Below are 173825 nucleotides of genomic sequence, written 5' to 3' on the forward strand. Positions count from 1 at the left end.
ATCCTGCACGAATGCACCAATGGTCTGGTAGTTATAATTATTAATCAGGGAGCTATCGCCATGACCACGTTGATAGTTTTCGGTATTGTTGTTCAAGCCGAACACCATATCATTGCGACCCGCTTTTTTGTTATAGGACGCTTCCGCGTAGGTATTGGCTTGGCGGCCATCCAGTACAAAAGACCCTTCGGTGTTGGTCAGGTTATAAAAGCTGCCATTACCTTTAACGGTGAGGGTACCGCCGCCCAGGTTGCGTTGGGTATATTGGAGGTCCACACTGTTGCGGTTACTGTTGTTAATCTCCGTATAGGTGTGTACGTTATCTGCATGATGATCGAGGACCTGCATATCTCCCCCTTCTCTTTTCTCAAAAGTTCCAGTGTAACCTGCTTGGAGGGTACTGTTAGGGTTCAGGTACCAGAAGAATCGTGGATGCACGATATACTGGCGTACGCGGGGAACATCGGAGAAGCCGTCGTTGTTGACATCCACGGGATTTTGAGAGGTAACGCCGCCGAAGAAGGTCATGCCGAATTTACCCCAGCGTTGGGCGTAGTAGCCGTTGAAGTTCTTTTCTTTTAATGTAGAACCATTGGCCAGTAAGGTCAGTTCCGGTTTGCTGGTAGGTGTTTTGGAGATGAAGTTGATCATACCAGCGATGGCGCCACCGCCATAGAGGGTAGAAACGGAACCTTTAATGATTTCAATCTGCTTCAGGTCCAGTGGTGGAATGGCCAGTACGCCAAAGTTTCCGCTGAGGCCTTCATATTGCGGTAATCCATCGCGGAGCAGTTGGGTATACTTACCATCTAGGCCCTGCATACGGATTGCATTGTTGCCGCTAACAGCAGATGTGTTTTGAATATGTATAACGGATAAGTCGCCCAGGATACTGGCAACGTTACCGGGTTTGATGCTGGCTTCTTCAATCATTTCCTCTTTGCCCAGTACTTCTACTTTCATGGGGAGGTTTTCAATGCGGCTGTTATTACGTGTAGACGAGATCGTTACTCCTTCTAGTTCTTTTACAGAGGATATCGTGTCCTTTTTTGGAGCAGTGGTGTCCTGCTGTGCTACTGCGGATAAACTGACGCATAGTACAGCGGCTGTTGTTAGAAATTTCATAAACTGATAGATTAATTCCACTACAAAGAAACGTAGTGATTTTGGAGTAAATCTGTATTCAGCTTTAAGAAATTGCAGTCACTGTAAAAGTGTGGAACGGAGATTGGAAATGATAGCTGATATTCAAGCCTGCAGCATCAGTAATTTTTTTGCAGATAGCCAGTCCTAGTCCATTAGAGGCGCTATGGCTGACCTGTTGTTTTTTAAAGCGTTGAAAGAGACTACTCTCGGGGATTTCCGTATAGTCGCTGCTGTTAGTGATGACAAGTGTAGTTGCACTCAGTGTGACGCGAATACTTCCGCCTGGCATGTTGTATTTGATCGCATTTCCCAACAGGTTACTAACAAGAATATCTGCCAGTGCGGGGTGTAGTTGCCAGTTGGCCGGCTGTATATCTGATTCGATGGTGATTTGCTTTTCTGCCATCAATTCATCGAAGAGTTGCAGGTATTTATCTGTTACTGCCGCCATGTCTGTGCGTTCCGTGAAATGGAATTGTTGATTTTCAATTTTGGCGATCAGCAGCAGGTTGTGGTTGAGCCTGGAGAGGCGTTGTAGTTCATCCGAGCTTTGGGTAATGGCTTTCAGTTGTTCTTCAGAAAGGGTATCGTCTTGCAGGAGTAGTTCCAACTTGCCTTGTACGATGGCGAGTGGCGTTTGCATTTCATGGGCGGCATCTTCCGTGAGTTCCTTCATGGTCGTGTAATCCTGCGAGATGCGTGTAGTCATGCTGTTGAGGGCATCGTTCAGTTGATTGAATTCATGCACTTTTGTTTTATTGAATTGAGGTATGACCGTTTTACTGAGTTGCAGGTGACGGATTTTATCGAGCGTATCGTAAAAAGGTCTCCAGACTTTCTTACTGATGATGAAATTAAAGAGGATGGCGAAGAACAGCAGACCGGCAAAAGCCAGCAGCATTACATGGATAATATTTTTGAGTAGGTCATCTTTTTCAATCTGTGATTTACGCATCACCAGCAGGTAATTGTGGCCATGGAAGCTGATTACCTGGGAGAGTTCCCGGAATGGTGCGTAGGAGTCTTCCGGCTCCTGATAGATGCGTACTCCATTGAGCTTGGGTTTCTGTTGGATGGGCTGGTCCGTAGGGGTGAGGGAGAATTCCGGCGTTTTCAGGAGGAGCACCGCATTATCGACCTTGGCGGTGTCGAGGTAGCGCATCCATTGAATTTTATCGTTGATGAGTTCTTCGTCGGTTTCGTGCCTGATTTCCTTATCGAATTTTTTGAAAAGATAACCTGCACCGATGGCAAATATCGGCAGCATGATAATAAGGAAATAAAGCGTAGACCTGGTAAGAAGCTTCATGATATTTTAATGATTAACCGAAGCGGTAACCTGCACCGTAAACAGTTTTGATATAATCTTCTCCGCCTGCTTCCAGCATCTTTTTGCGGAGATTTTTGATGTGTGTATAGATAAAATCGTAGGAGCCTGCCTGATCGTAGGAGTCGCCCCAGAGGTGCCCGGCGAGGGCCGATTTTGTAATCACGCGGTGTTGATTGGCAATTAAGTACAACAACAGTTGGTATTCTTTGCCGGTAAGTGTAATCGACCGCTCGTTGATGAAAACAGTTTTGGAAGCAGGTTTGATGGTGATCTCATTAAAATTAATACTGGTATTGCCATCAAAATTTTTCCGACGCAGGAGTGCGTTGATGCGTGCGTTGAGTTCGGAAAGGTGGAAAGGTTTGGTGAGATAGTCGTCGGCCCCTAATTCTAATCCATGCAATTTATCTTCCAGGGAATCTTTTGCAGAGATAATAATAATACCCGCATTGGAACTCATTTGTTTCAGCTCCTTCACCACTTCCAGGCCACTGCCAAAAGGCAATGTGATATCCGCAATGATGCAATCATATTCGAATTCATTCACCTTATTAATCGCTTCCCGGAAATCCGCCGCTATTTCGCAGACATATCCTTGTCGTTCAAGATATTGCTGGATAGCAGTTCTGAGCGCTGGTTCATCTTCTATTATAAGCAGTTTCATGCGGTAAAAGTAGGTATTATTCCTAAAGGAATTCTGAAGCTGGAGAAAGGTAAGATAAATTAACAAATAAGATAATTTATCGGGAGACACGATCCAATTTCTGCCGCCGTTTTATATCTTAGCCAAATGGACGAGCAAAAGAAGACTATTGCCCAACGAAGCGCCTTTGTATTATCCGGTGGAGGGGCCCGTGGCTATGCCCATCTTGGTGTACTGAAAGCCTATGAAGAATATGGCGTCTCGCCATCGGCGATATCGGCTACCAGTGCGGGATCTATCGCGGCGGCCTTCATTGCAGACGGATATACCACGGACGAAGTACGACAGCTATTCCGGGAGTTCAAGATAGGTTTATCCATGCAATGGAAGAACTGGAAAGCAGGATTTCTTTCCTTGAAGAAACTGGAGCAGGTATTGCGTCAAACACTGCGTCATCAGACGTTTGAATCCCTGGAGATGCCCTTGTACATTGCCGCCACCAATTTTATTACAGGAGAACAGAAGATATTCCATTCAGGAGATATCATTCCAGCGGTATTGGCCGCATCTTCTGTGCCTATGCTGTTTCCGCCCGTAGAGCTGGACGGAATACAGTATGTAGACGGCGGATTGTCCAGCAACTTGCCTATAGAGCCGTTGGTAGATGAATACCCTGATATTATTGGTGTGCATGTGAACCCATTGACGCCTTATAGTAGGGCTAGTGGCTTCCTCTTCAACTTGGAGCGCACCTTACATCTGGCCATTCGGGAATCTGTGATGAAAAACCAGTTGTTATGTAAGGTGTTTATAGAGCCACAGGGGCTAGGACAGTTTGGTATGTTCGATTTCAGCAAGTTTGATGAGATTTATACTACCGGTTTGGAATATACCCGTAAAATGTTGTCTTAGCAGGGATATTATTGGGGAAAGATATATTTCCAATCTTGTTTGATACTGACCACCTGCCATTTGAATTGCTTGGCCATATTCAGGGAAGTGTTGTCTTTCTCCTCATATTTAAATTCCCGATCTGCATCATCATGATTAATTAGTAGTTGCAGATTGCGATAGGTATTCCCTTGGCAATATCGCAGCATATAGATATCGCCGGCGCCGCCTTCATTGCCACAGGCGAGGATTGGTCTTTTTCCAATATGGTAGCGGATGTTGATCGGTTTCTCTTGTTTGTCGTTGAGTGTTTTCATGCCTGGCAGCCGCATCATATCATTGATGCCTGCGCTATCGATGTAGCGCATTTTCATTTCAGAGCCGATCACTTGTTCCGGTGGAATGCCATAGAGCGAATCCGTTACTACGCGCATAAAATCTTCCGTACCGCCGGAGCAGATGAATGTTTTGAAACCGTGTGCCCGTAAGTATTTCAGCAGTTCTATTTGTGGTTTATATGTTACATTGTACAAACTGGTATGTAAGGTAGGATGTTGTACCGTACGGAAGAACTCCTTGACCTCTTGTTCAAACTCCGTGGACGTCATGCCAGCATGCGTTACATCGAAAAGTTTCATGACCCCTTGCATGCCTGCCTTTTCAAAATAATCGCGATCGCTTTCCATGACTGCTTTATAGGGTTGTTTATCTCTCAACGATGGATTATGCTGCACCATGCGATGGACGCGATATACAGCGAAGAGTCCTTGTATCAGCGGCTTTTCCGTCCATAGTGTACCATCGTTATCGAAGGTAGCAATGCGATCTGCTTCGGGAACAAAATCGATATTGCCTGGAGTGGAAACAGCCACCACAAAATCGATAATAGATTTTTTCACGGGGCCATCGTTCCAAGAGGGAAGCGGGTCCTGGGCAAGCGTGCGGAAGGAGATGAATATAAGGAGATAAATATTCACGAGCATTTTGGGGGTAACGCTATTCATGAGAAAATAATATTTACTAGTAGTACATCTGAGCTTCGGGATTGTTTATTTCACGCAAAGACGCAAAGGCTGGGAACGCAAAGGCGCAAAGGATATCGATTCCTTTGCGCCTTTGTGCTATTATGCTTTCGATTATTATTTTCTGGTTTGGTGAGCCGCTTTCACTTCTTCTAATTTAGCAGCCATCGCTTTGGTTTTGGCAGGATCTTTTTCCGCCAGGTTTGTTTTTTCGAATACATCATTTTTCACGTTATAGAGTTGTGGCGCAGGATCATTGCCCAATTCTATATTCACGTCTGTAGCGATTTTGCGGCCTTTGGAAGGCGTGATGTATTTATAATCTCCTTCGAGGATAGAGAGAGGGCCGCCTTGTGTAACCAAGTAAGGGCGATTGACGAATGATTTACCGAGGAGTTGGTTCAGCATATCAAAGCTATCTGGCGCATCCTCGTTGGTGATGGATTGTCCGGTGAGGTGAGCCAGTGAAGCGAAGAAATCTATCTGTCCAATCAGTGTATTGCTGGTAGCAGGTTTCTTGATGCCTTCTGGCCATTTAACGATGAGTGGCACGCGGGCACCGGCCTCGAAAGAACTGTATTTACCGCCGCGGAGGGGGCCTGCAGGCTTGTGGTTGCCCACGAGTTCTGCGGCTTGATCGAGGTATCCGTCGTTCAGTACAGGACCGTTATCGCTACTGAAGATAATCATGGTGTTCTTTGTAAGGCCAAGACTATCCAGTGCGTGCGTGATTTGGCCTACCGTCCAATCGAGTTGCAGGATAGCATCCCCGCGGAGTCCCATACCGCTTTTACCACGGAACATGCTATTGGGATATCTGGGAACATGTATGTCGCCGCTGGCGAAGTAAATGAAGAAAGGTTGTTGTTTGTTGCGGCCAATGAAATCGATCGCTTTTTGCGTGATGATACCTGCGATGTTTTCATCTTTCCATCTGGCGCTGTTGCCACCGGACATCCAGCCGATTCTACTGATGCTGTCTACGATGGTTTGGTCATGGCCCTGGTGGGGGTCTGTGCGCATGCGGAGTTTCTCCGGATTTTCTTTGCCGGTAGGGTCGGTACCTACTTTATGGGTATAGCTGACGGTGATAGGATCTTTCGGGTCCAGGTTTACCACATGGTGGTTTTCCACGAAAACGCAAGGCACGCGGTCCAGGGTAGCTGGCATGATGAAAGCGTAGTTGAAGCCCACTTCCAGTGGTCCTGGTTTCAGCTCTTGGTTCCAATCGATAGGCTGGGTTGGCGTTCCGATGCCGAGGTGCCATTTGCCGATAACAGCCGTTTGGTAACCGGCGTCTTGGAGCATGGCGGGCATTGTTTTATGATCGGTGGGGATGATAAGCGGAGCGTCGCCGGGGGCGATGCCTGTGTTGTTTTGTCGCCATGGATATCTACCCGTGAGGAGTCCATAACGGGAAGGTGTACACGTAGCGGAAGTAGCGTATCCATTGGTAAAGCGTACTCCTTGCTTAGCGAGTTTATCGATATTAGGTGTTTTGATGCGGGTCATGCCATAGCAACTGACATCGCCGTAGCCCAGGTCATCCGCGTAGATGATGATGATATTAGGCTTTTGCTGGGCTGCCAGGCGGGAATGACCGGCCAGGAGGGAGCCGCAAAGGGCTACCATTGCAAAGAGTTTCATTTTCATTGTTCTAAATCTTAACCTCCTGCAATTTAATAACCCTGTGGGCCAATGTCAAGCCGTTTATGGAATAAATCTACTGCCGGGGTTAGCCGGCAGTGTGAGAGTAACCTTTTTTTTGGAGATAGGATCTGGCGTCCATGAGGGCGAAGCCTAGGAGGTTATCGCCTTTCCATTTTTCCGGTTGTTCCGCGTGTGGATGGGAGGCTTCCAGGCCGATGCCCCAGATAGCGTCGTAGGGGCTGGCTTCCACCAGTACGCGGTTATTGGTGTTCAAGAGGAAAGTCAGTAGATCTGGGTTTTGTCCGAATTTATGGATGTTACCGTCTCTGACAATGGAGGGAGCGTGTTGGTCCCAGGTGGCCGCATCGAAGTTAGCTACTTGGCGGCCTAATTTTTTGGCCGCTGCGGGGGAGGTGGCTACCAGTATTTTTTCCAGTGTTTCCGGATCATTGAACAGGCGGGCTTTACCAGCCATCATCCAGTGTTCGGCTGTAGGATATAAGATGCCATCTACAGTAAATGGACTAGGAAACCACTGGCTGAAGCAGCTTTTATCCGTGGTGGTATTGGATTTGGGGGTATGTCCCCAGAAGCAGAGGAATTTAAATTTCTCTCCTTGCTGCATGCTTTGGATTAACAACGTTTTTGTGAGCATAAAAAAAATATTGGACGCAAAGATCTTAAAAAAGTAGGAGAATCAGCATACGGCAGATATTGGCAGTAATTTTTCCCGTCACCTTTATCAGGAGCCGAACAGGTATGAATATAGTTTTCCCGGGAAATATGGAGGACATAATACTGTGGTTATGTTGATGTTGACGAATGACTTGGCCATATATTGTATGCTTCATACCACAAATTTCTGGGGGGTAGCTGACAACCTTGTGTCAGTAGTCATTCAGAGATGGTGAAAATATTTCTGTGCTTGTAAAATCGGCTTAAGTAAACCATTTGTTAATGCGCGTTTGAAAGGAAAAAAAGGGTGTTTACACGGTTGCATGCAATAAAAAATGATGGGAAATTGTGAGTGTATAACAATCAAAGGAATAACCAATCTTCCAAAACCACACAGAAAATCTCAGAATGTGAATATTCGTATTTTTCTGGCTGCAAATCCGTCTGAGTTTCGGCATCGTCTGGAGCGGGAATTGTCGTGCTGCAGTGGGTTAGAGTTATTCTGTACTGGCACTGGGATATCGGATCTTTTATCTGGAATCGGTCGTAAGTTTGATATTATTTTGATAGACAGTCGTCTGTTCTATGTTATCTCTGGGAGTATAGTGGGCAATGCCTATGAGTTAATCGCCAATATTCGCAAAACTAGTACTATAGTGCCAATTATTATGTTAGGGGATGGGACTGTACTGGCAGATAGAATACATGCGTTGCAATCTGGCAGCGATGATTTCCTGGACTGGGAGGTAGGTCCGGAGGAGTTGGAATACCGTATAAAAAATTGGGTAAAACGGGCACGGAGGCAGGAATTAGCCTAGGTTCGTTATCTATGCATATTATCGTTGATGGCTATACGTCGGCATGGATGCATTTGTGCGTATGACAGGATTTTTGCGTGCATGCATCTATTAGGAAGGCAGGATTGCCAACTATTCTATTATAATCTCTCAATTTACATGTTAATCTGCATTAAGAAAATGTTATGTGATTATAATTGTTAGTTTCTTTGGGTCAAATTTAAAATGGAGTCGTAATCCTATGAAGACAAAACCCGAAATGAAACGGACCATATTATGGGCAGATGATGATGTAATATGGTCTGGAATGGTCAAGTAGCAATTTGAGGAGGAGTATGGATATCTGGTATATTGGGCATACACAAAAATGGAGGCAGTGGAGTTATTCCAGAAGCAGGCGGTTGATTTATTGATATTGGATGTATATATGCCACATGCGGGGAATAGTAAATCGGATAGAACTGGTCTGGATTTGGGGCAGTGGGTGCGTGAGAAGGATAAAGACATACCTATTATTCATTTGAGTGGGAGTATCACGGAGGAGGATGTAATTGAGGGATACGAGGGTGGCTGCGACTATTATTTAGGGAAGGGGATGATAGATTTGGAAGAGTTGCATCTTCGGATTGGCAGGATATTGAGCCGATATGATAATCACGAGGCGAAGAAGTATTTATATCCATTTGGTGATTATGCTTATGATGCTAGGCGTCGGCATTTGATTTGTCCGGATCATCTGCCGATTGATTTACCAAAGATGCAGGGGCACTTATTAAAAATCCTGGCCCGTCATTTTCAGAAGTATGTGCCGGTGGAAAGGATATTAGCGGAGGTTTGGGGAAAAACAGAGGGGACGAGGAGATCGTTGCATGTACACATTCGGAAGTTGCGGCAGAATTTACCTAAGCGGGGAGGGATCATGATCCGGGGAGACAGGAAGAAGGGATATGCGTTGGTTGATGATAGCCCGGTGAAGCGAGCGGGGATAATTACAGGCAGTCAGCGTTGATTCATAAAAAGAGCGGGGTACCCAGTTGGGTACCCCGCCGTTATTTTGAGCCGTTATGGTTTATCCCACCATACTGGTTCGGTAATGTATTCCGGTTTGCCTGCGTTTGGATCTGCTTTCAGCAATTGTGCTACGTTATAGTTGATTTCGTAGCTGGCCATAGCGAAGCGTCTTGGATAGTCAGTTGCATTTGGATAGCACTGCGTATACAGGTGTCCAGGGCGTTTGAACCCTTTATATATGCCGGAGATCTCATTGTAGTTACCTGCATTATCTGCGCAATAGTTATTACGGCGCATGTCTGCGAAGTTTTCTGGAGAGAAGGTCATGGCGATATATTTCTGGATCATGATATGACTGAGGGTCAGGGTAGCAGGGTCTTGTACCACAGAAGTGCTGCTCAGGAATTCATCGATTTTCGCGGCAGGCACTTTCAGGATGTTCATATGAGAACGGATACCTGCTTTGTAGGCAGTCAGCGCTTCCAATACTTTACCTTGGCGGAATTGCACTTCTGCCTCAATGAAGCGCATTTCTGCGTTGGTCAGCAGAAGACCTTTACCACCGCGGCGAGTATACCAAGAACCGGTAGAAACGATACGTTGTCCCGGAGCTGGAGAATAAGGATTCATCAGCAATGGGATGTAGATAGAATCCGGGCTATTGAATTTGTTGAGATTGGTGTTGTATATCGCATTCGCAGGACCTTTAGCAGGCAGACTCGAAGCCATATCCATACCTTTTGTCCGCAACCAACCAGTATCTGTTTGCATTCTAGGGATGATGGAATCGATACGTGGGTCTGGTACATTGTTAGCGCCGGTAGGAGCACCGGTATATGCATTGGACAGGTAGTCCATATACAGTTTGGTGAATCTTCCCGCTGAATTGACAGCCAGGTTGCTGTACTGTAATGCTTCTTTAGAACCATCTGTAACAGTAGGACCTTCATCTACATACTGGATAATAGTACTTTGATCATCGGTTAAAGGCCCTTTGGACAGTGCATCCAGCACCGCTTGTGCATTAAAGCTAGCTTTTTTGGTGGTATGCAGCATGAATCTGGCTTTCAACCCATATGCCAGGCGGATCCATTTATCAGTGGAACCATTATTGAGCACATCTGCTTTTGAAAGGGCAGGAGCAGCAGGACCTTGTTGTTTCTGCAGATTCGCGATACCCTCATCCAGGAGTGCCATTACTTTTGCTTGCACATATTCTCCATCATCGAATTTTGGCGTGTAGATGCTAGGTACACCAAATTCATCGTAAGGCATCATACCATAGAGATCTGCCATGGTACCAAAACCCCAGGCTTTGATGATCAGTCCTGCGCCGATATAATGCCAGGCTTCCACTTTTTTAGCAGCGGCAAATAGCGGATCAAAGTTGCTGGCGGTATACACATACCAGCCTTGCCATGGCCAGTTAGAGGTACTCGCATTGGAATACCAGCGGCTCAGGTCCCAGTTATTGGTGCTGGCATAATACACCCCTACTTGTTGTGTCAGTAATGATGTTCTTGTACCAGCGCTTTCGTAAGCATCTGCAAATCCTCTGATGATGGCGGGAAGGCGTTGTTCTGCACTTGGCACATCTACAGTCGGATTATTTGGATTGTTATTGACGTCCAGCCATTTCTTACAGGAAGTGAAGGCGATGGACATACCTAATATGACGAATATTTTTTTCATGATTCCGAGGGTTTAGAATTTAACATTTAATCCAACCGCTAGTCCTTTGGTAGCAGGAACACCAGCATAATCAATACCTACAGAGCCAGAGCCCACCACCCCAGCGCCAGCAGCACTTACTTCAGGGTCCATACCTCTGTAGTTGGTGAACAGCAGCAGATTGGTACCGGATAAGGTAACAGAAGCACCTTTCAGCCATGGTGTACGGGCCAGTGTGGAAGTTGGAAGTGCATATGAGAGTGCCAGGGAACGCAAACGCAGCCAGTTAACTGTCTGGATGAAGTTTTCTGCATTCTTGGAGTAGATGTTACGATAGTAGTCTTCTGAAGCTACCACTGTTTTGGTGGCATTTTCATATTTTCCTGTTGTTGAATTCAGGACCACACCATTGAACGTGATATTGTTACCACGATTCATGGTAACGTCGCTCAGACCATTTACGGTCATCAGCCATTCTGTACCATTGTAGATATCACCACCAACGCGGAAGTCCCACAGCATAGACAGGTTGAAGTTTTTATAGGTGAAACTGTTATTCAGACCACCCAATACCTTAGGCTCTCTGTTACCAACTGGTAAAGTCATCAAGGATGTTGGCATTGGATAGCCAGTAGTTGGATTCAGAATAAGGTTACCCTTGTCATCTGTCTGGTATTTGGAACCGCTCAGTCCCATGAACAGGCCTTGGTTAAAGGAAGCAGCTTTCGCGCTACCTACCTGTACATCTGTTACGTACAGGATAGAGATACCACCTGGTAATTCTCTTACGCGGCCGCTGTTATGAGAAAGGTTCAGGCTTACGTCCCAGTTGAAGTTTTTGTTTCTTACTGGATTACCATTGATCGTCAGTTCAAAGCCTTTGTTTTCAATAACGCCAGCGTTTACAGAACGCAGGATATATCCGGTAGCGTTACTTACCCTTGGGGAAAGGATTTGGTCAACACTTTTGTTATTGTAATAGGTAAAGTCGAAGCCTACACGATTACGGAGGAAACGCATTTCCGCACCGAATTCATAAGAACTGGTATGTTCTGGTTTCAGATTTGGGTTTCCGAGGGTATAGGAGTTACGGTAACCGCCACCATTCACCAGTAAAGGACCATCTACATATGTTTGTGTAGCATATGGATCGGTGTCTTTACCTACGCTGGCCCATGAAGCGCGTACTTTACCAAAGGAGAGTACATTGCTTTTCGGCAACAGCTCTGAGAAGACAAAGCTTCCACTAACAGAAGGGTAGAAGAAGGAACGGTATTGAATAGGGAGGGTAGAGCTCCAGTCATTACGTCCGGTAACACCCAGGTAGAGGAAGTTTTTATAAGCTACTCTTAATTCAGAATAAACACCTACCAATCTTTTCTGGCTCCAGAAATCTTGTGCATACCTGTTTTTGGGATCGCCATTGTTCAGGGATACATAGCCAGGAATGGAGAAGTTTTCCACTCTTACAGAGGTGGATTTATTGTAATAATCTTCCGTATTGTGACCCAGGAGGAGGTTCAGATCGAAGTCTTTCACTTGTTTGTGGAAGTTCAGCATCAGGTTACCACTCACGAAGTTGAAGCGTTTATTCGTTTCTGAGTACATCCCTTTCTGCCATTTAATGGCCACATCAGAACCTGGGCTGATTAAGCTGTTGAAGGTTGTCAGGAAGTTATCGATACCCAAGCGGTAGGTCGCATCCAACCAGTTGGTAATTTTTACATTGGCGTATACGTTACCGAGGATACGGGTAGTTTTATCTTTCTGCGGGTTTTTGTTAACTGTCCAATAAGCGTTATCGATATCGCTTTCAGGGTTTACACCTGGAACGAGGCGGCGTTGGGAGCCGTCAGGATTTTGCCAGTTGGACATATTATCACTAACAGGCCAGGTCAGGATGCTTTCCAGGTAGCCATGGCCACCAGCGCCCCACAGACCGGAACCAGTCAATGTTTTCTGGGTTTCGCTCGCAGCGTAGGTAGCGTTTACACCGAAGGTGAAACGGCCGATTTGCTGTTCGCCATTGAAGCGCACAGAAGAACGGTTATAGCTAGTAGTAGGAACGATACCGGTTTGGTCCAGGTTAGAACCAGACAAGAGGAACTTGCTAGTTTTGGTACCACCGGAAACGTTGAAGCTATTATCGAAAGAGTGAGCTGTTTGGAAGAAATCTCCAAGGTTATCGTACACTTGTTCGCCTGGTTTGAATGGATCTCCCCAAGAGAGTGCAGTGTTAGGATTCAGTGTACCACTGAGGTAGCTGCCTTGTTTATATTTGTTCTGCAGTTTAGGTAATCTGTTTACCCAGTTGGTAGTATATCTTGGCGTAACAGAAGCTGTTACGGTACCTTCTGCACCTTTTTTAGTGGTAATCACAATCGCACCGGCAGCAGCGGAGAGGCCATACAGCGCAGCCGCAGCGGGGCCTTTCAGCACAGATACGGATTCAATATCTTCCGGGTTAATATCCATTGCGCGGTTACTGTTGGTAGTAGAGATGTTCACGGAACCGTCGAAGGAACTGTTGTCTCCCTGACCAGTACTGTTGTTCATCGGTACTCCATCGATTACGAACAGTGGTTGGTTATTACGTTCCAGGGAGGTACCACCGCGGATGATGATAGAAGCAGAAGAACCTGGTGCACCACCTGCATTGGTGATGTTTACACCGGCTACTTTACCATTCAGTGAGTTTACCAAGTTCGCATCTTTGTTTTTCAACAGTTCATCAGATTTGATGTCCTGTACCGCATAACCGAGTGCTTTCTTTTCTTTTTTGATACCCATGGCGGTAACAACTACTTCGTTGAGGCCTGTTTGGGTAGATTTCAATGTTACATTCAGCGTAGTGGCTTCACCTACTACAAAGCTTTGTGTAAGGTAACCGATAAAGGAGAATTCAATAGTTTGACCTGGGTTTGCTTTTATGGTATAGTGGCCATTCCCATCCGTACTGGTGTTGGTATTATTTTCCCGGATGCGTACAGTTACGCCGGGTAAAATTTCCTTGTCACTGGAAATTACAGTACCGGAGATTACCTTTTGTTGCGCTTGGGAGAAGCAGGGCAACAAAAGTGCTATTAACGAGAACATCGTTAATAACCTGAGTTTGTTTCTCATGTTAAACGTTTTAGAAAATGATGATAATCCTGGTTGACTAATTAATTATTGATTACTGTTTAGTTAATAAGGAGCATAGTTTGTTTTATGTCTACATACTCGGGTTTAGATCTACATACTGGAATACGACGTGAAATTACAGTTGGCTTCGAGCACAGCAGATTAATGTACTAAGATATATGCAAATACAAGAAAATTCAAGCAAGTTTTTAAAAAAATTGCTTTTGTAAGGGCGATTGCCCATAATTTTTTTTATTTGTTTAAAAAGTGCAAGGTAACGTGGATATATAAACGAAAAAATCCTCCATACGTTGGAGGATTTTTAAAATTATGAATAAAATTAATTTATTAGCGCTTAGATGTTAGTTCCTTTGGTAGGCCTACCCTTAGCAAAAACTCGCGGGCTTCTTCTGCTTTTTTGACAAAAAACGGATGTTTACTGAAATCGCGGTCACATGCCCAAATTGGATATGCCTTATCAAAGAAACTGTTTTTGTTTTGGGGGGTAATTAGTTTTTTGTTCATAATTACTGTTATTTGTGTATTCAATAACAAAGGTATTTATTGATTATCTCCGAACAACAGTAATAACCCTGCCGAAAAGTTATTCAAATGTTATTATAATTCTGATATCATTTTGACATCCGAATTACTCGGCGGCAGGGCCTATTTTAATCAATCATCATTATCTTTTTTCTTCTTCTCCAGTATCACAAAAGCGCTACGTTTAGGCGCTGGCATTACTGATGCTTCTCCTTTGATAGCTTTCCAGATCACTTCATTCAGTTCCAGATCAGGAGCAGCATCTTCTTTGGAGAAGTTGAATGCTGCGGATCTTTTGCTACTTTCATTATCAGCCATGTTACGGATGTTCAAATCTATCAGCGCTGGCTTAACGGTATATGGAGTGAAGTCGGGTGTAGCGGTGAAGCACTCGTACAGCGGCACAGCAGCAGCATCGTACTGACTCATAGGAGGTAAGCCGAGGATCAGTTCCATAGTACGGAGGAAACCAGATGTAGAGTACATCGTACTTACAACGGCTTTACGTTTTACGTAAGGGCCAATTACATAGGCCGGAGAACGGTGCGCATCTATGTGATCAGGGCCGTTCTGTGCATCATCTTCCAAGATGAACACCACCGACTCTTTCCAGAGGGGACTGTGTGACAGGTGATCCAGTAGTCTGCCTACGGCTAAATCATTATCTGCCACCGCAGAGCGAGGAGCAATTTTCCCTTTACGCTGACCACTGGTATGATCGTTGGAGATACGGATAGTGCTGAATTGCGGTACTGCATTAATGGCCAGCAGGGAATCAAAATCATGCTGCCATGCGTCTACACGCACCTGGTCTGGGATATCCATGTCGAACCCAGGAGAGTAGGGAGACATGTGTCCCTCCAGTGTTTTCAGTTGCGCTTTATTAAACGAACCGAATTCGCCATAGCTGCGGAAACTAACGCCTGCGCGTTTGCAGTAATCCCAGATGAAGCCATCTTTAGGATAGGTCACTGGGCGGCCGCCTTCATAATTGGTGGTACCACCACGGTTACCATAACTAGTAGGCCAGGTTTTTTCCACTACATCAGTAGCATAAGCAGCCATGCTCCAGTTATGACCATCGGCGCTTACTTCGGCATCTACATAGAAGTTGTCGAGCAGTACAAAATCTTCGGCAAATGCGTGCTGGTTAGGTGTTACACCTCTGCCAAAGAGCGTGAGGGAAGAATCACCATTACCTTGTGGCAAATCGCCCAATACCTGATCGTAGGTACGGTTTTCTTTAATGATATAGAAAACGTGTTTGATAGGAGATTTATCGCCTTGCTTACGGGGAATAGGGTTACCTTCTTCCCCATCAGCGAGGAGCACTTTTTTATCGGAGAATGGTGTATTCGCATACACCATTTTCGTATAGGCTTTCAGTTGAATTTCTGTTGGCGCATCGATGAATGACAGCGTTCCTTTGAAGAGCCCTGCGATATATTGCAGACGGCTATTGGCGGTGCTACCTGTATGAATGCCGCTGTTATCCAAGATGCTGATAGGCTGCGGGCCTTGTGGATTAGCGAAGCTGGTGTTACCTTTTCCGTTTGTCACCAGAATTTTATTGCCCAATACTTTTACGTTGGTAGGGTACCATCCTACAGGAATAAAGCCCATACTCTGACTCTTGCCAGGATTGGATACATCAAATACAGCGAGACAGTTATTATCCGCATTGGCGATATATAATACTTTTTCATTGTTGCTCAGGGCCAAACCATTGGTGGTAGAGCCACTCAACTGCGTAGGGTAGAGCGTAGTGCCAATGGTTTCCAGTACTTTGCCGTTGCTGGTATTAATCACAGAAACGGTATTGTCATTGGCATTGGCCACAAAGAGGGTACGACCTTTTTTATCCAGCAGCAATTCATTTGGGTGATTACCAACCTCGATGGATTGTAATACTTCGTAGTTAGCGGTAGATACGACTGCCACAGAACGGCCGCCCCAAACAGAGATATACAGTTTGGAATCATCCGGAGACAATACACAGCTATAGGCAATGTCTGGCAATTGCAGTCGGTGCAATGTTTTACCGGAAACAGGGTCCAGTACGTAGAGGGAGCTGTCTTCTTTCGTAACGGTATACAGGCGGGTATTGGCTCTGTTTACAGCAATACCAGCAGGACTAATTTTCTGTTTAGGCCAAGGTTTGCCCATAACGATGGTATCCTGTTGCGTGAATTTACCATTCTTGATATGGAAATCAATAATCCAGTTGTCGTTTGCACCGGAGGCATAAAGATGTTTTTCATCGCGGCTGAAAGCGAGGCCGTACCAGGCTTTGCCAACGATGGCACTGTCGATGATTTGCGCTGTCTTAGGATCGATCAGTTGTACAGATTGCGTGCTTTGTCCGTTATTGGTAACGGCCAGGTATTTCCCGGAGGAACTGAGTTGCATGTTGAGCGGCAGATCGCCCAACTGAATGGAATGTCCGGCAGGACTTAATTTCCAGCCATTTGGCAGCAGGACCTGATTCGTAGATGGCTGCGGGCCAGGCAACTGTGCATAGGAAGCCATGCTCAGCAAGGAAAGAGAGAAAAGTATACTTATTGGTTTCATAATCAGTTGGTGTGTTGTAAACCTGAGGGCGAAAGTAGAAATGACCGTTTAATTAATGTATTAAATGATTGTTACTAAATCAACTCCAACCTGTCTGCATCCCTTAAAATACTAATTTTTTGGCATTTTTTATACCCCATAGAATTCTTTCAGATCTTTGCTATTAGGAGCATTGGCTTTCAAATCGGGACGCACCGCGTCCCGGATTGCGTTACGGAAACTGTGGCTTCGAGGTTAAGTAGCATTATAAGAAATAGTAGTGAGGATTGGTGTAGCCTAATGCGCATATTACCAGGTAGAATAATATTGTCATCATAACAATTGTTCCTACGGTAATGGATATACGTATATGCAATTGATTTCTAAATATCCTAAATGAGTTTCCTTTTTTGTTCAAGCGCCAGTAGATCCAATGGATAAATAAGCTGAGATATACTGCTGGGATCAGTAGTACGGGGATAATTGCAAATAGCAATAATCCGGCTGCAATGGCGGCTTGTAGGAACATAGGGGTTGTTTATTATTCGTCTTGAAGGCAGATTCTTATGGGCAAAAACATTTTAACATTTACTTTCCTGCCATGGTATTTTCCTGGGGGCCAACAAGGCATTGATTTCAATACACGTAAGCCCTCTTTATCCATAAAAGTGTATTCTTCTGGGTGCTTTTGGACAATGCAGGCATTTCTGATAGCCCCTTTTGTATCGATGATAAATTCGAGGTTGATTTTTCCTTGTAGATAATCGCCTTCCGAGTTAAGATGGATGTTATGAAACAGGAATGTATTAAGTGCGGCTCCCCCTCCAGGAAATACCGGCTGTACCTCTGGAATAGTAGTTACTATTTCCTCCATAATGGTGTCGTAAGTAGACAGGCAGTTACTTGTTTTTTGGGATATTTTTTGAGAACTACTATCTATCAGATCGCCTTTTTCATTCACTACACATCCTCTCAGATAAATGGAGTCAGATTGTCCGTATGACTGACTAATACAGCATAGGTGGGCCACTAAGAACAACAGGTATTTCATGGCATAAAGGGATTACTGTTTTAAATATACAATTGATTCTCTATAAAAACTTGTTCATTCCCAATTTAGGTGGCATATTTGTACTTTACAGGCCCATATTTTTACGGTTTAACCATGAAATACCTAAAGTATATTACTCCATTGCTGTTCCCGGTTGTTGCCCACGGCCAGCAGATCACAGATGCAGATTACCTTGGAAAGTTTGACGGACTATTCGCCCCGGTAAAAATCAATTCCCAGCCTCAATTGCTCCATATGTCTGGTATGGTATTAATCGATAAGTTGGAGAACCAAGGCTATTATGGTACGGTGGTAGGTGTGAAGCATAACGCCTATGGCGCCATTAATAATGCCGGTAAAATTATTGCCCCCTTCCAGTTTGACGAGGTAAAGCTCCTGGATGAAAAGGATGAATATATTCCTAGGAAAAACTATTGCTTTGTTGTTACCAAGCTGAATGGGAAATACGGAGCAGTGGACACGCTGGGCAATGTGCTCTGTCCTCAAGAATACGATGAAATCGACCGATTAAATCCCCGCGTGATGAAGGTACGCAAAGGCGACCATTGGGGATGGGCTGATATTAAAACAGGCAAATTACTACAGGAGCCTGTTTATGATGAGGTAGACGACAGCTATGTAACGGCCTTCGTCAAAATTACAAAAAACGGAAAACAAGGTCTGGCAAAGGATGACGGCACTGTGGTGGTGGCGCCAGAATACAATGGGTTCCAATACCTGGGTTATGATGACTACAGTTTCTTTGGTTATGCAATAGGGGATAAAGTAGGCATTATGAGCGGGAATGGCCGGAAAGTAACACCCGCTATCTATACCATCATTACCAGAGGACCCATCCCAGGCACTTTCGCAGTAGCCCTGGATGGTAAAATTGGTTTTACAGATGCAGCCGGAACAACCCTCGTCGTTCCGCAATACACAGCAGCGCGCCCTTACGGCGACGCCGTTCTCATCAAAAAGGCTAAGGTAGGTGTGCTGGACAAACATTTCAAAGAAATTGTACCCACCATATATGATGAGATCCAGGTATATAGTGAGAGTGGCCAATTTTTGACAGAATCGGTGGCATTTGAAAGTCTCTGGGCTAAAATGGGCCCCCCTGCTTTCTTCATTGCCCGGAAAGGAGTGCTGTACAACGTATATGACAGCACTGGAAAAAAAGTACTGCCGGAAGATTATAAAAATATCACGCTCCTGAATTACAGAGGGAAACAACTGTTGCTCGTGCATACCCAACAAGGTAAGCACGCCCTCATGCGGACGGACGGAACTACCATCGTACCTAATGGTGCGGATAATATCGCGGAAGGATATGCATCGGAATTTACTTATTCGGATGATGCTGCTGGCCCAGAGAAAGATGATTACGTGGCAGTAATCAAAGGGAAACATATCGGCCTATACAATATCAACAACGGCAAAGAAATCCTGCCGGCTCGTTATACCAATATTTCCTGGCAGAATCCCCGTTTGCTATCCCTCCGGAAAGATGGCGATAGCAGCGGTGTGGCAAATGCGGAAGGCAAGATCGTTGGCAAATTCGCTCAATATGGATTTCATACACCCGTAGATACAAACCGTATTATCGTCATTAATTACCTGAAAAACGGTAATAAGGAAACAAGGCTCGTTGATCTTGCTGGAGCTACCTTGTATGCCAACTCCAAATGGGAGTTCCGGGAAACCCAATACGCCAGAATGTTGATCCCGGAAAAAGAAAGAAAATATACCATCTCTTATCATGACGGACTGTTAAAAGTTTGGGGCGAAAACAGATCTAATCTATTCCTCGATACAAACGGAAAAGAAGTAGTGTTCGATGATTTCAGTTTTGTTGGTGATTTCTGGAACGGACTGGCAGTGGCATCTAAAATAGATGCGAACGACAAAGAATTGTTTGGTATTATCAACCTGAAAAAAGAAGTGATTTATCCTTTAACGGCAACGGAAATGCATACCATGGAAGGGAATCTGATCCAAGTAGAACAGGATACTTTACGCGGTGTCATCAAACAGGATGGTAGTATATTCATTCCCGTTAAATATACCAGTATAGATAAGTTTTATGATCTGCCTTACTATAAGGTGGGAATGGGTAATAACTACGGTGTGCTGGACTCCCTCGGTAAAATGATCATCCCGCCTGTGTACAATGATATTACCTACAATAAATCCGCTACGCTGTTTGAAGTACAACAGGACGATAAGTTCGGGCTACTCGACAGCACAGGACACGCTATTATTCCAGTCATCTACGATGAAATGGAGACCAATGGCGGATTTGAGGCTCCCATTTTCCCGGTACTCGTGAAGAAAGATAATAAATACATATACCTGGATGAACAAGGCAAACCACTGCCTTTCCGTTCTGATAAATTGAAAGGATATAATGACTAAGCATATACGTTTCTTACCTGTTTTATGGCTGGTAGTGTGCAGTATGACTGCACGCGCGCAGAAAGCATCTGTGTTTGTAAACGGACTGGCGCGCATGCAAAACGGGGCACAAACCTGGTACATTAATACCGCAGGACAAAAGGTGTTTGACCGAGTGATCGGTACCTATCATCCGATGGATAGTCTTACTGGTACACCTGTTGAGGACGACCAGGCCTTGATGCTATTGGTGAAATCCCAGGGGAAATTCGGGGTATGGAATGCGCAACGTAAATGGATTCTACAACCCGTATACGATTCCATTGAACTACAATGGAAATCTTATCTCGCGTTAAAGCAGCATAAAAAAAGAACTTACGCTGATACCTATGGGCATCTCCTGTTACCATTACAGTTTGAAGAGGTCGGGATTCTGGATGACGATCATTTCGATGTGAAGGCTAATGGCAAATGGGGGATCTATAGCAATAAAGCGCAAAAGCTCGTAGTGCCGGCTGTTTATGATGGCTTTGATTACTGCGGCGGCTGTGGCACGCAATCCAATTACGTTTTTGCTAAAAAGAACGGCAAATGGGGCATTCTTAATTTTAACAATGAAACCTTACTGCCCTTTGAATATGGCCATGAACACTTTGGTATGCGTAGTGATAACTGGATTAAGAGTCTTTTTAAGAATGACGAGCAGCTAATCATCAATCTACAACAAAAGAAAGTATATAGCAGCCCGGAATATACAGACATGGAGGTGTTGGACAATGGCTTGCTGCGCGCAAAGCACAACGGCTATTACGGCCTGATTGGTGAGGATGGTCAGCAAGTGTCGGACTTTGTATATGATAACATTGAATACCCTTATGAGGAGGGTAGTTATGGCCCTTATGTAGCGGTGACCAAGAATAAAAAGACCGGTATCCTGGATGATAAAGGGCGTGAAATCCTTGCGCCTGCATACAGTGGGAAAATCGCTTGCTTTGCTAATTGTTTCATTGTGCCAGTAAATGGTAATTATCGTTTGGTAGATAGTACCGGTAAAAACTTGCTGGATAAGGATTATAACAGCATCTACGGATTCGTAGCGGGACCGCATAGTAGTACGAAGAATCCTATTTTTATCCTGAAACAACAAGCAGTATATGGTTTTTATAATCCTGTCAGCAAGAAAACAGTAGCGCCCGCATTTTTTGATATTTCAGCAGATGATAATGGCGAATTATTACTGGTGGAATATCAGCAGAAAAAGGGATTGTACAATACAGATGGTACGGAACTCATTCCAATGGGCTATAAAGGTTATGGGCAACTCGCAGGATCGGTGTATGTGATCAATCAGAACAATCGTAAAGGACTGTATGATATCAAACAGCGGAAGCAGATATTACCAATGGAATATGAGGAAATACGCCAGTTGGAAGGGGATTCCAATCTGGTGTTGTTGATAGGTAAGAAGGCAGAAACGGATGATGACAAATATGGCTTATGCAATATCCAGGGAGATCTGCTACTGGCGCCAGCTTATCATGATATCGTCAGTATTGGCAATGGGATGTGCCTACTGAAAACCGGTTTGGAAGATTCAGCTCATTACAGTTTATTCAATACCGTTAGTAAACAACTCACTGCCTTGCCTTATAGTGTTGTCAGTCCTGGCCATATCCCAGATCAGATAATGGTGGGCAAAGAAGATAAAGTAGGGCTGATCAATATGCATGGGGATGTCATTATTCCTTTTGAATATCGGTATATACGTTCGCTGTTATCTGGCGTATACATCGTCATTAAACAGACGAATGACCGCTATCAGTATGGATATGCAGATAGTGCAGGTAAATTGATTGTACCGGTTATATACGATTATGATGAGATCACTTTTAGAGAATTTGGGACCAAAGGATTAATCTTGCAAAAAGCAGATCCCACTACCGGTTATATACGTCTGGGATTGGCCAGTATGAATGGCCTCATCATGGTACCGGCTAATAACGATCTAATGATGGAAGGTACACCTGGCCCTGGATTTGTGGCCAAGCAAAATAATAAATTTATGGTACTGGATAATGCCGGAAGGCCGGTGAGTCCTGTAAAATATGAAGATGTACTCTTGCAAGAAGTACCTGGTTACGGCGCTACTTCATTGAAGTATAGTTATCCGGTGCTCTGCAAGGTGGGCAATAATAATTACCAGTATCTCACCTTGGATGGAAAGATACTGCCTGTCAAGGTTACAGGGGTTATTTCTTTCCTGCCGGAGTACGAAGAGGCATTTCCAACATTATAAAAGAAGCTGTATCAAAACGGGAAGGGACGTCGCAGACGTCCCTTCCCGTTTTTGTTTTTTTCATTGTCCCTGCCCACTGGCAGGGACGACAGGCAAGAACGTTTTGCTTATTAACGGGGATAGATCGTTATTTCTCCTTTGCCAGGTTCAAATGAAAGTACCCCATTTTTTAACTCATATTTGGGGGAGCCTCCGTTGAATTGTACCCCTGAAAAAGGCCACTGGATATAGATTTTACCTGGTTGCCCTCCGGAGATTTTCACCACTGCCAACTGCCCGTTTTTCCTTTCTGCAGATACGAGGCACCCAGATGCTGTGCGGAGATGCTCAAATGATACATTCTTCCAAGAAGCTGGTACCGCAGGGAATAAGGTAATAAGGCTATCGTTTGATTGCAGCAGCATTTCATGGATACCCTGTGCAGATGCAAAGTTCCCTTCCAGTGTAAATGGATTATACGTAAACCCTGAATATTGTCCTTTCTTTTGATCGCCGTTTAGGTGAAAGCTGTTCTTTCCTGTAAAGTTAGACGCGAACCTGCTGAGCATGACAGCCGCACTGTCGCCATTGCCGGTTTGTGCATACAAATTAGCTGCCCAACTGAAAGAATAGCCACACCAGGCCCTGGTACCTTTCTTCTCCAACCATGCAAGGGATCGATCCATAATGGATTTATCCGCTGCACTGGAATAAGACAATACTTTCAATGGATATATTGCCATGAGGTGACTATGATGGCGGTGGGATTGATTAAGTTCCTGACCTGGTGCGATGGTGAGACCAGTGCTATCTGTATTGAAAGCAGGATATTTTTGCAGTTCCGCCAGGATAGCGGCATTGGACTGTCCGCAAGCGGCGGTGACAACCGCATATTTTTCAAAGAAAAATCTTACCAGCGATAAATCATAGTTCGTAAAATCATGGAACCAAGCAGAGATCGAATTGTCGTTGAACTCGGGCGCAGAGCTGAGTGGATGTTTGAATTTTCCACTAACGGGATCTACTATACGAATGCCGCGGAAATAAGCAGCCACCGCATCAAACCAAGGTTTACAGCGCGTGAGGAGGAATTGTTTATCATTCGTGTAGCGCCATTGCCAGTAAAAGTGTTGGGATAACCATGCCGCGGTAGTAGGACTCATAGAATATTGAATCCAGCCACCCATGGGTTTTCCGGAGATGGTATTTACACCGGGTACATTTAGTCCATCGATGCCGAAATATTGTTTGGTCCAGCGTTTACTTTCGGATTGCGTGTTCCAAAGCCAGTTCGTGAAGCCGGCGGTGAGGTCTGTGTGATTGGCGGTGTAACCAGGCCAGTAGCTTAATTCTGTGTTCAGATCGTGGTGGAAATCTCCTTTCCATGGTGGTAGCTTGCCATTGTCGGCAGTCCATACGGCTTGGAGGGAAATAGGCGGTGTGTTGTTTCTGGCTACACAACCAAATTTATACATGTCCAGATAATATTGTTTTTCCAGCAATGTATCTGGAATTTGAATGGAAGAGCGGTTCCAATAATTTTTCCACCAGTTGGTATGTTCCAGCCAGGATTTGCGGAGGAAGTTATCCGTGAGGGTAGGGGCAGCGGCCCTCTTGGTATTAGTAATCATCCATATACCGGCGAGTTTATTGCCAGGCAGGCGTTTCCAGGATACCAACACCTCGTAATATTTTCCGCCGTTGGTAGGTTGATGGTATATAACCTGGTGGCCAGTTGTTTTCAAAACCCCTTTTGCGTAACCTAATCGTTGAAGACTTTGGCCTTCCACAGAGTTCACTGGGCCGCCATGGTCAGGGCTTGTATACTGCGGTGTTCTGATGGCAGGAATGAAGGTGGAGGGAATGTTGTCTCCCGTAAAAACACCATACGACTCACTGGCATCTACATACGTTTTAAATATAGCCCCATTAGAGAACCTGATAATATTAGTAGCGGTTGTAATGTCCAGTTCATTGGAGACGACGTTTCCCAGGTCTGCTATATTGAATTCTATGGCAGCACCAGGAATTTTGGTAGGCGCAGGATTCGCTTCGTAGGGTGCATCGCCAAGGGCTTGCACCGCATCGTATTGATGTAATTGCACTTGTTTGGTCACCCAGGAGAAAGTGAGTTTATCCATTCCTGGCATCGGGCGATCGTCCCAGAGATCGGCCCGATCGAGGGAGAGGCGCAAGTACTGATTATTTTGCCAGACAAGTGCCCCCAGCATACCATTGCCCAATGGCATGGCGTCATACCAATTAGTGGCCAGTTGATTGAAATGAAGGTTGTGATGGGACGATTGCTGCGCCATAGCGCCTATAGGTAAGGTATACAGGAGTGCCAGCAGGGCAGGCCTTTTTAGTTTCATTGTTCGTGAATTTAGATGTGGAATTTGTGGACAAAATAATTAAAAAAAGAGATTCTTTACTACTTTTTAATGCCTATAGACCTGACTGCAGCCCAGATGGGTAGTATAAAATAACAACAGGGGCCCCCTTTAAAAGCCCCTGTTGTTTTAGTTTCAAGTCAGTGGAAACTGCCTTGTTGCTGTTTGTTGTATGTCCTATTTTTCGAATTGTATCGACTATCTTTATTACCAACCGTTATTGTTGGGTCTTATGTTCGGATTGCTGAGTATCTCTGCCTGCGGGATAGGCAGGTAATAATAAATCGCAGATGGGTTCAGCGATAGCTGGCCATCATCACCCGTGTCTCCCGCTAACCTGTTTACTGGTAATCCCCAGCGTTTGAGATCAAAGAAGCGATGTCCTTCAAATGGTAACTCCAGGTATCTTTCTTCTTGAATAGCTGCTTTGAGCGCTTGGGCATCCGTAAACGTTTCCGCTTCGTAACCCTCGATACGCTTGGAACGCAGTGTGTTCAATTGTTCCGCCGCTTCCTGGAGACGTCCCAAATTCGTATATGCTTCTGCGCGAACCAGGTACATTTCTCCTGTACGGAATACTTTGATATCATTCCTGTTTTCTGCGCCGTCTGCTCCGGCATATTTCGCGATCACATCTGGTAATTGGCCGTCTGCTACCAGGGCAGGATCATGATCGAAGTAAGCATCAAAGCGAATATCATTTTCCGCATCATATGCGTGGAGCAGCTTTTGAGCAGGAGCGAAGTATACAATCCCTAAGCTGGCATTTTTCCAGATATCTCCCGGACGCATGGCGCTTTGATTTGTACGTTTCAGTTTAAAAATAACTTCTGCATTATTTTTATCTGTCCATATACCTGGGAACTCCGTTCTTTCTGCCAGTTTATTATTGGCAGTGGCTTTGTCGGCATTCTCCAGGGCGGATGTCCAGTTGTTGGTATAGAGCGCAACGCGTGCCTGTAGTGCATACATGGCTGCCTGGTTCATACGCGTGATATCTGTTGCTTCATCGCTATTTTCCAAGGCTTTAGTCAGGTCTTGTTCCAGTGCTTTGAAGAAGGCCGCTACTGTTGGACGGGCAGGTTTCGCATTGATATCGCTGGTAGTTACATAAGGTACTGCATATGCATCCGGGTTGTAAACACCTGCACTTCCGTACATGCGATAGAGTTCGAAATGTTCAAAAGCCCTGATCGCTAATAATTCACTTTGCAGATGAATTTTCTGCTGTTCTTCTTCCTTGTTTTGTGCAGGCACCTTCGGCAGTCCCTCCAAAATTCGGTTTACGCGATTGATGACTTGGTAAGCATTTGTCCAAGGAGCAACAATTTCTGGATCATAGCCTGTAAAAGCCCAACGGAAGAGGTTTTGAGCAGATCCGTTTACACCAGCGTTCTTGGTGCCGATAACACATTCGTCTGCAGTTACAGACCCTATGCGAAGGGTGTATTCCGGTTCCCATCCGGCGTAAACGCCCAATACTGCACGGTTTACAGTGGTGAGTGATTTGAAGATATCTTCGCCGTCTACCTGGTCGGTAGGTTTTATATCCAGCATTTTATTGCAAGATGTGGTGAAGATAGGGAGAGACGCCATACACAAGATGACTGACCAGTTTCTTATAGTAGTGTATTTCATTTTTACAGTATTAGAAGGTTACATTTATTCCACCTGTGATAATCCGTGGCATTGGGTATTCGTACTGCGCAATGTCGTTTGCATCTTCTGGATCGAAGCCTTTCCATTTCATGATGGAGAAGAGGTTTTGACCGGAGGCAAATACTTTCAGGTTTCTGATAGCGCCATGTACCGGTATATTGTAACCCAGGGTAATGTTGCGTAACTTGATGTAATCCGCGCTGGTAACGTCTCTGCTAGTGAAATAGGTAGCATACTGTGCACCTGGATAAGCACTGATGTCGCCTGGTTTCTGCCAGATATTCAGCATGTCTTTGGACTGGCTGTATCTTCTGTAAGCAGCACTGCCGGAGTGGGCGTAGAGGTTAGGGTAATTGAGTCTCGACATCCCATGAATGAAGCTCACCAGGGTAGACATTTCAAATCTTTTGAAACGCAGGCTGATAGTAGCTCCACCAATCAAAGGAGGATCGTAAGTGGCTTTCAACGGCACCGCATCATCTGGATTATAGGTATTTGTTGCATTACCATCTTTGTCCAGGTAGATAGGGGCGCCTGTCTGCGGATCTACGCCTTTCCATCTTACTGCGTAGAAGCTACCCAGTGGTTTGCCCACCATATTCATAGTGGCTTCATCTGCGAAAACTTGTTCTTCACCGCCCAGGCTCAGGATTTTGTTTTTGTTGTAGGCCAGGTTCAATCCCAGGGTAAGGGTGAAATCTTTTTGTTTGATAGCATCTCCTTCCAGCATGAGTTCCACCCCACGGTTCCTCACTTTACCGGAGTTGGTGGCAAGCGTAGCAAATCCGGTGGTAAGTGAGAGGTTGCGATTCACAAATAATCCCTGTGTAACGCGGTTGTAGAAATCAATTTCACCACGGATTCTGTTGTGCAGGAATCCGAATTCTAGGCCTGCATCGCTGATACGGTTCATTTCCCAGTTGTAGGCCGGATTACCAGGGGTAATCGGAACAAGGGTTTTGTTACCGTTGTAATCTGCGGACGCATACAGGGTACGGAAGCCGTAGTCGCTGGTGAATCCGCCTGCATTTCCTGTGAGACCGTAGCTGGCACGGAGGCGCAGGGTGCTAAACAGGTGTTGGTTGTGCATGAACTTTTCTGCAAGCACGTTCCAATTTCCGCCAAATGCATAGAACAATTTGTAACGGTTAGTGGCAGGCACCTGTGAAGATCCATCTCTACGAAGACTAGCCGTAAACGTATAGCGGTCGTCGTAGGAATAGCGGAACAGTCCAATCTGTGAGACTAACAGGCGGTTCGGCGTCGTTTGTCCGAATACGTTAGGAATGAAATTGTTGTCGCCAGTACCGGGAGTGATGCCGGAAGGAGTATTAGGTAATTCTGCTACCAGGCCATAGCCGGTAAAACCGAAGCCATTGCCAGTGATTTTATTGATCTCCGCCAGTAAGTTGGCTTCGATTTCATTTTTATGCCATTGTTTGTTGTACCTTAATCCACCGGTGCTCACCAACCCCAGTCGGGTATTGAGTCCGCGCTGATAGGAACCTTGGTTGCCATTGCTGACCAATTTACCATACCAGGAATCTGGGTTCAGGAATTCGGTAGTGTTGTTTTGTTGAAAATCCATACCAACGGTACCCGTCAGTTGTAGTTCTTTTGTCAGTTCTACTACTTCGTTGAAAGAGATCACACTCTTAATCTGGTTATCTTTTTTCAGACTGTTGGCATAGGCATCCAGTGCATTCGCGCCATAGTTGCCTACTCCTGGCCTACCCAAATGAGATTCGTATGGGAGTGCATAATAGAGGGCAGCAATAGGATTTTTCTCTGTGATACCGCCACCGCCAACAGCAGCGCCACCTTCTTCGGCCACACCTTCATCCTGGATGTATTTCACAGTGGCTGTGGAGATACCCAGATTTAAGGTTGACTTAAACCTGCCACTGCGGTTCTGAATATTCGCGCGGAGACTGTATCTCTCTAAACCAGAATTCAATGCAATACCTTCCTGGTTGAAATAGGAGCCAGAGAGATAGAAAACGGTTTTATCATTACCGCCGGAAACATTCAGGGAGTGGGATTGCGTACGGCCTTGTCTAAGCAAGTGTTTGCGCCAGTCGGTGTTGATGGTGCGGAGACTATCCAGGTATTGTTTACCGAAGGTATAATCGTCTGCTGTTTTAGGCATCACCACGCCATTCACGACTTTATTCGGATTTTTGGAGGAATAAGCCCAGCCAGGGAGCGTTGGGTCTTGCAAAATTTCTTCAAACTGCAAACGTTGGTCTGTGTTCATCATATCCCACTTAGGGCTGTTCAGTGCAGAGATACCGAATTGATTGCGGTAGTTCACACGTACTTTCCCATCAGGCCAGGCTTTGCCTTTTTTAGTTGTAATCACGATCACGCCATTGGCAGCTCTGGAGCCGTATTGTGCCGTAGCGGCCGCGTCTTTCAATACATGTATGGTTTCAAAATCTTCTGGGTTTAAAGCAGCAAAAGAGTTGTTAGCGACAGGTACGCCATCCACTACGAACAGTGGATTTACATCTCCGTTGATAGAACCCAAACCACGGATAGACACCCTTCCGGCCTCGCCAGGCTGGCCTGTAGGCGTACCTACATATAATCCTGGCGCTCTACCTTGCAGCATCACATCAAAGGACGCAACGGGAGCTTGGGTGGTTACACTTGCAGGAACGCTGGTGATAGCGCCCGTGGTTCTGGATTTACTTTGTTGCGTATATCCGGTAATTACCACCCCATTGAGGGATTGCGAAGCAGGAGATAAAACGATATTCAGTTGTTGCGTGCCAGCAGTGACCGTTGCAGATTGTTCACTGTATCCCATGAAAGTGAATAACAGTTGTTTGGCTGCTGCGGGCAACTGCAAAGTGAATTTTCCATTAGCGTCTGTTATAACGCCAGTGCTAGTGCCGGGAATAGCTACAGATACTCCGGGCAATGGTTGTCCATTGAGGGAATCGGTCACGGTGCCCTGTAAAGTTCGTTGCTGGGCCGCTACTTTGTCTGATAGCATCAGCAGGGTACTGAGTAAAAGTGTAAAGTAAAATTTCATAAGAAATAATGCGTGTTATGCGTAAGTAGATAGGCTGTTGAATACGGTTGCAAAGCTAGAACGGGGTTATAAGAGCGATATTAAATGCGCTCCTTTAAACAGTTAGAAAGTCATTAAGAAATTCTAATGTGTTGGGGTTGGGACAAAAAAAACTCCCGCAAGAATGCGGGAGTATTAGATACTCGGACATAAATGGACGATATGTAATTATTGTTGAAACGTTAAATGAAATGCGGTACCCTGGCCTACTTCAGAAAAAACTTCCACTTTGCCGTTGTGCAGGCGTACGATTTTTTCTGTCAGTGAGAGGCCGATGCCGTGGCCATCGAAGCCGTTAGCATTCTGGCTCCGATAGAACGGAAGGAATATTTTATGCAGTTCTTCCGGAGGAATACCAATGCCTCTGTCGATGATTTTAATGAGCAAGGAAGATTCTTTCTTCACCAGTTCACAGGTAACCATTTTGCCATTGGAAAATTTAATGGCATTTTTCACCACATTGCTGAGTGCAATGAATAGTAGATGCCGGTGTCCCTGCATCATCACCCTACCTGGTTGCTGCCCGGTATGTAAATTCAGTTGCATTTGATAGCGGCCATGTTGCCCACATTCCTCTGCCACTTCCCATAAGAGTTCGTCCATGGGGATACTTTGCAGATCGTTGTGGTCCATGTTGGCCTGCGCCAGTTCCAGCAGACTACCGATAATACCGTTCAGCCGATCCGATTCTTCTATGATATTCTGAAGTGCCCGTTTGTAGTCGCTTATTTGGCGATCGTCTAACAGGGTTATTTCAGCTTCCCCTAAGATGGAGGTAATAGGCGTGCGTAGTTCATGCGAAGCATTGGCAATAAAGACCCGCTGGGCTTCGAATGATTGTTCCAGGTGTTCCAGCAACTGGTTGATGGTGGTAGAGAGCTGGGTGAGTTCATCTTTTCTGCCAGTGCGTACGCGCAAGCGTTTATCCAAGCTGGAGGCCCGGATAGACTGCACATTGGAAATAATATGATTGATCGGCAGCAGCGAGATGTGTGCGAATAGTCGGCCTGTCATATAGGTAATGATCAGCGCGCCCAGGTAGGCGAAAAACATAATCCAGGCCAATTGCTGCATATTTTCCATTCCGGCAGCATCTACTGCGGATGCTACTACCAGGAAGTTCCCGGAGTTATCCACATAATAGATCCCACACACCTGTTGATCCCCTTGGCTGAAGCGGAGTTTCCTGTTGCGCACAATTTCATGTAGAATGTCTTTGTTCCAGCGCACCGTGTCTTCCTTAATAAAAACCGGGTCGAACTTATCATTATAAATGCGGATCACTTCCTGGTTAAGGGAACGGGGGTATTTTTTCAATACATTTTTAAAGCTTTCGTCGGAGAGATTATCTTCTGCCAGGTAGAATTGCCCTGCTGTCATGGCGCGGTCTTCCAGTTTGTCATAAAAGCTGATTCGCCTGTTTCTTTCCACGAGGGAATAGATGCCAAACAGCAATAGGAGCAGTAGTCCTGCGAAGAGAACTGTGAATTGGAGTGCCAGTCTGGTTTTAACTTTCATAAGGTTACCGTTAAAAAAAAATTATGATTTGTCCCGCATTACATAACCCACACCAATCACGGTATGAATGAGGGGAAATTCAAATCCTTTGTCAATTTTTGACCGTAGGTAGTTGACATAAACGTCAATAAAGTTGGTGCCTCTATTGAAATTGATGCCCCATACGGCTTCTGCCAAGTAGGTTCTGGATAGTACGCGATTTTTATTGGTCATGAGTACTTCCAGCAGGGCAAATTCTTTCACGGTAAGGGTGATATCTTTTCCAGATCGGGTAACGGCGCGGTTATAGCAATTTAGTTCCAGGTCGCCCACCTGGTATACGGCACTAGGGCTGACTACATTCCCTCTTCGGTGAAGGGCGTGTACTCTGGCGATCAGTTCATCGAAGTGGAAGGGTTTGGGGAGATAATCATCCGCACCACTTTCAAAGCCCTGTACTTTGTCCCGTATGCTGCCTAAAGCGGTTAGCATGAGAATGGGCAGTCCTTTTTTCATGGTTTTGATCATGCGGCAGACTTCCAGTCCGGATAGGGAGGGGAGTTGTCTGTCCAAAATCACCACGTCAAAGTCGTGCTGCATGGCCGCTTGGTATCCATTTAGTCCGTCATATGCTACCGTAATCGTGTGCTGGTAGGCTTCCAGCCCTTTCCTAATAAATGCTGCTACTTTAGGTTCGTCCTCTATTAATAGAATGTTCATAGCTCAAATCTGGGCCTAAAAATAGGACGCATAAGAGCCATGAAAATCAGCATTAAAGGATTCTAATTTGGGATGAGAGAGATTTAATTTCTATATAATCTCATTCTAATTCCGCACATTTGCAGAAAATTGGGTATTTTTTAATGAGATTATAAGCCCATAGCTAATTTCAGGGCAGTATTTTTGCCTCGCAACCTTTATTTCCAAAACAGACATGAACAGAATGTTAAGCAAGCAGGATGCAAGATGCCCCATGGCGCTATGCCTTTATCCAGAAATTGTACTTAAATTACAAGTAACATTTTGTTGTTGGCACCTATCAACATCTGTACAGCATAACCATAACAAAGTAGAAGCGTTTTCTGAATCAATCTTTTCGGGCAGCAAATTATGAATGACCTTAGCATAGTAATGGGACCCCAGCGGCCGGATTTACTTCATCAAGAAACACTGGCGGACATGTTTGCGCATTCTGTGAAGCAGCATGCACATCATATCGCCCTGATTTTTCAACAACAGACCTTTACCTACAAGCAGTTAGATCACTGGAGTGATGCCATTGCGGCCAAGTTACAGGCCCAGGGCATTGGGGCAGGTAGTATTGTAGGGATCTGGTGGCCCCGTGGCCCAGAATTACACGCCGCTATTCTCGGCATTATCAAGGCTGGTGCAGGATATGTACCATTGGACAGGGAGATGCCAGCCGAACGAGTGGAGCTTGTACTCACAGAAGTGAAAGCAGCCGCCTGTTTCAGCCAGGAGCCCCTGCAACTGGATGCCGCCATCCTGACAGTACCGCCAGTGCCAGAAGCGTATGACCATTTTGTCTTACAGCCAGGCGCAAAGCCGGAAAATATTGCTTATGTGCTGTATACCTCCGGTAGTACTGGTAAGCCTAAAGGTATTCCTATCATGCATAAGCAAATCTGTCATCTGATCCGTTCAGAGCAGACTGTACTGAATGTGCGAAGCTCAGATAAAGTATACCAGGGATTTTCCGTATCGTTTGATATGTGGTGTGAGGAGACATGGCTCAGTTATTTTGTGGGCGCCACGCTTTGGGTGGCCGATGCCACCACGGCGAAAGCCATCGATGAACTGAGTGATACTCTCCGGAAAGAGAAAATCACCGTTTTACACGCTGTACCTAGTTTGCTGGCCATCATGGAGGACAATATCCCTTCCATCCGCCTGGTAAACGCAGGAGGAGAGGCCTGTACACCGCAAGTGCTCGCCCGCTGGGGAATGCCTCCACGGGAATTCTATAACAGTTACGGCCCTACGGAAACTACCGTAAGTGCCACTTTTGCCCATCTCCGTCCAGGAGATGCCATCACAATTGGCCATCCATTACCGAACTATAATATGGCGGTGGTGGATGAACAGTTGAATATTCTTCCCCTGGGAGAACGTGGTGAACTCATTATCACCGGTCCAGGCGTTGGACTGGGATATATCGAGAACCCCAGTCTGACACAAGAGAAATTCGTAAACAAACCGACCTCCCTGGATGCCATCCCCGGCGACAGGGTCTATAAAACCGGTGATGCCGCTATCATCCTGCCGGATGGTAGCATCGACTTCCAAGGCCGACTGGATGACCAAATCAAACTGCGCGGATACCGGATTGAACTCGGCGAAATAGAAAATAAACTCCATGATATCCCAGGTATCGCCGCTGCCGCAGTAGCGGTAAGAAAAGATGGCAACGACCAGGATCAACTTGTAGGATATGTAGTTCAGGAAGACGAGAGTACGGTAACGGAAGCAGACATGCGACACGAACTGTCCCGTACCCTGCCTACCTATATGGTTCCCGGAGTAGTCATGATCCTGGATGATATGCCCCGCCTTCCAAGCGGAAAAATTAACCGTAAGGCGCTCCCAGTGCCTCCGGCGTTTTTACAGAAGGAGTCTGCGGCCACTGTGGATGCCAATGCACCCATAGCCGACCGCATGATGGCGGTTTTGACGAAAGTATTCCCAGATAAGCCACTGACCCTCCAGGAGGATTTCTTTACAGATCTCGGTGGTCACTCGCTGCTGGCGGCGGTTTTCGTATCCCGTCTTCGTCGGGAAGCGAATATCCCACAGGCATCCCTGAAAGATATCTACATACATCGTCCGCTTCAGGCCCTGGCAGATACCTGGTCTTCAACGGATGCCACTGGCAAGGAGAAAACGCATACCTTCAACAAAGTGCCTTGGTATCGCCATGGACTTTGCTGGATAGCGCAAACAGTGACCCTGCTGATCATTTATGGCTTGTTTGCCATGCAGATCTATTTCCCTTACCTGGGCTATTATTATACGGAACAAGCAACAGGCAAACTCAGTTACGCCATCATGACGGCTTTGGGGATGTTCTGCTTCCTGCCGGCTGTATTCACGGTACTTATCATTACGGTGAAATGGCTGGTGATAGGTAAAATGAAAGAAGGGGATTACCCACTCTGGGGAACCTACTATTTCCGTTGGTGGTTGGTGAAAACCATCCAACGACTCATGCCGGCTCAATTCCTGAACGGTACACCGCTGTATGCCAAATACCTCCAGTTCCTCGGCGTAGATATCTCTTCCGATGCGCAATTGGGCACTGTCACCATCGGTGCAGAAGACCTGGTGACCATCGGGAAAGATGCGAGTCTTAGCTCCCAAACGGTCATCAACAATGCTTGGGTAGAAGATGGTTGGCTGAAACTGCGCCGCGTATACCTGGGCGACCATGCTTATGTGGGTAGTAGCGCCGTTATTGCCGGAGACGCCCGTATCGAAGACTGGGGCGAACTGAAAGACCTCAGTTACCTGCCTGCCGGAAAAACTATCGGTGTGGGAGAAGTATGGCAAGGAAGTCCTGCGCAACTGAAGGAAACGAAAGCGATCCATGAGTTGCCGCAGCCAATACCCGTATCCAGGGCGACACGTATCAGGTACAGCTTGATGTTCTCGCTGTTTCTGTTGGTCTTCCCATTCACGATATTGTTACCGCTGTTGCCTACTATTATCACGCTGAATAATATGGACAACGCAGCGCCGGATTATAACTTCAACTATATGGTCATCACGCCGGTCCTGGCACTGGTGTATATCTTGTTGTTCACTGGACAAACGGTAGTACTTACTCGTTTACTGCAATGGGGCATCAAACCTGGTACCTATCCGATTTATAGCAGTTTCTATGTGCGTAAATGGTTTGCGGATCAGATGATGGCCTTATCCTTGATCGTGATCCATCCGATATTTGCTACTATTTATGTGAGTAGCTTGTTCCGGGCGCTGGGTGCTAAAATTGGTAAGCGTACAGAAGTGAGTACCGCCAGTAGCGTTACCCACCCATTATTGGAAATCGGTGATGGCGCATTCGTAGCGGATGCCGTAACATTGGGTGAATCGGATGTTCGTGCCCAACAGTTAACATTGGAAAAAACTACTATTCACAATAACAGCTTTGTGGGCAACAGTGCTTTGATTCCTCAAGGATATACCTTGCCGGAAAACATGCTGATAGGGGTTTTATCTACACCACCATCCAAAGTGCAGTTGGAAACTAATACTGCCCGCGACTGGTTTGGCTCTCCTGCCATTGCGCTCCCTCGCAGACAGGAAAGTCGTTTCTTCCCGCCAGAACTCACCACGCATCCAGGTATATTCCGGAAGATAGCGCGTGGTATTGTTGAATTCATTCGTATCCTCATTCCAGAAACAGTGGTGATATGTTGCAGTATTCTCTTTATTGCATATGCCCACGATCTGGTGACAGAAAAATCCTTTACACAGGTACTAGTACAGTTTCCATTCTATTACCTGTTTTTCCTGGGATTACCTGCATTTCTCTTTACCGTGTTCATGAAGTGGATTTTCTGCGGTCGTTACCATTCCCGTCAGGACCCGATGTGGACCTCCAATGTATGGCGTAGTGAAAGTGTTACTTCCACTTACGAAGCATTGTCTGTACCGTTCCTGTTGGAATACCTGAAAGGAACGCCATGGCTGCCAGTATTACTGCGTTTATTGGGCGTAAAAACCGGGCAAAGAGTATATATGTTTACGACAGATATCACCGAGTTTGACATGGTGGAAATCGGCACTGATGCCGCATTGAATGAAGATAGCGGCCCTCAGACGCACCTTTTCGAAGACCGTGTAATGAAGGTAGGAGCTATTAAAATCGGTAAACGCAGCAGCATTGGTGCACGTACCATTATCTTGTACGACAGTGAGGTAGGTGATGATGTGAATCTCTCTCCATTATCACTGGTGATGAAAGGAGAAAAACTGCAACCGGGCACCAGTTGGACAGGTAGCCCTATTAAACCTGATTACGAATGATAACTTATACGCATATACGTATTGCCACGCATTACGCCGTTATGGCTGAACTGATGCGTGGACTGCATATCTCTGAGAAAGAATTCTTTCCTGGCACAGCCGATTGGGATGATATTGCTTCTCATTATATGCAACATGTAATAGATATGCAAGAAGAATGTGAAGGTACTTGTATCTTGGCTCAGAGCGGTGATACGCCGGTGGGCTTCATATTCGGTTACATCGAGTCTCCCGACGACAGTCGTATAGAAGATTATACTGGTGATACCCTTTATGTATCCGATGGTTATGTTATGCCGGCGTACCGCCGGCATGGCATTTACCGGGCTATGAATGAACTATTGGAGGCGCATTATGTAGATAAGGGCGTGCGCCGGATAATGAGATATACCCTCACCAATAACAATCGTATGCAGACTTTCCTGGAGTCGAAAGATTATACAGCCGTACGATTGGTGTATGAAAAATGGCTATCGCCAGATGGCAAACATATCGTTCCTGTATGGGGAGCGCAAAAATGATATTACCTACTTTCCATTAATGCAATCGTTTCCGCTAAACGTTTAATATTGACGATTATTTCCACGTTGAATGTATCCGCGGTATTGCCTGTATTCGTAAGATAATAGTATTGATGTTGGAGTGCAGATGCCAGTGAAAAAAAGCAATTGTTGTGTGAATCGCCTTCATTGCGGAGCTCCAGGATTTGCCCACCTGCTGGCATGAAAAGCATGTTGGTAAGGCCTGCACCATGTAGTCCGATTAATACCTTGGCTTGTTGCATGAGTGCCACCTGTTCTGCAAAATGATAGTCCTCAAAGCAATGTATTTCATAACCCTGTTCCTCCAATAACGCGATCACTTCTATTTCGTTTTGTATCGTGCGTCTGGCGGCCTTTTTCCGGCTTACATATAACTTTCGATGAGGAGTAGTATGTATTTTCCCAATGAATTTTTCCCGTAGTTGTTGAATGATTTGTTCATTATAATTTCCGGTAGCAGCAGTATGTGCGGGTAAGATGAGTTCTTTTACCAGCAAACGTTTGCGAGTATTGTAGAAGTATGCTTTGATATTTAAAAGTTGTAGAGACGCCTGTACATAGGGTATTTGCTGATATCTTTCCGGAAGGATGATTAGGGAGACACGTGTCTTTCCTTCCACAGCCGTCCATCTCGTCAATGCGTCTGTCAGCCAGTGAAAATATTCCCCACTCCATTCATCTGTAATCCAGATGCCTTGTGCTAGTACCTGATAAGGTTTGAGGAACCATAGGAGTTTTTTCCATTGCCCAGTTTTAGAAAAAGAACGGATATGAGAATGAACAGAGAGAAAAGTGAATTTTGACGGGTGAAAGATATGATCTTTCAGAATGTTGATATTGTGAAAGGTGTATGTATGCGGTGGTTGGACTTCGTAGGTGAGGGCGGCTTGGAATAAATGAATATCCTGTTCTTGGAGATTTTTTGGTGAAGACCTTGAAACCATCATGGGGTATGCAATTTAAATAGAGATGCTTGGGGATGATATTAAAACGATATAGGCTGTTATAATGTTACAGATTGTTTTCTAAGTTGGCTAATATAGCCTTCGAAGTACAGACTACAAATGTAATAGTTAACAGATTTAATAAGAAAACTCCTTCAGTATTATTCCTGGAGGAGTTTTCTTAGTGTTGCTTTATTTATCCTGGATGGGATGTCTGATTGGATAGAAGATACTCATTTCAAGGAAGTGAAAAGTGATTTCAGGTCTACATTTACTCCTGCGTATACTGCGTAGTATGGAGAGTAGTTGGGCAAAAGGCCTCGAATTTCTGCTCCTATAAGTCCCTGTATTGCGCTAGTCACATTATAGGATACAAATCCATGAATATAGTAAAACCAGGAAGATTTCGTGTTAGGTTTTGTATCGCGTGTAGGTTCACTTTGTCCGGGACCTAATCTACCGCTTGTTGGAGGGTAGATATTTAATACAGAAGGGGGCATTAATGTTACACTATTCTGGTCATTAATGGAGAAAGTATTGGGATAGTTGGTGGTTCCTCCGAATGTAAACTGGGAGAATATTTTAAGGTTATTGAGTGGGCTGTAATCCAGTGTTATACCTCCTCCGAAATACCCGTTGAGAAATGTATAACTACGTGAATAGTTGGAGGGTTGAAAACGGAAAAAGGCAGAATCAACATTGAGATTACCTGGTGCTACGATGGAGTCAACGTTTAATACGTTAACGGTGGTGGTTAGGGAAGTTTTATTTATCAGCAATTCAAGATGCGCGTGAGCATAAAAGTTAAATTTGGTACCCACTTTTAAGATGCGATACATGGGTTGTATGAATAGGCTCTGTGAGGAGTTTTGTCTTTTGGTTACAAATTTACTTAGTTGCGAGGCATACTTTGTTCCTGCTGGAATTTTGTCTAGCAGTGGGTCTGGGGAAACTAATTGTTTGAAATAAGAGGAAGTTGAATCACTGTCGCCTATATTATAATTTATTGTGGTAAAGCCTAGGTTTAGTCCCCAATTAGAATCTTCAATTGATTTGACAAAGACATTGAACCGGCCTAGGTAATTTGATTTCAATGATTGTCCGAATCCGAAGTTATAAGCGTTGAGATAATAGATATCCACTCTTTCTCCATTCGCTCTACTTTGGGAATCCTTTATCTTTTCTGCGACAACAATAAATGGTTCATTATCTATATTATTTATTTTTATGTTTCCTGTACTATTTTGAAGGATGAACTTTATAGGCAATACATCTTGGGTATCGTCTGCTGGATAGCTCTTGAATGTGACAGTTTTTCTTATACTCTTCGGTTGAAGATCATTGTTGCCTGGGAAGTCTGAGGGGGTCAAGTTGATTTTTACAGCCTGACTATCTGGTGTTAGTTGTACATCTTTGCTTGGCAGAAGTTTAATTATGCCTGGTAGTTGTGGAATGGCTTTCAGGATTACGGAGCTTGTTGTATCCTGCAATTTCCCTTGCGTCAGGATCGTAATGGAAACTTCATACTCGTTCTCGCTGGAGCTTTGTAGATTTGAAAGGCCATTTTTAATTTGAATCGTTTGAGCAGTACTAATTAACGGCAGTAGCAGTACCAACATTAGGTAAGGGAATAAAATGCGCATAACAATATTATTGGTTAAATTTTAAGGTTATTAGAATGCATTCCAGTGTGTTTTGGATAAACTTGTGCTAGCTCAATTAGTGCTGTCTGTAAAATTCATTTGCTCCTTTCAGTTGTAACTGCAACTAGAATAAATTGGGGTTGGGGTATTTTATTTGCATAAGATTACGATATAAATATTTATTTGATACCCGTTTTTTCACCCTATTTTGGAGATATGATGACAGTGGGGGTGAAAAATGGACTCCTGAATTTTCTCAATACCTATTTCTATGTATAAGCTAATATTAAAATTGACAGTGGCAATAGCTGTTTTGGCGATCTTCTCTTGGTTTTCATCGAAATCGCCGGATGCACCTAAATACGATGAGAAATTGATGACCCATGTTCAATTCACTGGCACCATTACTTATATTGAGACGTCTCATAATCATAATTTTTCCATCTTCGGAATAAAGCTGGATAGTAGCAATACGCCCCATTATTTTGATACCAGCGAGGTGGCCATTGCCCCTTATAGTATAAAGGATAGCAATGCAGAATTTTATAGGGAAATGCCCTATCATGCGACCATAGGTGTTAAAGTTGTGCTGGATGCCGATAAGAAAAAAATCTGGTTTTATGATAATGATAAGTTGTTGGGGAGTGCAGATATTCGATATAATCACTCGCCTACCAATATTAAATTTGTGAGAGAACACAGTCGTCTGAAGTAAGGAGTATTTATAAACCAGGCCTACTTATTCCCTATCGGATAAACCAGGCTTTCCATCTGACTAAATCCTAAAAAAATATCTGTAGCAATAAATTGTTCTGCCCTATCATAATGATCCGTATTAATAATTTTAGGATTGATAAATGCTACATTGGATAAGATTTTGCCGGACGAAAGGAAAATATTTATCCAAATTCTTTGGAAATAAATCTGTTTGATATTCAATTCACTTTTTGCCGACAAAATAGTAGGAGAGTCAATGGTGGTTGTCCAGATATCGCTTTCAGCCAATTTCTTTTCTGTGTTTAGTTGCCGTTTCAAAATTTGCACTTGGGTATTTTTACTTACGCCAACTCCAATGGAATAGCCAGTAACCGTTCCTGGCCTAGTGCCTAAGTTACAAACGCTAATCCGAAGGTGGTCAAATGGCTCGTCTACAGTGCCAATGATGCCTAATTTTACGCGACTACCTTTTCTAAATGTTATAAATGTAATTACTCCCAGCACAGTAGAAAGTGCTGCTCCCCAAACTGTGAGTATGAATATAACTTGATTCTTATCCATTGTTATTGAAAGGTGCAGCCAATGTAGAGTGATTAGCTGTGTGATGGAGTTTATATTGCCCGGTCTGTTGGGTGTTAACTATAGTAAGATACAAAACTTTATTAATACTGCCCCATTTCAATTTTTATCACTCACACGGCGAGTCCCAGTACCTCCAAAAAACACTGTTTCCCTTTCGCGGTAATCACTAAAGCCCTGGAGTTAGCGACTCTTCGTACCCAATCCTCTTCCAGCAACTTCTTTAACAGTACATTCCCTAAGGAACCGGCCAAATGAAAGCGTCGTTCACTCCAGTCTAGGCATGCTCTTGCAAAGGGTCGCTTTAGCGATAACAGCTCCATGGTGTCGATACCCAAATCGTGGAAGAATTTTTTTCCGGTTTCAGTTATAGCAGGGGTGTCATCTTCTAGGATAAGGTAATGGCGTTCAACGAGTCGATCTAATAGTTTAACGCCGATCGAGCCTGCCATATGATCGTAACAGGTGCGGCAATATTTTATTGGTTGTGGTTTAACAGGGGATACTTGGGTTGGTGGCGGCATTAATACAGACATCGCTTCAATGGCGTAGGCGATTTCCTGTCTGGCGAAACTATAATATTTATGTCGACCTTGACTGTTCACTTTCAGCAACCCTGCGTCTACTAATTTACTCAGGTGCATACTGGTGCTCTGTCTGGAAGCATCTGCCACAATGGATAATTCGGTGGCAGTATACGCTCTACCATCCAATAAAGACCATAGCATCTTCATTCTTGAAGCATCTCCTATTAAAGAAGCTATTCGTTCCAGTTGTTCCATTTCCATTGTTCAAATATATACCAATGATTTGGGGGACGATTCAATCTATCATGAACTGTCCGGATTTTATAAACGATAGTTTTGGCTCAACGATTACACTTGAACACCATTACACCTGTTTTAAAATCCTATCAATTAAAATACAAACAATTATGAATACTAATTCCATTAGAATTGAAAGCCATTTAAAGGATTTAAAGATCGCCTTGTTGCATATGCCACCCAAAACCAGCGTAGGGAATATGCCTGTTTTATTGCTTCATGGCGCCACTTTCCCTGCAGCCTTGTCTTTTGATTTCCAGATGAATGGAAGCTCTTGGATGGATTATTTATCAGATCATAATATGGAAAGTTATGCATTGGATTTCTTAGGTTATGGAGATGCCGATCGATACCCGGAGATGAGCCACGAGCAGGGTTTACCTATCGGAAGGGCCATGAGTGCATACTTGGACGTAGACAAAGCGATTGATTACATCCTACAACAGACCGGACATCGGCAGTTGATCCTGATAGGTCATTCATGGGGAGCGTCTGTGGCGGCGCTGTATGCAGAAAACTTTCCTAATAAATTAGCAAAATTGGTATTGTTTGCGCCTATTACTGTCAGCGCTGATGCAGTAGATAACCCCATTACTATTGAACGCTCCTATGAAAGCTTAACCCCCGATCAAAGGGTACAAGCCATGGTAGATCTAACGCCTGAAGGTGAGATGCATCAACTGGAACCGGAATTGTTCACGCAATGGAAAGCAGATTGGCTACAGTCAGATATTACCACCAAAAAAACAGATAGCGGCGCTGTTCATTTCCCTGCGGGGCCTTCACAAGATATTGCAGATCTTAGTCAAGGTAAAAGCTATTATAATCCAGCTAAAATACTAGTACCAACCCTGGTCATTAGGGGAGAATGGGATGACTATCCCAATAACAACGATGCCCTTCAATTGATGGCATCATTACCTGATGAAACAATCAAAAAATATGTAGTGGTGCCCCGTGGTACCCATGTCATGCACCTGGAGAAAAGTCGGCATCAATTATATGCGGAGACATTGAAATTCATTGATACCCCAGTACAGGAGGAGCGCAGTTCCAATATCGCGGTCATTTTCGAGGTAATACCCCATGAAGGCCGGTTACAGGACTATCTCGATATCGCTGCGCAATTGAAGTCGACATTAGAAAATGTAGCTGGTTTTGTTTCTATTGAACGGTTTCAAAGTCTGTCTCACCCAGAAAAAATATTATCGCTCTCTTTTTGGAAGGACGAGCAATCTATATTCACCTGGCGTAACTTGGAGCTTCACCGGGATGCACAGCAAAAGGGGAGAAATAGTATATTCAAAGACTACCATTTACGTATAGCCCATGTAGTGAGAGACTACGGTATGTTCGAGCGTAGAGAGGCCCCAAAGGATAGTCAAATGTACCATGGACGGACCTATTAAAGGCCAGTGGTAGGAAGAGGCTGCTGTAGAATTAGGGATTTATTCCGCTTTCAAAGAGGAGAACTATTTGTAAGGAATCCATAATTTGTAAATGCCATTATATAACATATATTTGTTTATTACATCCAATTACATACGGGACATATGCGTACAACCAAACTATCGAATATCCTATTATTGGCAGTGATTGCAGCGCTTTTCTTCATTCCTTTCTTGGGTCGGGTTCATCTCTTTGATTGGGATGAAATCAATTTTGCAGAGTGTTCTAGGGAAATGTTGAAATTGGACGATTATACCAGGATTTATGTCAATTTCAAGCCTTTTTGGGAGAAACCACCCATGTTCTTCTGGATGCAAAGTATATCCATGAAGATATTTGGCATCAATGAATTCGCGGCGCGTTTCCCTAATGCGCTCTGTGGGATCGTTACGTTGGTGGTGCTATACCTCATTGGGACAAGATTATACGATAAGAAATTCGGACTCTTATGGGCACTCGCTTTCGGCGGCTCTCTGTTTCCTAATATGTATTTTAAATCCGGTATCATTGACCCATGGTTTAACCTGTTTACCTTCCTAGCCTTGTACTTTTTCATTTTGTACAACTGGAAGCGGAATGGATTTGATAAGGAAGGGATTGAGAAAAAGCCAGTGTACTATGCAGTTTGGTCTGGCATATTTATGGGACTTGCTATTCTCACCAAAGGGCAAGTAGCCTTGATGGTTTTCCTGTTGGTATTAGGGTGCTATTTTGTTTATAACAAGTTCAAAATCTTCTTTAACTGGTGGCATGCATTGTTGTTTTTGATCGTCACTACTTTAGTAACAGTCACGTGGTATGGATATGAAACGGCAAAGAATGGCCCCTGGTTCATTACAGAGTTTTTAAAGTACCAGTATCGCCTCTTCACCACCCACGATGCAGGACAGGCAGGCTTTTTCGGGTATCATTTCATTGTGCTACTCGTAGGATGTTTTCCAGCTTCTCTTTTTGCTATTCCTGCTTTCTTTAAAGCCCGCTACAGTAGTCGATATGATAAAGATTTTAAAATGTGGATGCTGCTCTTGTTTTGGGTTGTGACCATTTTATTCACGATTGTACAATCACGTATCATTCATTATTCTTCTCTGGCTTGGTTCCCGATTTCTTTCCTGGCTGCGTATTCATTTTATAAATGGGATAGGAAGGAAATGGAATATAAGAAGTATGTGGGTGTATCCACGACGGTGCTAGGAGGGATTATTGCTGTAGCATTGCTGGGCGTTGCATTAATCGCCTTGAACATTAAGCAACTCATCCCTTATGTTCACGATACCTTTGCGCAGGCGAATATGGCGGCTGATGTGAACTGGAGCGGTTGGGAAGGTATAGTGGGTATCTTAATGGTGGTCACTATTATAGTGGGACTACGACAGTTAAAGAAACATGCTTTCCTCAATGCGGCAGCCACTTATTTTATCGGAACGGGACTTGTTATTTTCCTGGCGGCAGCTATTATTGTTCCCAAGGTAGAAAAGTACTCACAGGCCGCTGCTATTGAGTTTTTTGAGCAAAGGCAAGGAGAGGATTGTTATGTTACGACATTAGGTTATTGGAGCTACGGACCTTTCTTTTATACGCATAAGAACAAGCCAGTGAATCAAAGTTCATATGATGAAAACTGGCTGCTGACAGGCGCCATTGACAAACCTGCTTATTTCGTGACAAAAGTAGACCGCGTGGATAACTACAAACAGTTTACTTTGTTGAAAGAGTTGTATCGCAAAAATGGATTTGTGTTTTTGAAGCGGGAAGTGTTGTCTAAATAACAGAGACATAAAAAATACTAAAAGCAAAGGCGTTGGAAATTAATTCAACGCCTTTGCTTTTAGTATTTCTAGTAAGTTTTTACTTTTTACGAGAAAAGAACCGAAGCACTTTACTAATGATTTTATCGTTTGATCCTAACATCCCCTTTATTTCTGTATAAACCGCCACCATGGTATTATCCAGTTTTACCATGAATTTTTTCTTGTCTTCTCCGGGGCGTACCATATAATGCGTGGCTCTGCGAAAAGGCTGGTTTTCTTCTGTGTAATAATATAAAGCAATAGATCTTCTGTGTCGGTCTTCGGGGCAGGTAGTGGGTTCTGGGTGACCATGGTAGGAATCCGCATCTGTATTAAATATCACGCAGCGATTAAAAATGGGTAGCACTTTCTTTTCGCAAGCCTGCATTTGGGTATCCCATAGTTCGAGTTTGCCTCCCCATTCTTCTTCCCAGTCGTGGTTGAGGTAAACGAGCACGTTTACACGTCGTTGCCAGTGGCGATGATGCGGATGTACGGTGAAATCGGCGTGGATATTCAGATAGCCGCCTCGCTTAGACTGATGAATGCCGCCTCCTTCGAGGTGATCGTCTTTCATCAGGCCCTTAATGCCAGTCAGTGTACTGAGGAATTCCAGGAACGCTGGAGAATTCAGTTCATTAACTGTCCGTTTTATGGAAGCCGGCAATCGATCAAGGTTATTTAACCCTGCCTTGTTTTCGTTGTAATGAACATAATTGATCCAGCCGTCTCCTTCATTTAATTGATCAAACTCCCGGACACACTCATTCAATACCTCGGGGTTCAGGAAGTTCTCTAATACTATATGCGGGTAAGGACTGGCTCCCTTGTATTCGCTGCTTAGCGCAGGGAGTTGATTGTTCCAATGATCGTAATTAAATAATTGCATATTTTCCGAGGTTTCCATGATGGTTTGCTCCCTTTGAGTTTTTAGGAGCTTGGCTTTCAAAAGACGTATAAATATAATGCAAATAATAATTGTTCCAACACCCCAAACCTGAGAATTTACCCGAATATGATATCGATAATTCTTAATAGCTCTTCCAAGGTTTTGAAGCAAGATTAAATTTATCGATTTATATTATTGCTTTAGGTAGACGAAAGTCGGCTTAACAGGTGATTAACTTCTTATCCTCATGCGACTATAGGCCTATAGATAGGCTGTTGTCTATATTTAATATTAATAATAATATTAAACTGTTTTGCATTGTCCTATATTAATTTAGGATTCTTAATCAAGAGAGAAATGGGCCTTCGTTCACAGGGAAATTAGGAAGCCGAATACTTAATCTATATTGAGTTGATTAACCATCCTAATATATTCATATTGCAGATCGTCATGCAAGGTATCTATCGCCTTAACCGATTTTTTTAGTAGCTGCATATAGATATTTACTATCTGCGTATTCCTACTGTTGGCGATGCCGGATGCTTTCATATGCTGGCATATGTATAAGAGGAGCTCTGCTTCTGTTTCTTTACTACCTACATAGCGTATATACTTGTTGGTTATACGTATGGTTTTTCTCAATTTTTTCTTGGCGAGGTAGGATTTGTCATGTGCTATCTCCAGGAATGCCTCGTCAATTTCTGCTTTAATGGCGTTTACATAGGCAGGTAAATCATCCGCTTCAAATAGGAGATAGGTAAGCAGTTCTTTATTATCTGCCTTAAATTTCGCTAACCGCAAACATAAAGCCATCAAATTGGCTGGTGGTATGTGTTGTAATTCTTTTTTAATGTCGCTGATAGATGCGGTCTTCATAAATTCTTAATTATTGCCCATGCTGCGGTTCTCTCTTACCTGCCAACCAGGAATTGAATATCGTATAGGATACAGCCATGATGATGGCGCCTTTGAAAATTCCTGTAAATCCCCATGCGGCTAGGCCTCCTACTACGCCCAGAAATAATACTAAAAATGGCAATTTACCACTTTTCGCGATCAATAAAGGTTTTAGAATAGCTTCTCCTATTTGTAAGCCGGCTCCATAGATGACCAAAAATAAGGTCATACCTGGATGTCCTTGCGTGGCCATCCAAATTATTACTGGGATCCAAATCAAAAGCGGACCTATCTGTATGAGTACTACGAGGAATACCAAGGAGGATAATCCCAATGCAAATGGAACCCCACCAATAACAAACCCGATCCATGATACAATGGCTGTAATGAACGCGGTACCCATCACGCCAATGGATACCCCTTTAACCGCCATAATAGTCGCATTTAGTAAATCCTCTCCATCTCTCTTCCCTAATAAGTGCTGAATGGTAGATTTGACTGGCCTCACTGCATTTTCCCCTCCTACGAGGAAGAATGCAGAAATGATAATGCCAATAACCAATTGAAGCGCCGCCCCAATAATTTCGATGCCACCACTGATTACCTGCCTGACTACCAGACCTACTTGTCTTTCATGCCCAGTTATGGTGGCATGGGGATTCTCCCGGAGATTCCGCCAATAAGAATTGATGTCCGGACCTAAATAAGGAATATTAATCAACCAGGATGGTAAAGGAGGAAGCTCATTTTGACGGGTATCGTTCACCCATTCTATAATCTCGCGCATGTGCGCGCTAATGGCGCTAATGATATAAGTAACAGGTAAGGCAATTACAGCGACGAGAATAATAGTATATAATACTGCTACTAATTTGCGTTTGCCTCGCATTTTATCCACCATTTTCTCAAACAAAGGATGGAATGACACGGAGAAAATCAGTGCGAATGTCAGTACTCCGAAAAAGATATGTAAAACCTTATAGAGCGATATCAACAATCCTAATAACAATAGCAGTACTAGCACCGTTTCGATTAGATTCCTGGGGCCCCTGCGAAAATGCGCATTCATAAGCGGTAATTTTCAGTATGAATTTACTACTTATTCCTGATCCCATAAATTACACTGTTCGTAATATCTTCTCCATCTTTTTACCCTTGGCTAGCTCATCTACCAGCTTATCCAAATACCGCACCTGTTGCGTCAATGGATTTTCAATATCCTCCACCCGATACCCGCAGATCACGCCTGTAATGAGCTTTGCGTTAGGATGTAAGGTAGCTCGCTGGAAGAACGTTTCGAAGGTCGCTTTTTCCTGGATGAGGACATCCAGTTGCTTCTCGTCGAAGCCTGTCAGCCATTGGATGACTTGGTCTAACTCTGCTTTTGTTCTGCCTTTCTTTTCCACCTTTGTAAGGTATAATGGGTAGACAGATCCGAAGATCATCTTTGCAATGCGCTCATGTTGTGTATCCGAGGTATTCATACCATGTAAGTTACCAATATTCTGTCGGATTTCTGGAGGCTACTATACAGTCTACTGCAATGGCAACGATGTTGTGGGCTGTAACAAGTCCCACAAATTGCCATATAAATCCTCAAATACGGCTACCCAACCATATGCTTCTTCTCTGGGCGGCCTTACAAAATGGATATTTCTCTTCAGCATGTTGTTATATTCTCGCCAAAAATCATCGGTAAATAAAAAGAGGAAAACCCTGCCTCCCGATTGATTCCCTACGCTTGCGTTTTGTGCTTCATTTGCCGCTTGGGCCAATAAAAGATAACATTCGCTTGCGCCAGGAGGGGCCACTAAAACCCACCTTTTATCCTCTGTCAATTTTGTATCTTCGATTAGTTGGAAGTTTAATTTCTCTGTATAGAATTGAATAGCTTCATCATAATCCTTCACTATTAAAGCTACATGTCCAATTTTTTGTTTCATATAATCCGCTAGATTAGATGTTATCGGAACAAAAGATAAGAAATAATGAACTGTTTACAACTATGAAGAAAATTTCACAGAAAGAAATAGATAGTGTGATGGCACTTCCCCCATTTGATAGGTACCAATACGCGATCAAATGGATAGCAGATGGGGAAGCATTGTATATCTTGATGAATGAAGCAGCACTGGCCTTGGAGGAAGTGGACGACCATAAAGTAATTCCCATCTGGAGCGCCGCGGAATATGCTGCCCTCTCTAAAAATGGAGACTGGGCCGACTTTGAAGTAACCGCAGTTTCCCTGGAAGAATTTGAAGTGGACTACATACCATTAATTGTTGAAAACAACTACCTGTTGGATGTTTTCTCTGTGGGAGGTAAAGCTGGCTTTGTGGTAACCCTTGGAGAGTTCCTCCGCGATTTGGATGATGAGTTAAGTAACTACTAAGATTTAAATCAATAACCGCCTTCGCCCATCGCAACACGCGTACTACGTGTCTCCCTATCAAAATTTGTTTTTGATATATTTTATTTATAAATTTGTATTCTCAATTATACTACAATGTATACTAACATCACATATCGTACAGCGCGGAACGCGAAAACTGTCATCAGGGCAGTAATTGCAAGTACCTGTATCGTCTTAATTTAAGACGGGGAGGCAGCCTTGCACCCTAGATATGACTGATGATTACTTCCCATTCCCTTCAAGCTTATTTTGATTTGATGACCTTGCCAAGGCATGGAGTATTCCCGCTGTTTCCCCTTATTATTAAATCCAATTATTTAATTCATTTCAATAACAGCATGATGCGCCTGCATATCAAAACTTTGATCATCGTAATTACCAGGATAGTCCGGTAACAGGAATGCATTTGCTTACAACAAAGGGCCTCCGTTACCAGACGTGAGGCCCTTTTTTTTATCAATTTAATTATATGAAACGTTTATCTCAAAATAGGAATATAGGAATCATGGCCCATGTGGATGCCGGTAAAACGACTGTCACAGAAAGAATGCTTTATTATACCGGTCTTACTCATAGAATGGGAAGCGTAGATGATGGAAATACAGTGATGGACAGCGATCCGCAAGAAGAGAAACGTGGTATTACGATCTCCTCTGCCGCTATCACCACTTATTGGAATAATCAACAAATCAATATCATTGATACACCCGGTCACGTGGATTTTACCGCGGAAGTGGAAAGATCGCTTCGTATACTCGATGGTGGTGTCGTGGTATTTTGTGCCAAATCGGGCGTACAGCCACAGTCTGAAACCGTTTGGCGGCAAGCCGATAAATATGGGGTGCCTAGGATTGTGCTGATCAATAAAATGGACAGACAAGGGGCCGACTTCATGCGCGTGCTGAAAGAAATACGAGACGTTCTCCATACAAACGCAGTAGCCGTTCAATTACCTATTGGTGTGGAAGATAATTTCAAAGGGGTGATAGACCTCGTGAAGATGCAAGCACTAGTATGGCATAGCGATGATGGCAAACAGTTTGATGTGGTGGAGATTCCTACCGAATTATTACCAGACGCCCTCCAAGCCAGACAACATTTGTTGGAAGAACTATCGTTGCTGGATGAAACGATATTGGAAAAATATACCGTAGATCCACAACAAATAACCACAGATGATTTGTATCGTGCCATAAGGAAAGCGACTTTAAGTCGTGCTTTAACACCTGTTCTCGCCGCTGCTGCCTATAGGAATAAAGGCGTGCAACCCTTACTGGATGCGGTGGTTGCGTATCTGCCTGCGCCAGAAGATATCGGTGTGGTACATGTGATGGAACCTGAACAGGAGCTGGCAGTAAGCACTGAGAGTCCTTTAACAGCATTGGCTTTTAAAATCATGGCAGATGAGTTCTCCGGCAAACTAACACTGGTCAGGGTTTATACTGGTGTGCTACGTACAGGCGATACCGTATGGAATAGTCGTACGGGTAGAAAGATGAGAATAAGTCGATTGCTGCGTATCATGTCGGATAAATTTGAACCGATAGAAAGCATTGAGGCCGGCGATATTGGCGCTGTGGTGGGTATGAAGGATGTGCGTACAGGCGATACCTTGTCAGAAGGCGCAGCACCTTTACTGTTGGAACGAATCAGTTTCCCGGAACCGATGATCGGATATGCCATCGAACCGAAATTAACGAAGGATACCAACAAACTAGGAGAGGTCCTAGCCAGATTACTGGACGAAGACCCTACCCTACAAGTGAGCGTGGATGAGGCTTCCGGACAAACGATCCTCAAAGGCATGGGTGAACTGCACCTGGAAGTAGTGCTGGAGAAAATGGCCACGCATTACCAACTGGAAGTCAACAAAGGAAAGCCACAGATTGCTTACAAAGAGCTGTTTACCAACACAGTCACTCATAAAGAGGTGTATAAAAAGCAAAATGGAGGTTCGGGCAACTTTGCGGTGATTGAATTTGAATTAGGTCCTCGTACAGACGGCTTACCTGGATTGGAATTCGTCAATGATATCAGTGGTGGAGCGATTCCTAAGGAATTCATCCCTGCTGTCCAGAAGGGCTTCGATGCAGCCATGCAAACAGGCATCCTAGCAGGATATCCTATGCAGTCTATGCGGGTACGCTTGTTCGATGGAAGCATTCATGATAAGGACTCCCACGCATTGGATTTCGAACATGTGGCGCAAATTGGATTTAGACATGTTGCCCAACAGGCGAAACCAAAATTGCTGGAACCCATCATGGACGTGGAAGTGACACTGCCAGAGGAATATACCGGCACGATCACCGGCGACCTGAATAGAAGAAGAGGCGTTATCCGTCATATAGAAATGAAAGGAAATACCCAGGTGATTAAGGCAGAAGTGCCGCTGGCAGAATTGTTCGGATACATCACCACCTTAAGAACGCTTTCTTCTGGAAGGGCCGCTGCTTCCATCACGTTTTCTGGTTACCAGATAGCGCCGGCAAGGGTAATGTAAAACGTGTCCCTTCCCAGCGGGCAGGGACCACGAAAAAAACGCTTAATTTCCGTCACAGATGGAAATTAAGCGTTTTTGCTACAGCTTCGTTTTTTAATGGGTAATGGACCACGAATGTTATGTCTGTGTTAAGGGTAGTTACGAGAATCTTCTCGTGTGACTTATTCATATAAATCCTATTATATGAAAAGAACTCCCTTATTTTTCCCATTGGGATTAGCCCTCGTTGCGATGTCTTTTGCTGGATGCCAAAAAGACGAAGTGGCTCTTCAACCATTGACATCAACGAAAACCGCTGCCATAGCAGGTAATGTTAACCTGGCCGCGGTAACCCTCAACGGTTGGATGAATCAATTATCAGACAACCTTTCTGTATCTGCCCTTTCCATTCCTGGTACACACGATTCCGGCGCTCGTTTTGAGCCCATCGGAGGTACCGCCAAATGCCAGAACCTGACGATTGCAGAGCAGTTGAATGCAGGCGTACGATTCCTGGATATCCGGTGTCGCCACATCGACAATGCCTTTGCTATTCATCATGGTTCTATTTATCAAAACATGAACTTCGATGATGTATTGAATGCAGTGATCGGCTTTCTGAATAGTAATCCCGGTGAAACGGTGATCATGAGTGTAAAAGAAGAGTACGACGCTTCTAATACCACTCGTTCTTTCGAAGCTACATTCGATACCTATGTACAGAAAAACCCTTCTAAATGGTATCTCGGGGCAACTATCCCAACCCTTGGCCAAGTAAGAGGACAGATTGTATTATTGAGAAGATTTGGAGCTACTGCTACCCCTAAAGGCATTGCAGCTACCAGTTGGGCCGATAATACCACGTTCTCTATCAATAACCCTGGGGCCAATTTGCGCATACAGGACCAGTACCAGGTGCCAGACAACAATGTGAAATGGACCAATCTGACCAACCTATTTACAGAAGCACAAAATGGCGATCAAAGCACACTCTATGTGAATTTTGCCAGTGGCTACAAACCATTGATCTTTGGTATTCCCAGCATTACTTCTGTGTCAGACAACATCAATCCAAAACTGGATAATTACTTCGGTACGAGTACCCATGCCCGTTATGGGGTGATTCCTATGGATTTTGTTACGGCAGACAGAGCTACAAAAGTCCTGAGTACCAATTTCTAAGCCTTTCTTACCCTTTATGATGCTTAGTGTAGAGATTATATATCGGGAGACACGTGTCTCCCGATTTATAATCTTTTACTTTATACTACCAAAAGTGACCAGTGGTTATAAATCCTACGGAACTATTTCTATATTTAGTCCCTTAAATTACAAGAACAGTGAAATTACTTAAAACCGCACTGGTAGCCTGCGCAGCATTTATTAGTCAATCGGCCGCAGCACAACAACTTACTGCCTGGGACTCTTTGGCACTGACACCACCGATGGGGTGGAACAGTTGGAACTTCTTTGAAGGAAAGGTCAGTGAAAAAGTAATCATGGACATGGCGGATGCCATGGTAGCCAATGGTATGAAGGCCGCTGGATATCAATACCTGGTGATTGATGATTATTGGGTAGGAGGGCGCGATAGACAAAATAAGTTATTCCCTGATACGGAGCGTTTCCCGCATGGAATGAAGTATTTGGCGGATTATGTGCATAGTAAAGGATTAAAAATTGGTATTTATTCAGACGCGGCCACACTCACCTGCGGAGGCGTTACCGGGAGCTATGGTTTTGAAGAACTGGATGCTAAAACCTTTGCCAGTTGGGGAATAGATTATTTGAAATATGATTACTGTAATGCGCCAGAAGATGTAGCCACGGCTTTCAGTCGCTATCATAAAATGGGAGACGCTTTAAAGAATAGTGGCCGACCAATTGTTTATGCCATCTGCGAATGGGGACCACGTAAGCCCTGGTTATGGGCCAAAGCGGCAGGCGGCCACTTGTGGAGAACTACCTGGGATAGTCGGGATGTATGGGAATCAAAGAATAAAGACCTTACTGGTATCATGGATATATTCAATCAACAGGAAAGTCTGGCGAATTATGCAGGTCCGGGTGGATGGAATGATCCTGATCTGTTGATGGTCGGACTCTATGGTAAAGGCTCCTCCTCATCTGTGAACGGCCGATTTAAAGGCTGTACTTTCACGGAATACAGAACCCATTTTGCCTTGTGGTGCATGCTAGACGCCCCTTTGATGCTCAACTTAGACCTTACAAAAATGGATGCCGCCAATCTGCAATTATTGACCAACAAACACCTGATCGGTATCAACCAAGACGAATTAGGCAAACAGGCCACTACTATCCTGCGTAGAGGAGACCTGCAAGTATTGTCAAAACCGCTTAAAAATGGGGCTATTGCCGTTTGTGTTTTCAATAGATCAGATAAACCTACCACGGTGAAACTAAATCTGAAAAAGGAACTGAATGTATGGCAACCAGTTACTGCTTTTGACGTGTGGAAGGAAAAAAACTATCCCAAGGCAGCGGTATTGGAAAGTAACCTCGATGGGCATGACTGCGCAGTGTATATCCTGACGAAGGCAGAATAGATAGTTATCAAGTAGGAGAATACTGGGAAATGATGCCCATTACGATGCTTGTACTAAAAGAATATAATAATTTAACTGCCCCATGCGCATCCCGCCAGTGGAACGCATGGGGCATAATATTCATCCACATCGAAGGTTGATGTCTAAGTGTACACACTAGCCCAATTGATATACCGCCACTTCTTTCCCGTTTGTTTTCAGCATTAAGCCCGTACCAACGTCATAACTGTCAATTTTGATGTTGGTATCATGCAATAATACTTCGCCTGACATAGAAATAACCACTATGCCTAATTCCGGGCCATAAATAATAAATGCCTCCAATTTAGGATCATACCTCATTTCAGTTGGCACGATGTTGATATCCTTAACGGCTATACGTTTTTTAAGTTGCACACCGTTATCAGCTACAGCAAATAATTGTATTTCATAATGGTCTGCTGCATATTCCTGCTTTTCGTCTTCATCCTTATCCAGTTCTTCGGTATAAGGATGGCAGGTAACAGCAATGGTATTGTTATCGACCCAACACATCGCACGATCGCTATGATCCATTATTGGCAGGTGTATTTCCCTGATCCTGTTGTTTTGGATGAATTCCTCCACATTGTAGATATTGTAACATCCAAAGGAGCCCCATACCCATCCATTACTTAGAAAGTATTTCCCATCCGGAGATACAGACAATCCGCCATAAAAATAATCATACGGACGAGGCCATGGGAGCTTATTGCTATCTTCATGTGTTTTGTAGAATTCCAGGTGATTTTCTTCTGCACCTTCCGTAATCAACGATTTTGCAGCCGTTAATATCTGACGGGTTTGCAGGTTCATTATCTGTACATGATTCCAGGCCTGACTGTAAATGATATGCGGTATGCCCTGCGGATCTTTGAATAAGGCAATTGGGTAGGTGGTGATATCGGCATGATAATCCTCCCGGTATAATTGTAGCGCATTATAGTGGCCAGGATAGTGAATAAATCCGTGGGTTTTGTAATCATTTACCACTACAATTATCTCATCCAGTGTGTATATGCTAGAAGTCTCATTTGGGTTAAATCTACCATTGTTATAGTGCGAATGGCATGGAAATGTAAAGGAAGACAGCCAGCACTCATTCTTGTAATCAAACCTGCCACCCGCACCGTTCTTTAAAAGAAATACAAGATCTGTATTATTCGCAATACATGCCGCAGCAATATCCTCATCACTATGGATGGTGTTATTATAAACGGAAATTATTTTCATAGGTGTTGACTTATTAATTTCAAATATAATTACGTTTTTTATTTTTTGTTGGAACAAGTTGGAGCCCGCTACAGTACTGGATATGATAGGAAACGAACAATTCCGGCATGGTGTATGTTTCTCACTTGAAAATGTATTATTCACGCGCAGTAAATATATTTTTTATGAGTACACATACTGTAAAGGAGACAAAGAAATCCACAGAGGTTTCTGTAGGCGAATTTCTCGGAATTATGTTCTCATTCAACAGCAGTCTGAAGCTTTTGCATTGGGATGTACAGGGGAAAGGAAGCTATGCTGCACACATATCATTAGATCAGGCTATCCATGATATGCTGAAAATCACAGATCGCTTGGTGGAAACTACCATTGCCGCTCAAGGGGAAATGGAAATCAGCATTCCAGAAACCAGACGGCCTAAAGACATGATACCTTACATAGAAGGCTTCTACACCGTAGTGGATGCTAAACGCGACCTCTTCCACGATCAATTTAGTCAATCCATTATCGATGATTACCAAGAAGCGATCAAGCAGTTGTTATTCCGACTGAAACGCTTGCAATAAAAGCTATTCAAACCCCTGAGCCTGCCCTGGAATACTGCATTTCAGGGCAGTCTGCTTTATATGTCAGTTGGTAGGCAAGTTGGCCTCCCTGATAATCTGTATGGTCTTCTCTTTTACACCTCTGGTAGCTGTTGCATACTGCATGATGGACAGCCCTTTATCATTACGTAATGCGCTCAGTTTACGTTTATGCGTTTTTAAAAAAGGGGCCAACAAGTATATTTCATTTCTTCTCACCAGGTCAAAAATAATGTCGGGGATATCTTGGATCATCATGGCCGTTAGCCAGTGAGGCCCTTGCGAAAAGTAAGTTTTGAAGGTTTTGCGCCCAGAAGGCGTGCCGGAAAAATTATTGATCATGATCTTTAAGGAAGCGGGATCTAGGTATTTTTTCCATGATTGGAGGAAAGGCTGCAACAATTCGTGTTCATATGGAAAAAACAAGTTGATCCATTTTGCTTTCTCTTGACCCAGCCCGCTGGCAAAAGAAGCGATATCCCACCACCAGCGCTCGCGGCTCCAGTCGTTATAAGGTATGAATCCCAAACTCACCATCGCCATGTTCACCTTATCGTGAAGCGGGGCTACAGCAGCGTAATTGCCATACCCGCTAGTGTGCAAATAGATAAATAGACCATAAGGATCAAAGTGGGTGTACTTTGTCGCAGTGGCTTCCGGCCCTTCAATCAGCCAGAAAAAGATCTTATAGCACGCTAGGTAATGCGCTTGTGTATTGATAGCCGAATCCATTAATCCCCAAGCAAGAAAGACGATAATTAGCTCCAAACTGTGACTGCCACCATTGCCAACATATGCCAATTGATGATAGATATCCGCATCCGCGATAATAGTGAGGCGAATGATCTCCAGTACGAAGGGTAGATCGTCCAAGTTTTTAACCGCAGGAATGTCTTGTACTAGTTTTGCCAGGTTGTAACCGTCTAGTTCTGGTTTATCCAGTGTGCTGGCGGAGGCGCCCTGTTGATACAATTGCTGCAACCGTTCGAGGAGTAGGCGGAGATCTGGTTTATCTTTATAGGCAAAATACCGCACGATTTCGTTCTCAAAAATGTGGACTACCTTGCTGTCTAAATCCGCTTTGGTGGCGGTATCTAGTGTAATTCTGACGGCTGCCCAGGCCGCTTTTTCTTTTTCGAGGTTTTTTCGTTCTCTCTCCAGTTCCTGTTTGGCCTGGATGAGTGTGGATATGGAAATAGTATTCGTCATGGATGGAAATAAATCTTTGCCTTTGTTCACCAAAGTGGGTTAATCCTGATAAATTCGGTTAAAAGTAGGTATAAATCAAAGGTTGACAAAATAACGGAAATAGATTTTTTAAATTATTACTCTTTCATAAACCTAGCCATGTGTTGTTGTAGTGCTGGTCCGCTCCAGCGGCCATCTACAGGCATTCGCCGAATGGTATACAGGTTGTTTTCGCCGGCGCCACTCATTTGAAATGCAGCCTTATACCCGCTGCTCTTCAGATGTATCACCATAGAATCATTCCATTCTCCAAATGGATAGGCAAAATACAAAACAGGACGTCCTGTAATTTTTTCCAATTGCTGTTTGGGTCCATCTAATTGTTTTTTCCAGTCCATTACTCCGGTGGGGCGTAAATAGGGGTGATCCCAGGTATGGGAGGCAACCACATTCCCTCTGTCAGAGAGTGACTTCAATTGCGCAGCGGTCATGTAGTGCGGCTTGCCTATTGTTACCGTCATGATAAAGAAGACGCCTCTGAATCCATAAAGATGAAGGAGTGAATCGGCAATAGAGAAATGTTCTTCATGCGAATCATCAAAAGTAACCATGAAGGTTTTGGGAGACACGTGTCTCCCGGAAGTCAGATATTTCACTAATTCATCCGGCAGGATGGTGTGGTATCCACTGTCTGCCAGTGATTTCAGTTGTGCATTTAATTGCTGTCTGCTGATATGAAGACCATTGCTCTTGCCTGTATTCTCCATGGATATGTTATGATAACAGAGAATAGGAATCGCGTTTTGAGCATGAATGATTGCTGCATAGCTTAAGAGCAGCAATAGTAGCATCTTTTTCATCTGCACTCTAATTTTACTGATACTGAATGTAGACGGGCTGCGGGTATAAAGCCAAGACTTCTGCCGGTTCCATCATATGATCGCCATATTCAATATCATTTTTATAAAACAATTTAAATCCTGTGAATTGTACGGGTTCTCCTTCAATCCAGTATTTGTAGGAAGCTTTCTTTTTAGCTACACTTCCAAATCCATCCATGTTCATCACTACTTGCACCGTAGGTTGTAGTTGTATGTTTTTATAATTTGTTACCATGCCCTGCGTGAAACGATGTACTACCAGTATTTTAGGCGGAAGATTATACTGCGCTACTATTGAGGCCAACCAGGAAATAGCATAGTTGATATCTTCCGCATCAAAAGTGCCTATGGTGGTGCAGGGGGGCTTTCTGTTTTTCATGGAGTACTCTGGGTCGATGCCCAAATGTACGTTGGGGTGTGCTAGGTATTTTTCCAATAATGGCAGTTCATCTTGTAAAAAACTGAGTCCAGGTTGCACGTCCAGGAAAACGATCGCATTGATAGAATCTGCCAACTGTAATACTTTTTTAATTTCACTTTCAGGCATGCGCATTCTGTATTTCCCATCTTTGCCAGGACTGGATTGTGCCGTAACGGCGATATAATGTAGTGCAGGAATGACCGGCATAGTAGAGTCGGCGAGGGCCCATTTCTCCTTTTCTGCTGCCAGTTGTTGCAGCATACTATCCGTTGGTTTTTTCCCCAGAATGCCCATTTGCGTGGTATAGAGATTACCATAAAATGCAACAATTCTATGCTCGGGGAGTAGCGATCCCGGCAAGGGATTTTCCGTCTTTACTGGCCACTTTTCAGAAGGGGTTTCATGTACTAAATGCTGCAGGGAAGCATGATAGCTGGAAGTGTCAATGGTAGTAGCGGTATCTCTTTTTACACCGTTAGCAACCGGCGTTGGTACTGTATCCTGGTGTTCCACTATACTGGGTTGTTGCTTATTGTTTGGGGAACGAAGGAAGAGTGTCTTAACAATGGTGTAAGTCACAATAAAAATGATACATACAATAATTACTCTCCAAATTATTCTTGACCTGTTCATTTTAAGTGTTCATTATTTTACTTGGTCTTTTTGCCAGCCTCTTGCTGTGCTTCTGCCTTGCATATATTGGCGATACCTTTTAGGATAGCGTCTGGATTAAAGGAAATACTATCAATGCCTTTTGAAACGAGGAAGGCGGCATAATCAGGGATGTCGCTGGGGGCTTGTCCGCAGAAACCAATGCGAACGCCGGCTTTTTTAGCGGCATCGATCATCATGGCTACCATTGTCCTAGCAGCGGGATCTTCCTCATTAAAACTCTCTGATAATATGCCGGAATCTCTGTCTACTCCCAAGGTGAGTTGTGTTAGGTCATTGGAACCGATAGAGAACCCATCAAAGAGGGTAGCAAACTTGGACGCTTCTATTACATTAGACGGAATTTCAGCCATCACATACACTTCTAGGCCCTGCTGACCACGTGTCAACCCAAAACTTTCCATCACTTCCAGTACTTTACGCCCTTCTATTACAGAACGACAGAAAGGTATCATCACCTTTATGTTGGTAAGCCCCATTTCTTCTCGTACTACTTTTATCGCAGCACACTCTAGCCCAAATCCTTCCTTATATGCGGAATGGTAGTAACGAGAAGCGCCACGAAAACCTAACATGGGGTTTTCTTCTTCCGGCTCGAATTCCTTACCACCTAACAGTTGAGCATACTCGTTGGTTTTGAAATCACTCATCCGAACGATCACCTCTTTGGGATAGAAGGCTGCTGCAATGGTGGCGAGTCCTTGTGACAGCTTATCTATAAAGTATTTTCGTTTATCCTTATACAACGAAGTAATATCGGAGATAGTACTTTTAATAGATTTATCTTTAATCTCATCATAATGCACAAGTGCCATGGGGTGGATTTGAACGGCATGCGTAACTATAAATTCCATTCTAAGTAATCCTATGCCGTTATTAGGATAAAAAGATAATTGAAATGCGGTATCAGGATCACTTATAATCAGGTTTACGTCCGTATGCTGCGGTAAATCGACCGTAGTGAGGTCTAGATCCGCTGCTTCAAATTTTAAGGCCCCATCATACACATTTCCTACTTTCCCTTCGCAACAGGAAACCGTAATCATAGCGCCATCTTTTATTTTAGTAGTAGCATTCTCGGTACCTACAATAGCTGGTACCCCCAACTCTCTGGCCACAATAGAAGCATGGCTGGTTCTGCCGCCACTATTCGTAATGATGCCGGCAACATTTTTTAGAATAGGGTCCCAGTCGGGGCTCGTGATAGCGGTAACCACAATTTCTCCTGGGTGTAATTTGTGGGCTTCTTTAGGAGATTGCAGTATCCGGGCAATGCCTGTTGCTACTTTTTCTCCGATGGCTTCTCCTGTTACCAGTACATTTCCTTTCTCAGAGAGGGTGTAGATTTTTTCCTTGATATGACGGGAGTGGATGGTTTCCGGTCTGGCTTGAAGAATAAATAATTCTTTTGAGACGCCATCTTTGGCCCATTCAATATCCATTGGACATTTATAGTGTTGTTCAATCAACAGTGCCCAGTTTGCAAGCTGCATTATTTCATGATCTTCCAAGATGAAGCGTTGTTGATCGGCGATTGGAGTATCTGTATTTACAGTGGTGGCGCCTTTTTTTGAAGCATTGGCAAAGCGGAGTGTTTTGGCTTTGCTACCTAGTTTACGTTGAATGATGGCTTGTTTCCCTTCCAGTAATGTGGGCTTGAAGATATAAAACTCATCAGGAACAACCGCTCCTTGAACTATATTTTCTCCCAGGCCCCAGATGCCGGAGATAAGAATAATATCCCGAAAGCCGGATTCTGGTTCCAGTGTAAAACCTACTCCGGAGCAGGCGTTATCTGTTCGAACCATTAACTGTATACCAACAGACAAAGCCACCTGGTTATGATCGAATCCATTATCTTCTCGATATTTAATAGCTCTGTCTGTATACAACGAGGCAAAGCATTTTTGCACTGCCGACAACAGTTGTGCTATTCCGTGAATATTCAAATAGGATTCATGTTGGCCGGCAAAGCTGGCTTCTGGCATATCTTCCGCGGTTGCGCTACTTCTAACAGCCACTGCAACTGGTTTTCCATTGCCTAATTGCAGGTATTCCCTTTCGATGTCTGTTTTTAAGTCTTCTGGCAATGAAGCCTCCAGTAATAGTTTACGAGCAGCAGTACCGGTTGTCTCCAAATTGGTATATTCCTTACGGTCGAGTTGTTGCATTAACGCCACAAGTGGTTCCCTAATTTGATTACTGTCTAGATAGTTCCAGAACGCTACTGCAGTGGTGGCAAACCCGGCAGGAACTTTTATGCCTTTACTGGATAAGATCGAAAACATCTCACCTAATGAAGCATTTTTTCCGCCTACTATTGCTGTGTCTGATGAGCGTATATCTGCAAATAGTTTGACATTGTTCTTCATGATGCTAGCATTTAGCTGCTTATCGATAAAGTTTGTTTCTGGAAGATTTTCCCGCATCATTCAGGCCATTTAATGTGGTATTTCCTGCATCAGCAACTGTCTTCCAGGAGGAGCCGGACTGTTGAAGGATTTGAACATGCAATCCAAATATGTGGTTGAAATCCCTTTCTACTTCTTCAATGGTTCGATTGGGGCTTATATCCAGCCAACCGAATCTGCTACGCATGGTGATTTTCTCTATCAAGGTTTCTGGTGATATATCTTCGGTGTCAGGTGTAAACTGTTTTTTTAAATGCGGTTTTAGTAAAAACTGCAATTTGAGGAAGGGATAATATTTTTGAAATTTATCCTGAATGTCCCCAACAATGGCTTCTTCGCTAATGTAGAGTTGCATATAAGATAATTTTAGCTATTACAAGTTTAAGATTGTTAATTGCCATTTAAAATGAGTACTATCATTGCTTAGTATGATGGTCGTCATATACTATTAATGAAGATTGACGGAAATTGTTATTCATAATTTTCAGATATGTCTTCATCAAATGGAAATCATCGGCCATCCACTATTGTGGATGATTTACCCGGTCATGAAGAGAAATATTTTTTAGAAGGTCCCAGAGCTAGAGCGAAGGAATTTTCCTTTTCTATCAGGGTCTTAATTGAATTCATCCGGGGCTTTAGAATTTTACATTTTGCAGGACCATGCATCGCTGTATTTGGATCAGCAAGGATAGCGCCAGGAACTGATTATTATGAGATGGGTAGAAAAATAGGAGCTGAAATTGCTCACCTTGGTTTTGCTGTAATGACAGGGGGAGGTCCTGGATTAATGGAAGCAGCGAACAGAGGAGCAAAAGAAGCAGGAGGGAAATCGGTGGGATGTAATATCGGCTTACCCATAGAACAGCACATCAACAATTTCCTGGACATGAAATTTACCTGCAAATATTTCTTTGTAAGGAAAGTACTAATGTTTAAGTATTCCTATGGGTTTATCATTTTACCGGGGGGGATTGGCACCCTAGACGAATTTTCAGAAGCCCTTACACTCATACAAACCCATAAAATTCTCAACTTCCCATTAGTGCTCATGAATAAAGGATACTGGGAACCGTTGATGCCATTATTTCATCAAATGCTGGAACATTGCATGATAGCGCCAGATGATCTCCAATATATACTATTAACAGATTCCGTAGAAGAAGCAATGAACCATTTGAAAAAATTTGCGATACCAAAGTACTATGCACAAAGGAAGAAAGAATTTCATCGTATGTTATTATTTGGAGAATAGCGCTTGATGGGTTACATCACTAGCACTGCTGCTCCAGTCAGTTGCCCAGTGCGGAGGGCAGTCAATGCTTCGTTGGCCTGCGCTAATGAGAAATAGTGCACGGTCGTAGTCACGGGTACTTTGGGTGCAATTTCAAATAAGCGTTTGCCATCTTCGCGGGTTAGATTGGCCACTGATCTGATCATACGTTCTTGCCAGAGTGATTCATATGTGAAACCTGGTATATCGCTCATATGTATGCCTCCGCAAATAACAGCACCACCTTTGTCCAGGTGAGAGAGCGCTATGGGAACGAGGGAGCCATCGGGCGCGAATATGATGGCTGCATCTAGTTTTATCGGCGGCGCTTCGAGGGAACTGCCTGCCCAGACCGCCCCTATGTCCATCGCAAACATTTCTCCTTTTCCATCCTGGGGTCTTGTAAATGCATAAATGGATTTAAACTGGTATTTGGCAATCTGTGTGATGATATGTGCGGCCGCTCCAAATCCATATATCCCAATGTTAATGGCATGCTCAGGGAGCAGATGTAAGCATCTATAACCAATTAGTCCTGCACAGAGCAAAGGCGCTCCGCCAGAATTCGCATAAATAGGAGGTATGGCGATACAGAAATCTTCCCAGGCAAGGATATATTCCGCATACCCACCATTCACCGTGTATCCTGTGAATAAGGCATGCTCACAGAGGTTTTCCTGTCCTTGTGAACAAAATTTGCAATGTCCGCAAGTATGTGCCAGCCAAGGAATGCCTACAATATCGCCGGTTTGGATTTTCTTAACGCTTGTTCCTGTAAGTACTACTTCACCTATGACTTCATGACCAGGAATCAATGGTAATACGGGAGATGTTAGCTCACCATCCAGTATGTGTAAATCAGTTCTACAAATACCGCAGGCGATCACTTTTATCAATACCTGCTCTGTTCCAGGAACAGGCGTAGGCACTGTTTTAAGTACCAATGGTGTCTGCGGGCGCTCCATCACCATTGCTTGCATTGTATCGGGGATTTCCGCTGCTTGCATTGTTAAATAGATTTGTGCTATTATAACATCTATTTACAATAAACGGTTTTGGAATAATGTGTAGGATCAGTTTGATAGCGCTTAGTTATGTACCACCATCTGCCTGAACAGCTTGTAATCGCCATCTGTCTCTTTTTTCCAGATATTGATACTTTGGGCATTTACGTCTGCTGCTGGGCCTTGTATTTGGTAGTATCCATTCACAATAACATAAGCTCCCAAGTCTAATAGGCTGGCTATTGTAATGGTTAATTTATCGTGTTTTACTGCGGGATTTTCTTGTGCAGTATAATACCTATTGATAGCTTCCCGACCGCGTACCATATCCTGGTAGTAAGGCATATAAATGGCGTCGGTGGTGTAAAGGTCTGCCATTGCGGCGCCGTTGCCGGTCATTGCATGTTGTTCAAATTGGTAGTTTTTTTCGTGTAGTCGTTCGAGTAACTTCCTATTTGATGGGGTGGAAATCCCTCGTTGCGGGATACTGATCTTTGGTAATACTGTAGGTGAAATATCAGCAATAGCGCCCTGTATCTGTGCTACCAGCAATGGATGATCCGGTTTGGATATATCCCAGACATGGAGGTATTTTGTATGGTATTGGAAAGGAGGCTTTCTGCGGTACAATAGGGTAGCATGCGCATATCCGATCTCCACCAAGTAACCATTCAAGACTTGGACATCTTTTATTTCATGACTGCAATTGCTCACTAATACGGAGTCTAGCCAGGACCTTACATAGATCTCAATATTTGTTTTCCCATATGCGGCGTCGTTATATTCCGGCATTAACACGGCTTTATTACCGTAATAACGCATGATATTGGGAACATCTCTGGTAGCCCAGGCATTATCTAATTCCTCTTCGATCTTATTCAATAAGGAAAAATAAACTGTGTCATTTTGGGCACAGACAATGGCGGTATGAAGTAATAGTCCTATCGTTAATACGAAGTATCGCATAGGAGCGGTTTTTACGGTCGCGAATACGCGGGTCTGAAAGCAAATTAAAGTAAAACTAAATAACCCGCTAATGCAGTATGTTAAGGTTTTTGAAAATTTCGGAGACCTTTGTATCATGTAGAGAAATGCTGTATAACCGCATCTCTCTACATGATGCATCAGTTATTTTGCAGCCCCTGTTTGTTCATATTGGATTTTACCATATTTACCTGCATAGAAATCAGCGTAAGCGGTGGCAATTTCCTGTTGGGTATTCATGACAAATGGTCCCTGGGCGAAAATAGGTTCAGTATAAGTAGCTCCACCGAATATGATAATATCTGCTGTCTCAGCGGAGGAATTATGGATGGCGATGGTGCCCTGTGCTCGATCAAATAACAGCAAAGATCCTTTCGTGTAGGGTACATCGTTGATAATGGCCTCGTTGGTAGGCAAGAATGCGGCATATTCCAGGCTTTCTTCTCCATTGAGCTGAAATGCATCACCTGCTTCTAGGTGAACATGGTAGATAAGTTGACGCGTGTAAGCCGGGATTTTTGATGTCATGCCTTCATATTCCCCTGCCACTACCTTTATCCAGCCTGTATTTCCCTCTAATTGCCTTACAGGTATGTCTGCTGCCTGTAGCGGAAGGTAATCGGGATTCTCTGCCTTATTTTTTGCTGGCAGGTTTACCCAGAACTGAAATCCATGTGTTAGTCGGTTACTAGTATGAGGGTCAGGATTCATGGCTTCATCATGAATAATACCATTACCTGCTTTCATCCACTGTGCACCGCCGGAATATACTTTTTCATGGTGACCATTACTATCAAAATGATCTGCTTCTCCATTCAGTACATAGGTTAATGTAGCAATCCCTCGATGTGGGTGCGCGCCGCTTCCATTCACGAATTTCTTGGGTTCTCCTTCTGGGTGCAGAACTGGCGGTACATAATCCAGGAAAACAAATGGTCCGACGGTATGGCTATAATGATTCGGCAGTATGCGGAAAATTTTATATTCTCCCACATCCGCTCTGCGTCCTTGGGACGTGAAAATGACTTGCTTTTTCATAATAGTTGCTTTTGAAAATGAGTGATGGATCAGATTTTAGTAGTCCAACTGGTGGTGGTTTCGGCTTCCTCTTTCGCCCAGTTAGGTAAAGGGAACCCTTTACGTTTGTAGACGTCCACTAGGTAGGTGGGGAAAATCTCGCGGGCGAAGTTGGCTTCCGGAGCGGACCAGTCGCGGAACCACTCTGTAATCATGGCGACGGTATTATTGGGTACTGCACCTGCTTGTATGAGTCGCATTACCGCCATATCATGTTCATCTTTGGATCTGTCGCCAACTGCATCTTCAATAAACATTACTTCATAACCCTCTGCCAATGCTGCAACAGCAGGGTAGGTCAAACAAACGGAGGTAACTATTCCTCCCATGACCAGTTTTTTACGGCCTGTTGCTTTTACTGCTTTTACAAAATCCTCATCTTCCCAGGCATTCATGGTATTCCGATCGATTTCTTCAATTCCTGGTAGGGCTGCTTTTAAAGCAGGAATAGTAGGTTTTTCTATTCCCATTTTTACCGCCACTGTACTTAATACGACCGGCATATTCAGTTTGGTGGCCATTTGGGCCAATGCTACGGCATTGAGTTCAATCAATTTCAGGTCTCTTTCATGGATATTATCCATTACCTCTGGTTGGTAGTCGATCAGGATAAGTGTGCAGTCTTCTGCGCGCCAAATTGGATTTGATTTCATATTTAATCTTTTTAAATGATGAATGGGTTTGTTGTTTTTTTCTGAGGAGATATGCAGCTAGCGTGTCTGTTGTCTCCCTAAAAACAATACAAATTTGGCGAGAAGACGCGGGTTAAAGCGATGACAATTGATACAAAAGAACGTTGATATAGATCAACGTTTTCAAAGAGGGGGGATTCATTTATTTTTTCCTGGAAGACCGTACGCGACTCAGCGTTTCCTTGGTAATACCGAGGTAAGAGGCGATGATATGTTGTGGAAATCGTTGTAAAAATTCCGGATAAGCTTGGGCCAGTGCTTCATAGCGCTGTTCGGCGGACATACTAATAGCGGCATTTATTCTTTTCGTATAGGCGAAGGAGTGTTTTTCATCCAACTTACGCATGAGCTCATGCATGGCAGGAATCTGGTCTAATGTGATGGTATCTGCTTTGGTAATGGTCAGCAGCTCTGTATCTTCCCATGCATCAATATTGTAAATGGAAGGGGTGAGCATCACAAAACTCTCCCGATCACCCGCCCACCAGTCCTCGATTTGAAGGCGAACAATATGTTCATTTCCCTTTTCATCCACACTATATTGCCGCAGTGCGCCTTTCACAATAAATCCCATGTACTTGCAAACTTCGCCCTCCTGTAAGAAATACTGGCGCTTGCGCAATTTGCGCGGCACAAATACCTGCTTGATCAATTCAATGTCACTGTCTCGAAGCGGCGTGGTGGAATAGGTATTGATATATTTGATAAAGGAATCGTACATGTTTACTGTTTAAAGTGCTACCGTGTTTTTAAAGATATAAAAATAAAATTTGTCTGTCAACTCAGATCCTTCGTTAAAACCTTATTTTGCAAATAAGGCTGATCGCCAACAAAGGCTCGTATGAAAAAATTACAAAAGGAATAAAACCCGGCCGTTATATCATTTACTCCAAAGATTATCCAATTATGAGAACAATAACATTAACGATCCCTGATAAAATAGACCTCGAACCACGGGAAATTAAGCGATTTCTCGCTGCAAAACTATATGAATCTGGTAAGCTCTCTTTGGGCCATGCTGCCGAGTTAGCTGGATTGTCGAAAGTCACTTTTACAGAAATACTGGCTGACTATTCGGTTTCATTAATTAATTATCCAGTTGCAGATATTTTAAAGGATGTTTCAAATATTTAAGCAGATTTATGTTATATACCAGCTCAAACCTTATTCTGCCTTCAAACTCTTCACTGGATTTGTCATAGCGGCTTTGATTGCCTGAGAACTCACTGTCTGCAAGGCTCAATGCCGCCAATACGTCTGCTGTAACGAAGATCCATACATCATATGGTTGTACGCTGGCGGACGACTATACGAAATTACCCTTTTACCTGCTGTTGTTGGGCATGTCTAATTCGACTGAGCGTTTCCCTTGATACGCCCAAATAGGAAGCCACCATGTGCAAGGGCACGCGTCGGAAGATATCTGGATAATTATGGATGAAGTCGTTGTACTTTTCTTCAGAGGAATAACTGATATTCATGAGAATGCGCTCATGATGCGCTTTCATATTGATGGCGATCTGTGTTTCGGAAAACTGCCGGAAAGCCGGAATAGTAGCAAATAGTTGCAGCACATCGTCCCTAGTCCAGAGGATCACTTCTGTAGGCTCTACGGCCTCAATATTGTATCGGCTAGGGGTTTGATTGTGGAAGCATTCCGGATCGATAGCCCAGCTATTTTCCGGGGAGAAACGCATGATAAATTCCGTACCGTCGTCTTTCCGGAGATAGGTTTTCAGTAATCCTTTGGCTACAAAAGTTTTATACTTGCAGAGATCTCCTTCCTGCATAAGATATTGTCCTTTCCGTAGTTTCCTAAAAGTGGCCAATTGCCGGATCTGCGTCAGATCTTCTTTATTCAGATCTGCCAAGGGTAATATATAGTTTTCAAAGATTTCAAACATAGCTGCGCATTTTAATGTGGAAGATCTATACACAAATTTAGGTCAAATGACCGCAAAAAAATGTGTCAAATGACCTTGGTCCGGGGGCCTATATGATAGCAATTTTGTGGTTATGGAGACAGCCAGTACTCGGGGCGGAATACCTTCACCGCTGGTTGTTGCCGATTTCCCAATTAAAAGCTTAACATATGCGTGTTTTTGTTACTGGCGCTACGGGCTTTGTAGGCTCCGCCATCGTAAAGGAATTGATAACTGCCGGACATCAGGTAGTAGGACTAGCCCGCAATGCATCCGCTGCGGAGGCGCTCACCCAGGCTGGTGCACAGGTACACAGCGGTGCTATAGACGATCTGGATAGCCTGCGTGCCGGCGTAGCCGCTGCCGACGCAGTGATTCATACCGCTTTCAAACATGATTTCTCTAAATTCGAAGAAAACTGTGAGGTCGATAGGCAGGCTATTCGGGCTATGGGTACCGCTTTGGAAGGTACAGATAAACCTTTCCTGATCACTTCCGGTACAGGCTTACTTTCTTCAGATGAAATGGCTGTAGAATCCCAAGGACCTTCTGTTTTCGGGAGATCATTCCCCCGCGTAGCCACAGAAGAAGCTGCTATGGCCTTACAGGAAAGAGGCATAAAGGCTTCCTTGGTGCGACTTCCTCCTTCCGTCCATGGTAGCGGGGATCATGGGTTTGTACCTCATTTGATCAATTTGGCACGTGAAAAGGGCGTCGCTGCGTATATTGGTGAGGGTGATAACCGTTGGCCAGCGGTACATCGCCTGGATGCAGGGCGACTCTACCGTTTGATCCTGGAAAGTGGCGCTACGGAGCCGCGCTACCATGCTGTAGCAGAAGAGGGAGTGCCATTTCGCGATATTGCAACGGTGATAGGCCGTAGGCTGGAAGTGCCGGTGGTAGGAAAATCTACAGCGGAAGCATCCCAACATTTTGAATGGTTTATTCATTTTGCAACGATGCATAATCCATCATCGAGTAGGCGTACCCGTGAGTTGCTGGGTTGGAAACCACAACAGCCGGAGCTGCTGGCGGATGTAGATAGCTCGGCTTATTTTATGTAATGGAAAGAAACGAAGAAGCCATCCGTATGGATGGCTTCTCTATTCGAATATATTTCCGGTAGTGATGGTCCAACCGCCGTCTTGGATTTCTGCTTCCAGTTGCTGATCATCCCAACCGCAGTAGCCGATAAAAATACGTATATCCTTTTCCGTTATCACGCCGGTGTTAATCAGTATCATGGCGGTTTCGAAGTCGCCGCCGAGGTAGATATTGCCGGTTACATGATCCCCTTCGGAGATGAGATCAGGGCGTTGATGAATGAAGTAGAGGTGTTCCTGGTCTACTGGGCCTCCTTCATAAATAGGGAAGGGGATACTATTACTGAATTCCGCTAGTTCATTGATATTCCTGGGGAATCGTTTGTTGACAATAAAACCCAAGGCCCCCTTTTCATTGTATTCGGTGATGAAAAGGAGCGCATTGTCAAAAATACTGTCATCCAGTTGAGTGCTGCGCAAAAAAATACCGGCGTTCATACGCCGGTAAAATTATGACAATCAGCGGAGCTGTTGAAATATTATTATAGCCAACTATGCCGGGATTACCGCACTGCTTGCAGTTTTGCCCGTTTTGGTGGTGCTTTTGGTCAGTGCTAATACATTCGTCAGCAGTTCCTGGGCGGCATCGATTTCCTCTTTTTTGATAGAAACGCTTTCGATGTTAAAGCCTACGGGAATTTGCTTAGCCTGCGCATATTCCAGGATTTCTTCCGCGATATGCGTACAGGTATCCAAGGAAGATTGCAAAATATCTTTGGCGTGCTTGAGGTCATTATACAACCATTTTGGTACCTCTATGCCCAGCCATTCCATGAACTGCAGGGTTTTCAGGGAGCCGCAAGGGGCCAGCGTGAAGATAATAGGGGCCAGTTTGTTGCCCGTTTCCCTGGAATGATAGTAGTAATCAGACAGCAGGTTCTTCGTATCATGGAGATTATACACGCACTGAGATACAAAGAAACGGCAACCTTGGCTCATCTTATTGAAGATACGCAAGTGCTCATCTCCTTTCTTATGATGACGCTCCGGAATGGTAACTCCACCCAGCATGAGGCGAGGATGCTCTTCCTGTCGGAGTTCATAGGCATCGGCCAAATTAAAATTAGTCGCCGCTACCTGCTGATGGGAAGACGCCCCTACGAAAACAGCATATTCCAGATCCTGATTACGTTGCAGCCAAGCAGAAAAATCTGCTTTGTTCAGGTTGGCGATACTCTTGTAAATGATTTTCGGGATTGATAGCTCGTCCAGGTAGCTTTTGCCATACTGGTCTGGCGCTATGGTAGGAATAAAGGAAAATGTTCTTTCTTTCTCTGTACGCAGCGATTCATCTTGTATATCATATAAGATAAGTCCGTCAATGTCCAGGTTTTTAAGCCGTTCCACCTGATTAAAGGCAATTGCCGATACTCGCTCCGGTTCCGTAGTGATTTTCGGAGGAGTAAGGCTGTAAAATACCATCCCAGAGTCTCCTGCCAGTAATCTGGCGCTTAATTTATCGTTCATGCTGGTTTTCGCTTAAAAAGTAGAGTTTTGTACTTTTTTTCGATAAAAGTATAGAATATATTACTAGAATGCAAATTTCCTTGCCATTTCAGTGGAATAATGTAACGTAGAAGTCCCTATGAAGGTTGTTCGGGAATAGTAGTAAAAGAAAAAGTCCTGGAGCCGATGTGGCCACAGGACTATATTTTAGCTATTTTACAGGGGGATTTTACTCCTCTTCCTCCTCCGTAATAAATTCATAATCTTTCTCGATCAGTTGTTGGAGGTATTCGTCGAAGCTGCGGGCGATTACCTTGTAAGTGTCTGGATCATGGAGGTAACGGATAACCTGTCCGGAAATACCGTCTTCCGCAGGGGTGAAATCGATGTACAGACTGGAGGTACCGCCATTATTAATACAATCAGAGAAGTGGAGCCATTCGCTCCTCAATACGTTAGGGTCTATGCCTGGTCCCACTAGCTCGTCATCTTCCTCCAGGTCTCCATAAATATCCACAATACTGGAATCAAACTTTGGAATGGCGATGATTTGTTCTACGGACTTCAGGTAATAGGGGTATTCAAACACATCGGAGCCCAGGATAGGTACTTTTACTTTGTGTTCTCCATACCATTGGCTGTAAGTGCCGTTGATTTGGGCAAGTAGTTGCAGCAGGGTGTCCGGGGTTTGTGGGTAGCGCGCTTTCAGTTGTGCTAGTTGGGCCTCAGAAGCGCCGGTAGCGTAGGATAAGTCCTCGCTGTCTTCCTCAAGGAGGCGTTCTTTCAGTCCTTTTACATACTGTTCAGCCAAATTCATAATCGCTATTTTTTATCGGGTTAAATGGTTGTGAAGACATCATTTTATCTGCCTGTCAGCAGTGCTTCGAAGCTGTATTTAGCCATGCTCCAATATTCATCCAGGGCAATAATCCTTGGTTTGAAAAATGAAATAATTTTGGGCCAGTCGTCTGGGCGCATCACATTAACGCCGGAAATTTCTTTGCTGATCCGGCAGGCTGTTCTGCCATATTCATCTGTGAATTCCAGTTCCCATTCCCAGTCATCTTCTTCGAGCGAAGCCGCGAGGATACTTCTTTGCTGTTCGAATTGCAGATAGAAGTCTTCCTGAAGCACGATATCTTTCTGCAAGATAACAATCGCCACACTTGCGGTATCAAAATCAGCATCCAGTTTGAAACTGATACCAGGTATGCCTGTTTTATAATTAGACCAGCTAATGATATCGCCATCTGCGGATAGCACTGGTTTCATATATTTTCCGAATGCCGTCCAGAATGATTGCTTTTGTCGGGAAACTTCCTCTTTTGTATACATAGTCCACTTGTTACGCCAAGCAAAGGTACTCCGGCCAGGCTGCTATGCAAAATTTTCAAGTGCGAGGGCTGGCTGTCTGAAATGATATAGTTCCCATACTGTATGCTAATGGGTCGTTTCTTCATTTATTGCTGGATGCTCTTCATCGCTTACTTCGTTTTAGTGCATCCGGCAATCAGATGATATTAACGATCACGAATAAACTTTGTACCCGCATTTATGGCGAATCGTATTATTACTCCTTCATTTTCTTTACCCACATCGCCACTGCCCATACCACACAAATACAAAAAAGTATAAACAGTGGAACATAAAAACGACTGAAAAATTCATGAAAATGGGCGCCTACAATGACGTATATACTGGCTATGCAAAGTTTTAATGGAATGAATTCTGCGTTTGTCCAGGTGGTTTTTCTCTTAAAAAAGTTCATAGTTGTAAGGTTTTAGGATGAGCTTTTCAAATGTACGTATTTTAGCGTTATAGGGAGACAGCCAGGCCTCCCTGTTTCCGTGGCCTTTCTTATCTTCGTTTCATGGTTACCCGACGTGTTATTTTCCTCTTGTTTGATAGTGTGCACCTGCTAGATCTGGCAGGGGCAGTTACTGTGTTTTATGAGTCGGGCTGCTGCGGCTATCCCTATGAGCTGAAATATGTTTCGCCTTACCGGCAGCCAGTTTCCTCTGCGGGATTGATGTTCACGCAGGTGGAGCCGCTGGAATCTGTGCAGGTGCAACCAGAAGATATCCTGATCGTTGCTGGTATGGAACTTTCCCGTTGGAACCGGGCCGATGACCCTCAATGGATTCCTTGGTTAAAACAAGCGGCGCGTACAGGTGCTACTATCTGTTCTGTTTGTACCGCGGCATTTGCTCTCGCAGCGGCAGGTCTCCTCCATGGCAGAAGCTGTACTACCCATTGGGCCTATACGAAACAATTGCAGGAGCAATACCCGCAGCTCCAGGTGCAAGAAAACAGGCTCTTTGTAAAAAGTGATCGCATCTATACGAGTGCCGGCATCTCCACCGGCATAGACCTGGCGCTTTTCTTGGTAGAAGAGGACCACGGGCCCGACTTCGCCTGTACCGTAGCGAAGGATATGGTCATCTACATGCGGCGTGATGGTGCGGCCTCTCAACAAAGCGTATATCTGCAACACCGCCAACATATCAATCACCAGGTGCACCAAGTACAGGACTATATCACACACCACTTGCATGAGAAATTGAGTTTGTCCGCCCTGTCTGCCTTAGTGTATGCCTCTCCACGCAACCTCACGCGTTTATTCAAGGCGGAAACCGGCGTTACTATTGGCCAGTATATCCGGGAACTCCGGGATGAAAAGGCCAAACAGTTGCTGAAAGAAGACCACAAAGCTGCTTGGATCGCGAAAACCTGTGGCATCAGCGATGTCAAGCATCTGCGAACGCTTGCCCGCAAAGTGGGTGTGGAGTTGAATATGGCCTGATTTTCCCTGTTTTTGGCCGGATTCGTTCCTGGTACTGCACTAGCTTTGTTTTCATAAACCAGTTATATGAAATATTTGATGATGTGGTTGTTATTGCTGCCTTTGTTCTCTTTCGCGCAGCAATCGGCCCCGGAATATGTTTGTCCGCCCTGTGGAAGCTGTGATTCCATTATTTTCCATCAGCCTGGCGTATGTCCGCATTGTGGCATGCAATTAATTCCCAAAGTAGATTCACTGAAGCCAACACCGCCTACTATCTGTTTCTTCCTTTATGATGGGGTAGAAGTATTGGATTTTGCAGGGCCAATGGAGGTTTTCTCCTATGCGGGATTTAAAGTCTTCACGGTGGCGAAAACAAAGGCACCTATTACCTCGCAACGTATTCTGAAAATCAACCCGGACTATAGCATTCAAGATGCGCCACCTGCTGATTATTTCGCTGTATTTGGCGGTGATGATGAAGTGGCCGGCAAGGACCCCGACATTATTCAGTGGATCAAGCAAAGAGATGCCAGCACTAAGGGTTATTTCTCTGTTTGCACGGGCGCTTTCATCCTAGCGAATGCAGGATTGTTGGATCATTTGACAGTTACCACCTTTCACAACAGCATTAAACATTTACAAAACATGCTCCCCAATACGAAAGTATTGGACAACGTACGCTATGTAGACAACGGCCGTATTATTACCACTGCAGGTATCTCCGCCGGTATTGACGGTGCTTTGCACCTGGTCGCCAGATTGTATGGCCAAGATGCTGCCACTAAAATTGCGAAGCATATGGAATACGATAAGTACGTACCTGAACAAGGGTTGGTAATAAAGCATTAACTCGCTAGCGCAAACGTTCCGCAAAACGCTGGCACAAACGCTCTACAACACGCTGGCTCAAACGTTCCGCAAAACGCTGGCACAAATGCTCTATAACACATTGGTTCAAACGTTCCGCAAAACGCAGGCTCAAACGCTCTACAACACGCTGGTTCAAACGTTCCGCAAAACGTTGGCTCAAACGCTCAACAACACACTGGCGTAAACGTTCCGCAAAATGCTGGCACATACCTTCTACAACATGCTGCCGCGATAGGTCCGTACATCCCTAACGTTCTGTTTCCGCGCGTAGCGCGGAAACAGAAACTCAAAAAAATGATGCCGAAGGCATCATTTTCAATAATGCCACGGGGTAAGTATCTAATATCATGCACGCTATTCGATCATCCCCACTCTTTTTATCTACTCTACACAATAGGTGTATTTTTTAGCAGTTTGTAATTTTCCTCCTCAAAAATACATAACTTGTTATCCTTATATCTTTACTGTACCTTCTATGAAAATTCAGCATGCGATGTTGCTATGCATGGCGTTTGTAATAAATGCCTGCGGCAATGCTCCCCAAAAATCACGTACCGGCATACAATTCCCGGATAGCCTCCATTTTATCCTGGAGAAACTAGATCAACTACCAGATAGCTCCAGATCTACTTCCTATAACATGTTTATCCTGGCTAAAGTCCCGTGGAATAAAGGACATCTTGCCACTTGCCTGGAATCCTCTGATGAGCGGTCTTTCTGCTGGATTCTCCAGGAAACAAATAATACCTGGCAAGTACTGGATACCCTCAACGATTGGGATGTGGTCAATATGCGCATGGAAGATATTAATGGCGACGGCCTCACAGATGTAATCCTGTGCAGCGCACCCACCATGCACGGCAATATTCAACAGTACCCCATGTTGGCGCATGCAGATGGAAGTCTGCATTTACGCCACAACGGCAACGAAGGATTTAATTTACATTTCGATACCGCCAGCAGAAAACTACGCTCCTTTATCATTGGTGGCGTTTTCACTACCATCTTCAAAGAAGAATATGCTTGGCAGGGTGATTCCATGGTGCTGGTAAGAGGCGTGCGTTTTACGCCACCGCAAGACGTATCCAGCCCAGATCCTCTCGAGATCGTTGAATGCTACCACCAGGTAGGCGATTCCACGGTTATCGATACAAGTATTACAAACCCGCATGCCCTAGCGATTTACGACACTGCTTTATGGAAATCGTATTAATAATATTTGTACTTTAAAAGCAGGGAATTCCCCTTTACATAAATATAACATACTGACAACTATCCCATATAGTAGGTTTGTGGTGTAATACAGGAACAACATGGACAACTTGTTGGCTGCCATCAGATCAGGAGATCATGCCGCACTAGAACAGGTATACGACGAATGGAGCGGGCGACTGTATGGCTATTTTTATAAAAAAACAGGTTCACAGTATCTCGCAGAAGAACTGGTGCAGATAGCCTTTATCAAACTATGGACCAGCAGACATCTCCTCTCTGATGAATGGCCGTTGCAAGTACAACTCTTCCGTATTATGAAAACCTCCCTCATAGATGTGATCCGAAAGGAAATCAGGGATACCGCCGCTTTCCAGCAATATAAAAGCCATATCACTACCACCAACGCCTATACGCCGGAACCAGCCACAGATGCACAACTGCAGGAAATTCACAAGATCATGGATACCATGCCTCCCGTACGCAGAAAAGTATTCCATATGAGCCGCAACCTGGGATTCTCCTACAAACAGATTGCATTGCACCTGGCTATCTCGCCCAGAACCGTGGAAAACCATATCGCGCAAGCCTTGAAACAACTGCGCCAACTGCTGCGCTAAAATTTTTTTTACCTCCACTAGGGGATCTTTCCTTTTCATTCGTATACTCTTTTAAACTTACATCACCTGTTATGGATGATATCCGCCTTCGTCTGCAAAAATATTTCGCCGGAACCTGTACTGATGCCGAAAAAGCAACAATACTGGCCCTCCTGGATGAACATCCGGAATTGTTGGATGAAGCCTTCCCTGAAGCTGAATGGGAAACAATTACCAGCAATACCATGATGGACGATGCTGCTGCCAGCCGTATCAAAACGGCTATCATGCAGGAAACAGCGGTATCTATGCGTCCCATACACACCCATCGCATCTGGTGGGCCGCCGCCGCTATCTTACTATTAGTATCAGCAAGCGGCTATTTGTTACAAAAACAACAACCAAAAACAGAAAAAATTATTGCTAGTACCACTATAACGCCTATACGAAATACCGATACCGTCTGGCATAACAAAAGTTCCGTCATACAAAATCTGACGTTACCAGATGGTTCTAAAGTTTGGCTATCACCAGACGCACGCCTCACTTGTCCGATCGCCTTCACTTCTAATCGCCAAGTAACCCTTCAGGGGAAAGCAAAATTTGATGTTGTGACAGACGCACGCCACCCATTTACCGTTACCGCCAACGAAGTGGTTACCACGGTCCTGGGTACTGTATTTGAAGTGGAAACCGCCGCTGGAAAAGCCACGAAAGTAAAACTGCTGGCAGGAAAAGTGCAGATAGCGGGCAGTCATCAACAAGTGGCATTTGCACCCATAATTTTATTACCAGGAGATGAATTCCACACCGATGCGGAAAGTAATCACATCCACATCGCGCGGGCACAAAAAGTTGATAATATCAGACCATTATATGAAAACACCACTGTAGTTACAGATGCGACCTTTGAATTCCACAATGAAAAACTGTACAGGATCATTCAAGTGCTGGAGACGCATTATCATGAAAATATAAAACTGTCAGGCATATCACGGAAAGCCACTTTCACCGGAGAGTTCAATAAAACAGAACCACTGGACAACATCCTGAAAGTACTCGCCGATCTGAATAACCTGACCATACAACGAAACGATAGTACCATCTGTATGGAAACCATAAAAAATTAAAACCTAAGCCAAATTAAACATACCGTCCGCTAATTAAATCTTATGATATTCAGAAAACAACTGTTGCCATTGGCAATACGGCATTGCTATGCCCTGCTATTCATGTGCCTACTCACCCTGACAGCCAGGGCGCAGTCGGGCTCCCCTATGGTGAAAGGCGTGATTCATGATGAAAAAGGCCAAGTGTTGATAGGTGTAAACGTGGTAGCCACCGAAATGGGAAAAAAGACCGTCACTGGCACCATCAGCGACGACCATGGTATCTTTTCTTTTAAACAACTACCTAAAGGAAAATATACCTTTTCGTTTAGCCTCATCGGTTATGAGAAGAAAGAGTACCCCGGTTATGAAGTGAGCGCCGACAGCCACATCACGCTGGCAGTGAAAATGAAACAAGAAGATAAATTGCTGTCGCAAGTACTGGTAGTGGGATACGGTACCCGCAAGAAAGAAGATATTACCGGCGCGGTAAACCAGGCAGGAAAGGAAGTCTTCGAGAACCGCCCTATCACCAATGTGGCACAAGGACTGCAAGGCGTAATCCCTAACTTGAATATTACCTTTTCTGATGGTCGCGCTGATAGAGGTGGTACCTTCAACCTCCGTGGTACTACTTCTATTAATGGTGGCGGTCCGCTGATTCTGGTAGATGGCGTAGAAGGAGATATTAACCTGATCAATCCGGAAGATGTGGAAAGTGTATCCGTATTGAAAGATGCTGCTTCCGCCGCTATTTATGGGGCCAGAGCGGCTTTTGGGGTCATTTTGGTCACCACCAAAAAAGGGACGAAAGGAAAAGTGAATTTCCATTATTCCAACTCTTTCGGATATAGTTCACCGTTAGGACTCCCACATGTTATAAATGATCCCCTCGCGGCTGCTACTTTGCAAAATGAAGCCTATAAAGGATATGCCGGGATAGATAACTCGGACATGCTGCTGGTGATCGATTACCTGAAGAAACGCCAGGCAGATCCAAGTCTGCCAGCCCTCGGGATTAACGCGTCCAATAACACCTGGATTCGTGGTGGCAATACCGACTGGTACAAGGAATTTTATAACGATAGACAACCCTTCGCCAAAAACTTCCTGAGTATTTCCGGTGGTTCGGATAAAGTGAGCTACTATCTTTCCGGCGGTATCCAAACGCAGGATGGTACTTTCCGCGTAGCCACGGATAAGTATAAACGCTATAACTTCCGCTCCCGCATTGATTTGCAGGCATTCGACTGGCTGAAGGTTTTTGCTGGTAGCGAATACGATCAAGGAAAGTATGATGCGCCCAATAAATTTGTAAACGGTGAATTCAATGCGTACCGGTATCTCTCTTTATTCGCCAACCCTTATGAAGTAATCAAAACCCCTAATGGTAACTGGACACAAGCGGGTATGCTCACCTTCGGCAGTTTACAGGATGGCGGTCGCGAAATCGAAAACCGACAACTATTCCGCAATACCATTGGGTTTAAAGCCAGTTTCTTCGATAATACCTTCCGCATTAATGGCGATGCTACGATGGTGTGGAACCAAGATCGAGACGACCGTAAGGCCCGCCAGTTGAAGTATGAAGACAAACCCGGTCATATCGCGAACTATTCCAATAAAGATTTCTACCAGACCACCTTCAATGAAAATATCTACAGCGTTATCAACCTATATGCAGAATATGAAAAGCGGTTTGGTAAACACAATGTCGATGTACTCGCCGGTTTTAACCAGGAACAAAACAAGTATCGTAGCTTTTATGGTTATGTAGAGAACAACCTCTCGGATAACTACGGATCCCTGAATCTCGCATCAGGACTGGTGAAGACAGGTGATGATAACAAAGATTGGGCACTCCAAGGTATGTTTTATCGTATGGCCTATAATTTCGACCGGAAATATTTTGTGGAAGCCAATGGCCGTTATGATGGTACTTCCCGCTTCCCTTCCAGCAAACGATTTGGGTTCTTCCCATCTGTATCTGCAGGTTGGTTGATGAGCCAGGAAAACTTTTTCAGTGCCTTAAAACCTGTTATCAATTCCTTCAAACTCCGCGCCTCTTATGGCTCGCTGGGTAATCAGCAGGTTGGCAATTATGCCTATTTCAGCACCATGACGGTATCGCCCATCACTGCTATTATAGATGGCGCCAAGCCATTGGGTACTTATGCGCCTGGTCTGGTAGCGCGTAGCCTGACTTGGGAAACAGCTCGTACACTGGATTTCGGGGCCGATATGGGATTGCTGGATAACCGTTTGGAAATAGGAGCTGATTGGTATAACCGTCAAACGATTAACATGCTTACCAAAAGTAAATCCCTGCCTGCTGTGCTGGGTACCAGCGAACCGCGTACCAATGCGGCCGATCTGAGCACCAAAGGCTGGGAACTCTCCCTTAAATGGAAAGATGAGCGCCAGTTGGGTGGAAAACCGTTCAGATATAATATCGCTGTTGTACTCAGCGATTACCAAACCACGATCACTCGCTATGATAATCCCAACAAATACTTGGGCGATTATTATGAAGGCCAGAAATTGGGTGGCATTTGGGGGTATATCACTGAAGGTTTCTTCCAAACGGATGATGAATACCTGAAGCATGCAGATCAACAAAAAGTATCTGCCATCCCTTATAAAGTGAATGGTCACCCTATGGCCGGAGATATCAAGTTCAAAGATGTAAATCAGGACGGTGAAATTTATAGCGGTAAATATACCCTCGCAGATCATGGAGATCTGGTGATGATTGGTAATTCTACTCCACGCTATTCCTACGGTGTCAACTTAGGCGCTAACTGGCGTAATATTGATGTAAATGTATTCTTCCAGGGTATAGGTAAAAAAGACTTCTGGCCAGGTGCGGAATCTGGCGTATTCTGGGGATTCTATAACCGCTGGAACCAACCTGTATACGATCATATCCAGGGCAACTACTGGACGCCAGAACATCCAGATGCCTATTTCCCACGGCCACGGGCATACGAAGCATTCAATAGCAACAACTCGCTGACGTTCCCGCAAACGCGCTACTTGCAGCATGCTTCTTATCTGCGCCTGAAAAATGTAAGCATCGGCTATACCTTGCCGGATGCCTTAACCAGTAAGATTAAACTGAACCGCGTACGCATTTACTGCTCTGGTCAGAACCTCTTTACCTGGACTAAACTATCCAAAGCTTTTGATCCGGAAACTATCGGCGATGAGCCAGATGCGGGTTCCAACGGTAATGGTTTCGTGTACCCTATGCAGCGTACGTTTACCGCTGGCCTGGACATTAATTTCTAAAACAGACAATCTCCTGAAGATATGAAGAAGCTCACCTGTTGTATATCGCTCTTTTTATCAGTGCTGGTACTGATGAGTAGTTGCAAGAAAGATTATCTCGATAAATCTCCTATTAGCCAGATAGAACCTGGCAAATTCTTTAATACAGAAAAGGACCTGGAAATCTATACCAATGGCTTTTATGTCTACCTTCCTGGCAGTAATGTTTTCCAGGATGATGGTAGCAGCGATAACGTGGAATCCTCCAATAGTAACTTGGTGGCAGGAAAACTACCTGTTCCCAATAGCGCCTCAGAGGCTGGCTGGACATGGGATCGCCTACGCAATATCAACTATTTCTTGGAGAACTATCGCCGCGCACAGGCGCCAGATACCGTGAAGGAAAAGTACGCCGGTATGGCCAGGTTTTTCCGCGCCATGTTTTATTTTGATAAACTGAAACGCTTTGGCGATGTACCCTGGTACAGTACTTCTCTGAATGAGAGCAGTCCTGAACTATATAATCCGCGTACACCACGTAAGCAGGTGTTCGACTCTGTATTTGCCGATATCGATTACGCTATCGCTCACTTGCCTACAACCCGCAATGTGAGTAGGGTTAGCAAATGGGCGGCCCTCGCACTGAAGGCACGCGTATGCCTATACGAAGGCACCTACCGCAAATATCATGATGAACTCCACCTGGATGGAACGGCACCTGATTTATTACAGGCGGCCGTTGACGCGGCTACTGCGCTATTTAGCAGTGGGTATAAACTCTATAGTACCGGCAATCCTACAAAAGATTACGGGAATATGTTTGCGGCAGATAATGCTAGCACAGATGAATATATCCTGGCAGAAATATTCGACGGAACATTAGCGAAGAGACATGCTGCCAACGGTGTATTTACCGTATCCACATTGGCGATGCCCGGCTTTACCAAATCCTTTGTGAATGGCTTCTTGATGAAAGACGGTACGCCATTCTCCGCGGTAGCTGGTTATGATAAAATGACTTTCCTCCAGGAAACCGCCAACCGTGATCCACGTATGGCGCAGATCATGCGAACACCCGGTTATACCCGCATCGGCACTACGAAAAAATTGGTCCCTGATTTCAGTGTGGCGCAAACCGGCTATCAGTGTATTAAATTTGTTACAGGTACCGATCAGGATGGTTATAATACCAATACCAATGACCTACCTGTTTTCAGATATGCGGAGGTGTTATTAATCTACGCAGAGGCAAAAGCGGAATTAGGAAAATTTTCCCAGGCAGATGCGGATAAGTCCATCAACCTGATCCGCCGCAGGGCGGGTATGCCAGACTTGAATATTGCAACCATTATTCCTGATCCGGAAGTAAGCAAACTGTATGCGCATACCAGCGATCCTATTATCTTAGAGATAAGAAGGGAGCGCCGCATAGAATTGGCTATGGAAGGATTTCGTTACCAGGACCTGATGCGTTGGAAAGAAGGCCATTTGTTGGCAGAGAAATTCCTGGGGATGTACTGCCCGGCTAAAGGGGAGATGGATATGGATGGCGATGGGTTGCCAGATGTGGCAGTAGTGGACCAGAAACCTACACCGTCGAACCCGGTGGTGCAATATTACATCCTGGGTACCGATCATGAACTGACGGCCGGTTCTCAGGGAAATATGGTGGTATATCCTCACCAGGTGAAAACTTTCAATGAGAACAAGAATTACCTTTTCCCATTGCCAGTGAATGAAATCTTGTTAAATCCGAACTTGGTACAAAACCCTTATTGGGAATAAAACAGCACGAAAATAGAACACATGAAAATATGGAATTCGCTACTGCTTTGCAGTCTGTTACTCGGAGGTATTGGAGGGCAGGCTGTCGCGCAGCAAAAATTTAAATTCGCTGAAGTGTCAGATACCCATGTGGGTGGCGACAATGCCCTGGAAGACCTGCAACGCACGGTAGCAGATATCAACCAACAACCGGATCTGGCCTTTGTAATCATCTCCGGCGACATCACCGAATTCGGTTCAGATGCAGAATTGCAACTGGCCAAATCCATACTGGATAAGCTGAATAAGCCCTGGTATATTATTCCCGGCAATCATGATACCAAATGGTCGGAGAGTGGGGGGAATACCTTCCGGAAAGTTTTCGGCGATGAAACTTTTTCGTTTAGTCATGGTGGTTACCAATTCCTAGGTACCAACTGTGGCCCCAACATGCGCATGGGACCAGGACAGGTTCCCCGCGAAAATATCGTATGGCTAAATAAGCAACTGGCCACATTGGATACCGTTACACCAGTAATTTATATCAATCACTATCCGCAGAATGCGGACCTGAACAATTGGTTCGAAGCTATTGACCCATTGAAAAAACATAACATCCAACTGATTCTCTGTGGTCACGGACATGCCAATCGCGTGTTTGATTTTGAACAGATACCAGGCGTTATGTGCAGGTCTAACCTACGTGCAAAGGACAGTATTGGGGGGTACAATATTGTTACGATCGCGGATGGCAAAGCTTCTTTTGAAGAGCGTACGCCCCTAATAGGCAAAAATCGGCCATGGGCGGCGGTGCCCTTGCTCAGTCATCGTGCAGTGGCGGGACAGCCTGCATTTCCACGTCCGTCTTACGCTATGAACGATTCATTTCCTAATGTGAAACGCAGATGGAGTTACCAGGATCATAGTGATATCGGTTCCGGAATGGCGCTAAGTAAGGATCTCGTGATTTCTACCAATACGGCTGGTGAAATTTATGCGATGCAACTACAAACCGGCAAACGAAAATGGAACTTTCCTACGGAAGGTAAAATTTATGCCACTCCCGCTGTGTACAACGATAGGGTAGTAGTAGCCTCGTCTGACCATCATATCTACTGTTTACAGGCTTCCACAGGAAAGTTCCTCTGGAAATTCGCTACAGATAAACCATTGGTGGCAAGTACGCAGATTGTCAACAATATCGCCTATGTCGGTTCTTCAGATGGACATTTCCGCGCTATTGACCTCGTATCCGGCAAGCTTAAATGGGAGTTTACGGATGTAAACGGATTTGTGGAAGACAAGCCTTTGTATTACCAAGGCAAGATTTACTTCGGTAGCTGGGGAAATGATTTCTATGCCTTGGATGCCGCTACTGGCGCCTTGCAGTGGAAATGGAACAATGGCGCTTCCAACAGGATGTTTTCACCAGCGGCCTGTTGGCCAGTGGCTGCGGATAATAAGGTCTTCATTGTAGCGCCAGATAGATACATGACGGCCTTCGATGCCGCTACCGGCAAGGTAATTTGGCGTAAATCATTGAAGGAACATAAAGTGCGGGAATCATTGGGACTATCAATAGATAGCTCCACTGTGTTTGTCAAAACCATGGAAGGGCATTTGTTGGGCATTGCCGCAAAAGCAGATACCATGCAGGTTTTATGGCAATCAAACGCGGAAATGGACTATGAGTTGGACCCCGCTGCACCAGTGGAATATAAAGGGGTAATTTATGTACCTACGCATTCCGGTGTGGTCTATGCTGTAGATGCGAAAACCCATATGGTACGTTGGAAACATAAGATTTCCAATTGCCTGGTGAATGCAGTGTTGCCAGTGGCAGACGGGAAAATTCTCGCCAGCACGATGGATGGGAAATTAGTATGTCTTGATGTAAAATAAAGTTTGATGAATGCAGCCCCTGTCAGGATTTTCCGGCAGGGGCTTTTTTATTGCTGGATGCCTTTAAAAATAAAAAATTACTGGTTTGACAGCGCGGTAAAATGTTGCTGTAAGATACTGATATCTGCATGGGTGTTTCTAGGAAGCACCAGTGTACATACATCTTTCTCCGTAGAGAAGGATAATGCTTTGTATTGAGAGAAGTGTTTGAAAGTTATTTCGGTGAGACTGCCAGTTTTCTGTATGGCAGCGGTTTCTAGGATTTCGAACCCAGCGGTTAATCCTGTTTTTAATATTTTCGAAAGGGCCTCTTTCGCTGTCCAAAGGGTCGTATATCCGTTAACGTTATTAAGTCCTGCTGCCTGTAGTAGTTTCTTTTCTGCGGGCATGATGGCTACTTCCATCGCCTCCATGTGATCCGGGCGAATATGCTCGAAATCGACCGCCATAGGATGCGCTTCCGGGAAGGCAATGGCCAAGCCCAGATTCGTACTGTGCGTGATACTTACTTGTACTTGCTGGATTTGCGGATGTGAAACGATGGGGAACTCAAATACGCCGCTGTGGATATGAATAGCGGGAAGGTCTGTAATGTTATGTAAGGTAGCCACTGCGTGTTTGGCAGTGAGTCGGCCTAGGAGATAGCTTATTTTCCTGTTGGTAGCTGGGAATCGCTGATATACCGCCAATTCTGATGGATGCAGTAATCCCAGTTGCTTTTCTAGTGCAGGAAGATCCGCTTTCATCATACTGAAAGCAGCATTGAATTGCTGATTTGGGCGATGTAAGATGAGGATTCCTGTATGGTGAAGCAAATGCAATAGCTTATTTATTAATGACCTGTACCAGCCAGTTTTTGACAATTTGTTGTAAATCCTTCTTTCGGGCGTCTACTTCATGGAGCGTGGCAAATTTTATAATTCTTCTGCCGTCAGGGAAGCAGCCTTCCAGCAGCCCGCTATCGTCGGTAATGCTGGCTCCGTTGGGAAATACCAATAGTACATATTCTTTATTGTTCAGGTTTAATACCACCAGGTCGCGTTGGTAGGTTTTAGCCTCGAATATCTCCATTTCTCCCGTAAAATAGTAACTCAGAGAGTTCCATTTTATTTGCTCACCGATTTCCGGTGCCGCCTCCATTATGACAGTTCTCAATGCGCCAACGACCTCTTTCAGCGGATGTTCTAGCTGAGCCAGGTACGCTATTGGATCGATCGTTTTTCTCTTGTCCGTCATACTTACGAATTTAAAAAATAAATGGCTGACGGGTCTAAATTTATTTATCAGAACGGCCGTAGGTAGGGTCTGCTGGTGAGTGGAGAAAATGACCAGGGAATACTAAAGAACATAATCACAAATGCAATCGTATACCAGATAGCCAGTATTTTAAACTGCTCTTTACCCGCAGGACGACGTTTGGATTTGTAGGCGCCAATCGTCAGCATTACAATGCCGGTGAGCATCATAGAACTGTGTTCCAATCCGAAGAATCGTATCTCCCGTAATTTCACTGCTTGTCCAAAATGTTGCAGGAAATATTGTACTACAGGACTGATAACATAAAGGACAATACCAATCAGGCCTTGCGTATGTGAAATGGCGGTGGTGCAGGTGCGCAGCAACCTGTTCTTAGCAGTGAAAGCCCGACTTTGCAGCCAACCACGCCAGGTAGTGAAGAGCGAAACAACGAGGGCTATTACTACCAGCCAACGTACCAGCGAATGCAATGCTAGTAAAAATGCATACATGAAACGGCTATTTAGGTCTCAAATGTAAATAAAAACTGCACCAAAGATCGCCCGTAAAATCCCTGGTGCAGTTTTTTATAGTTTAGTGGCTGGCCTGCTGTAATGCCACCCGCAGAAACCTATACTGTAAAACCGCCATCATCGCCACCCATGCAGCTACTGCGCCCGTAGCAATGTATCCGATGGTAGTCAGACCGAATAAACCTTCTGTAATGATGAGGGCACTGCCTATCACCCAGGTTACATCTCCTGCAATGATGAGGCGTACTGGCCCTGCCTGTGGTTTCCTGGCAGTCATCCCTACAAACGCGGCAAACACGATGAGGAATGCACCCACTGCTATGTAAGGCCAGTTAACAGTGGTGCCAAACAGATGAGATATAAAGCCAGGAAGTATCACCATGAGTATACCTGTTGCCCCTGAGCTGATAGCGTTTACCATTAATACTTTTTTCAGTGTTTCCATATCATTTATTTTTTGACAAAACTAGTTTGTAACCTATCTTTAAAATTGATATTTTACGACAAAATTGTTTTTGGTATGTCTTCCCATATTTTAGCTGCCCATATCAAGCCCTTTATAGATTACGCGGCCCTCACACTGGAAGAGCGCCACCAGCCAATGGTTGCAGCGCTGCAAGCTGAATTTGGCCGGCTGCATGCGGACCAGGACATGGTACCGGTTACTTACCTTTATGACGTGCTATCCCGCATTCATGCCGCCAACAACGAAGCGCAGATGGGCATTAAAGTAGCGGGATTTATGCAGTTGAATGCGTTGGGATTGATTTACCAGATATCCTTGCAAGCGGCTACCATAGAGGAGGGGATATTCTATCTCCAGCATTTTGTGGCGGCCACGCTGCCTTTTATAGAGATGAAAGTGCAGAGCAAGGGGAAACAACATCGTATAACCCTACACGTTAATAATGAGGAAGATGCTGGCAACCGCTTCTTGTTGGAAGCCTTGTTAGCCATCGTTGCCAAAGAATTACAGATGATGAGCGCAGGGCCTTTACAGTATGTGATCCATACCCCTGCATGGAATGACGATTATCCGGAGGATTTCCGATTAGATAAAATATATGCGATAACGTTTTCGGATATACGCTTACAGGCTGCCATTGGTAAGTACAGCAGGCTCCAATTGGATTACCTGGTACCGCAGTATCTAAAATTGATCGAGGGACTGAAGCAGGAAACCGGTTTTATCAATAAAGTAAAAATTGCGGCGCTGCAAATGGCTACCCCGGCATTACCAGAGCTGAAAACAGTGGCAGATGGGTTCAACATGACCCCGCGTACTTTCCAGCGTGCGTTGGCAAAAGAGCAGGTCACCTTTCGTCAATTGACAGATGATCTCAATAAAGACTTAGCGTTGATGTTACTGCGGCATAATCAATATTCCGTGGCGGATGTAGGTTATCTGCTGGGATATGCAGAGCCGGCGGCCTTTCAGCATAGTTTTAAGAAATGGTACGGTAGCACGCCGAATACTTTAAGGAAGCAATTAGCTTAAGCTTGTTCGTTTAGGCGTTGAATAAGTGCTAGCGTTGTATTCCAGTAGAAATTGAAATGGAGCAATGAAACTTCGGATACAAATCCTGATTGTTGGAAAGACAAATGCGTAATGTAGGAGGAGCCTGTTTGTATGCTGAATTGAATAAGTGAGTAATTTTCCGCTACATCTGGCACTTCTGTGAGTGAGCTCCACCAAGTGTATTCCAACAATTCTTCCTTTTTTATCTTTTTGATGATTCCTTTATTAAGAAATGGGAGTCCGTGTAAATGTCCTTCCAGCCTGATTTCGCTGCCAACTTCCCAGGAACAGGTTAATTCCGCATCTATATCGGGCATCCATAAACGAATTAATGCTGGATCTGTCAGCGAAGCCCAGACTTTAGCGGGGGAGGCGTGTATGGTGATTTGCTTACATATCATAGTCTTAACTGTCGATGGTGAGCCCTGTAATTTGAATGAAAGAGATCCGGACGCCCAGCCTTACACTAAGGCCGCCCGCATTAATTTTAATTCCGGAACTAACCTACTACATTTTCTTGCAATTCCACTTTCGCGGGTGCTTTCTTTTTCTTTTTACGTGTTCTGTTAATCCACATGAGCGTACCTGTAGTCGGGAAGATGGCTCCCATCAAGGCAATCATCAACCAGAGAATTTTTGTAGGTGTACCGTAGATAGCACCAGTATGTATCGGTTTAATCAGACTTTTAACCTTTTGATTTATTTGACGTGCTGCAAAGGTTTGGGAAGACACGATGTTCCCAGCATGCTGGTCTACATAATAAGTGGTGGTAGCCACTTCTGTGCTAGCGTTTTTCGGGAGGGCATTTACTACAAAAGTGCCTGCGCTGTCTTTCGGAGTGGCCACGCTGTAAAAGAGGGCAGTGGGATCTGTCTGTTGAACTGCCTGTACTGCTGATTCAAAGGAAATCACTTTGCTGGCATCTGCCACTACAGGCGCGCTTTTCGGCATTTCTGCAGGTTTAGTGCCACCTAATGGCGCATAAAACGCATCGCTGAACCATTGGAAAGACCAAGTAAGGCCAGTGAATGCAATGATGAACAGGAAAATACTGGTATAGAAGCCCAGTACCACGTGCAGGTCATTGTTTACGCGTTTCCAGTTGCCATCCCATTTGATTTTGAGACGTTGTTGGAGGATATTTTTTGTTTTAGGTATCCAAAGAATGATACCTGTGATGAGGATGAACAGGAAGATGAATGTACTAGTACCGATAATTACTTTTCCGGTATCGCCGGAAAGCAACCATCGGTGCAGGGAAAATATCTTGTAATAGAAAGTAGCCTGATAGCTGTACAGCTCAATCACCTGGCCGGTATAAGGGTTTACAAAGGCAGTGCGTCCTTTTTCTTTTTTCTTAGGTGCTTCTTTTCCTGGTTTATCACCTTTGGCTGCTTGAGGTTTCTCCGCTTTAGCTTCTCGCGCTTCTTTTCCTTCTTTCTTTTTACCTTCTTCAAACAGTATCTGAACGGTTCTTTCCGGATCGGCAAACACCTGTATACGGGCGATTTTGGCCTTTGGCACTACCTGCTGTACACGGGCGGCTAGCGTATCCAGTGGCAGGCGTTGACCTACTGGCGTTACGAAGTACCGGTCGTGGTTCAATGCCTGGGTAATATCATTTTCGAAAACAAGCATAGCGCCTGTCAAGCAACTGATAGTGATGATCAAACCCGCGGCCAGTCCAAGATACAGATGAATACGTCTGAAGAAAATTTTCATATAGGTGTTGGTGATAAAAAATGCTTTTTTACGAATAATCTTTAATCAAAAATACATTTACGGCGAACGCCGCCGCAAATGTATTATTTTATGTGTGTGTTAAGAATTCTTAGAATCTGTACGAAACTGTGCCCACAAACTGGGTAGGAGGAATCGGATTGATGCTATAGTTCTCATGCACATAGTAGTTATACGTGTTGGTTAGGTTGGACACTTTCGCCATGAAGCTGAGTTTCTTGATCGTATAGCCGGCAGAGATATCCAGGGTAGAGAAGCCAGGAACAGAGATCAATCTGTTGGCAGTTACTACACCTTTATCATTCGTTGTGTTGTTCCAACCTGCATAGCGCTGACCGATGTAGTAGAAGCCTGCACCGAATTTCAGCCCTTTCAGTTTAGATTGCTGGATGGTATAAAATATGCTTGCATTAGCGGTATGATTTGGGTTACCTACCAGGCGTTCGCCTTTAACTGAACCGTTATTAGCAGGTGCATTATCAATGGTCATGTTGTTATAGCTGTAACCTGCTACTACATCCATACCTGCAATAGGATGGCCCGCGATATCCAGTTCCACGCCCTGGCTGAGGGTTCCGCCGATCAATGCTTTGAGTGCGGAGTTGTTGTTTTGTTTACCAGTGGAGTCGAATGGAGCGGTTTGTGCATAGTTATTATTCTTGATACGGTAAGCGGTCAGGTTTACAGACAGCAGTCCGTCAAAGAAGTCATTTTTCACACCAGCTTCCATTTGCTCGATGATAGATGGCGCCAATGGGTTGCCATAAATATCATTTGCGGAGTTAGGTGTAAAGGAGCTGGTATAGCTAGCAAAGAGTGCTGTATTCGGTCTTGGCTTGTAAACGATACCCAGTTTTGGAGAGAATGCATTATCGTATCTACCTCTGGTGGCGGTTTTGCTACCGTTGAGGAAGTTATAAGTAACAGGAGATTCTGTTTGTAAATAAGAGAAACGAACACCTGCCAGTACTTTGAACTTCTCAGAAATGCTGATCAGATCCTGTACGTAGATACCTACTCTGTTGATCGGAGATACAGTTACCGCTTTGAGGGTATCTGATGGGATATAGGTAGCTCTTGGGAAAGCGCTTGGGTCAAATACATTGATTTTATCGTAGTATACAGTACCACCGGAAGTTTTATACTGGGTACTGATACCGTAAGAATTGTAGTTGCCGGAGTAGTATCTGTCTGCATCCGCACCTGCCAGGATGGTATGTTCAATACTACCTGTTTTTACTTTTCCAGTAAAATCTACTTGTGCAGAGTAATAGTCTTCGTTGTTGGCATTGCGGCCCAGAGGGCGTTCCCAGGTGCTATCTTTTTTAGCCTGGATTCTTTCAATGGCAAAGTAATCACGTTGATATTTAGAATATGATACCAATGCGTTCAGGTTCCAGTTATTGTTGAGCTGGTGTCTGAGGTTGGCAGAGGCAGTAGTTTGCTGTGTATGTGCATACTGCCAAGGTGCGCCATAGAAGGTATTACGTGGCACTTTGATGATAGCTGTATCAGCGATAGAACCGATACCGAAATCAGGTGTGAAATCATGTTTTAGGTAATCGCCTTGTAAGATAAGTTCTGTGCGTTTGCCTAATTTGAAAAGTAAAGAGGGGTTTACATAATATCTTTTAGAGTGTACTTGATCGCGGTAGCTGTCGGCAGTTTCGAAGGTACCATTCACGCGGAAGGCCGCATTTTTTGAGAGCGGACCATATACATCGAAAGCAGGTTTTAATAACCCAAAGCTACCTGCACGGAGGGTTACTTCGCCGCCGAAGTTAAATTTAGGTTGTTTGGTCACCATGTTCATTACTGCGCCAGGGGCTACGTTGCCGTAGAGGATAGCAGCGCTACCTTTCAGTACTTCTACGCGTTCGAGGGAGCTCATTTCCGGCATGGCGCCTGGATTTACGCGAGCACCATTTTTAAAGGTATTGGTAGAAGAGAACTGATAACCGCGGGCGTTAAAGCTTTCCTGTGTACCTGCACGCATAGAGGCCATATAGATACCATTTACATTCTTTACCACATCGCTGAGGCGTTGTGCCTGTTGCTCTTCCAATACTTTATGGCTAACTACCGTAACTGCTTGGGGTAAATCCATATTGGCAATAGGCAGTTTCCCGATGTTCACCTGACGATTGTTGATGGTATTGCCACGCTTACCGTCTACCACTACTTCGTTCAGTTGACTGGCAGAAGCTTCGAGGGAACCGTTGAGTTCAAGGGTTTTCTCTGCTACTACGTCTACTTCTTTGTATAATGTTTTGGTACCAGTATAGGAAATAATCAGGGTATAATGGCCTTGTTTAATATTTTTAAGATGATAAGTACCATCTTCATTTGTCAATGTTCCCTTTCTGGTATCTTTCAATCCAATAGTCACGTATGGAGCAGGTTGACCATCAGAGGAAGTGATGGTACCTTTAATAGCGCCTGTCTGTCCTAATGCTGTCCAACTCAGTAAAATAAAGCTCAGAAATAGGTATATCTGTTTCAAGACTGTTAATTTTTTTGCAAAGTAACGACAGCCTAAGAGGGGGATGAAGACGGATCGGGAAAAACTATAAGGGCATTTGGGACCTATTTTCCGGCCTCAACCAGGAGAATAATCACCTAATGGAATATTCGAAAAATATAAATAAATAATAATACTAATTGATTAATAATGATTTATAAAATAGTTTAAAATGTTATTTGAAACATCTTTCCTTTTTTGAGATCATTTTTTCCGTTTACGCAAAGCGGAAAAACTTTAAAATGTTCCTGCCAGTCATCGCTGCCTGCAGGAAACAGAAGGCAAGGCTCCAGCCAGTCATCCCTGCTCGCGGGAACAGAAGACAAGGCTCCTGCCAGTCGTCCCTGCCCACAGGAACAGAAGACAAGGCTCCAGCCAGTTATCCCTGCTCGCAGGAATAGCAGCCAAAATTCTCCAGCCAGTCATCCCTGCCCACAGAAACAGCAGCTAAAATTCTCCTGTCTGTCATCCCTGCCCACAGAAACAGCAGCTAAAATTCTCCTGTCTGTCGTCGCTGCCCGCAGAAACAGCAGCCAAAATTCTCCATTCTGTTGTCCCTGCCCGCAGGGCAGGGACAACGAAAAAAACAAAGAGGGAATTGACGTCGCAGACGTCAATTCCCTCTTTGAAATAACTTCTATAAAATTATCAGATACTATAAATCATAATCATAATGAATCACGCGCAGCGGCTTCCCACCAGTAGCATTATAAAACCGCATTGCTTCGGTATCACCTTCCACCGCTTGTACAAAGAATTCGGTAAAATTCCCTTTACGGCAGTAATCTTTCAGGTCCTCCAGCAGTAGTCTCCCTATACCTTGTCTTTGCGCATCAGGACTTACGCCCAGATCATACAAATACAGTTCTGCGGTTTCTTCATAAAAAGAAGGCAACACATAAGCGGTCAGGCCTCCCAAAACTTTTCCGTTTTCGTCACGAGCAGCCATGACCAGGAAATCTTTGTTGGAAAGCAATTGCTCCAGGTAGGAGTTTGCTGGCATTTCAAAATCTTCCATTTCAAATACTGCTTCGAAAATATGCAGTAAATCAATCATTGCCGGAATGTCGGCCGACGTAAGGCGTGAAATAGATACAGGCATTGTCTTTATTATTCTAGCTTATAGAGATACTTCCAGTTTTTATCGCCAGCAATATTACGACTATGATTGAATGTAATGAAATTAATAAAGGGTTAATGCTCGGAAGACTGCTTGTGGATCACCTTTAGTTGGGCTTCGTGTAATTCGTTCACGTCCAGTGGGCCTTTATGGGTATTGGCAAATTTATTCGGGGTAATGCCCTCAAACAGCTTGAATTTGGCGATGCCCAACTTTTGCAGGAAATATTTGAAACTCACCTGTAATACCCCCAGTCCATAGATACTACTACGCCTGAAATTAATGGAAGAAGCTTCGCTGAAATAGCGGGTAGGACAAGTAATTTCCGCGATTTCAAAGCCGCTGTAGAATATTTGTGCTACCAGTTCATTGTCAAATACAAAATCTTCGGAATCATTTTCAAAAGGAATGGCTTCCAAAACACTACGATGATAAGCCCTGTAGCCTGTATGATATTCAGAAAGTTTTTGGCGCATGAGTAGGTTCTGAGAAACCGTTAGCAGTCGGTTGAAGAAATATTTATACAAGGGCATACCGCCTTTAAGGGCGCCCATTCCCAGGATACGACTGCCAAATACCACTGGATATACGCCATTGGCAATCAATGTAGCCATTGGCGTTACTAGTTGTGGCGTATATTGATAATCAGGATGTAACATGATAATAATATCGGCGCCCAGTTCCAATGCTTTCTGGTAGCAGGATTTCTGGTTGCCGCCATAACCGCGGTTTTTTTCGTGACGAATAATGTAATGAATACCAATATCCCTGGCTACCGCCACGGTATTGTCTCTGCTACAGTCGTCTACCAGGATAATATCATCCACCACATTGCGGTCAATCTCTTCATAGGTGATGCGCAATGTTTTATCCGCATTATACGCAGGTAGTACTACTACCACTTTCTGACCGTTTATCATAGTTACACGTTTTATATCTAAATTTAATCTAGCCTGCTGCAATGGGGGTTCGGTGAAAAATTTTCAAGGCGTTAACATCGGGTAAAGCTTCTTCATTTTTGAAATAAGTAATATGCAGGTATCAACTCCTTTTCATATTATGAAACTTTTCTTTATATCATGGATATTGCTGGTATTTGTTTGTATCGGGGAGACACGCGCCCAGTCGCCGGAATGGAGCCACCATGCCCAGTGGATTGTTCCAGGATTTACAGAGGATACATTATTGCGTCCTAGCCCTATCTACCGGAAATTATTTACGCTGCATAAACCCATACAATCTGCTACCCTGTACATCACCGCTCATGGTATTTTTGAAGCGTTTATGGGTAACCGTAAGATCGGAGAGGAGTACTTCGCACCCGGATGGACCAGTTACGATACCCGGTTACAGTATCGGCAGTACGACTTGAAACCTTATCTGCAATCCGGGAAAAATGATTTACAGGTAATCGTGGGGGAAGGTTGGTATAGAGGGGCTTTCGGAGGACTGATGCAAAAAAATAACTATGGCAGTGATCCAGCGATTATTGCTTTGGCAGACATCAAATTCACCGACGGCAGTAGTATACGCATTGCTACAGATAGTGCCTGGGAATGCACGACAGGCCCGGTTTTACATGCAGATATTTACGGAGGTATGTTGTACAACGCCAACATCCGGCCATCAAACTGGCAACCAGTGGCCGTTGGCGTTTTCTCGAAAGATATACTGGTACCCACTATTGGCGAGGGAGTGAAAAAGCAGGAACGTATACCTGCGGTCAAAGTGTTTACGGCGCCAAACGGTGATCAGTTGGTAGATTTCGGTCAGAACCTAGCAGGATGGGTATCCTTCCGCGTGAAAGGAAAAAAGAACGACACCATTCGCATCAGCCATGCAGAAGTACTAGATAAAAACGGCAACTTCTACACCGGCAACCTACGCGAAGCAAGTGCCACCGATACTTACATCCTGAAAGGAGAAGGCACTGAAACCTTTGAACCGATGTTCACCTGGCATGGCTTCCGCTATATCAAAGTACAAGGCTGTAAACCACTGAAAGAAAATTTTACAGCCATCGCCCTCTACACGGCCATGCAGCCTACTGGCAGTTTTAGTTGCTCCGATCCGGAAATCAACCAACTGCAACATAATATCTCCTGGAGCCTGAAAGGGAATTTCCTGGATATACCGACAGACTGCCCGCAAAGGAGTGAAAGACTCGGCTGGACAGGCGATGCGCAAGTGTTCTTCAGAACGGCCGCGTTCAACTTTAATGTGCACGACTTCTACACCAAATGGTTACAAGACCTCCGAGCAGACCAGCGGCCTAACGGTTCCGTACCTACGATTATTCCATGGATCTATCGCAATTTACAACCTCCTCGTAAAAATGGAGTGGCCGGTTGGAGCGATGCGGCTACCATCGTGCCATGGGGGCTCTTTCAGGTATATGGAGATACCGCTATCCTGGAACAGCAGTATGAAAGCATGAAAGCATGGGTAAATCATATCCAAGGCGCCAGTACCAACGGCCTATGGACCGTCAACGGTTATGGCGATTGGCTCGCACCCGGCGATTCAACTTCATTGCCTTACATCGATCAATGTTTTTGGGCACATAGTACGCAGTTGTTAGTAAATACCGCGAAAATACTAGGCAAAACGGCAGATGTGCAGCAATATGAAGCCATGCTGCAACAAATAAAAACATCCTTTCTTCAGCATTATATGAAGTCGGAAGGATATAGCATGCCCAATACCCAAACCTCCTATGTACTGGCCTTGGAACTGGATATGCTACCAGATAATATTCGCCCGTTGGCGGCCAAACACCTGGCAGACCTAGTAAAAGCTAATAACAACCACTTGGCAACAGGCTTTCTTGGTACTCCCTGGCTCTTACATGCCCTTAGTAATAACGGTTACGTACAAACGGCCTACGACCTGCTAAAACAAGATACCTGGCCTTCATGGCTATATCCGGTGAAAAGAGGTGCTACCACTATTTGGGAAAAATGGAATGCCATCCTGCCCGATAGTAATGTACAAGCTACCTCTTATAATCACTATGCTTACGGGGCTGTTGGCGACTGGCTATATAGGGTGGTTGGTGGGATAGATGCCACCGTGTCTGGATACAAAAAAATTATTATCCGCCCAATTCCTGGTGGTGGTATCACTTGGGTGAAATGCAGCTATACCTGCCCATTGGGGAAAATTGTTTCTGATTGGCAACTGGATGGAGAACAGATAAAAATGCAAGTGGAAATTCCTGCGGGCGCTACAGCTACTATCTATGTTCCTGGAAAGCCCAGTATGGAAGTAAAAGCGGGGAAATATAACCTGGAAGGTCATCTTTCCCCGCAAGAGAATAATGTATCTAAGCGTTAGCCGGCGCAGGTTTTTTCTCCGAAGGCGACAGCTCATTTATATGTAAACAAAATAACATCATCACAATCATCGGTATAAACTGATAACGTAATACGACAGGTGTGGCAAACACACTAAACCCGAAATTCAATATCACAAATATGATGGCCGCCCACACGCCCGCAAAGGAGATGTAAGTACCCTTGCTATTTTTCCTGCCATAGTACAGGAAAAAGACAGATACTGCGAAATAAAAATTGAGCGCGGCAAATAACCATTTGTATAAGGTGCCAATTATTTCAAAGACATAAGTAGGTGGAACCTTATATACAGCCGGACTTTCCAGTTGAAACCATTGTTGTGGAGATGCCCACATTTCATTCATGTCCAGGTTGTAATTGGTGAATTTTTCCAGATGCGGACTGAAATATGTTTTAGTATTCAGCCACATATAATAACGCATGAAAGAGAATGGATATTTCTTAATTAGGTATTTGCCATAGGTGTTATATATGGGAGACACGGTTCCCCAGGCCTTAAACATATCTCTCGCAGTTGCATGCTTGCCCCATTTTACGTTCATGATCAAATAAGGTTTGAGGATCGCGTTGGGCATTTTGATAAAATAGGTGCCCGGCAAACTAGCCAGATTTTCTTCAGTAGGCGGCATCTTAGTGAAGAAAATCTTTGAGAAACGGTCTAGTTTCCTGGTTTCAGGAGGGAGTTGCGTACTGTCTACCTGGATATGACCATACATATAGAGGGCATTGTTGGCGATCTGCCAGCCACCAAAAACGGAGAATTCTGCGGTACCGGTGATTTCCTTCGTTTTCTGCTGGGTATATAAAATGAAAGGAACGATAAATACCCATGGTAGTGCAATTGCCAATAATTTCTCAGGGAGCTTATAACAGGAAAAAGGTATGGCCAATAAGGTTACCAGCGGATAGTAAATAGCCGTATATCTTATGGTGAAAGCCAGGCCAATCAATACTCCTTGTATCAGGATGTAAGACAATTTCGGTTGTCGGAATATCCAGAGATATTGCATGAATATGATCATACTGATTGCCAAGAACAAGGTGTCACTTAATACACAGTTGGCCAGGTAAAGGAAAGCGGGATTTACAATCAGGAAAAAAAAGAATATCGTAGTGTTAACAGGTCGTAGGTTTAATAGGTATGCCGCAGCGTAAAATACATAGAGCAGTGTAGCCTGTAATAGTAGGTATTGGACCGCCACCAAGAATACGTGCGACGCAGAAATCCCATGAATCAACGCGATAAAATAAGAATATCCTACCGGCCATAGATTAACTTTCAAATGTTCCAGGTTTGTATCTATGTAACTGGCAGAGTCAGAAATGAAGTCAGGAAAGGGATACAGGATTTTGAATAGGATGAACTGAACTATCGTCAGTATAATAGCCGCATACAGGAATTTCCTATTTCGCGGATTTTTGAATACAAATTGCCGGAATGTGACAGGGTCCGGATCTAGGAGTGGTTGTTGGCAAAATAATCTGATAAGGTTCATATTTTGAGAGTTTGAGTTGTTGGCAGGGGTGTACTAAATATCTGGGTTATCGGTGCTATGGGAATTCAGTGGACGTAATTGTCCGTATATTGTCAATAATACCGGGTACACTGCCCGTCAGCCTTATATTTGTGATACAGGTCACATTCCTGCAACTGTAACAGTTGGACCTTTGTGGTCTATACAGATATAGAAATCTGATATTTATTTAATTTAAAGACCTACTCATGTTAAATTTTGAATTGTATAACCCTACCAGCCTGGTCTTTGGAAAGGGACAGATCTCAAAGCTAAAGACACTGGTACCCGCAGACGCTAAAGTGCTGCTATTGTACGGTGGTGGCAGTATCTTTAAAAATGGTGTGTACGACCAGGTAATGGAGGCATTGACAGGATTTGATATCACAGAGTTTGGAGGAGTGGAGCCCAATCCACACTACGAAACATTGATGAAGGCGGTTACTGTGGTCAGAGAAAAGGGCCTCAACTTCATTCTCGCGGTAGGCGGGGGCTCTGTCATCGACGGTGCTAAGTTTGTATCCGCGGCTGTAAAGTTTGACGGCAATCCAATCGATATTCTGCAAAAGCAAATCCGCATTGTGGATAATATAGTGCCTTTTGGTTCGGTGCTAACCCTTCCTGCTACAGGTAGCGAAATGAACTCTGGTTCTGTTATTACCATCAAAGGTACACACGAAAAACTCTCCTTCGGAGGACGTGCGCTATTCCCCGTTTTCAGCATTTGTGATCCGCAGGTGATTACCTCCCTGCCCAAACGACAATTGCAAAACGGCGTTATCGATGCCTACACACACGTGATGGAACAATACCTCACTTACCCCGCCGATGCCATGTTACAGGACCGCTTTGCAGAAAGTATCCTGCAAACTCTGGTGGAAGTAGGACCTGGTGTAGTGGATAACCCTCACGACTACACGCTGGCGGCCAATTTTATGTGGAGTTGTACGATGGCCTTAAACGGCCTTATCCAGAAAGGAGTGCCAACCGATTGGGTTACTCATATGATCGGCCATGAGCTGACAGCTTTGTTTGATATTGATCATGCCCGCACACTCGCTATCATCGGACCAAATCTCTATAAAGTGATGTTTGATTCCAAGAAAGAGAAACTGGCCCAATACGGACGCAGGGTATGGAATATCCAAGGAGAAGATACGGATGATGTAGCGCGTAAAGCCATCGATGCCACTATTGCATTCTTCCATAAAATGGGCATGAATATGCAGCTTTCTTCCTATACAACGGAATATGCGAAAACAGCCGATTTTATTGAAAAACGCTTCGCAGAGAGAGGCTGGGTAGCCATGGGAGAAAGAAAGAACATCACCCCAGACAAAGTACGAGCAATCGTAGAATTGAGTTATTAAGACATCCAAAAGTTATAAAAAAGCATCCTGTAGGTGTGCCTACAGGATGCTTTTTTATTGAAACAAATTGAGGCTTTCCCTTGTTTTTGATGGAAAACGCACACAATGACAAACCTTATCATCGCTTCCTTCCCTAAGGAGGCCCAAGCAATCGCCGCCTACAAGAAATTGGATGAATTGGAGACTATCGGGGATCTTACCGTCTATGAAAGTGTAATGGTGCAGAAAAACGATAAGGGAGAACCTATTGTCTTGCAACCAGAAAAAACAACAGAAGGGGTGCGTGTCCTTTCCGGCATGGCCTTAGGTACCTTAGTGGGCGCATTTGCAGGTCCTGTGGGCATCCTGGCGGGTATGCTGGTAGGTACGGTGAGCGGCGCTGTATGGGAAGCACACTACTATAACTTTGCGGAAGATTTCAGTACAAAAGTGGCCGCGTCTCTCCAACCTGGTCATACCGCACTGATAGCCGAAATTGATGAGGATAATGAAGTGTTTGCAGACTCCTATATCAAAAGTCTCGGTGGTACCCTCATCAGAAAAGATGTGGATTATGAATATGAGAAATATGCAGATGAACAGTTGGAAGCCTTTGACGAACAGATTGCCACTGATCGCGCTAAAATGCGCATTGCCGGCGCAGGAGAGAAAGCCAAAATAGAAAAAGAAATTGCTGCATTAAAAGAAAAACGTAAGCAGCATATTGCTAGTAGAAAAGAGAAAAGTAAGTCTACCAATAGCCATACGGCAGCTACACTGCGAGAATATAAAGCCTCTAGGATTAAAAGTCGCATTGAATTATATAGAAGAAGGATAGCCACGCTGGAAGACGAACTACAAGGATTGGCTACCGAAGCGGCTAAATCCCTTTAGAATATTTATCAAAATTATCGTCCCTGCCCGCTGGGTAGTATTCATCAAATTAGTCCAGAGGAAACGACGACAAAACGCGTCTGCTTGTTGTCCCTGCCCAGCGGGTAGTATTCATCAATATTGTTCAAAGGAAATGACGACAAAACGTGTCTGCCTGTTGTCCCTGCCCGCTGGGCAGGGACAACGAAAAAACAAAAGCCCTGAAGTGACGTCGCAGACGTCACTTCAGGGCTTTTGATAAATATTCAAATTCTTTATTTAATCCACTGTATACAAACCGGGCTACCAACAGTAATACTATTACCGGTAGGTGTCAACAAGCCTTTCTTTTTATTTACTCGGAATGCCACCACATTATTGCTAGCCTGATTGGCTACCAACAGGAAATTGCCACTCGGATCGAAGTTGAAATTACGCGGCATCACTCCCAAGGTAGATTGAAAACCGACCAGTTTCAGTTTGCCATTATTTTTATTTCGCTTGAAGATAGCCAGGGTATTGGCATCTCCGCGATTAGATGCATATAAAAACTTACCATTCGGCGAAATATGTATATCCGCTGAACCTTTTATCCCAGTATAATTTTTGGGATGCGTACTGATGGTTTGAAGAGGATGAAACCAACCATTCGCATAACTGTATACGATGACTTCTCCTGTCAGTTCTGTAATGAGGTAAGCAAAATTGCCACTGGCATCAAATGTCAGGTGGCGGGGGCCGCTTCCGGGCTTTACAGGCACAAATGCCGGATTGCTGGGTGATAACATACCCGTTTCCTGATTGAATTTATACGCCATGATCTTATCGATGCCGAGATCATTGATGAACAGATAATTTCCATCTGGAGAAAATACGGCAGCATGCGCATGTGCCTTTTCCTGTCGGGCTTTATTAGGCCCCGTTCCTTCGTGGTGCACCTCTTGTACAGGCATGTCTATCTCCCCATTGGCAGCTATCGGATAAACAACGGCATTCCCTGTACCATAATTGGCTATCGCAATGAATTGGCCATTTTTGCTGATAGATACATAACAAGGATATTCTCCTCCAGCGGGCACTTCACTGACCAATGACAACTCGCCTTTAGTACTATCAAACTTGAAAGAAGAAACATTCCCTGGGCCATTGCCCTCATTGACAGCGTACACATGCTGCTGATCGGCAGACACGGCCAGGAAGGAAGGGCTAGTCGTCTCCACCTGACTAACTGGTTTCATTTGGCCTGTATTATTGTCGAATGAATAAACGTGAATCCCTTTACTCATACCGTTGTTGGTGTAGGTACCAATCAATAAATAAGGATGCTGTGCTAACGTGGAGGCTACAGGCAATAACATGAGTGCAGCCAACGTGAAAATGCTGCTTATAATTCTTTTCATTAAGCTAAAACTGTTAGATATCCATCAAGATTAGTGAAAAAAGTCCTAAGAACAAAAGCAACAATGATCTGTTTTAACTGGATACAGCAATTTACTTCCTTAATGAAAATCGATATGATCCTTACAGCACACACATCTGCACCGGATTTTGAGCTCTTCGCTACTCCAGACAAAAAAGTAAAACTTTCTAGTTTCCGAGGCAAAAAAGTAATCCTTTCGTTTTATCCTGCAGACTGGAGCCCAGTATGCTCTGATCAGTTGGCAGTATATAATGAAACCTTGAAGTACTTTCAGGCAGCGGGGGCTCAACTGCTGGGCATTTCTGTCGACAGCAAATGGAGTCATCGCGCTTTTTCTGAAGACCGGCATCTACATTTTCCGCTGCTGGCCGATTTTGAGCCTAAAGGCGCAGTGGCAAAGCAATATGGCGTATATGATGAACAAAGAGGCGCAGCACAGCGGGCGTTGTTTGTCATCGATGAAAAAGGGATCATTCAATGGAGTTATCTATCCCCAAATGATGTAAACCCCGGTGCAGATGGGATTCTGGAAGCACTGGATACTTTAAACAATGTAAACTGTTAATCTATGGCCCACCTCAAAATTCCAGTAACCAAGAACGATCACGCTATAGGCAATCCTAGTTCTGGCAGGATTCTCGTTGAATATGGCGACTATCAATGTAGCCACTGTGGCGTTGCCTTTCCACTTATCCGGAAGTTATTACGACAACATGGAGACGACATCTGCTTTGTTTTCCGAAACTTCCCATTGCAGGAATCTCATCCCGCTGCCGTCATAGCTGCACTGGCCGCGGAGGCTGCCGCCCTCCAAGGTAAGTTCTGGTACATGCATGATGAACTCTATGAAAACCAGGCAGAGCTGAGCGCTGATAATATCCTAGGATATGCGGCAGCGCTACAGTTGGACATGCCAAAGTTTTCACACGACTGGCAGAGCCAGCAACTGCTGGAAAGAGTGGAGAAAGACCTGGAAGGAGGTCTTCGCAGCGGCGTCAATGGAACGCCCACCTTTTTCCTGAATGGGGAGCGTTATGATGATTATGATGAAACGTATCAGTCGCTCGCCATGCTAATGGAGGCGTGATGCCTTGTAGAAATCTTCCCTGATACTTACCAATATATCCTCTGCCTTGGAGGTGTCTGGCGCTACCGGTAACCCGGATGCGGCATACAGGGATTCCATATTGTCCAGTTTTTTGTGTACCATTTCTATTAAGGTCGCATATTCGAATTCCCCGCGGCGTATACGTAATAATAAGTCCCTATCTTCCCGATGTACGCGTACCTCATGGTACAATGCAATTTCTTCTGCCATACTCAGTAGTCGGAAAGTGTGCATCATATTTTTGGCATCATAACTTTTGCCATGAGCGAGCGTTCCTTGATAACGCAGCTCATTGCGGTTTTCCACCCATTCCCAGTATTCCAAGTATTCTCGACAATAAACAGAATAGGCGTCTTTATTGAACGTCATCACTGCCAGCGGCGCCACTCCTTTGGGAATGGAGCTGAGTTGCACATCGTTCGCCTGTTCGCCGGAGACAATTCCTCGTAGCTGCGGATGATGATAAATCAGGTAGCCATCCCGGAAGTTACTCAGCGCTGTAAGTCCGCATGTTTCCTGTTGAAAGCCTTGTTCCTGGAGCCATTGCGCCAATGGGAGAGTTCCATTGTGGTGTACCACGTAGCAGAAATCCGTTACCGATTTCCTGATTTTCTCGAAGCTTTTATTAATTTTCTTATTCAGTCCGGAAGCCTTCTTGATCTGGGCTTTTGCGTATCCCGCAAAGGTTTCCATGCAGAGTTGCGAGAGAAAATCTCCCGGTTTTATACGATCCATCAGTGGATGCCGGAATAAGACCGCATGCGCAGGTGTATTCAGCAGCTCCAGAATATTGGGATTATTTTTACAGAGCAGCTCAATCAATCGACCAATTTCAAAGAACACCTCATCATTGGTGCTATTGCTGACTTGCGGCGTATAGTGGAGGCCGTAGAATTCCCTTTCTGGTAAGATGAAAATACCTTTCAGGTCGGTATCTGAGCCCTCAATGGCCAGGTTATAGGCATGACTGCCGCTGATGGTTTTCAGCAGCAGTTGTTGCGGTGCGTTCATTAATGCTTCAAAGGTCATGCGCGTATGAATTTCCTAAACACTTCATCCAGTTTGTCGGCATCGTGATGCACAGTAGGGAGGGCATTGGCCAGCGGCATATATTTATCCAGCACTTCCGAGATCCATTGTTGCAGGAAAGGCACCGGGGCGATCAAGGTTTTTTCATCCGCCGTTTTTTTCTGTTCTAGCAATTGATCTACAGCGTGATTCCAGGCACTATCGGTAACGAGGGTACGTAGTTGGTGGAAGTCCATCGGAGGAACTGTTTTCCGTTCGATGATCCACATGCCTGCCAGTGCCGGCCGCAAGGCATAGAAATATTTTTTCAGTTTAACTTCCGCGTCTTGCAGGTTTTGTTGCAAGGTGTTGTTGGTCATAGAGAAGTAATGATGACAGCCAGCCTGGTGGGAGTAGTAGTCATTCATTTGAGCGCGCAGGGTGGCGGCGAGGGCCGTTTCCTCTTTATATATAATGCCCGACTGCAGCCATTCATATAACGGACTGTTGGAATTCATGAACAAGCGCAGCGCTTTCCGCAGGTCCCAGCCATTGATATCTAGGACCTCGTTCACCGGGATATCGATCACATCTTTCCGATCCCGGATGCTTAGGTAATTATTTTCAGGTTGTGCATAAATAAACCGCACATCAAAATCGCTGTCGGGAGATGCGAAGCCCCAGGCTCTGCTGCCGGATTCAATCGCCATCAATATGCGAACATTTTTTTCTGCCTCAATCGCAGCCAGTTTCTCCAGGATAATTTCTCTCATCTTTGGGTTATTGGGTTAGGAAGTCCTCACGGTGAGGACTAAACGTATCTATCAGCACACCAGCTTCCAGGCAGGTGCAGCCATGCATTACATTGGAAGGCATGTAACATCCGTCGCCAGCGCGGATGATGCGGGTTTCCTCGCCGATGGTGAATTCAAAAGCGCCGCTCTCCACATAGGTAACCTGGGTATGCGGATGCTGGTGCATCGTACCTATGGCCCCTGTTTCAAATTTTACTTTTACCAGCATTACCCGATCATCGTAGCCATAGATTTTGCGCTGCAGGCCGGGCGCAGTGGATTCCCAAGGGATATCTGCACCAGCTTGGAAGATGGGACTTTCTACTTTTGTACTCATTGGCGTGTTTTCATTTGCCGTAAAAATATAAATAAATAAACATTATATTGTTTGGATCTAAATGGAACTTATGCGCAAAAAATTACTTTTATTCGGACTGGGCTGTTTACTGGTAACTGGCTCCGGCAAAGCATTTGCTGGAACGCCATCGGTAACGGCAGAACAACCGGCAGTGGATGCAAAGGAATTAATCGGCCGCTGGGATATTACAGTGGACGAAGACGGGAAGCAGTTGCCTTCCTGGCTGGAAGTGAAGTTGAGCGGTTTTAAAACACTGGTAGGATATTTCGTTGGTACTTCCGGCAGTGCCCGGCCAGTGGCCAAAGTGAATTTTGATAATGGTAAATTCAGCTTTACTATTCCTCCGCAGTGGGAGAGTGGGAGCCAGGATTTTGTCATCGAGGGAAATGTAGCTGGGGATGCCATCACCGGCACTATTACAACCAGCGAAGGCAAGAAATATAGTTATAAAGGGGTACGTGCTCCAATGCTGCGTAGAGACAAGGCACCTAAATGGGGCAAGCCGGAGAGCCTGTTCAATGGTAAGGATTTGACCGGTTGGAAGGCCACTGGTAAAAATCAGTGGGAAGTGAAAAATGGTATACTTACCAGCGCTCATTCCGGTTCTAACCTGGTGTCTGAAAAGACTTTCGGCGATTTCAAACTGCATGTAGAGTTTCGTTATCAGAAGGGTAGTAACAGCGGTGTCTACCTCAGAGGACGTTATGAAACGCAGATTGAAGACAGTCCTAAAGGTGCGCATCCTTCTTCCGTTCTGTTCAGCGGCATATATGGCTTTTTAACGCCAAGTGATATCGAAGCACTGGGACCGGATCAGTGGCAGTCATATGATATTACGCTGATTGGAAGAATGGTAACTGTGGTAGTGAATGGCAAAACTGTTATTAGCAACCAGGAGATTCCAGGCATTACTGGCGGGGCATTGGACAGCAATGAGGGAGAGCCGGGTCCTATATATTTCCAGGGTGACCACGGACCGATTGAGTTCAGAAAAGTGGTGATTACACCAGCACTTCCTTAATTGAAAAAGATTACCTGGAAATGGATCATAAGATTATCCATGATCGCAGGAAATAATTATAATTACCCCGGGAGATACCTGCCTATCTGGCGGCTGTTTCCCGGGTTTTTATTTAGATACGGTGTCTTCCTTTGCGAGGATGGTTTGGTACAAAAAGAGTCTTTCTGTATCGCGGGTGAATTCATGTACGAATGTCAGCCCCAATTTTTCCAGTAGTTTGATAGACCGGCTATTTTCCGGGAGGGTAGTAGCATAAAGGATCGGTTGTTTGGGAGCGATGGCCAGTTGGCGTATCACTTCACTCGCGGCCTCATAGGCGTATCCACTACCACTATGTTGTGGGAGGAATGCAAAACCAATGTCTTGATGCGGGAGGTAAGGCCGTTGAATGAGGCTAATAATGCCTAGTGGGCTGTTGTCTTCTTTTAGTCGGACTACAAAATAATTTACATCCGGGTTAGACAGGATTCGGGTGATATAGGTATCTGCGTCTGTCAGATTTCGAATATAACGTTCTCCTATAAACGTTTTCCAGCCTTTCGTATTCAATAATTCCAGGATGAAGGATGCGTCGGAGGTATTGAGTGCCGTTAGTAGTAAACGGTTTGTTTCAACAGGTAAATTCATTTTGCAGAGATAGATAAAATTATGGTTCTTAGTTAGGATTTTCTATGAGCTGCATTGCAAAAGCCCCAACAGTCTTTATTGTAGCTTGATAAGTAAGGAATGCTCAGCAATGAACAGTTTAAAATTTTTTAAAAATACTTAATTACTGGCATACTCCCCCGTTTATTGGCGCTTTATTCCCAGTAATTTACCGCTGATGCTTTTCCTGTTTGCATTTGAATAAACGAAAACCTATTTTGAGTCATATTTCTATTCTCATAAGCAAAACTGAAACTAGTGCCTCCCATCCTCTATGGGAGGCTATAGTGAAAGGAGAGTAAGTTGTCTTAGCTACATATTTTAATGGTTATTATATGAAGCGACCACCGATCAGATCATATTTATGCTCGTTACAGTACTATCCATTTTTGTTTATCCTCCTCGATGTTCTCCAGTATGTCCATTTCGTCCTGATATCACCCTAATCGGTTTTGTCCTCCTCGATGTTCTCCAGTATGTCCATTTCATCCTGATATCACCCTAATCGGTTTTATCCTCCTCGATGTTCTCCAGTATGTCCATTCCGCCAGGATATCACCCAATGGGTTTTATTCTCCCCAATACCGTCCATCATATTTATTCTTGTCAAAAAACGCTATTCAATTCGGCTTTATCCTCCTGGATGCTCTCCAATATATTCGCGTTCCACCATGATACGACTTTATTCCGCCTTATACGCCTTAATCTCCTCGATCATATCCATTGCGTGTATCATGGGTGTCCAGTCTTTCCCACGGAACATCAACCTAAACCATTTTTGATCCCTATTCTCCATCCGAATATTCACAAAAAGCCAGATGGCAACGCCTGTAAAGACACCTGTAGCCAGGATTTGACAGATAATCGCTAAAAGACCATTTAGTTCAAAGAGCTGTCTGGAAAGGTAAAAGGTGGTCCATAAGGGTAGTTGCAGCCATAGCAGGCGGACTACCCATAGGGTAGAAGCCCGTAGGCGGGCTAGTTTCGCCTGGGTCTGTAATACCGGATCATCCATGTTGACCTGTTGTAGCAGTACCAGTTGGTATAAGTAGATACCAATGGCCACACTCGTAATCGCCGATTGCAGGATCGCGGAGGCCAGGAAAAATACAGTGGCATGTGACCATAGCTGTATTACCAATACATCCAGGCCCAGGCACCATAATATACCGGCCATCACGGCGAATACCTTCCCCGGCTTCATGGAAGCCAAGAGGGATTGTACTTTCAGACCAGTAATATCCCTGGTTAGTTTTTTATTCAGCAGTAGGTTTTGTTCCAACTGCTGGCTATAGTTGCTCCATAGATCTAATATTTCTGTGTTTTCCATGTTCGTTTACTTGTTGTGGGTGGTGAAGTGTAGTTTCATCGACTGTTTAATCCTGCTGAGCTTAGTGGCAACATTGGTGGTGGTCAGCGACATGATATCCGCAATTTCCTGGTAACTATGGCCATCCAGATGGAGTAGGAGCAAGGCCCTATCCAGCTCTGGCACTTGGGCAATAAACCCATATAACATAGCTACCCGCTCTGAGTGTAACTCCTCTCCGGCAGGAGCAGCCGGCGTCTCCAATAATAACTCCTCCGCAAAAGGCATATCTATTGACCTGCGCCGATACTCCTGCCGATAGGCCGAAATCGCCACATTCAACGCTATACGGTATATCCAGGTAGAATAGCGATACTGGCCATTGTACGTGTCAAAAGATCGCCATAACTGATACGTGATCTCCTGCGCCAAATCCTTCCGGTCCGCGGGATTCGAACAGTACGCATGTACAATCTTGTAGATAATGCCCTTGTGCTGCTGGATCACCTCCAGGAATAATTCCGATTTGTCCGCCATATTTATCTGTATCAAAACAGGATTTAATTGTAAAAAAATCAGACAGGCCTGCTGATATTATATTATTCGCAAAAGGAGGAGAAAAATCACACGAAGAAGAAAAAAAATTATCAGGCTGATAATGACAGGATTATGCCTCACGGGATTACTAGCAGCAAAGCCAATACCAGCATACATACTGCTAATATAACGCAATGGAGGCAAGGAACCAACATGTCTGTCCGCAAACATCTCAGGCATAAAAAAGTCCTTCCAGAAATGACTGGAAGGACTTTACGTTAGAACCGTATGTCAAAATGAAAATCTATTATTTTACTACCACGGTAGTATCTGTGCGCCAGGTGTTTTCGGCAATGGAAATACCCAACGGTACTCCTGAGGCAGGCGCCGTAATGCGAACGGTAGTTAGCGTATTTCGTTTTGGATTGATGGTGACACCTCCCAAGTTGGTAATGCTGCCATTAGGACGAACCCATTTCAAGGTTACCGGTACCGGATCCATCACATTGTCGCCATACGCAAAATCATTGACGGTATAGGTAAAGGTCAGTACAGACAAACTACCCACTGGCAGCGTCTTAGGGGCCGACTTCCAACCATAGTCTATCATCAGGTTACCATCACTGAAGTTCTCTGGCTGAAAACGAATACCATAAGTAATCCGTTTTAATGGAATGGTCAGGCTAACCAGTTGGCTGTCTTTTGGAGATCCTTGATAAGTACCATAATAAGTATCCAATTCGGAATTACGGTAGGTTTCGTAGGTATATTGACTGGTAGCTACAGCAAAGTAAGACAAACTATCCAGGAATTGGTATTTCAACTGATTAGGTCCAGTACTGTCCATGGAAAGACGATTGGTAATGTAACGGTTTAATGGAGTGCCCGGCAGGAAACGCCCCCCCGTTACACTGTCTACCGTTTCATACAATCCCTGGGCACTACCCCATTTAATGGCCGCTACGCGAATCGTGTAATAAGTGCCTTTGGGAAGCGTCAGATACATAGAATCCGGTTTAGTGAATATTCCCTGCGCAAATGGATAATAGCCAGCCAACCGTATATCTACCGCATAAATGGTGCTATCGGGATTGATACGGGCATTGCTCGCCTGACGGCCCAATGGTGATTCCGACGTTTGCAACTCGCCATTGAGCTGCAATTTAACTTTCATAGTTTCGCCAGACCACTTAGCATCCGTTTTTCCAGGTACAGGTGCAGAGTCATTTTTCTTACATGCATACAATACCGACATCAGGACCAATGATCCTAACACCAGGGCTTTAGGTGTTTTCATATTTATTTGGGTTTAATTAAAAGAGATTTAGGCTACAAACATTAACATTAACATTAACAACACGGCTCAACACTACCAAAAATAGGGAGGAATATCTGAATGTAGCCATTTCTTGTGATGAATATTTTTGTCTGGATAAATTAATGAAAAGTCCTTCCATAAAAGATTAAAAGGACTTTTCCTTATCGCCGATTGTCAAATTAAGCGTGCATTATTTTGCTACAACGGTAGTATCATTTTGCCAGTTATTTTCAGTGATGGAGATCCCCACTGGAATACCAGGACTCTGAGGGGCAGTAATGCTGACAGTAGTCATCGTATTACGTTTGGGACGTAATATGATACTTCCCAAATTGATGATACTTCCATTGGCACGGGACCATCTCAGCTTAAGCGGTAAATTCCGCATTTGATCCGAAGAAATAAAATCATTTGTAGTATAAGTGAAGCTGGTAGTAGCTAGATCACTGACCGGCACTATTTTAGACTGCGTTGTCCAGTCATAATCTATCATCAGATTGCCATCGTAAAAGTTTTGAGGCTTGAAACGCACCCCAAAAATCATTCGCTTCAACGAAACTGCTAGGGAAGTGGGTGTAGTATTCGGCATAGTGCTTTGATAAAAGCCCCAATAACATTCCAGCTCTGAATTGCGGTAGGTGTCATAGCCGTTTAGATAGTTGGCCACATTAAAGTAGCCTAGCGTATCCAGGAAGGTGTAATTTATCTTATTAGGGCCAGTCATATCTGTTGACATACTATTCGCAATGTGAAGGTTCAGCGGATTGCCTGGTAAGAAACGACCTCCGTTTATACTGTCGGTATATTCGTACAATCCCAGCCCAGTACCTCTTTTAATAGCAACAACTCTTATAATGTAATTAATGCCTTTTGGAACTGTGACATAAATGGCATTCGGGTCAGTGTATATCCCTTGTGCGAAAGGAGAACCTCCGCTATAACGTACATCCACTGCATAGATAACACTATCCGGAGTGATACGTGCATTGCTCGCCTGACGGCCCAGTGGGGATTCCCCTGTTTGTATTTCTCCAGTTAGGTCCAGTTTAACTTTCATCGTTTCTCCAGACCATTTAGGATCCGTTTTTCCAGGCGCAGAGTCATTTTTCTTACATGCATACAATACCGACATTAGGATCAATGATCCTAACACCAGGGCTTTAGGTGTTTTCATATTTATTCGGGTTTAATTAAAGAGAAATAGGCTACAAACATTTCATTGACATAACGACTTAACAGTAACAAAAATAGGGAGGAATATTTGAACGTCGCGCTTTCCCGAAATGAATATTTTAGGCTAGACAAAATTAAAACGGCCATATGTGATTGCATATGGCCGTTACCGTTATTTCTCAGGAATTGCTTCCAATAGTTTACCTATCATTTCCCCAATGGCTTTACTTTCTATCCATCGTACAACGGCTACCAGATTATGTTCTGGATCTACGTAAATAATATTAGCGCCATTGCCAATATGGATAAACGAAGATACTGGCGCTTTAGTAGCTAGTTTGTGATCGGTATTCAAGAACCAATTCATATAGCCGTAACCGGTATTAGCAGTGGTAGGTGTCAACGACTGCTTTACCCACTGTTCAGATAATAACCTGTTACCATTCCAGATGCCTCTGTGCAGCGTCAAGAGCCCGAATCTCCCCATGTCATATGCATTGATATACATCCCACCACCATAGTGGCCGCCGCCACTCACAGATTGGACGGGCTGTCCGTCCAGCACGATCCACGCATTGTTATATCCCATCCAACGCCATGTAGTGGAGGCGCCTATCGGTTCCATAATGTACTGTTTCAGTATTTGTGGCAATGGCTGACGCCACACGCTCGTAGCCGCCAATGCGAGGGCATTTACCCTTGTATCATTGTATTTCCAAACAGTGCCAGGTGCATGTCGTGGACGCGTTTTCCAACTGCTGAAATTACTATCTGGCCGATCTGCCCAATCAGGTTTTCCCCATAAGGTGCCTTCCCAATCACTCGTTTGACGCAGCATCACTTCCCAGGTCAATTGGCGGTTATGCGCAGATGCAAAAGGGGTAATGATTTCCGTCGCTTGCCCTGGATGAAAAATTTCAATGGGTGGCATGTAGGCAGCTACGGTATCATATACACTACGTATTAATCCTTTGTCCACCGCTACGCCTACCACAGCAGAGAGAAAACTTTTGGTCACACTATTGGTAATATCTACCCGCGATGGCTGACCCCATTCCGCGACTATATACCCTTTGTAAATGATGATACCACTAGGATCTGCACGATCTATCAGTGCACCTACTGGATCGCTATATGGCTCTTTACCAAAAGATTGCCACTGCGCGGAGTCCATGTTCCTACTCTGCTTGGATTCATTTTGGATGGCAAATTGAATGGCCGCATCCAGCTTGTCGGAGCGAAGGCCCATCGTTGCTGGTGCTCGATGCTCCCAACTGCCTTGCGGAGGGAAATACGATGTAGAAGATGGTTGCTGCGCCTGTGCTGAAACGGATGCTACTAACAGCGCTACCCAAATGATTTGTTTCATACAGATAAAAATAAATGTTTGTAGAGACGAAAACAAGAGAGAATATTTACCTTTCCACCAGAATTATTGTAGACGGCCCATGAAACGAATTTACACCACCGAGACTTTTGAACTGCCTACATGGAGAAAGGTTGGTTTGATGATTACGCTCGTGCTATGCGTGGGGGGATGCGTGCTGACCATATGGCAACTCCAGGAAGACCCAGTGTTTTTGATTGCCACCCTCGTATTCCTACTGGTATCTGTTTCCATGTATTTTTACATGCATGCCAAACTGGAGATTTCAGACGAAGGCATCGTCTTTTTCAATGGAATGAAATCCCTGCATATAGATTGGAACACTATTTCATCGGTGGATTTGAAACTGGTAGGTAAATATTCCGATCCTCAAATATTTATCCATTACAATAATACCAAACTCTCGCTGGCAGCTTCTTTTTATGGTAAAAAACAATTGAAAGGAATTTTAGATTTACTGGAGATGAAAGTCGCTCCGGACTTGTTTACGCCGGCTTATCAGCAACTGCGGACAGAAAGACTACAAAGTGCCTAATAGGGGCCATTGGGGGTGTGATATTTTTTTTGTATTTTAATCACAACCATCAATTCCACATTATGAACTCACGTCGTCGTTTTCTGCAAAAAATGGCTATCACCGCGGCGGGCCTTCCTTTGCTGCGTTACCAGGCACTCGCTGGAACATTTAATAAAGATGAACCTGTTTTGCGTGTTGCCCTAATGGGCCTCGGTAGTTACGCCAATCGCGTGGCGGATGCTATGAAAGCATGCACCAAAGCAAAGATTACAGGCGCTATCAGCGGAACCCCTAATAAGTTGGTCGATTGGCAGCAGCGGTTCAGCATTCCTGCAAAGAACTGCTATAACTACGAAAATTTCGATCAGATAAAAAACAACCCGGATATTGACGTGGTGTACATCACTACGCCCAATGCCCTGCATCATAGCCAGGTGTTACGTGTAGCCGCTGCCGGTAAACATGTGATCTGTGAAAAGCCAATGGCGCTCAATGCCAAAGAAGGCCAAGAAATGGTGGACGCCTGTCGGAAAGCCGGTGTACAGCTACTGGTAGCCTATCGGATGCACTTTGAACCAAAAACGCTCGCTATAACGGAAATGCGCAAACGAAATGAATTTGGAAAAATCATGTTTTTCCAAGGACAATGTGGTTTTCGTATAGGCGACCCTACACAATGGCGATTGAATAAGGAACTCGCCGGAGGAGGCTCCCTTATGGACATCGGTATTTACGCCATCAATGGCGCCCGCTATATGGTGGGAGAGGAGCCCGTTTGGATTACGGCCCAAGAAATAAAAACAGATCCCGTGAAATTCAAACCTGGCGTGGATGAAACCATCCAATTCCAACTGGGTTTTCCAAGCGGAGCCATCGCATCTTGCCTCTCTACTTATAACATGAATTACCTAGACCGCTTCTACCTCAACGGAGAAAAAGGATTCGCGGAATTACAGCCTTCCACGGGTTATGGGCCCATCAAAGGCAGAACCCACCAGGGAGAGCTTACACAGCCACATATCACCCATCAAACAGTACAAATGGAAGAGATGGCAGATATACTGCTGAGAGGGAAAAAGCCGGCTATACCAGTGGATGGAGCGGAAGGTGTGCGAGACCTGAAAATCATCGACGCCATTTATGCCGCTGTGCGCAGCGGGAAAAAGGAAATGCTGTAAAAGCACAAAAAAAACCGGCAATAACGCTGCCGGCCGGCGACTCATTTGCTGGAGCAATTACAAACTATAGACTGGACTACCGTAAAGGTCATTGTGGATATGCCCGTGAAGGCTGGCTACCTTCTGTAGCTGGAAATGCGGGAAAATGGCTACAACTATCCATGACCTTGATCCGCATTAACTATACGGTAAGACCCTGCTAGCAAATGTAAACTGGTTACCTTGAGCCTATATATAACCATTTAGTAAGGAAAAAGTTTGGTTAGTTGTGCTAACGTTGTTGCTCTTTCGCCTGTTGTTCCTGCCCAACGGGCAGGAACAACGAAAAAAATAAAGGAACCGGAAATTGACGTCGCAGACGTCAATTTCCGGTTCCACAAAAATCAACAAAACCGTTACTCCGTATATCCATCACAGTTATACATCAAAATACTATATTTGATACATGAAATGGACTATTTCCGCATATAGTACGGCCTTGTTTGCAACCTGGTATTTCGTAGAAGAACTAGGCATATTATTCGATGCCGGCGATGGCCTAACCTCCGCCCTATTGCAGAAAAGCCGTAAGATCAATCATGTATTTATTTCTCATGCCGATAGAGATCATCTCACCGGCCTACTACAATTAAATCAACTGAATGCCCGCGAAGGCTTTCCTATCATTTATTACCCCCGCGATAGTCGTTCTTTCCCTGCGATGGCGGATTTCCTCCAGCGGTTTGACCCACATACTTCCGGCATCCAATGGAAACCAGTGGCCCCCGGAGATGAAATCTGGCTGAACGAACACCTCGTAGTGGTGCCTGTCAGGAATGAACATGTAAACGCGCCACCAGATGTTATCCGCAGCCTGAGCTATAAACTGATAGAAGTAAAGCAAAAGATAAAACCCGACCTCGTTGGATTGCCGCCGCAAGAAATTAAACGCATCATCCTGGAACAGGGTAAGGAAAATACGACGATGGAAGTGAGACGCACACTGCTCGGTTATTCCGGCGATACGCCAGTAGAAGATTTGCAGCGCTGGGACCAAACAGATATCCTCATCCATGAAGCTACCTTCATTAGCAGCGAAGGAGATATCCCCGCCAAAGGTTATAAGAATAAGCATAGTCGCTTAGAAGAAGTGCTGTTGATGGTAAGTAAATTGGAGGTGAAGCAATTGATCCTGGGACATTTTTCCACCCGCTACGACGCCCATCAAATAGATGAGGCCATCCTTACTTTATGCCGCAAATATGCCGTCCATATCCCGGTTTATCGCGTGCTGCCAGGCGCCACGATGTGGGATATCCTGCACCAATCCCCCGTGAACCAGTCGCTTTTATAGCGACTCGTGTCTTCCGAAATAATATATAAACTATTGATAATTAATAAAATGTGATTTTTTAAAATTAATAGTTTGAATTCCAACAGTTTTAATTTTAACTTTGTGTGGCTAATTTGAAAAAGCTATGCAACAGGAGCTACCCTCGCTAGTAGAGTATGGACCACGGAGAGCAATTATCACGATTACCGCTGTCGTATGCGCGTTATTGGAAATTATTGACACCACCATTGTAAACGTTGCCCTTCCAGATATGAGAGGGAGTCTCGGCGCTACCCTCAACGAAGTAAGCTGGGTCATCACGGCTTATTCCCTCGCCAATGTTATCATCGTTCCGATGACCAGTTGGTTGTCGCAGCAATTTGGCCGCCGAAATTACTTTGCTACATCTGTTATACTGTTTACTGTTTGCTCTTTCCTTTGTGGTAACGCTACCAATATCTGGGAGTTGGTGGTATTCCGTTTCCTCCAGGGCCTCGGTGGCGGCGCGCTACTGGTAACCTCGCAAACCATCATCACGGAAAGTTGGCCTACAGAGAAAAGAGCGACGGCACAAGCGATTTATACGCTGGGCGTGATCGTAGGACCTACCCTCGGCCCTCCATTAGGCGGTTATATCATCGATCATTATGCTTGGCCATATATCTTCTACATCAATATTCCAGTTGGAATTGTGGCAGCATTGCTGACCATGCAATTTGTTCGCAGTCCGCAGTATGAAGAGAAACGCAGCGCCTCTCAGGTCGACTGGTTGGGCATCTTCCTACTGGCTGTCGGGATTGGATCTTTGCAATTTGTATTGGAAAAAGGACAGGAAGAAGATTGGTTTAGCAGTGCGTTGATAATTATCTTGTCTGTAATCGCAGTTTTTGGTATCTTCTTCTTTATTTGGCGACAGTGGGTATACCAATACCCAGTGGTGGAATTAAGGGTATTGCGAAATGGAAATCTTCGTATAGGCGTGATACTTTCTTTTATCATGGGATTTGGACTGTTTGGGTCCACGTTTGTTATACCGTTATATACCCAATCTCTACTCGGATGGACGGCCCAACAATCGGGGATGTTACAATTGCCCAGTACCATCTTTGTAGCAGTGATGATGCCCGTAGTGGCCATCCTGATACAGAAAGGAGTACCACAGAAATACCTGATAGCCATCGGTATGACGGTGTTCTTTATTTATAGTTTACTATCGTATAAAGTTTTGGGGCCCGACACGTCTTCGGCCGACTTCTTCTGGGTCCTCATCATCCGTGGATTCGGATTGGGATTATTATCGGTGCCCGTGAGTACGATGTCGTTATCCACGCTGAAAGGGAAGGAGATCGGGCAGGGGGCGGCCTTCTCCGGCATGATGCGCCAATTGGGAGGCGCTTTCGGGGTGGCGTTGATATCCACTTTCGTGACCCGTCAGACGGATTTACACCGCAGTACGATCGTAGATCACCTGGATGTCAACAATCCGGCGGTGATGAACAGGATCGCTCAAACCGCGGCCACGATGCATGCTAAAGGGTTTGATATTGCTACCGCCCAACAGAAAGCCTACGCGCTACTGGATGCCACAGTGATGAAACAGGCTACTATCCGGTCGTACATGGATGTATTTATCTGGGTAGGGGTGATGTTCCTGGTTTGTGTGCCTTTCGTATTGCTATTTGTGAAAAACTCCAAGAACAAGGTAAATATGGCCGATGCGGCACATTAATGATATCTTTGTTTATATGGAACCTATATTGAATAAAGTAGATCTGGCGCGAGAACTAGGCCGGGAGACAGCAGAAGTAAGAAATGAATTGCGGCAGTTTCTGCAAAGGAAAATTAAAGAAAGTAATTGGGACATCAGTTTTGAACTGCTGGAGATCCTTGCTTTGCTCCATAAAAAAGACGGCATGATCCAGCAAGAAATCGCGGATGTTTTAATAAAAGATAAATCCAGTATCACTTACCTGATCTCTAATATGGTAAAGCGAGACTTGGTAGAAAGAATAGAAGACCAGAACGATCGCCGGAACAAACAGATCTTCCTGAAGGCTAAAGGCCGGGAGTTGCTACAACAACTTGGCCCCTGGGTGGAAGAGCTGTATACGAAGGCTACACAGGGCATTTCTGTGGAAAGCATTGCGCTGGCACTAGCAATAGCCCGTAAAATGAACGAAAATCTGAAGTAACAATACAATGAAAACATTACTGATACCTGTAGACGCCAATACCACCTATCTGACATTGATGAACTATGCCGCAGCATGGGTGAAAAAATATGAATACCAGCGAGTGGTACTGTTGCAGTCACTCTATGAGAATGTTTTCAGTACCATGGCCATGTCGGCCGATTACGTAGCCGTAAATCCGGATAATATTTCCAGTCATCGTGAAGATGTGATGTGGAAACTCAATGACCTGGCACAAGCCCTCCAGAAAATGGTAGGCGGATCCATTGAAGTCACCATGGCCTGGAGCGAACTGCCTTTACTCCGTGCAGTAGTGGATGCTATCCACTCAGAAAATCCGCAACTGGTGATGCTGGAAAACAAAAATGGAGACGATATTATAAGCACTTCGCTGATAGCCATCGCCAAGGCCAGTCCTGTGAGGGTACTGGTGGTGCCCGCTGGCATGGCTTATCAGCCAGTTGAAAAGGCGCTGATACCAGTGGATTTCAAAGCCATGCAAACGCTGGATAAAATCCGCCACTTCCAACATACTCCCCTCTGGGTACCGCAAGAACTGGTGATATTGAATGTAGACCCCCAACAACACTACCAACACCCGGATGAAGAGTTCCAAGCCGCTATGGACAAACTGAAATCCTACCTGCATAAATATAATTTCCATGTGGAATTCCGGGATGATAAGGATGTCATCAATTGCATTGTGGATTATGCCCACACCACCAATATCCAGTTGATTGTGGCGTTACCAGGGAAACACAGCTTCCTCTATACCCTGACGCATAAAAGTATTTCTGAAGGAATTTATAAAGCAGCCCAACTGCCGGTGATGATTCTGAAGTAGGGGTATTTTTTGGGGCGAACAATGGATGAAATTCATCTTCTTCCAAAGTCCTTGGTTTTTGAGGGAATTCTCGGACGTATTAAGTCATCGTTATAAGAATAGGGATAGTCATAGGCGTATTTCGTAGAGTCATTAGCGTTATACAAATGTAGGGGCTTGCTACAGGTTTAAGACCCGGAAAATCACCTATTTAGATACGGGAAAAACACCCGAAATGAAGGCAAGACATCTTGTCGACCCTGCCCAGCGGGAAGGGTCAACGAAAAAATAAAATAAAAAAGATCGGGAGTGACATCGCAGACGTCACTCCCGATCCTTTTTTATACCCTGTCGGTTTTGTTCTATTTTCCCGATACAGGCCCATCTACCTTTGATAAAAAAAAGAACATGATAGCAATTACAGGCGCTACTGGCAACCTTGGCCGAGCCACCATACAACAATTACTGAAAACTGTTTCTCCAGAAAACATTACTGCGATTGTCCGTGATCCCAATAAACTGGAAACGGTACCAGGCATGCAGGTGAAAATAGCCGACTACGACGATTATAATTCCCTGGTAGCAGCTTTCAGCGGTGCAGACACCCTTTTGCAAATATCTAGCGCCTCCTACGGCGACCATGCCACCTTCCAGGAAGAACAAGTCGTGAAAGCCGCTGCTGCCGCAGGTATTCAACACCTGGTATATACCAGTACCCTGCAACCTTCCTCCGCTGCAATATTCGATGGAGGCCGTACCTGCTACAACACAGAAGTGGCCATCCGCAACAGTGGCATGCACTACACCATTTTCCGTAACAGTATGTACCTGGAAACGATTCCATTGTTCATCGGGCCAGCGATGGAAACGGGCCAGATCCGTTACCCAGGCGGAGAGGGGGCGATCAGCTTCGTAGGCAGAGAAGATATTGCGAAAGCACTGGCGAAAGTGCTAGCAGCTCCTGCCAAAGGCGGCCGCAGCTTCAATATTACCGGAGACCATGCTTATTCATTCGGCGATATCGCCCGCATCCTGGGCGAAGAAAGAGGTCTGCCTGCTACTTACACTAATATCAGTGAGGAGGAATTCAGAACGGAAATGGAAGGTTTCGGCCTCCCTCCGGAAGCGGTCGACTTCTACAGCAGTATGGCTGCCAGTATCCGGAACCGTGAATTCAGTTTGACCGATATGACTTGGCAACAATTCCTGGACAAGCCAACCCTGGATATTCGGGCATTCCTGGGCGAAAATTGATTCCAGTTGCCATGGCTACATCACCCGTTCTTGGGAGGGCGCTCAAGGGCGGGTGATGATATAGGGAGACACGATCATACCTTGCCAACACCCCCAAAAAAATTAGGAAACTTTAATCTCTTGGTATTGAAAAAAATCACACTTTTGCACCTCGTTTGCTAGTGTCTTTAATTTTTATTCCATGAGGTTCCTGATACCTTTCCTGGCCGGCGTTATGGTAGCCGCCAGTAGCTATGCCCAGACAGATGTAGTGCTGAAGAAAAAAGCAGTAAGTGATTCTGTACTGACGAATAATCGCGAAATCATTCTCCCAGAGCCGTTCAATGGCCAGAAAGCCATGTTGGCGCTCTTTCCCGGACGATATTATAATCTTACCCGATCTTATAAAAATGAGATGATCAACTGGACTTGTCCTACTTGTAAGGCCAAGCAGTATGAGGATGTCAATGAAGATAACGGAGGCCCCTTCCCTTATAAAGGGGGCGTGGCTACCCGTTTGATGAATATCATGGACTTCAAGGATTCCTCCGGCATGCAGTACAAGGTGATCAGCTTTAACCACTCTGAGTTTGATGAAGATGGTATGCAAACATCCCGCTTCACCGGCGGACTCCTCGGACTGGCCAAATTTGTACTCACAGACGGTGGCTGGAAACTGCGGATGTATACCCCTGCCATCAAGGCTTACGGGGCATTCAGCCAGGCGCCTACGCCTAAGCCGCTACAGATAGGCCAAGATCAATATGCCTTTGTACTCAGACATACCAATGGCCCCGGTGGAGGACCTTTCTATACCACCCTTTACCTGATTGCCGGCATGAATGGCAATTACCAAGAAGTAATGGCTGCCTATGGCGTAGAGAAAAGTGGCGGTGACAACGAGGATGGCCATTTCAGCACCTGGACCAGCGAATACACCGTTCCTGCCAGCGATAAAAAATATTTCCGCGATATCGTGATTACTTGGAAAGGTACCTACCATACCGACGACCTGGAACCACTGCCTGCAGAAGTAACGAAGCTGATTAAAAAAGGAAAGAAAACGGGGAAATTCACCCTAGTACAACGATTCGTGTATAAAGGCAGCAAAGGTTATGAGCTGCAACCAGGATCACAAGTAACCGTGAACTAAATGTATCACGCAGGGGGATGCAAGGATCGCAGAAGTTTCACGCAAGGATCGCAAAGGAGCAAAGACTTATGATTGGTTATTTAATTTGTATTTGACCAAACATAAGCGTGCAAAGGCGCAAAGGAATAAAATTTCCTTTGCGCCTTTGCGTTTTTTCTTTGCGCCTTTGCGAGAATGCATTGCGCTTTGGCGAGCATACATTTGTTATCTTTATTTGACAAAGCAATAATAAACGTAGCACTATGATAGCATTTTTAGGAATGGGCCTACTCGGTTCTAATTTTGTAAAGGCGTTAAGAAGAAAAGGAGAAGCAGTACAGGTATGGAATCGTACCGCTTCTAAAGCGAAAGCCCTGGAAGCAGATGGAGCAGTTGCTTTTGAAAACGTAGCGGATGCGGTACGCGGCGCAGATCGCATACATCTCGTGGTGAAAGATGACGCTGCTGTAGAAGAAGTACTGTCGGCGGCATTACCAGGATTACAGCCTGGCGCCATCATCATCGATCATACCACCACCTCCAAAGAAGGCGCTATTGCCAGAACGGCCGCCTGGAGAGAAAAAGGGTTTACGTATATGCATGTCCCTGTTTTCATGGGACCCGCCAATGCGCTAGATGGTTCTGGCTTCATGCTCGTTTCCGGAGACCAGGCATTGATCCAGAAAATGGAACCCGTATTAGCATCCATGACGGGCAAAGTATTGAACCTAGGGCCGGAAACTGGCCGTGGTGCTGCGCTGAAGCTGATCGGTAATTTGTTCCTCGTTACTTTCACCGCTGGCCTCGCAGATACTTTCGCCTTGGCGAAATCCATGGATGTGCCAGTGGATGCGGTATCGTCTCTCTTTAAAGAATGGAATCCTGCCAATGCATTGCCAATGCGCATTCAACGTATGACTGCGGGAGACTACAGCAAACCATCCTGGGAGCTCAACATGGCCAGGAAAGATACCCAACTGTTCATGAATCAAGCAGAAAAGGCGGGCATTGAACTAAACGTGATCCCGGCTATTGCGGCGCTGATGGACCAATGGATCGACAAAGGCCATGGCAGCGAAGATTGGACAGTGATCGGGAGTGCGAACGTGAAATAATTTTCACCACCATATTGCAAAGCAGATCGCTATGTTAACAACCTTTATTCAGCATATACTGCTCATCATTATCATCTTGTTTTTGATCATGCTGGCAGGACAACTGAGAATCGCTTATCCTATAGTACTCTGCTTAGCAGGACTGGTATTGAGCACCATGCACGTGCTCCCTGCCATCGAAATAAATCCCGAAATGATCCTCCTGATATTCATGCCGCCTCTCTTATACGAGGCGGCATGGTATACCTCCTGGAAAGATTTCTGGCGCTGGCGACGGATCATCTTAAGTTTTGCTTTTCTCATTGTTATCATGACTGCTGGCGTGGTGGCATTGGTATCTACCGCTATCATCCCCGGATTCACGCTGGCATTAGGCTTTCTGTTGGGGGGTATCGTGTCTCCCCCTGATGCTGTTTCTGCTACTACGGTTCTCAAATATGTCAAGATCCCCAAAGCGATGAGCGCTATCCTGGAAGGGGAAAGTCTCATGAACGATGCGAGTAGCTTAATTGTTTTCCGTTTTGCTATGCTAGCGGTGACCACCGGCCAGTTTATATTGTACAAGGCTGCTGTGAGTTTTGTAGTGGTGATTGTAGTAGGCGTATTAGTTGGAATCCTAGTGGCACTGATCTATTACGGCATTCATCGTTGGATGCCCACTACTACCCATGTGGATATCGTACTAACGCTAACGGCCCCCTATGTGATGTACATTACTGCGGAAGAGTTCAATGGCTCCGGTGTGCTAGCAGTGGTAGCAGGTGGATTGTTTCTTTCCGCCCGTAGCCATGAATTCCTCTCTAACCGAAGTCGTATAGCCGGTAGCGATGTATGGGCCACACTGGGATTTATATTGAATGGGGTCGTGTTTATGCTGATAGGACTGGAATTGCCGGTCATCATTAAAGAACTAGGTACCAGTAGTATTTGGGTAGCCATCAAATATGGTTTGATTATCACGGGAGTACTGATGGTAGGCCGAATACTCACTACCTTGGGCACCTCTGTATTCACGGTGTTTATCAGTAGGTATATCACCACTGCCAGTAAGCGCCCGGGATGGAAAGGCCCATTGATCCTCGGTTGGGCGGGTATGCGCGGGGTGGTATCATTGGCGGCGGCTTTGTCTATACCGGTATACATGGATAATCAAGGCCACCTATTCCCACAACGCAACCTCATTCTCTTCATCACGTTTACGGTTATCCTACTCACCTTGGTGATCCAAGGACTCACCCTACCGCTAGTCATCCGACTGATCCGACCTACAGATGACGATCATGCCCTACCAGAAAAGGAACAAGAAAAAAAGATCCGGAAAAAACTCCTGCATGCCAGCATGCGCTTCCTAGATGAAGAACACCAAGATGCACTAGCATCCAATAGTGCTGTAAAGAAAATGCGGGAGGAACTGGAAGAACTGCATCTCCTTACCAGCGGTAAAGAAGGCACTCTAGCAGAGAAAGAAGAATATCTCACGATATCCCTCCGACTGATCGAATACCAGCGGGAAGTGCTGGCAGACTTAAACAAGGACTACGCCACCGATCATGAAATCATTCGTAAATTCCATGAGCTGCTGGATGTAGAAGAAGAGAAACTTCGCTTGCAGTTTGATATTGGCTAATTATTGCTGCATAAGGATCAGGTATTGTAGTCCGGGATTACGGATCTCGAGGGTATGGTATCCGGACTCATTTTCTAGTAATTTTCCATTGGCATAGACATTTGTTCTATCAGCAGCCTGCATCCTAAAAGTAGCAGTAGTGTTTGCGGGAATATTAATCCGCAGTTCCACCCCCTGTTTCAGCTTTTTCCATTTCACCATCACTTTTCCATAAGGCGTTTGATGCCAAGCTTCCAGGCTGTCTAGGTTCACAGGAATCTTGGGCTCAATGATGATATGTTTGAAGCCAGGATGGTTTTCATCTGGTTTGATACCTGCCAACTGTTTATACATCCAGGCGCCGATTTCCCCGAACATAATATGATTGCGGGAGAGATCAGATTTCCCTTGCAAAGCCCAATTTTCGTATAGGGTAGTAGCGCCTTTCTCCATCCACCATCCCCAGGAGGGCTCTTTGTTGGCGCTGGCGAGTCGGTATGCTATATTATGATAGCCGTTCTCGCTGAGTGCATTGAGGATGGTCTTGGACCCCAATAATCCCACATCCAATTGGTAATGGTCTGTGACCACTCGTTGTGCGAGTGCGGCTGCCACCCAACTGACCAGGGTATCTGGCACCAGGCCCCAGTAAAGCGCTACGGATTGTTCCGTTTGGAAGCCCTGATCGTATACGCCTGTGAGTGGGTCCAGGTATTTATCGTTGAAAGCATCTTTTATAGATTGCGCCAGCCGGGTATAATGTTGGTAATCGACCTTATGACCCAGTATTTTCGCGGCTTTCGCCAGGATGCATACATCTGCATAATAGTAGGCCGTAGACGTAAATGTCACAGGAGTTTTGGATTTCACAGGCACCCAATCGCCTAGGCCCCAGTGGCAGAGGCCCCCCGGACTTCTAGCCGTAATTTGATCTACATACCGTTTGATGGCGGAGTAGCAGTGGCTAAGGGAGGTGGTGTCTCCATCATATAAATAAAGATTCCAGGGAATGATAGCAATGGTACTGGTCCAGTCGGGCCCATTGCCCCATTCATACCCCCACCCGCCGGTAGGGATAATAGCTGGAAACACGCCATTGGCTTGTTGTTCATCTAGATGGTCGTTCATCCATTTCTCATATACCGTGATGCCATCGAAGTTATACAGCCCAGTTTCTGAAGCGATATGCGCATCGCCGGTCCATCCATTTTTCTCCCGCTGGGGGCAGTCTGTCGGATAGCCGTAGAGGTTAGAGAGATACGAATTATTCGTCGCCTGCCAGATTTGATTGAGCAGTGGGTTGGAGGTATGGAGACCGCCAGCTATCGGTACCAAACTATGTATTCGAATACCATGCAGACTTTCTTTCGTAAGCCGTAAAGGCCTACTACTGGTGACTTCCACGTATTGGAACCCTTTGTAATTAAAGTGCGGTGTGAACTGGTGTGGCCCTTTCCCATCTAGGATATAGATATCTGTTTGGAAGGGATCCAAATGATCTGTCGGGCGATAGTGTATATCGATATTGGATTGATCTACATGACCGTTGGGGTAAAGTTGTTCTCCATGTTTCAGTTGCACCACTGTGCCGGCAGGACCATCCAGCATAATACTGCTAACGCCTGCGATATTTTGTCCCAGGCTGAATACCCAGTTGGTATCGCTGAAGGAACGTATAGTCGTGGCCGGGAGAATAGTATCTACGCCAATGGGTAGCATTGTTTGTGCGGTGATAACAGGCGCTGGGGCTTTTCTGATTTGTGCGCTCGTCCATTCATGGTCATTGAATCCGGGGGCGTCCCAACCGGGTTGGGCCAATCGGAGGTCCTGGTGTTCGCCGGTATAGATGCTGTTGAAGGTAATGTCTGCTGTGGATGTTTTCCAATCAGGCCCTGTGGAGACGATGGTACTAGTGCCATCGTTGTAAGTGATGTGTAGGTCCATGCAGAAGGTAGGCCGATTTCGCCAGGGCGCTTTATCGAAATTCCATACAGCAGTGGATTGCAGGTTGTACCAGCCGTTTCCCAAAATGACCCCGACAACGTTTTCGTTTTGTTGTAACGCCTGGGTCACATCATAGGTGACGTATAGGAGGCGTTTATCGTACCGGGTAAACATGGGATCCAGCAGGTGATGGCCAATTCTATGGCCATTGATATAGAGCTCATAGAGGCCGGCTGCGCTGATATAGGCGCGTGCGCTAGTAATTTTTTTTAGGGAGACGAATGATTTTCTGAACAGGGGCGCTGCTTTAAAATCAGAGGGGTGATTATCGCTGATCCATACCCCTTTCCAATTTTTAGCGTTCATCATGCCTGTTTCAAAAGTGCTGCAACTGCGGGATGTATTGTCGGCGGAAGCTACCATCCAGTCATAGGAGGTGAATGGCTGTAAGGCAGGACCGTTGTACACTATCCGGTTATTGGGAGTAGTGGCAGTCCATACCAGGCTATCCTGATATCGTACCTGCACCGTATAGGACGTGGAATTGGTAACACCTTCCCAAGACAGTCTTGGATGTGGGTTATCGATACCCAGTGGTTGGGAGAGGTATTCGCAGCGTAAATGGGTAGTAGTAGGTTGCTGAGCGTTGGCGGTAACGAGGCAGCAACCCAGTAGAAAGGCTGGGAGATATTTAAGAACTTGGAGCATGTCCTTTGCTGATGATCTTTTGTTAAGTTAATCAACAAACCTCACAGCTAAAAATAAAAAGGATGGAATCACTGGGAATACCAACGAAAGTTATTATGTCCGTTGCCGATACATTGCAGTATCCAGACGCCGCATTCTTTTGCTTTGCTGATCGCATCCTGGTCGGCGTGCATGCAGATGTAAATGGGTTGGAAGTATAGATGCTCGAATTCCGGTGTAGACTGGCGTAGTTGTTCTTCAAACTTCGGGAGCAGGTTCAAGTGTCCCATTTCAAAATATTGCACAACGGAGCCTATGAACAGTTCTGTTGTATTATAGGCCAGCATATCCAATTCCATGGATACACCTAGTCCGGAGGTACGATAGAACTTCTGGATAGAGGTAAATGCATTATGTTCCTCTCGGAGGTAATCGATCAAGTATTCTACTGCTTTGAGGGATGCAAAATCTTTCCAGTGGGAACTGAATATCCGCAATGTTTTATTGGTATCTGCTTCATATTCCTGGAGCACGTTCCGGAGCGTATTGACGGCTTCCTGGAATTCCATGGCATGAGACAAGTTGGTGAGCATGGATTCATAGTACTTACTATTAACGGGGAGTGCGTTTACGCCCGTTTCCATTTGTACTAGCAGGTGTTGGCATTCTGACTGAAGGTATGTTTGCCATTGCTGCATGACTGTCACATGTTCATTGTGCAATTGATGGATAGATTCGAGTATTTGGCTGAACCCTTGAAGTTGAGGGATAAATACTTCCGTAATCTTACGCATGGTTATTTTGATGAAGGGCCCTACACGAATGCAGGGCCTGGTTAAAAGAAATAAGTGAAATTAATCCTCTTTCAGTGGCACTATATTTACAATAGCCTGAAACAAGGTGTTGTTGTTGGGTTGTTCCATCAGACTGATAAAGGCTAATAGTCTTACCGTTTTGCCATCTTTCGTTTTGATATCTATGAAAGGTCTGACAATGGGCATGACATCGTCTAACCAGGTGGTGACTACGGTGTGTAGCCATTCTGCCAGGAAGTCGGAGCACATGAAAGTCCATGGTTTTCCAACAATTTCTTTGTATTTATAGCCGCAGATGCGTCGCATTTCACGGTTCATGTAGGAAAAATTCAAGTCTTTGTCTACGAAGAATACGCCTACTTCTGGTGGGGCATCTTCATCATCATCGTCACCGATGCGGGCTTTATAGTCCGCGATGATCTTCTCCGCACGAGCGCCAGCCCTTCTGTAAAGAACGTACATCAATACTGTCGTCAGTGAAACAAGGAGAGCAGCTATCCAAGCCAGTTCCAGTGTTAGCATTGTCTGGTACAGGCATAGCCCTACAATGGATAATAGCAGTACTATCAGGATAGTATTGAGCACTGCATGCTTATTGTTTTTCATGTTTAAAAATTTTTTGAGAGTTTAACAAACAAATTTTAATACCTAAAGCATACAGTCACATGGCCTCATTTGAATTATCTCCATCCAACTACGCAGGGAAGACGTGTGGATTGGATAATGTTTGTTGGTAATGGTTGTTCTGTATTTAGCTTATTGAAACGAATCATTTCAACAGGTTAAATATCCGAAGGAAAATTGAATCGAGTTGTCAATAACTAGTTATGCATTCGTTATCCTGAAGTTATACACTTGTTAATCAGTGATCATTAACATCTAATAAAGGTTTGTGTGTTGGTTCTACCAGCCACTCCGGACGCGGTGTTCCCTTTAGATAATAGTTGAAGAACTGCATCATTCTGGTGCTGAAATCGACCGCAGAGGGGCCGAATAGTCCGTGGTTGCCATCATTGTATTGGAGTAGCCACCCGGGCTTATGCAGGCGTCTTAAGGCGAGGAAGAAGGAGAGGATATTATTAAAGGGGCAGGTGCCATCGTTGGTGGTATGCATTAATAGCAGGGGTGTATTCATGTGATTGGCCGCGTAGATAGGGGAGCTATGGATATACTGCTCAGGGATATCCCATGGAGTGGCCTTCATACGGAATTGTCCGGATTCAAATTCATCTTGTTTGGCCATGCCATTCCATAGGATCGAGTTATATGCCATCATCCAGTCGGCTACACCAGAAGCGGAGCAGGCAGCGGCGAATTTATCAGAATGAGTCACCAAGTAATTGATCTGGATGGCGCCCCAACTGCAGCCTTGGATACCCATATGTTTGGCATCTACGTATGGTAGTTTTTCCAGGTATTCCGCGGCACCGATTACCGCATCGTAGGTGCCTTGCATAGGGTTGCCGGGTTGATAGTAGATATCCGGTGTAAATACGAGGTAACCTTGGCGGGTATACGTAGGGATATTGATATTACAACCATTGTTCAGCGTTTGGACGGGGAGATAGCTGTTGCATCCATCGGATTTACGTTCATAGATATGTACAATGATGGGGTATTTCCGGGAGCTGTCGAAGTCCCATGGCTTGTAGAGGATGCCTTGTCGTTGTTGCCCATCCAGCGAAGTGAAGGGGTGCAAGCTGGCGGTGTAGTTGCTATCCGGTGGGGTGAAAGTTAATTGTCGGAATGACTTGAAATCCTTTGTGAGGAAGAAGTTGGGTGGTTGGATAGCTGTTTGTCTCCTTACAATATATACCTCCGCGTCTTTGGCTTTTAGGGGCATGAAATTACTACCATCCGGCACATAGGGGTTGTTCATGATATCGTATTGTACATCACCCATGGTGAGTAGTTCGGGATCATGGCCTTGTTCATTTTTAATCCTGAAGAAACCGTTTTGCTTATTCTCCAGTTGGAAGGTGTTTAATATCAATGGGAATTGGATCACCCGTTGGGGTGATACCCCTTGAAAATCCTGTACATGGAAGAGGACATGGTGCCGAGCGCCGTAGCCATTGGTCAGGTTCACGGGCGCTGATTTTCCTTCCGGATCTACAGACCAGAGGTCATAGGTATCGTAGACGTATACACGCGTACCTGCGGCGTTCCATCCGGCTACGCCACGGGCGGTGTTATTGATATCGTCTCGGTAGATCCCTAGTAGAGAGGTGGGTATCTGCTGACTGATAAGGGTGATCGTTCCGGAGCCGATATGATAGCTGTAGCAGGCATTATCCCTAAAGAAGACCAGCCACTTTCCATCCGGGGAAATGCCCCTTTTAGCGATAGCCCCTGCCGCGATAGCCGGATCATCAATGACTTGCTTTTTCCCGGTTGTAAGGGCTGTAATCGTGAATTTTAGGCCATCATTATCCTTTTTCCAAGATAGCAAGGTGTCTCGCATGGTTCTCAGGATAAAGGAATTGCCTTCTCCCAGGTCGGTTTCGGTGCCTGTGTACAAATTAATCACCCCAGTGTTGGAGATATTATTCAGGTAGCTGGGTACCGTTTGCGGATTAGCGTAGGACCAGATTTGAGGGTTAGTGGTGCTGTTTGTGGTACTGGATTTTCGGGTGTAAATGGCATAGCCAGGTTGTTCTAAATACTGTACCACGGCTTTATCCGTCCAATCGTGGCATACCAACTTCGCAGTAGCAATACCGGGTGCATATGCCCAGAGGTCGTTGTTGACGGTGAAGGTCAGTTGCTGCTGCTTTTTATCGATTATAATATTTTTCGGGGTTTCGCCTTTCCAGATTTGTAGGTTTTTATTATCTTGTAGCCGTAAGGAATTATCCTGTTGAAGTATTAAGATATTTTTACCTCCCGGAAAATCGAGGCCCTGGCCAGACTGGATCTCATATTCAGTGCCAGTTTGCAAGTTAACAATCGAATGTGTGTTATCATTTTTAATTACTAATAACTCGGCGGATCCCCCCGCTTTGAAGCCTCGTATGCCTGTAAGATAGGTTGCTTTCTCTTTGTTTAAATCTATGATGGTGAGGGTATCACTGGTGGTGCTTACCAGGAAATCTTGTACAAATAGTGGAAAGCTAGTGGAGCGGAAAGTGAGGTTCCAGGGGGTGAGGAGGTGGTGAATGGAGTAGGTGTTTTGCGTGGTTTGGAGGAGGAGGTGGTGGCCAGAGGGGGAGAGGTTTTGTGGATGGGTGTAGTTGTAGGTGAATAGGAGTCCGAGGAGGAGAAGGAGTTGGCGCATGAGGGAGGGCTAATTAGTTGCGATATTGAGTCATAGAATATAGAAGGGGCTTATTGAATAGCGTTCAGTAGTCTTTATTTATACAAATAGAGGGGCGGCGGGATATCCAATACTCCAAAGACAGTAAACCATCTGTTACTAAGTAACCGTACTGAATAGGTTTGTTAAAAGTTATAATATGATGCTATTCCCGGGCAAAATTCAAACAAAGCGTACCCTATCTGTATAAAAATTTCTAATCAGTTCCCAAAAAATGAGCAACTGATAATATGAAAATATTACTAGGCACAAGTATATACAGTTATAGTGCAGGGACCTTGAGTTGGAGCTGTTGATAAATTTGTGATAACCCCTTGCTGTCCTGGTTGGGGAGCTGTTGTTAGAGTTAGGATAGTCTGAACTGTACATTTTCCATCAGGTCCCATTTTGTAAAAGATATTGGGAAATCTTGCAAATGCAGCGAGACTAACACTTGCAATAGCTACTACAGGGAGGGCTACCATTAAGAATGTGGCTTTTTTCATATTATTACTTATTTAAGGTTAATTTTTATTTTATGCGGATTCAAGTGTGTTAAAGCGTGTAATATTCATTTAGAAATGCTCTCCATTGAGTATTGTCGGAAGTTTTAACTTATTTAAATTTTGATAGTATAGGAGATCACCTGCTTTAGTACTAGCCAACCATGTAGACAGTTAATGGACAAGGATAAATAGTTTCAGTCAGAGTTATCATCGTCACAATTGGTGCTTGCCCAGGTTGAGGCGCTGTCGTTAGTGTCAACATGGTAAGAGCGTTACATCTTCCATCTGAGCCTGGCCTGTAAAAAGGATGTATTGTTCTTGCAAATTGAGCAAAAGCAGTACTCGCAACTGCAAGGACAGAAATAATTGCAATTAAGATATTGGTTCTTTTAATAATATGATTTTTTATGGTAATGTTAATCTTGATTTCACACTACGCCTAACGTGTATCTCTTCAATTTCCATGTAATATTTTCCTTTCAATTAATTGGAAATTTCCAACTGGATTAGTTTAAAAGTTATGAGATCGGTTTATGGTCTTCAGTCTGAATATATAAAGTTAAATACTGGTGCTGCAACGACAGTGTCAGTTGGGGGAAATTGAATGATATTTCAATAATATAGTCGAAATAGGAGGTTTATGTTATATCAAGGAGACTGAAAATTAAAAGTAGGGAAAGGAGTAAAGGTGGTTTACAAGAATATTAATAGAGGAATAGTATATCTACTTTCATACAGAACTTTTAAATGGCTGCTGGTGATCAATCTTAGAATAAAGAAATTAATAGTTTTATGAAGAAGTCAATTTTAGAGTATATTACTGGCTAGTTTTAGGGTAGCTTGATATGAGATATTACCATCTTTACGTGTAGCGCTGAGCCAGATTGTCGCAAGGCATGGGAAGCCAGCTAATCTTAGAGCGGATAATGGACGTGAATTTATCAGCTATCGCCTGCAGTAATGTTGCACTGAAAATGGAATTACCTAACAGTATATCGAATCTGATAGGCCAATGAAAAACGCCTATATCGAACGAAAGATTGGCAGTATGAGGCGAGAATTACTAAATGCCTACATCTTCCATCGACTTTCAGAGGTCTGGGCCGTTAGCGAACAATGGTGTATAGATTACAATACGGAAAGACCCATAAGGCTCTGGGATATCTATCGCAGTTGGCGTATGCGGATCTGCATAACGAAGTCTTAACAAATAATTGAATTCTCTAAAAACGGTGGTACTAAATAAAGGGGAGCCTACAACAACTGAAAAAAACTAATACTTTTCTGTTCATTATCTCGTTTTATAAGGCCTGTATTTCCTTTGAAAGAATATCTATTCTTATCACTTGAATACTTGTCGATAGATAAAAATATTTTTCTTTTTAGTCTAATTGCCAAATAAACTGCATGAACTGGAGCTCCCTTGTTACTATAATGATTTGATGAAGGGTTCACAGTATTTATGCTTTCAATATGAAATTACTTTCCAAATTGATAACAATCCACTAAATTAAATATTAGCTACTTGATTTGACAAAATAATACTAGGAGAATCACTTAAAAATCCGAACCTTTCAAAATTATTGTTGATCACTGATCCGCCTTTATCTCTCTTGATTCTGTATTTTTAGTATCATTAAGGGAAAAATTATATCATAACTGCAGGCTCTAATAATACTTACTATCAAATGTTGGTGAAAAGTTCGTTCTTCATATTGATTTAAATTTATTCAATCCAAAAATTACCAGTAGAAAATGTTTTCGCTGCACCACCAATGAGTACGCGCTCCTGGTGATTTAAACAATGCAAAAAGCCTTTTCGATCCGACAACTGTGCTGCCTTTAACTCGGTTTTGCCCAATCGTTCCGCCCAGTAGGGTATCAATGAGCAATGTGCAGATCCGGTTACTGGATCCTCAAATATAGAAGCCTGAGCAACAAAATAACGGGATACAAAATCGAAATCTATTCCGGGACTAGTAATGACCACCCCACCTGGATCAAGATTTAATTCATCAAAATATTTTCTGTCAATTTTAATATTTTCAATTTGTGCTTGGTTCTCATATACCAAAACATAATCACGGGCTTTCAATACCTGCACAGGTTGTACGCTCAATGATTTTTTTATATTGATAGGAAGTTTAGCAAGCTCAGGCTTTCTGGATGGGAAGTCTAAATAGAATTTTCCTTCAGCAAAAGTAACAGTAAGGGGGCCGCTCAATGTATTAAATTTAATAGGTTGTGGACGATTAAAGAAAGTTTTAAGAACGTGTGCTGTTGCAAGGGTTGCGTGACCACATAAGTCGATTTCGAATTCTGGTGTAAACCATCTCAATTCAATATCCTCTTCTCTCTGAATAAAAAAGGCCGTTTCAGGTACTCCCTGTTCGGCGGCAATTTTTCTAAGTACGTCATCAGGTAGCCAACTGTTCAATGGTACAACACATGCTGGGTTACCGCCAAACACAGCATGTGTAAAAGCGTCAATCTGGTAAAAAGTGAATTTCATAACGTAAATTATATTTTGGATATCCAAAAATAGTGGAAACTATGATATGACAAAATTAATCATTGTTTGTGCTCAGTTGAAGCAGTAAAATAGTTTTTGTACACTTTTTTTCTCGCTTTCTGTTCAGTATGAAATTTTGCTAATTCAATAATAATAATTACGATGATAAATGTAGTCATGGTGAGTGTTAATAATTGTAATGCAAGGTAAAGTCTATTCGAAGCTAGTCCAATAATGAAAATATTAGGATTAATGGGATACAGATACCACAATATTTTCGTAGCTCTTTCTTCACTATATCTAACAATATATTCAGCATATAATTGATTGAATGTTGCATTAGCAACAACACATGCTAATCCCCACCAAGCAATGTTTATACTTGGTTCTGCCTGAGTGCAACAAATTACAACCGAAACTATAAAAATCGGTTGCACAAGCCAATGACCAAGCCTGTCGATATACTCACCAAATGTAGATTCCTTCTTTGTTAATCTCGCTAGCGCACCATCACAACAATCGAGTATGTAGCTGCATAAAATCAGAACAATTGCCAAAATACGTACACCAACAGTTGTTTGAAAGGTCACAACACCTGCTGCTAAAAATGAACATATAATCCAGATCAGGGTTAGAATATTAGGACTAATCCCAGCTTTATATAAAAACTGGATCACTGGAGAGATAAGCATTCCGAAAATACTGTAAATTCCCATTCTTTGTTTAAACGTTTTACTAATAAGATCTATGTGCTTAGTTTCAAAATTGGCTTGCTCAAGCAAGGGTGCTGGTGGATTTTCAGAACTGCGGTTAAACCTAATTTTGGAAATCGGAATAGCATCTAAAACTAAATATTGCCCAGTCCACCTGTTTTCTAAGTGCATCCATTTTTTATGATTAAGCTTACCTTTTGAGCTAAAGTAAATAATCCCGGTTTTATTTAGATTCAGAATAATAATTAATTCTAATGGATTAATGAGCATGCCAAGTGTCGAACAGTGTGATTCTAAGATTGTTTCCTTATTAAACTTAGCTATTTCATTTGGTATTCCCCAATCTTTAAACGCAGCGGAGACACTATTGAGGGTAACAAAATCTCCCTGTAAGCGAATTGAGTAGCAGATTTGGCTAATCAATTGCTGATTCTGTAGGTTCATTCCTATTAGTGACAGATAGGTATCAATAAAAAGATTTAGCTGAGTTTCGTCAATTTTGTTATTACTGTATTCAGCTATTTTTGTTAAGATTTGATACCTAATATCATGTGTACTTATTGAATCGGTGGAAAAGTCTTTTTTGTCCATTTTAGTTAATTGAGAGTACAGAAAAATTGATAAGGAGAGCTTGAAGGATGCTATTTAATAATAAATATATATTAATGCACTGTATCTATATAACAGTCTTATAAAGTAAATTACTTACCTATGCTTTCATTAACCTCTAAACTCCTAATCATGAAACTATTTAAAGAAATACCCTCTCCTAGTGAACATATTGAAATAAGCAAAGCAAACAACGCTAAATGGTTCACCTGGTCAGACGAAATACTAAATAAGGGAAAGATAATTGAAAGTGAAGCGCAGAAATATGGCCCTCCGGATGAAATTGCATTCCAGACAATAGATAATGCAAGAACATATTCGGTTGATATAAAAAGAATAAATCCAGTGGCACTCAAACTCATTAAAGAAATTAGTGAGGCATTCAATAAATTAATGCTAAAAGATGAGCTGTTTTTTTTCGACAAAATTATAAGCGAGTATTTTTCTTCAGAGGCTTTCCGTTTTTTACTCTCTAGTATCAGGGCTGTTCTGTGTACAAGAAGAAGTGATAATATGGGCTCTTTGTATCCGCCACTTTCTACCGCGAAACCTAATAATACCTTTCCTATCCATTGCGATTTTTATATTCCAACGCAATTATGGAATATTTTTGATGAAGTTCCAGAAGGCAACCAAGGTACATCCTTATTGCTGCCGGTTGACGTTTTGTTAAATAAAGTTATCAAGTCGATTCCCAATTTTCCACAAGAAAAAGCAGCCCATGTGAAAAATCTTTTCAAAGATAAAGTTGTAAATAATGACCACGCCTATTATGATCTCTTTTCTACCTTGCACAATAAAGAAAATTGGTGGGTAAATGATATAAGTAGGGAGATAGATAAATATGTTATCACACTGAAATTAAATAGAGGCCAAGGCTATATGGTTAATGATAGAAAGTGGTTACATGGGCGTGGGTATACAGCTGATGAGGTGACTATAAAAAGACTACACAGGTTACTCTTTTAGAGTCTATAAACGAAAAAATAGTCCCCCAAATGAATACCATTAGCTACAAGATTTCATCGAGTCCTCCAAAAATCTCAATACAGATCGAGAATTCTGTAAGCAAATTAATAAAAAACTCGCCACTCCAAAGTTTAACAATTTTAGACTCGCCAACCAGCTTGCGAGCAAGGGCTTTCAGTAAAAGACTTCACGTCCGAAACGATAAAATAATTTTGAAAAACTATTTGGAAACTTAAATAAATTATTCAAAAATAAATGCTTGTCTGACAGTCCATCTTGTCGGCTTTCCCAAATTTCGGCCATCGGATTTAAAGATAAACTGTAAGGCAAAATATGGAGGTATGGAAGTAAGTAATGTAGGGAAAATACGCGACCTGTAGAAGGAAAATGTTAAGTTTAAGAAGATGTTCGCCGAAATGAGCCTGGAGAACCGGGCCTTGAAGAATCTGATAGAAAAAAGCTCTGACACCGCAGGAAAAAGGGAAGCTGTTGTTTATTTAACAACTGAAAAACAGCTAAGAAACTGCAAAACGTTCAAGCCTGATAGGTATCTCCCTCACTACTTGTCTGTATAATTCAAAATCTAAAGATGATAGAGAATTACAAGATGCTTTATCTCAATTAACGGGTAAGCATGCTGCCATAGCCTTTTGGCAATACTGTTACAGGTTGTGGAATAAAGGCTTTAAATAGAACCATAAAATGATCTTTCGGGTGTATACAGCCATGAAGCTGAATATTCGTAGAAGAGGTAAGAAACAACTGTCTGAACAGGTTAAATAGCCGCTAGTCGTTCCGACAGCACCTAATCAGGCCTGGAGTGTTGATTTTATGAGTGATAGCCTGGCTGATGGCAGGCAATTCCGGTTATTGAATATAATTGATGACTTTAATCGTGAATCACTGGTGATAGAGGTAGGTACGTCATTACCATCTTTATGTATAATCAGAGCGTGCTGAGCCAGATTGTCGCAAGGTGTGGGAAGCCGGCTAATCTTAGAGCGGATAATGGACGTGAATTTATCAGCTATCCCCTGCAGTAATGTTGCACTGAAAATGGAATTACCTTACAGTATATCGAATCTGATAGGCCAATGCAAAATGCCTATATCGAACGAAAGATTGGTAGTATGAGGTGAGAATTACTAAATGCCTTCATCTTCCATCGACTTTCAGAGGTGAGGGCCATTAGCGAACAATGGTGTATAGATTACAATACGGAAAGACCCATAAGGCTCTGGGATATCTATCGCCGTTGGCGTATGCGGATCTGCATAACGAAGTCTTAACAAATAATTGAATCCTCTAAAAGCGGTGGTACTACTAATTAAAGGGAGCCTATACTTCCATACTTCCATCTGATTCCATTCGGAAAAATGGTTGGTAATGCCTTGCAAATAATGCAAGTGGAATACCTGCAGTTGCAATAGGATTGTTACAAGCCAACTAAATTTATAGAATATCATATTTCTATAATACGATTAGAGTTATTTAAAATAAAAAATAAAGCTTGCCATAACAAACCTATGCATAGTTGTACTCTGCACATCTTCGACGAAATTTGGTCCAATAGTGCGTTGGATATTATTATTTATGTCTAATAAATTAAAACCATATACCTTGATTTCTGCTTTGGACTTAATGATTTTCTTAGTAATGAATGCGGAGAGTAAATCTATGGGGTGATTGAACCCGGTTTGCAGATTATTTGTAACACTTCTATTATATTTGGCATTTATGGATAGTCCCCAGGGTAATTCAGCTGATATGTTAAGATTGAAGATGTAGAAGGTCGCACTATTGTTTGATTGATTAGTAAAATAATAAACTGTATTTGTATGATTTACTGAAAAGCCGCTGATTATTTCAAATTTTTTATTATAGTTGTAGTAGATGTTCGCCGCTCCAAAAATATTTGTAGTACCTGTTTTTCCAAAGTCATTTTGTGCAATTATTGGGTTGACTACTTTTTCCGCTGTCGCTGATAAAGTGTAACGAAATTTTCTGTTTGGAGTAGAGTTGGAATAATATGAGTTAACAGAAAAACTTTTTGACCCATTTATATTTATAAATTGATTAATCTGCCGGCCTAGAGTATCAATTGTTAGTGAATTTGTTATTTTATCCTTTATGAACCCATAGTTAAACATGATTATAAAAGAGGATGGTTTTTGGGGATTGAGGCGTTCATAAGTCAGATTTATTTTTGTGTCTAGTTCATTTTTAAGATTTTTATTAGAAAGTTGTAGTGAAATTGGGTTACCATAATCCGGTATGGAGAATAGTTGTGGTTCGCTTGGGGGGGTAATTGTTGAAATGGAAGTAAGGCGAATTTTGTTTGAGCTATTAATTTTGTAAGTAAAACTGGAAAAAGGATAAATATTTGTAGAATTCCTTTTTATTGAAGGAAATTTATCACCTCTCAAATATTGTGAAATAGTAAAAAAATTAAAAGTAATGTTAAACTCTACAGTTGAATTGGATTTTGATACTCCAAATCCAGCATAATTCGTAGTGTTTGTTGTCAGTTGGTGAATACTTAACGAATCTATTGGAATTATATATTGTTTATGCGTTGTGTCAAAATCGAAAACTTGGTTGTCGGAAGTAGTATTAAGCACAGATAGCAAATATATAGTGTTTAATGAATAATTATTTGATAGATTTATCCTACTCGTTGTGACGAGCCCAATTGTTTTGAAATTATTTCTTGAGTTGTTTTGTCTGTTTAAATCTTGCCCTCCAATGGGCCTACCGTCACTGTATTTTAGGCTGGTTTGGTAATCATTGGTTCCTGTTGCATCGCTATTGTCAAAACTTAAACGAAGATCTATTTTGCCACGAGATTTCCTGAGTTTTCTTGTCAAAAGAGTAGATAAATTTAGAATGCTATTTGATTGAGAGTACGAACTTTTATTAGCCCCGAGAATTGTAGAAGAATCCAATCCACTGAAATTGTTAAAACTGTTAAAAGTAGTAGTGGTATTATTCTCTTTTGATAGTTTGATAATTTGAGTGACTGATATAAAAGAATCAATTTTGTAATCTATCTTAGCATTTGTTTTAAACGAGTTGGTTAAATCGTCAGAGTTTTTAGTTTGCTCTATTTTATTTCTGTACCCTGAAAGTTGAATTGATTTTTGAGAATTGGTACTGTTTTGAGTAGATTGTATATTTTCAATTCCATTGAAAGAAATATTCAAAAATTGAGATAGAGAGTTATTAATATTTAGTCCATAGTTCTGGATGGTGGATAGACCCATAGGGGAATTGTTGCTCTCTTCAGAAAGTTTACTTATGTTATTCAATGATAGTATTCCGCTGAATTGAGAATTGTTTGAAAACTTATTTAGGTTACTATTTATTGAGTAGTATTTTTCTGTTCCTTTTCCTGCACTTAATTTTCCGACTATTTTATTTTTTTTTGATGATTTTAATTTGATGTTTAATATGTTTTTCTTTTTATTCATATCCTCAATAGAGGTGGTTTCTGATAAGTCAATATCTCTTTGAAAAAGTTGTATTTTGTCAATAATGTCACCACTAAGGTTTTTTAAAGCTAAAGCAATATTGCTATCAAAATACTGTTTGCCATCTATTGTAAGCAGATCAATTTTCTCCCCATTATAACTTAATGTGCCATCAGCCGAGATTGACATTCCTGGTATTTTTTTTAATAATTCATTTAATTGGTCATTTTCACTAGCGGAAAAAAGGGAAGGTTTTATTTCTATAGTGTCATTTTTTACTTTTATTGGAGGTTGGTCTATAGATATGGTAATCCCCTGTAATGCTATTCCTACGGGATGTAATAGTATTACAATTGGATTGTTGTTCAGTGGTAATTTTCCTGCCTGAATGACAATGCGACTGGATTTATATCCAAGAGATGTAATAGAGAGGATACATCTTCCTGGAGTTAGAGAGATTCGGAAGCTTCCATCCGAATTAGTTATGGTAGATGCTGAAGGATGATTAATAGAATCTAACAGAATAAGACTTGCTCCAGGAATTGGATCTCTTGATATAGAATCAATTAATATTCCTGATAATGTGTCTTTTTTAAAGATTTGGGCAAAAGCGTCTCCCGAGGTATTTAATATTAAAATGAGGATTGCTACACAGAAAAAAGAATGTAACCATTTTTTATACTTTCTCATTCTAAACAGGGTTGATGGTTATTCCGAATAAGCTTATTATTTTTGGGATTTTTGATACCCTTAATATAAATGGTTTTATTCTTTTAGGAGAAGGTGAAAGTTTCCTTTTTAATGTAGCTATATTGACCGAGTATTAATTAATAATCGGTTGCCCATTATTGGGCAACCGATTACATAAACTACAATCAATTAGTAGTGTAAACTGTAATTGTGCAAGGTGCTTCCGTGCGTGTAGTTGATAAATTAGTAACTACACCTTGTTGGTTAGGTTGAGGTGCAGTAGTCAGAGTTAAAAGAGTGGAAACGGTACAATTTCCAAACACATCTGGTTTGTAGAAAAGGTGAGGGATTTTTGCGAATGCAGCAAGAGCAGAACTTGCAACAGCAATAACACCAACAGCAGCCAGTAATAATTTCGCTTTTTTCATAATTTTAAATGCTTTTAAAATAAAAGCTAAATTTGAGATTAATATTATGCCTTCACTTACATAATACCCGCTGGAGGAAGGCTTTTCCTTCGAGTACATCCGGATATCTTATGATTGAATAATTTGAATTTTTATCTGAGATAATATCAAGGGTTATTTTTCAATAATTTGATTGTATAAAGATAAATGATGGCACTGCAGCTATATTATCAGTTATGTCGAAATAATAAATTTTATTTGTTAAAATGATGTTATAAGAACTATTTTTAAATATGAAAGTTTAGGTATCTCTAATGCTTGAATTTCATATTTGTACTAGACCATCCATCCAATTCGAAAATTGGATGGATGGTTTGTTTTTCAATATTGATATATCGTTTTAATAGAGTAAGAATTCCACCATTCCCATTCATTAGGTCTGCTGATACATTTTTAGCCGCATCATTATACCAAATGCTTAATGGAAAATCATTTTGTAATAAATATAGGTAGTTAATTATTTCAGTTGTTTTGCATAGCCATTCAGTATCTTGAAGAGTATGATAAGCATCTAGGAATACATGCCCAATCCCAGCCAATCCATCTGCGTAGTTTAAGATTGCTCTGCTACTCCACATATGCACATCTTGCATTATGTCGATAAATGCAGTTTTGTACGTGGGGTTATTCAAAGTGGAGTATGCTTTTAATAATGTGAATGCTATTCCCGATTTTCCATTAATAAATGACCGGTTGTTTTTTTGGTGTAATCTTTGCATTAAAGATTTAATACATGTTTGAATAGTCGATTCAATATTTTTGTCCTTGGTATAGTTGTAATACATGATTAAGAATAAGGTAATTCCTGATAATCCATTGGAAATTGATAGATCTAAATTGATTGAATTGTTTGATTTTAATAAGAAACTTTTTGTTTGTTCAATTATTTTGGATAACTCTTGATCGATACTATTGTTTGTCAAGTATTTTTTAGCATGTAATAGAGAAATACCAAGTCCAGATGATCCGTTGGATATTCCAAAATTTATTGCTTTGTTTTGTAGCGTTTTTGTGTAGAATTCTCCTAATTGTTCGGGGGAAATGAAGCCTAGTTTAGTTGCATAATATAAAGCCATGAAAATTCCATAAGATCCATTAAATAGCCCAATGGGTAGTTCGCTGCTATTGTTAGTAAGATTTACTAAGTAATCAATGTTTGTTTTAATACATTTGTAGTTGTCCTCATCTTTTTCAATTTCTTCTTTTGTTATATTGGATAGTTGGCTAATAACAATTCCTGATATTCCTGAGGATAGCCACGGTGATATAATTCGTTGCATTTGAGGTGTTGGCGAATTTATATTGCTCTGGTAGGGAAGAGACGTCCATATACTGTTTGCAGTAAATGGATTATGATTTAGACTCGATATAGCTTTTTGAATGCTTTCTGTTAAGTTTTTGTTCTCAACAGTACTTATTTTAGAATCTGTATTAGATTTCGTAATATTAATAGTTATATACTCTAAAGTTAATGCAATCTTTGAGGCATTAGGTCTATTATTATTATTCACACTCAAGCAGCTAATAATGAGATTTGTAATTTCGATTGATTGTGTCAGGTAGAGTAACCGTTTTTGTAAAATTGCTTCATTTTCTGATATCACGAAACTTGGGAAAATTCCTGTTGTTACATGTATAATAAGCGCACCTAATGAATAAATATCCTCGTAGATCACAGGATTATTTTCATTGAATGGATCCCTATATCCTGGAGTATTTCCCATGAAAGATGATTGTGATCCAATTGGGTCGTTTAGATTATAACTAAGGCCAAAATCGATTATTTTTATTTTGTTGATTGTATGTATCAGAATATTTGTCGGAGATATGTCCCTATGGATAATACCTTTATTATGCATTTCTGCGATTGTTTGGGCTGCATTTGAAAGTATAGTTAATAATTGTATTTTTACATCCCTTTCCAGTTTAATCCAAGAGTGCTTTTGATATGTTTTATTTAATATTTCAATCAAGGGTTTTCCATTTAGGAATTCAACCACAATGTATGATTTTAGGTCTTCTTGCACCAATTCATATGCTTCTCCAAAAGCATCATTGTTGCCAAGAGTTTTGATAATATTATATTGCCAATTAATGTTGTCGGCAGCATCTTTATTGTTTATGTTCAATAAATCGCCTTTAAATCCTTCTTTAATAATACATTTTTTGATGCAATACCACTTTTTAATGAAGAAACCTTGATACACATTACCATTAATATTCTTTTTTATTTCCCTAGTTATTAAAGTTTGGTTGCTAATATTTTTTTTTATTTTTTCAGGTATTGTCGCAGGGGGGAAAATAGAAGGGTAGTGCTTAAGTGACTTTTGGTAATCCTCCTCCTGATTTATTTTCAGAGTACCACCGTTCGGTAATATGGCGACTCTATCTATCATTCCATTTACCCCCAATGTATAAACTTGATTGAAATATCCTAATACAATATGTAGATTATTGAATAGGTGCAATGTGTTTGGAATCCGAGTGAATCTCATATCCGAAACTATCGATTTGATATTTTCGATTACGGATTGGCATATTATTTCTGAATCCGGGTAGATGGTTATAACCCGATTAAATATTTCTGGAAATTGACCTGATAGAATATTGAATGCCTGAGATCTAGTTGCCGGCATCTCAAATGCAACTTTTAAATTTATAAGAATGGGTGGTATTTGTTGAATTAGGATTTCTAATTCATTTTGATTAGAAGAAAGCACTAATGTCCATCCGTATCCTACTTCAGACGATCCGACTTTTAAAGTATGACCATTAGCCTGATATGGCGTATTAAATTTTTGGATATACTGTTCGTAATTTTCAATATTAGTATTTTGCTGGATATCAATGCGATTGAATTGTGTGCTCATACCTTCTGATGTGATAGAATCAATGATATTAATGATGTATTTATTATAACCGTAATAGGAGTTATTATGAAGGAATGATGATATCCTTCATAACTTGGTATTGAGTAGTTTGATTGAAGATTTCTTTTAGCTTCAAATTTTCATTAATTGTCTCCGACACAGTATTGAACACAGCTGTCTGTTGTTGGTATGGTGGCAATCTCGTATGGTTCCCCTACTGAAATGTCTGTTGTAGTTAAGAATAAAAGAGTGGTGATTGTACATGCTTGCTGATGTACGAATGGTCTGTAATATTTACGAGGAGTTCTTGCTTTTGATGCTAATACTGCAGCAGAAAAAAGTACCATTATACCTATTAGTGAAATTTTTTGGGCTGTTTTCATTGTATTTGATTTTATTGGTAAGAACTTTGGATATGTGAATATTTGAATGGCAGAGTATATTCAATTTATATATTGGCAAGGTATTAATAGATGCTGTATTGTCATCGCAGTAGTTGCATTTGTATTTTGTAGTGAAATTTATGTATGTATTCTTAGTTTTAAGGTGCCGATTTTTATTAGGTAAATAAATAAGTTTATTAATTGATCGGATTGTGGCCCTGGTGAAATGTTTTTTTACTCAGGAAGAATGTTTGAGTTTAGAATGGAGATATTATAATGTTTCATAAATTTCCTAAATGAAGTAGATTTTTTTAAATTTGATAATTTTTACATTACTATCAGTTGTGGCTATATAAATGAACTCACCATTACTTCAATTTTATGGTAAGAAACATTCTTCCTACCTTACTGTTGAAGTAATGGTGAGTTCGCTTTAATAGTTGGATTTGGATATCTGGTTGCCTAGGTTATTTTATGGCATCATCCAATCTGGTGGTTCTTGATTTTTTAAATAATAGTTGAAAAATTGATTCATCTTTTTACTGAAATCCAGGCCTGATTCCCCCCATACACCATGGCTTCCATCAGTGTATTCCAGTAACCAAACTGGTTTTTTTTCATTCTTTAGTGCAGTGAAAAATTGAATGATGTCAAATATTGGCATTCTACCATCTTTATCTGTGTGCATAAGCAATAGGGGGGTTTGTACCTGGTTTCCATATAATATTGCCGAATTCCTTATGTAGATATCTTTATCCTCATAGAGTTCTTTCTCGAATCGCATTCCTGTTGTGAAATAATTATAGTATGGATCGTACGTGTTGGCATCATGATAGTTTAAGATGCTAACAGGATTCGCCATTCCTGATGCAGAGCATGCAGCCGCAAATTTTTTTATTTGAGTGATAATGAAGTTGACTTCTACTGCTCCCTGACTGCACCCTTGTATCCCGAGCCTACTGGTATCGATATATATTTTCTTACTTAAAGCCATGATTGACTGATTGATATTTTTGGCTACTCCTTGTAGAGGATCCCCTTTCTGAATATAGGCATCGGGACAAAATACCAAAAAACCATTGCTAACATAATAAGGTATGTTTATTGCACAGCCATTATTGAGGTTACTTGGTACTAAAGAAGCGTTTAATGCATTACTAAATTGATCATATACATAGAATAGTACAGGATATTTTCGGGTGGAATCAAAATCTTCTGGTTTGTAAAGTATTCCCTGACGATAGATTCCTGGCTTAACCTCCCAATTTACCAATTCTGATGTTAGCCAATTGAATTTGTATTCAGGGGCAAGTTTGCTTATCTCTGAAAATGTTTTTAAGTCTGCTGTAAAAACAATATTTCTTGTTTTGCTTGCGGTGGACCTACCTAGTATATATGCTTCGGCATATTTAGCTTTAATAGGAGGTAAATAATTACCCGTAGATGTGATAAGAAGAGAGAGCTCATCTGTTACAGATGGGAAATGGTAATAAAAAGGTCCCATAGATAACTCTTTTGGATCTTGATTGCGTTTATTGGATAGGACATAGAAACCATTATTTTTACTAGATTGATTTAATGCATATAGTATACTATCGGAGGATAGATTAATGATTTGATTTTCATTTTGAAATCTAAATTTTATCTGTGATTTTTCACCAAATCCATTTGTTAAATTAACTGGGTTGTCGGTAGTTTCTTTTGTGACCATCCAAATGTCATATTTGGTATATATAAATGCGGTATCTCCTGATGGTGACCATCCTGCCATATTCGGAAGATATTTAAATGGAATATCAGGATCATTATTGTCGATATTGAATGGGATATTAATGTTCAATTTTTCATTTTCTTTCAAATTATGAAATGAAAATTTGGTTCTATCTCTATTAGCTGATATTAGGTATGACCCATTAGGTGATAAGGATTGGAATCCACCAAAGGGAAAATCAATCGTATCCTTAGTTCCATCGTAAAGTGAAACGGAAATTGATGTAATGCTATCTTTATATCTGTACATATTATCGAGGTAAGTTAGCTTGGGAAAAGAATACATAATTGCTTTTCCGCTTGATATGCCATGTTTACCTGTCATTTGGTTTACAGCGAGCATGCTATTTTCAGATCCAATTATCCTTATCTTGTTCGTTTTTAGGTTGAGTGTTGAAAGTAAAGCCTTTGTCAATAGTTGGCCTTCTCCTGTATTAGGTTTTAAGTGACGATCTGTATACTTCCATATTATTCCGGAACTACCTGCTTTATTTGAATTTCTGACGGCGGTATATCTGTCGGCAAAAAAATACAGAATGTTATCATCTGAGGTAAGTCCCCAGAAGTAAGAGGAGATGATGGAGGTGGAATCTATTGCTCCCAAAATGTCATTATTCAAAATTACCTTAGAATTTCTTGATTTTATGTCGTAGGAGTAGATACTTACATTTGTTTGGTTTTTATTTCCATTTTGTTTGTACGAAACTCTTATGTAATACTTTTTATTTATTTCTGAATGCAAATATTCGGTTATTATAGAACTTTTTGTGGGAATTGTGACGATTGTATCAATTTTTTTGTTGGCAAGGTTTAAAATTCCTATTTTTTTTGAGTCTCCAATAGTTAATGTTACGAGGAATGTGTTTGGGATATCAAGTGTTTTACATTCAGTCATTTTATTATAAGCAGTTTCATTTTCATTGTCCAGATTATGAAATTTCATGGACTGGTTATTATTGTCTTTGTATATAAGCCACTTGGCTATATCCTTTTGATTGAAGGAAGTGTATCCAACTATAGGAGCCTTTCCCAGGAATATTCTCCCGGTGGATGTACCTAACTTTAATAATTGCAGTGTATCTCCATCTGATAAAATTGCATAAGATTCGTTTTTTGTTTTGATTAGAATCGCAGTCTTATATTTCTGTGATTCAAATTTCCAATCCCCTTTTGTTGCCTGTATTATTAGTGTATTCTGTCCTATGGGTACATTGTATTCTGTATACCACACATATTCCCCATCATCACTAATCGCATTAGAGGTATACATTGCAGATGGCCAATTTTGGTAGGATTCATCATTAAGTGGTGGTTTGTGTTGTGAGTATACTTGAATTGAAAGTGTGCATAATATTGCTATATATCTGATGATATAATACAGTCTTTTGCGATTGGGGGATTTTGAACAGAAATTTGATCTCATTTAGTATTGATTTAAAATGTAGTTGGTTTTTGGAATATTAACTTGAAGATAAAGGAATATCATATTGGTAAATTTCTGTTGCGGGTTATTCATATGTTAATCTGTTTGTCCTATGGATGAATGCGTTACAAACCAAATTTAAGTTATCTGCAATGTGAATTATTCGCAGTGGAGACTTTTGGGCACTGTTTTCTTATGTAATATGTTCGATAACCTCGTTCTCATCTATTTGGTTAATACATTGTTAAGCTAATAGTACTGTTTTTAGGTTTTCTAGTTCGTTATTGGAAAGTATAATGACTGCATAATCCTAAAAGCATTATTTATGAATAGTAGATTTTACATAAATCTTGTATTAATTATTTCTTTTTATTGTAGGGTGGTTGCAGGTACAAAATTGGAAATTCCTGTAAATCGATTTTCTGCTTTTTCCGTTGATACATCCCTTAGTGAAGGATTAAAGGGTAGAGTTAATGGTGAAGATAATATGGGCCTCCCAGGTGTTTCAGTAATGATAAAGGGAAGTCGACAAGGTACTACTACTGACATTCAGGGAAACTTTTATTTTAAAAAAGTCAATTCCTCCTCTACCTTGATATTTAGCTATATTGGATACGAGAGAAAGGAGGTGCCTGTTTCTACAGGAAGATTATTGTTTGTCAGGTTAACCAGGGCATCTAACAAATTAGATGAAGCAGTGGTTATTGCCTATGGCACTACAACCAGGCGATTTAATACTAGTAATATTGCGACAGTAACTGCAGATGAAATCTCTAAACAGCCGGTCTCAAATCCATTAATGGCCTTACAAGGAAGGGTTCCCGGAGTTGTAATAACTCCAGCCTCCGGAGTGGCTGGCGGAGGGGTGAAAGTATCCATTCAGGGGAGTACAAGCTTGCTGACGGCAACTGCCAAGAATGATCCGCTTTACGTTATAGATGGAGTTCCTTATACATCGCAATTATTGAAGAATTATGGAGATATATTAGGCACTTCAGGTACTCAATTCACCACTGGCGAGAATGGTAATCCATTAAATTTTATAAATCCAGCAGATATTGAACGTATTGATGTCCTGAAGGATGCGGATGCAACTGCTATTTATGGCTCCAGAGCTGCTAATGGCGCTATTTTGATAACTACCAAAAAAGGGAAGAGTGGGAAAATGCAAGGGAATGTTAACTTTCAGACAGGATGGTCAATGGTGCCACATTATTTGAAAATGGTTGGGTCTTCAGATTATAATAAACTTAGGAAAGAGTCTTTTAATAATTCTGGAATAGTTCCAAGTAGTGATCTTAGTAATATTAATTATACTCCTGATTTAACTTTTTGGGATACGACAAGGTATACAAATTGGCAGAGGGAATTACTTGGAAAAAGTGCTCCTTTTACTACTGCTAATGCATCTGTATCTGGTGGAACCTTGACTACTTCCTATCTTGTCGGTTTAACTTATGGTTCCCAGGGAAGTATATTTAAGTCACCATTCACTGATAATATAGATAGGAAAGGTAGTGGACATGCTAATTTAAATATTAACTCGAACGATAATCGATTTCATTTGAGTACTTTGGTGAGCTTTATGGTTGATAAGAATAGATTACCTAGGATCGATATAACTAGTAATGTTATTGCTACGCCACCAACTGCACCGGCATTATACAATGGTGATGGCTCTTTAAACTGGATGACTAACTCTTTAGGAAAAACCACGTTTATGAATCCGCTTGCTGGATTATATAGTTCCTATGTTTCTAATACCTCTAATTTGTTGACAAATTTGCAGATGTCCTACGAGGTTTTTAAGGGAATGTCTGTAAAATTGGTTTCAGGTTACAATTTTATGAACGCAAATGATTATACATTTGCCTCTCTAAATAGTGTTGCGCCTGATTCACGGCCAAATGTGCTGCGATCAGCAAGTACTTCAAATAATAGAATTAGTAATTGGAGTCTCGAACCGCAGATAAATTATTCTTCAATAGTTTGGAGAGGAAAGTTGGATGCGATTATTGGAACGAGCATTCAACAAGAAAACAGAAATGGCCTAGCATTGATTGGAACGGGGTTTGGATCAGACGTAACTCAGACAGATATTAGGCAAGCTGCTAAGGTTAATGTTGATTTTAATACAATTTCAACTTATAAGTATAATGCATTATTCGGTCGGATTAACTATATATTAGATGAGAAGTATGTATTGAATCTTACTGCCAGGAGAGATGGTAGCTCTAGGTTTGGGGATCAGAACAGATTTCATAATTTTTGGTCAATAGGAGGAGCGTGGATACTATCTTCAGAAAACTGGTTTAAGGAAAATATAAACTTCTTTCAATACACCAAACTTCGGTTAAGCTATGGTACCACTGGAAATGATCAAATAGGCGATTATCGTTATTTAAGTACTTATAACCCCATTTCTTATACTTCTCCCTATCAAGGTATTACTTCATTAAACGTCTCTGGAATACCCAATCCTTATTTGCAGTGGGAAGAAACCCGAAAGCTTACTGCAGGTTTGGAATTCTCCATTGTGAATAGTCGAATTTCAGCAAATGTCAACTATACACGGAATCGGTCTTCTAATCAGCTTATTAATTATGCACTTCCTTCTACAACTGGATCTGGATTTGTTCTTAGAAACTTTCCAGGGTTGGTTGAAAATTCAAGTTGGGAAGCAATGTTGAGTTCAATAAACTGTTCAACATCTAATTTTAAGTGGACAACTGCTGTAAATCTAACATTCCCTCGGAATAGGCTTGTTCGGTTTGATAATATAGCAAACTCTACTTATGCAAATACATATGTTGTCGGAGAACCAATTACAGGAACTAAAGTTTATAAGTTTGCAAGAGTAAATCCAGAAACTGGGCTCTATGAACAGTACGATAAAAACGGTAATATAGCTACAAATTTATCAGTGACAGATAGGACACAGTTTATTAACTTGGCTCCTACCTTTTTTGGTGGCTTGCAGAATACCTTTACTTATAAAGGATTATCATTAGACATTTTCTTTCAATACACCAGACAAGTAAGTGAGAATGATCTGAAAATTGGATACGGTATACCAGTTTCAGGGCCCACCAATCAACCCGTAGATTTATTACAGCGATGGCAGACAAAAGGGGATAAGGCACCAATTCAGCAATTAGGTGTATCTGGTAATATCATTATGCCATACATTAATACTTTGTTGTCTGATTATGTTTATGGAGACGGTTCATTCTTACGACTTAAGAACGTTAGCCTATCTTATATGCTTCCTACCAAAGTCACGAATAGAGTAAATATTAATAGTGCCAAGGTCTATCTTCAGGGTCAAAATATCTTTACGATTACAAAGTATAAAGGACTTGATCCGGAAATTCCCAATTCACTTGGTTTACCTAGCCTCAGAACAATTGTATTAGGTTGTCAAATTTTATTCTAATTTTTTATATCACCAATTTGATTTTTATATGAAATATGGTATTGCTTCAATAATAGTCTTGTTAGTACTTAATTCATGTACAAAATTGGTGGAGGTGGGCCCCCCAATTACAAGTATAAATATGGATAATGTGTATTCTTCAGAGGGTACCGCAATAGGAGCTGTAACTGGAATTATGGGGAGTTTGGCCTCAGAAAGTGTATCCACTCCGTCAGGAATCCGATCACTTAGTGTTACTGGATCATTGTATACTGATGAACTTAACCCATTATCAACTTCTAATGTAGGCTTAACTGCATATTTTAGAAATCAACTGAATAGTACTTTTTATGGAGGAGAGTATTGGGGAACTTTTTACGTTTATATTTACCGATGTAATGCTGCATTGATTGGTGTTTCACAGTCTAGTAACTTAAGTTCTGTTGTGAAAAAACAATTAATAGGTGAATTATTGTTTTTCAGGTCATTGATGTATTATTACTTGGTTAATCTTTATGGAGATGTTCCATTAGTATTATCTGTAGATTATACAGTCAATTCCAGAGTGTCTAGGGTGTCAAAATTAGAGGTGCTTACACATTTGGTAGGTGATTTGTCCGCTAGTAGAGATAGTTTGAGTGATGCTTTTTTGTCTGGAAATCTAACCGTAACATCATCAAGTAGATATCGGCCTTGTAAGTATGCGGCATCTGCTTTGTTGACAAAGGTGTATCTTCTTTTGAACCAATGGGGGAATGCAGAACAGGAAGCTACAACCGTAATAAATAAATCTCAATTGTTTGGTTTAGTACCACTTGGCTCCGTATTTCAGGTTAATAGTAAAGAATCTATTTTCCAACTGCAAAGTGTATTGTCAGGGAGATCTACAGAGGAAGCTTACTTTTTTGTTCCACCTTCAGTTGGAAATAATAATTATACAAATGTCACCTATTTAAGCAATTTTCTCCTAAATACATTTGAGCCCAATGATTTGCGGTTATCCACGTGGATAAAAGTGTCTTTGGCAGGAGGAAAGAAATTCTCCTATCCCTATAAGTATAAGGCGAATATGGTGGAAGCAACCCCCTCTGAAGCATTAACACTTATTCGCTTGTCGGATGTAATCTTATGTAGGTCTGAGGCCAGAGCGCAAATGGGAAAAAATGATTCTGCTATTGCAGATTTAAACAGTGTTAGGTTTAGAGCAGGGCTTAAACCAGTAGTTGGTATACTTCAACAGGCTTTAATTGATACAATCTTTCATGAACGTCGGGTGGAGTTTTTTACTGAATTTGGAAACCGACTATTCGATTTGAAACGATCAGGTAAGTTGAATAGTGTAATGAATATTGTTTGCCCGATTAAAGGAGGCACCTGGAGTAATAATTGGGCTCTTTTTCCAATACCCAGTTTGGAGATTTCTAGAAATGGACTTTTGTCACAGAATCCTGGATATTAAATTCTATTCATAATAACCATTTGAATTATTATTATGCTTATCGTAATCAAAGAACGAATATTTATTGTATTACTTAGTACATTCTTTTTAACTGTTGTATTTTATTCATCCGTTCTTGCTCAATCTTCTAATTCAGACTTAAAACTGAAAAGTTTGAGCATGAAATCCAAGTGGGGTAAGAAAGTGGCTGACAGCACAGCTTGTAATACTTATCCTAGACCTGGGTTAGTTCGGAGTAAATGGCAAAATCTGAATGGCAGTTGGGATTATTGTATTTCGGATACTAGTACAAATTATTTTAAATACTCAATGGGAAAGATTTTAGTTCCATTTCCTATTGAGTCAGAATTATCAACTGTAAAAAGGACCCTGTCACCAAATGATATATTATGGTATAGAAGATATTTCAAAAAACCTGTACTAAGTAGGAAATCTGACAAGGTGATTCTGCATTTCGGAGCAGTAGATTGGGATGCTACAGTTTTCATAAATGGTAAAGAGGTTGCAAGACATAAAGGGGGGTATACCAGCTTTAGTGTTGATGTGACCAACCAGTTAGAAGAGAATGAAAATGAGTTGGTGGTTAAAGTGTTTGATCCTTCCGACCGGGGAATAAACCCACATGGTAAACAAGTACTAAATCCGGAAAATATTTACTATACTCCAAGTTCTGGGATTTGGCAAACAGTATGGCTTGAAGAGGTCGCGGCACAATATATTTCAGATCTGAAAGTGACTCCTGATATTGATGGGAACCGTGTGCGTATTAAGACTTTAGTCAATAATAAAGATAAGAATCAGGTGGTTAAAGTGGAAGTATTGAAGGGGGGAATAGTTGTCGCACAAGGTGAAGGTAATGCGGAGGGATTAATTGATATAAAGATTGATAAACCCCATCTATGGTGTCCCGAAGATCCATTTTTATATAAAACAAAGGTGAAATTGATTGATAGAGGAAAAGTAATAGATGAAGTAACGAGCTATTTTGGTATGAGGAAAATTTCCGTTGGAAAGCTTCCTGACGGGTCATCACGGATTTTTCTCAACAATAAATATTATTTTAATTTGGGTGTACTGGATCAAGGTTTCTGGCCAGATGGTTTATTGACACCTCCTAATGCCCAAGCTATGATATTTGATATTAAGGCTATTAAGACCCTCGGGTTTAATACTATCAGGAAGCATATCAAAGTTGAACCGGAACAATGGTATTATTATGCAGACAGTATTGGGGTATTAGTATGGCAGGATTTTGTTAATCCGCCTCCGACTTTACCCCCGGGGTCAAGGCCAGAGTTTGAAAAAGAATTAAAAGAAACGTTGGCCCAGTTGTATAACCATCCTTCTATCGTAACCTGGGTTTTATTTAACGAACGTTGGGGGGCTTATGATCAAGAGCGACTTACAAAATGGGTAAAAGAGCTGGATCCAACAAGGTTGGTGAATGGTCACACGGGAGAACTTTTATACGTGAGGAATAAGTTAAGATTGCCATCCAAAGATCCATGGGTGGCCAGTGATATGGCTGATATTCATACTTACCCATTTCCTATGGGGGTACCACAGGATGGGGGGAAGATTAAAGTTATCGGAGAGTTTGGTGGAATCAACGTTTCTGTTCCCTATCATGAGTGGAATGATCTGAAGACTTGGGGATATGCCAGTAAGAAACCAAGAGAGCTTCCGTTGATATACGATTCTATGATGACAGTTTTGAAAAAATTAGAAGGAGAAGGCATAAGTGCATCAATTTATACCCAACCTTTTGATGTGGAGACGGAGGAAAATGGGGTCATTACTTATGATAGAGAAATTGTAAAGATAGATCCCAAATTAATTCGAAAGTCAAATGCAAAGCTCTGGAAATTTGCAGATAATGATAAAGTGAATCCAATTTTTAACATTGGGCCTTTAATGGATTTGGATGATACTGATGACAAGTATTCTGATTATTTAAATGATTTTAATAATGGTAAAAGGGATTCTGCATTTGTAAGAAGGCTCGTTCTAATGGCAATGAGAGAAAAGGATACTCCAAATGTGGAGCTAGTCTCAGGTTATTTCATTAAATCTATATCTGACCCGTTCTCCTATTCAAATTTAAAATTTATTCAAAATTGTACTATCAATTCAAAAAGTTCCGGATTTATTTTTCTGACACAGAATAAGGCACATGTTGAACAAGTCCTTGATTCTGGCTCTATAACGGAAGTATTGAAGTCTGTAATAAGAGGTGAATACATTACCCCATATGTCTCAATACCTTCATCCAAGGTGGATTGGCAAAAAATCACAAGGGAGGTGCAACAAAAGTATGGTGATGAATATAGTGAATATGTTTGGGGGACTGTAATGGTGTACAATCTCGATCATAAAAACTGGAAGGACTTTGCTCAAGGATATGTGAATTACTATAAAACTGCAAAAACACATAGTGTATATCATATAAATAATATTACCTGGAGTGTATTTGAACAGGTTAGTGATGCGGCAGTGCTTAAATTTGCTGCGGAAGTGATGAAGTATAATATCGAAAATAAGGACAGTTCCAGTGATTCAATAGATACGTATGCAAATCTGTTGTATAAATCCGGGAACAAAGAAGAAGCAATAAAATGGGAACGTAAAGCGGTAGAAGGGAGCAATGGGAATAAAGAAATATCTGAAAATCTCCGCAAAATGGAGTCCGGCCTCCCTACCTGGCCTACTCCAGACTCTACAAAGAACTAAACTTATGTGTATATCGGTCATGAATAATGGTTGCCATTCTACAGCAGTACAAGGTTTAGAGTGGTCAGCCATACCTGAACGGGTTGGGATTCTTCCTGATCCAAATTTTAAAGTAACACTAGATTTATTATAACAATTAGTGATAGTAGGCGCCGGGATTCCTCTCGGGGCTGAATTTTTGAAGCGGTGAAAATGTGTGGTTGTATTGGTCTTTGAAATATGGAATTGGTATAGTTAGGTATCCTGATGTGATAATGGTATTATCAATGTGATAATCGCGTTATCATGATACTGGGAATGTCGATCTGATAAGGGTTTTATCGGATGAAATTATTTTTCGGTGATAGTCCTTGATGGTATTGCGTTTTGAATGATTTGTGAAAAAAAGAAGAAATTTATTTTGTGTGTTTTGATCTTTGTATGTGAATCTTTGATTAATTTTGATGCATGGTGCAGAATTAATTTGAATTTATACATCTAGATCGTATTATGATGAGGAGCCGGATTTCTTTCCGGTTCCATTTTTTTAAGCAATGTGAAGCAATGGGATGGTGAGGGGTACAGATTAAATTTCATGTGAGAAAGAGAAGTGTTGGAGCATACACTTAGATATGCTGGTCGTTGTGAATAATCTGTAACATTACTACAAAAATTTTTCCTTAGTCTCGTGATGAGCGAGACACGCATTACTGAATCTCTACGGGACGGGGATTCTTCCTCGTCCTTTTTTTTCAGAGTTGTGCTGTAGGTATCGTATAGGTTCAGTTGCGGAAATACGATATTGCATATTCCCAAAGAGGTGCGTCAAGATAGCCTCTACAGAAGTACTTTAGATATGGATTATAAGTATTTTTGACTTGATCACCGGTGCCGGGACTCCTCCCGGGACATTACTACGAAATTGTTTTTAGCCAAATAATCTAAATTATATCATTTCCATACTTAAAATTATACTTTATGAAGAAGGTAATTTTGTGTGAGCGTAAGCTTATAGATATGTTCCTGGAATGTGAAGCGGGTCGTCCGGCGAGTGAGTTGTTGGCTATCCTAGGAATTGATGGGGAACTAATAGCACGGATTAAGAATAATCCGAAAGGCAACGAAGATCAACAGATAAAAGCTTTTCGAGAATGGGTAGAACGAGTATATCATTCGGAAGAGTTGTACGATGAGGCAAATATGGAGTTCAATATCAATGAGAATATACTCTGGATAATGATGCCTCCATTCGATGATCGAGTTAACTAGTAAGGTAGTAGGTATTATAAAAATAAATATTTCAAAAAAGTGGGCTTTGACCTAGTACCTTTTTAAAGCGTCAACAGTCTATCATAATATACGAGGTTCATTGACATATTGGAAACAGTCGATAGTTATACAGGAAGCGTGATGGCTAACGGAAACGGCTATATGTAAAGCTACCCAGTTAGTAAACAATGCTACCTGTAGATTGATTGTCTCAATGGTAATTTTGAGCAGTAGATGGTAAGTTGAGCAGAACCAATTCCATCGCATATCTCCTTATTGTATGACAATAAGTGCCACCATAGGTGCCTTAACAAGGTATCAGCCATTTGAGGACACAACTATGATCTTGAGTCACTGTGCGGAATATGCTATAGTTATAGCATAACAATGCGCAAACTTTCTTCATAGTTGAATATACAGGAGATGTCTATCTTCTGTCCATCTTGTGAAAATTAAACTATCATAGAAGTTCAAACAGTTAACTATTGTTTGGTTGATTGGCTGAATGCATTAAATTATTTAAAGCAGTCAGTACAGGGCCCCGAAAGGGGCCTCCCTTTCTAGGGATACCTTGCATAGTAGCGCTAATTTATGCTTGTTGTTATCTAAATTTATGCTGTCGCATTCACTTGCGCATTACTGGCAGATTTTAAGTTTTAATGGGTTCACACTTTTTCTTCGGATTCGGGGTTATGGACATTTCTATTCTTCCGTTACTTCCTTCAGTAAGATGTAAACCGGTGAGGTTGTCAGATTAGCCCCGAGGAAGAAGATCCCAAGCCAGCATAAAATCATGCAAGCCGGTTAAGGCCTCCATAGTTGAGGGATAGGAGGTCGATTAACTATTCAATTCAAAGACAGGTTTCTACGGAAACCTGTTCTTTTTGAAAATCTATACATTGCAACATCTGATTTTTTCTGCATAATAGATTCCGTCTTTAAAGGGAGCTTATCACCCTAAATTTAGTTAAACGTGGGTATGTCCATCGTACCCAGGAAGGGTCAAAAGGCGGGAATTCTTTCCTGCCTGATTTTTTTGTACATTTATCAAAAGAACCCTCCGCATGGATTTTCAGCATATTGTTCCACCCGCGTATCTGCAACCCTACGTGCGCTACTTCTGGACACTCAGCAGCAGCATCCCCGCAGATACCCCGAAAACATTCAAAACAATTGCGGACGGTTCTCCAGGCCTCATCTTCCAACACTCAGATACAGGCCACTTCGAACAATTCGGTAAAAAATTAGCCACCGTTTTCTTATACGGCCAAGCCACCACCTTTACCGAAATCATCTCTCCAGCTTCCTTTCAGACCATCGGCGTTTACTTCCACCCACATGCCCTCAAAAGCGTGTTCGGACTCAACGCCCAAGATCTTACAGACGGTTGCATGGAAATCTCCGGAGCACTCCCGGAACAACTACTGAATACCACAAATACGCAGCAACAGATTGATATCCTAGCTGCCTATCTCTATAAAAATATTCTCTTACACCAGGGCCTTACAGACGCAGCACTCTATCATGCACTACAACGCATCACCACCAGTGCCGGCAACATATCCCTGAAAACAATCTTGGATGAACTCCAAATGTCGGAACGAAGCTTCGAAAGAAAATTCCTCCAACATATAGGTATGACCCCTAAGCTGTTTGCCCGAATATGTCGCTTCCAAGCGTCGTTAAACCAGCTTAGAAACAACCAGTTCACCCGACTGTCAGACATCGCCTTTGAACAGGAATACGCTGACCAATCTCATTTTATCCGCGCTTTCAAAGAATTCGCTGGTACCGCCCCTTTAAAATACCAGCGCCAATCCATCGAAATCGTGGAGAACTTCCCGGAACTCATAAAATAATTCGAAATAATGCTGCATGATCGAACAGGACTTATGCCCTGCACGAATCTTGCATCCGCGAATGCGGAAAAGAAGGGTTAACAAACATGAAACGATAAGGCGGGAATCTTCCCGCGTTGGTTATTCCGTCTGTACATGGAACAGACATTTTTATAATGCTGTTCCTGTACAGATTTTTTAAAATCTCCCCCTTGTCGGAATTATTCTATTTCCGATCTTTCCAGTACATTAATTTTGTATAAAACAATTACATGAAAACATCATCCATGATCATCCTTATTATCACTGTTTGCTTTACAGGCCTGATGGCGGGCCTATTTTACAGTTGGTCCGTTTCCGTTATACCCGGCCTAGCCAAACTCAATGATGAACAATTCCTCTCTTCCATGCAATCCATGAACAGAGCAATCCTCAACCCACTGTTCCTTATCGTTTTTACCGGCAATATCCTCCTCCTGGCTATCGCTACCTGGTTACAATTCCACCACGAAGGATACCGCTATTTTATGCTGACATCCGCACTATACATGATAGGGGTATTCGGTATCACCGCTTTCGGAAATGTTCCGCTAAACGATACACTCGATAAATTCGATATCTTACATGCTGGGAAAGAGGCAATGGCAGAAATGCGCCGTAACTTCGAAGATCCTTGGGTTAAACTACATACCATCCGTACCATCGCAGCGGTACTCGCATTCATCTGCGGCCTGATAGGCTTGTACCAGGCCGCTAATGAAAAATAATTATACTGCTACTGCAGCCGATTTGTTGTATTTGTTTCGATATTCAATAGGAGACAGACCTGTCACTTTCCGGAAAATAGTTCTGAATGCCTTGATATCTGCATAACCTACATCATACATCACTTCACTGATATTTTTCCGGCTACTCTCGAAACTTTTCTTGGCCACCTCAATCTTGACACGCTGTATATACTCGGTGACAGTATTGCTGGTGGCCTTTTTGAATCGCCGTTCCAAACTACGACGACCCAAAGCCAACATACTGGCCAACTGATCTACCGTCACGCGGTCCTGGAAGTTTTGCTCAATGAATTCTTGCGCTCTCTTCACCGGCTCATCTTCGTGGGATTTCTGTCCCTGGAACATGATGAAAGGTGATTGACTATCCTTATCGATATCAATCATGAACGTCTTCGCAATAACAATGGCAATATCCCGGTTGGTATATTTCTCTACCAGGTATAATACCAAGTTCAGATAAGAGTAAGCACCGCCACTGGTGTAGATGCCGTCTTCCTCTGTCATAATCTTCTCGTCCACTACTTCTATATTCGGATACATTTCCTGCAAATCATTCGCTGCTGCCCAATGCGTAGCGGCACGCTTTCCATCCAGCAAACCAGTGCCGGCTAGGAAAAATGCGCCAATACAGAAACTGATGATCTCTGCGCCATTGGCATATTGGTCCTTAATCCAAGGAATAAATGCTTCATTCAATCGCAATGCCTCCCGTGGATCTTGGTGCATGGCGGGAATCACAATCATATCTGTTTTCTGAACGTCCCGCATGAGCAAATCAGGCTGAATAGTAAACAAGCCATTGCGCTGCGTAGAGGCGTTGGAGATACCTACCAGGTGTACGTCAAAAATAGGGTCTTGACCCATACGTTTTAAAATGGTGTTCACCTCGGTGAGAATATGCCAAGTCCCTTCAATATTAGAGAGACTACTGGCGCCAAATGGGATCAGGATGGATACGTGTTTCATAGGCTAAAGTTAGGTAAAAAAATTGTCGGGATCAACCTCCAAAATTGTCGCATTTCCAACCCAATTGCTTGTTGCAACATCTTTACCTTTGTAGCGATTAATAGTTGCCGCATGAGAAAAGTTGTTGCACAGGCGTTTGTAACCCTGGATGGTTTTACTGCTGGCCCCAACGGTGAAACGGATTGGCAATTGCAGGGTTTCAGTGAAGAAATGGGCGAGTATATCTATGAAACCTATGAAGACACAGACCTGCTGTTGTTAGGGAAATACACCTATCTCCAGTTTGAAGCCTATTGGCAACAGCAATCCAATAACCCAGAAGCCGATCGGATGAATCATACGCCTAAGATCGTTTTCTCTACTACGCTACCGCAGGCCAATTGGATGAATACCCGTCTCGTAAAATCCAATGTGGAAGCGGAAATCCGAACATTGAAAAATACGCGCGGTAATAATATGATGATTGTAGGCAGCATCGGACTGATGCAAAGCTTAGCCCATCTAGATCTCATCGATGAATACCGCCTGCTGATTTATCCGGTACTCTTGGGCGCTGGTCGCCGATGGCTAGATAATATTAGGGAGACACGACAACTAGCATTAATTTCTTCCCGCATATTCTCCAATGGTGTGATGCTGGCCATCTATCGGCCTTCCCAACGTATATGCCTATACGAATGTCTGACCGCGGTTAGGTAAATATTTTTTAGAGAGACAACAGCTTCCCGATTTTTCTGCACCTTCGCATAACATCCAATTTTATGAAACGCCTGATTGCCGCTCTCCTCCTAATTTCCACGGGCTCCTTCGCTCAATTGCATACCTCCTTCGCCGATAGTATCCGCCAACATTATCATATTCCTGAATTAGGATATGCCGTTGTTTGCGATACAGGTGTTATGGAGACGAATATCCTCGGTACCAAAAAAGTAAATACGCAGCTACGAGCTGCACCAAGCGATCGATTTCGCATCGGCAGTAATACCAAAGCTATCACAGCGCTGCTCATCGCGCAGCAAATCCAAGCGGGCAAGCTATCTTGGAATACACCTTTCTTCGATATTTTCCCGGAACTGAAAGCACAAAGCAAATCCTGTTATTATACTATGACAGTTGCAGACCTGCTGAGTTTCCGTAATCCCCTCATGCCTTATTCTTACGGCAACGATCAGCCCCGCAAAGATCAATTTCCAGGTACACCCGCACAGCAGCGCATGCAATTTGCCGCTTGGCTGTTACAGCAGTCTCCCAATACTTCTACAGATGAACTTAAATATTCGAATGCAGGTTACGTACTGGCGGGCGCCCTCCTGGAAAAAGTCAGCGGACTTACCTACGAACAACTCCTGCAAAACCTGAATACATCCCTCCATATCCAGTTACAAACCGGCAACCCCAATGAAAAGGACACCTCACAAACCTGGGGACATAACCAAAACCTCCAGCCAGAAGCCCCTGCGGCCAACCATAAACTCAATTGGCTGATGGCGGCAGGCAATATCAATGCTAACCTGCCCGACTATACGAAATTATTATCCCTGCAATTAACGGCTTTCCAAGGCAACAGCGCATTCCTAGATAGCGCCACCATGAACTTCATCCACTTCGGTAGGCATACCTTCGCGATGGGATGGTCCTGGAATGTGAACCAACAAGGACATAAAGTTTCCCATAACACCGGCAACCCCGGCACTTTCATTTCTGAGGTAGTCATGATTCCCGCTGTCAATCGCGCCTATGTCGTGTTTACCAATTACCAACAGGATAGCGTATACGAAGGTGTGAACGCATTGATCGCCAAGCTGCAATCATATTACGGAGAATAATAATGTCCTGATTGGCAGAAATTGTATAATTTTTGTCATTGCAGACAACAGCCAGGTTTTCTACTTTTGAGGTAGAAAACGCCGCAAATCCATGACAGATAAACGCAAACTGGTTGTAATTGCTGTATTGCCTGGTAGTAGGCTCCTGACCCTCGCAGGGCCGGTGGATGTCTTTGCTTTTGCCAATAGCATGTTGCAAGATCAACACGGTAAAGGCTATACGGCGTATGATATTCGGGTGGTGAGCGCCACACCAGCGGCGGAAGTAAAGATGAATAGTCCATTGAGTGTAATGCTGCATGGCAGTATCTATGATATTCACCAACCCATAGACACACTGATAACAGTTGGGTGGGGACTGCCGGCGGGCGAACCCGTGTCTACCAAATTCTATCAATGGTTATCACAGCATGCCAGTAGCATCCGGCGAGTGGCGGCCGTTTGCGTGGGCACTTTTGTACTCGCAAGGGCAGGACTCCTCCATAACAAGCGGGCCACTACTCACTGGGAGGCCTATGATCGCCTGCGGGAACAATTTCCTGATACCATAGTGGATACCACGCCTTTCTATATCAAAGACGGAAACATCTATACCGCTGGAGGCGTCACTTCCGGCATGGACCTCGCACTCGCCATGGTGGAGGAAGACTATGGCCGCGAAGTGGCCCTCAAAGTCGCCAGGAAATTAGTGATTCACTTGAAACGTCCAGGGAATCAGAAACAGTTCGGTGGACTACTCCCTAATTATGAAGTGAACAGTCCCTTACTGCTGGAACTTCGGCCCTGGTTATTGGAACATATACACGAAGATTTGTCGGTAGAAAAACTGGCAGATAAAGTACATATGAGTGCCCGCAATTTTGCCCGGGTATTCCTAAAAGAAACAGGACTGACCCCTGCCAAATTTATAGAGAAGTTACGGGTAGAACTAGCCCGTAATTACTTAGAAAATAGTCCCCTCTCCTTGGAGGAAATCGCCCTGAAATGCGGACTAGGAGGCCTGGTATCTCTGCGCCGGGTATTCCTCCGCCACCTGGAAATATCTCCAGGTACTTACCGCGCTACATTCCGTACCTCTTTGTTACAGGAATAATTTATTCATCAGTTAAATCAAAAGATTATGAAAATTGCAATCAATGGATTCGGACGTATTGGAAGAATGACCATGAGGGCGCTCCTGCAGCAACCTGGCGCAGAAGTAGTAGCCATCAACGATCTGGCGGATGTTAATACCCTTGCGCATCTTTTTAAATTTGACTCTGCCCATGGTAAATTCAACGGTACCGTGGCCGTAGAAGACGGACACCTCGTTATAAACGATAAAAGAATCCTGTTGCTAAATGAACGGAACCCGGAAAGTCTTCCTTGGAAAGACCTGGGCGTATACGCAGTGATCGAGTCTACGGGTCGGTTTACGGCAAAAGACAAAGCGGCGGCGCACATTACAGCAGGTGCGAAGAAAGTTTTGATTACCGCGCCGGCTACTGGTGGTGTAAAAACCATAGTAGATGGTGTCAACAATCACCTGATTAGTCCGGAAGATGAAATCATATCATCCGCTTCTTGTACCACCAATTGCATAGCTCCTGTATTACATGTACTGGACAAAGCCTATGGCATTGAATCTGGCTATATGACTACTATTCATGCCTTTACCATGGACCAAATGTTACAAGATGGTCCGCATAAAGATCTGCGTCGGGCGAGGGCTGCTACACAGTCTATCATCCCTACCACCACGGGCGCTGCTAGGGCTATCGGCGATGTACTGCCCGGCCTGAAAGGCAGGCTGGATGGCTTCTCTTACAGAGTGCCCGTAATAGATGGTTCCATCGCGGAACTCACTGTCAACCTGCGCCAAACGGTAACGGCAACCACTATTAACCAGTTGCTCCAGCACCATGCTGCAACGGATTTGCAAGGCATTATGGAGTATGGTACGGAGCCGCTGGTTTCTGTTGATATTATCGGGAATACGCACTCTACTATCGTAGATAGTTTGCTCACTACCGTGATTGGTAATACCGCTAGGGTAGTGGCTTGGTATGATAATGAAGTGGGTATTTCCAACAGGTTGGCATCTATGGTGACTACCTTATAGTTTATTGCATTTATCAACATTCCCAAAGGCTGTCTCAAAACAAGAGGCAGCCTTTTCTTTGTTTGGGTAAATCAATGATTTTTTACAATTCCCCGCCTGTCAGTGCTGGTAACTTTGTGAAAAATCAATACAAATGAAAACATCACTTTACAGTGCCTGCCTGCTGATGGCGATATTACTGCTCTCCATTAAGTCCAACGCTCAAACAACCAGTAACCCTAAAAACAAGGAGGATATTATGCTTACCACTCAAAAAAATAAAGCCGTCATATCAAAACTATACGAGCTAGCGCTCAATAAAAATGATATGACCTTGCTGCCTGACTTGATATCGGAAGATTATCCAGGCATACAAGGAGAAAAAGGCGCCGCAGCCTTCGTAAAACCAGTTGTTGCACTGATGAAATCCTTTCCTGGCATTCAATGGCACATTGAAGAAATGATTGGTGAAGGCAATAAAATTGCAGTCAGATGGAAATTGCAAGGTACACAAGCCGCGCCTTTCAACGGCTTTTCAGTAATTGGCAAAACCGTCACCAATGAAGGAATGGCTATATATGAGTTTAAAGAAGGTAAAATCATTGGCTCCTATGTACTCACAGACCGCCTCGGGTTTTTACAACAGTTGGAAGTATTACCACAGGATATAACACAGTTGTCAGGTAAAAAATAAACCTGCACAACTCATTCGGAGTTGTCGGGATCAAAATCTGACATCGTAGATGTCAGATTTTGATCCCGTGTTTTTTGCGGTTTCCGCCACCGCAGGTAGCGGAAACCGCTGACCTGGTAGACTAGTACGGTTCCAACTGGCGATATGTTAATGTATCTCCCACCTAGTCAGGTTGAAACTCCCCTCGAGGGGCTCCCTCTGCCGATCTGTAAAAGTTCCGCCCACCAGGGCGGAACTTTTACAAACCCCAACTCAACACCGAAGGTGTTGAGTTAAAACCCACTAAGGTTGCACCATCAAAATATAATATATTTAAAATTTATTATTATATATTTGCATATTACATACGTACAGAAAAACCGTAGTAATACTATGAAAATACTTTCCCGATACCTGGTGGTAATCCTCGCAATATTTTGCTTTGGCTGCAGCGCAGAAATGGCAAGAGACGGTAGTTTCAACCTAAGCCCTAATCAGAACCAGAATGCCAGCGGTACGCTCAAAGGCACTAACAACGACTGTTTACCAACCGCTATTACTGGTACATTTCAAACCAATGCTGCACAAAATGGCAGTAACTACGTTGTTGCAAATGTAAACGTAACAGTTCCTGGTATGTATTCCATTAGCACAGATACCCAGAACGGGGTGAAATTCTCTGCTTCCGGCGTGTTTACTGCCACTGGTATCCAACAGGTGAAACTGATACCTAGCGGTACTTTCACCAGTGCAGCGACCACCAATTACACCCTGACTTACGGTAGCTCTTCCTGCCCACTGGCAATTACAGTAGCAGATGGAACAGGCACAGGTACTCCAGGAACAGATCCTGGCACAGGTGGTAATCCAGGTACAGGCACTGGAACTGGTAGCTGGACCATCACTATTGATGGTAAAACCTATTCTGGTGACGGCGCTACATTGTCAGATCCTCATTTTATGAACCTGGCTACTTTGCAATTTTCTAACATGAGCAATGTGGGAGTGGCATTTATCCTGAAATATGGTAGTGGCGGATTACAACCTGCTACATACACTACCAGCGATGACCAGACCTCACAGTTTTCTGTGATCAACATGGTAACGCAGAAACAGGACTACCAAACTACCAAAACCAGTATCGGTGCGTTGACTAATTTGAACATTCAGTCTATCTCCGGTGGTGTTGCTAGGATGACCATCTCAGGAAAAACCATCGACATGGCCACCAACAAGGCAGTAGCAGTGAGTGGAACTATTACCGCTTCCGTACAATAAGACGCATACATATTTTTATAGTGAACCCGGATCTACCTGATCCGGGTTTTCTTTTTTCCTGCAATCCCGTTACAACTATTTTGATTATCTTAATTGTAAATCTTCCGTTGTTATGAAAACTTTGGGTATATCTCCTAAATATGGACCCATAGGCGGCTGGCTGTTCCAGCGATTTACCTTGCTGGATAATCGCAGCAACCGGATAGCCCTGATTCTCTTTTGTGCGGTATTCTCTTTCTTTTTCATGGACATCTTTCTGCCCTTTAATATCAATACCTGGTATGAGGGGATGAACCTTTCCTTGTTTACCATCTTGGGTATTTTCACCCTCTGTGGTACCCTCGCATTGAGTACCTCCCAATTTCTGTTGTACCGCCTGAAATGGAGAAAACATATTTCCCATGGTGGCTACTTACTGTGGATCGCCATGGAAGTAATCCTGATAGGAGGGGTGGTTACTATCGTGAATGCCGGGATTAATCCGGGCATCTATCTTACGTTCTCTGAATTCTGTTCTACCCTGCCATATATCGCCTTGATCATTTCCATTCCTTATGCGCTATCCTTGCTCTGGTTCCATACCCGTAGCAAAGTGGCGGAAGTCCGCCAGTTGGAGCAGCATCTCACTACAACAGAAATAAAAGATACGACGGTTCATATTCTAGATGAACATGATAAACCGGTCCTTTCCCTACTGCCGGAAAAACTCCTCCTCGTCAAAGCAGAGGATAACTATGTCCACGTTTTCTACTTGGCTGGCAATACCATCAAAAAGGAATTGATCCGGACTTCCATGAAAAAGGTGGAATCGGAAATCGCGGCCTTTGGATTTAACCGGAGCCACCGATCGTATATCGTTAACTTATCAAGAGTGGTACTGTTCCGCAAACAGAATAAAGGACATTTCGTATACCTGGAAGGGTTAGATGATATGGAGGTGCCGGTATCTGGTTCTTACCTGGCTTTCTTCTCCGAACGATTTTCTCCTGCCTGTTAAAAATTCACCCCGCCTGCTGGCAATTTCGCCCCAAACCCGCTCTAGTAAGCACTTCGCCTGTTGCTTTTTGATTAATATCGCCTCAGTGCCAAAATCAAAAAACAACTCCCCATGTTCAAAGCTGTTCAGTGGATTACAATGATGTTGCTTTTCAGCGCTCCCCTGATGGCGCAGCAGGTTATTACCGGTACGGTCCGCAACCGCGATACCAAAGAACCGGTGCCTGTCGTCTCGGTGACGATGAAAGATGCACCCAACGGCGATTATACCAACGACCAGGGACATTTTCGCTTTTCTACCCGCAAACAATACCCCATCACACTCATTTTTACCTGTATCGGTTTTGAATCCCAGACAATGGAGCTGAAAGGTCCGGGCGCCATCCAGGTAACCCTGATTCCCGCTTCCGTACTCGGTAAGGAAGTAGTGGTCTCCGCCAGCAGGAATATCCAGAAGAAAATTGAATCGCCCGTTACGATTGAGCGCATTGGCAACCGGGATATCATCAATTCGCCCCAGCCCAGTTACTACAACATGCTACAGGGGCTAAAAGGGGTGGATATCACCACCAGTAGTCTGACCTTCACCACGGTGACCACTCGCGGATTCAATACCAGCGGTAATACCAATTTTACCCAAATCGTGGATGGCATGGATAACCAGGCTCCCGGTCTGAACTTCGCCTTGGGTGCGGCCATTGGTCTAACAGAACTGGATGTAGATAACTTGGAACTATTATCTGGCGCTTCTTCTGCGCTCTATGGCTCCCGAGGCCTCAATGGTACCATGGTGATGACGGGAAAAGATCCGTTTAAATACCAAGGCCTTAGTTTGCAAGTGACACAAGGCGTGAACCATATTCAAAAAGGAAAATCCAACGATCCTTTAGGACCTTCTCCCTATTATGACTATACCTTACGCTGGGCAAAAAAGATCAACGATCGCTTTGCCTTCAAGGTGAATCTGCAGTATATCCAGGCGAAAGATTGGGTGGCTGCAGATACCACCAATACCAATAGTCTGGGCTCCCGCTATACCGACCCGAATTATAACGGCGTGAATTTATATGGTAGCAAGACTTCGGTAGACATCAATCCCTTCCTCCAGGGCGCCCTCGCTCAGAATCCTGATCTGGCGCCATTGATAAATCCCATGTTAGATACGAGTCACTATGTGGCCAGAACAGGGTACCCAGAATATAATTACCTCAGCAGCGATGCTAAACTCTTCAAAGCCAATACGGAACTGCGTTATAAAATCAAACCAGGACTGGAAGCTATTGGTAGTGCTACTTACGCAAAGGGAAATGCGGTGTACAGCAATGATACCCGCTATGCACTGACAGGCTACTATCTTACCCAATACCGCCTAGAGCTGAAAGCGCCACATTGGTTTGTACGGGCGTATACCACGCAGGAGAATTCCGGTAAAACTGTTATTGCCAGTCCTACCGCCCAACTCATCAACGAAGCCTGGAAACCCAGCTACGATGCTAATACCGGCGATGGTTGGTATCCGCAATATACTGGTGCTTTACTCCAAGCCATGGCGGCAGGACAGAGCTACGAGTCTGCCAGTTGGGCCGCCCGTCAGTTTGCTGACCAAGGACGTCCAGATGCAGGCAGCGCGCAGTTCCTACACCTGAAAGATAGTATTGCCGGCATGCCCACATCCAAAGGCGGTACACTGTTCCTGGATAAGAGTCGCCTCTACAATGCGGAAGCGCAGTATAATTTCGGGCACCTGTTCAAATTCGCGGAAATCATTGCGGGGCTGAACTACCGCTTGTATAAACTGGATTCAAAAGGAACCCTGTTCCCGGATAATGATGGTCCCATTAATGTAGCGGAGTATAGCGCCTATGCACAGGCCACTAAAAAAGTGATACATAATAAACTGAGTTTGAGTGCGGCATTTCGTTATGATAAAAACACGCTCTTCGAAAAGCCACGGGTAACTACCCGTACCTCCGGCGTGCTGGAACTGGCCAAGGAAAGCTTCCTGCGTTTCTCTTATCAGAATGCATATAGTTTCCCTTCCAATATCCAAGCATTGCAATCCACACCGATTGACTATAACAGCTTTGCTGCAGGTGGATCTACGCGCTTGCTGAATGGGGTATATCAATTTGATAAATATCCTGCTTACACACTGGAAAGTGTAGTGAAATATCAGAAGTCGCAGAACCCGGATTCATTGGTGAAATTTCAGCCGAAAGATATTATGCCGCAATCCGTAGATGCGTTCGAGTTAGGATGGTCTTCGTTGATTGGAGGGAAGGTATTGGTAGATGTGCTGGGATATTATTCTACTTGGAAAAATTTCATCGGATATGTGAATGTGGCCAATACGCCTGGTACCACGGATGTGACTGCCTTCAAAAATCACAGTACGTATGTGCAGTATAACATCGCTTACAATGGCGCCGAAACCGTGAATACGTATGGCTATGCCGCCAGTATCAGTGTTGATCTCTCGAAAAACTTCTTGGCAAAATTCAATTTCTCTTCTGACTTCCTGAAAAATAGGAATAATAGTCAGATCAATAATTTCAATACGCCGAATCATAAATTCAACATTGATTTTGGGAATGAAGGATTTGGGAAGAAGCAACGGTATTCGTTCAATACTACTTTCCGTTATCGCCCTGCCTATTTCTACCAAATCGGTTTTGCTAGCGGCACGGTGGATGCCTCTGCTGTGCTGGATGCACAGATCAGTTATAAATTGCTGCAAGCACATTCCAAAATCAAACTGGGTGCAACGAATTTAACGAATACCTATTACCGTACAGGCTTTGGAAGTCCTGCGATTGGCGGTATGTACTATGTTTCCTTTGCTTATAATGTATTCTGATAACCCGATAAAAAACGAACATCATGTATAAATGCAGATTACTTTTCCTGGGACTGGCAGTACTATTGGTACATGCCTGTAAACAGGCGTCGGTAGACAATCACGGCTATGTCCGCGAACTGAGTTTCGGTCCTGGTGAGGAACCTAAAATCATCGAAGCAATGCTATCGATGAAAGATAGTACCATCATGGAATTGAAAGCAGGTACCTACAAATTTGATAACCTCAGTCTAGCCCAATTGAAACATATTTTCATCAAGGGTGCAGGAGCAGAGAAAACCATTCTTGATTTCTCCGCGCAGAGTCAGGGTGGAGAAGGCATGCGCGTCACCGATGTGAAAGGATTCACGATAGCAGCGCTTACCCTGCAAGACTCAAAAGGAGACCTGATAAAAATTAATAAATGTGAAGATGTAACAATATCTGATTTGCGAGCAGTTTGGTCAAAATCAGATAGCACTTCCGGCGGCTATGCTATTTATCCGGTGATGTGCAAACGTGTATTGATTGAAAACTGTTATGCACAGGGCGCTTCCGACGCTGGTATATATGTCGGACAAACAGATAGCGCGATTGTTAGGAAGTGTAAAGCATTTAAAAATGTGGCTGGTTGTGAAATTGAAAATACCAGTCATGCCCAGGTATACGACAATGAATTCTGGGGCAATACAGCGGGTTTCCTGGTATTCGATTTACCAGATCTCAGCAAACGCGGTGGCTTTGTGGACGCATACAACAACTATTTCCACGACAACAACGAAGTGAATTTTGCGAAATCTGGCAGCTTTGGTAATACTTGGGGAGTAGGCAATGCAGCCCCTGGTAGCGGGGTGATTGTGCTAGCAGCGTCTGATGTCAACATACATCATAACAAAATAGTCAACAATAACTCCACTGCCATTGCGGTAGTATCCGGATTTTTTATTGATGAGAAAGCGGGAGAGAAGATGAACGATCACTATTTCCCTATCCCGCGTAATATTCATGTGCATGATAATGAAATGCAGGTGGCAGATAGCTTTCCGCCAGCGGTATACACCCATCATATAGGGAAAGTGCTGGTGGCCATTGAGCAACAGCTCAATGCGCAAGATCCTGCAAGAGGAAAGGCAAGGCTGCCCTACATTATTTGGGATGGTATCACTACCAATATCCTGACAAAAGGAACAGGCGTAAACCCAGATTCTATTTGTGTACAGCAAAAACAAAACAACTTGTTTGTGAATGCTGACGGTCTCAATCTAGGAAAGCCAGGATGGCATCCTACTACCGATGTAACACCTTTTCAGTGTAAATAATATTGCTTTGCTTATGAGGAAAATATGTGTGGCGGCGCTTTTCATGTTAGTGTGCTATTGTTGCAGTCAATCTGTGAAAGCGCCGGCCCGTGCGCCGTTTGAGTTTAGAGACCTATTGTCCGACTATCATTTCTTTGAAGGTGCGCTAAAGCAGCTCCATCCGCGCAACGGGGTAACCGGCTACCAACTGGCAACCCCGTTGTTTACAGACTATTCCGTGAAGGATCGTTTTATCGTATTGCCGAAAGACAGCTTCCTAACCTATAATGGTAGCGGCTTGCCCATTTTCCCGGATTCGACTTTCATTGTGAAAAATTTCGCATATACGAATGTCAATCATGAGAAAATAATGATAGAAACAAGGATACTTTTCAAAGATCCTTATGACCATGGTTGGAAGGTGATGAATTACTTGTGGAATGATGCGCAAACGGATGCTAGTCGCTGGATTGCGGGGAAACGTATTTCCATCACCTTCCTGGATGACCAAGGGCAGCAGCATTCCACGATGTACCAGATGCCGAATACGAATGACTGCAAACGTTGTCATATCAATAACAGTGTGCTGACGCCAATTGGTCCTAAAATCAGGAATCTGAATTGGACGCCGCCAGGAACGGCCGGAAATCAGCTACAGCGTTGGGCTTCCGCGGGCATGCTGCATCAATTACCAGCAATAGCTAGTGTACATCAATTACCCGTATGGACGGATAGTCTGCATTTCAGTGTAGGCGAGCGGGCACGTGCTTACCTGGATGTGAATTGTGCGCACTGTCATATCAAAGGGGGAGATGCTTATAACACAGGACTTTTCCTGGATTATGAAAGCACTGCTAGTGTACCAGGCGTGTATAAATCGCCTGTATCAGCAGGTGGAGGAGCAGGAGGATTGGATTATGATATTGTTCCGGGAGACGCGGGTTCAAGTATCCTCGCTTATCGCATGAATAGCGTGGAACCGGGTGTCGCGATGCCAGAATTAGCCAGAACAGTGATTCATAAAGAAGGCGTAGCCTTGATTTCCAAATGGATCAACGAAATGCCGAAAGAAAATAAAAAGAGTAGATAACCTATGCCACTGCTTTAATTTTCCTCGCAGGATCAGAACAAAACAAAATCAATTAATCCCAAAACGTCGTCCCGGCCGGGCCGGTACGATAAAAAGGAAAAGGAGAGGGTACCGTTTAAACCACAGGTATCGACCGGTCCCTCCCCTTTAAAAACGGAACAAAACGAAAATCAGTTCATCCCAAAACGTAGTTCCCGGCCGGGCCGGTACGATAAAAAGGAAAAGGAGAGGGTACTGTTTAAACCACAGGTATCGACCGGTCCCTCCCCTTTAAAAACGGAACAAAACGAAAATCAGTTCATCCCAAAACGTCGTCCCGGCTGGGCCGGTACGATAAAAAGGAAAAGGAGAGGGTACCGTTTAAACCACAGGTTTCGATCGGACCTTTCACTTTAAAATAAAAATATTATCAAGGATTAACCTGCACCTCTACTTTCTTCTGCGTAAAATTATCATCATTAACATCCTCCTCCCATCGGTAGATCTTCCCATTTTCCTTGAAAACCCTCGCCTGCATGGCGGAATCAGACATCGGTTCGCATCCGGTAGGCACTAATAAGGCAGGGAACAATTGTTTCCATTCATTATTAGCGGTGAGCGTCCAGGTCGTACAACTGAAGGTGCACCCGTGGAGTGGTTCATTGAATACGGTGATATCGTCTTTGCCATCGCCATTTAGATCGCCCTCATTGACGATATAGATAGCGCCCCAGAAAGGCGGTAATGCGGGGATGCCAGAATGGGCGTCGAAGTTTACGCCATATTTATCCTGTGCATCTTCAGGGGCTTCGGTATTACTGGCAGGTGTAATAATAGAGATAATGGCGGTATCTTCCTGGGCTTTCCCGGAGAAATGGCCGGTAATCGTATCATGTGGGGAAGATTCGGTATCGGGAGATTCGATTGTCTCTTTAAATACGAGCGAGTCAGGCTTCTGTATCAGGCTGTCGGCCGCCTTGTCGGCAGGCGTGGGCGCAGAATGGCAGGCACTCATCAATAAAGCGGCAATCGGTAAAAACTTTTTCATAGCGGGCTAAAATAATTAATGTATTCGGCTTCACAAAAAATCCATTTCTGCACTGTTGGAGGGGCGGCCGGGTCTTTCCCTGAAATAACCTACCTTTGCGGCAAATGCATAAAGATCATATTCCGGCAATACTTGCCAACCTGAAGATAGACGCACTGAATGATATGCAACTGGCATCCCTGGAAGCCAACAAGCACCATCACGATGTCATATTATTATCCGCTACCGGTTCCGGGAAAACATTGGCTTTCCTGTTGCCTGTATTGGAGCGACTGCATGTTACCAAAAAAACGACCCAGGCCCTGATTGTAGTGCCTTCCCGTGAGCTGGCCATGCAAATAGAAAAAGTATTCCGCCAAATGGGTACGGGATACAAAATTACAGCCTGCTATGGCGGTCACCTGCGCGAAACAGAAGAAAATAACCTGATTGAAGCCCCTACCGTGATTGTAGGTACTCCTGGAAGACTCGGAGACCACATCCGTAGAGGAAATATCAAGGTAGATACCATCGAAACCCTCGTCCTGGACGAATTTGATAAAACCTTGGAACTGGGATTCCAGGAGGAAGTTTCCTTCATTGTGGAATCATTACCGAATGTGAAGCGTCGCCAGTTGACTTCTGCGACCGAAGCAGTGGAAATTCCTGATTTTATCCAAATGGAGAAACCAGAAAAACTGAACTTCCTGCCAGAAGACGGCGCTCCTACGGAACGACTGACGTTCAAGCAGGTGTTGTCTCCCGAAAACGATAAAGTAGACACCTTATTCCGCCTTATCTGTCATCTTGGTAACCGCTCTACCATTGTATTCTGTAATCACAGGGAAGCGGTAGAACGCACCAGCACCATGCTCACGGAAAAAGGTATCCTGAATACTTTTTACCATGGCGCCATGGAACAGCGGGATCGCGATAGCGCCCTGTGCAAGTTCCGCAATGGAACCGTAAATGTGCTCGTTACCACAGACCTGGCCGCACGTGGACTGGATATTCCACATATCCGTTACATCGTTCATTTCCATCTCCCTCATACAGAAGATAGCTTCGTTCACCGTAACGGACGTACTGCGCGCATGGAAGCCAGTGGTACTGCCATCGTTATCTTGGCGCCAGATGAAAAACTGATGCCTTACGTACCTGCGGATATCGAAACCATCAACCTGCCAGAAAAAGCTGTACTCCCAGAAAAACCAAAATGGGTAACGCTATTCATTGCCGCTGGTAAAAAAGATAAAGTGAATAAAATCGATATCGTAGGCTTCCTGGGCAACAAAGGAAAACTGAAAAAAGAAGATATCGGACTGATTGAAGTGAAAGACTTCTTCGCATTCGTAGCCGTAGTACGCTCTAAAGTAGGGCATACACTGGAAATGATCAAGCAAGAGAAGATCAAAGGGAAGAAAGTGAAAATCGATATCGCGAGATAATAAATTACCTGCACGGGTAAACGAAAAGAGGGTGTCTCAAAAGGCACCCTCTTCTTTTTTATGGTTGGTCAAACCGATCAGGGGTGTTTTTCGTTTTTAATAATATGCCTAAAGGAAAAACACTATCTGTAATTTTTAAAGCTAACCTGCAACACCAGGCGATGCTTTTTCCGC

Annotated in this window: 138 protein-coding genes and 1 pseudogene (1 of these 139 only partly in view); 63 read left to right on the forward strand and 76 right to left on the reverse strand. The window is 43.4% G+C overall.

What is annotated here, in order from left to right:
* The 3 genes from JO154_RS12930 to JO154_RS12940 all read right to left on the reverse strand — a co-directional run.
* A protein-coding gene (locus JO154_RS12930) for a TonB-dependent siderophore receptor (RefSeq protein WP_291946059.1) crosses the window boundary here: on the reverse strand, positions 1–1125 show its 5' portion. It extends 834 nt beyond the left edge of the window; only the first 1125 of its 1959 coding nucleotides appear in the window; the start codon lies at positions 1123–1125; its stop codon lies off the left edge, out of view.
* Positions 1126–1189: 64 nt separating this feature from the next.
* Positions 1190–2455, reverse strand: a complete 1266-nt coding sequence (locus JO154_RS12935; protein WP_291946061.1) for a HAMP domain-containing sensor histidine kinase — start codon at positions 2453–2455, stop codon at positions 1190–1192.
* Positions 2456–2468: 13 nt separating this feature from the next.
* The gene (locus JO154_RS12940) at positions 2469–3140 is read right to left on the reverse strand and encodes a response regulator transcription factor (protein WP_291946063.1); all 672 of its coding nucleotides are present in this window, start codon (positions 3138–3140) and stop codon (positions 2469–2471) included.
* Positions 3141–3266: 126 nt separating this feature from the next.
* On the opposite strand from JO154_RS12940, the gene JO154_RS12945 reads away from it, so the two are divergent.
* On the forward strand, positions 3267–4031 hold the full coding sequence (locus tag JO154_RS12945; RefSeq protein ID WP_291946066.1) for a patatin-like phospholipase family protein: 765 nt from the start codon (positions 3267–3269) through the stop codon (positions 4029–4031).
* An 8-nt stretch (positions 4032–4039) separates the two neighbouring features.
* On the opposite strand, the gene JO154_RS12950 is transcribed toward JO154_RS12945, so the two are convergent.
* From JO154_RS12950 to JO154_RS12960, 3 genes are all read right to left on the reverse strand, one after another.
* Positions 4040–5014, reverse strand: a complete 975-nt coding sequence (locus JO154_RS12950; RefSeq protein ID WP_291946068.1) for an HAD family hydrolase — start codon at positions 5012–5014, stop codon at positions 4040–4042.
* A 135-nt stretch (positions 5015–5149) separates the two neighbouring features.
* Complete coding sequence (locus tag JO154_RS12955) at positions 5150–6685, reverse strand: arylsulfatase (protein WP_291946070.1); 1536 nt, start codon at positions 6683–6685, stop codon at positions 5150–5152.
* A gap of 82 nt (positions 6686–6767) precedes the next feature.
* On the reverse strand, positions 6768–7337 hold the full coding sequence (locus JO154_RS12960; protein ID WP_291946072.1) for an NADAR family protein: 570 nt from the start codon (positions 7335–7337) through the stop codon (positions 6768–6770).
* Between the two features lie 430 nt (positions 7338–7767).
* Between JO154_RS12960 and JO154_RS12965 the strand changes: the two genes are divergently transcribed.
* From JO154_RS12965 to JO154_RS26510, 3 genes and pseudogenes are all read left to right on the forward strand, one after another.
* Entirely contained in the window at positions 7768–8175 is a 408-nt protein-coding gene (locus tag JO154_RS12965) for a hypothetical protein (RefSeq protein ID WP_291946074.1), read from the forward strand.
* A 319-nt stretch (positions 8176–8494) separates the two neighbouring features.
* Positions 8495–8767: pseudogene (locus tag JO154_RS26505) on the forward strand (response regulator); the annotation flags it as partial.
* On the forward strand, positions 8750–9163 hold the full coding sequence (locus JO154_RS26510) for a helix-turn-helix domain-containing protein (protein WP_366935585.1): 414 nt from the start codon (positions 8750–8752) through the stop codon (positions 9161–9163). The pseudogene JO154_RS26505 and the gene JO154_RS26510, both read left to right, overlap by 18 nt.
* Before the next feature lie 53 nt (positions 9164–9216).
* On the opposite strand, the gene JO154_RS12975 is transcribed toward JO154_RS26510, so the two are convergent.
* The 5 genes from JO154_RS12975 to JO154_RS12995 form a co-directional block, all read right to left on the reverse strand.
* Complete coding sequence (locus JO154_RS12975) at positions 9217–10857, reverse strand: SusD/RagB family nutrient-binding outer membrane lipoprotein (RefSeq protein ID WP_291946076.1); 1641 nt, start codon at positions 10855–10857, stop codon at positions 9217–9219.
* Positions 10858–10869: 12 nt separating this feature from the next.
* Complete coding sequence (locus tag JO154_RS12980) at positions 10870–13959, reverse strand: SusC/RagA family TonB-linked outer membrane protein (RefSeq protein WP_291946078.1); 3090 nt, start codon at positions 13957–13959, stop codon at positions 10870–10872.
* 348 nt (positions 13960–14307) lie between these two features.
* On the reverse strand, positions 14308–14484 hold the full coding sequence (locus JO154_RS12985; RefSeq protein ID WP_291946080.1) for a hypothetical protein: 177 nt from the start codon (positions 14482–14484) through the stop codon (positions 14308–14310).
* Positions 14485–14634: 150 nt separating this feature from the next.
* Positions 14635–17073: an alkaline phosphatase family protein gene (locus JO154_RS12990; RefSeq protein WP_291946082.1), complete on the reverse strand. Its 2439-nt coding sequence runs from the start codon at positions 17071–17073 to the stop codon at positions 14635–14637.
* A gap of 520 nt (positions 17074–17593) precedes the next feature.
* The gene (locus tag JO154_RS12995) at positions 17594–18103 is read right to left on the reverse strand and encodes an energy transducer TonB (protein WP_291946085.1); all 510 of its coding nucleotides are present in this window, start codon (positions 18101–18103) and stop codon (positions 17594–17596) included.
* A gap of 114 nt (positions 18104–18217) precedes the next feature.
* Here JO154_RS12995 and JO154_RS13000 point away from each other — a divergent pair, with 114 nt between their 5' ends.
* Together JO154_RS13000 and JO154_RS13005 are read left to right on the forward strand one after the other, a co-directional pair.
* Positions 18218–20521 carry a WG repeat-containing protein gene (locus tag JO154_RS13000; RefSeq protein ID WP_291946087.1) on the forward strand — a complete coding sequence of 768 codons (2304 nt, stop codon included), beginning with the start codon at positions 18218–18220 and terminating at the stop codon, positions 20519–20521.
* Positions 20514–22796: a WG repeat-containing protein gene (locus JO154_RS13005; RefSeq protein ID WP_291946089.1), complete on the forward strand. Its 2283-nt coding sequence runs from the start codon at positions 20514–20516 to the stop codon at positions 22794–22796. The genes JO154_RS13000 and JO154_RS13005 overlap by 8 nt, the downstream gene beginning before the upstream one ends.
* Positions 22797–22906: 110 nt before the next feature.
* On the opposite strand, the gene JO154_RS13010 is transcribed toward JO154_RS13005, so the two are convergent.
* From JO154_RS13010 to JO154_RS13030, 5 genes are all read right to left on the reverse strand, one after another.
* Positions 22907–25147 (reverse strand): glycoside hydrolase family 95-like protein, encoded by a 2241-nt coding sequence (locus tag JO154_RS13010; protein ID WP_291946091.1) that lies wholly within the window; start codon positions 25145–25147, stop codon positions 22907–22909.
* A 225-nt stretch (positions 25148–25372) separates the two neighbouring features.
* A complete protein-coding gene (locus JO154_RS13015) occupies positions 25373–26803 on the reverse strand; it encodes a RagB/SusD family nutrient uptake outer membrane protein (RefSeq protein ID WP_291946093.1) in 1431 nt (476 codons plus the stop codon).
* Between the two features lie 10 nt (positions 26804–26813).
* Positions 26814–29864, reverse strand: a complete 3051-nt coding sequence (locus tag JO154_RS13020) for a SusC/RagA family TonB-linked outer membrane protein (protein ID WP_291946095.1) — start codon at positions 29862–29864, stop codon at positions 26814–26816.
* 207 nt (positions 29865–30071) lie between these two features.
* Complete coding sequence (locus tag JO154_RS13025) at positions 30072–31421, reverse strand: HAMP domain-containing sensor histidine kinase (protein ID WP_291946097.1); 1350 nt, start codon at positions 31419–31421, stop codon at positions 30072–30074.
* 21 nt (positions 31422–31442) lie between these two features.
* Complete coding sequence (locus JO154_RS13030; RefSeq protein WP_291946099.1) at positions 31443–32120, reverse strand: response regulator transcription factor; 678 nt, start codon at positions 32118–32120, stop codon at positions 31443–31445.
* Between the two features lie 459 nt (positions 32121–32579).
* Between JO154_RS13030 and JO154_RS13035 the strand changes: the two genes are divergently transcribed.
* Entirely contained in the window at positions 32580–36449 is a 3870-nt protein-coding gene (locus tag JO154_RS13035) for a Pls/PosA family non-ribosomal peptide synthetase (protein WP_291946101.1), read from the forward strand.
* Complete coding sequence (locus tag JO154_RS13040) at positions 36446–36970, forward strand: GNAT family N-acetyltransferase (RefSeq protein WP_291946103.1); 525 nt, start codon at positions 36446–36448, stop codon at positions 36968–36970. Before JO154_RS13035 ends, JO154_RS13040 begins: the two co-directional genes overlap by 4 nt.
* Positions 36971–36972: 2 nt before the next feature.
* On the opposite strand, the gene JO154_RS13045 is transcribed toward JO154_RS13040, so the two are convergent.
* Together JO154_RS13045 and JO154_RS13050 are read right to left on the reverse strand one after the other, a co-directional pair.
* Positions 36973–37938 carry a glycosyltransferase family 61 protein gene (locus JO154_RS13045; protein ID WP_291946105.1) on the reverse strand — a complete coding sequence of 322 codons (966 nt, stop codon included), beginning with the start codon at positions 37936–37938 and terminating at the stop codon, positions 36973–36975.
* Between the two features lie 230 nt (positions 37939–38168).
* Complete coding sequence (locus JO154_RS13050) at positions 38169–39578, reverse strand: hypothetical protein (RefSeq protein ID WP_291946107.1); 1410 nt, start codon at positions 39576–39578, stop codon at positions 38169–38171.
* A gap of 271 nt (positions 39579–39849) precedes the next feature.
* Between JO154_RS13050 and JO154_RS13055 the strand changes: the two genes are divergently transcribed.
* Positions 39850–40293, forward strand: a complete 444-nt coding sequence (locus tag JO154_RS13055; protein WP_291946109.1) for a hypothetical protein — start codon at positions 39850–39852, stop codon at positions 40291–40293.
* A 20-nt stretch (positions 40294–40313) separates the two neighbouring features.
* Here the strand turns inward: JO154_RS13055 and JO154_RS13060 are convergent, their stop codons facing one another.
* Both JO154_RS13060 and JO154_RS13065 read right to left on the reverse strand, forming a co-directional pair.
* Positions 40314–40856: a hypothetical protein gene (locus JO154_RS13060; RefSeq protein WP_291946111.1), complete on the reverse strand. Its 543-nt coding sequence runs from the start codon at positions 40854–40856 to the stop codon at positions 40314–40316.
* A gap of 131 nt (positions 40857–40987) precedes the next feature.
* Entirely contained in the window at positions 40988–41662 is a 675-nt protein-coding gene (locus JO154_RS13065; RefSeq protein WP_291946113.1) for a winged helix-turn-helix domain-containing protein, read from the reverse strand.
* 146 nt (positions 41663–41808) lie between these two features.
* On the opposite strand from JO154_RS13065, the gene JO154_RS13070 reads away from it, so the two are divergent.
* Positions 41809–43107 carry an alpha/beta fold hydrolase gene (locus JO154_RS13070; protein WP_291946116.1) on the forward strand — a complete coding sequence of 433 codons (1299 nt, stop codon included), beginning with the start codon at positions 41809–41811 and terminating at the stop codon, positions 43105–43107.
* 144 nt (positions 43108–43251) lie between these two features.
* Positions 43252–44916, forward strand: coding sequence for a glycosyltransferase family 39 protein (locus JO154_RS13075; protein ID WP_291946118.1), 1665 nt, complete (start codon positions 43252–43254; stop codon positions 44914–44916).
* Between the two features lie 79 nt (positions 44917–44995).
* Here JO154_RS13075 and JO154_RS13080 read toward each other — a convergent pair whose 3' ends face one another.
* The 5 genes from JO154_RS13080 to JO154_RS13100 all read right to left on the reverse strand — a co-directional run bounded on the left by JO154_RS13080 (position 44996) and on the right by JO154_RS13100 (position 48666).
* Positions 44996–45826 carry a 2OG-Fe(II) oxygenase gene (locus tag JO154_RS13080; RefSeq protein WP_291946119.1) on the reverse strand — a complete coding sequence of 277 codons (831 nt, stop codon included), beginning with the start codon at positions 45824–45826 and terminating at the stop codon, positions 44996–44998.
* A gap of 396 nt (positions 45827–46222) precedes the next feature.
* Complete coding sequence (locus tag JO154_RS13085; protein ID WP_291946121.1) at positions 46223–46702, reverse strand: hypothetical protein; 480 nt, start codon at positions 46700–46702, stop codon at positions 46223–46225.
* A gap of 10 nt (positions 46703–46712) precedes the next feature.
* Positions 46713–47792 carry an AI-2E family transporter gene (locus JO154_RS13090; protein WP_291946123.1) on the reverse strand — a complete coding sequence of 360 codons (1080 nt, stop codon included), beginning with the start codon at positions 47790–47792 and terminating at the stop codon, positions 46713–46715.
* 49 nt (positions 47793–47841) lie between these two features.
* On the reverse strand, positions 47842–48207 hold the full coding sequence (locus tag JO154_RS13095) for a DUF2200 domain-containing protein (protein ID WP_291946125.1): 366 nt from the start codon (positions 48205–48207) through the stop codon (positions 47842–47844).
* A gap of 51 nt (positions 48208–48258) precedes the next feature.
* On the reverse strand, positions 48259–48666 hold the full coding sequence (locus tag JO154_RS13100; protein WP_291946127.1) for a VOC family protein: 408 nt from the start codon (positions 48664–48666) through the stop codon (positions 48259–48261).
* Between the two features lie 62 nt (positions 48667–48728).
* On the opposite strand from JO154_RS13100, the gene JO154_RS13105 reads away from it, so the two are divergent.
* The 4 genes from JO154_RS13105 (at position 48729) to JO154_RS13120 (ending at position 54185) form a co-directional block, all read left to right on the forward strand.
* Positions 48729–49115: a DUF2750 domain-containing protein gene (locus JO154_RS13105; RefSeq protein ID WP_291946129.1), complete on the forward strand. Its 387-nt coding sequence runs from the start codon at positions 48729–48731 to the stop codon at positions 49113–49115.
* Between the two features lie 490 nt (positions 49116–49605).
* The gene (fusA, locus tag JO154_RS13110) at positions 49606–51639 is read left to right on the forward strand and encodes an elongation factor G (RefSeq protein ID WP_291946131.1); all 2034 of its coding nucleotides are present in this window, start codon (positions 49606–49608) and stop codon (positions 51637–51639) included.
* A gap of 183 nt (positions 51640–51822) precedes the next feature.
* Positions 51823–52800 (forward strand): phosphatidylinositol-specific phospholipase C, encoded by a 978-nt coding sequence (locus JO154_RS13115; RefSeq protein ID WP_291946133.1) that lies wholly within the window; start codon positions 51823–51825, stop codon positions 52798–52800.
* 158 nt (positions 52801–52958) lie between these two features.
* The gene (locus JO154_RS13120) at positions 52959–54185 is read left to right on the forward strand and encodes a glycoside hydrolase family 27 protein (protein ID WP_291946135.1); all 1227 of its coding nucleotides are present in this window, start codon (positions 52959–52961) and stop codon (positions 54183–54185) included.
* A 156-nt stretch (positions 54186–54341) separates the two neighbouring features.
* Here the strand turns inward: JO154_RS13120 and JO154_RS13125 are convergent, their stop codons facing one another.
* Positions 54342–55436, reverse strand: a complete 1095-nt coding sequence (locus tag JO154_RS13125; RefSeq protein ID WP_291946137.1) for a hypothetical protein — start codon at positions 55434–55436, stop codon at positions 54342–54344.
* A gap of 164 nt (positions 55437–55600) precedes the next feature.
* Between JO154_RS13125 and JO154_RS13130 the strand changes: the two genes are divergently transcribed.
* Entirely contained in the window at positions 55601–56002 is a 402-nt protein-coding gene (locus tag JO154_RS13130) for a DUF5856 family protein (RefSeq protein ID WP_291946139.1), read from the forward strand.
* Between the two features lie 63 nt (positions 56003–56065).
* Here the strand turns inward: JO154_RS13130 and JO154_RS13135 are convergent, their stop codons facing one another.
* From JO154_RS13135 to JO154_RS13155, 5 genes are all read right to left on the reverse strand, one after another.
* Complete coding sequence (locus JO154_RS13135; RefSeq protein WP_291946140.1) at positions 56066–57229, reverse strand: hypothetical protein; 1164 nt, start codon at positions 57227–57229, stop codon at positions 56066–56068.
* Between the two features lie 116 nt (positions 57230–57345).
* Positions 57346–58068: a polysaccharide deacetylase family protein gene (locus JO154_RS13140; RefSeq protein WP_291946142.1), complete on the reverse strand. Its 723-nt coding sequence runs from the start codon at positions 58066–58068 to the stop codon at positions 57346–57348.
* Positions 58069–58081: 13 nt separating this feature from the next.
* Entirely contained in the window at positions 58082–59143 is a 1062-nt protein-coding gene (locus JO154_RS13145) for a hypothetical protein (RefSeq protein ID WP_291946145.1), read from the reverse strand.
* 17 nt (positions 59144–59160) lie between these two features.
* Positions 59161–61554 (reverse strand): phosphoenolpyruvate synthase, encoded by a 2394-nt coding sequence (gene ppsA, locus JO154_RS13150; RefSeq protein WP_291946147.1) that lies wholly within the window; start codon positions 61552–61554, stop codon positions 59161–59163.
* Positions 61555–61573: 19 nt separating this feature from the next.
* A complete protein-coding gene (locus JO154_RS13155; protein ID WP_291946149.1) occupies positions 61574–61948 on the reverse strand; it encodes a hypothetical protein in 375 nt (124 codons plus the stop codon).
* 174 nt (positions 61949–62122) lie between these two features.
* Here JO154_RS13155 and JO154_RS13160 point away from each other — a divergent pair, with 174 nt between their 5' ends.
* Complete coding sequence (locus tag JO154_RS13160) at positions 62123–62848, forward strand: TIGR00730 family Rossman fold protein (RefSeq protein ID WP_291946151.1); 726 nt, start codon at positions 62123–62125, stop codon at positions 62846–62848.
* 11 nt (positions 62849–62859) lie between these two features.
* On the opposite strand, the gene JO154_RS13165 is transcribed toward JO154_RS13160, so the two are convergent.
* The 5 genes from JO154_RS13165 to JO154_RS13185 form a co-directional block, all read right to left on the reverse strand.
* The gene (locus tag JO154_RS13165) at positions 62860–63873 is read right to left on the reverse strand and encodes a zinc-dependent alcohol dehydrogenase family protein (protein ID WP_291946153.1); all 1014 of its coding nucleotides are present in this window, start codon (positions 63871–63873) and stop codon (positions 62860–62862) included.
* Between the two features lie 81 nt (positions 63874–63954).
* Positions 63955–64836, reverse strand: a complete 882-nt coding sequence (locus tag JO154_RS13170) for a DUF4440 domain-containing protein (protein ID WP_291946155.1) — start codon at positions 64834–64836, stop codon at positions 63955–63957.
* 162 nt (positions 64837–64998) lie between these two features.
* Positions 64999–65892, reverse strand: coding sequence for a pirin family protein (locus tag JO154_RS13175; RefSeq protein WP_291946158.1), 894 nt, complete (start codon positions 65890–65892; stop codon positions 64999–65001).
* 29 nt (positions 65893–65921) lie between these two features.
* Positions 65922–66584 (reverse strand): isochorismatase family protein, encoded by a 663-nt coding sequence (locus tag JO154_RS13180; protein WP_291946161.1) that lies wholly within the window; start codon positions 66582–66584, stop codon positions 65922–65924.
* A gap of 181 nt (positions 66585–66765) precedes the next feature.
* Positions 66766–67344: a Crp/Fnr family transcriptional regulator gene (locus tag JO154_RS13185; protein WP_291946163.1), complete on the reverse strand. Its 579-nt coding sequence runs from the start codon at positions 67342–67344 to the stop codon at positions 66766–66768.
* A gap of 86 nt (positions 67345–67430) precedes the next feature.
* On the opposite strand from JO154_RS13185, the gene JO154_RS13190 reads away from it, so the two are divergent.
* Positions 67431–67757 (forward strand): UPF0175 family protein, encoded by a 327-nt coding sequence (locus JO154_RS13190; RefSeq protein ID WP_291946165.1) that lies wholly within the window; start codon positions 67431–67433, stop codon positions 67755–67757.
* A gap of 182 nt (positions 67758–67939) precedes the next feature.
* Here the strand turns inward: JO154_RS13190 and JO154_RS13195 are convergent, their stop codons facing one another.
* Positions 67940–68527: a Crp/Fnr family transcriptional regulator gene (locus tag JO154_RS13195; RefSeq protein ID WP_291946167.1), complete on the reverse strand. Its 588-nt coding sequence runs from the start codon at positions 68525–68527 to the stop codon at positions 67940–67942.
* 188 nt (positions 68528–68715) lie between these two features.
* Here JO154_RS13195 and JO154_RS13200 point away from each other — a divergent pair, with 188 nt between their 5' ends.
* On the forward strand, positions 68716–69609 hold the full coding sequence (locus tag JO154_RS13200) for an SDR family oxidoreductase (protein ID WP_291946169.1): 894 nt from the start codon (positions 68716–68718) through the stop codon (positions 69607–69609).
* 39 nt (positions 69610–69648) lie between these two features.
* Here JO154_RS13200 and JO154_RS13205 read toward each other — a convergent pair whose 3' ends face one another.
* The 5 genes from JO154_RS13205 to JO154_RS13225 all read right to left on the reverse strand — a co-directional run bounded on the left by JO154_RS13205 (position 69649) and on the right by JO154_RS13225 (position 72862).
* Positions 69649–70086: a YqgE/AlgH family protein gene (locus JO154_RS13205; RefSeq protein ID WP_291946171.1), complete on the reverse strand. Its 438-nt coding sequence runs from the start codon at positions 70084–70086 to the stop codon at positions 69649–69651.
* 54 nt (positions 70087–70140) lie between these two features.
* Entirely contained in the window at positions 70141–71115 is a 975-nt protein-coding gene (locus JO154_RS13210) for a 5,10-methylenetetrahydrofolate reductase (RefSeq protein WP_291946173.1), read from the reverse strand.
* A gap of 208 nt (positions 71116–71323) precedes the next feature.
* A complete protein-coding gene (locus tag JO154_RS13215) occupies positions 71324–71911 on the reverse strand; it encodes an SMI1/KNR4 family protein (protein ID WP_291946175.1) in 588 nt (195 codons plus the stop codon).
* 44 nt (positions 71912–71955) lie between these two features.
* The gene (locus JO154_RS13220; RefSeq protein WP_291946177.1) at positions 71956–72429 is read right to left on the reverse strand and encodes a DUF4268 domain-containing protein; all 474 of its coding nucleotides are present in this window, start codon (positions 72427–72429) and stop codon (positions 71956–71958) included.
* Positions 72430–72664: 235 nt separating this feature from the next.
* Positions 72665–72862 (reverse strand): hypothetical protein, encoded by a 198-nt coding sequence (locus JO154_RS13225; protein ID WP_291946179.1) that lies wholly within the window; start codon positions 72860–72862, stop codon positions 72665–72667.
* Between the two features lie 102 nt (positions 72863–72964).
* Between JO154_RS13225 and JO154_RS13230 the strand changes: the two genes are divergently transcribed.
* The 8 genes from JO154_RS13230 to JO154_RS13265 all read left to right on the forward strand — a co-directional run bounded on the left by JO154_RS13230 (position 72965) and on the right by JO154_RS13265 (position 84605).
* Positions 72965–73897, forward strand: a complete 933-nt coding sequence (locus JO154_RS13230; protein WP_291946181.1) for a DJ-1/PfpI family protein — start codon at positions 72965–72967, stop codon at positions 73895–73897.
* 66 nt (positions 73898–73963) lie between these two features.
* On the forward strand, positions 73964–74728 hold the full coding sequence (locus tag JO154_RS13235; protein WP_291946183.1) for a DJ-1/PfpI family protein: 765 nt from the start codon (positions 73964–73966) through the stop codon (positions 74726–74728).
* A gap of 496 nt (positions 74729–75224) precedes the next feature.
* Positions 75225–75962: a hypothetical protein gene (locus JO154_RS13240; RefSeq protein ID WP_291946186.1), complete on the forward strand. Its 738-nt coding sequence runs from the start codon at positions 75225–75227 to the stop codon at positions 75960–75962.
* Positions 75963–76062: 100 nt separating this feature from the next.
* Positions 76063–76581 carry a sigma-70 family RNA polymerase sigma factor gene (locus JO154_RS13245; protein ID WP_291946188.1) on the forward strand — a complete coding sequence of 173 codons (519 nt, stop codon included), beginning with the start codon at positions 76063–76065 and terminating at the stop codon, positions 76579–76581.
* Between the two features lie 71 nt (positions 76582–76652).
* Positions 76653–77690, forward strand: coding sequence for a FecR family protein (locus tag JO154_RS13250; RefSeq protein ID WP_291946190.1), 1038 nt, complete (start codon positions 76653–76655; stop codon positions 77688–77690).
* A 42-nt stretch (positions 77691–77732) separates the two neighbouring features.
* Positions 77733–80960, forward strand: a complete 3228-nt coding sequence (locus JO154_RS13255) for a TonB-dependent receptor (protein WP_291946192.1) — start codon at positions 77733–77735, stop codon at positions 80958–80960.
* 21 nt (positions 80961–80981) lie between these two features.
* Complete coding sequence (locus JO154_RS13260; protein WP_291946194.1) at positions 80982–82724, forward strand: RagB/SusD family nutrient uptake outer membrane protein; 1743 nt, start codon at positions 80982–80984, stop codon at positions 82722–82724.
* Between the two features lie 21 nt (positions 82725–82745).
* Positions 82746–84605 (forward strand): PQQ-binding-like beta-propeller repeat protein, encoded by a 1860-nt coding sequence (locus tag JO154_RS13265; protein WP_291946196.1) that lies wholly within the window; start codon positions 82746–82748, stop codon positions 84603–84605.
* A gap of 77 nt (positions 84606–84682) precedes the next feature.
* Here the strand turns inward: JO154_RS13265 and JO154_RS13270 are convergent, their stop codons facing one another.
* From JO154_RS13270 to JO154_RS13285, 4 genes are all read right to left on the reverse strand, one after another.
* Entirely contained in the window at positions 84683–85420 is a 738-nt protein-coding gene (locus JO154_RS13270) for a 4'-phosphopantetheinyl transferase superfamily protein (RefSeq protein ID WP_291946198.1), read from the reverse strand.
* Between the two features lie 10 nt (positions 85421–85430).
* A complete protein-coding gene (locus JO154_RS13275; protein ID WP_291946200.1) occupies positions 85431–85841 on the reverse strand; it encodes a DUF1801 domain-containing protein in 411 nt (136 codons plus the stop codon).
* Positions 85842–85888: 47 nt separating this feature from the next.
* Entirely contained in the window at positions 85889–86353 is a 465-nt protein-coding gene (locus tag JO154_RS13280) for a hypothetical protein (RefSeq protein ID WP_291946202.1), read from the reverse strand.
* Between the two features lie 82 nt (positions 86354–86435).
* Entirely contained in the window at positions 86436–86819 is a 384-nt protein-coding gene (locus JO154_RS13285) for a hypothetical protein (protein ID WP_291946203.1), read from the reverse strand.
* Between the two features lie 75 nt (positions 86820–86894).
* Between JO154_RS13285 and JO154_RS13290 the strand changes: the two genes are divergently transcribed.
* Positions 86895–87872, forward strand: coding sequence for a helix-turn-helix transcriptional regulator (locus JO154_RS13290; protein WP_291946204.1), 978 nt, complete (start codon positions 86895–86897; stop codon positions 87870–87872).
* Here JO154_RS13290 and JO154_RS13295 read toward each other — a convergent pair.
* The 5 genes from JO154_RS13295 to JO154_RS13315 form a co-directional block, all read right to left on the reverse strand.
* The gene (locus JO154_RS13295; RefSeq protein WP_291946206.1) at positions 87869–88294 is read right to left on the reverse strand and encodes an SRPBCC domain-containing protein; all 426 of its coding nucleotides are present in this window, start codon (positions 88292–88294) and stop codon (positions 87869–87871) included. The two genes, JO154_RS13290 and JO154_RS13295, sit on opposite strands and share 4 nt — an antisense overlap.
* 98 nt (positions 88295–88392) lie before the next feature.
* Positions 88393–89616, reverse strand: coding sequence for a PepSY domain-containing protein (locus JO154_RS13300; protein ID WP_291946208.1), 1224 nt, complete (start codon positions 89614–89616; stop codon positions 88393–88395).
* A 109-nt stretch (positions 89617–89725) separates the two neighbouring features.
* Positions 89726–92137, reverse strand: coding sequence for a TonB-dependent receptor (locus JO154_RS13305; protein ID WP_291946210.1), 2412 nt, complete (start codon positions 92135–92137; stop codon positions 89726–89728).
* 673 nt (positions 92138–92810) lie between these two features.
* Complete coding sequence (locus tag JO154_RS13310; protein ID WP_291946212.1) at positions 92811–93257, reverse strand: GNAT family N-acetyltransferase; 447 nt, start codon at positions 93255–93257, stop codon at positions 92811–92813.
* A gap of 92 nt (positions 93258–93349) precedes the next feature.
* Positions 93350–94195, reverse strand: coding sequence for a glycosyltransferase family 2 protein (locus JO154_RS13315; RefSeq protein ID WP_291946214.1), 846 nt, complete (start codon positions 94193–94195; stop codon positions 93350–93352).
* A gap of 139 nt (positions 94196–94334) precedes the next feature.
* On the opposite strand from JO154_RS13315, the gene JO154_RS13320 reads away from it, so the two are divergent.
* Positions 94335–96611 (forward strand): alpha-L-rhamnosidase, encoded by a 2277-nt coding sequence (locus JO154_RS13320; protein WP_291946216.1) that lies wholly within the window; start codon positions 94335–94337, stop codon positions 96609–96611.
* Here the strand turns inward: JO154_RS13320 and JO154_RS13325 are convergent.
* The gene (locus tag JO154_RS13325) at positions 96601–98127 is read right to left on the reverse strand and encodes a hypothetical protein (RefSeq protein WP_291946219.1); all 1527 of its coding nucleotides are present in this window, start codon (positions 98125–98127) and stop codon (positions 96601–96603) included. The two genes, JO154_RS13320 and JO154_RS13325, sit on opposite strands and share 11 nt — an antisense overlap.
* A 227-nt stretch (positions 98128–98354) precedes the next feature.
* Here JO154_RS13325 and JO154_RS13330 point away from each other — a divergent pair, with 227 nt between their 5' ends.
* Entirely contained in the window at positions 98355–99515 is a 1161-nt protein-coding gene (locus JO154_RS13330) for an iron-containing alcohol dehydrogenase (protein WP_291946222.1), read from the forward strand.
* Between the two features lie 105 nt (positions 99516–99620).
* Complete coding sequence (locus JO154_RS13335; RefSeq protein ID WP_291946224.1) at positions 99621–100388, forward strand: DUF1269 domain-containing protein; 768 nt, start codon at positions 99621–99623, stop codon at positions 100386–100388.
* A 254-nt stretch (positions 100389–100642) separates the two neighbouring features.
* Here JO154_RS13335 and JO154_RS13340 read toward each other — a convergent pair whose 3' ends face one another.
* Positions 100643–101767, reverse strand: coding sequence for a lactonase family protein (locus JO154_RS13340; RefSeq protein ID WP_291946226.1), 1125 nt, complete (start codon positions 101765–101767; stop codon positions 100643–100645).
* Between the two features lie 102 nt (positions 101768–101869).
* On the opposite strand from JO154_RS13340, the gene JO154_RS13345 reads away from it, so the two are divergent.
* Positions 101870–102352, forward strand: a complete 483-nt coding sequence (locus JO154_RS13345; protein WP_291946228.1) for a peroxiredoxin — start codon at positions 101870–101872, stop codon at positions 102350–102352.
* A gap of 3 nt (positions 102353–102355) precedes the next feature.
* Positions 102356–102874, forward strand: coding sequence for a DsbA family protein (locus tag JO154_RS13350; protein WP_291946230.1), 519 nt, complete (start codon positions 102356–102358; stop codon positions 102872–102874).
* Here JO154_RS13350 and JO154_RS13355 read toward each other — a convergent pair.
* From JO154_RS13355 to JO154_RS13365, 3 genes are read right to left on the reverse strand one after another with little or no spacing between them, the layout of a single operon-like run.
* Positions 102860–103924 (reverse strand): nucleotidyltransferase domain-containing protein, encoded by a 1065-nt coding sequence (locus JO154_RS13355; protein WP_291946232.1) that lies wholly within the window; start codon positions 103922–103924, stop codon positions 102860–102862. The two genes, JO154_RS13350 and JO154_RS13355, sit on opposite strands and share 15 nt — an antisense overlap.
* The gene (locus JO154_RS13360; RefSeq protein WP_291946234.1) at positions 103921–104676 is read right to left on the reverse strand and encodes a nucleotidyltransferase domain-containing protein; all 756 of its coding nucleotides are present in this window, start codon (positions 104674–104676) and stop codon (positions 103921–103923) included. The genes JO154_RS13355 and JO154_RS13360 overlap by 4 nt, the downstream gene beginning before the upstream one ends.
* Before the next feature lie 7 nt (positions 104677–104683).
* Positions 104684–105034: a cupin domain-containing protein gene (locus tag JO154_RS13365; protein WP_291946236.1), complete on the reverse strand. Its 351-nt coding sequence runs from the start codon at positions 105032–105034 to the stop codon at positions 104684–104686.
* Positions 105035–105104: 70 nt separating this feature from the next.
* Between JO154_RS13365 and JO154_RS13370 the strand changes: the two genes are divergently transcribed.
* Positions 105105–106076: a DUF1080 domain-containing protein gene (locus JO154_RS13370; protein ID WP_291946238.1), complete on the forward strand. Its 972-nt coding sequence runs from the start codon at positions 105105–105107 to the stop codon at positions 106074–106076.
* A gap of 108 nt (positions 106077–106184) precedes the next feature.
* On the opposite strand, the gene JO154_RS13375 is transcribed toward JO154_RS13370, so the two are convergent.
* The 6 genes from JO154_RS13375 to JO154_RS13400 all read right to left on the reverse strand — a co-directional run bounded on the left by JO154_RS13375 (position 106185) and on the right by JO154_RS13400 (position 112427).
* Complete coding sequence (locus JO154_RS13375; RefSeq protein ID WP_291946240.1) at positions 106185–106703, reverse strand: GNAT family N-acetyltransferase; 519 nt, start codon at positions 106701–106703, stop codon at positions 106185–106187.
* Positions 106704–107403: 700 nt separating this feature from the next.
* On the reverse strand, positions 107404–108051 hold the full coding sequence (locus tag JO154_RS13380) for a hypothetical protein (protein WP_291946242.1): 648 nt from the start codon (positions 108049–108051) through the stop codon (positions 107404–107406).
* Between the two features lie 6 nt (positions 108052–108057).
* Complete coding sequence (locus JO154_RS13385) at positions 108058–108567, reverse strand: sigma-70 family RNA polymerase sigma factor (RefSeq protein ID WP_291946244.1); 510 nt, start codon at positions 108565–108567, stop codon at positions 108058–108060.
* A gap of 307 nt (positions 108568–108874) precedes the next feature.
* On the reverse strand, positions 108875–109864 hold the full coding sequence (locus JO154_RS13390) for a hypothetical protein (RefSeq protein ID WP_291946245.1): 990 nt from the start codon (positions 109862–109864) through the stop codon (positions 108875–108877).
* Between the two features lie 211 nt (positions 109865–110075).
* Complete coding sequence (locus JO154_RS13395; protein WP_291946246.1) at positions 110076–111059, reverse strand: hypothetical protein; 984 nt, start codon at positions 111057–111059, stop codon at positions 110076–110078.
* A 171-nt stretch (positions 111060–111230) separates the two neighbouring features.
* Positions 111231–112427 carry a serine hydrolase gene (locus JO154_RS13400; protein ID WP_291946248.1) on the reverse strand — a complete coding sequence of 399 codons (1197 nt, stop codon included), beginning with the start codon at positions 112425–112427 and terminating at the stop codon, positions 111231–111233.
* Positions 112428–112506: 79 nt separating this feature from the next.
* Here JO154_RS13400 and JO154_RS13405 point away from each other — a divergent pair, with 79 nt between their 5' ends.
* The 10 genes from JO154_RS13405 to JO154_RS13450 all read left to right on the forward strand — a co-directional run bounded on the left by JO154_RS13405 (position 112507) and on the right by JO154_RS13450 (position 123574).
* Positions 112507–112980: a hypothetical protein gene (locus JO154_RS13405; protein ID WP_291946250.1), complete on the forward strand. Its 474-nt coding sequence runs from the start codon at positions 112507–112509 to the stop codon at positions 112978–112980.
* Positions 112981–113042: 62 nt separating this feature from the next.
* Positions 113043–114140 (forward strand): Gfo/Idh/MocA family oxidoreductase, encoded by a 1098-nt coding sequence (locus JO154_RS13410; RefSeq protein WP_291946251.1) that lies wholly within the window; start codon positions 113043–113045, stop codon positions 114138–114140.
* A gap of 445 nt (positions 114141–114585) precedes the next feature.
* Positions 114586–115473 carry an MBL fold metallo-hydrolase gene (locus JO154_RS13415; RefSeq protein ID WP_291946253.1) on the forward strand — a complete coding sequence of 296 codons (888 nt, stop codon included), beginning with the start codon at positions 114586–114588 and terminating at the stop codon, positions 115471–115473.
* A gap of 124 nt (positions 115474–115597) precedes the next feature.
* Complete coding sequence (locus JO154_RS13420) at positions 115598–117181, forward strand: DHA2 family efflux MFS transporter permease subunit (RefSeq protein WP_291946255.1); 1584 nt, start codon at positions 115598–115600, stop codon at positions 117179–117181.
* Between the two features lie 16 nt (positions 117182–117197).
* A complete protein-coding gene (locus tag JO154_RS13425; RefSeq protein ID WP_291946257.1) occupies positions 117198–117644 on the forward strand; it encodes a MarR family transcriptional regulator in 447 nt (148 codons plus the stop codon).
* 7 nt (positions 117645–117651) lie between these two features.
* Positions 117652–118488: a hypothetical protein gene (locus tag JO154_RS13430; protein ID WP_291946260.1), complete on the forward strand. Its 837-nt coding sequence runs from the start codon at positions 117652–117654 to the stop codon at positions 118486–118488.
* 387 nt (positions 118489–118875) lie between these two features.
* On the forward strand, positions 118876–119721 hold the full coding sequence (locus JO154_RS13435) for an NAD(P)H-binding protein (protein ID WP_291946262.1): 846 nt from the start codon (positions 118876–118878) through the stop codon (positions 119719–119721).
* A gap of 181 nt (positions 119722–119902) precedes the next feature.
* A complete protein-coding gene (locus tag JO154_RS13440) occupies positions 119903–120853 on the forward strand; it encodes a hypothetical protein (protein ID WP_291946264.1) in 951 nt (316 codons plus the stop codon).
* A gap of 242 nt (positions 120854–121095) precedes the next feature.
* Positions 121096–121947: an NAD(P)-dependent oxidoreductase gene (locus tag JO154_RS13445; protein WP_291946266.1), complete on the forward strand. Its 852-nt coding sequence runs from the start codon at positions 121096–121098 to the stop codon at positions 121945–121947.
* A 31-nt stretch (positions 121948–121978) separates the two neighbouring features.
* Entirely contained in the window at positions 121979–123574 is a 1596-nt protein-coding gene (locus JO154_RS13450) for a Na+/H+ antiporter (protein WP_291946268.1), read from the forward strand.
* Here JO154_RS13450 and JO154_RS13455 read toward each other — a convergent pair whose 3' ends face one another.
* The 4 genes from JO154_RS13455 to JO154_RS13470 form a co-directional block, all read right to left on the reverse strand.
* A complete protein-coding gene (locus JO154_RS13455; RefSeq protein WP_291946271.1) occupies positions 123575–126205 on the reverse strand; it encodes an alpha-L-rhamnosidase in 2631 nt (876 codons plus the stop codon).
* Between the two features lie 68 nt (positions 126206–126273).
* Entirely contained in the window at positions 126274–126978 is a 705-nt protein-coding gene (locus tag JO154_RS13460; protein ID WP_291946273.1) for a hypothetical protein, read from the reverse strand.
* A gap of 60 nt (positions 126979–127038) precedes the next feature.
* The gene (locus JO154_RS13465; protein WP_291946275.1) at positions 127039–127605 is read right to left on the reverse strand and encodes a PAS domain S-box protein; all 567 of its coding nucleotides are present in this window, start codon (positions 127603–127605) and stop codon (positions 127039–127041) included.
* 256 nt (positions 127606–127861) lie between these two features.
* Positions 127862–130276 (reverse strand): prolyl oligopeptidase family serine peptidase, encoded by a 2415-nt coding sequence (locus JO154_RS13470; protein ID WP_291946277.1) that lies wholly within the window; start codon positions 130274–130276, stop codon positions 127862–127864.
* 1518 nt (positions 130277–131794) lie between these two features.
* Here JO154_RS13470 and JO154_RS26515 point away from each other — a divergent pair.
* Complete coding sequence (locus JO154_RS26515; RefSeq protein WP_366935586.1) at positions 131795–132007, forward strand: integrase core domain-containing protein; 213 nt, start codon at positions 131795–131797, stop codon at positions 132005–132007.
* A gap of 519 nt (positions 132008–132526) precedes the next feature.
* Here the strand turns inward: JO154_RS26515 and JO154_RS13475 are convergent.
* Together JO154_RS13475 and JO154_RS13480 are read right to left on the reverse strand one after the other, a co-directional pair.
* Positions 132527–133312 carry a PhzF family phenazine biosynthesis protein gene (locus tag JO154_RS13475; RefSeq protein ID WP_291946279.1) on the reverse strand — a complete coding sequence of 262 codons (786 nt, stop codon included), beginning with the start codon at positions 133310–133312 and terminating at the stop codon, positions 132527–132529.
* Positions 133313–133371: 59 nt separating this feature from the next.
* Positions 133372–134616, reverse strand: a complete 1245-nt coding sequence (locus JO154_RS13480; RefSeq protein WP_291946281.1) for a CDP-alcohol phosphatidyltransferase family protein — start codon at positions 134614–134616, stop codon at positions 133372–133374.
* Positions 134617–134766: 150 nt separating this feature from the next.
* On the opposite strand from JO154_RS13480, the gene JO154_RS13485 reads away from it, so the two are divergent.
* Positions 134767–135603 (forward strand): hypothetical protein, encoded by an 837-nt coding sequence (locus JO154_RS13485; protein ID WP_291946283.1) that lies wholly within the window; start codon positions 134767–134769, stop codon positions 135601–135603.
* A gap of 1172 nt (positions 135604–136775) precedes the next feature.
* Here the strand turns inward: JO154_RS13485 and JO154_RS13490 are convergent.
* The 6 genes from JO154_RS13490 to JO154_RS13515 form a co-directional block, all read right to left on the reverse strand.
* Positions 136776–137069, reverse strand: a complete 294-nt coding sequence (locus JO154_RS13490) for a hypothetical protein (RefSeq protein WP_291946285.1) — start codon at positions 137067–137069, stop codon at positions 136776–136778.
* 21 nt (positions 137070–137090) lie between these two features.
* The gene (locus tag JO154_RS13495; protein WP_291946287.1) at positions 137091–139763 is read right to left on the reverse strand and encodes a TonB-dependent receptor; all 2673 of its coding nucleotides are present in this window, start codon (positions 139761–139763) and stop codon (positions 137091–137093) included.
* A 185-nt stretch (positions 139764–139948) separates the two neighbouring features.
* A complete protein-coding gene (locus JO154_RS13500) occupies positions 139949–140290 on the reverse strand; it encodes a hypothetical protein (protein WP_291946288.1) in 342 nt (113 codons plus the stop codon).
* A gap of 191 nt (positions 140291–140481) precedes the next feature.
* Entirely contained in the window at positions 140482–143100 is a 2619-nt protein-coding gene (locus JO154_RS13505) for a lanthionine synthetase LanC family protein (RefSeq protein WP_291946290.1), read from the reverse strand.
* A gap of 143 nt (positions 143101–143243) precedes the next feature.
* The gene (locus JO154_RS13510) at positions 143244–143483 is read right to left on the reverse strand and encodes a hypothetical protein (RefSeq protein WP_291946291.1); all 240 of its coding nucleotides are present in this window, start codon (positions 143481–143483) and stop codon (positions 143244–143246) included.
* A gap of 472 nt (positions 143484–143955) precedes the next feature.
* Entirely contained in the window at positions 143956–146676 is a 2721-nt protein-coding gene (locus JO154_RS13515; RefSeq protein ID WP_291946293.1) for a prolyl oligopeptidase family serine peptidase, read from the reverse strand.
* Positions 146677–147001: 325 nt separating this feature from the next.
* Between JO154_RS13515 and JO154_RS13520 the strand changes: the two genes are divergently transcribed.
* From JO154_RS13520 to JO154_RS13545, 6 genes are all read left to right on the forward strand, one after another.
* Positions 147002–150112: a SusC/RagA family TonB-linked outer membrane protein gene (locus JO154_RS13520; protein ID WP_291946295.1), complete on the forward strand. Its 3111-nt coding sequence runs from the start codon at positions 147002–147004 to the stop codon at positions 150110–150112.
* Between the two features lie 28 nt (positions 150113–150140).
* Positions 150141–151550 (forward strand): RagB/SusD family nutrient uptake outer membrane protein, encoded by a 1410-nt coding sequence (locus tag JO154_RS13525; RefSeq protein ID WP_291946297.1) that lies wholly within the window; start codon positions 150141–150143, stop codon positions 151548–151550.
* A gap of 33 nt (positions 151551–151583) precedes the next feature.
* Complete coding sequence (locus tag JO154_RS13530) at positions 151584–154280, forward strand: glycoside hydrolase family 2 protein (protein ID WP_291946299.1); 2697 nt, start codon at positions 151584–151586, stop codon at positions 154278–154280.
* A gap of 957 nt (positions 154281–155237) precedes the next feature.
* On the forward strand, positions 155238–155528 hold the full coding sequence (locus tag JO154_RS13535; protein ID WP_291946301.1) for a hypothetical protein: 291 nt from the start codon (positions 155238–155240) through the stop codon (positions 155526–155528).
* A 1064-nt stretch (positions 155529–156592) separates the two neighbouring features.
* The gene (locus JO154_RS13540) at positions 156593–157387 is read left to right on the forward strand and encodes a helix-turn-helix domain-containing protein (protein ID WP_291946303.1); all 795 of its coding nucleotides are present in this window, start codon (positions 156593–156595) and stop codon (positions 157385–157387) included.
* A 251-nt stretch (positions 157388–157638) separates the two neighbouring features.
* Complete coding sequence (locus JO154_RS13545; RefSeq protein ID WP_291946305.1) at positions 157639–158133, forward strand: anthrone oxygenase family protein; 495 nt, start codon at positions 157639–157641, stop codon at positions 158131–158133.
* On the opposite strand, the gene JO154_RS13550 is transcribed toward JO154_RS13545, so the two are convergent.
* Complete coding sequence (locus JO154_RS13550) at positions 158134–159120, reverse strand: helix-turn-helix domain-containing protein (RefSeq protein WP_291946307.1); 987 nt, start codon at positions 159118–159120, stop codon at positions 158134–158136. It abuts the gene before it with no gap.
* Positions 159121–159231: 111 nt separating this feature from the next.
* Between JO154_RS13550 and JO154_RS13555 the strand changes: the two genes are divergently transcribed.
* The 10 genes from JO154_RS13555 to JO154_RS13600 all read left to right on the forward strand — a co-directional run bounded on the left by JO154_RS13555 (position 159232) and on the right by JO154_RS13600 (position 171197).
* Positions 159232–159819, forward strand: coding sequence for a dihydrofolate reductase family protein (locus JO154_RS13555; protein ID WP_291946309.1), 588 nt, complete (start codon positions 159232–159234; stop codon positions 159817–159819).
* A 62-nt stretch (positions 159820–159881) separates the two neighbouring features.
* Positions 159882–160946, forward strand: coding sequence for a serine hydrolase (locus JO154_RS13560; protein ID WP_291946311.1), 1065 nt, complete (start codon positions 159882–159884; stop codon positions 160944–160946).
* 91 nt (positions 160947–161037) lie between these two features.
* Positions 161038–162039 carry a GlxA family transcriptional regulator gene (locus tag JO154_RS13565; RefSeq protein ID WP_291946313.1) on the forward strand — a complete coding sequence of 334 codons (1002 nt, stop codon included), beginning with the start codon at positions 161038–161040 and terminating at the stop codon, positions 162037–162039.
* Positions 162040–162066: 27 nt separating this feature from the next.
* Positions 162067–163047 (forward strand): type I glyceraldehyde-3-phosphate dehydrogenase, encoded by a 981-nt coding sequence (gene gap / locus JO154_RS13570; RefSeq protein ID WP_291946315.1) that lies wholly within the window; start codon positions 162067–162069, stop codon positions 163045–163047.
* 133 nt (positions 163048–163180) lie between these two features.
* Positions 163181–163720 carry an ester cyclase gene (locus tag JO154_RS13575; protein ID WP_291946317.1) on the forward strand — a complete coding sequence of 180 codons (540 nt, stop codon included), beginning with the start codon at positions 163181–163183 and terminating at the stop codon, positions 163718–163720.
* A gap of 372 nt (positions 163721–164092) precedes the next feature.
* Positions 164093–164977 (forward strand): hypothetical protein, encoded by an 885-nt coding sequence (locus JO154_RS13580; RefSeq protein ID WP_291946319.1) that lies wholly within the window; start codon positions 164093–164095, stop codon positions 164975–164977.
* A gap of 112 nt (positions 164978–165089) precedes the next feature.
* Positions 165090–165974 (forward strand): LytTR family DNA-binding domain-containing protein, encoded by an 885-nt coding sequence (locus JO154_RS13585; protein ID WP_291946321.1) that lies wholly within the window; start codon positions 165090–165092, stop codon positions 165972–165974.
* A gap of 111 nt (positions 165975–166085) precedes the next feature.
* The gene (locus tag JO154_RS13590) at positions 166086–168830 is read left to right on the forward strand and encodes a carboxypeptidase-like regulatory domain-containing protein (protein WP_291946323.1); all 2745 of its coding nucleotides are present in this window, start codon (positions 166086–166088) and stop codon (positions 168828–168830) included.
* Positions 168831–168853: 23 nt separating this feature from the next.
* Positions 168854–170128 (forward strand): parallel beta-helix domain-containing protein, encoded by a 1275-nt coding sequence (locus tag JO154_RS13595; RefSeq protein WP_291946325.1) that lies wholly within the window; start codon positions 168854–168856, stop codon positions 170126–170128.
* A 13-nt stretch (positions 170129–170141) separates the two neighbouring features.
* Positions 170142–171197 carry an SO2930 family diheme c-type cytochrome gene (locus tag JO154_RS13600; RefSeq protein ID WP_291946327.1) on the forward strand — a complete coding sequence of 352 codons (1056 nt, stop codon included), beginning with the start codon at positions 170142–170144 and terminating at the stop codon, positions 171195–171197.
* A 409-nt stretch (positions 171198–171606) separates the two neighbouring features.
* On the opposite strand, the gene JO154_RS13605 is transcribed toward JO154_RS13600, so the two are convergent.
* Positions 171607–172224 carry a hypothetical protein gene (locus JO154_RS13605; protein WP_291946329.1) on the reverse strand — a complete coding sequence of 206 codons (618 nt, stop codon included), beginning with the start codon at positions 172222–172224 and terminating at the stop codon, positions 171607–171609.
* Positions 172225–172328: 104 nt separating this feature from the next.
* Between JO154_RS13605 and JO154_RS13610 the strand changes: the two genes are divergently transcribed.
* Positions 172329–173651 carry a DEAD/DEAH box helicase gene (locus JO154_RS13610; protein ID WP_291946331.1) on the forward strand — a complete coding sequence of 441 codons (1323 nt, stop codon included), beginning with the start codon at positions 172329–172331 and terminating at the stop codon, positions 173649–173651.
* Positions 173652–173825 lie beyond the last annotated feature (174 nt).

Source organism: Chitinophaga sp. (genome assembly GCF_019236475.1).
Lineage (GTDB): Bacteria > Bacteroidota > Bacteroidia > Chitinophagales > Chitinophagaceae > Chitinophaga.

Bases quoted from the DNA above. Each gene is read 5' to 3' on its own strand.
- JO154_RS12935 (WP_291946061.1), bottom strand. From the start codon at position 2,455: ATGAAGCTTCTTACCAGGTCTACGCTTTATTTCCTTATTATCATGCTG.
- JO154_RS12940 (WP_291946063.1), bottom strand. From the start codon at position 3,140: ATGAAACTGCTTATAATAGAAGATGAACCAGCGCTCAGAACTGCTATC.
- JO154_RS12945 (WP_291946066.1), top strand. From the start codon at position 3,267: ATGGACGAGCAAAAGAAGACTATTGCCCAACGAAGCGCCTTTGTATTA.
- JO154_RS12950 (WP_291946068.1), bottom strand. From the start codon at position 5,014: ATGAATAGCGTTACCCCCAAAATGCTCGTGAATATTTATCTCCTTATA.
- JO154_RS12955 (WP_291946070.1), bottom strand. From the start codon at position 6,685: ATGAAAATGAAACTCTTTGCAATGGTAGCCCTTTGCGGCTCCCTCCTG.
- JO154_RS12960 (WP_291946072.1), bottom strand. From the start codon at position 7,337: ATGCTCACAAAAACGTTGTTAATCCAAAGCATGCAGCAAGGAGAGAAA.
- JO154_RS26510 (WP_366935585.1), top strand. From the start codon at position 8,750: ATGATAGATTTGGAAGAGTTGCATCTTCGGATTGGCAGGATATTGAGC.
- JO154_RS12975 (WP_291946076.1), bottom strand. From the start codon at position 10,857: ATGAAAAAAATATTCGTCATATTAGGTATGTCCATCGCCTTCACTTCC.
- JO154_RS12980 (WP_291946078.1), bottom strand. From the start codon at position 13,959: ATGAGAAACAAACTCAGGTTATTAACGATGTTCTCGTTAATAGCACTT.
- JO154_RS12985 (WP_291946080.1), bottom strand. From the start codon at position 14,484: ATGAACAAAAAACTAATTACCCCCCAAAACAAAAACAGTTTCTTTGAT.
- JO154_RS12990 (WP_291946082.1), bottom strand. From the start codon at position 17,073: ATGAAACCAATAAGTATACTTTTCTCTCTTTCCTTGCTGAGCATGGCT.
- JO154_RS12995 (WP_291946085.1), bottom strand. From the start codon at position 18,103: ATGAAATACCTGTTGTTCTTAGTGGCCCACCTATGCTGTATTAGTCAG.
- JO154_RS13000 (WP_291946087.1), top strand. From the start codon at position 18,218: ATGAAATACCTAAAGTATATTACTCCATTGCTGTTCCCGGTTGTTGCC.
- JO154_RS13005 (WP_291946089.1), top strand. From the start codon at position 20,514: ATGACTAAGCATATACGTTTCTTACCTGTTTTATGGCTGGTAGTGTGC.
- JO154_RS13010 (WP_291946091.1), bottom strand. From the start codon at position 25,147: ATGAAACTAAAAAGGCCTGCCCTGCTGGCACTCCTGTATACCTTACCT.
- JO154_RS13015 (WP_291946093.1), bottom strand. From the start codon at position 26,803: ATGAAATACACTACTATAAGAAACTGGTCAGTCATCTTGTGTATGGCG.
- JO154_RS13020 (WP_291946095.1), bottom strand. From the start codon at position 29,864: ATGAAATTTTACTTTACACTTTTACTCAGTACCCTGCTGATGCTATCA.
- JO154_RS13025 (WP_291946097.1), bottom strand. From the start codon at position 31,421: ATGAAAGTTAAAACCAGACTGGCACTCCAATTCACAGTTCTCTTCGCA.
- JO154_RS13030 (WP_291946099.1), bottom strand. From the start codon at position 32,120: ATGAACATTCTATTAATAGAGGACGAACCTAAAGTAGCAGCATTTATT.
- JO154_RS13035 (WP_291946101.1), top strand. From the start codon at position 32,580: ATGTTTGCGCATTCTGTGAAGCAGCATGCACATCATATCGCCCTGATT.
- JO154_RS13040 (WP_291946103.1), top strand. From the start codon at position 36,446: ATGATAACTTATACGCATATACGTATTGCCACGCATTACGCCGTTATG.
- JO154_RS13045 (WP_291946105.1), bottom strand. From the start codon at position 37,938: ATGATGGTTTCAAGGTCTTCACCAAAAAATCTCCAAGAACAGGATATT.
- JO154_RS13050 (WP_291946107.1), bottom strand. From the start codon at position 39,578: ATGCGCATTTTATTCCCTTACCTAATGTTGGTACTGCTACTGCCGTTA.
- JO154_RS13055 (WP_291946109.1), top strand. From the start codon at position 39,850: ATGTATAAGCTAATATTAAAATTGACAGTGGCAATAGCTGTTTTGGCG.
- JO154_RS13060 (WP_291946111.1), bottom strand. From the start codon at position 40,856: ATGGATAAGAATCAAGTTATATTCATACTCACAGTTTGGGGAGCAGCA.
- JO154_RS13065 (WP_291946113.1), bottom strand. From the start codon at position 41,662: ATGGAAATGGAACAACTGGAACGAATAGCTTCTTTAATAGGAGATGCT.
- JO154_RS13070 (WP_291946116.1), top strand. From the start codon at position 41,809: ATGAATACTAATTCCATTAGAATTGAAAGCCATTTAAAGGATTTAAAG.
- JO154_RS13075 (WP_291946118.1), top strand. From the start codon at position 43,252: ATGCGTACAACCAAACTATCGAATATCCTATTATTGGCAGTGATTGCA.
- JO154_RS13080 (WP_291946119.1), bottom strand. From the start codon at position 45,826: ATGCAATTATTTAATTACGATCATTGGAACAATCAACTCCCTGCGCTA.
- JO154_RS13085 (WP_291946121.1), bottom strand. From the start codon at position 46,702: ATGAAGACCGCATCTATCAGCGACATTAAAAAAGAATTACAACACATA.
- JO154_RS13090 (WP_291946123.1), bottom strand. From the start codon at position 47,792: ATGAATGCGCATTTTCGCAGGGGCCCCAGGAATCTAATCGAAACGGTG.
- JO154_RS13095 (WP_291946125.1), bottom strand. From the start codon at position 48,207: ATGAATACCTCGGATACACAACATGAGCGCATTGCAAAGATGATCTTC.
- JO154_RS13100 (WP_291946127.1), bottom strand. From the start codon at position 48,666: ATGAAACAAAAAATTGGACATGTAGCTTTAATAGTGAAGGATTATGAT.
- JO154_RS13105 (WP_291946129.1), top strand. From the start codon at position 48,729: ATGAAGAAAATTTCACAGAAAGAAATAGATAGTGTGATGGCACTTCCC.
- fusA (WP_291946131.1), top strand. From the start codon at position 49,606: ATGAAACGTTTATCTCAAAATAGGAATATAGGAATCATGGCCCATGTG.
- JO154_RS13115 (WP_291946133.1), top strand. From the start codon at position 51,823: ATGAAAAGAACTCCCTTATTTTTCCCATTGGGATTAGCCCTCGTTGCG.
- JO154_RS13125 (WP_291946137.1), bottom strand. From the start codon at position 55,436: ATGAAAATAATTTCCGTTTATAATAACACCATCCATAGTGATGAGGAT.
- JO154_RS13130 (WP_291946139.1), top strand. From the start codon at position 55,601: ATGAGTACACATACTGTAAAGGAGACAAAGAAATCCACAGAGGTTTCT.
- JO154_RS13135 (WP_291946140.1), bottom strand. From the start codon at position 57,229: ATGACGAATACTATTTCCATATCCACACTCATCCAGGCCAAACAGGAA.
- JO154_RS13140 (WP_291946142.1), bottom strand. From the start codon at position 58,068: ATGAAAAAGATGCTACTATTGCTGCTCTTAAGCTATGCAGCAATCATT.
- JO154_RS13145 (WP_291946145.1), bottom strand. From the start codon at position 59,143: ATGAACAGGTCAAGAATAATTTGGAGAGTAATTATTGTATGTATCATT.
- ppsA (WP_291946147.1), bottom strand. From the start codon at position 61,554: ATGAAGAACAATGTCAAACTATTTGCAGATATACGCTCATCAGACACA.
- JO154_RS13155 (WP_291946149.1), bottom strand. From the start codon at position 61,948: ATGCAACTCTACATTAGCGAAGAAGCCATTGTTGGGGACATTCAGGAT.
- JO154_RS13165 (WP_291946153.1), bottom strand. From the start codon at position 63,873: ATGCAAGCAGCGGAAATCCCCGATACAATGCAAGCAATGGTGATGGAG.
- JO154_RS13170 (WP_291946155.1), bottom strand. From the start codon at position 64,836: ATGCGATACTTCGTATTAACGATAGGACTATTACTTCATACCGCCATT.
- JO154_RS13175 (WP_291946158.1), bottom strand. From the start codon at position 65,892: ATGAAAAAGCAAGTCATTTTCACGTCCCAAGGACGCAGAGCGGATGTG.
- JO154_RS13180 (WP_291946161.1), bottom strand. From the start codon at position 66,584: ATGAAATCAAATCCAATTTGGCGCGCAGAAGACTGCACACTTATCCTG.
- JO154_RS13185 (WP_291946163.1), bottom strand. From the start codon at position 67,344: ATGTACGATTCCTTTATCAAATATATCAATACCTATTCCACCACGCCG.
- JO154_RS13195 (WP_291946167.1), bottom strand. From the start codon at position 68,527: ATGTTTGAAATCTTTGAAAACTATATATTACCCTTGGCAGATCTGAAT.
- JO154_RS13200 (WP_291946169.1), top strand. From the start codon at position 68,716: ATGCGTGTTTTTGTTACTGGCGCTACGGGCTTTGTAGGCTCCGCCATC.
- JO154_RS13205 (WP_291946171.1), bottom strand. From the start codon at position 70,086: ATGAACGCCGGTATTTTTTTGCGCAGCACTCAACTGGATGACAGTATT.
- JO154_RS13210 (WP_291946173.1), bottom strand. From the start codon at position 71,115: ATGAACGATAAATTAAGCGCCAGATTACTGGCAGGAGACTCTGGGATG.
- JO154_RS13215 (WP_291946175.1), bottom strand. From the start codon at position 71,911: ATGAATTTGGCTGAACAGTATGTAAAAGGACTGAAAGAACGCCTCCTT.
- JO154_RS13220 (WP_291946177.1), bottom strand. From the start codon at position 72,429: ATGTATACAAAAGAGGAAGTTTCCCGACAAAAGCAATCATTCTGGACG.
- JO154_RS13225 (WP_291946179.1), bottom strand. From the start codon at position 72,862: ATGAACTTTTTTAAGAGAAAAACCACCTGGACAAACGCAGAATTCATT.
- JO154_RS13230 (WP_291946181.1), top strand. From the start codon at position 72,965: ATGGTTACCCGACGTGTTATTTTCCTCTTGTTTGATAGTGTGCACCTG.
- JO154_RS13235 (WP_291946183.1), top strand. From the start codon at position 73,964: ATGAAATATTTGATGATGTGGTTGTTATTGCTGCCTTTGTTCTCTTTC.
- JO154_RS13240 (WP_291946186.1), top strand. From the start codon at position 75,225: ATGAAAATTCAGCATGCGATGTTGCTATGCATGGCGTTTGTAATAAAT.
- JO154_RS13245 (WP_291946188.1), top strand. From the start codon at position 76,063: ATGGACAACTTGTTGGCTGCCATCAGATCAGGAGATCATGCCGCACTA.
- JO154_RS13250 (WP_291946190.1), top strand. From the start codon at position 76,653: ATGGATGATATCCGCCTTCGTCTGCAAAAATATTTCGCCGGAACCTGT.
- JO154_RS13255 (WP_291946192.1), top strand. From the start codon at position 77,733: ATGATATTCAGAAAACAACTGTTGCCATTGGCAATACGGCATTGCTAT.
- JO154_RS13260 (WP_291946194.1), top strand. From the start codon at position 80,982: ATGAAGAAGCTCACCTGTTGTATATCGCTCTTTTTATCAGTGCTGGTA.
- JO154_RS13265 (WP_291946196.1), top strand. From the start codon at position 82,746: ATGAAAATATGGAATTCGCTACTGCTTTGCAGTCTGTTACTCGGAGGT.
- JO154_RS13275 (WP_291946200.1), bottom strand. From the start codon at position 85,841: ATGACGGACAAGAGAAAAACGATCGATCCAATAGCGTACCTGGCTCAG.
- JO154_RS13280 (WP_291946202.1), bottom strand. From the start codon at position 86,353: ATGTATGCATTTTTACTAGCATTGCATTCGCTGGTACGTTGGCTGGTA.
- JO154_RS13285 (WP_291946203.1), bottom strand. From the start codon at position 86,819: ATGGAAACACTGAAAAAAGTATTAATGGTAAACGCTATCAGCTCAGGG.
- JO154_RS13290 (WP_291946204.1), top strand. From the start codon at position 86,895: ATGTCTTCCCATATTTTAGCTGCCCATATCAAGCCCTTTATAGATTAC.
- JO154_RS13295 (WP_291946206.1), bottom strand. From the start codon at position 88,294: ATGATATGTAAGCAAATCACCATACACGCCTCCCCCGCTAAAGTCTGG.
- JO154_RS13300 (WP_291946208.1), bottom strand. From the start codon at position 89,616: ATGAAAATTTTCTTCAGACGTATTCATCTGTATCTTGGACTGGCCGCG.
- JO154_RS13310 (WP_291946212.1), bottom strand. From the start codon at position 93,257: ATGCCTGTATCTATTTCACGCCTTACGTCGGCCGACATTCCGGCAATG.
- JO154_RS13315 (WP_291946214.1), bottom strand. From the start codon at position 94,195: ATGATAAACGGTCAGAAAGTGGTAGTAGTACTACCTGCGTATAATGCG.
- JO154_RS13320 (WP_291946216.1), top strand. From the start codon at position 94,335: ATGAAACTTTTCTTTATATCATGGATATTGCTGGTATTTGTTTGTATC.
- JO154_RS13325 (WP_291946219.1), bottom strand. From the start codon at position 98,127: ATGAACCTTATCAGATTATTTTGCCAACAACCACTCCTAGATCCGGAC.
- JO154_RS13330 (WP_291946222.1), top strand. From the start codon at position 98,355: ATGTTAAATTTTGAATTGTATAACCCTACCAGCCTGGTCTTTGGAAAG.
- JO154_RS13335 (WP_291946224.1), top strand. From the start codon at position 99,621: ATGACAAACCTTATCATCGCTTCCTTCCCTAAGGAGGCCCAAGCAATC.
- JO154_RS13340 (WP_291946226.1), bottom strand. From the start codon at position 101,767: ATGAAAAGAATTATAAGCAGCATTTTCACGTTGGCTGCACTCATGTTA.
- JO154_RS13345 (WP_291946228.1), top strand. From the start codon at position 101,870: ATGAAAATCGATATGATCCTTACAGCACACACATCTGCACCGGATTTT.
- JO154_RS13350 (WP_291946230.1), top strand. From the start codon at position 102,356: ATGGCCCACCTCAAAATTCCAGTAACCAAGAACGATCACGCTATAGGC.
- JO154_RS13355 (WP_291946232.1), bottom strand. From the start codon at position 103,924: ATGACCTTTGAAGCATTAATGAACGCACCGCAACAACTGCTGCTGAAA.
- JO154_RS13360 (WP_291946234.1), bottom strand. From the start codon at position 104,676: ATGAGAGAAATTATCCTGGAGAAACTGGCTGCGATTGAGGCAGAAAAA.
- JO154_RS13365 (WP_291946236.1), bottom strand. From the start codon at position 105,034: ATGAGTACAAAAGTAGAAAGTCCCATCTTCCAAGCTGGTGCAGATATC.
- JO154_RS13370 (WP_291946238.1), top strand. From the start codon at position 105,105: ATGCGCAAAAAATTACTTTTATTCGGACTGGGCTGTTTACTGGTAACT.
- JO154_RS13375 (WP_291946240.1), bottom strand. From the start codon at position 106,703: ATGAATTTACCTGTTGAAACAAACCGTTTACTACTAACGGCACTCAAT.
- JO154_RS13380 (WP_291946242.1), bottom strand. From the start codon at position 108,051: ATGGAAAACACAGAAATATTAGATCTATGGAGCAACTATAGCCAGCAG.
- JO154_RS13385 (WP_291946244.1), bottom strand. From the start codon at position 108,567: ATGGCGGACAAATCGGAATTATTCCTGGAGGTGATCCAGCAGCACAAG.
- JO154_RS13390 (WP_291946245.1), bottom strand. From the start codon at position 109,864: ATGAAAACACCTAAAGCCCTGGTGTTAGGATCATTGGTCCTGATGTCG.
- JO154_RS13395 (WP_291946246.1), bottom strand. From the start codon at position 111,059: ATGAAAACACCTAAAGCCCTGGTGTTAGGATCATTGATCCTAATGTCG.
- JO154_RS13400 (WP_291946248.1), bottom strand. From the start codon at position 112,427: ATGAAACAAATCATTTGGGTAGCGCTGTTAGTAGCATCCGTTTCAGCA.
- JO154_RS13405 (WP_291946250.1), top strand. From the start codon at position 112,507: ATGAAACGAATTTACACCACCGAGACTTTTGAACTGCCTACATGGAGA.
- JO154_RS13410 (WP_291946251.1), top strand. From the start codon at position 113,043: ATGAACTCACGTCGTCGTTTTCTGCAAAAAATGGCTATCACCGCGGCG.
- JO154_RS13415 (WP_291946253.1), top strand. From the start codon at position 114,586: ATGAAATGGACTATTTCCGCATATAGTACGGCCTTGTTTGCAACCTGG.
- JO154_RS13420 (WP_291946255.1), top strand. From the start codon at position 115,598: ATGCAACAGGAGCTACCCTCGCTAGTAGAGTATGGACCACGGAGAGCA.
- JO154_RS13425 (WP_291946257.1), top strand. From the start codon at position 117,198: ATGGAACCTATATTGAATAAAGTAGATCTGGCGCGAGAACTAGGCCGG.
- JO154_RS13430 (WP_291946260.1), top strand. From the start codon at position 117,652: ATGAAAACATTACTGATACCTGTAGACGCCAATACCACCTATCTGACA.
- JO154_RS13435 (WP_291946262.1), top strand. From the start codon at position 118,876: ATGATAGCAATTACAGGCGCTACTGGCAACCTTGGCCGAGCCACCATA.
- JO154_RS13440 (WP_291946264.1), top strand. From the start codon at position 119,903: ATGAGGTTCCTGATACCTTTCCTGGCCGGCGTTATGGTAGCCGCCAGT.
- JO154_RS13445 (WP_291946266.1), top strand. From the start codon at position 121,096: ATGATAGCATTTTTAGGAATGGGCCTACTCGGTTCTAATTTTGTAAAG.
- JO154_RS13450 (WP_291946268.1), top strand. From the start codon at position 121,979: ATGTTAACAACCTTTATTCAGCATATACTGCTCATCATTATCATCTTG.
- JO154_RS13455 (WP_291946271.1), bottom strand. From the start codon at position 126,205: ATGCTCCAAGTTCTTAAATATCTCCCAGCCTTTCTACTGGGTTGCTGC.
- JO154_RS13460 (WP_291946273.1), bottom strand. From the start codon at position 126,978: ATGCGTAAGATTACGGAAGTATTTATCCCTCAACTTCAAGGGTTCAGC.
- JO154_RS13465 (WP_291946275.1), bottom strand. From the start codon at position 127,605: ATGAAAAACAATAAGCATGCAGTGCTCAATACTATCCTGATAGTACTG.
- JO154_RS13470 (WP_291946277.1), bottom strand. From the start codon at position 130,276: ATGCGCCAACTCCTTCTCCTCCTCGGACTCCTATTCACCTACAACTAC.
- JO154_RS13475 (WP_291946279.1), bottom strand. From the start codon at position 133,312: ATGAAATTCACTTTTTACCAGATTGACGCTTTTACACATGCTGTGTTT.
- JO154_RS13480 (WP_291946281.1), bottom strand. From the start codon at position 134,616: ATGGACAAAAAAGACTTTTCCACCGATTCAATAAGTACACATGATATT.
- JO154_RS13485 (WP_291946283.1), top strand. From the start codon at position 134,767: ATGAAACTATTTAAAGAAATACCCTCTCCTAGTGAACATATTGAAATA.
- JO154_RS13490 (WP_291946285.1), bottom strand. From the start codon at position 137,069: ATGATATTCTATAAATTTAGTTGGCTTGTAACAATCCTATTGCAACTG.
- JO154_RS13495 (WP_291946287.1), bottom strand. From the start codon at position 139,763: ATGAGAAAGTATAAAAAATGGTTACATTCTTTTTTCTGTGTAGCAATC.
- JO154_RS13500 (WP_291946288.1), bottom strand. From the start codon at position 140,290: ATGTACTCGAAGGAAAAGCCTTCCTCCAGCGGGTATTATGTAAGTGAA.
- JO154_RS13505 (WP_291946290.1), bottom strand. From the start codon at position 143,100: ATGAGCACACAATTCAATCGCATTGATATCCAGCAAAATACTAATATT.
- JO154_RS13510 (WP_291946291.1), bottom strand. From the start codon at position 143,483: ATGAAAACAGCCCAAAAAATTTCACTAATAGGTATAATGGTACTTTTT.
- JO154_RS13515 (WP_291946293.1), bottom strand. From the start codon at position 146,676: ATGAGATCAAATTTCTGTTCAAAATCCCCCAATCGCAAAAGACTGTAT.
- JO154_RS13520 (WP_291946295.1), top strand. From the start codon at position 147,002: ATGAATAGTAGATTTTACATAAATCTTGTATTAATTATTTCTTTTTAT.
- JO154_RS13525 (WP_291946297.1), top strand. From the start codon at position 150,141: ATGAAATATGGTATTGCTTCAATAATAGTCTTGTTAGTACTTAATTCA.
- JO154_RS13530 (WP_291946299.1), top strand. From the start codon at position 151,584: ATGCTTATCGTAATCAAAGAACGAATATTTATTGTATTACTTAGTACA.
- JO154_RS13535 (WP_291946301.1), top strand. From the start codon at position 155,238: ATGAAGAAGGTAATTTTGTGTGAGCGTAAGCTTATAGATATGTTCCTG.
- JO154_RS13540 (WP_291946303.1), top strand. From the start codon at position 156,593: ATGGATTTTCAGCATATTGTTCCACCCGCGTATCTGCAACCCTACGTG.
- JO154_RS13545 (WP_291946305.1), top strand. From the start codon at position 157,639: ATGAAAACATCATCCATGATCATCCTTATTATCACTGTTTGCTTTACA.
- JO154_RS13550 (WP_291946307.1), bottom strand. From the start codon at position 159,120: ATGAAACACGTATCCATCCTGATCCCATTTGGCGCCAGTAGTCTCTCT.
- JO154_RS13555 (WP_291946309.1), top strand. From the start codon at position 159,232: ATGAGAAAAGTTGTTGCACAGGCGTTTGTAACCCTGGATGGTTTTACT.
- JO154_RS13560 (WP_291946311.1), top strand. From the start codon at position 159,882: ATGAAACGCCTGATTGCCGCTCTCCTCCTAATTTCCACGGGCTCCTTC.
- JO154_RS13565 (WP_291946313.1), top strand. From the start codon at position 161,038: ATGACAGATAAACGCAAACTGGTTGTAATTGCTGTATTGCCTGGTAGT.
- gap (WP_291946315.1), top strand. From the start codon at position 162,067: ATGAAAATTGCAATCAATGGATTCGGACGTATTGGAAGAATGACCATG.
- JO154_RS13575 (WP_291946317.1), top strand. From the start codon at position 163,181: ATGAAAACATCACTTTACAGTGCCTGCCTGCTGATGGCGATATTACTG.
- JO154_RS13580 (WP_291946319.1), top strand. From the start codon at position 164,093: ATGAAAATACTTTCCCGATACCTGGTGGTAATCCTCGCAATATTTTGC.
- JO154_RS13585 (WP_291946321.1), top strand. From the start codon at position 165,090: ATGAAAACTTTGGGTATATCTCCTAAATATGGACCCATAGGCGGCTGG.
- JO154_RS13590 (WP_291946323.1), top strand. From the start codon at position 166,086: ATGTTCAAAGCTGTTCAGTGGATTACAATGATGTTGCTTTTCAGCGCT.
- JO154_RS13595 (WP_291946325.1), top strand. From the start codon at position 168,854: ATGTATAAATGCAGATTACTTTTCCTGGGACTGGCAGTACTATTGGTA.
- JO154_RS13600 (WP_291946327.1), top strand. From the start codon at position 170,142: ATGAGGAAAATATGTGTGGCGGCGCTTTTCATGTTAGTGTGCTATTGT.
- JO154_RS13605 (WP_291946329.1), bottom strand. From the start codon at position 172,224: ATGAAAAAGTTTTTACCGATTGCCGCTTTATTGATGAGTGCCTGCCAT.
- JO154_RS13610 (WP_291946331.1), top strand. From the start codon at position 172,329: ATGCATAAAGATCATATTCCGGCAATACTTGCCAACCTGAAGATAGAC.